Source organism: Paenirhodobacter huangdaonensis (assembly GCF_004022465.1).
Classification (GTDB): Bacteria; Pseudomonadota; Alphaproteobacteria; order Rhodobacterales; family Rhodobacteraceae; genus Rhodobacter; species Rhodobacter huangdaonensis.
The window spans coordinates 56,641-280,860 of the sequence record NZ_SAVA01000002.1; the positions used below are offsets into that span (position 1 = coordinate 56,641).

Annotated in this window: 207 protein-coding genes, 6 tRNA genes, 1 other RNA gene and 5 pseudogenes (1 of these 219 only partly in view); 139 read left to right on the top strand and 80 right to left on the bottom strand. The window is 68.0% G+C overall.

The features are described 5' to 3' along the window. Nucleotides 1-176 precede the first annotated feature (176 nt). Nucleotides 177-458, top strand: coding sequence for a hypothetical protein (locus EOW66_RS03345; RefSeq protein ID WP_128154860.1), 282 nt, complete (start codon nucleotides 177-179; stop codon nucleotides 456-458). Nucleotides 459-533: 75 nt separating this feature from the next. Here EOW66_RS03345 and rlmJ read toward each other — a convergent pair whose 3' ends face one another. Together rlmJ and EOW66_RS03355 are read right to left on the bottom strand one after the other, a co-directional pair. Continuing rightward, on the bottom strand, nucleotides 534-1,331 hold the full coding sequence (gene rlmJ / locus EOW66_RS03350) for a 23S rRNA (adenine(2030)-N(6))-methyltransferase RlmJ (RefSeq protein WP_128154862.1): 798 nt from the start codon (nucleotides 1,329-1,331) through the stop codon (nucleotides 534-536). A gap of 551 nt (nucleotides 1,332-1,882) precedes the next feature. Then, nucleotides 1,883-2,086, bottom strand: coding sequence for a DUF1127 domain-containing protein (locus EOW66_RS03355; protein WP_128149884.1), 204 nt, complete (start codon nucleotides 2,084-2,086; stop codon nucleotides 1,883-1,885). Between the two features lie 290 nt (nucleotides 2,087-2,376). Here EOW66_RS03355 and EOW66_RS03360 point away from each other — a divergent pair, with 290 nt between their 5' ends. From EOW66_RS03360 to murD, 9 genes are all read left to right on the top strand, one after another. After that, nucleotides 2,377-3,441 carry an Mrp/NBP35 family ATP-binding protein gene (locus EOW66_RS03360; RefSeq protein ID WP_128154864.1) on the top strand — a complete coding sequence of 355 codons (1,065 nt, stop codon included), beginning with the start codon at nucleotides 2,377-2,379 and terminating at the stop codon, nucleotides 3,439-3,441. Nucleotides 3,442-4,185: 744 nt separating this feature from the next. Next, nucleotides 4,186-4,674: a division/cell wall cluster transcriptional repressor MraZ gene (gene mraZ, locus EOW66_RS03365; RefSeq protein ID WP_239017506.1), complete on the top strand. Its 489-nt coding sequence runs from the start codon at nucleotides 4,186-4,188 to the stop codon at nucleotides 4,672-4,674. 3 nt (nucleotides 4,675-4,677) lie between these two features. Continuing rightward, nucleotides 4,678-5,694 (top strand): 16S rRNA (cytosine(1402)-N(4))-methyltransferase RsmH, encoded by a 1,017-nt coding sequence (gene rsmH, locus EOW66_RS03370; RefSeq protein WP_128154868.1) that lies wholly within the window; start codon nucleotides 4,678-4,680, stop codon nucleotides 5,692-5,694. Beyond that, nucleotides 5,691-6,074 carry a cell division protein FtsL gene (ftsL, locus tag EOW66_RS03375; protein WP_128154870.1) on the top strand — a complete coding sequence of 128 codons (384 nt, stop codon included), beginning with the start codon at nucleotides 5,691-5,693 and terminating at the stop codon, nucleotides 6,072-6,074. Before rsmH ends, ftsL begins: the two co-directional genes overlap by 4 nt. Continuing rightward, nucleotides 6,071-7,870, top strand: a complete 1,800-nt coding sequence (locus tag EOW66_RS03380) for a peptidoglycan D,D-transpeptidase FtsI family protein (protein WP_128154872.1) — start codon at nucleotides 6,071-6,073, stop codon at nucleotides 7,868-7,870. Before ftsL ends, EOW66_RS03380 begins: the two co-directional genes overlap by 4 nt. A gap of 125 nt (nucleotides 7,871-7,995) precedes the next feature. Further along, nucleotides 7,996-9,483 carry a UDP-N-acetylmuramoyl-L-alanyl-D-glutamate--2,6-diaminopimelate ligase gene (locus EOW66_RS03385; RefSeq protein ID WP_128154874.1) on the top strand — a complete coding sequence of 496 codons (1,488 nt, stop codon included), beginning with the start codon at nucleotides 7,996-7,998 and terminating at the stop codon, nucleotides 9,481-9,483. Between the two features lies 1 nt (nucleotide 9,484). Continuing rightward, the gene (locus EOW66_RS03390) at nucleotides 9,485-10,936 is read left to right on the top strand and encodes a UDP-N-acetylmuramoyl-tripeptide--D-alanyl-D-alanine ligase (protein WP_128154876.1); all 1,452 of its coding nucleotides are present in this window, start codon (nucleotides 9,485-9,487) and stop codon (nucleotides 10,934-10,936) included. Further along, on the top strand, nucleotides 10,936-12,018 hold the full coding sequence (gene mraY, locus EOW66_RS03395; RefSeq protein WP_113900080.1) for a phospho-N-acetylmuramoyl-pentapeptide-transferase: 1,083 nt from the start codon (nucleotides 10,936-10,938) through the stop codon (nucleotides 12,016-12,018). Before EOW66_RS03390 ends, mraY begins: the two co-directional genes overlap by 1 nt. A gap of 343 nt (nucleotides 12,019-12,361) precedes the next feature. Then, a complete protein-coding gene (gene murD, locus EOW66_RS03400) occupies nucleotides 12,362-13,762 on the top strand; it encodes a UDP-N-acetylmuramoyl-L-alanine--D-glutamate ligase (protein WP_128154878.1) in 1,401 nt (466 codons plus the stop codon). Between the two features lie 5 nt (nucleotides 13,763-13,767). Here murD and chrA read toward each other — a convergent pair whose 3' ends face one another. Both chrA and EOW66_RS03410 read right to left on the bottom strand, forming a co-directional pair. Next, entirely contained in the window at nucleotides 13,768-14,865 is a 1,098-nt protein-coding gene (gene chrA / locus EOW66_RS03405; RefSeq protein ID WP_239017482.1) for a chromate efflux transporter, read from the bottom strand. After that, the gene (locus EOW66_RS03410) at nucleotides 14,862-15,791 is read right to left on the bottom strand and encodes an L-lactate dehydrogenase (protein WP_128154882.1); all 930 of its coding nucleotides are present in this window, start codon (nucleotides 15,789-15,791) and stop codon (nucleotides 14,862-14,864) included. The genes chrA and EOW66_RS03410 overlap by 4 nt, the downstream gene beginning before the upstream one ends. A 191-nt stretch (nucleotides 15,792-15,982) precedes the next feature. On the opposite strand from EOW66_RS03410, the gene ftsW reads away from it, so the two are divergent. The 14 genes from ftsW to recN all read left to right on the top strand — a co-directional run bounded on the left by ftsW (nucleotide 15,983) and on the right by recN (nucleotide 31,867). Next, nucleotides 15,983-17,146, top strand: coding sequence for a putative lipid II flippase FtsW (ftsW, locus tag EOW66_RS03415; RefSeq protein WP_113900076.1), 1,164 nt, complete (start codon nucleotides 15,983-15,985; stop codon nucleotides 17,144-17,146). Nucleotides 17,147-17,157: 11 nt separating this feature from the next. Next, the gene (locus tag EOW66_RS03420; protein ID WP_128154883.1) at nucleotides 17,158-18,261 is read left to right on the top strand and encodes a UDP-N-acetylglucosamine--N-acetylmuramyl-(pentapeptide) pyrophosphoryl-undecaprenol N-acetylglucosamine transferase; all 1,104 of its coding nucleotides are present in this window, start codon (nucleotides 17,158-17,160) and stop codon (nucleotides 18,259-18,261) included. After that, the gene (gene murC / locus EOW66_RS03425) at nucleotides 18,258-19,682 is read left to right on the top strand and encodes a UDP-N-acetylmuramate--L-alanine ligase (protein WP_128154885.1); all 1,425 of its coding nucleotides are present in this window, start codon (nucleotides 18,258-18,260) and stop codon (nucleotides 19,680-19,682) included. The genes EOW66_RS03420 and murC overlap by 4 nt, the downstream gene beginning before the upstream one ends. A gap of 1 nt (nucleotide 19,683) precedes the next feature. Further along, nucleotides 19,684-20,868, top strand: a complete 1,185-nt coding sequence (locus tag EOW66_RS03430; protein WP_128154887.1) for an APC family permease — start codon at nucleotides 19,684-19,686, stop codon at nucleotides 20,866-20,868. Next, nucleotides 20,865-21,119, top strand: coding sequence for a DUF2484 family protein (locus EOW66_RS03435; protein WP_128154888.1), 255 nt, complete (start codon nucleotides 20,865-20,867; stop codon nucleotides 21,117-21,119). The genes EOW66_RS03430 and EOW66_RS03435 overlap by 4 nt, the downstream gene beginning before the upstream one ends. Nucleotides 21,120-21,181: 62 nt before the next feature. After that, the gene (locus EOW66_RS03440) at nucleotides 21,182-22,012 is read left to right on the top strand and encodes a transglutaminase family protein (protein WP_128154889.1); all 831 of its coding nucleotides are present in this window, start codon (nucleotides 21,182-21,184) and stop codon (nucleotides 22,010-22,012) included. 39 nt (nucleotides 22,013-22,051) lie between these two features. Further along, nucleotides 22,052-22,978 (top strand): UDP-N-acetylmuramate dehydrogenase, encoded by a 927-nt coding sequence (gene murB / locus EOW66_RS03445; protein WP_128154891.1) that lies wholly within the window; start codon nucleotides 22,052-22,054, stop codon nucleotides 22,976-22,978. A gap of 70 nt (nucleotides 22,979-23,048) precedes the next feature. After that, nucleotides 23,049-23,963 (top strand): D-alanine--D-alanine ligase, encoded by a 915-nt coding sequence (locus EOW66_RS03450; protein WP_128154892.1) that lies wholly within the window; start codon nucleotides 23,049-23,051, stop codon nucleotides 23,961-23,963. Beyond that, nucleotides 23,951-24,898, top strand: a complete 948-nt coding sequence (locus tag EOW66_RS03455) for a cell division protein FtsQ/DivIB (RefSeq protein WP_128154894.1) — start codon at nucleotides 23,951-23,953, stop codon at nucleotides 24,896-24,898. Before EOW66_RS03450 ends, EOW66_RS03455 begins: the two co-directional genes overlap by 13 nt. Beyond that, a complete protein-coding gene (gene ftsA / locus EOW66_RS03460) occupies nucleotides 24,895-26,229 on the top strand; it encodes a cell division protein FtsA (RefSeq protein ID WP_128154895.1) in 1,335 nt (444 codons plus the stop codon). The genes EOW66_RS03455 and ftsA overlap by 4 nt, the downstream gene beginning before the upstream one ends. Nucleotides 26,230-26,442: 213 nt before the next feature. Further along, entirely contained in the window at nucleotides 26,443-28,050 is a 1,608-nt protein-coding gene (gene ftsZ / locus EOW66_RS03465) for a cell division protein FtsZ (protein WP_128154897.1), read from the top strand. Nucleotides 28,051-28,266: 216 nt separating this feature from the next. Then, nucleotides 28,267-29,187, top strand: coding sequence for a UDP-3-O-acyl-N-acetylglucosamine deacetylase (lpxC, locus tag EOW66_RS03470; protein ID WP_113900065.1), 921 nt, complete (start codon nucleotides 28,267-28,269; stop codon nucleotides 29,185-29,187). A gap of 158 nt (nucleotides 29,188-29,345) precedes the next feature. After that, a complete protein-coding gene (locus tag EOW66_RS03475) occupies nucleotides 29,346-30,194 on the top strand; it encodes an outer membrane protein assembly factor BamD (protein WP_164880088.1) in 849 nt (282 codons plus the stop codon). A gap of 23 nt (nucleotides 30,195-30,217) precedes the next feature. Next, nucleotides 30,218-31,867 (top strand): DNA repair protein RecN, encoded by a 1,650-nt coding sequence (gene recN / locus EOW66_RS03480; RefSeq protein WP_128154898.1) that lies wholly within the window; start codon nucleotides 30,218-30,220, stop codon nucleotides 31,865-31,867. On the opposite strand, the gene EOW66_RS03485 is transcribed toward recN, so the two are convergent. The 5 genes from EOW66_RS03485 to EOW66_RS03505 are packed head-to-tail and all read right to left on the bottom strand — an operon-like array spanning nucleotide 31,864 to nucleotide 35,914. Continuing rightward, complete coding sequence (locus EOW66_RS03485; protein WP_128154899.1) at nucleotides 31,864-33,045, bottom strand: molybdopterin molybdotransferase MoeA; 1,182 nt, start codon at nucleotides 33,043-33,045, stop codon at nucleotides 31,864-31,866. The two genes, recN and EOW66_RS03485, sit on opposite strands and share 4 nt — an antisense overlap. Further along, nucleotides 33,042-33,521, bottom strand: a complete 480-nt coding sequence (moaC, locus tag EOW66_RS03490) for a cyclic pyranopterin monophosphate synthase MoaC (RefSeq protein WP_128154901.1) — start codon at nucleotides 33,519-33,521, stop codon at nucleotides 33,042-33,044. Before moaC ends, EOW66_RS03485 begins: the two co-directional genes overlap by 4 nt. Further along, nucleotides 33,518-34,312, bottom strand: coding sequence for an indole-3-glycerol phosphate synthase TrpC (gene trpC / locus EOW66_RS03495; protein ID WP_128154903.1), 795 nt, complete (start codon nucleotides 34,310-34,312; stop codon nucleotides 33,518-33,520). Before trpC ends, moaC begins: the two co-directional genes overlap by 4 nt. Nucleotides 34,313-34,322: 10 nt before the next feature. Next, on the bottom strand, nucleotides 34,323-35,330 hold the full coding sequence (gene trpD / locus EOW66_RS03500; RefSeq protein ID WP_128149831.1) for an anthranilate phosphoribosyltransferase: 1,008 nt from the start codon (nucleotides 35,328-35,330) through the stop codon (nucleotides 34,323-34,325). Next, on the bottom strand, nucleotides 35,327-35,914 hold the full coding sequence (locus EOW66_RS03505; RefSeq protein ID WP_128154905.1) for an anthranilate synthase component II: 588 nt from the start codon (nucleotides 35,912-35,914) through the stop codon (nucleotides 35,327-35,329). Before EOW66_RS03505 ends, trpD begins: the two co-directional genes overlap by 4 nt. A gap of 165 nt (nucleotides 35,915-36,079) precedes the next feature. Here EOW66_RS03505 and EOW66_RS03510 point away from each other — a divergent pair, with 165 nt between their 5' ends. Further along, nucleotides 36,080-37,801, top strand: a complete 1,722-nt coding sequence (locus EOW66_RS03510; RefSeq protein ID WP_128154906.1) for a divergent polysaccharide deacetylase family protein — start codon at nucleotides 36,080-36,082, stop codon at nucleotides 37,799-37,801. 43 nt (nucleotides 37,802-37,844) lie between these two features. Here the strand turns inward: EOW66_RS03510 and trpE are convergent, their stop codons facing one another. The 7 genes from trpE to fabI form a co-directional block, all read right to left on the bottom strand. After that, nucleotides 37,845-39,353, bottom strand: a complete 1,509-nt coding sequence (trpE, locus tag EOW66_RS03515; RefSeq protein WP_239017483.1) for an anthranilate synthase component I — start codon at nucleotides 39,351-39,353, stop codon at nucleotides 37,845-37,847. Between the two features lie 10 nt (nucleotides 39,354-39,363). Beyond that, a complete protein-coding gene (locus EOW66_RS03520) occupies nucleotides 39,364-41,214 on the bottom strand; it encodes a peptidylprolyl isomerase (protein WP_164881017.1) in 1,851 nt (616 codons plus the stop codon). Between the two features lie 66 nt (nucleotides 41,215-41,280). Further along, the gene (locus tag EOW66_RS03525; protein WP_128154911.1) at nucleotides 41,281-42,462 is read right to left on the bottom strand and encodes an aminotransferase; all 1,182 of its coding nucleotides are present in this window, start codon (nucleotides 42,460-42,462) and stop codon (nucleotides 41,281-41,283) included. A gap of 26 nt (nucleotides 42,463-42,488) precedes the next feature. After that, complete coding sequence (locus EOW66_RS03530; RefSeq protein WP_128154912.1) at nucleotides 42,489-42,983, bottom strand: DUF2127 domain-containing protein; 495 nt, start codon at nucleotides 42,981-42,983, stop codon at nucleotides 42,489-42,491. A 4-nt stretch (nucleotides 42,984-42,987) separates the two neighbouring features. Continuing rightward, nucleotides 42,988-43,491, bottom strand: a complete 504-nt coding sequence (gene gpt / locus EOW66_RS03535; RefSeq protein WP_113900053.1) for a xanthine phosphoribosyltransferase — start codon at nucleotides 43,489-43,491, stop codon at nucleotides 42,988-42,990. Nucleotides 43,492-43,501: 10 nt separating this feature from the next. Then, entirely contained in the window at nucleotides 43,502-44,119 is a 618-nt protein-coding gene (locus tag EOW66_RS03540; protein ID WP_128154914.1) for a LysE family translocator, read from the bottom strand. 9 nt (nucleotides 44,120-44,128) lie between these two features. Then, on the bottom strand, nucleotides 44,129-44,953 hold the full coding sequence (gene fabI, locus EOW66_RS03545) for an enoyl-ACP reductase FabI (protein ID WP_128154915.1): 825 nt from the start codon (nucleotides 44,951-44,953) through the stop codon (nucleotides 44,129-44,131). Nucleotides 44,954-45,081: 128 nt separating this feature from the next. Here fabI and pdxH point away from each other — a divergent pair, with 128 nt between their 5' ends. The 9 genes from pdxH to EOW66_RS03590 all read left to right on the top strand — a co-directional run bounded on the left by pdxH (nucleotide 45,082) and on the right by EOW66_RS03590 (nucleotide 53,406). Further along, nucleotides 45,082-45,705, top strand: a complete 624-nt coding sequence (gene pdxH / locus EOW66_RS03550; RefSeq protein ID WP_128154916.1) for a pyridoxamine 5'-phosphate oxidase — start codon at nucleotides 45,082-45,084, stop codon at nucleotides 45,703-45,705. 151 nt (nucleotides 45,706-45,856) lie between these two features. Continuing rightward, a complete protein-coding gene (locus EOW66_RS03555; RefSeq protein WP_380711072.1) occupies nucleotides 45,857-46,387 on the top strand; it encodes a cold-shock protein in 531 nt (176 codons plus the stop codon). A gap of 65 nt (nucleotides 46,388-46,452) precedes the next feature. Continuing rightward, nucleotides 46,453-46,842 carry a DUF192 domain-containing protein gene (locus EOW66_RS03560; protein ID WP_239017484.1) on the top strand — a complete coding sequence of 130 codons (390 nt, stop codon included), beginning with the start codon at nucleotides 46,453-46,455 and terminating at the stop codon, nucleotides 46,840-46,842. Nucleotides 46,843-46,884: 42 nt separating this feature from the next. Then, nucleotides 46,885-46,961, top strand: a tRNA-Pro gene (locus EOW66_RS03565). A 564-nt stretch (nucleotides 46,962-47,525) separates the two neighbouring features. Beyond that, the gene (locus tag EOW66_RS03570) at nucleotides 47,526-51,221 is read left to right on the top strand and encodes a vitamin B12-dependent ribonucleotide reductase (RefSeq protein WP_128154919.1); all 3,696 of its coding nucleotides are present in this window, start codon (nucleotides 47,526-47,528) and stop codon (nucleotides 51,219-51,221) included. Between the two features lie 94 nt (nucleotides 51,222-51,315). After that, a complete protein-coding gene (locus EOW66_RS03575) occupies nucleotides 51,316-51,561 on the top strand; it encodes a hypothetical protein (RefSeq protein ID WP_164881018.1) in 246 nt (81 codons plus the stop codon). A 264-nt stretch (nucleotides 51,562-51,825) separates the two neighbouring features. After that, nucleotides 51,826-51,902: transfer RNA gene (locus EOW66_RS03580), tRNA-Asp, on the top strand. A 28-nt stretch (nucleotides 51,903-51,930) separates the two neighbouring features. Continuing rightward, a tRNA-Asp gene (locus EOW66_RS03585) sits at nucleotides 51,931-52,007 on the top strand. A 133-nt stretch (nucleotides 52,008-52,140) separates the two neighbouring features. Next, nucleotides 52,141-53,406, top strand: coding sequence for a glutamate-5-semialdehyde dehydrogenase (locus EOW66_RS03590; protein ID WP_128154922.1), 1,266 nt, complete (start codon nucleotides 52,141-52,143; stop codon nucleotides 53,404-53,406). 56 nt (nucleotides 53,407-53,462) lie between these two features. Here the strand turns inward: EOW66_RS03590 and EOW66_RS03595 are convergent, their stop codons facing one another. After that, a complete protein-coding gene (locus EOW66_RS03595) occupies nucleotides 53,463-54,068 on the bottom strand; it encodes a histidine phosphotransferase family protein (RefSeq protein ID WP_128154924.1) in 606 nt (201 codons plus the stop codon). Nucleotides 54,069-54,093: 25 nt separating this feature from the next. On the opposite strand from EOW66_RS03595, the gene EOW66_RS03600 reads away from it, so the two are divergent. The 3 genes from EOW66_RS03600 to EOW66_RS03610 all read left to right on the top strand — a co-directional run bounded on the left by EOW66_RS03600 (nucleotide 54,094) and on the right by EOW66_RS03610 (nucleotide 56,021). Beyond that, a complete protein-coding gene (locus EOW66_RS03600; RefSeq protein ID WP_113900145.1) occupies nucleotides 54,094-54,273 on the top strand; it encodes a DUF3553 domain-containing protein in 180 nt (59 codons plus the stop codon). 147 nt (nucleotides 54,274-54,420) lie between these two features. After that, nucleotides 54,421-55,206, top strand: coding sequence for a GNAT family N-acetyltransferase (locus tag EOW66_RS03605; protein ID WP_128154925.1), 786 nt, complete (start codon nucleotides 54,421-54,423; stop codon nucleotides 55,204-55,206). Continuing rightward, nucleotides 55,203-56,021: a lysophospholipid acyltransferase family protein gene (locus EOW66_RS03610; RefSeq protein ID WP_239017485.1), complete on the top strand. Its 819-nt coding sequence runs from the start codon at nucleotides 55,203-55,205 to the stop codon at nucleotides 56,019-56,021. The genes EOW66_RS03605 and EOW66_RS03610 overlap by 4 nt, the downstream gene beginning before the upstream one ends. On the opposite strand, the gene EOW66_RS03615 is transcribed toward EOW66_RS03610, so the two are convergent. The 3 genes from EOW66_RS03615 to EOW66_RS03625 are packed head-to-tail and all read right to left on the bottom strand — an operon-like array spanning nucleotide 56,010 to nucleotide 57,655. Next, complete coding sequence (locus tag EOW66_RS03615) at nucleotides 56,010-56,240, bottom strand: ribbon-helix-helix domain-containing protein (protein WP_128154927.1); 231 nt, start codon at nucleotides 56,238-56,240, stop codon at nucleotides 56,010-56,012. The two genes, EOW66_RS03610 and EOW66_RS03615, sit on opposite strands and share 12 nt — an antisense overlap. Then, nucleotides 56,237-56,425 carry a DUF4169 family protein gene (locus tag EOW66_RS03620; RefSeq protein ID WP_128154929.1) on the bottom strand — a complete coding sequence of 63 codons (189 nt, stop codon included), beginning with the start codon at nucleotides 56,423-56,425 and terminating at the stop codon, nucleotides 56,237-56,239. Before EOW66_RS03620 ends, EOW66_RS03615 begins: the two co-directional genes overlap by 4 nt. A gap of 48 nt (nucleotides 56,426-56,473) precedes the next feature. Continuing rightward, nucleotides 56,474-57,655 carry a cytochrome P450 gene (locus EOW66_RS03625; protein ID WP_128154931.1) on the bottom strand — a complete coding sequence of 394 codons (1,182 nt, stop codon included), beginning with the start codon at nucleotides 57,653-57,655 and terminating at the stop codon, nucleotides 56,474-56,476. 157 nt (nucleotides 57,656-57,812) lie between these two features. On the opposite strand from EOW66_RS03625, the gene EOW66_RS03630 reads away from it, so the two are divergent. Then, nucleotides 57,813-58,256, top strand: coding sequence for a GNAT family N-acetyltransferase (locus tag EOW66_RS03630; RefSeq protein WP_128154933.1), 444 nt, complete (start codon nucleotides 57,813-57,815; stop codon nucleotides 58,254-58,256). Nucleotides 58,257-58,473: 217 nt separating this feature from the next. Here the strand turns inward: EOW66_RS03630 and fumC are convergent, their stop codons facing one another. The 4 genes from fumC to ssrA all read right to left on the bottom strand — a co-directional run bounded on the left by fumC (nucleotide 58,474) and on the right by ssrA (nucleotide 61,359). Then, nucleotides 58,474-59,868: a class II fumarate hydratase gene (gene fumC, locus EOW66_RS03635; RefSeq protein ID WP_128154935.1), complete on the bottom strand. Its 1,395-nt coding sequence runs from the start codon at nucleotides 59,866-59,868 to the stop codon at nucleotides 58,474-58,476. 94 nt (nucleotides 59,869-59,962) lie between these two features. Continuing rightward, on the bottom strand, nucleotides 59,963-60,427 hold the full coding sequence (locus tag EOW66_RS03640; RefSeq protein ID WP_113900038.1) for an SspB family protein: 465 nt from the start codon (nucleotides 60,425-60,427) through the stop codon (nucleotides 59,963-59,965). A 76-nt stretch (nucleotides 60,428-60,503) separates the two neighbouring features. Further along, the gene (locus EOW66_RS03645; protein WP_147243950.1) at nucleotides 60,504-60,938 is read right to left on the bottom strand and encodes a nuclear transport factor 2 family protein; all 435 of its coding nucleotides are present in this window, start codon (nucleotides 60,936-60,938) and stop codon (nucleotides 60,504-60,506) included. 67 nt (nucleotides 60,939-61,005) lie between these two features. Beyond that, nucleotides 61,006-61,359: a transfer-messenger RNA gene (ssrA, locus tag EOW66_RS03650) on the bottom strand. A 155-nt stretch (nucleotides 61,360-61,514) separates the two neighbouring features. On the opposite strand from ssrA, the gene EOW66_RS03655 reads away from it, so the two are divergent. Further along, nucleotides 61,515-62,426, top strand: a complete 912-nt coding sequence (locus EOW66_RS03655) for a type VI secretion system-associated protein TagO (protein ID WP_164881019.1) — start codon at nucleotides 61,515-61,517, stop codon at nucleotides 62,424-62,426. 56 nt (nucleotides 62,427-62,482) lie between these two features. Here EOW66_RS03655 and EOW66_RS03660 read toward each other — a convergent pair whose 3' ends face one another. Then, nucleotides 62,483-63,532 (bottom strand): ABC transporter substrate-binding protein, encoded by a 1,050-nt coding sequence (locus EOW66_RS03660; protein ID WP_128154939.1) that lies wholly within the window; start codon nucleotides 63,530-63,532, stop codon nucleotides 62,483-62,485. Nucleotides 63,533-63,764: 232 nt separating this feature from the next. Here EOW66_RS03660 and EOW66_RS03665 point away from each other — a divergent pair, with 232 nt between their 5' ends. The 5 genes from EOW66_RS03665 (at nucleotide 63,765) to EOW66_RS03685 (ending at nucleotide 70,557) form a co-directional block, all read left to right on the top strand. Then, nucleotides 63,765-65,168 carry a cryptochrome/photolyase family protein gene (locus EOW66_RS03665; protein WP_128154940.1) on the top strand — a complete coding sequence of 468 codons (1,404 nt, stop codon included), beginning with the start codon at nucleotides 63,765-63,767 and terminating at the stop codon, nucleotides 65,166-65,168. A gap of 76 nt (nucleotides 65,169-65,244) precedes the next feature. Beyond that, on the top strand, nucleotides 65,245-65,721 hold the full coding sequence (locus EOW66_RS03670) for a TrgA family protein (RefSeq protein WP_128154942.1): 477 nt from the start codon (nucleotides 65,245-65,247) through the stop codon (nucleotides 65,719-65,721). Nucleotides 65,722-65,765: 44 nt separating this feature from the next. Next, nucleotides 65,766-66,935, top strand: a complete 1,170-nt coding sequence (locus EOW66_RS03675; RefSeq protein WP_275402033.1) for an NUDIX domain-containing protein — start codon at nucleotides 65,766-65,768, stop codon at nucleotides 66,933-66,935. Nucleotides 66,936-66,994: 59 nt separating this feature from the next. Continuing rightward, a complete protein-coding gene (locus tag EOW66_RS03680) occupies nucleotides 66,995-68,026 on the top strand; it encodes a cysteine synthase A (protein ID WP_128154946.1) in 1,032 nt (343 codons plus the stop codon). After that, nucleotides 68,023-70,557, top strand: coding sequence for a DUF3772 domain-containing protein (locus EOW66_RS03685; RefSeq protein ID WP_128154948.1), 2,535 nt, complete (start codon nucleotides 68,023-68,025; stop codon nucleotides 70,555-70,557). The genes EOW66_RS03680 and EOW66_RS03685 overlap by 4 nt, the downstream gene beginning before the upstream one ends. A 25-nt stretch (nucleotides 70,558-70,582) precedes the next feature. On the opposite strand, the gene EOW66_RS03690 is transcribed toward EOW66_RS03685, so the two are convergent. Then, nucleotides 70,583-71,677, bottom strand: a complete 1,095-nt coding sequence (locus EOW66_RS03690) for an AI-2E family transporter (RefSeq protein WP_380711075.1) — start codon at nucleotides 71,675-71,677, stop codon at nucleotides 70,583-70,585. Between the two features lie 186 nt (nucleotides 71,678-71,863). Between EOW66_RS03690 and EOW66_RS03695 the strand changes: the two genes are divergently transcribed. Both EOW66_RS03695 and EOW66_RS03700 read left to right on the top strand, forming a co-directional pair. Next, nucleotides 71,864-71,953, top strand: a tRNA-Ser gene (locus EOW66_RS03695). Between the two features lie 203 nt (nucleotides 71,954-72,156). Next, nucleotides 72,157-72,636: pseudogene (locus tag EOW66_RS03700) on the top strand (transposase); the annotation flags it as partial. Between the two features lie 129 nt (nucleotides 72,637-72,765). Here the strand turns inward: EOW66_RS03700 and EOW66_RS03705 are convergent. Continuing rightward, entirely contained in the window at nucleotides 72,766-73,308 is a 543-nt protein-coding gene (locus EOW66_RS03705; RefSeq protein WP_128154950.1) for a hypothetical protein, read from the bottom strand. Between the two features lie 268 nt (nucleotides 73,309-73,576). Here EOW66_RS03705 and EOW66_RS03710 point away from each other — a divergent pair. From EOW66_RS03710 to EOW66_RS03720, 3 genes and pseudogenes are all read left to right on the top strand, one after another. Continuing rightward, a pseudogene (locus EOW66_RS03710) lies at nucleotides 73,577-73,741 on the top strand (transposase); the annotation flags it as partial. A 265-nt stretch (nucleotides 73,742-74,006) separates the two neighbouring features. After that, entirely contained in the window at nucleotides 74,007-74,411 is a 405-nt protein-coding gene (locus EOW66_RS03715) for a DUF3224 domain-containing protein (RefSeq protein WP_128154951.1), read from the top strand. Between the two features lie 109 nt (nucleotides 74,412-74,520). After that, nucleotides 74,521-75,537, top strand: a pseudogene (locus EOW66_RS03720) (IS5 family transposase). A gap of 96 nt (nucleotides 75,538-75,633) precedes the next feature. Here EOW66_RS03720 and EOW66_RS03725 read toward each other — a convergent pair. Further along, nucleotides 75,634-76,401, bottom strand: coding sequence for an AraC family transcriptional regulator (locus EOW66_RS03725; RefSeq protein ID WP_128155444.1), 768 nt, complete (start codon nucleotides 76,399-76,401; stop codon nucleotides 75,634-75,636). A gap of 337 nt (nucleotides 76,402-76,738) precedes the next feature. On the opposite strand from EOW66_RS03725, the gene leuA reads away from it, so the two are divergent. Next, complete coding sequence (gene leuA, locus EOW66_RS03730) at nucleotides 76,739-78,403, top strand: 2-isopropylmalate synthase (RefSeq protein ID WP_128154953.1); 1,665 nt, start codon at nucleotides 76,739-76,741, stop codon at nucleotides 78,401-78,403. 338 nt (nucleotides 78,404-78,741) lie between these two features. On the opposite strand, the gene EOW66_RS03735 is transcribed toward leuA, so the two are convergent. From EOW66_RS03735 to EOW66_RS03775, 8 genes are all read right to left on the bottom strand, one after another. After that, nucleotides 78,742-79,089, bottom strand: a complete 348-nt coding sequence (locus tag EOW66_RS03735; RefSeq protein WP_128154955.1) for a DUF6616 family protein — start codon at nucleotides 79,087-79,089, stop codon at nucleotides 78,742-78,744. Between the two features lie 14 nt (nucleotides 79,090-79,103). Continuing rightward, the gene (locus EOW66_RS03740; protein ID WP_128154957.1) at nucleotides 79,104-79,886 is read right to left on the bottom strand and encodes a DNA alkylation repair protein; all 783 of its coding nucleotides are present in this window, start codon (nucleotides 79,884-79,886) and stop codon (nucleotides 79,104-79,106) included. Beyond that, nucleotides 79,883-80,386 carry a MarR family winged helix-turn-helix transcriptional regulator gene (locus EOW66_RS20795; RefSeq protein WP_275402034.1) on the bottom strand — a complete coding sequence of 168 codons (504 nt, stop codon included), beginning with the start codon at nucleotides 80,384-80,386 and terminating at the stop codon, nucleotides 79,883-79,885. Before EOW66_RS20795 ends, EOW66_RS03740 begins: the two co-directional genes overlap by 4 nt. 533 nt (nucleotides 80,387-80,919) lie before the next feature. Further along, complete coding sequence (locus EOW66_RS03755; protein WP_128154961.1) at nucleotides 80,920-81,099, bottom strand: hypothetical protein; 180 nt, start codon at nucleotides 81,097-81,099, stop codon at nucleotides 80,920-80,922. After that, a complete protein-coding gene (locus EOW66_RS03760; RefSeq protein WP_128154963.1) occupies nucleotides 81,096-81,659 on the bottom strand; it encodes a hypothetical protein in 564 nt (187 codons plus the stop codon). Before EOW66_RS03760 ends, EOW66_RS03755 begins: the two co-directional genes overlap by 4 nt. A 994-nt stretch (nucleotides 81,660-82,653) precedes the next feature. Then, on the bottom strand, nucleotides 82,654-83,766 hold the full coding sequence (locus EOW66_RS03765; protein ID WP_128154964.1) for an ABC transporter permease: 1,113 nt from the start codon (nucleotides 83,764-83,766) through the stop codon (nucleotides 82,654-82,656). Next, nucleotides 83,767-86,481: a ribosome-associated ATPase/putative transporter RbbA gene (rbbA, locus tag EOW66_RS03770; protein ID WP_128154966.1), complete on the bottom strand. Its 2,715-nt coding sequence runs from the start codon at nucleotides 86,479-86,481 to the stop codon at nucleotides 83,767-83,769. It lies immediately after the preceding gene. Continuing rightward, entirely contained in the window at nucleotides 86,478-87,548 is a 1,071-nt protein-coding gene (locus tag EOW66_RS03775; RefSeq protein ID WP_239017486.1) for an HlyD family secretion protein, read from the bottom strand. The genes rbbA and EOW66_RS03775 overlap by 4 nt, the downstream gene beginning before the upstream one ends. 110 nt (nucleotides 87,549-87,658) lie before the next feature. Between EOW66_RS03775 and EOW66_RS03780 the strand changes: the two genes are divergently transcribed. Next, complete coding sequence (locus EOW66_RS03780; protein ID WP_164881020.1) at nucleotides 87,659-88,222, top strand: TetR/AcrR family transcriptional regulator; 564 nt, start codon at nucleotides 87,659-87,661, stop codon at nucleotides 88,220-88,222. Between the two features lie 247 nt (nucleotides 88,223-88,469). Here EOW66_RS03780 and EOW66_RS03785 read toward each other — a convergent pair. From EOW66_RS03785 to EOW66_RS03810, 6 genes and pseudogenes are all read right to left on the bottom strand, one after another. Further along, nucleotides 88,470-89,378, bottom strand: a pseudogene (locus tag EOW66_RS03785) (IS5 family transposase). 200 nt (nucleotides 89,379-89,578) lie between these two features. Further along, a complete protein-coding gene (locus tag EOW66_RS03790) occupies nucleotides 89,579-90,646 on the bottom strand; it encodes a glycoside hydrolase family 3 protein (RefSeq protein WP_164881021.1) in 1,068 nt (355 codons plus the stop codon). Between the two features lie 178 nt (nucleotides 90,647-90,824). After that, the gene (locus EOW66_RS03795; RefSeq protein WP_128154971.1) at nucleotides 90,825-94,655 is read right to left on the bottom strand and encodes an amino acid adenylation domain-containing protein; all 3,831 of its coding nucleotides are present in this window, start codon (nucleotides 94,653-94,655) and stop codon (nucleotides 90,825-90,827) included. Further along, nucleotides 94,648-95,211 (bottom strand): YdcF family protein, encoded by a 564-nt coding sequence (locus EOW66_RS03800; RefSeq protein WP_128154973.1) that lies wholly within the window; start codon nucleotides 95,209-95,211, stop codon nucleotides 94,648-94,650. The genes EOW66_RS03795 and EOW66_RS03800 overlap by 8 nt, the downstream gene beginning before the upstream one ends. Nucleotides 95,212-95,562: 351 nt before the next feature. Next, nucleotides 95,563-95,638 (bottom strand) — tRNA-Ile (locus tag EOW66_RS03805). A gap of 80 nt (nucleotides 95,639-95,718) precedes the next feature. Next, entirely contained in the window at nucleotides 95,719-95,967 is a 249-nt protein-coding gene (locus EOW66_RS03810) for a hypothetical protein (RefSeq protein WP_128154975.1), read from the bottom strand. A 223-nt stretch (nucleotides 95,968-96,190) separates the two neighbouring features. Here EOW66_RS03810 and purM point away from each other — a divergent pair, with 223 nt between their 5' ends. From purM to rnd, 3 genes are all read left to right on the top strand, one after another. Beyond that, entirely contained in the window at nucleotides 96,191-97,237 is a 1,047-nt protein-coding gene (gene purM, locus EOW66_RS03815; protein ID WP_128154976.1) for a phosphoribosylformylglycinamidine cyclo-ligase, read from the top strand. Continuing rightward, complete coding sequence (gene purN / locus EOW66_RS03820; RefSeq protein WP_128154978.1) at nucleotides 97,234-97,821, top strand: phosphoribosylglycinamide formyltransferase; 588 nt, start codon at nucleotides 97,234-97,236, stop codon at nucleotides 97,819-97,821. Before purM ends, purN begins: the two co-directional genes overlap by 4 nt. A gap of 252 nt (nucleotides 97,822-98,073) precedes the next feature. Beyond that, nucleotides 98,074-99,231, top strand: a complete 1,158-nt coding sequence (gene rnd, locus EOW66_RS03825) for a ribonuclease D (RefSeq protein WP_113901073.1) — start codon at nucleotides 98,074-98,076, stop codon at nucleotides 99,229-99,231. Between the two features lie 39 nt (nucleotides 99,232-99,270). Here rnd and hisC read toward each other — a convergent pair whose 3' ends face one another. Next, a complete protein-coding gene (hisC, locus tag EOW66_RS03830; protein WP_128154980.1) occupies nucleotides 99,271-100,332 on the bottom strand; it encodes a histidinol-phosphate transaminase in 1,062 nt (353 codons plus the stop codon). Between the two features lie 77 nt (nucleotides 100,333-100,409). Further along, nucleotides 100,410-100,904: a hypothetical protein gene (locus tag EOW66_RS20295; protein ID WP_164881022.1), complete on the bottom strand. Its 495-nt coding sequence runs from the start codon at nucleotides 100,902-100,904 to the stop codon at nucleotides 100,410-100,412. A 137-nt stretch (nucleotides 100,905-101,041) separates the two neighbouring features. On the opposite strand from EOW66_RS20295, the gene EOW66_RS03845 reads away from it, so the two are divergent. Further along, the gene (locus tag EOW66_RS03845) at nucleotides 101,042-101,470 is read left to right on the top strand and encodes a SufE family protein (RefSeq protein ID WP_128154985.1); all 429 of its coding nucleotides are present in this window, start codon (nucleotides 101,042-101,044) and stop codon (nucleotides 101,468-101,470) included. 63 nt (nucleotides 101,471-101,533) lie between these two features. Here the strand turns inward: EOW66_RS03845 and EOW66_RS03850 are convergent, their stop codons facing one another. Then, nucleotides 101,534-102,157: a J domain-containing protein gene (locus tag EOW66_RS03850; protein WP_113901069.1), complete on the bottom strand. Its 624-nt coding sequence runs from the start codon at nucleotides 102,155-102,157 to the stop codon at nucleotides 101,534-101,536. Between the two features lie 133 nt (nucleotides 102,158-102,290). Here EOW66_RS03850 and EOW66_RS03855 point away from each other — a divergent pair, with 133 nt between their 5' ends. Next, a complete protein-coding gene (locus EOW66_RS03855; RefSeq protein ID WP_338054811.1) occupies nucleotides 102,291-102,593 on the top strand; it encodes a BolA family protein in 303 nt (100 codons plus the stop codon). Here the strand turns inward: EOW66_RS03855 and EOW66_RS03860 are convergent. Continuing rightward, a complete protein-coding gene (locus tag EOW66_RS03860; RefSeq protein ID WP_128154989.1) occupies nucleotides 102,536-102,904 on the bottom strand; it encodes a DUF4177 domain-containing protein in 369 nt (122 codons plus the stop codon). The two genes, EOW66_RS03855 and EOW66_RS03860, sit on opposite strands and share 58 nt — an antisense overlap. Before the next feature lie 244 nt (nucleotides 102,905-103,148). On the opposite strand from EOW66_RS03860, the gene EOW66_RS03865 reads away from it, so the two are divergent. Further along, nucleotides 103,149-103,691 carry a flavin reductase family protein gene (locus tag EOW66_RS03865; RefSeq protein ID WP_128154991.1) on the top strand — a complete coding sequence of 181 codons (543 nt, stop codon included), beginning with the start codon at nucleotides 103,149-103,151 and terminating at the stop codon, nucleotides 103,689-103,691. Nucleotides 103,692-103,742: 51 nt separating this feature from the next. On the opposite strand, the gene gatB is transcribed toward EOW66_RS03865, so the two are convergent. The 9 genes from gatB to EOW66_RS03915 form a co-directional block, all read right to left on the bottom strand. Then, nucleotides 103,743-105,260, bottom strand: coding sequence for an Asp-tRNA(Asn)/Glu-tRNA(Gln) amidotransferase subunit GatB (gatB, locus tag EOW66_RS03870; protein ID WP_128154992.1), 1,518 nt, complete (start codon nucleotides 105,258-105,260; stop codon nucleotides 103,743-103,745). A 261-nt stretch (nucleotides 105,261-105,521) separates the two neighbouring features. Beyond that, on the bottom strand, nucleotides 105,522-106,601 hold the full coding sequence (locus EOW66_RS03875) for a 2'-deoxycytidine 5'-triphosphate deaminase (protein WP_128154994.1): 1,080 nt from the start codon (nucleotides 106,599-106,601) through the stop codon (nucleotides 105,522-105,524). A 57-nt stretch (nucleotides 106,602-106,658) separates the two neighbouring features. Further along, a tRNA-Pro gene (locus tag EOW66_RS03880) sits at nucleotides 106,659-106,736 on the bottom strand. A gap of 111 nt (nucleotides 106,737-106,847) precedes the next feature. Beyond that, entirely contained in the window at nucleotides 106,848-107,690 is an 843-nt protein-coding gene (locus EOW66_RS20610) for a MerR family transcriptional regulator (protein ID WP_239017487.1), read from the bottom strand. Nucleotides 107,691-107,716: 26 nt separating this feature from the next. Beyond that, entirely contained in the window at nucleotides 107,717-108,019 is a 303-nt protein-coding gene (gene ihfA, locus EOW66_RS03895) for an integration host factor subunit alpha (RefSeq protein ID WP_113901063.1), read from the bottom strand. A 135-nt stretch (nucleotides 108,020-108,154) separates the two neighbouring features. After that, a complete protein-coding gene (locus EOW66_RS03900; RefSeq protein WP_128154996.1) occupies nucleotides 108,155-109,129 on the bottom strand; it encodes a beta-ketoacyl-ACP synthase III in 975 nt (324 codons plus the stop codon). Next, complete coding sequence (gene plsX, locus EOW66_RS03905; protein ID WP_128154998.1) at nucleotides 109,126-110,289, bottom strand: phosphate acyltransferase PlsX; 1,164 nt, start codon at nucleotides 110,287-110,289, stop codon at nucleotides 109,126-109,128. The genes EOW66_RS03900 and plsX overlap by 4 nt, the downstream gene beginning before the upstream one ends. 24 nt (nucleotides 110,290-110,313) lie before the next feature. Beyond that, entirely contained in the window at nucleotides 110,314-110,520 is a 207-nt protein-coding gene (rpmF, locus tag EOW66_RS03910; protein WP_113901060.1) for a 50S ribosomal protein L32, read from the bottom strand. A 207-nt stretch (nucleotides 110,521-110,727) separates the two neighbouring features. Continuing rightward, entirely contained in the window at nucleotides 110,728-111,285 is a 558-nt protein-coding gene (locus tag EOW66_RS03915) for a YceD family protein (RefSeq protein ID WP_128155000.1), read from the bottom strand. Between the two features lie 151 nt (nucleotides 111,286-111,436). Between EOW66_RS03915 and EOW66_RS03920 the strand changes: the two genes are divergently transcribed. The 13 genes from EOW66_RS03920 to EOW66_RS03980 all read left to right on the top strand — a co-directional run bounded on the left by EOW66_RS03920 (nucleotide 111,437) and on the right by EOW66_RS03980 (nucleotide 123,284). Next, entirely contained in the window at nucleotides 111,437-111,859 is a 423-nt protein-coding gene (locus EOW66_RS03920; protein ID WP_128155446.1) for an outer membrane protein assembly factor BamE, read from the top strand. An 87-nt stretch (nucleotides 111,860-111,946) separates the two neighbouring features. Then, on the top strand, nucleotides 111,947-112,705 hold the full coding sequence (locus tag EOW66_RS03925) for a GNAT family N-acetyltransferase (protein ID WP_128155001.1): 759 nt from the start codon (nucleotides 111,947-111,949) through the stop codon (nucleotides 112,703-112,705). 348 nt (nucleotides 112,706-113,053) lie between these two features. Next, the gene (locus EOW66_RS03930; protein WP_128155003.1) at nucleotides 113,054-114,115 is read left to right on the top strand and encodes a methionine ABC transporter ATP-binding protein; all 1,062 of its coding nucleotides are present in this window, start codon (nucleotides 113,054-113,056) and stop codon (nucleotides 114,113-114,115) included. After that, the gene (locus tag EOW66_RS03935; RefSeq protein WP_128155005.1) at nucleotides 114,105-114,779 is read left to right on the top strand and encodes a methionine ABC transporter permease; all 675 of its coding nucleotides are present in this window, start codon (nucleotides 114,105-114,107) and stop codon (nucleotides 114,777-114,779) included. Before EOW66_RS03930 ends, EOW66_RS03935 begins: the two co-directional genes overlap by 11 nt. 27 nt (nucleotides 114,780-114,806) lie before the next feature. Further along, nucleotides 114,807-115,583 (top strand): MetQ/NlpA family ABC transporter substrate-binding protein, encoded by a 777-nt coding sequence (locus tag EOW66_RS03940; protein ID WP_128155006.1) that lies wholly within the window; start codon nucleotides 114,807-114,809, stop codon nucleotides 115,581-115,583. Between the two features lie 107 nt (nucleotides 115,584-115,690). Beyond that, nucleotides 115,691-117,514, top strand: coding sequence for an ABC-F family ATP-binding cassette domain-containing protein (locus EOW66_RS03945; protein WP_128155007.1), 1,824 nt, complete (start codon nucleotides 115,691-115,693; stop codon nucleotides 117,512-117,514). 128 nt (nucleotides 117,515-117,642) lie between these two features. After that, on the top strand, nucleotides 117,643-118,752 hold the full coding sequence (locus tag EOW66_RS03950) for a CaiB/BaiF CoA transferase family protein (RefSeq protein ID WP_128155009.1): 1,110 nt from the start codon (nucleotides 117,643-117,645) through the stop codon (nucleotides 118,750-118,752). Between the two features lie 192 nt (nucleotides 118,753-118,944). Beyond that, a complete protein-coding gene (rplU, locus tag EOW66_RS03955) occupies nucleotides 118,945-119,331 on the top strand; it encodes a 50S ribosomal protein L21 (RefSeq protein ID WP_113901052.1) in 387 nt (128 codons plus the stop codon). A gap of 14 nt (nucleotides 119,332-119,345) precedes the next feature. After that, entirely contained in the window at nucleotides 119,346-119,615 is a 270-nt protein-coding gene (rpmA, locus tag EOW66_RS03960) for a 50S ribosomal protein L27 (RefSeq protein WP_113901051.1), read from the top strand. Nucleotides 119,616-119,805: 190 nt separating this feature from the next. Further along, entirely contained in the window at nucleotides 119,806-120,345 is a 540-nt protein-coding gene (locus tag EOW66_RS03965; protein WP_113901050.1) for a GNAT family N-acetyltransferase, read from the top strand. Between the two features lie 182 nt (nucleotides 120,346-120,527). Then, complete coding sequence (gene obgE / locus EOW66_RS03970; protein WP_128155010.1) at nucleotides 120,528-121,553, top strand: GTPase ObgE; 1,026 nt, start codon at nucleotides 120,528-120,530, stop codon at nucleotides 121,551-121,553. Then, entirely contained in the window at nucleotides 121,541-122,656 is a 1,116-nt protein-coding gene (gene proB, locus EOW66_RS03975; protein ID WP_128155011.1) for a glutamate 5-kinase, read from the top strand. The genes obgE and proB overlap by 13 nt, the downstream gene beginning before the upstream one ends. Nucleotides 122,657-123,017: 361 nt before the next feature. Then, a complete protein-coding gene (locus EOW66_RS03980; RefSeq protein WP_128155013.1) occupies nucleotides 123,018-123,284 on the top strand; it encodes a DUF1344 domain-containing protein in 267 nt (88 codons plus the stop codon). Nucleotides 123,285-123,329: 45 nt separating this feature from the next. On the opposite strand, the gene EOW66_RS03985 is transcribed toward EOW66_RS03980, so the two are convergent. Beyond that, complete coding sequence (locus EOW66_RS03985; protein WP_128155015.1) at nucleotides 123,330-124,706, bottom strand: dipeptidase; 1,377 nt, start codon at nucleotides 124,704-124,706, stop codon at nucleotides 123,330-123,332. Nucleotides 124,707-124,925: 219 nt separating this feature from the next. Between EOW66_RS03985 and hemA the strand changes: the two genes are divergently transcribed. From hemA to ispG, 3 genes are all read left to right on the top strand, one after another. After that, complete coding sequence (gene hemA / locus EOW66_RS03990) at nucleotides 124,926-126,155, top strand: 5-aminolevulinate synthase (RefSeq protein WP_128155017.1); 1,230 nt, start codon at nucleotides 124,926-124,928, stop codon at nucleotides 126,153-126,155. Between the two features lie 111 nt (nucleotides 126,156-126,266). Continuing rightward, the gene (locus EOW66_RS03995) at nucleotides 126,267-127,508 is read left to right on the top strand and encodes a helix-turn-helix domain-containing protein (RefSeq protein WP_128155018.1); all 1,242 of its coding nucleotides are present in this window, start codon (nucleotides 126,267-126,269) and stop codon (nucleotides 127,506-127,508) included. A gap of 85 nt (nucleotides 127,509-127,593) precedes the next feature. Further along, nucleotides 127,594-128,724: a flavodoxin-dependent (E)-4-hydroxy-3-methylbut-2-enyl-diphosphate synthase gene (gene ispG / locus EOW66_RS04000; RefSeq protein ID WP_128155019.1), complete on the top strand. Its 1,131-nt coding sequence runs from the start codon at nucleotides 127,594-127,596 to the stop codon at nucleotides 128,722-128,724. Between the two features lie 202 nt (nucleotides 128,725-128,926). Here the strand turns inward: ispG and EOW66_RS04005 are convergent, their stop codons facing one another. After that, the gene (locus EOW66_RS04005) at nucleotides 128,927-129,673 is read right to left on the bottom strand and encodes a DsbA family protein (RefSeq protein WP_128155021.1); all 747 of its coding nucleotides are present in this window, start codon (nucleotides 129,671-129,673) and stop codon (nucleotides 128,927-128,929) included. 169 nt (nucleotides 129,674-129,842) lie between these two features. On the opposite strand from EOW66_RS04005, the gene EOW66_RS04010 reads away from it, so the two are divergent. Together EOW66_RS04010 and EOW66_RS04015 are read left to right on the top strand one after the other, a co-directional pair. After that, nucleotides 129,843-130,982, top strand: a complete 1,140-nt coding sequence (locus EOW66_RS04010) for a pyridoxal phosphate-dependent aminotransferase (protein WP_128155023.1) — start codon at nucleotides 129,843-129,845, stop codon at nucleotides 130,980-130,982. Nucleotides 130,983-131,036: 54 nt separating this feature from the next. Then, nucleotides 131,037-132,254 (top strand): N-acetylmuramoyl-L-alanine amidase, encoded by a 1,218-nt coding sequence (locus tag EOW66_RS04015; RefSeq protein WP_128155024.1) that lies wholly within the window; start codon nucleotides 131,037-131,039, stop codon nucleotides 132,252-132,254. Between the two features lie 145 nt (nucleotides 132,255-132,399). Here EOW66_RS04015 and EOW66_RS04020 read toward each other — a convergent pair whose 3' ends face one another. Continuing rightward, complete coding sequence (locus EOW66_RS04020) at nucleotides 132,400-132,864, bottom strand: CreA family protein (protein WP_128155026.1); 465 nt, start codon at nucleotides 132,862-132,864, stop codon at nucleotides 132,400-132,402. 56 nt (nucleotides 132,865-132,920) lie between these two features. Then, nucleotides 132,921-133,160: an excalibur calcium-binding domain-containing protein gene (locus EOW66_RS04025; RefSeq protein WP_128155027.1), complete on the bottom strand. Its 240-nt coding sequence runs from the start codon at nucleotides 133,158-133,160 to the stop codon at nucleotides 132,921-132,923. A gap of 152 nt (nucleotides 133,161-133,312) precedes the next feature. Between EOW66_RS04025 and EOW66_RS04030 the strand changes: the two genes are divergently transcribed. The 29 genes and pseudogenes from EOW66_RS04030 (at nucleotide 133,313) to EOW66_RS04170 (ending at nucleotide 160,814) form a co-directional block, all read left to right on the top strand. Further along, on the top strand, nucleotides 133,313-134,473 hold the full coding sequence (locus EOW66_RS04030) for an isovaleryl-CoA dehydrogenase (RefSeq protein ID WP_128155028.1): 1,161 nt from the start codon (nucleotides 133,313-133,315) through the stop codon (nucleotides 134,471-134,473). Further along, entirely contained in the window at nucleotides 134,473-134,946 is a 474-nt protein-coding gene (locus EOW66_RS04035; protein ID WP_128155030.1) for a lysozyme inhibitor LprI family protein, read from the top strand. Before EOW66_RS04030 ends, EOW66_RS04035 begins: the two co-directional genes overlap by 1 nt. Then, nucleotides 134,943-136,547 (top strand): carboxyl transferase domain-containing protein, encoded by a 1,605-nt coding sequence (locus EOW66_RS04040; protein WP_128155032.1) that lies wholly within the window; start codon nucleotides 134,943-134,945, stop codon nucleotides 136,545-136,547. Before EOW66_RS04035 ends, EOW66_RS04040 begins: the two co-directional genes overlap by 4 nt. 127 nt (nucleotides 136,548-136,674) lie before the next feature. Continuing rightward, the gene (locus EOW66_RS04045; RefSeq protein ID WP_128155033.1) at nucleotides 136,675-138,603 is read left to right on the top strand and encodes an ATP-binding protein; all 1,929 of its coding nucleotides are present in this window, start codon (nucleotides 136,675-136,677) and stop codon (nucleotides 138,601-138,603) included. Next, nucleotides 138,600-139,250 (top strand): glutathione S-transferase family protein, encoded by a 651-nt coding sequence (locus tag EOW66_RS04050; protein WP_128155035.1) that lies wholly within the window; start codon nucleotides 138,600-138,602, stop codon nucleotides 139,248-139,250. Before EOW66_RS04045 ends, EOW66_RS04050 begins: the two co-directional genes overlap by 4 nt. Beyond that, complete coding sequence (locus tag EOW66_RS04055; protein WP_128155036.1) at nucleotides 139,243-140,103, top strand: hydroxymethylglutaryl-CoA lyase; 861 nt, start codon at nucleotides 139,243-139,245, stop codon at nucleotides 140,101-140,103. The genes EOW66_RS04050 and EOW66_RS04055 overlap by 8 nt, the downstream gene beginning before the upstream one ends. Beyond that, nucleotides 140,100-140,882, top strand: coding sequence for a crotonase/enoyl-CoA hydratase family protein (locus EOW66_RS04060; protein WP_128155038.1), 783 nt, complete (start codon nucleotides 140,100-140,102; stop codon nucleotides 140,880-140,882). The genes EOW66_RS04055 and EOW66_RS04060 overlap by 4 nt, the downstream gene beginning before the upstream one ends. A 254-nt stretch (nucleotides 140,883-141,136) precedes the next feature. Beyond that, nucleotides 141,137-141,502 (top strand): NADH-quinone oxidoreductase subunit A, encoded by a 366-nt coding sequence (locus EOW66_RS04065; protein ID WP_128155039.1) that lies wholly within the window; start codon nucleotides 141,137-141,139, stop codon nucleotides 141,500-141,502. After that, nucleotides 141,493-142,026, top strand: a complete 534-nt coding sequence (locus EOW66_RS04070; protein WP_183077450.1) for a NuoB/complex I 20 kDa subunit family protein — start codon at nucleotides 141,493-141,495, stop codon at nucleotides 142,024-142,026. Before EOW66_RS04065 ends, EOW66_RS04070 begins: the two co-directional genes overlap by 10 nt. 13 nt (nucleotides 142,027-142,039) lie before the next feature. Then, the gene (locus EOW66_RS04075) at nucleotides 142,040-142,642 is read left to right on the top strand and encodes an NADH-quinone oxidoreductase subunit C (RefSeq protein WP_128155041.1); all 603 of its coding nucleotides are present in this window, start codon (nucleotides 142,040-142,042) and stop codon (nucleotides 142,640-142,642) included. A 54-nt stretch (nucleotides 142,643-142,696) separates the two neighbouring features. Then, complete coding sequence (locus tag EOW66_RS04080) at nucleotides 142,697-143,938, top strand: NADH-quinone oxidoreductase subunit D (protein WP_128155042.1); 1,242 nt, start codon at nucleotides 142,697-142,699, stop codon at nucleotides 143,936-143,938. Continuing rightward, nucleotides 143,938-144,735: pseudogene (gene nuoE, locus EOW66_RS04085) on the top strand (NADH-quinone oxidoreductase subunit NuoE); the annotation flags it as partial. The gene EOW66_RS04080 and the pseudogene nuoE, both read left to right, overlap by 1 nt. A gap of 73 nt (nucleotides 144,736-144,808) precedes the next feature. Next, entirely contained in the window at nucleotides 144,809-145,105 is a 297-nt protein-coding gene (locus tag EOW66_RS04090; protein WP_128155045.1) for a hypothetical protein, read from the top strand. Nucleotides 145,106-145,195: 90 nt separating this feature from the next. After that, a complete protein-coding gene (gene nuoF / locus EOW66_RS04095) occupies nucleotides 145,196-146,491 on the top strand; it encodes an NADH-quinone oxidoreductase subunit NuoF (RefSeq protein ID WP_113901025.1) in 1,296 nt (431 codons plus the stop codon). Between the two features lie 12 nt (nucleotides 146,492-146,503). Beyond that, nucleotides 146,504-146,773: a hypothetical protein gene (locus EOW66_RS04100; protein WP_128155047.1), complete on the top strand. Its 270-nt coding sequence runs from the start codon at nucleotides 146,504-146,506 to the stop codon at nucleotides 146,771-146,773. Nucleotides 146,774-146,874: 101 nt separating this feature from the next. After that, nucleotides 146,875-147,069 (top strand): hypothetical protein, encoded by a 195-nt coding sequence (locus EOW66_RS04105; protein ID WP_128155049.1) that lies wholly within the window; start codon nucleotides 146,875-146,877, stop codon nucleotides 147,067-147,069. 62 nt (nucleotides 147,070-147,131) lie between these two features. Next, nucleotides 147,132-149,156 carry an NADH-quinone oxidoreductase subunit NuoG gene (nuoG, locus tag EOW66_RS04110; RefSeq protein ID WP_128155051.1) on the top strand — a complete coding sequence of 675 codons (2,025 nt, stop codon included), beginning with the start codon at nucleotides 147,132-147,134 and terminating at the stop codon, nucleotides 149,154-149,156. Between the two features lie 5 nt (nucleotides 149,157-149,161). After that, complete coding sequence (locus EOW66_RS04115; protein WP_113901021.1) at nucleotides 149,162-149,560, top strand: hypothetical protein; 399 nt, start codon at nucleotides 149,162-149,164, stop codon at nucleotides 149,558-149,560. Nucleotides 149,561-149,585: 25 nt separating this feature from the next. Beyond that, nucleotides 149,586-150,623: an NADH-quinone oxidoreductase subunit NuoH gene (gene nuoH, locus EOW66_RS04120; protein WP_128155053.1), complete on the top strand. Its 1,038-nt coding sequence runs from the start codon at nucleotides 149,586-149,588 to the stop codon at nucleotides 150,621-150,623. 3 nt (nucleotides 150,624-150,626) lie between these two features. Then, nucleotides 150,627-151,118, top strand: a complete 492-nt coding sequence (nuoI, locus tag EOW66_RS04125) for an NADH-quinone oxidoreductase subunit NuoI (protein ID WP_121531349.1) — start codon at nucleotides 150,627-150,629, stop codon at nucleotides 151,116-151,118. Further along, nucleotides 151,115-151,525, top strand: coding sequence for a carboxymuconolactone decarboxylase family protein (locus EOW66_RS04130; protein ID WP_113901018.1), 411 nt, complete (start codon nucleotides 151,115-151,117; stop codon nucleotides 151,523-151,525). Before nuoI ends, EOW66_RS04130 begins: the two co-directional genes overlap by 4 nt. Beyond that, nucleotides 151,522-152,124 (top strand): NADH-quinone oxidoreductase subunit J, encoded by a 603-nt coding sequence (locus tag EOW66_RS04135; protein ID WP_128155055.1) that lies wholly within the window; start codon nucleotides 151,522-151,524, stop codon nucleotides 152,122-152,124. Before EOW66_RS04130 ends, EOW66_RS04135 begins: the two co-directional genes overlap by 4 nt. A gap of 63 nt (nucleotides 152,125-152,187) precedes the next feature. Beyond that, nucleotides 152,188-152,493 carry an NADH-quinone oxidoreductase subunit NuoK gene (gene nuoK, locus EOW66_RS04140; RefSeq protein WP_113901016.1) on the top strand — a complete coding sequence of 102 codons (306 nt, stop codon included), beginning with the start codon at nucleotides 152,188-152,190 and terminating at the stop codon, nucleotides 152,491-152,493. A gap of 6 nt (nucleotides 152,494-152,499) precedes the next feature. Further along, complete coding sequence (gene nuoL, locus EOW66_RS04145; RefSeq protein WP_128155057.1) at nucleotides 152,500-154,614, top strand: NADH-quinone oxidoreductase subunit L; 2,115 nt, start codon at nucleotides 152,500-152,502, stop codon at nucleotides 154,612-154,614. After that, nucleotides 154,614-156,149, top strand: coding sequence for an NADH-quinone oxidoreductase subunit M (locus EOW66_RS04150; RefSeq protein ID WP_128155059.1), 1,536 nt, complete (start codon nucleotides 154,614-154,616; stop codon nucleotides 156,147-156,149). The genes nuoL and EOW66_RS04150 overlap by 1 nt, the downstream gene beginning before the upstream one ends. Before the next feature lie 13 nt (nucleotides 156,150-156,162). Continuing rightward, nucleotides 156,163-157,602, top strand: coding sequence for an NADH-quinone oxidoreductase subunit NuoN (gene nuoN / locus EOW66_RS04155; protein ID WP_128155060.1), 1,440 nt, complete (start codon nucleotides 156,163-156,165; stop codon nucleotides 157,600-157,602). Then, nucleotides 157,592-158,353 (top strand): biotin--[acetyl-CoA-carboxylase] ligase, encoded by a 762-nt coding sequence (locus tag EOW66_RS04160; protein ID WP_275402035.1) that lies wholly within the window; start codon nucleotides 157,592-157,594, stop codon nucleotides 158,351-158,353. The genes nuoN and EOW66_RS04160 overlap by 11 nt, the downstream gene beginning before the upstream one ends. An 11-nt stretch (nucleotides 158,354-158,364) precedes the next feature. Further along, nucleotides 158,365-159,141 carry a type III pantothenate kinase gene (locus tag EOW66_RS04165; protein WP_128155063.1) on the top strand — a complete coding sequence of 259 codons (777 nt, stop codon included), beginning with the start codon at nucleotides 158,365-158,367 and terminating at the stop codon, nucleotides 159,139-159,141. A 47-nt stretch (nucleotides 159,142-159,188) separates the two neighbouring features. Next, complete coding sequence (locus tag EOW66_RS04170; RefSeq protein ID WP_128155447.1) at nucleotides 159,189-160,814, top strand: ribonuclease J; 1,626 nt, start codon at nucleotides 159,189-159,191, stop codon at nucleotides 160,812-160,814. A gap of 181 nt (nucleotides 160,815-160,995) precedes the next feature. Here EOW66_RS04170 and EOW66_RS04175 read toward each other — a convergent pair whose 3' ends face one another. Then, entirely contained in the window at nucleotides 160,996-161,475 is a 480-nt protein-coding gene (locus EOW66_RS04175; RefSeq protein ID WP_128155065.1) for a hypothetical protein, read from the bottom strand. 187 nt (nucleotides 161,476-161,662) lie between these two features. Further along, nucleotides 161,663-163,219 carry a DEAD/DEAH box helicase gene (locus EOW66_RS04180; RefSeq protein WP_128155066.1) on the bottom strand — a complete coding sequence of 519 codons (1,557 nt, stop codon included), beginning with the start codon at nucleotides 163,217-163,219 and terminating at the stop codon, nucleotides 161,663-161,665. Nucleotides 163,220-163,448: 229 nt separating this feature from the next. On the opposite strand from EOW66_RS04180, the gene argS reads away from it, so the two are divergent. Genes argS through EOW66_RS04210 form a run of 6 tightly spaced genes read left to right on the top strand, consistent with a single transcriptional unit; the run spans nucleotide 163,449 to nucleotide 168,913 of the window. Further along, a complete protein-coding gene (gene argS / locus EOW66_RS04185) occupies nucleotides 163,449-165,194 on the top strand; it encodes an arginine--tRNA ligase (RefSeq protein WP_128155068.1) in 1,746 nt (581 codons plus the stop codon). Nucleotides 165,195-165,247: 53 nt separating this feature from the next. Continuing rightward, nucleotides 165,248-166,273: an SPOR domain-containing protein gene (locus EOW66_RS04190; RefSeq protein ID WP_128155070.1), complete on the top strand. Its 1,026-nt coding sequence runs from the start codon at nucleotides 165,248-165,250 to the stop codon at nucleotides 166,271-166,273. Continuing rightward, nucleotides 166,273-167,277 carry a glycoside hydrolase family 3 N-terminal domain-containing protein gene (locus tag EOW66_RS04195; RefSeq protein WP_128155072.1) on the top strand — a complete coding sequence of 335 codons (1,005 nt, stop codon included), beginning with the start codon at nucleotides 166,273-166,275 and terminating at the stop codon, nucleotides 167,275-167,277. Before EOW66_RS04190 ends, EOW66_RS04195 begins: the two co-directional genes overlap by 1 nt. Further along, nucleotides 167,270-168,070, top strand: a complete 801-nt coding sequence (locus EOW66_RS04200) for a segregation and condensation protein A (protein ID WP_128155074.1) — start codon at nucleotides 167,270-167,272, stop codon at nucleotides 168,068-168,070. The genes EOW66_RS04195 and EOW66_RS04200 overlap by 8 nt, the downstream gene beginning before the upstream one ends. Continuing rightward, on the top strand, nucleotides 168,067-168,699 hold the full coding sequence (scpB, locus tag EOW66_RS04205) for an SMC-Scp complex subunit ScpB (RefSeq protein ID WP_128155076.1): 633 nt from the start codon (nucleotides 168,067-168,069) through the stop codon (nucleotides 168,697-168,699). Before EOW66_RS04200 ends, scpB begins: the two co-directional genes overlap by 4 nt. Nucleotides 168,700-168,703: 4 nt before the next feature. Next, on the top strand, nucleotides 168,704-168,913 hold the full coding sequence (locus tag EOW66_RS04210; protein WP_128155078.1) for a hypothetical protein: 210 nt from the start codon (nucleotides 168,704-168,706) through the stop codon (nucleotides 168,911-168,913). A gap of 109 nt (nucleotides 168,914-169,022) precedes the next feature. Here EOW66_RS04210 and pepN read toward each other — a convergent pair whose 3' ends face one another. Beyond that, complete coding sequence (pepN, locus tag EOW66_RS04215) at nucleotides 169,023-171,569, bottom strand: aminopeptidase N (RefSeq protein ID WP_128155080.1); 2,547 nt, start codon at nucleotides 171,567-171,569, stop codon at nucleotides 169,023-169,025. 218 nt (nucleotides 171,570-171,787) lie between these two features. On the opposite strand from pepN, the gene EOW66_RS04220 reads away from it, so the two are divergent. Next, entirely contained in the window at nucleotides 171,788-173,944 is a 2,157-nt protein-coding gene (locus EOW66_RS04220) for a malate synthase G (protein ID WP_128155082.1), read from the top strand. Between the two features lie 184 nt (nucleotides 173,945-174,128). Continuing rightward, complete coding sequence (locus EOW66_RS04225) at nucleotides 174,129-174,902, top strand: gamma-glutamyl-gamma-aminobutyrate hydrolase family protein (RefSeq protein ID WP_128155083.1); 774 nt, start codon at nucleotides 174,129-174,131, stop codon at nucleotides 174,900-174,902. Nucleotides 174,903-174,905: 3 nt separating this feature from the next. Here the strand turns inward: EOW66_RS04225 and EOW66_RS04230 are convergent, their stop codons facing one another. Genes EOW66_RS04230 through glmU form a run of 3 tightly spaced genes read right to left on the bottom strand, consistent with a single transcriptional unit; the run spans nucleotide 174,906 to nucleotide 178,903 of the window. Beyond that, a complete protein-coding gene (locus EOW66_RS04230; protein ID WP_239017488.1) occupies nucleotides 174,906-175,745 on the bottom strand; it encodes a DNA alkylation repair protein in 840 nt (279 codons plus the stop codon). After that, on the bottom strand, nucleotides 175,742-177,556 hold the full coding sequence (glmS, locus tag EOW66_RS04235) for a glutamine--fructose-6-phosphate transaminase (isomerizing) (RefSeq protein ID WP_128155085.1): 1,815 nt from the start codon (nucleotides 177,554-177,556) through the stop codon (nucleotides 175,742-175,744). Before glmS ends, EOW66_RS04230 begins: the two co-directional genes overlap by 4 nt. Further along, entirely contained in the window at nucleotides 177,557-178,903 is a 1,347-nt protein-coding gene (glmU, locus tag EOW66_RS04240) for a bifunctional UDP-N-acetylglucosamine diphosphorylase/glucosamine-1-phosphate N-acetyltransferase GlmU (RefSeq protein WP_128155087.1), read from the bottom strand. Nucleotides 178,904-179,009: 106 nt separating this feature from the next. On the opposite strand from glmU, the gene EOW66_RS04245 reads away from it, so the two are divergent. From EOW66_RS04245 to EOW66_RS04255, 3 genes are read left to right on the top strand one after another with little or no spacing between them, the layout of a single operon-like run. Further along, nucleotides 179,010-179,675 (top strand): HAD-IA family hydrolase, encoded by a 666-nt coding sequence (locus EOW66_RS04245; protein ID WP_128155089.1) that lies wholly within the window; start codon nucleotides 179,010-179,012, stop codon nucleotides 179,673-179,675. A 12-nt stretch (nucleotides 179,676-179,687) separates the two neighbouring features. After that, nucleotides 179,688-180,929 carry an MFS transporter gene (locus EOW66_RS04250; protein WP_128155091.1) on the top strand — a complete coding sequence of 414 codons (1,242 nt, stop codon included), beginning with the start codon at nucleotides 179,688-179,690 and terminating at the stop codon, nucleotides 180,927-180,929. 7 nt (nucleotides 180,930-180,936) lie between these two features. Continuing rightward, a complete protein-coding gene (locus EOW66_RS04255; protein ID WP_128155093.1) occupies nucleotides 180,937-182,115 on the top strand; it encodes a DegT/DnrJ/EryC1/StrS family aminotransferase in 1,179 nt (392 codons plus the stop codon). A 101-nt stretch (nucleotides 182,116-182,216) separates the two neighbouring features. Here EOW66_RS04255 and EOW66_RS04260 read toward each other — a convergent pair whose 3' ends face one another. From EOW66_RS04260 to ccmI, 3 genes are read right to left on the bottom strand one after another with little or no spacing between them, the layout of a single operon-like run. Beyond that, complete coding sequence (locus EOW66_RS04260; RefSeq protein WP_338054812.1) at nucleotides 182,217-182,516, bottom strand: DUF1289 domain-containing protein; 300 nt, start codon at nucleotides 182,514-182,516, stop codon at nucleotides 182,217-182,219. Beyond that, a complete protein-coding gene (ruvX, locus tag EOW66_RS04265; RefSeq protein ID WP_128155097.1) occupies nucleotides 182,446-182,925 on the bottom strand; it encodes a Holliday junction resolvase RuvX in 480 nt (159 codons plus the stop codon). Before ruvX ends, EOW66_RS04260 begins: the two co-directional genes overlap by 71 nt. Beyond that, a complete protein-coding gene (ccmI, locus tag EOW66_RS04270; protein ID WP_128155098.1) occupies nucleotides 182,922-184,487 on the bottom strand; it encodes a c-type cytochrome biogenesis protein CcmI in 1,566 nt (521 codons plus the stop codon). Before ccmI ends, ruvX begins: the two co-directional genes overlap by 4 nt. Nucleotides 184,488-184,700: 213 nt before the next feature. Between ccmI and EOW66_RS04275 the strand changes: the two genes are divergently transcribed. The 10 genes from EOW66_RS04275 (at nucleotide 184,701) to rarD (ending at nucleotide 197,373) form a co-directional block, all read left to right on the top strand. Next, the gene (locus EOW66_RS04275; RefSeq protein WP_121531298.1) at nucleotides 184,701-185,945 is read left to right on the top strand and encodes a sarcosine oxidase subunit beta family protein; all 1,245 of its coding nucleotides are present in this window, start codon (nucleotides 184,701-184,703) and stop codon (nucleotides 185,943-185,945) included. Continuing rightward, entirely contained in the window at nucleotides 185,945-186,238 is a 294-nt protein-coding gene (locus EOW66_RS04280; RefSeq protein ID WP_128155100.1) for a hypothetical protein, read from the top strand. Before EOW66_RS04275 ends, EOW66_RS04280 begins: the two co-directional genes overlap by 1 nt. Nucleotides 186,239-186,322: 84 nt before the next feature. Beyond that, nucleotides 186,323-186,646 (top strand): sarcosine oxidase subunit delta, encoded by a 324-nt coding sequence (locus tag EOW66_RS04285; RefSeq protein WP_128155103.1) that lies wholly within the window; start codon nucleotides 186,323-186,325, stop codon nucleotides 186,644-186,646. After that, complete coding sequence (locus EOW66_RS04290; protein ID WP_128155104.1) at nucleotides 186,646-189,600, top strand: sarcosine oxidase subunit alpha family protein; 2,955 nt, start codon at nucleotides 186,646-186,648, stop codon at nucleotides 189,598-189,600. The genes EOW66_RS04285 and EOW66_RS04290 overlap by 1 nt, the downstream gene beginning before the upstream one ends. Then, nucleotides 189,593-190,144, top strand: a complete 552-nt coding sequence (locus EOW66_RS04295; RefSeq protein WP_128155106.1) for a sarcosine oxidase subunit gamma — start codon at nucleotides 189,593-189,595, stop codon at nucleotides 190,142-190,144. Before EOW66_RS04290 ends, EOW66_RS04295 begins: the two co-directional genes overlap by 8 nt. A 263-nt stretch (nucleotides 190,145-190,407) precedes the next feature. Then, entirely contained in the window at nucleotides 190,408-191,799 is a 1,392-nt protein-coding gene (locus tag EOW66_RS04300) for an efflux RND transporter periplasmic adaptor subunit (protein WP_128155108.1), read from the top strand. Then, complete coding sequence (locus EOW66_RS04305) at nucleotides 191,796-194,924, top strand: efflux RND transporter permease subunit (RefSeq protein WP_128155110.1); 3,129 nt, start codon at nucleotides 191,796-191,798, stop codon at nucleotides 194,922-194,924. Before EOW66_RS04300 ends, EOW66_RS04305 begins: the two co-directional genes overlap by 4 nt. A gap of 224 nt (nucleotides 194,925-195,148) precedes the next feature. After that, nucleotides 195,149-195,748 (top strand): superoxide dismutase, encoded by a 600-nt coding sequence (locus tag EOW66_RS04310; protein WP_128155112.1) that lies wholly within the window; start codon nucleotides 195,149-195,151, stop codon nucleotides 195,746-195,748. 156 nt (nucleotides 195,749-195,904) lie between these two features. Next, a complete protein-coding gene (locus tag EOW66_RS04315; protein WP_128155114.1) occupies nucleotides 195,905-196,339 on the top strand; it encodes a baeRF12 domain-containing protein in 435 nt (144 codons plus the stop codon). Between the two features lie 140 nt (nucleotides 196,340-196,479). Then, nucleotides 196,480-197,373, top strand: coding sequence for an EamA family transporter RarD (gene rarD, locus EOW66_RS04320; protein ID WP_128155116.1), 894 nt, complete (start codon nucleotides 196,480-196,482; stop codon nucleotides 197,371-197,373). Between the two features lie 8 nt (nucleotides 197,374-197,381). Here rarD and EOW66_RS04325 read toward each other — a convergent pair whose 3' ends face one another. Further along, entirely contained in the window at nucleotides 197,382-197,942 is a 561-nt protein-coding gene (locus EOW66_RS04325; RefSeq protein WP_128155118.1) for an LOG family protein, read from the bottom strand. Between the two features lie 156 nt (nucleotides 197,943-198,098). On the opposite strand from EOW66_RS04325, the gene EOW66_RS04330 reads away from it, so the two are divergent. From EOW66_RS04330 to der, 5 genes are all read left to right on the top strand, one after another. Continuing rightward, entirely contained in the window at nucleotides 198,099-199,280 is a 1,182-nt protein-coding gene (locus tag EOW66_RS04330) for a LysM peptidoglycan-binding domain-containing protein (RefSeq protein ID WP_128155119.1), read from the top strand. A 193-nt stretch (nucleotides 199,281-199,473) separates the two neighbouring features. Next, nucleotides 199,474-201,258 carry an ABCB family ABC transporter ATP-binding protein/permease gene (locus tag EOW66_RS04335; RefSeq protein ID WP_239017509.1) on the top strand — a complete coding sequence of 595 codons (1,785 nt, stop codon included), beginning with the start codon at nucleotides 199,474-199,476 and terminating at the stop codon, nucleotides 201,256-201,258. Nucleotides 201,259-201,369: 111 nt separating this feature from the next. Continuing rightward, on the top strand, nucleotides 201,370-202,026 hold the full coding sequence (locus EOW66_RS04340; protein WP_128155121.1) for a tetratricopeptide repeat protein: 657 nt from the start codon (nucleotides 201,370-201,372) through the stop codon (nucleotides 202,024-202,026). Between the two features lie 88 nt (nucleotides 202,027-202,114). After that, nucleotides 202,115-203,407, top strand: coding sequence for an outer membrane protein assembly factor BamB family protein (locus tag EOW66_RS04345; RefSeq protein WP_128155449.1), 1,293 nt, complete (start codon nucleotides 202,115-202,117; stop codon nucleotides 203,405-203,407). 55 nt (nucleotides 203,408-203,462) lie between these two features. After that, a complete protein-coding gene (gene der, locus EOW66_RS04350; protein ID WP_128155123.1) occupies nucleotides 203,463-205,019 on the top strand; it encodes a ribosome biogenesis GTPase Der in 1,557 nt (518 codons plus the stop codon). A 166-nt stretch (nucleotides 205,020-205,185) separates the two neighbouring features. On the opposite strand, the gene EOW66_RS04355 is transcribed toward der, so the two are convergent. Then, on the bottom strand, nucleotides 205,186-205,887 hold the full coding sequence (locus EOW66_RS04355) for a tryptophan-rich sensory protein (protein ID WP_128155124.1): 702 nt from the start codon (nucleotides 205,885-205,887) through the stop codon (nucleotides 205,186-205,188). Nucleotides 205,888-205,969: 82 nt separating this feature from the next. Further along, nucleotides 205,970-207,259 carry a serine--tRNA ligase gene (serS, locus tag EOW66_RS04360; protein WP_128155125.1) on the bottom strand — a complete coding sequence of 430 codons (1,290 nt, stop codon included), beginning with the start codon at nucleotides 207,257-207,259 and terminating at the stop codon, nucleotides 205,970-205,972. Between the two features lie 208 nt (nucleotides 207,260-207,467). Here serS and EOW66_RS04365 point away from each other — a divergent pair, with 208 nt between their 5' ends. From EOW66_RS04365 to EOW66_RS04375, 3 genes are all read left to right on the top strand, one after another. Next, nucleotides 207,468-208,442: an efflux RND transporter periplasmic adaptor subunit gene (locus tag EOW66_RS04365; RefSeq protein WP_128155127.1), complete on the top strand. Its 975-nt coding sequence runs from the start codon at nucleotides 207,468-207,470 to the stop codon at nucleotides 208,440-208,442. After that, on the top strand, nucleotides 208,439-211,678 hold the full coding sequence (locus EOW66_RS04370) for an efflux RND transporter permease subunit (RefSeq protein WP_128155128.1): 3,240 nt from the start codon (nucleotides 208,439-208,441) through the stop codon (nucleotides 211,676-211,678). The genes EOW66_RS04365 and EOW66_RS04370 overlap by 4 nt, the downstream gene beginning before the upstream one ends. Before the next feature lie 150 nt (nucleotides 211,679-211,828). Next, nucleotides 211,829-212,056, top strand: coding sequence for a hypothetical protein (locus EOW66_RS04375; RefSeq protein WP_164881024.1), 228 nt, complete (start codon nucleotides 211,829-211,831; stop codon nucleotides 212,054-212,056). A gap of 79 nt (nucleotides 212,057-212,135) precedes the next feature. On the opposite strand, the gene EOW66_RS04380 is transcribed toward EOW66_RS04375, so the two are convergent. Continuing rightward, nucleotides 212,136-212,507, bottom strand: a complete 372-nt coding sequence (locus EOW66_RS04380) for an ArsR/SmtB family transcription factor (protein WP_128155132.1) — start codon at nucleotides 212,505-212,507, stop codon at nucleotides 212,136-212,138. A gap of 506 nt (nucleotides 212,508-213,013) precedes the next feature. Between EOW66_RS04380 and EOW66_RS04385 the strand changes: the two genes are divergently transcribed. Continuing rightward, complete coding sequence (locus EOW66_RS04385) at nucleotides 213,014-213,982, top strand: magnesium transporter CorA family protein (protein WP_113899445.1); 969 nt, start codon at nucleotides 213,014-213,016, stop codon at nucleotides 213,980-213,982. Here the strand turns inward: EOW66_RS04385 and EOW66_RS04390 are convergent. The 3 genes from EOW66_RS04390 to EOW66_RS04400 form a co-directional block, all read right to left on the bottom strand. After that, complete coding sequence (locus EOW66_RS04390) at nucleotides 213,979-214,458, bottom strand: hypothetical protein (protein WP_128155133.1); 480 nt, start codon at nucleotides 214,456-214,458, stop codon at nucleotides 213,979-213,981. The genes EOW66_RS04385 and EOW66_RS04390 overlap by 4 nt on opposite strands. A 91-nt stretch (nucleotides 214,459-214,549) precedes the next feature. Continuing rightward, nucleotides 214,550-215,125 (bottom strand): retropepsin-like aspartic protease family protein, encoded by a 576-nt coding sequence (locus EOW66_RS04395; RefSeq protein WP_128155135.1) that lies wholly within the window; start codon nucleotides 215,123-215,125, stop codon nucleotides 214,550-214,552. A gap of 51 nt (nucleotides 215,126-215,176) precedes the next feature. After that, nucleotides 215,177-215,812, bottom strand: coding sequence for a MarC family protein (locus tag EOW66_RS04400; protein WP_128155136.1), 636 nt, complete (start codon nucleotides 215,810-215,812; stop codon nucleotides 215,177-215,179). Nucleotides 215,813-215,970: 158 nt separating this feature from the next. Between EOW66_RS04400 and EOW66_RS04405 the strand changes: the two genes are divergently transcribed. Genes EOW66_RS04405 through EOW66_RS04420 form a run of 4 tightly spaced genes read left to right on the top strand, consistent with a single transcriptional unit; the run spans nucleotide 215,971 to nucleotide 218,357 of the window. Continuing rightward, nucleotides 215,971-216,189 (top strand): twin-arginine translocase TatA/TatE family subunit, encoded by a 219-nt coding sequence (locus tag EOW66_RS04405; RefSeq protein ID WP_128155138.1) that lies wholly within the window; start codon nucleotides 215,971-215,973, stop codon nucleotides 216,187-216,189. Nucleotides 216,190-216,214: 25 nt separating this feature from the next. Further along, on the top strand, nucleotides 216,215-216,682 hold the full coding sequence (gene tatB, locus EOW66_RS04410; RefSeq protein WP_128155140.1) for a Sec-independent protein translocase protein TatB: 468 nt from the start codon (nucleotides 216,215-216,217) through the stop codon (nucleotides 216,680-216,682). Then, a complete protein-coding gene (tatC, locus tag EOW66_RS04415; protein ID WP_128155141.1) occupies nucleotides 216,679-217,524 on the top strand; it encodes a twin-arginine translocase subunit TatC in 846 nt (281 codons plus the stop codon). The genes tatB and tatC overlap by 4 nt, the downstream gene beginning before the upstream one ends. Next, nucleotides 217,521-218,357: an ATP-binding protein gene (locus EOW66_RS04420; RefSeq protein WP_128155143.1), complete on the top strand. Its 837-nt coding sequence runs from the start codon at nucleotides 217,521-217,523 to the stop codon at nucleotides 218,355-218,357. The genes tatC and EOW66_RS04420 overlap by 4 nt, the downstream gene beginning before the upstream one ends. 188 nt (nucleotides 218,358-218,545) lie before the next feature. Here the strand turns inward: EOW66_RS04420 and EOW66_RS04425 are convergent, their stop codons facing one another. From EOW66_RS04425 to EOW66_RS04450, 5 genes are all read right to left on the bottom strand, one after another. Beyond that, on the bottom strand, nucleotides 218,546-220,228 hold the full coding sequence (locus EOW66_RS04425) for a putative transporter (RefSeq protein ID WP_239017489.1): 1,683 nt from the start codon (nucleotides 220,226-220,228) through the stop codon (nucleotides 218,546-218,548). A gap of 250 nt (nucleotides 220,229-220,478) precedes the next feature. After that, a complete protein-coding gene (locus EOW66_RS04430) occupies nucleotides 220,479-221,048 on the bottom strand; it encodes a peroxidase-related enzyme (protein ID WP_128155144.1) in 570 nt (189 codons plus the stop codon). 67 nt (nucleotides 221,049-221,115) lie between these two features. After that, a complete protein-coding gene (xth, locus tag EOW66_RS04435) occupies nucleotides 221,116-221,895 on the bottom strand; it encodes an exodeoxyribonuclease III (protein WP_128155145.1) in 780 nt (259 codons plus the stop codon). Between the two features lie 70 nt (nucleotides 221,896-221,965). After that, nucleotides 221,966-223,651, bottom strand: a complete 1,686-nt coding sequence (locus tag EOW66_RS20800; protein ID WP_275402036.1) for a DUF6161 domain-containing protein — start codon at nucleotides 223,649-223,651, stop codon at nucleotides 221,966-221,968. 63 nt (nucleotides 223,652-223,714) lie between these two features. Continuing rightward, a complete protein-coding gene (locus EOW66_RS04450; RefSeq protein WP_128155147.1) occupies nucleotides 223,715-224,044 on the bottom strand; it encodes a HesB/IscA family protein in 330 nt (109 codons plus the stop codon). Between the two features lie 84 nt (nucleotides 224,045-224,128). Between EOW66_RS04450 and EOW66_RS04455 the strand changes: the two genes are divergently transcribed. Continuing rightward, a protein-coding gene (locus EOW66_RS04455; protein ID WP_128155149.1) for a deoxyguanosinetriphosphate triphosphohydrolase crosses the window boundary here: on the top strand, nucleotides 224,129-224,220 show its 5' end (the start). The gene runs 1,105 nt beyond the window's last position; only the first 92 of its 1,197 coding nucleotides appear in the window; the start codon lies at nucleotides 224,129-224,131; its stop codon lies off the right edge, out of view.

Here is a 224,220-nt window from a genome sequence, read left to right on the forward strand (position 1 = left end):
AACGCGGGGGAAATCACTTCCCCCGCGTTTTCGTTGCCGCTGCCGCATCGGTGCCACAATTTCGCCCCGCTCGCGCTTGGCTTGACGCGTAGGTGTTTTTCCTGTGATCGATAGGGACCGAGAACGCGGGGCCCCAAGGATCACAGGGGTTCAACGCGTCACAGCACGAGGCAGGCATGACCATCTTCGATTTGATTTCCCGCACGGCTGCGGCCGCGACCGTCACCTTGATCGCGATCGCGCCCGTTCACGCCGAAACGGCAACCATCGACGTCCTCCCCACCCACGGCGTGGTGGTGAAGACTGCGGCGGGCCAGGGCTCCGCCCGGTTCGACTGGCTGCGCCCGACCACTCCGATCGTCGCCGAACGCGTGGCCTATGTCACGCCGCCCGGCAACGGCAGCTGGATCTGCTCGCCCTCGGGCTTCGGCTCGAAGTCGAAGTGCTACCGCCGCTGAGCGGCCGGCACCGGGCAGTCTGCACCGCCTCTCTGACGCGTCCGGCGTGACGGCCCAGCCGTCGCGACCGGGGCCTCAGAGGCCGCGGAACAGCTTGGCCAGACGATTCGCTTCGTCGCCGAGGCCCCAGGGCGGGTTCAGCACGACCATGCCCGAACCGATCATGCCATGCCCCTCGCGGGCAGGCGGAAAACGCACCTCGCTCAGCAGGGCGTCCGGATGCGCAGCCATCAGCGCGCGCACCATTGCCGCCTGCGCCGGTGCCACCGCGACCGAGGGCGCCAGCACCGGATACCACAGCGCGATCACGCCCACGTTCCACTTGCGCGCCACCTGGCCCAGCACCCGCGGGATCGTGTCGTAATCGGTTTTCACTTCCCAGCTCGGGTCGATCAGCAGCAGCCCGCGCCGCGGCGTCGGCGGTGTCAGGGCATGCACCATCTCGAGCCCGTCCTTGTGGTGCAGCACGCCGCCATAGGGCGCCATCGCGGCGCGCAGCGCCTCGAACTCGCGCGGGTGCAGCTCGCACAGCTGGATCGAGTCGATCGGACGCAGCAGGCTTGCCGCGACAAGCGGCGAGCCCGGATAGGCGCGCCCGCCATGCGCCGCGCGCACCGCGGCAAGCGCCCGGGCATAGGGATGGGCGGGCGGGAACCAGCCCAGCCGTTCCACCCGCTCGATCCCGGCTGCCGCCTCGCCGGTCTTCACCGCCTCGGCGGCGTCAAGCGCATAGAGCCCGCGGCCCGAATGGGTCTCGAGATAGCTCAGCGGCTTTTCCTTGCGGGTCATGTAGTCGAGCATCACCGCGAGCAGCGCATGCTTGTGCACGTCCGCGAGGTTTCCGGCATGATAGATGTGTTGATAGGACAGCATGGCTTCCTCCGTTCACCCCTCAATGCCGCCGGATGCGGCCGTCCGCAAGGGCGGCGGGCACAAGGCGTGGCGGGGGCTGCGGAGGAGGGAGGGGCTGAAATGGAAACGGCGGCCCCAGGGAGGAGGAGGGGGCCGCCGTCCGAACCATGACCCCAGGGAGGAGGAGGGGGCCTTGGTATGGGTGGCACCGCTCGGGAGGAGGAGTGAGCGGCACCGGAGCCGTCGGCCCAGGGAGGAGGAGGGGCCTTCGGTATGTCGAACGGCGACCCCAGGGAGGAGGAGGGGGTCGCCGCCTGTCACGACGGGCCGGGAGGAGGATGGCCCTTCGCAAGTCTCGCGCCGAGAAGAAAGCGCGGTGCCCTCAGGGAGGAGGAGGAGGGCACCGCCTTCTTTACGAGACCCCAGGGAGGAGGAGGGGGCCATCGCATCGGCTTTCCGGCAGTGCCTTGCGGCTGGGGCCGGTATAGGGTGGCGGTGCCCTCAGGGAGGAGGAGGAGGACACCGCCGATTTCCGAGGCCCAGGGAGGAGGAGGGGCCTCAGGAAGGGAAACTTATTTGCCGTAGGCAGCCTCGAGGGCCACGCGAGTGATCATCGAGCGATGGATCCCGAGGTCTTCGAGCTCGGCGCCCGAAAGCGACTTCAGCTCGCGCAGGGTCTGGCGGAACACTTTGCGCCGTGCCATCCCTTCCCGGAAGCTGGCAACCAGCTGCGCCAGTCCGAAGTCGGCGGTGCGGATGTCGGTAACCAGAGCCATCGTCTCAACCTTTGGTCTTCGTCTCGTCGCGGTGGCCTCTCTGCCATCGCTGTTGACGCAAACATGGCGCCAATGCTGCAACTGCACAATAGCTCTGAGCTGCAATGCTGCCATGCAGAAAATGCATAATATGTGCTGACCTAATTTTCGGTCATTTCACCCCGCGTCACGGGACATTTTATATTCCTGGGGTGTGTATTTTGCCCCGATTTCGGCGGCAGGCCGGTTTTGCGCCCTTGAACTCCGCGGCCAAAACGCCACAGTTCCGGCAAAAATCGGCGGAGAAGATCATGGCTCTGAGCAAGGAAACGGTGCTTGAGGCGCTGAAGCGAGTCGCGCTTCCGGGCGGCGGCGACCCTGTCACGCAGGGATTCGTGCACGCGCTGGCGGTCGAGGCGGGCGTTGTGCGCTTCGTTCTCGAGGGGGCGCCGGGCCCGGCGCTCGAGGCGCTGCGGCCGGCGCTCGAGGCGGCGGTGCGGGCGCTGCCCGGGGTCGAGAGTGTCACCGTGGTGGTGCCCGCCGGGCCGCCGCGCGGGCTTGGGTCGGGGCCGAAGATCGGCGGTCACCCGGCGCCGCAGGCGGGGCCGCTGCCGGTCGCGGGGGTGCGCCATGTGATCGCGGTGGGGTCTGGCAAGGGCGGCGTCGGCAAGTCGACGGTCTCGGCCAATCTCGCGGTGGCGCTGGCGCGGGCGGGCAAGCGGGTCGGGCTGCTCGATGCCGACATCTACGGGCCGAGCCAGCCGCGGATGATGGGGGTGTCGAGGCGCCCCTCCTCGCCCGATGGCAAGACCATCGTGCCGTTGCAGGCGCATGGCGTCACCCTGATGTCGATCGGGCTGATGCTGAAGGAGGACGAGGCGGTGATCTGGCGCGGCCCGATGCTGATGGGCGCGCTGCAGCAGATGCTCGGTCAGGTGCAATGGGACGCCTACGGTCCGCTTGACGTGCTGATCATCGACCTGCCGCCCGGCACCGGCGACATCCAGTTGAGCCTGTGTCAGAAGACCGAGCTCGACGGGGCGATCGTCGTCTCGACGCCGCAGGACATCGCCATGCTCGACGCGAAGAAGGCAATCGACATGTTCCGCCGGCTGAACACCCCGGTGCTCGGGCTGATCGAGAACATGTCGACCTATGTCTGTCCGAACTGCGGCCACGAGGCCCATCTCTTCGGTCATGGCGGGGTCGAGACCGAGGCGGCGCGACTCGGGCTGCCGTTCCTCGGCGCGCTGCCGCTCGATCTCGAGGTGCGGCTTGCGGGCGACGCGGGCACGCCGGTCGCGGCGGGCGAGGGGGCACCGGCGCAGGCCTATGCGGCGATCGCCCGGCAGCTGATCGCCTCGGGCGCGGTCTGAGCCGGCACCGATCCGGGATTTCGCGGGAAAGGGGCGTCCTTCGGGGCGCCCCTTTCGCATGGTGCCGCCGGTGTCATGCCGCGGGCAGGGGCCGGGTGGCGCCGGGATTTCACGGGAACGGCGCGATCGGGGCTTCCGTCCATGGGATTTTATGGCACCTTCCGGGCAAAATCGCCGATTCACGCCGAATCACCGCGCCGTGAACGGGCGTGATCCATCAGGAATCAGTTCTTGCCTGTGGGATATTCGCCACGCTCGCCGCGGGTGGCGGGAATTCGTGGGAGCTTTTCGGGAAAGGATGGGTGGCACTAGATTTGGTACCCGTTTTTTCCTCAAAAACGATTTGTGCTATCAGTCATCGTTAATTTGCCACAATCCCTTGAGTCTCGAATGAGTTATCCACAATATATCCACAGCTAGTTTGAATTGGCTCCCGTCTTTTCCCTTGCCATCCCACCCCTGACCATGGCATCCCTTGCTCATCGAGAAGACGGGAACGAGGCAACAAGACCTCACGGCGAAAAGAGCAGATTTCATACAGGCACCCGCTTCACGAGAAGAAGAGATCCGGCGCGCGAGCGAGCAGCATCCCCCAGGTGGCGCGCGCAGTCGGACAGCCCAGGAATGGGAACGAGGGCGGCGGATCGGACAGTGGCAGCAGTCCGATCCGCCGTTTTCCGTACCGGGACCCAGGTTCCGGCGACCACCGGCGGGGAAGGGGACAGGAGACAGGCCTTGGCGGGCATGTTCATCGGCGAATACACCTTCAAGGTGGACAGCAAGGGTCGCGTGTCGATCCCCGCGCTGTTTCGTCGTGAGCTCGAGGAGGGCGATCCCGAGGCCAAGGCCACCAGCCGCCCGCGCATGGTCATCGTCTACGGCGCCGACACCCAGAAGATGTTGCAGGTCTATTCCTACGACGGCTTCCAGAAGCTTGCCGCCGAGATCAACGCGCGTCCCTACACCGACCCGCGCCGCGCCATCTTGCAGCGCCTCGTGCTGAACAAGGCCCACCCGACCGAGATCGACCCCGATGGCCGTCTGGTTCTGCCCGCGACACTGCGCGGCCGCCTCGGCCTCGAGGGCGAGGCCTATTTCGCCGGCATGGGCGAAACCTTCGAGATCTGGAAACCCGAGACCTTCGCCGCGGTCGATGCCGCGCGGATGGAAAAGCTGCTGGCCGAGATGGGCGAGGACTTCGACCCGCTCAGCCTGCTCGGCGGGGAGGGCTGAGGGATGAGCGCCCCCGAGACCCAAGACGATGCCCCGCATGTTCCCGTCCTGTTGCGACCGCTCCTGAAGGCGGTCGCGCCTGTTTCTGGCGTCTGGCTCGATGGCACCTTCGGCGCGGGCGGCTACAGCCGTGGCCTGCTGGCGGCGGGCGCCGAACGGGTGATCGGCGTCGACCGCGATCCGGCGGTGTTCGAGATGGCCGAGGCCTGGCGCGGCGCCTTTGGCGACCGGCTGGTGCTGGTCGAGGGCACCTTCTCCGAGCTTGACCGCTATGCCGCCGAGATCGCACCCGGGGGGCTTGACGGCGTGGTGTTCGACCTCGGCGTGTCCTCGATGCAGCTCGACCAGGCCGAGCGCGGCTTTTCCTTCATGAAGGACGGCCCGCTCGACATGCGGATGTCGCAGTCCGGCCCCTCGGCCGCCGACATCGTCAACGAGGCTGACGAGGGCGTGCTGGCCGACATCCTCTATCATTACGGCGAGGAACGCGCCTCGCGCCGCATCGCCCGCGCGATCGTCGCGGCCCGCGCCACCGCGCCCTTCGCGACGACACGTGCGCTTGTGGCGGTGATCGAGCGCTGCCTGCCGCGGCCGAAACCCGGGCAGAGCCATCCGGCCACGCGCACGTTCCAGGCGCTGCGCATTGCGGTGAACGACGAATTCGGGCAGCTTGCGGCAGGCCTTGAATCCGCGGAGCGCGCGCTGAAACCCGGTGGCAAGCTGGCCGTCGTCACATTCCATTCCCTCGAGGACCGGGTGGTGAAGCGCTTCTTCCAGGCGCGCTCCGGCCGCACGCCCGCAGGTTCGCGCTATGCGCCCGAGCAGGCGGTCGAGGCGGCGGCCTTCACCCCGGTGACGAAGAAGCCCGTCGGTCCCGACGATCAGGAACTTGCCGAGAACCCGCGCTCGCGCTCGGCGCTGTTGCGCGTCGCGATCCGTACCGAGGCGCCGGCCGGCCGTGCCGACCGGGCCGCGCTCGGCCTGCCTGCCCTTCCCGCTGCCACAGGACGCCACAGATGAGGACGCTGCTCTATCTCGCCACCGCGCTTTGTGTCATGGGCCTCGCCTTCTGGGCCTATCATGTGAACTACGCCACGCAGGACCGGCAGGGCGAGCTGCGCGGGCTGAAGAACGAGATCGCCTCGCTGCAGGAGGGGCTGAGCGTGCTGCGCGCCGAATGGGCCTATCAGAACCGCCCCGACCGGCTGCGCGAACTGGTCAACATGAACTTCACCCAGCTGCAGCTGCTGCCGCTTGCGCCCGAGCAGTTCGGTGCGGTCGGTCAGGTCGCCTATCCGACCCCGGATGCCCCCGCCGCCGGCGCGCTGTCGGCGCTGTCGGGGATGAAGCCGGTCGATGTCGTCAATGCGCCCGACGCGCTGCTGGAGGAAGGACAATGATCCGTACGCCGCTCCGCCCGCTTGCCCGCATCCTCGACGCCCGCGCCCGCGGCGAGAACCCCGACGCGATCGAGCGCGAGAACATCCGCCTGCGCGGCGAGGCGCTGCGCGAGCGCGCCCGCACCACCGCCGAGGGCCGGCTCTTGATGATGGGCGTGCTGTTCCTCGCGGCCTTCGTCACCGTCGGGTTGCGGATGGGCACGCTTGCCGCCTCCACCCCCGAGGAGCCGCAGCTCGCCGACTCGGCTCCCGCGATCCTTGCGCAGCGCGCCGATATCACCGACCGCGAGGGCCGGGTGCTGGCGACGAACCTCGTCACCCACGCGCTCTATGCGCAGCCGCCGATGCTGGTCGATCCGGCCGGCACCGCCGACAAGCTGGTCAAGATCTTCCCCGACCTCAATCACGACCGTCTGGTCAAGGACTTCACCGGCACCCGCAAGTTCGTCTGGATCAAGAAGAAGATCTCGCCCGAGCAGTTGCAGGCGGTGCATGACATCGGCGATCCGGGCCTGCTGTTCGGCCCGCGCGAGATGCGGCTTTACCCGAACGGCTCGGTTGCGGCGCATGTGCTGGGGGGCGCGCGTTTCGGCGCCGAGGGCGTGAACTCGGCCGAGATCGTCGGCGTTGCGGGCGTCGAGAAGGCCTTTGACGGCTGGCTGCGCGACCCGGCGAACAAGGGCGCGCCGCTGCAGCTTTCGATCGACCTGTCGGTGCAGGCGGCGCTCGAGGAAGTGCTCGACGGCGGCATGAAGCTGATGGATGCCAAGGGCGCCTCGGCGGTGGTGATGGATGTGCATACCGGCGAGATCGTGGCGATGGCCTCGCTGCCCGATTTCGACCCGAACGACCGGCCGGCGCCGCTGACCAAGGGCGATGCCTCGGACAGCCCGCTGTTCAACCGCGCGGTGCAGGGCGTCTACGAACTCGGCTCGACCTTCAAGATCTTCGCGGTGGCGCAGGCGCTGGAGCTTGGCCTCGTCAACCCCACGACGATGATCCAGTCGCAGTCGCCGATGATCTTCGGCCGCTTCCGCATCCACGATTTCCACAATTACGGCCCGCAGCTCTCGGTCACCGACGTGATCGTCGAATCCTCGAACGTCGGCACCGCGCGGATCGTGCAGATGATCGGGCCGGAGCGGCAGAAGGACTTCCTCGGGAAGATGGGCTTCCTCGCCCCGACCCCGGTCGAGCTGAGCGAGGCGCCGACCGGCCGGCCGATCCTGCCGGCGAAATGGTCCGAGATCTCGTCGATGACGATCGGCTATGGCCATGGCCTCTCGGCCTCGCCGCTGCATCTGGCCGCCGCCTATTCGACGATCGCGAATGGCGGGCGCCGGGTCGAGCCGACGCTGGTGCACGACCCGCGCCATCAGGAGGGCGAGCGGGTGCTGAGCGAGGCGACGGCGAAGCGTGCGCTGGCGATGATGCGCGCCGTGGTGACGCGTGGCACCGCCTCCTTCGGCGATGTGCGCGGCTATCAGGTCGCCGGCAAGACCGGCTCCGCCGACAAGGTCAAGCCGACCGGCGGCTATTACAAGGACAAGGTGATGGCGACCTTCGCCGGCACCTTCCCGGTGACCGATCCGAAATACGTGCTGATCCTCAGCCTCGACGAGCCCTCGACCTTCGTCGCCGGCGAGGTCCGCCGCACCGCCGGCTGGACCGCGGTGCCGGTCGCCGCCGAGGTGATCCGCCGCGTCGCGCCGCTCCTTGGCCTGCGTCCCGAGGGCAATACGCCCGACGTGCTCGACGGCATCCAGCTGGTCGTGGCGAAGGCCGGCAGCCACTGACCTTGGGGTCGCACGGGCGCGCCGCCGCCCGCGTCTGCCCTTTTCCGCTTGGCCGGGAAAGGGCGCGTTGACGCTTCGCGGCACTCTCCGGTAAATGGGCAGGCAATTTTGAAGGGGCACAGGATATGGGCGAAGCAGTCACGAAAGCCCTGAGCGATCTCGGCCTGACCGCCCGGCACGGCGAGGATGTCGCCGTCACCGGCCTGTCCGTCGACAGCCGCCAGGTCAGGCCCGGCCATCTCTTCGCGGCGCTGCCCGGGGTGAAGGCGCATGGCGCGACCTTCCTGCCCGCGGCGCTCGAACGCGGCGCGGTGGCGGTGCTGACCGACCGCGCCGGCGAAGAGATCGCGCGGCCGCTGCTCGTGGGCTCCTCGGTCGCGCTGGTGGTGGTCGAGGACCCGCGCCAGAGCCTTGCCTATGCCGCCGCGCTGTGGTTCGGCGCGCAGCCCGCGACGGTGGTCGCGGTGACCGGCACGAACGGCAAGACCTCGGTCGCCACCTTCACCCGGCAGATCTGGCAGGCGCTCGGGTTCGAGGCGGCGAATATCGGCACCACCGGCGTCGAGGGCAGCTTCACCGCGCCCTCCGCCCATACCACGCCCGAGCCGATCACCCTGCACCGGCTGCTGGCCGAGATGGCGGCGGCGGGGGTCGATTACGCGGCGATGGAGGCGTCCTCCCACGGGCTGGCGCAGCGCCGGCTCGACGGGGTGCAGCTTTCGGCCGCGGCCTTCACCAATTTCACTCAGGATCACCTCGATTACCACGCCACCTTCGAGGAGTATTTCGCCGCGAAGGCGGGGCTCTTCACCCGGGTTCTGCCCGAGGATGGCGTCGCGGTGTTGAACACCGACGACCCGAAGGGGCTCGAACTTTTCGACTATGCGGTCGCGCGCGGCCAGCAGGTGATCCGCGTCGGCCGCGATGCCAGCTGCGAGATGCGCCTTGGCGGGCAACGTTTCGACGCCGCGGGGCAGGACGTGCGCTTCATCTGGGAAGACGCGCCGCAGCTCGTCCGCCTGCCGCTGATCGGCGGTTTCCAGGCGATGAACGCGCTCACCGCCGCGGCGCTGGTGATCGCCTGCGGCGCGGAGCCGGCCGAGGTCTTTGCTGCGCTGCCGAAGCTCACCACCGTGCGCGGGCGGATGCAGCTTGCCGCGACGCGGGCGAACGGCGCCACCGTCTTCGTCGATTACGCCCATACCCCCGACGCGGTCGAGACTGCGCTGAAGGCGCTGCGCCCGCATGTGCTGGGCCGGCTGGTGGCGATCGTCGGGGCGGGCGGCGACCGCGACCGCACGAAGCGGCCGCTGATGGGCCGCGCCGCCACCGCCTTTGCCGACCACGTCATCGTCACCGACGACAACCCCCGCACCGAGGACCCGGCCACGATCCGCGCCGCGGTGATGGAGGGCGCGGGGCCCGAGGCGCAGGAGGTCGGCGACCGCGCCGAGGCAATCTTGCGCGGGGTCGATGCGCTCGGCCCGGGGGATGCGCTTCTCATCATGGGCAAGGGGCACGAGCGGGGTCAGGTGATCGGCACCGACATCTTCCCCTTCGACGATGCCGAGCAGGCCTCGATCGCGGTCGCGGCGCTCGATGGAAAGATCTGACATGGCTGTTCTGTGGACCTCTGCCGATGCCGCCGCGGCGACCGGCGGGCGGGCGACGCGCCCCTTTGCCGTCACCGGCATCTCGATTGACACCCGCACGATCCGGCCGGGCGAGCTGTTCGTCGCGCTGAAGGACGTGCGCGACGGCCATGACTTCGTGCGCGACGCGCTCGCCCGCGGTGCCGCCGCGGCGCTTGTCAGCCGCATCCCCGAGGGCTGCAGCGACAGCGACCCGTTGCTGCTGGTCGAGGACGTGCTCACCGCGCTCGAGGCGCTTGGCCGGGCCGGGCGGGCGCGCACCCGGGCGCGGGTGATCGCCGTCACCGGCTCGGTCGGCAAGACCTCGTCGAAGGAGATGCTGCGCGCCGTGCTGAGCGCACAGGGCCGCGTCCATGCCGCCGAGGCAAGCTTCAACAACCACTGGGGCGTGCCGATCACCCTTGCCCGGATGCCGGCCGAGGCCGATTTCGCGGTGATCGAGATCGGCATGAACCACCCCGGCGAGATCGCGCCGCTCGCGCGCATGGCGCGCCCGCATGCAGCGATGATCACCACCGTCGCGCCGGCGCATCTCGAGGCCTTCGAGTCGGTCGAGGGCATCGCGCGGGAAAAGGCCGCGATCTTCGAGGGGCTCGAGCCGGGCGGCACCGCGGTTGTGCCGACCGGGCTGCCGGTGACGCCGATCCTGCTTGCGGCCGCAAAGGCCCATGCCGCGCGGGTCGTCACCTTCGGCCCCGCGGCGGGGTCGGACTATCGCCTGCTCACGGCCCGCATCGCGGGCGATGCGACGATCGTGCAGGCCGAGGCGAAGGGGCAGCCGCTGCTCTTCAAGGTGATGACCCCGGGCGCGCATTTCGCCGCGAACGCGCTTGGCGTGCTGGCGCTCGCCGAGGCCGTGGGCGCGGACCCCGCGGTCGCCGCGCTCGATCTCGGCACCTGGAGCCCGCCCGCCGGGCGCGGCACCCGCGAGCGGGTCTATCTCGACATCACCGACGAGGCGCAGAGCTTCGATCTGTTCGACGATGCCTTCAACGCCAACCCCGCCTCGATGGCGGCGGCGCTCGATGTGCTGGCGGCGACCGCGCCGCGCGACGGCATCGGCCGGGTGGCGCACGGGCGGCGGGTGGCGATTCTCGGCGACATGCTGGAGCTTGGCCCCGAGGAGCTGAAGCTGCACGCCGCCATCGCGCGGCTGCCGGCGATGGCGGCGGTCGACATCGTGCATTGCGCCGGCGTGCGGATGCGCGCGCTGTGGCAGGCGCTGCCGCAGGCGAAGCGCGGCGAATGGCTCGAGACCGCGGCGGCGCTTGCCGATCGCGCGCCGCATCTCGTCGACGCGGGCGACGTGGTGCTGGTGAAGGGATCGAAGGGATCGAAGGTCAGCCTCGTCGTCGGGGCGCTGAAGAAACTCGGCCAGCCCGGCGCGGCCGAGGCGTTCAAGGGAAAAGAATAATGCTGTATTGGCTTGCCCACCTGTCGAGCGGGGGCGATCTGTTCAACCTGTTTCGCTACATCACTTTCCGCGCGGGCGGTGCCTTCTTCACCGCGCTGATCTTCGGCTTTCTGTTCGGCCGGCCGCTGATCGACATGCTGCGCCGCAAGCAGGGCAAGGGCCAGCCGATCCGCACCGACGGGCCGGCGACGCATTTCGCCAAGGCCGGCACGCCGACGATGGGGGGACTGCTGATCCTCTCGGCGCTGCTCGTCTCGACACTGCTCTGGGCGCGGCTCGACAACGGCTATATCTGGATCACCCTCGGCGTGACCTATGGCTATGCGCTGATCGGCTTCGCTGACGATTACGCCAAGGTGACGAAGCAGAACGTCAAGGGCGTCAGCTCGCGCACCCGGATGATCCTCGGGCTGCTGCTTGCGGCCGTGGCCGGCGCCGCTGCCGCCTGGATGCACCCGCCCGAGCTGACCAACCAGCTTGCCCTGCCGGTGTTCAAGGATGCGCTGATCAACCTCGGCCTGTTCTTCGTGCCGTTCTCGATGCTGGTGATCGTCGGCGCGGCGAATGCGGTGAACCTGACCGATGGGCTCGACGGGCTCGCGATCATGCCGGTGATGATCGCCGCGGGCACGCTTGGCGCCATCGCCTATGTCGTCGGCCGTGCCGACTTCACCCAGTATCTGGGCGTGCATTTCGTGCCCGGCACCGGCGAGATCCTGGTCTTCACCGCGGCGCTGATCGGCGGCGGCCTGGGCTTTCTGTGGTACAACGCCCCGCCTGCGGCAGTGTTCATGGGCGACACCGGCTCGCTTGCGCTTGGCGGCGCGCTTGGCGCCATCGCGGTCTGCACCAAGCACGAGCTGGTGCTGGCCATCGTCGGCGGCCTCTTCGTGGTCGAGGCGATGTCGGTGATCATCCAGGTCGCCTATTTCAAGCGCACCGGCAAGCGGGTGTTCCTGATGGCGCCGATCCACCACCATTTCGAGAAGAAGGGCTGGGGCGAGGCGCAGATCGTCATCCGCTTCTGGATCATCTCGCTCATCCTCGCGCTGATCGGCCTTGCCACGCTGAAGATCCGCTGAGCGCACCACCGCCGCAAACCGCTTCCCGCCTGCTGCATGACGCGGCAGGCGGGTTCGTTTTCGCGGGGCCGTTCCGGTGTCGGAAAGGCCTTTTCGAAAACGGGAACGCGGTGGCGCAAACCAGAGGCGTTGTTGCCGGGCGAGGACAGGCCGGCCGAACGAGGCGCCGCGGCGCGGGGCAGGGGGGCGCTGCCCCCCTCTTTGCCCTGCGGGCAAATTCACCCCCCGAGGTATTTTCGCCAAGATGAATGCAGGGGAAGGGTCTTTCCCTTTCGCCTTGCTTCAAATACCTCACGGGGGTGCGGGGGTGTGAAACCCCCGCGTCCGACGCGAGGAAAAGCAGATGATTCCGGTTCAGGGATACGAGGGGCACAAGGTCGCGGTTCTGGGGCTCGGGCGGTCCGGGCTTGCCACGGCGGCGGCGCTGAAAGCGGGGGGCGCGGTGCCGGTGCTGTGGGATGACAGCCCCGAGGCGCGGGCGAAGGCCGAGGCGGCGGGCTGGAGTTGCACCGACCTTGGCCGCGAGGGCGCCTTCGAGGGGATCTCGGCGCTGATCACCTCGCCGGGCATTCCGCATCTCTATCCGAAGATGAACCCGGTGATCGCGCAGGCGATGGCCGAGGGGATCCCGGTCGACAATGACATCGGGCTGTTCTTCCGCTCCTGGGCGACGCAGGACTGGGACAGTTTCGATGTGACGCCGCGCACGGTCTGCGTCACCGGCTCGAACGGCAAGTCGACGACCACGGCGCTCATTCACCACATCCTCGAACAGGCGGGCCGGCCGACGCAGATGGCGGGCAACATCGGGCGCGGCGTGCTCGACCTCGAGCCGGCGATCGACGGCGAGGTGGTGGTGCTCGAGCTTTCGAGCTATCAGACTGACCTCGCCCGCGCGCTGACCCCCGACATCGCGGTCTTCACCAATCTCTCGCCCGACCACCTCGACCGCCACGCCGGCTATGGCGGCTATTTCGCGGCCAAGCGCCGGCTTTTTGCCGAGGGCGGGCCGGATCGCGCGGTGATCGGCGTCGATGAACCCGAAGGCGTCTATCTGGCCAATCAGATGGCGAGTTCGCGCGAGGATGACCGGGTGATCCGGGTCTCCTCGGCGCAAAAGCTCGGCGATTTCGGCTGGTCGGTCTTTGCCCGCAAGGGCTTCCTGACGGAGTGGCGCAAGGGCCGGCAGGTGGCCTCGATCGACCTGCGCGAGGTCACCGGCCTGCCCGGCGCGCACAACCACCAGAACGCCTGCGCGGCCTATGCCGCCTGTCGCGCGCTCGGCCTTGCGCCGCGGGTGATCGAGGCGGCCTTCCACAGCTTTGCGGGCCTGCCGCACCGCTCGCAGACCGTCGCGGAAAAGCGCGGCGTGCGCTATGTGAACGACAGCAAGGCGACGAATGTCGACAGCGCCGCGAAGGCGCTCGAGGCCTTCCCGAACATCCGCTGGATCGCGGGCGGGCTCGGCAAGGAAGGCGGTGTCGCCGCGCTGCGTCCGCTGCTCGGTGCGGTGAAGAAGGCCTATTTCATCGGCCATTCGGGGCGCGACTTCGCGCTGGAGCTTGCCCCGCTCGAACACGAGATCTGCGAGACGATGGAGGCGGCGGTGGCGCGCGCGGCGACCGAGGCGGAGCCGGGCGACACCGTGCTGCTGGCGCCGGCCGCGGCGAGCTTCGATCAGTACAAGAGCTTCGAGAAGCGGGGCGAGCATTTCGCCGCACTGGTCGCGGCGCTGCCGGACTGAGGCCGCTAGAGCAGCGCCGCGCCCAGTCCCGCCCCCAGCCCGACCAGGGCCACGGGCGGCAGCCGGGTGCCGAAGGCGAGCGCCAGAAGCAGCGCGGCAATCCCTGCCGCGCGGCCGTCGTGCAGCCCGGCGGGCAGGATCTGGGTGAGGAAGGCGGCGGCGAGCACGCCGACCACCGCGGCATTCACCGCCGCCACCGCGCCGCGCGCGCGCCCGTTCGCGCCGATCCGTGACCAGAGCGGCAGGGCGAGCGCGTAAAGCGCGAAGCCCGGGGCGAAGATTGCCGCCGTGGCGATCAGCGCGCCGCCGATCCCGCCCGTCGCCGCGCCGAGATAGCTCGCAAAGGTGAACAGCGGGCCGGGCATCGCCTGCGCAAGGCCATAGCCGGCGAGGAAGGTCTCGGCCTCGACGCCGGGCAGCGCCTCGCGCAGGAGCGGCAGCACCACATGGCCGCCGCCGAAGACGAGCGCGCCCGCGCCGAGATAGGGGCGGGCGAAGGGCAGGGCGGCAAGCAGCAGGCAGGCAAGCGCCAGCACCGGGCCAAGGGCGCGGCCGCGCTCGGTCATCCGCGCCGGGGCGGCGGCGGGCATCGGCCGGGTGGCGCCGAACGCAGCGGCCAGCGCGATCACGCCGATCTGCAGCGCTGCGGCGGGCAGCGCGAGCAGCGCCGCGCAGGCTGCGAGCGCCAGCAGCCGGCGCGTGGTGTCGGGGCAAAGGCTGCGCGCCATGCCCCACAGCGCCTGTGCCACCACCGCGAGGGCGACGAGCTTGAGCCCGGCGATCGCGCCCGCCGCGACACCGCCCGGCAATGCCTGCGCCGACAGCCCGGCGAGCGTCATCAGCAGCGCCGAGGGCAGGGTGAAGCCGAGGAAGGCCGCAAGTGCGCCGGCCACCCCGCCGCGGTGCAGCCCGATCGCGAGGCCGAGCTGCGACGAGGCCGGTCCTGGCAGGAATTGCGCCAGCGCCAGCCGCTCGGCGAAGTCGGCCTCGCCCAGCCAGCCGCGGCGCAGCACGAACTCGGTGCGGAAATAGCCGATATGCGCGGTCGGGCCGCCGAAACTGGTCAGGCCAAGGCGCAGGAAGGCGCCGAAGATTTCGCTCACCACAGCCCCTGCGTGCTTTCCTTCAGCACCTCGGCCGAGGCGCGCAGCGCCGCGGTCTCGGTCTCGCTCATCTCGGGCATCAGCGTCGCACTGACGCCCTTGCGGCCGACGACGCGCGGCAGGCTCAGCGCGATGTCGGGCACGCCCTCGACCTCGGGCGCCACGATCGAGACCGAGAGCACCGCGCCCTGATCGTCGCGGATCGCCTGCACGATGCGCGCAAGCCCCGCGCCGATGCCATACCAGGTGGCGCCCTTGCCCTCGATGATGCGGTAGGCGGCGCGGCGCACGCCCGCGTCGATGCGCGCGCGCACCGCCTCGGTGATCGGCGCGCCAAGCTGGGCGCCGAAGCGGGCGACGGGTTCGGTGCCGGCCCGCGCCGAGGACCAGGCCAGCACCTCGCTGTCGCCATGCTCGCCCAGCACATAGGCATGCACCGATTGCGGCGCGATGCCGAGATGGGCGCCAAGGAGGCTGCGGAAGCGCGCGGTGTCGAGGATGGTGCCCGAGCCGATCACCCGCTCGGGCGGCAGGCCCGAGGCGCGCAGCGCGACCTGGGTCATGATGTCCACGGGGTTCGAGGCGACGAGCAGCATCGCCCCGGGGGCGGCGGCACGCACGCCGCCGATCACGCTCGCGAAGACCTCGGCATTGCGGCTGAGCAGGCTGAGCCGGCTCTCGCCCGGCTTCTGCGCGACGCCGGCGGAGAGGATCACCACCTCGGCGCCCTCGAGCGCGTCATACTCGCCCGCGCTCAGCCGGCAGGGATGGGCGAAGGGCACGGCATGGCTGATGTCCTCGGCCTGGGCCTGTGCCAGCGCTGCATTGCGGTCGACGAAGACCACCTCGCTTGCCCCGCCCCGCAGGGCGAGTGCCGATCCGGCGGCCGAGCCCACCATTCCCGCGCCCACGATCCCGACTTTCATTGCCGCCTCCGTCCGTCGATGTTCGCGCTATCATGGCACAGTGCGGCGGCGCGGCAAAGGCGGCGCGGCAGTGTGCCGCCATCCTTGCGCGTTCGGGCCACGTTCCCCTAGGCAGCCGCGTGGCAATGCGCTAGACTCCTCGCCAGACCCGGAAAAACGGGCGTGTTCGAGGCAGTGACGGCGGTAGGCCCATGACAGAGATGGTGTTCGGCACCGTGCCCGTTCGGGCAGGTGAACCTGTTCTTCCGCGCTGGTGGCGCACGATCGACAAATGGGCGCTCTCGGCGATCCTGATGCTGTTCGGCGTCGGCATGCTGCTCGGTCTCGCGGCCTCGGTGCCGCTGGCGGAAAAGAACGGGCTCGAACCCTTCTACTACGTCAAGCGACAGGCGTTCTTCGGCTCGCTCGGCATTATCGCCATGCTGCTCATTTCGATGCTGAGCCCGACCCAGGTCCGCCGCATCGGGGTGATCGGCTTCTTCTTCGCCTTCCTCGCGATCCTGGCGCTGCCGGTGATCGGCACCGATTTCGGCAAGGGCGCGGTGCGCTGGATCTCCTTCGGCTTCGCCTCGGTGCAGCCCTCCGAGTTCCTCAAGCCCGGCTTCGTCATCATCGCCGCCTGGTTCATGGCCGCGGCGCATGAGGTCGCGGGCCCGCCCGGCCGGCTCTATTCCTTCCTGCTCACCGTCTTCATCGTGGTGCTGCTGGCGCTGCAGCCCGACTTCGGTCAGGCCTCGCTGGTCCTCTTCAGCTGGATGGTGATGTATTTCATCGCCGGCGCGCCGATCTTCCTGCTCACCGCCATCGCCGGGCTGACCGCGGCGGGCGGGCTTTTCGCCTATAACATGTCCGAGCACTTCGCCCGTCGTATCAACGGCTTCCTGAGCACCGAGATCGACCCGCGCACGCAGATCGGCTATGCCACGAACGCGATCCAGGAGGGCGGCTTCTTCGGCGTCGGCGTCGGCGAGGGCACGGTGAAATGGTCGCTGCCCGATGCGCACACCGACTTCATCATCGCCGTCGCGGCGGAGGAATACGGCCTGATCCTGGTGATGATCATCATCGCGCTTTATGCGATCGTCGTCGTGCGCTCGCTTCTGCGGCTGATGCGCGAGCGCGACCCCTTCACCCGGCTGGCGGGCTCGGGGCTTGCCTGCGCCTTCGGCGTGCAGGCGCTGATCAACATGGGCGTCGCGGTGCGGCTGCTGCCGGCGAAGGGGATGACCTTGCCCTTCGTCAGCTATGGCGGCTCGTCGGTGATCGCCTCGGGCATCGCGCTTGGCTTCCTGCTGGCGCTCACCCGCACCCGGCCGCAGGGCGAGATCTCCGACATCCTCGCCCGCCGCAAGTGAAGGAGGCCGCCATGGCCGCTCCGAAAGCCCCGCTTCTGCTGATCGCCGCGGGCGGCACCGGCGGACACATGTTCCCGGCGCAGGCACTGGCCGAGGCGATGGTGCGCCGCGGCTGGCGGGTCAAGCTGTCGACGGATGCACGCGGCGCGCGCTATACCGGCGGTTTCCCGCATGTCGTCCATGTCGAGGAAGTGGCCTCGGCGACCTTCGCGCGGGGCGGGGCGCTGGCGAAACTCGCCGTGCCGTTCCGCATCCTTGGCGGCATCTTCACCGCGATCCGGCACGATCTGGCCGACCGCCCGGCCGCGGTGGTGGGCTTTGGCGGCTATCCGACGATCCCCGCGCTCAGTGCCGCCTGGCTGTTGCGCGTGCCGCGCGCGATCCACGAGCAGAACGGCGTGATGGGGCGGGTGAACCGGATCTTTGCCGGCCATGTCGACGCCTTCGCCTGCGGCACCTGGCCCACCGATCTGCCGCCCGGCGTGGCGGGGGTGCACACCGGCAACCCGGTGCGCGCCGCGATCATCGAATGCGCCGCCGCCCCCTACACCCCGCCCGGCGAGGGGCCGCTTTCGGTGCTGGTGATCGGCGGATCGCAAGGCGCCCGGGTGCTTTCGGATGTCGTCCCCGCGGCGCTTGCGTCGCTGCCCGCGCCGCTGCGCGGCCGGCTGCGCATTGCCCATCAGGCCCGCCCCGAGGACATGGAGCGCGTCACCGCGGCCTATGCCGCAGCCGGCATCGCTGCCGAGGTCGAGCCCTTCTTCAAGGACGTGCCGCGCCGGCTGGCCGAGTGCCAGCTTGTGATCTCGCGCTCGGGTGCCTCGTCGGTTGCCGATATCTCGGTGATCGGGCGCCCGGCGATCCTGATCCCCTATGCCGCCGCCACCGGCGATCACCAGACGGCAAATGCCCGCGGCCTGACCGAGGCCGGCGCCGCCATCCTGGTGCCCGAGGCACAGGCCACGGCCGACAGCATCGCGGCCCAGGTCGTGCTGGTGCTGGACAATCCCGAGGGTGCGGTGCAGATGGCGCGGGCCGCGCTCGGCTACGGTATCCCCGATGCCACCGGGCGGCTGGTCGAAATCGTCGAGAAACTTGCAGGACAACCGAAATGAGCGCTGCCGCCACGAAACTTCCCGGGGAACTGGGCCCGATCCACTTCATCGGCATCGGCGGCATCGGCATGTCGGGGATCGCCGAAGTGCTGATGACGCTCGGCTACAAGGTGCAGGGCTCGGATGCGAAGGCCTCGAAGATCACCGACCGGCTGGTCGAGCTGGGCGCCACCTTCCACGAAGGCCAGCGCGCCGAGAACATCACCGACGACGTCGCGGTGGTGGTGATCTCCTCGGCAATCAAGAAGGGCAACCCCGAGCTCGAGGAGGCGCGCCGGCGCAAGCTGCCGGTGGTGCGCCGCGCCGAGATGCTGGCCGAGCTGATGCGGCTCAAGTCGAACATCGCGGTCGCCGGCACCCATGGCAAGACCACGACCACGACGATGGTGGCGACGCTGCTCGACAAGGGCGGCTTCGATCCGACCGTCATCAACGGCGGCATCATCCACGCTTACGGCTCGAACGCGCGGGCGGGCGAGGGCGAGTGGATGGTGGTCGAGGCCGATGAATCCGACGGCTCGTTCAACCGGCTGCCGGCGACCATCGCGATCGTCACCAACATCGATCCCGAGCACATGGAGCACTGGGGCACGATCGAGAACCTGCGCCAGGGCTTTTACGACTTCGTCACCAACATCCCGTTCTACGGCATGGCGGTGTGCTGCACCGACCACCCCGAGGTGCAGGCCCTCGTCGGCCGCGTCACCGACCGCCGCGTCACCACCTTCGGCTTCAACGCCCAGGCCGATGTGCGCGCGGTCAACCTCAGCTTCTCGGAAGGCCGGGCGCATTTCGACGTTCTGCTGCAAAACGAGGGGGCCGAGGCGAAGATCGAGGGCTGCTCGCTGCCGATGCCGGGCAACCACAACGTCTCGAACAGCCTTGCCGCGATTGCGGTGGCGCGCCACCTCGGCATGAAGAAGGACGAGATCCGCGCGGCGCTCGCCCAGTTCGGCGGCGTCAACCGGCGCTTCACCAAGGTCGGCGAGGTGCTGGGCGGCGTCACCATCATCGACGATTACGGCCATCACCCGGTCGAGATTGCCGCGGTGCTGAAGGCGGCACGGCAATATGTGTCGGGCACGCCGGGCGCGCGGGTGATCGCGGCGCATCAGCCGCACCGCTTCTCGCGCCTGCACAGCCTGTTCGACGATTTCTGCACCTGCTTCAATGAGGCCGATGTGGTGGCGATCGCCGATGTCTATGCCGCGGGCGAGGATCCGATCCCGGGCGCCACGCGCGACGATCTTGTGGCCGGGCTGATCCGTCACGGCCACCGTCACGCCCGCGCCCTCTTCAACGAAGAGGATCTCGCGCGGCTGGTGAAAGAGCAGGCGCGGCCCGGCGATATCGTCGTCTGCCTTGGCGCCGGCACGATCTCGGCCTGGGCGAATAACCTGCCCAATATCCTCGGCGCCTGAGATGGCGCAGGACGGGGAGCTGAAGCGTCGCCTCGGCCCCGTCCTGCTGACCGCCTATGGCGTGGGCGTCATGGTCGGCGCCGGCATCTATGTGCTGGTCGGCGCCGTGGCGGGCCATGCGGGCGGCTGGACGCCGCTTGCCTTCGTGCTTGCCGGGCTGATCGCCGCGCCCTCCGCACTCTCCTATGCCGAGCTCTCCACCCGTCTGCCCGAGGCCGCGGGCGAGGTCGCCTATGTCGAGGCGGGGCTCGCCTCGCGCGCGCTTGGCGTTCTGGTCGGGCTTGCCATCGTGCTCTCGGGGGTGATCTCGGCCGCGGCGGTGCTGCGCGGCGGGGTCGGTTATCTGACCCTGCTGCTGCCGCTGCCCCCGGCGCCGCTGATCTTTGCCCTCGGCCTCTCGCTGACGGTGATCGCGCTCTGGGGCGTGCTCGAGTCGATCGGCTTTGCCGCGATCCTGACGGTGATCGAGGTCGCGGGGCTGCTGTTGGTGATCTGGGCCGGGGCGAGCGCCCCCGCCGCGCCCGGGATCGCCGCCGCGGTGCCCTGGTCGGGGATTGCCGCGGGGGCGGCGCTCGCCTTCTTCGCCTTCATCGGCTTCGAGGACATCGTGAACATGGCCGAGGAGGTGCGTGACCCGACCCGCACCCTGCCGCGCGCGATCCTGGCGGCGCTCGTCATCACCACGCTCCTCTATGTCGCGGTCTCGGCCGCCGCGGTCCATGCCGTGGCGCCGGCCGATCTGGCACGGTCGGAAAGCCCGCTTGCCGAGGTCTGGGCCAGGGCGTCGGCGCCGCGGGCGCTGTTGCCGGCGATTGCGGTCGCTGCAGCGCTGAACGGGGTGCTGGCGCAGGTCGTGATGGCGGCGCGGGTGCTTTACGGCCTCGGCCGGCGGCTGCCGGTGCTCGGCGTCTTCCGCCATACCCACCCGCGGCTTGGCACGCCGGTGGCGGCGACACTGCTGGCCGGCGGGCTGATGCTGGTCGCGGCGCTCGCGCTGCCGGTCGCGGCGCTGGCGCAGCTCACCACCACCGTGCTGCTGTGCGTCTTCGTGCTGGTGAACCTCGCGCTGATCGGGCTGAAGCGGCGGGCACCCGCCGCGCCGTTCCGGGTGCCGATGGCGGTGCCGGTCTTCGGCGCGCTCGCCTCGGGCGCGGCGCTTGCCGCCTCCTTCGCGGGGCTGACATGAGCGCCTCGCTGATTGCCGCCTGCCTCTGGGCGCTGATTGCCACGCTGATCGGGCTTGCGCCGCGGCGCTTTCACTGGCCGGGCGGCATTGCGCTGATCGTCACCGGCATGCCGCTTCTGGTCAGGGTTTTCGTGAATGACGGGCCGGTCGTCGGCGGGCTGCTGCTCGCCGCGCAGGCCTCGGTGCTGCGCTGGCCGCTGCGCTTTCTCCTTCGCCGTCTGCTCCGCATCGGAGGCAAGGCCGGGGGCTGAGCACGGCACTGGTGCGCGCAGGCCTTGCGGCCTATCCTGCCCGGGCAAGGCAGGAGGCCCCGATGCGCTTCACCGTTCGTCATCTCACCCGCTACGGCTATTCCGCGCCGGTCCGGCTCGGCCCGCAACGGCTGCGGCTGAGCCCGCGCCCGGAGGGGGTGACGCTGCATGCGGCCGAGATCACGGTGACGCCGGCGCCGGTGACCCGGGTCGACCGCACCGACGCCTGGGGCAACCCGCTGACCCGGCTGACCTTCGGCCGCAGGACCCGCGAGCTGGTGATCGAGAGCCGCTTCACCCTCGACACCCATGCGCCTGCGCCGCTGGCCGAGGCACTGCCGGGGCTGCCCTGGGCCGCGCCTGCGGCCTCGGCCTTCCTGCCGTCCGAGCCCATCGACCCCGAGGTCGCGGCCTTCGCCGCCAGCCTTGCCGCCGCCACCTGCGGCCGGGCCGAGGACTTTCTTGCCGCGCTGAACGAGACGCTCTTCACCCGCACCGACCGCCATATCCGCCTGACCGGCAATGCCCAGACCCCGGCCGAGACGCTGGCGACGGCGAAGGGGGCCTGCCGCGACCTGACCATGCTGTTCATCGCCGCGGCGCGGGCGCAGGGGATCCCGGCGCGCTTCGTCTCGGGCTATCAGGCGCAGGCCGAGAGCATCGACGGCCGGCGCCATCTGCATGCCTGGCCCGAGGTGCTGCTGCCGGGGCAGGGCTGGCGCGGCTATGACCCGACGCATGGGCTTGAGGTGACGGATGGCCATGTGGCGCTGTGTGTCGCGCCGGGGCAGGCGGGGACGCTGCCGCTCGAGGGCGGGTTCCGCGGGCAGGAGGTGACGACCACGCTCGACTACGAGGTGGTGATCGACACCACCGGCGGAGCTCCGGACTGAGCTCTTGCCCGGCTGCCGGCGCCGGGCTAAGCGGGGGTCATGGACAGCATCGCCTATACCCCGCGCGGCACGCTCAGCCGCAACCGCCCGCTTGCCGATCTCACCTGGCTGCGCGTCGGCGGCCCGGCCGACTGGTTCTTCCAGCCCGCCGATGCCGAGGACCTCGCGGCCTTGCTGGCCGCGTTGCCGGCCGGGGTGGCGGTCTTCCCGATGGGCGTGGGCTCGAACCTGATCGTGCGCGACGGCGGCATCCGGGCGGTGGTGATCCGCCTTGGCCGCGGCTTCAACGCGATCGAGGTGCAGACCGGCGAGGGCCGGGTGCGGGCGGGCGCCGCGGCGCTGGATGCCCATGTCGCGCGGCGTGCGGCCGAGGCGGGGCTCGACCTGACCTTCCTGCGCACCATCCCGGGCTCGATCGGCGGTGCGGTGCGGATGAATGCGGGCTGCTATGGCAGCTATACCGCCGACCATCTGATCGAGGTCGAGGCGGTGCTGCGCACGGGCGAGCGCGTGGTGATCCCGGCGGCCGATCTGCACCTTGCCTATCGCTCGAGCACGCTGCCCGAGGGCGCGGTGCTGACCGCGGCCACCTTCCGCGCTGAACGGGGCGAGCCCGCGGCGCTCGAGGCGCGGATGGCCGAGCAGATCGCGAAGCGCGACGCCAGCCAGCCGACGAAGGAGCGCTCGGCCGGCTCGACCTTCCGCAACCCGGCGGGGTTCTCCTCGACCGGGCGGGCCGACGACGTGCACGACCTGAAGGCCTGGAAGGTGATCGACGAGGCCGGCATGCGCGGGGCGCGCCGCGGTGGCGCGCAGATGAGCGCGATGCACTCGAATTTCCTGATCAACACCGGCGGCGCCACGGCACAAGATCTAGAGGGGCTGGGCGAGGACGTGCGCAAAAAGGTTTTGCAGACGCAGGGAATTTCGCTAGAGTGGGAAATCATGCGCGTCGGCGAATATTGATCCGCGGCGCGCAGTCGTAGCGAAAATTATTCCACGGGGGCAAACCCCGGGAGAGGCGAAAGTGGCGGGCATGTCGAGCAGGGCATCCCACCTTGTGGCGGTCTTGATGGGTGGACCTTCCGCGGAGCGGGAGGTGTCCCTGTCGAGCGGGCGCGAATGCGCCAAGGCGCTCAGGGTGGCGGGATTCGAGGTCATCGAGATCGACGCGGGGCCGGATCTGCCGGCGCAGCTGGCCGCCGCCAGGCCCGATTGCGTGTTCAACGCGCTGCATGGCCGCTGGGGCGAGGATGGCTGCGTTCAGGGCCTGCTCGAATGGCTGCGTCTGCCCTATACCCATTCGGGCGTGCTGGCCTCGGCGCTGGCGATGGACAAGACCCGCTCGAAGGCCGCCTATCGCGCCGCCGGCCTGCCGGTGGTGGAAAGCGTTCTGGCGACGAAGGCCGAGGTCTGCGTGCGCCACGTGCTGCCCGTGCCCTATGTGGTCAAGCCCAACAACGAGGGCTCCTCGGTCGGCGTCTACATCGTCACCGAAGGCTCGAACGGGCCGCCGCAGCTTTCCGCCGCGATGCCCGAGACGGTGATGGTCGAGACCTATGCGCCGGGCCGCGAGCTGACCTGCTCGGTGATGGAGGATCACGCCCTTGCGGTGACTGAGATCATCACCACCGGCTGGTATGACTACAATGCCAAATATGCCGAAGGCGGTTCGCGCCATGTCTGCCCGGCCGGGCTGCCCGAGGACGTGTTCCGCGCCTGCCAGGACTATGCCCTGCGTGCGCACCGGGCGCTTGGCTGCCGCGGCCTGTCGCGCACCGATTTCCGCTGGGACGACAGCCGCGGCGTCGCGGGGGTCGTGCTGCTCGAGACCAATACCCAGCCCGGGATGACGCCGACCTCGCTTGCCCCCGAACAGGCGGCGGCCGAGGGGATCAGCTTCCCCGAGCTCTGCCGCTGGATGGTGGAGGGGGCCTCATGCGATCGCTGAAGGCGGAACCGCGCTACCTGCTGCAGGCCGGCCAGCGCCGGGTGTCGGTGAAGCCGCGCGCCGGCGGGATGCGGCGCGATCCGGCGCCCTCGCGCCTCGCCTTCCGGCTGCAGCGGCTGTGGCTGACCCCCTTCGTGCGCGCCTTCACCCGGATCGGTGTGCCGGTCTTCGCCGTCACCCTCGGGCTCGGGCTCTGGCTTGGCGACGAGGGGCGGCGGGCCGATGCGATGGCGCAGCTCGAGGACATCAAGCTCTCGATCCAGAACCGGCCCGAGTTCCGGGTCTCGACCCTGACCGTCGAAGGCGCGAGCCCCGAGGTCGAACAGGCGGTGCGCGCGATGCTGCCGGTTCAGCTTCCGGCTTCGCGCTTTGCCATCGACCTCGGCGCCTATCACGACACCATCGCCCGTCTTGATGCGGTGAAGGACGTGTCGCTGATCGTGCGCACCGGCGGCGCGCTCGATGTCAAGGTGACCGAGCGCGAGCCGGTGATCCTGTGGCGCACGCCCTCGGGGATCGAGATGCTCGACGAGATCGGGCACCGCACCGCCTCGCTGACCCGCCGCGACGCGCGCCCCGACCTGCCGCTGATCGCGGGGGAGGGGGCGGACGAGGCCGTGCCCGAGGCGCTGCTGATCCTGGCCGCGGCGAAACCGATCCTGCCGCGCGCGCGCGGTCTGGTGCGGATGGGCGAGCGGCGGTGGGATCTGGTCCTCGACCGGGATCAGCGCATCCTGCTGCCCGAGGAGAACCCGGTGCAGGCGGTCGAGCGGGTTCTCGCCCTCGATGCCGCCGAAGACCTGCTGAGCCGCGATTTCACCCGGCTCGACATGCGCAATGCCGAGCGCCCGACGATCCGGCTCAGCGCCCCGGCGCTGGCCCAGTACCAGGCGATCAGCGCCGGCGCGCTGAACAGTGTGAAGGTGTCCCAATGACCGATTTCTACCAGGCCCAGCGGGCGATGCGGAACATGCGCAAGGCGGCACTGCAGCGCGGGGTGATCGCTCTTCTCGACATCGGTTCCTCGAAGATCGCCTGCCTCGTGCTGCGCTTCGACAATGACGATGCGGCGCGCGACGCCGAGGGGGTCGGGTCCCTCGCCGGGCAGTCGAGCTTCCGCGTCATCGGCGCCGCCACCACCCGCTCGCGCGGCGTGCGCTTTGGCGAGATCGACGCGATGGCCGAGACCGAGCGCGCGATCCGCACCGCGGTGCAGGCGGCGCAGAAGATGGCCAACACCCGCGTCGACCATGTCATCGCCTGCTTCTCGGGCGCCGTGCCGCGCAGCTATGGCCTGGCCGGCGAGGTCGAGGTGATGGGGGCGCAGGTGGACGAGCAGGATCTCGCCCGCGTGCTGGCCTCCTGCGACATGCCCGACATCGGGGCGGGCCGCGAGGTGCTGCATGCCCATCCGGTCAATTTCGCCCTCGATCACCGGTCGGGGCTGAATGATCCGCGCGGCCATGTCGGTGCGCGGCTCGCGGTCGACATGCACCTGCTCAGCGTCGATGCGGCGGCGGTGCAGAACCTGATCTATTGCATCCGGCGCTGCGATCTCGAACTCGCGGGGATCGCCTCCTCGGCCTATGTCTCGGGGATGAGCTCGCTCGTCGAGGACGAGCAGGAGCTCGGTTCGGCCTGCATCGACATGGGCGGCGGCGCCACCGCGGTGTCGATCTTCATGAAGAAGCACATGATCTTTGCCGATGCGGTGCGGATGGGCGGCGATCACGTCACCCGCGACATCGCCGCGGGGCTGCAGGTGCCGATGGCCACGGCCGAGCGGATCAAGACCTTCCACGGCGGCGTGGTAGCGACCGGGATGGACGACCGCGAGATGATCGAGCTGGCCGGCAACTCGGGCGACTGGGAAAAGGACCGTCGCCGCGTCAGCCGTGCCGAGCTGATCGGCATCATGCGGCCGCGCGTCGAGGAGATCCTCGAGGAGGTGCGGGCGCTTCTGGATGTCGCGGGCTTCGACCACCTGCCGAGCCAGCAGATCGTGCTGACCGGCGGCGCCAGCCAGATCCCCGGCCTCGACGGGCTGGCGGCACGCATCCTCGGCCAGAACGTGCGTCTCGGCCGGCCCCTGCGGGTGCAGGGGCTGCCGCAGGCCGCGACCGGCTCGGGCTTTTCCTCGGTCGTCGGGCTCGCGCTTTTCGCCGCGCATCCGCAGGACGAATGGTGGGATTTCGAGATCCCGGCCGAGAAGCTGGGCGGCCGGTCGTTCCGGCGCGCGCTGCGCTGGTTCCGCGACAACTGGTGAAACGCAAGGGCCGGGGCTGGTCCGATTCGTTTTCCACCAGATGCAGAGGTATGCGCGAAATACCGCTGAACGGGCGCGGCTGCGCTCCAGATTTTGTGCTTCCCCTGTGTTTTTTGAGTGACGTTTCTCGGATTCGCAGATAAAACTAAGGGAATTACGGGGACGTTTCGGCCGGGGACAGGGCCGATCAGCACAAAACACAGGCGGAAACCCATGACCTTGAATCTGATGATGTCGGATCACGAAGACCTCAAGCCGCGGATCACCGTGTTCGGCGTCGGTGGTGCGGGCGGCAACGCGGTCAACAACATGATCGAGAAGCAGCTCGACGGGGTCGAGTTTGTCGTGGCCAACACCGATGCGCAGGCGCTGCAGCAGTCGCGGTCGCAGGCGCGGGTGCAGATGGGCCTGAAGGCGACCGAGGGGCTGGGCGCGGGGGCGCGTCCCTCCGTCGGCGCCGCCGCCGCCGAGGAAAGCATCGAGGCGATCGTCGACCATCTCGCCGGTGCCCACATGTGCTTCATCACCGCCGGCATGGGCGGTGGCACCGGCACCGGCGCCGCGCCGATCATCGCGCAGGCCGCCCGCGAGCTTGGCGTGCTGACCGTGGGTGTGGTGACCAAGCCGTTCCAGTTCGAGGGCGCGAAGCGGATGCGTCAGGCCGAGCAGGGCATCGAGGCGCTGCAGAAGGTCGTCGACACCCTGATCATCATCCCGAACCAGAACCTGTTCCGTCTGGCGAACGAGCGCACCACCTTCACCGAAGCCTTCGCGATGGCCGACGACGTGCTCTACCAGGGCGTGAAGGGCATCTCCGACCTGATGGTCCGCCCCGGCCTGATCAACCTCGACTTCGCCGACGTCCGCTCGGTGATGGACGAGATGGGCAAGGCGATGATGGGCACCGGCGACGCCTCGGGCGACGACCGTGCGATTCAGGCCGCCGAGAAGGCGATCGCCAACCCGCTGCTTGACGAGATCTCGCTCAAGGGCGCCAAGGGCGTGCTGATCAACATCACCGGCGGCTATGACCTGACGCTGTTCGAACTCGACGAAGCCGCGAACCGGATCCGCGAAGAGGTCGATCCGGACGCCAACATCATCGTCGGCTCGACCCTCGATCCGGACATGGAAGGGATGATGCGGGTTTCGGTCGTCGCGACCGGGATCGACGCCGCCCCGGCCGCCGTCGAGGTGCCGGTGCCGCGCCGCACCATGGCCGAGCCGCTGAAGTCGGGTCATAACGAGCCGGCCGCCGCGCCGGCCGCCGCCGCGCATCATGTGGCGCCGCAGCCGGCACCGCAGGCCGCGCCCGAGCGCAACCTCTTCGACGCGCCCGCCGCCCCGGCGCCGCAGCCCGCCACGCGCGAGGTCTCGGACGAGCTGCCGCCGCCTGCCTACCAGCCGCGCGCCGCCGCCGCACCGGCCCGCGAGCTGCATGTCGAGGAAGACGCGGGCTCCTTCGTCGCGCCGCGTCCGCGCGCGCCCGGCACGCCCTCGCCCGAGGCGCTGGCCCGGCTGCAGGCTGCGGTGAACAAGGCCCCGTCGCAGCCCGGCCAGGCCCGTCCCGCGGCGCCGCAGATGGGCGCCGGCCGTGCGCCGATGCCGCAGCCGGCCGCCGAGAAGCCGCGCTTCGGCATCAACTCGCTGATCAACCGGATGACCGGCCATGCCGCCGAGCCGCAGGCCCCGCAGCACGCGCCGCAGCCGCAGCAGGCCTATCGCCCCGCCGCCCCGCAGCGTCCGAGCTACGAGGAAGAGGCCGAACACGATCAGGACCGCATCGAGATCCCCGCGTTCCTGCGGCGTCAGGCGAACTGACGAGTTCACAAATCACGCAGGAAAGAGCCGGGGAAACCCGGCTCTTTTCTTTTTGTATTCAAGCCTTTGAGCGGCATTCGGCGAGGATTTGCCGCGCCGCCGCAGCAATGTTTCAGTTTGTTGCAAAGAGTGAATTGTGATGTCGCCCGGTCTTGCCTAACTGACACTTGCAGGCCCCGGCATGGACCGGAGCTGCACTGTGAACAGGAGACGCTCGTGCAGACGACCTTGGCAAATCCGGTGACCTTTGACGGCGTGGGCCTGCACTCGGGGGCCCCGGTGCACATGGTGCTGCGTCCGGCGCCGGCGGGCACGGGCATCGTCTTCCACCGCACCGATGTGACTGACCGCAACCCGCGCGTTCCGGCGCGGTGGGACACTGTCACCCCGTCGAAACTCTGCACGCTGATCGAGAACGCGGACGGCGTCTCGGTTTCGACCATTGAACATGTCATGGCGGCGCTTGCGGGCCTTGGCATCCGCAATGCGCTGATCGACATCGACGGCCCCGAGGTTCCGATCCTCGACGGCTCCTCGGCGCCCTTCGTGCGCGCGATCCGCCGCGCCGGGCTGCGCTCGCTGCCCGGGCCGGTGCAGGCGATCCGCATCCTGCGTCCGGTCGAGGTGCGCGAGGGCGAGGCCGTGGCGCGGCTGGAACCGGCTGCCGAATTCGAGATCGACTTCACCATCGACTTCACCGATGCCGCGATCGGCCATCAGGAAAAACGGCTGAAGATGGCGAATGGCGCCTTCGTGCGCGAGCTGATGGACAGCCGCACCTTCTGCCGTCAGGCCGATGTCGATTACATGCAGTCGCACGGGCTTGCCCTTGGCGGCACCTACGAGAATGCGGTGGTCATCGACGGCGACAAGGTGCTCAGCCCCGGCGGGCTGCGTCACGAGGACGAGGCGGTGCGCCACAAGATGCTCGACGCCATGGGCGACCTCGCGCTGGCCGACGCGCCGATCGTCGGGCGCTATGTCGGCACGCGCTCGGGCCATGCGATGACCAACCGTCTGCTGCGGGCGCTCTTTGCCGACCGCACCGCCTGGATCTGGGAAGACTGCACTCCCGCTCAGGTCCACAGCCTGCCCGGCGCAGGCGTTTGCCGGCCGGTTGCGGTGGCTGCGCGCTGAGCTTGGCGGCGATGCGCGCGCAGGGGTCCTCCGGCGCGAAAGGCGTTTTGCGCCCCGGATTTTTCTGTGCTAGGAGGAGCGAAGCAGCCGCCCCGTGGGGCGGGCTTGGCAGGGCACCGGGGCAGGAACTCCCGGGCGGAATCGGGAAGAGGCAGGGCATGGCACTGGGCAGAACCGCGGCGCTTCGGGTCGGTAGTTTCGTGCTCGTCGCGGCGCTGGCCGCCTGCGGCGGCGGCTCGAACAAAGAGCCCCCGCTCGAGAATTTCACCGCCCAGCAGATCTATGAGCGCGGCGAATACGAGCTCGAGGTCGGCAATCCGCGTCGCCCGTCCGAGGCGCTGCGCTATTTCTCCGCGGTCGAGCGGCTCTATCCCTATTCGGAATGGGCGAAGCGCGCGCTGATCATGGAAGTCTATGCCCAGCACAAGGCGAAGAAATACGAAGAGGCGCGGTCCTCGGCGCAACGATTCCTCGACACCTATCCGGGCGACGAGGATGCGGCCTATGCGAAATATCTGCTCGCGCTCTCCTATTACGACCAGATCGACGAGGTCGGCCGCGACCAGGGCCTGACCTTCCAGGCGCTGCAGTCGCTGCGCGAGGTGATCGAGCAATATCCCGACAGCGATTATGCGCGTTCGGCGATGCTGAAGTTCGACCTTGCCTTCGACCATCTCGCGGCGAAGGAAATGGAGATCGGGCGCTACTATCTGAAGCAGGGCCATTACACCGCCGCCATCAACCGCTTCCGCGTGGTGGTCGAGCAGTTCCAGACCACGACGCAGACGCCCGAGGCGCTCGAGCGGCTGGTCGAGGCCTATCTCGCCCTCGGCATCACTGACGAGGCGCAGACGGCGGGGGCGATTCTCGGCCACAACTTCCAGTCCTCGCCGTTCTACGACGACGCCTATCGCCTGCTGAAGAAGCAGGGCCTGAGCCCCGAGGCGAAGGGCGACAGCTGGCTGTCGAAGATCTATCGCCAGGTGATCAAGGGCGAGTGGCTCTGACCGCGCGCGCCTGAGGGGCCGACATGCTGCGCACGCTCGACATCCGTGACATGCTGCTGATCGACCGGCTGGAACTCGAGTTCCGGCCGGGTCTGACCGTGCTCACCGGCGAGACCGGGGCCGGCAAGTCGATCCTGCTCGACTGCCTCGGCTTCGTGCTCGGCTGGCGCGGCCGGGCCGAGCTTGTGCGCAAGGGCGCCGAGCAGGGCGAGGTGACCGCGGTGTTCGAGCTGCCGGCGGGCCACGCCGCGCGCGCCGTTCTCGAAGAAGCCGGCATCCCGGTGGGCGAAGAGCTGATCTTGCGCCGGGTGAATGCGCGCGATGGCCGCAAGACCGCCTGGATCAATGATCGGCGGGCAAGCGGCGAGGTGCTGCGCGCGGTCTCGGCGACGCTTGTGGAGCTGCACGGTCAGCAGGACGACGGCGGGCTGCTGAATGCGCGCGGCCACCGTGCGCTGCTCGATGCTTTCGCCGCTCACGAGGATCTGATCGCCGCCACCCGCAGCGCCTGGAGCGCGCGGGCCGGTGCGGCAAAGCGGCTTGCCGCGGCGCAGGCGGCGCTCGCCGCGGTGAAGGAGGAAGAAGACTTCCTGCGTCACGCCGTGGCCGAGCTTGACGCGCTCGACCCGCAGCCGGGCGAGGAGGCGACGCTCGACGCCAGCCGCCGCACCATGCAGGGCGCCGAGCGCATCCGCGCCGATGTCGCCCGCGCGCTGCAGATCCTGGGCCCCGAGGGCGCCGAGGGGGCGCTGCGCGACGCCGATCGCTGGCTGCAGGGCGCGGCCGAGAAGGCAGAGGGCCGGCTTGACGGCCCGCTTTCCTCGCTCGACCGGGCGCTGATCGAGCTTGGCGAGGCGGCCGAGGGAGTGGAAACCGCGCTCGAGGCGCTGACCTTCGATCCGCGCGCGCTCGAGTCCTGCGAGGAGCGGCTCTTCGCGATCCGCGCGCTGGCCCGCAAGCATGGCGTGCTGCCCGATGAGCTGGGCGGGTTCGCGGCCGAGCTGCGCGCCCGTCTGGCCGCGCTCGATGCCGGCGAGGCGGGGATTGCCGCGCTCGAGGCCGAGGTTGCGGCCTGCGACAGCGCCTATCGTGCGGCGGCGGCCCTGCTTTCCACGGCGCGGGCCGAGGCCTCGGTGCGGCTTGATGCGGCAATGGCGGCCGAGCTTGCGCCGCTGAAACTGGAACGCGCGGTCTTCGAGACGCAGATCGCACCGGGCGAGCCCGGCCCCGAGGGCACCGATGCGGTGGCCTTCACCGTGGCGACCAACCCGGGGGCGCCCGCGGGGCCCCTGAACCGCATCGCCTCGGGCGGCGAGCTGTCGCGCTTCCTGCTCGCGCTCAAGGTCGTGCTGGCGCGCGGTGCCGATGCGCTGACGCTGATCTTCGACGAGATCGACCGCGGTGTCGGCGGGGCGACGGCCGATGCCGTGGGCCGGCGGCTGGCGAAGCTGTCGCAAAGCGCGCAGGTGCTTGTCGTCACTCACAGCCCGCAGGTGGCCGCGCGCGGCGCGACCCATTTCCGTGTGGCGAAATCGGTCAGTGACGGCATGACCACCTCGCGCGTCAGCGCGCTGAGCGCGGCCGAGCGGGTGGACGAGATCGCCCGGATGATCTCGGGCGCCGAGGTCACCGGGGCGGCGCGCGCCGCGGCGCAAGAGCTGATCGCGGGTTAAAGCGGCAGGAACTCCACCACGTCGCCCGCCTTGCGCGGGCCGTCGTTCATCGGCCGGATCAGCAGCGCATCGGCCTCGGCCAGAAGCCGCATCCGCGCCGAATCCTGGCTTTCGACCGGCAGGATCCGCGGCAGGCTGTCGCCCGGCAGCAGGCGCGCGCGCATGTAATGGGTGCGCGGGCCGGTCGGGCCGACATCGGCGCCCAGAACCGCACGGGCGGGCACCGGGCGGGCGTCGAAGCCCTGCATCTTCGCCAGCATCGGGCGCAGGAACAGGAGCGCGCAAACCGTGGCCGAGACCGGGTTGCCGGGCAGGCCGAGCAGCGCCGCCGCGCCCATCCGCCCCGCCATCAGCGGCTTGCCCGGGCGCATCGCGATCTTCCAGAAGGCGCGCTCGAGGCCCAGATCCGCCGCGACGGCGCCGACAAGGTCATGCTCGCCCACCGAGGCCCCGCCTGCGGTGACGACAAGGTCGGCCCCTTCGGCCAGCGAGAAGGCAAAGCGCAGGCTGTCCTCGGTGTCGCGCGCAATCGGCAGCATCCGCACCTCGGCACCGGCCTCCTCGGCCAGGGCCGCCAGCACGAAGCTGTTCGAGCTGAGGATCTGGTCGGGGCCCGGCACCTCGCCCGGCATCACCAGCTCGTCGCCGGTGGCGATCAGCGCGACGACGGGGCGGCGGTGCACCGAGAGCGTGGCGACATTCATCGCCGCGATCAGGCCAAGGTCGCGCGCGGTCAGCGGCGCGCGGGGGAAATATTCCATCCCCTCGGCGAAATCCTGTCCGCGCGGGCGGATGTTGCCGGCCTGTGACAGGACCGCGGGCAGGGTGATTGTGTCGCCCTCGCGCGTGACATCCTCCTGCAGCACCACCACCCCGCCCGGGGCAGGGCAGGGGGCGCCGGTGAAGATCCGCACCGCCTGACCGGGGGCGAGCGGGCCGGCATAGCCGCGGCCGGCGGCGGCCTCTCCCGCGACGCGCAGGCGCGCCCCCGGGCGGTGATCGGCGGCCGCAAGCCAATAGCCATCCATCGCCGAGGCATCGAAGGGCGGCTGCGTCAGCGTGGCGCGCACCGGGGCGGCGAGCACGCGGCCGAGCCCCGCACGCAGCGGCACCGTCTCGGCCGGCAGCGGCGCCACCAGTGCCAGAACCTTGTCGAGCGCCTCGGCCACCGGGATCATCGCGTCACCTCGTAGCGGCCGGACTTGCCGCCGTCTTTCAGCACCACGCGGATGCCCTCGATCCGCATCGACTTCTCGACCGCCTTCAGCATGTCATAGATCGTCAGCGCGGCGGTGGTGACGGCAGTGAGCGCCTCCATCTCCACCCCGGTCTGGCCCGAGGTCTTCACCGTCGCCTCGATCCGCACGCCGGGCAGGTCCGCGTCGGGCGTTAGTTCGACCGAGACCTTGGTGATCGGCAGCGGGTGGCACAGCGGAATGAGATCCGAGGTGCGCTTTGCCCCCATGATCGCGGCAACGCGGGCGATGCCCAGAACGTCGCCCTTCTTCGCGGTGCCGGCGGTGACATGGGCGAGCGTCTCGGCGGTCATCACCACGCAGCCCTCGGCCACCGCGACGCGGTCGGTCACCGGCTTTGCCGAGACGTCGACCATATGCGCCTGACCCTGCGCGTCGAAATGGCTGAGCCCGGTCATGCGGCCTCCAGAAGCGCCTTCGTCGCGGCGGTGACATCGGCCTGCCGCATCAGGCTTTCGCCGATCAGGAAGCGGCGCGCGCCGACCTCGGCCATCGCCGCCATGTCGTCGCGGGTGAAGATGCCGCTTTCGCAGACGAGATCGCGGCCCTCGGCGAGGATCGTCGGCGCCAGCCGGCGGGTGACGTCAAGCGTCACCTCGAAGGTCTTCAGGTTGCGGTTGTTCACGCCCAGAAGCGGCGATTTCAGCACCTTCAGCGCGCGCTCCATCTCGGCCTCGTCATGCACCTCGACGAGCACGTCCATGCCCCAGCCGAAGGCTGCATCCTCGAGCTCGACGGCAAGGCCGTCCTCGACCGAAGCCATGATGATCAGGATGCAATCCGCACCCCAGGCCCGTGCCTCGGCGACCTGATAGGTGTCGTAAAGGAAATCCTTGCGCAGCGCGGGCAGGCTGCAGGCGCCGCGCGCCGCGACCAGGAACCCGGGCGCGCCCTGGAACGAGGGGGCGTCGGTCAGCACCGACAGGCAGGCCGCGCCGCCCGCCTCATAGGCGCGGGCAAGTGCCGGCGGGTCGAAATCGGGGCGGATCAGCCCTTTCGAGGGCGAGGCCTTCTTGATCTCGGCAATCAGCCCGTAGCCCGCCCCGGCCTTGGCGGCGAGCGCCTGCGCAAAGCCGCGGGTCGGCGTCTGCGCGCGGGCCTCGGCCTCGAGCGTGGCGAGCGGGTGCGCGGCCTTCGCCGCCGCCACTTCCTCGAGCTTGTAGGCCTTGATCTTGTCGAGAATGTTCATCCGCGCCTCCTCAGGACATCGCGCGCTTGAGCGCCCAGAGCTTGCCGCGCGCGGCGCCCGAGTCGATGCTTTCGGCCGCCATCTGCGCACCGTCCTTCAGGTTGGTGACCTTGCCCGCGACGATCAGCGCCGCCGCCGCATTCAGGCACACCGCATCGCGGTAGCCGCCGCGCATGCCGTCCAGAAGCGCCGCGAAGGCCTCGGCATTCTCGTGCGGCTCGCCGCCGATGATCTCCTCGAACGGGTGGACCGGCAGGCCGGCATCCTCGGGATGCACCTCGAATTCGCGGATCTCACCGGCCTCGAGCGCCGCGACCCAGCTCACGCCGGCGATCGACAGCTCGTCGGTGCCATCGCCGCCGTGGACGAGCCAGGCGACCTCCGAGCCGAGCGTGCGCAGCACCTCGGCCATCGGCCGGATCCAGTCGCGCGCATAGGTGCCGGTCAGCTGGCGCTTGACCCCCGCGGGGTTGGTCAGCGGCCCGAGCAGGTTGAAGATGGTGCGGGTGCCGAGCTCGACCCGGGTCGGGCCGATGTGGCGCATCGCCGGGTGGTGGATCGGCGCCATCAGGAAGGCGATGCCGGCCTCGGCAAGCGCGCGTTCGGACACCTCGGCGCCCTTCATCACATCAAGCCCCATCGCGCCGAGCGCATCGGCGGCGCCGGATTTCGAGCTGAGGTTGCGGTTGCCGTGCTTGGCCACCGGCACGCCGGCGCCGGCGACGACGAAGGCGGTGGCGGTCGAGATATTCAGCGTGCCCTTGCCGTCGCCGCCGGTGCCGACGATGTCGATGGCGCCGGCGGGGGCGGAAATGCGGTTCATCTTCGCGCGCATCACCGCGGCGGCAGCGGCGATCTCGTCCACGGTCTCGCCGCGGGTGCGCAGCGCCATCAGGAAACCGCCCATCTGGGCGGGCGTCGCCGTGCCCTCGAAGAAGGTGGCGAAGGCGGTCTCGGCTTCCTCGCGGGTCAGGGTGCGCTCGGCGGCGATGCCGATCAGGGGTTTCAACTCGCTCATGCCGTCACCTTCACTTTCGCCTCGTCGAGGAAGTTGCGCAGCATCTGGTGGCCGTGCTCGGAGGCGATGGATTCGGGGTGGAACTGCACCCCCTCGATCAGCCGCTCCTTGTGGCGCAGCCCCATGATCATGCCGTCCTCGAGCCAGGCGGTGACCTCGAGGCAGTCGGGCAGGCTCTCGCGCTCGACGATCAGCGAATGGTAGCGGGTGGCCTGGAAGGGCGAGGGCAGGCCGCGGAACACGCCCTGGCCGGCGTGGTGGATGCTGCCCATCTTGCCATGCACGATCTCGCCCGCGCGCACCACCTTGCCGCCGAAGGCCTGACCGATGGTCTGATGGCCGAGGCAGACGCCCAGAAGCGGCACTCCGGCCTCGGCGGCGGCGAGCGTCAGCGGCAGGCAGATGCCGGCCTGCGCGGGGTCGCAGGGCCCGGGGCTCAGCACGATCGCCTCGGCGCCCATCCCCATCGCCGCCTGCACATCCATCGCGTCGTTGCGCACGACCTTCACATCGGCGCCGAGCTCGCCGAAATAATGGACGAGGTTGTAGGTGAAGCTGTCGTAATTGTCGATGAGCAGGAGCATGGGGCGTTTCCTTCTGCCGCCCGGGATCCGCGACGAGATTCAGGGGATGAACCGGGGCTTGCGTCGGGCTATAGATGCTCAGAGCAGCGCGCCGGGGTCAAGGGCCGGAGGGCGGTTTGAGGGGCCTTCGGGGGCGCACGGGACAGATTCGAGAGGGCGGAACGCATGGTTCGTGGATTGATCGCGGGGCTGGCCACGGGCGGCGTGGTCGCGGTGCTGGGGCTCGGGGCGCTGTCGCTGGTGGCGCCGCTGCCGCGGCAGAACGCGACGACCCCGCCGGCCTCGGCCACGGGCGAGGATGCGCCGGCCGCGCGTGGCGCCGCACCGCGCACGCCGCGCCTGCCTGTCCCGGCGAACAGCCCCGCGCCGATCGTGGCCGCCCCGGGTCCGACCGCCCCGGGTCCGACTGCCCCGCGTCTGGCTGCCCCGTCTGCTCCGCCCCCCACGATCGCGCCCGCAGCGCCACTCGCCGAGGCGCCCGCCCCGTCGCTGCCGCCGCCCGCGGCTCTGGCAGGCGCGGGCGATGCGGCGCCGGTTGCGCCGGCGGGCGAGGGCGTGACCGCAGCCGAGCCGGTGGTGCCGGCGCCGCCCGCTCCGGTGGCCGAGCCGGCCGCCACGCCGCTGCCCGGCACCGAAAGTGCCGCGCGGCCGGATGCGGTCGCCACCGCGCCGGCCTCGCCCGCTGCGCCCGAGGCGCCGCTTGCGATGCGCGAACCCGGGGCCGAGGCGCCGGTGCCGGTGCCGCCGCCCGGCGAGGTGGTGGCGCCCGAGCTGCCGCAGGCCGAGGCGGACGAGGCCGCCGTGGCCCGGACCGTGCCGGCGCCGGCAGCCCCCGCTGCACCGCCCGCCGCCGCCGCCGCCGCCGCCGATGACGACGCCGCGCCCGCCACGCCGCGGGCGCCCGAACCGGGGCAGGAGATCGTGCTGCTGCCCGACGGTGCGATCGTGCCGCCCGCGGCGCAGCTGCCGCGCGTGTTCAGCCCGGGGGATGCGCCGCAGGGCTTTGCCAATGCGCCCGGCACCGCGGTGAACCGGCTGCCGACGATCGGCGACGAGACGCAGGTGGCCACCGCCCCCGCGCCCGGCTTCCTGCGCCCGCCCGGGGCCGAGGCGCCGGCAGGTGCGCTCGCCGGAGGGCCGCCGCCCGCCACCGCTGCCGTGCCCGCGCCGGCCGCACCCGCGCCCCGGGGCGAGGAGGCGCCGATCCGCCGCTATGGCGCGGCCTTCACGCCCGAGCCCGGCAAGCCGCTTTTCTCGGTGGTGCTGATCGACCCCGGCACGGCGGCGGGCGGGCTGGACAGCGGCACGATCAGGGCACTCGGTCTGCCGCTGACGATCGCGATCGACCCGACCCGTCCCGACGCGGCGACCGCCGCCGCCGCCTATCGCGCCGCCGGGCTCGAGGTGGCGATCCTCGCCTCGCCGCTGCCCGAGGGTGCGACGGCGCAGGATCTCGAGGTGGCGCTCGAGGCCTGGCGCGCGGTGCTGCCCGAGGCGGTGGCGGTGGTCGAACCGCCGAAGCCCGTGGTGCAGAACAACCGGCTCCTGGCGCAGGATCTGGTGGCGGTGCTCGGCCGCGAGGGGCTGGGGCTGGTGACGCAAAGCGGCGGCACCAATGCCGCCGAACAGCTGGCGCGCGCGGCAGATCTGCCCGAGGTGCGGGTCTGGCGCGTGCTCGACGCCGATCGCGAGCGCGGCGCGGTGGTCGAGCGCACGCTCGCCCGTGCGGCCTTCGAGGCGGCGCGCGACGGGGCGGTGACGGTGATGCTGAGCGCCTGGCCCGAGTCGATCTCGGGGCTGACGAGCTGGTCGGTGGGGGCCACCGGCACGGTGAACTTTGCGCCGGTCTCGGCCCTGGCGCTGGCGCAAATGCAAAACGGGGGCTGAGCGCCCCCGTTTCCATTCCCTGCGCTGCCCGGCGGGGCAGGGCTCAGGCGTTGCCGTGCCGCACGAACAGGCCCGCGTCCTCGGCCGCCTTGCGCAGCGCCTTCGACTTGTTGACCGATTCCTGATACTCGCCCTCGGGATCGCTGTCGAAGACGACACCGCCGCCCGCCTGGATATAGAGCGTCTGGTCCTTCACCACCGCGGTGCGCAGCGCGATGCACATGTCCATCTCGCCATTTGCCGCGAAATAGCCGACGCCGCCGCCATAGATGCCGCGCTTTTCGGGTTCGAGCTCGTCGATGATCTCCATCGCCCGCACCTTCGGCGCGCCCGAGACCGTGCCCGCGGGCAGGCCAGCGAGCAGCGCCGACAGCGCATCCTCGCCCTCGGCAAGGTCCCCCACCACGTTCGAGACGATGTGCATGACGTGGGAATAGCGCTCGATGATGAATTTCTCGGTCGGGTGCACGGTGCCGATCTTCGCCACCCGGCCGACGTCGTTGCGGCCGAGGTCGAGCAGCATCAGGTGCTCGGCCAGCTCCTTCTTGTCGGCCAGCAGCTCTTCTTCGAGCGCCTTGTCCTCGGCGGCCGTCGCACCGCGCGGCCGGGTGCCGGCGATCGGGCGGATCGTCACCTCGCCCGCACGCAGCCGCACCAGGATTTCGGGGCTGGCGCCGACGATCTGGAAGCCGCCGAAGTTCAGATAGAACATGAAGGGCGAGGGGTTGGTGCGCCGCAGCGAACGATAAAGCGCGAAGGGCGGCAGCGGGAAATCCGCGCGCCAGCGCTGTGCCGGCACCACCTGGAAGATGTCGCCGGCGCGGATGTAGTCCTTGGCCTTCTCGACCGCGGCCTTGTAGCCCGCGGCGGTGAAGTTCGACACCAGCGGGCCGACCTTCGCGGTCTCGCCCATCTCGCGGCTCTGGTTCGGCGTGCGGTCGAGGTCGCGCAGCGCGTCCATCACCCGCTCGGCCGCCTGGGCATAGGCTGCCCGCGCCGACAGGCCCGAGCTCTGGAACGCCGGCGCGCAGAGGATCACGTCGCCCTTGACCCCGTCGAGCACCGCGACGACCGAGGGGCGCAACAGCACCGCATCGGGCACGCCGAGCGGGTCGGGATTGCCGCCGGGCAGCTTCTCGACCAGCCGGATCATGTCATAGCCGAGATAGCCGAAAAGCCCGGCCGCCGCGGCGGGCAGGTCCTCGGGCATCTCGATCCGGCTTTCGGCGATCAGCGCGCGCAGGCTGTCGAACGGGTGGCCCGGCAGGTCCTCGAAACGCTCCTCGAACCGCGCCTGGCGGTTGATCCGGGCCTTCTCGCCGCGGCATTCCCAGATCACGTCGGGCTTCATGCCGATGATCGAATAGCGCCCGCGGACCTCGCCGCCGGTGACGGATTCGAACATGAAGCTGTTCTCGCGCGCATCGGCCAGCTTCAGCATCAGCGACACGGGGGTGTCGAGATCGGCCGCGAGGCGGGCGAAGACGAGCTGGTTGCGGCCCTGCTGCCAGGCGCGCTCGAACTCTTCGAAGCTGGGGGAAAGAGCTGCCACGACCGCCTCCTTACTGCATCTGCGCCTGCACCGCATTGATTGCGGTGCTGTCGATGGTGAGCCCGGCCTCGGTCTCGGAGGCGCGCGCGTAAAGGTCTGCAAGATCACCCGCCATCGACTGCTCGAGCCGGGTCGAGAGCACGTCATGCACCTGCTTGGTGTCGGCGGCCTGCGGGTCGGCCTCGGTCACCTTCAGCGGCACCACGACGAAGACGGTGTCGTCCTGCGTCACCACGGCGGCGGTGCCGGGCGTGGTGTCGAAGGCGGTGGCAAGAAGGGTCGTCGGCGCGCCCTCGATAAAGCCCGAACGTTCGAGCCCGGTCGCGTTCGAGACCAGCAGGCCCTGATCGGCAAGGCTCGCCCCGGCCGAGACGGCGGCGACGATCTCCTCGGCGCGGTCGGTCTTCAGCTTCTTCAGCTGCGCCGCCTTCCAGCTTGCCAGAACCTTGTCGCGGGTCTGCGCGAAGGGGATCAGCGCGGCGGGCGTCACGCCGTCGAGGCGCAGCGCGAAGACGCCGCCATCCTCGAGCATGCCGAGTTCGGGGAAGTCCTGCTCGGTCACCTTGGCGGCGGCGGTGCGGAAGCTTTCATAGGCGGCGATGCCATCGGTGGTGTCGGGCGCCATCGAGATGTGGCCCGCCTGCATGTCGGTTTCCTTCGCCATGTCCTCGAGCGTCGCGCCCGAGGCAAGCCGGTCCTCGAGATCCGAGGTCATGTCGGAGACCATGCGCCGGGCGCGGTCCATCACCGCCTCGGTCTCGAGGTCGGGCTTGGCCTGCTCGAAGGTGGTCTCCTCGGCGGGCAGGATGCCGTTCATCTGGTAAAGCGCGGGGCCGAGGTCGCTGTCGATCGGGCCCACGGTGCCCGGTGCGGTCAGCGCGAAGACGGCGTCGCCCGCGGTGCCGAGCTCTTCCTTCGAGACCTCGCCAAGGTCGGTATCGGCGAGCGTCAGGCCGCGCTCCTTGGCGATCTCGGCAAAGCTTGCGGTGCCGGCGTCAAGCTTCTTCTTCGCCGCCTCGGCCTCGTCCCTGGTCGGGAAGACGAGCTTGTCGACAAGGCGCTTCTCGGGCTGGACGAACTCGCTCTTGCGCTCCTCATAGGCCGCACGCAGCGTCGCATCGTCGAGCTGGACCTTGTCCTTCAGCATCTCGGGGGTGAGCCAGACATAGCTGATCTCGCGCGTCTCGGGCTTGGTGAACTCGGCCGCGTGGTCGGTGTGCCAGGCCTTCAGCTCGTCCTCGGTGGGCTCGGGCAGCGCGGCGGTCAGATCCGCCTCGGTGATCTCGGCATAGGCGATGTCGCGCTTCTCGGTGACGTATTTGGTATAGGCCGCGGCCAGCGCCTCGGGCGCCTTGACGCCGCCGGCAACCGCGCCTTGCAGGATCGAGCGGGCGACGTCCGAGCGCAGGCGGGTCTCGAACTGGGTCTCGGTATAGCCCTGCTGGCGCAGCGCCATGCGATAGACCTCGCGGTCGAACTTGCCGTCGACGCCCTGGAAGCTGCGGATCGCATGAACCTGGCGGCTGACCTCGGCATTGCCGACGGAAATGCCGAGCCGGCGCGCCTGTTCGCTCACCGCGGCCTCGGCGAAGACCTGCGCCTGCACCTGGCGATCAAGGCCGAGCGCCTTCGCCTCGGCGAAGGTCAGCGGCCGGCCAAGCTGGGCCTGCGCCGCACTCATCCCCGAGCGCAGCGCGCGGGCATAGTCGTTGATCGAGATCTCGGTCTTGCCGACCGAGCCGATCGACTGCACGCGGCCCGAGAAGTTCGAGACGCCGAAGCCGCCAAGGCCAAGGACAAGCATCGCGAGCAACACCCAGACGACGACGCCCTTGCCATGGCTGCGCAGCTTGTTCGACATGCTCATTCCTCCCGGGGATCAGGCCTTTTGCGGGTGTTTAGGGCTTTGGCGGGGGCGCCGCAAGGCTCAGGGCGTCACCGTGGCAAGGCGGCGGATCAATTCCGCGATGCCGTTTGCATCGACGTTCGCGAAGGCGATGCGCAGGCCGCGATCGCCCTGCACCGTGCCCTCGGGCATGAACATCGTGCCGGGCAGCAGCAGCACCCCCGCCTCGCGCACCAGACGCCGCGCGAAATCGGGCGAGGCGTCGCGGCCCGGGTGGTCGACCCAGGCGAAATAGGCGCCGCAACCGTGCAGGTGCCAGCCCTCGAGCGCGGCAAAGCCCTCGGTCAGCGCGGCGCGGCGCGCGAGCAGCTCGGCGCGTTCGCCGGCGACCCATTGCGCGAGGTTGCGCATGCCCCAGAGCGCGCCGATCTGGCCAAGCTGGTTCGGGCAGATCGCCACCGTGTCGAGAAACTTCTCGACCTCGGCCAGACGGGCGGGCGAGGCGACGATGGCGCCGACGCGGTGGCCGGTCAGCCGGTAGGCCTTCGAGAAAGAGTAGAGATGGATGAAGGCCTCGTCCCAGTCGGGATCGGCGAAGAGGTCATGCGGCGCGCCGGTGCGGCTGTCGAAGTCGCGATAGGTCTCGTCGACAATCAGCGCAAGGCCGCGCGCGCGGGCAAGGTCGTGGAAGGCGCGCACCAGCGCGGCCGGGTATTCCGCGCCGCCCGGGTTGTTGGGCGAGATCAGCACGATCGCCTTGGTGCGCGGGGTGATCAGCGCGGCGGCCTCCTCGGGGTCGGGCAGCAGCCCGGCGCCGGTGGGCAGCGGCACCGCGCGCACCGAGGCCATGTCGCACCACATCTTGTGGTTGAAATACCAGGGCGTCGGCAGCAGCACCTCGTCGCCCGGGCCGGCAAGCGTCGCCATCACCGCGCAGAAGGCCTGATTGCAGCCCTGGGTGATCGCCACCTGGCTTTCGGAAATCATGCCGCCGTAGGCCACGGACCATTGCGCCGCGATCTCGGCGCGCAGCTCGGCCATGCCAAGCACCGGGCCGTAGAGATGGGCGGCGGGGTTGTCGAGCGCCGCCTCGGCGATGGCGCGGCGCAGCCCCTCGGGCGGCGGATCGACCGGGGCGGCCTGGCTGACGTTGAGCAACGGCCGCTCCGGCGGGAAGCTCACCCCCTCGAGCCAGCGCCGCGCCTCCATCACCGGCGGCGCGAAAGTGGCGGCAAGGGCGGGGTTCAGCGGGCTGAGCGGCATCGGTGTCTCCTGAGTGTCGCGCGACACTAGGACCGCGGCGGCAGGAAGGAAAGCCCCCGGCGGCGGCGCCATTCCTCCCAGGTCAGGGCGATCACCACGAGGTCGAGCCCGGTCAGCGCCAGCAGCACCACCGAATGGTCGAGGCTCCACAGGTGCAGCTGATAGAGGATGAAGGCGGAGAGCAGCACGATCGCCCCCGGATAGGCCCAGAGGATGCCGCGGGCGAGCAGCACGACGACGATCAGCTTCAGCCCGCCATGGCTGAGGAAATAGAGCGCGTAGAAGCTTTGCGCCTCGACCGAGAAGCGCTGCGCGGCATGCAGCAGCGCATTGGCAAGGAAATCACCCGGGTCCTCGGAAAGCTCATGTGCCGTCAGCCGCTGCGCCAGCGTGACGAGCGTGCCCTGATGCAGCAGCAAGAGCACGAGGCCGGACAGAGTCTCGGCCGCGGCCAGAAGGCCCTTGGCGAGCAGGCTCGCCTCGAAGGCCGCGTGCAGCGCCCGGCCGAGGCGGGCGCGCATCGGCTCAGTCCACGCCCCGGTAGGGCTGCACGTATTGCAGCGCGGTATCCCAGGGGAAGAAGATCCAGGTGTCCTGGCTGACCTCGGTGACGAAGGTGTCGGTCTGCAGCCGGCCCTTAGGCTTGGCATAGATCGTGGCGAAATGCGCCTTCGGGTAAAGGGTGCGGACGAGTTCCATCGTCTTGCCCGAGTCGACGAGATCGTCGACGACCAGGATGCCCTCGCCATCGCCCATCAGCTCAGCCTGCGGCGCCTTGATGACGACCGGCGGGTGCTGGGTCTGGTGGTTGTAGCCCTTGACCGAGATCGTGTCGATGACGCGGATGTTCAGCTCGCGCGCGATGATCGCCGCGGGCACGAGGCCACCGCGGGTGATGCCGACGATGGCGCGCCAGGCGCCACTGTCCGGCCCCTTGCCATCCAGCCGCCAGGCCAGCGCGCGCGCGTCGCGGTGGAGCTGGTCCCAGCTGACCAGAAAGCCCTTCTCGTGGGGAAGACGTTCGGACATGACGAGCCTCTCAGGTGAGTGCGAGTTTCAGGCCGAGGAGGGCGAGCAGCCCGCCGAAGCCGCGCTCGATCGCGGTTTTCAGGCGCAGATAGGCGCGCCGGGTGCGCTCGAGCGAGAAGATGCGCGACACGAGCACGTTCCAGCCCGCGTCGTTGACGAAGATGATGCCGAGGATCGCGGCATAGGCCCAGAGCGGCGCCTGCGGCGGCACGAAGGTCAGGAAGATCGTGCCGAAGAAGACCGCGGGCTTCGGGTTGGCGAGCTGCGTCGCGATGCCAAGCCAGACGAGGCCGAGGTTCGAGCGCGCCGAGGCGGTCTCGGTCACCGCGGCGTCGAAGGGCTCGGGGGCGTGGCGCCACATCTTCACCGCGAGGTAAAGCAGATAGGCGGCGCCCGCGAATTTCAGCGCGGTGAGCAGGGCGGGGGCGATGCGGAACAGCACCGCCAGCCCGAACAGCGCGGCGCAGGCCCACAGGCAGGCGCCAAGCCCGATGCCCACCGACAGCCAGACGCCCCGTGCCATGCCCTCGCGCAGGCTGGTGTGCGCGGCCATCAGGACCGCCGGGCCGGGCGAGATCGCCGCGGCCAGATGCACGAAATAGATCGCGAGGAAGGCAGAGAGCGTCATCGCCGGGCCTCAGGCGTCCTTGCGGCCGGTGACCACGTCGATGTCGGGCGCATCGACCGCCTTCATGCCGACGACGTGATAGCCCGCATCGACATGCAGGATCTCGCCCGTGGTGCCCGAGCCGAGATCGGAGAGCAGGTAGAGCGCGGCCTTGCCGACCTCTTCCTGAGTCACGTTGCGGCGCAGCGGCGAGTTCAGCTCGTTCCACTTCATGATGTAGCGGAAGTCGCCGATGCCCGAGGCGGCGAGCGTCTTGATCGGGCCGGCCGAGATCGCGTTGCAGCGGATGCCGTCCTTGCCCAGATCCTCGGCGATGTATTTCACCGAGCATTCGAGCGCGGCCTTGGCGATGCCCATCACGTTGTAATGCGGCATCACCTGCTCGGCGCCGTAATAGGTCAGCGTCAGCAGCGCACCGCCTTCGGGCATCAGCGCGGCGGCGCGGCGCGCAACGGCGGTGAACGAATAGACCGAGATGTCCATCGTCATCTTGAAGTTGTCCGACGAGGTGTCGACGTAGCGGCCGCGCAGCTCGTTCTTGTCGGAGAAGCCGATGGCGTGCACGACGAAGTCGATCGTGCCCCATTTCTCCTTCAGCGCCGCGAACAGCGCATCGAGGCTCTCCTGGCTCGACACGTCGCATTCGATCATCGTGTCGGCGCCGATCGAGGCAGCCAGCGGCTCGACCCGTTTCTTCAGCGCTTCGCCCTGGTAGGAGAAGGCCAGCTCGGCACCGGCATCGGCGCAGGCCTTGGCGATGCCCCAGGCGATCGACTTGTCGTTGGCGAGGCCCATGATCAGCCCGCGCTTGCCCGACATCAGGTGGTTCGACATGTCAGGTTTCCCCCGCTTCCCTCTGGTAAGTGCGCAAGCATTAGGCGAAAGATCTGGGGGCATCAAGGCTGGACAGGGGCGGGGCAGGGGCCTTGCCCGCAGGGAAGGCCGCCACGATGGAGGATCGGATGAGCGACAGAACCGGGATCTTTGCGGGCGATGACCCGTTTGCACTGGCGAGGACGTGGCTCGCCGAGGCGGAAAAGACCGAGATCAACGATCCGAATGCGATCGCCCTTGCCTCGGTCGATGCAGAGGGCATGCCGAATGTGCGCATGGTGCTCCTGAAGGAGATCGAGGGGCGCGACATGCCCTCGGGCGGCGCCTTCGTCGTCTATACCAATTACACCTCGCGCAAGGGGCAGGAGATCCTGGGCGCCGGCAAGGCGGCCTTCGTGATGCACTGGAAGAGCCTGCGCCGGCAGATCCGGGTGCGCGGTCTGGTGACGAAGGAGGACGGGCCGCAGGCCGATGCCTATTACGCCTCGCGCGCGCTGACCTCGCGGCTCGGGGCCTGGGCCTCGCATCAGAGCGCGCCGCTTTCCTCGCGCACCGCGCTGATGGCCGAGGTGGCGAAGGTGACCGCGCAGAAGGGGCCGAACCCGCCGCGTCCGCCGTTCTGGGGCGGGCTGCGGATCACCCCGCTCGAGATCGAATTCTGGGCCGATGGCGCCTTCCGGTTGCATGACCGGTTCCGCTGGACCCGGCCCGACGCGGCCTCGGACTGGCAGATTGAGCGGTTGAACCCGTGAAAATCCGCGCATTTCACGCTTCGTGAATTGCGCAGGTCGGGTTTTCCTTACTTTTTCCGCTTGAATCCGTCGGCCTTGGTGTGAGAGTTGAGCGAAGCGGGGGGGAGACTCCGCTCCGGCTGTGTCGGGTCGAAGTGATGGACGGATGGTGATGAACGATTTGAGGGCCGAAGCCCGGACCGTGACGGGGCGCGTGAAATGGTTCGACCCGGGCAAGGGGTTCGGCTTCATCGTCGATCAGGAGGGCGGTCCCGACATCTTGCTGCATGCCAATGTGCTGCGCAATTTCGGGCAGGGCTCGGTTGCCGACAATGCCGGCATCACGGTGGTGGTGCAGGCGACGCCGCGCGGTGCGCAGGCGGTCGAGGTGATCGAGATCGTGCCGCCCGAGACCGAGGGACGCCCGGCCCCGATCGAGGATCTTGGCGAGACCGATCCCGAGGCGCTGGCCGCGCTGCCGCTTGAACCGGCGCGGGTGAAGTGGTTTGACAAGGGCAAGGGCTTCGGCTTCGCCAATGTCTGGGGCAAGCCCGAGGACGTGTTCATCCATATCGAGGTGCTGCGCCGGTCGGGCTTTGCCGATCTTGCGGCCGGGGAGGCAGTATGTCTGCGGGTGATCGACGGGCGGCGCGGCCGCATGGCGGCCCAGGTCGTTGCCTGGGACATGGCGCTCGCGCGCTGATCCTGCTGCTGCTTGCCGCGGGCCCCGGGGCTGCGGCCCCTGCCTGCCGGGAAGACAGCGCCATCGTGCAGCGTGCCGATGGCGCGCCGATTGCCACCTTCTCTGTCGAGATCGCCGATGATGCGGCCGAGCGGGAACAGGGGCTGATGCGGCGCCGCACGCTGCCGAAGGGGGCGGGGATGCTGTTCGTCTATCCCTCCGAGCGCCCGGTCGCTTTCTGGATGCATGACACGCTGATCCCGCTCGACATCATCTTTCTGGACGGCACCGGCCGGGTGATCTCGGTGCATGGCAACGCGCGGCCGCTCGATGACACCCCGATCCCGTCGCAGGGCGCCGCGCAATATGTGCTCGAGATCAACGGCGGCCTCGCCGGCCGGCTTGGCATCGGCGCGGGCTCGGTGCTCTCGCATCCCGCGGTCGCGGCCGGGCGCGCGGCGATCCCCTGTCGTTGACCCCCTTTTCACCGGCGCCGCGCGCCTGTAGGAAGAACCCGTCGGGGCGTAGCGCAGCCTGGTAGCGCGTCTGTTTTGGGTACAGAAGGCCGTGAGTTCGAATCTCGCCGCCCCGACCATGTTCCGCACGGCGGAACCGTCCCTCCTCTCCTCTAGATCTGGTGTGTCCCCGCGGGGGCGATTCTCCCTTTGCAGCAGCGCAGAGCGGGTTTTGGTGCATTTTTTGGGCATGCTGCGCCGCGGCGCCCCGCGCATCGGCTGAAACTGGCCAGCTATCCACAAGATCTTGTGAAACTGTGGATGAAATTCATCCGGATTGTCATCTTCGTGTCGGAAAGCGCAGAGGAACAAGGGGAATCCGCCGTTCCTCCGGCGCCGCTCCGGGCGGGGCGATTGTGGAGGAATCGAGCCCGTCCGCAGCCCTGCCAAACCGGCTTTCCCGTCAATAGAAAAATGCCCGAAAACGCCGGCAAAGATCTGTTGACCCTTTCGTGAGCCTACGCCAGTTTGTGGACGTCAGCTGGGAAGCCACCAGATGTAGTGGCACTGCAGGCGCGGGACGGAACCTCACCCCTGGTCGATCGGAAACGAGACGGCCGCCCCCGGGAGCATGCCTCGGGGCGGGCTCCTCTGTCCTTGCGCAACCGGCACGGCGGGTTTGATTTGAACACGGGACAGTGCAGATGAAGATCGAACGCAAGTTCACCTCGGCCAAGACCGGCGCCTATGGCGAGATCGCCTTCACCACCACCACGTCGGAAATTCGCAACCCCGACGGCAAGGTCGTGTTCCACAACGACTGCGTCGAGGTGCCCGAGGGCTGGAGCCAGGTCGCCTCCGACGTGCTTGCGCAGAAGTACTTCCGCAAGGCGGGCGTCCCCGCGGCGCTGAAGAAAGTGCGCGAGAAGGGCGTGCCCGAGTTCCTGTGGCGCTCTGTCCCCGACACCGAGGCGCTCGAGAACCTGCCGGAAGATCAGCGCATTGTGGGCGAAACTTCAGCCAAGCAGGTGTTCGACCGGCTGGCCGGCGCCTGGACCTACTGGGGCTGGAAGGGCGGCTATTTCAGCACCGAGGATGACGCGCGCGCCTATTACGACGAGATGCGTTTCATGCTGGCCGAGCAGATGGCCGCGCCGAACAGCCCGCAGTGGTTCAACACCGGCCTGCACTGGGCCTATGGCATCGACGGCCCGTCGCAGGGCCACTATTACGTCGACCACGTCACCGGCAAGCTGACGAAATCGGCCTCGGCCTATGAACACCCGCAGCCGCATGCCTGCTTCATCCAGTCGGTGCGCGACGATCTGGTGGGCGAGGGCGGGATCATGGACCTGTGGGTCCGCGAGGCGCGGCTCTTCAAGTATGGGTCCGGCACTGGCACCAACTTCTCGAGCCTGCGCGCCGAGGGCGAAAAGCTCTCGGGCGGCGGCAAGTCCTCGGGGCTGATGGGCTTTTTGAAGATCGGCGACCGGGCGGCCGGCGCGATCAAGTCGGGCGGCACCACGCGGCGCGCGGCGAAGATGGTGATCTGCGACATGGATCACCCCGACATCGAGGCCTTCATCAACTGGAAGGTGATCGAGGAGCAGAAGGTCGCCTCGCTCGTTGCCGGCTCGAAGATGCACGAGCGCGAGCTGAACAAGATCTTCGACGCGATCCGCGCCTGGGACGGCTCGGAAGAGGGCCGCGTCGATCCGGCGCTGAACGCGGGGCTGAAGGCGGCGATCCGCTCGGCCAAGAAGGCGCTGATCCCGGAAACCTACATCAACCGCGTGTTGCAATATGCGCGTCAGGGCTTCGACAGCATCGAATTCCCGACCTATGACACCGATTGGGACAGCGAGGCCTATATCTCGGTCTCGGGGCAGAACTCGAACAACTCGGTGCGTGTCACCAACGCCTTCCTGAAGGCGGTGAAGGAGGATGCACCGTGGGAGCTGCTGCGCCGCACCGACGGCAAGGTGGCGAAGACGGTGCGGGCGCGCGAGCTGTGGGATCAGGTCGGCCATGCCGCCTGGGCCTGCGCCGACCCCGGCATCCAGTTCCATGACACGGTGAACGAGTGGCACACCTGCCCCGAGGACGGTCCGATCCGCGGCTCGAACCCGTGCTCGGAATACATGTTCCTTGACGACACGGCGTGCAACCTTGCCTCGATGAACCTGCTGACCTTCTACAAGGGCGGCAAGTTCGATGCGGCCGCCTATGTGCATGCCACCCGGCTGTGGACGGTCACGCTCGAGATCTCGGTGCTGATGGCGCAGTTCCCGAGTCAGGAGATCGCGCAGCGCTCCTATGACTTCCGCACCCTCGGCCTTGGCTATGCCAATATCGGCGGGCTGCTGATGACCATGGGGCTTGGCTACGACTCGGACGAGGGCCGGGCGCTGTGCGCGGCGCTGACCGCAGTGATGACCGGCGTCGCCTATGCGACCTCGGCCGAGATGGCGGCCGAGCTGGGCGCCTTCCCGGGGCATGCGAAGAACGCCGCCCACATGCTGCGGGTGATCCGCAACCACCGCACCGCGGCGCATGGGCGCACGACGGGCTATGAGGGGCTCGAGGTGAAGCCGGTGCCGCTTGATGCCGCGAACTGCCCCGACCCGGCGCTGGTCACGCTGGCGAAATCGGCCTGGGACGAGGCGCTGGCGCTTGGCGAGGCGCATGGCTTCCGCAACGCCCAGGTCTCGGTGATCGCGCCCACCGGCACCATCGGCCTCGTGATGGATTGCGATACCACCGGCATCGAGCCCGATTTCGCGCTGGTGAAGTTCAAGAAGCTCGCCGGCGGCGGCTATTTCAAGATCATCAACCGCTCGGTGCCCGCCGCGCTTGACGCGCTTGGCTACCCCTCGGCTCAGATCGAGGAAATCATCGCCTCTGCGGTGGGCCACGGCAGCCTCGGCAATTGCCCGGGCATCAACCGCACCGCGCTCATCGGCCATGGTTTCGGCGCGGCCGAGATCGAGAAGATCGAGGCGGCACTGCCCTCGGCCTTCGACATCCGCTTCGTCTTCAACCAGTGGACGCTGGGCGAGGATTTCTGCACGAAGACGCTGGGCATCCCGGTCGAGAGGCTGAACGATCCGTCCTTCGACATGCTGCGCCACCTCGGTTTCACCAAGGCGCAGATCGACGCGGGGAACGACCACGTCTGCGGCACGATGACCCTCGAGGGCGCGCCGTTCCTGAAGCCCGCGCATTATTCGGTCTTCGACTGCGCCAATGCCTGCGGCAAGACCGGCAAGCGCTATCTCTCCGTCGACAGCCACATCCGGATGATGGCCGCGGCGCAGAGCTTCATCTCGGGCGCGATCTCGAAGACGATCAACATGCCGAACACCGCGACGATCGAGGATGCGCTGGCCGCCTACGAGCTGAGCTGGTCGCTCGGCATCAAGGCGAACGCGCTCTACCGCGACGGCTCGAAGCTGAGCCAGCCGCTCGCCGCCGCGCTGGTCGAGGATGACGAGGAGGCCGAGGAGATCCTCGCCACCGGCAGCCAGCAGGAAAAGGCCATCACCCTTGCCGAGAAGATCGTCGAGAAGGTGGTGGTGAAGGAGATCGTCCGCTCGCACCGCGAGAAGCTGCCGTCGCGCCGCAAGGGCTATACCCAGAAGGCGATCGTCGGCGGTCACAAGGTCTATCTGCGCACCGGCGAATACGATGACGGCTCGCTCGGCGAGATCTTCATCGACATGCACAAGGAAGGCGCGGGCTTCCGCGCGATGATGAACAACTTCGCCATCGCGGTCTCGGTCGGTCTGCAATACGGCGTGCCGCTCGAGGAATTCGTCGACGCCTTCACCTTCACCAAGTTCGAGCCCGCCGGCATGGTGCAGGGCAATGACTCGATCAAGAACGCGACCTCGATCCTCGACTATGTCTTCCGCGAGCTGGCGGTGAGCTATCTCGACCGCACCGATCTGGCCCATATCAAGCCGAAGGGAACCTCCTTCGATGATCTCGGTGGCGGGCACGAGGAGGGCAAGGCCTCGAACGTCGAGCCGGTGAGCGAGACGGCCGCCTCGAAGTCGCTCGAGGTGCTGCGGCAGATCTCCTCCTCGGGCTATCTGCGCAAGCGCCTGCCGCAGGAGCTGGTGGTGCTGCGCGGCGGTGCGGCGGGCGGCATGGCGCTTGCGGGCGCGGCCGATCCGATCGCGGCGCTGAACACGCTGGTGCCGGAAACCGCGATGGCGCCGGGCGCCGGGGCGACGACGGCCCTCTCCTCGGGTGTCGTGGCGATGGACGCGCGCACCAAGGCGAAGCTGCAGGGCTATGAGGGCGAGGCCTGCGGCGAATGCGGCAACTACACGCTGGTGCGCAACGGCACCTGCATGAAGTGCAACACCTGCGGCGCGACCTCGGGCTGCAGCTGAGGGCCGGGCGCGGCCTGAGCGGGGCCCGGCCGCGATGCCGGGCCGCAACGAAGACCACGGACGCCCGCAAGGGCAGGACAGAAGGAAGCCCCAGGTGGAGCTGATCGTCGGAAACAAACGTATCACGGCCAAGGCCTTGCGCCGGATCCCGGGCGGGGTCGAGGCGCAGCTTGCGGGCGAGGCGCTTAAGCGGCTGATCGACGCCACCTTCGGCGGTGCCTCGATCGAGGTGCTGGGGGGCGATCTCGACCACCATGCGCTCGACGTGGCCGATATCCGCATGGCGGGGGCCTCGACCACCGTCACGCTGCTGACCAGCGGTGCGGTGGCACTGCATTGAGATCCGGGGCGGGTGCGCTCGCCCCAGACGCCGAGAAGGCCCAGGCGAAACCACGAACACCTCGGGCGGTGCATCAACGAGCCTGATCGGCGAACCTGGCCCCCTCTGTGATGGAGGGGGCCATTTTCTTTTGAAATCAGGGGTTTCAGGCGGACGGGGCAGGGGCGCGAGAAAAACCGAAACTTTTCTCACGGAGTCGCTTGACGGGGCGCGCGGGCCTGCGTAAACACGCCCCACGCTCGGACAGCGATCGGGCGGAGGTGAGCGGTTGTAGCTCAGTTGGTTAGAGTACCGGCCTGTCACGCCGGGGGTCGCGGGTTCGAGCCCCGTCAACCGCGCCACCTCCCCGATCGCCGAGCGCTGAAATGCGCGGTTGTAGCTCAGTTGGTTAGAGTACCGGCCTGTCACGCCGGGGGTCGCGGGTTCGAGCCCCGTCAACCGCGCCATTTCCCTCCCTTCCGGAACATGACCTGTCTCCTGCGCGGCCCGAAAGCTGCGCATTGACACGTCCGGGGCGCCTGCGCGCTTGCCCGGTTCCTGCGCCGGTCCTATATCGGACCGACAGCGAAGGAGCCTGCCATGACGGACGCATTTGACGCCAAAAGCCTGATCGACACCATGGGCGCCGCCGCGCGCGCCGCGGCCGCCGAGCTTGCCTATGCGCCAGCGGCTGCCAAGGAGGCGGCGCTGACCGCGGCCGCCGATGCGGTGCTGGCGAACATGGCGGGGATTCTCGCCGCCAATGCCGAGGATATGGCCTTTGGGACCGAGAAGGGGCTGACGCCCGCGATGCTCGACCGGCTGAAGCTTGACGAGGGGCGGGTCGCCTCGATCGTCGCCGGGCTGCGCGCGGTCGCCGCGCAGCCCGATCCGGTCGGCACGGTCATTACCGAATGGGACCGGCCCACGGGGCTGCACATCCAGCGCGTGCGCACGCCGCTTGGCGTGATCGGGGTGATCTATGAATCGCGGCCGAACGTGACGGCGGATGCCGGTGCGCTGTGCCTGAAGGCCGGCAATGCGGTGATCCTGCGCGGCGGATCGGAAAGCTTCCAGTCGAGCCGGGCGATCCATGCCTGCATGGTCGAGGGGCTGCGCGCTGCCGGCCTGCCCGAGGCGGCGATCCAGCTTGTCCCCACCCGCGACCGTGCGGTGGTGACCGAGATGCTGCACGCCGTGGCCTTCATCGACGTGATCGTGCCGCGTGGCGGCAAGGGGCTTGTGGGTCTCGTGCAGCGCGAGGCGCGGGTGCCGGTCTTTGCCCATCTCGAGGGGATCTGCCACATCTACGCCGATGGCGCGGCCGATGTCGCCAAGGCACGGCGGGTGGTGCTGAACGCCAAGACCCGGCGCACCGGGATTTGCGGCGCGATGGAATGCCTGCTGATCGACCGGGCTTTCTATGAAAAGCACGGGCCGGTGCTGGTCGAGGATCTGGTCGCCGCGGGCGTCGAGGTGCGCACCGAGGGCGATCTGCTGAAGGTGCCGGGCACGGTGCCCGCCGCGCCCGACGATTTCGGCCGCGAGTTCCTCGACATGATCTGTGCGGCGAAGATCGTCGACGGTGTCGACGGCGCCATCGCCCATATCCGCCGCTATGGCTCGAACCATACCGAATCGATCCTGACCGAGGATGACGCGGTGGCGGCGCGGTTCTTCCAGCGGCTCGATTCGGCGATCCTGATGCGCAACGCCTCGACGCAGTTTGCGGATGGCGGCGAGTTCGGCATGGGCGCCGAGATCGGCATCGCCACCGGCAAGCTGCATGCGCGCGGCCCGGTGGGGGCGGAGCAGCTGACCTCGTTCAAGTATCTGGTCACCGGCGACGGCACCTGCCGCAGCTGAGCCCGGACACGGGATCCGGAAAGACCAAGGCCCCGCAGCGCTGCGGGGCCTTTTTCTCAGAAGGCGATGGCGGCGCCGGTGTCGGAGATCTCCCACCGCAACGTGCGCCCCTGCGCCGCCGCCGCACGCGGCAGCAGGGCGAACTGCACCTGCGCCGGGCTGATCGCGCTCGGCTCGCCATCAAGGTTCGCCCACAGGGCCGGGTCGGGTTTCGTGCGCTCTGCCCTGGCGCTCACCAGCCACGCGCCATCCTCGTGCCGGATGGTGATGGTGCCGCCGCGCGGCAAGGCCGGCTCGAGGCAAAGGATCGCGAGGAGGGCGAGCTTGACCGCGCGGCGCGGCTGGTCGCCCTCGACCTGCCAGTCGTAGGCCATGCGCCCGCCCTGCGACAGCGCCTTCATCAGCGTCACCAGCTCGGGCCGGCCGAGGCGGTGTTCGGCGCTGGCCTGGCCGAAGGCGATGCGGAAGAACTTCACCCGGGCATTGGCCGAGGCGATGCTTTCCGCGATCAGCTGCAACTCTGGGCTCATCGCCACGCCCGACATCGTCAGCAGCTCCACCCCGTTGCCGATCGCGCCCAATGGGCTGATAAGGTCGTGGCAGAGTCGCGATCCGACGAGGGCCGCCAGATCGGCTTCGGTCTCGGGCAGGTCAGTCTGCATGGCGCAATCCGGAGGTGAGAGCAGGATGAACGAATTTCTCGAACCGGGGATGCTGGTGCGCAATCCCCAGGCGCCGGACTGGGGCGTCGGTCAGGTGCAGTCGCGTGTCGGCGAGAAAGTCACGGTGAATTTCGAGCATGCGGGCAAACAGGTGATCGACGGACGCAGGGTCCAGTTGTTCCTCGTTATTCCAGACCAGGGTTGAGAAAGCGTTAACTTTCAGCCTGGCCTGGGGTTTCCGACCATCGCACAGCCGGCGCGGGAATCAAGACGCGATGGAACACGCCGCGCGGCATTGCATCGCGCCCGCCGCCTGTCCTAGAAACGCGGCAGGGACAAGGGGTTGGTGCTGATGGTTTTCGAACCGCTCGCGTATGAAATCCGCCTGGCGCGCGATGCGCGTGATCTGAAGGCGTCGCAACGGCTGCGCTACGAGGTCTTCGTCGAGGAGCTCGGCGGGGACGGGCCGCTCGTCGATCACGACGGCCGGCTCGAGATCGACGAATTCGATGTGGTCTATGACCATCTCGTGCTGATCGACCCCACGCGCAACCCGGACGATCTCGACCATGTCGTCGGCGCCTACCGGCTTTTGCCGTCGGACCGGGCCGAGCGTTTCGGCCGCTATTATTGCGACAACGAATACGACCTGACGGCGCTGCGCCGCTCGGGGCGCAAGCTGCTCGAACTCGGCCGCTCCTGCGTGCACCCCGATCACCGCGGCGGGGCGGCGATGCTGATGCTTTGGAACGGGCTTGCCGATTACGTGCTGGCGAACGGGATCGAGATTCTCTTCGGCGTCGCTTCCTTCCACGGCACCGATGCCGCGGCGTTGCGGATGCCGCTCGCCTGGCTGCACCACCACCACCTCGCCCCCGAGGCGTTGCGCGTGCGGGCGCTGGCCGAACATTTCCAGCCGATGGACCTGGTGCCCGAGGCCGAGCTCGACCGCCGTCAGGCGATGGCCGAGATGCCGAACCTGATCAAGGCCTACCTGCGGCTTGGCGGCTTCGTGGGCGAGGGGGCCTTCATCGACGCGCCCTTCAACACCACCGATGTGCTGTTGCTGATGGACACGCAGGCGATGTCCGACAAGCACCGCGAGTTCTACACCCGCCGCGCCGAGGCAAAGCCGTGAGCCCGACCTGGCATGGCGAGCCCGAACCCGATGTCGCGCCGCTGAGCCTTGCGGGCAAGCTGCGCGTGCTGCGCCGGGGCGGGGCGATGGCCACGGTGATCTATGGCGGGCTGACGCTGCTGCTGCTGGTGCGGCTGATCGAGCGGCCGCTGCACGGCGCTGCGCGGCCTTGGACGCCGCACATCACCCGCGCCGTGTGCCGTGCCGTCTTCCCGCTGATGGGCATCCGCTACCGCGTCCGGGGCGCGCCGATGACCGAGATCGGCGCAGTGGTGGCGAACCATGTGTCCTGGCTCGACATCTTCTCGCTCAACGCCTGCCAGAAGGTCTATTTCGTCTCGAAAGCCGAGGTCGCGCGCTGGCCCGGCATCGGCGTTCTGGCGCGTGCAACCGGCACCGTCTTCATCCGCCGCGACCCGCGCGAGGCGAAGGCGCAGCAGGCGCTGTTCGAGGCGCGCATCCGCGCCGGCCACCACCTGCTGTTCTTCCCCGAGGGCACCTCGACCGACGGCCGCCGCGTGCTGCCGTTCAAGCCGACGCTGTTTCAGGCCTTCTACGGTGACGGGCTCAACAAGGTGATGCGGGTGCAGCCGGTGACGGTGGTCTACAATGCCCCCGAGGGCGAGGACCCGCGCTTTTACGGCTGGTGGGGCGACATGACCTTCGGGCCGCATCTGCTCAAGGTGCTGGCGGCGCCGCGGCAGGGCTGGGTCGAGGTGGTGTTCCATCCGCCGCTCGAAGTGTCGGCCTTTGCCGGGCGCAAGGAGCTGGCCGCGGCCGGCGAGGCGCTGGTGCGCGGCGCGCTACCCGGCTGAGCCCGCCCGCGCGCGATAGTGGCGCAGCACGGCAAGCCGGATCGCCGTTGCCAGCCCGGATTCGGTCACCCGCGCATCGTCGATCTCGGTGACGATCTCGTTGATGCCGAGGCCGCGCCCGGCCGCGATCTCGCGCAGCCCGGTCCAGAATTCGTCCTCGAGCGACACCGAGGTGCGGTGCCCGTGCAGCGTCAGCGAATGCTTGCGCGGCCGGCTCATGGTGTCTCGTCGCCCTCGCGCCGGTGCGCGTCGAGCCGGGCGCGGGCCTGCGCGGCCTGCGTTTCCTCAAGCGTGCGCTGCGCCTTGGTGCGGCCGAATTTCGCGGCATTCTCGTCGCCCTGCGCGCGTTTCTCGGCGCGGGCCTTCTGCTTGCGGAAGCGGTTGAGATTGGTCACGTCAGCCATGGGATGACTGTGCCATATCGCGCGGGCGCGGAAAAGACGGGGCGGCGCTCACCATGACAGGTCGAGCCGTTCGAGCCCGTGGAAATGGTAAAGGTCGGCATACCGCGGGGCCACGGCCAGCCGCAGATCGGGCAAGGCCCGGAACAGCACCGGCAGCGCGCGCTGCAGCTCGAGCCGCGCAAGCGGCGCGCCGATGCAGAAATGCGCCCCGGCGCCGAAGCTGAAATTCACCTGCTGCGGCCTTGCGGGGTTGAAGCGGGCGGGCTCCTCCCACGGCCCCGGATCGCGGTTCGCACCGGCGAGCAGCAGTCCGACCCGGTCGCCGCGGCGAAAGGCCTGACCGCCGATCTCGAGGTCCTCGTAGACCCAGCGGGTGAAGAGATGCAGCGGCGGATCGAAGCGGAAGATCTCCTCGACCGTGCCCTCGATCCGCTCGGGCGTCAGCCAATCGGCGCCGGTGCCGGTTTCGAGAAGCGTCTTCACCCCGTTGCCGATGGTGTGCACGGTCGCCTCGTGCCCGGCGTTCAGCAGCAGGATGCAGGTCGCGATCAGCTCGTCGCGGCTGAGCCGATCGCCCGCCTCCTCGGCGGCGATCAGCTCGGTGATCAGGTCCTGGCCTGGGCGGCGCCGGCGCTCCTCGACATAGCGGCCGAGGAAGTCGACGAAGGCCTCGGTCGCGGCGATCGCGGCGGCCTCGCTCTCGCGGGTGCGGCGGGCCTGATACATGCCGACCATCGCGTTCGACCAGGTGAGCAGGTCATCGGCGCGCTCTTCGGGCACGCCGAGCAGGCGCGCGATGATAATCACCGGCAGCGGCCGGGCGAAATGGGCGAGCAGATCGCCGCCGCCTGCGGGGAAACGGCCGATCAGCTCTTCGGCGAGCTGCTCGATCTCGGGCCCGAGCGCCGCGATCCGCGCCGAGGTGAAGGCGCGCAGCACCAGCCGCCGCAGCCGGGTGTGGCGCGGGGGCTCCAGCTCCAGCATCGAATGCGCCTCGACCGCGTAGAACGGGGCGAGATGGGGCGGAATCTCGGGCGCGTGCTCGGGCGGCGCCTCGCGGCCAAGCCGGCGGTCGCGCAGCGCGGCACCGACCACCACGGCGCGGGCCGAGACCGGCAGGTCATAGTCTTGCCAGAACGCGAAGGCCCCCGCCGTCCGCACCCGGTCATAGAACGGGTAGGGGGTCTGCACGAAGGCGGGATCGAGCGGCGATTGCGTCAGGGTCTGCATGGGCTCTCCGGTGGTTCGCGCCAGAAAAGCGCCCGGGCGCGTCGGGCGCAAGGGGGCAAGATGGCGGGCGGATCTCGCCAAACCTGCACCCCGGCTGCCATTTTGTCCCCTTGCGCCTGCCACGTGGGCGGGGTCCCTTGGGGAAAAGGAGTGCCCCATGACCCTCGCCATCACCCCCGTCCGCCCCGCTGACCGCCCCGAGTGGGAGACGCTCTTCCGCGCCTATGCAGCCTTCTACAAGACCGACGCGCAGGCGGCCGAGCCGCAGGTGTGGGACTGGATCCGCTCGGAAACCGAACCCTACTGGGCCGACATCGCCCGTGACGAGACCGGCCGCGCCCTGGGCCTTGTGCAGTATTCGCTGATGCATCGCTCGCTCTCGGGGGGCATGGTGGTTTACCTGAGCGACCTCTTCACCCTGCCCGAGGCGCGGGGGCAGGGCGTCGGCCGGGCGCTGATCGACCATGTCCGCGCCTTTGCCCGGGCGCGCGGCTACGGCTCGGTGCGCTGGCTCACCGCCGAGACGAACACGACGGCGCGCGCGCTTTACGACAGCTACGCCCCGGCCTCGGGCTTCATCCTTTCCGCGGTCACGCCCTGAGCCGGGGAGGGGGGCGCGGCCCCCCACGGCCTGCGGCCTCCCCCCGGAGTATTTGCGCCAAGAAAAAACGCCACGGTCTTTCTTCTTGGCAAAAATACCTCGGGGGAGGCCGCAGGCCGGGGGCAGCGCCCCCTCTTGCGACGGCCGGACAAGCAAAAAGGCGGCCGGTGAGGGCCGCCTTTTGGTTTTTCGTCCGGCGCCTCTGCGCCTTGGCCGATCAGCCCTTCGGGCCGATCATGTCCTCGGGGCGCACGATGCGGTCGAAGGTCTCGCCATCGACATAGCCGAGCGCGATCGCTTCCTCGCGCAGCGTGGTGCCGTTCTTGTGCGCGGTCTTCGCGACCTTGGTCGCCGCGTCGTAACCGATGGTGGGCGCGAGCGCGGTGACCAGCATCAGGCTCTCCTTCATCAGCTTGTCGATGCGCGCGACATTCGCCAAGGTGCCGACCACCATGTTGTCGGTGAAGGCCGAGGCCGAGTCGCCCAAGAGCTGCATCGACTGCAGCACGTTGTAGCTCATCATCGGGTTGTAGACATTGAGCTCGAAATGGCCCTGCGAGCCGGCAAAGCCCACCGCCGCGTCATTGCCCATGACATGGGCGCAGACCATGGTCAGCGCCTCGGCCTGGGTCGGGTTGACCTTGCCCGGCATGATCGACGAGCCCGGCTCGTTTTCCGGCAGAATGAGCTCGCCCAGACCCGAGCGCGGGCCCGAGCCCAAGAGGCGCATGTCGTTCGCGATCTTGAAGAGCGAGGCGGCAACCGTCTTCAGCGCGCCCGAGAAGAACACCATCGCGTCATGGGCGGCGAGCGCCTCGAACTTGTTCGGCGCGGTGACGAAGGGCAGGCCGGTGATCTCGGCGATGGCGGCGGCGATGCGCTTGTCCCAGCCGACGCGGGTGTTCAGCCCGGTGCCGACGGCGGTGCCGCCTTGGGCCAGTTCGTAGATGTGCGGCAGGGCGAGCTTCACCCGCTCGATGCCGCGGTCGACCTGCGTCGCATAGCCCGAGAATTCCTGGCCGAGCGTCAGCGGCGTCGCATCCTGCGTGTGGGTGCGGCCGATCTTGATGATGTCCTTGAACTCGTCGGACTTCGCCCAGAGCGCCTTCGAGAGCTTCTCGAGCCCCGGCAGCAGCACGTCGCGCGCCTGCATCGCGATCGCGACATGCATCGCGGTCGGGAAGGTGTCGTTCGACGACTGGCCCATGTTGCAATGGTCGTTCGGGTGCACCGGCTTCTTCGAGCCCATCACGCCGCCGAGCATCTCGATCGCACGGTTCGAGATCACCTCGTTCGCGTTCATGTTCGACTGCGTGCCGGAGCCGGTCTGCCACACCACCAGCGGGAAGTTGTCGTCGAACTTGCCCTCGATCACCTCGGTGGCGGCGGCGGCGATCGCGTCGGCGATCTGCGCGTCCAGGTCGCCCTGCGCCTTGTTCACCTGCGCGGCGGCCTTCTTGATCACGCCGAGGGCACGGATGATCGGCTTCGGCTGACGTTCCCAGCCGATCGGGAAGTTCATCACCGAGCGCTGCGTCTGCGCGCCCCAGTACTTGTCGGCGGGAACTTCGAGCGGACCGAAGCTGTCGGTCTCGGTACGGGTTGCGGTCATCCTGGGCCTCCGTGAATTGCGCAAAACCTTCCCGGGCGTCATAAGACGCCGGAACCTGTTTTGCAATCAGTATGCAGAGGTATACCGCAGGCGCTTACTTGCGCCACTTGTCGAGGCTGACGACCTCGGCCTCGCCGCGCGGTTTCGCCTCGACGACCGGGGCCTGATCCTCGTCTTCTTCTTCGTCCTCCTCCTCGTCCTCGTCGAAATCCTGCGTCTCGAAGCGCAGGCCGAACTCGACCGAGGGGTCGACGAAGGTATGCACGGCATCGAAGGGGATATAGAGCGGCTCCGGGCTGTTGCCGAAGTTCAGCGTGATCGAGAAGCCGTCATCGGTGACGGCGAGATTCTCGAACCAGTGCTGGATCACCACGGTCATTTCCTCGGGGTAGCGCGACTTCAGCCACTCGGCCATCTCGACCTCGGGGTGGCGGGTGTCGAAGGTGATGAAGAAGTGATGCGCGCCGGGCAGGCCGTTTTCCGAGATATCGGTCAGCACGGTCTGGATCAGGCCGCGCATGGCTTTGTGCATGAGGTTGCCGTAGTCGATTGTGCGCATCGCGTGGACCCTTTCCTTTGCGCTCAGCATAGGGGATTTGGCGCGCAAGGGAAGAGGGGGCGCGGGCGGGCGGGCGCTAGTCCAGATGTTCGCCCGCAAGGCACAGCGCCAGCGTGTCGGGCGGCAGCATGCCGACACCCTCGAGAAAGGCGAGCACGTCGAAATGGTTGTGCGCCTCGGCGATCTTGTCGCCCTCGAAGCGCAGCGCGATCTGGGCCGTCAGTTCAAGCGGCGCATGCGTCTCGGCGGCGCGGCCGCGGATCAGCATCAGCGTCCACAGCCACTCGTCATTCTCGAAATGGCGCAGGTAGGTGACCGAAGGCTCGGAGATCATCTCCTTGAGAGCGGGGATCAGCTCGGCGAAATCGGTCGGGCGCAGCTCGAGCCCGGGCATGACGCCGGAAGCGAGGAAATCTTCGGTATAGAACGAGCCGATCTCGGCATAGGCGCCGCCGATCCAGACCCGCTGGAACCAGTCATCGAGAATCTGCAGCTTGTCCATCTGTCGCATCGCCTCGTCTCGTGATGAAGAGACAATCGCAGATGGCGATTACGCAAGCGTTAAAAATAAGGGGGAAGGTGCAGGATTCTGTTGCCAGGCTCCTGCGGGCCCCGCCTTACGCGGCTAAGCGCAAGGACTTAAGTTTCGGTACTCGAACTGCTTACGCAGCCAGAGCCACCGGAGCACGGTTGTCGTTGGCAACTGTACAATTTGCACCGATGACGGTGGTAGCTCACCGAGACAAAGCAAACACCTTTAGACGTTCGTCGATCCTATTTCGGCCCCATGTGCCCCCAACGAGGGAGTTTTGGTGGAGCCGCCGGGTACCGCCCCCGGGTCCGATCCGCTTATTCTGTGCGCGTTTATGCCCATAGACCGGGTTGCCCCGGACAGCGCCAATATAGGGGGCGCGGCGGGCCGGCACAAGGGGGCGGGACGGGGCAAGGCTTGACCCGGATCACCGGGGGCAGGACAATCCCCCATCCTTTCCGGAAGACATTGAGCGGTCACATGCGCATTCGAGAGTTTCTTTTCATCACCGGCGTCGGACTGTCCTGTACGGGCATGGCAGGGGCGCAGTCGGCCGTGGAACACCATCTGTGGCAGGACGCGCGCAGCTTTGCGCCGTTCAGCCACACCGCAAGCGCGATTGTCGGGCCGATCCGGCTCTCGGGCATGGCCGAGTTCGCCACCCCCGGAAGCCGGCTGACCATGACCTTTGGCACCGGGGCGCAGGTCGAGATGGTGTCCGAAGGCGGCTATTGGCGCAGCTGGGATGTGGCCAACGACGGCAAGCAAACTGCCGAGATGTTCCGCCTTGCCGCAGATCCCGGCGCGCTGCTGAACGGCAATACCCTGTGTGGCGCTGGCGAGGGGACGACATTCGTGGTCTTCTTCGAAAGCACCATGGCGCCCGGGGGGCGGCTGCTCAACATGGATGTTTTCCGGGGGCAGACGGCGCCGGTCGACATCAACAGCCCGGGGCTGTGCGGCACCTATTCCTTTCTGGCCGAGGATCTGCCCGTGAGCCCCGCGGCGCCGGACGGCGCGGACAAGTGGCGAAGCCACAGCTCGACCAGTCCGCTCGACGACAGCAAGAGCGTCGTGCTGTCGCTGGATGCCGACAGCGGCGCCACGCGCTTTGGCGACACGATCACCTTTTACGCACGCTGCCGGTCGAACAAGACCGAGGTCTATGTCTATTGGGGCACCTATCTTGGTGACGATTCTCACGACGTCTATCAGGACTGGAAAAACGTCGTGGTCAGGGTCGGCGCCGGCAAGGCGCGCACGGAACGCTGGGGCGTCTCAACGGATTCCAAGGCAACCTTCGCGCCGGGGTGGGGCGGGGACCTGCTGAAGGAGCTGCTCGATCAGGATCGGCTGGTGCTGCAGACCATTCCCTATAACGAGGCACCGGTGACCGCGATCTTCGATATTTCCGGTTTGCGCGCGCATCTGGGCGAGCTTGCCGCGACCTGTGGCTGGAGCTTCTGAGGCCAAATGCAAAGGGGCGCCCGAAGGCGCCCCCGAACCGTCCTTGCGGGCAGGGCTCAGTAGCCCGCCTTGATCTTCTCGAACTCGGCCAGCTGCTTCTCGCGCAGCTTCGGATCGTTCGGCACCTGGGCGAGGATCGGCGCATTGATCGGGCCGAGGCCGGCGTCGAGCTTTTCCTCGTCCGAGAGCATCGCCATGCCCTTCATGTTCGAATGGCCATAGCCGATCTCGTCGATCAGCGGCTTGGCCGCTTCGGGGCGCAGCCAGGAATTCATGAAGTCATAGGCCTTCTCTTCCGAGCCGGGCGCGTTCTTCATGTTGACGTAGCCGCAGAACCAGGTCGACGAGCCTTCCTTCGCCTCGCGCTGGAAGGCGACGGGGTAGTTGTCGGCCTTGAGGTAGGCGACGCCGTCGTTCCACGACCAGGCGACGAGCACTTCGCCCGAGGCCATGATCTGCGACATCTCCGAGGGGTCTGCCCAATAGCTCTGCACGTTCTCGTTGGCCTTGCGCAGCCAGTCTGCGGCGGCCTGGAACTGTGCGTCGGTGACCTTGGTCCAGTCGGTGACGCCGGTCGCCAGATAGGCAAGCGCCCAGACGTCGTCCGACGAGTTCGGCAGCGAGGTGCGGCCCTTGTATTTCGGGTTCACGAAGACCTGCAGCGTCGCCACATCCTCGGCCGGCACCTGCTCGGGGTTGTAGGCGATCGCGGTCACGCCCCAGTCGGTCGGCAGATACCACACGCCGCCCTCATCCTTGAAGATCGGGCTGTCGAGGAACTTCGGGTCGAGGTCCTTGAACGCCGGGATCTTCGACACGTCCCAGGGCTCGATCAGGCCGGCGTCGCGGTATTTCGACACCATCTGCGAGCAGGGGTGCACGACGTCCGCCTTGAAGCCCGAAGCGACCTTCTGATAGGCCTCGTCATCGTCGCCGTAGAAGGCATAGGTCGGGCTGTCGCCGTATTTTTCCTTGTAGGTCTCGAACAGGCCGGGCACCTCGAAGCCCGCCCAGTCGAAGACGAGCAGGTCCTTGTCGGCGGCGAGCGCGGGCGCCGCCAGGACGGAGGCCGCGACACCGGCCAGGAGCAGGGAAGATTTCTTCATCAGAGCACTGTGATCCTGTATTGAGTGGATGCTGCGGGAAGCTGCGAGGGGCTTCAAAAGCGACGCTAGACCGCGGAAAACGGCACGACAAGCAAATTGTCGTGCGGCCTGCGTGTTTCGCCCGTGAGCGCGGCGCGATGCCTGCCGAAGGGGCAGTTGCCGCCGGCAGGCTTTGGGAAAGCGAACCTTCGCAAGGACTTGGAAGGCGGGATTGGTGCAGGGGGAGCGGGCGATGGGCGAAGATGGGGCGATCATCCTGTGGCTGCGGCGGGATTTCCGGCTGGCCGATCATCCAGCCCTGAGTGCCGCCGCCGCAAGCGGCCGGCCGGTGATCCCGGTCTTCGTGCTCGACCCGGGGACCGAGGCCTGGGGGGCGGCGCCGCGCTGGCGGCTGGGGGCGGCGCTTGCGGCCTTTGACGCGGCGCTCGGGCGGATCGGCGCGCGGCTGGTGCTGCGCCGGGGCGGGGCGCTCGAAACGCTTTTGGCGCTGATCGCCGAGACCGGGGCGACGGCGGTCTGCTGGAGCCGCGATCTCGATCCGGCGGCAAAGGCGCGCGACACCGCGGTCAAGGCGGCGCTGAAGGCCGCGGGCATCGCGGCGCGGTCCTTCCCGGGGCAGGTGCTGTTCGATCCCTGGACGGTCGAGACCGGGCAGGGCGGTCCCTATCGCGTCTTCACCCCCTATTGGAAGGCGGTGCGCGGGCGCGATCCGGGGGCGCCGCTGCCCGCCGTCACCGCGCTGCGCCCGCCGCACAGCTGGCCGGCGAGCGAGGCCCTTGGCGACTGGCGCCTTGGCGCGGCGATGAACCGTGGCGCGGCGGTCGTTGCGCGCCATGCACAGGTGGGCGAGGTGGCCGCGCTGGCGCGCCTTGACTGCTTCCTGCAAAGCGGCATCGAGACCTATGCCGCGCGGCGTGACCTGCCCGCCGAGCCCGGCACCTCGGGCCTGTCCGAGAACCTCGCCTGGGGCGAGATCAGCGCCCGCACCCTCTGGCACGCGGGCCGTCCCGGGATGGAGGCGGGGGCGGTGGGGGCCGAGACCTTCCTCAGGGAACTCGTCTGGCGCGACTTCGCCTGGCACCTGATGGCCCATTTCCCCGAGCTTGGGAGCCGCAACTGGCGCCCGGAGTGGGACGCCTTCCCCTGGCAGGGCGACAGCGCCGCGGCCGAGCGCTGGCGGCGCGGAGAGACCGGCGCCCCCTTCGTCGATGCCGCGATGCGCGAGCTCTTCGTCACCGGCACGATGCACAACCGCGCCCGGATGATCACGGCCTCCTATCTGACGAAGCACCTGCTGACCGACTGGCGCGTCGGGCTGGCCTGGTTCGCCGAGACGCTGATTGACTGGGATCCGGCGTCGAATGCGATGGGCTGGCAATGGGTGGCGGGATCGGGGCCCGACGCCTCGCCCTTCTTCCGCATCTTCAACCCCGAGGGGCAGGCGGCGAAGTTCGACCCGGACGGGCGCTATCGCCGGCACTATCTGGCCGCCGGCGCGCCCGGGGCGCAGGCCTTCTTCGCGGCCGCGCCGCGGTCGTGGAACCTCGACCCCGCCGCGCCGCCGCCTGCGCCGCTCGTCGATCTTGCCGCGGGCCGCGCGCGGGCGCTGGCCGCCTATCAGGCGCTGAAGGGCTGAGGCCGCTCCTCATTTGCGCCACATTCCGCTGCTAGGCATTCTTGCTTGACGAAGTGTGAATGTGACGAGGTATCCGATGCAGAGGGTGATCCTGCGCAGCTCGCGCGGAGCGCTTCCGACGGCGGCGAAGCTGGTCGCCGGGGTCGGGCTTGCGCTCACCGGCCTCTTCACCGCCTCGGCGATTCTGCCCTACCTGCCGGCCGGGACGCGGGACCAGGGAGCCGGGCTGATGTCGATGTCCTTCGGCTGGCTGATCGGCTGGCGGGTGATCGGCCGGGCGCCGCAGGCGACGATGGCCGGGGCGGCCCGTGTCGGGCTGCGCGCCGCGCTGTGGCTGGCGCTGACGGTGCTGCTCTATCTTGGTGCGCTGCAGATGATGGCGCGGATGCTGCGCGGCCGCTATCACGGGCTGAGCGAGGCCCTGACCGACGTCATCGCCCAGGGGCTCGGGCTCGGGGCGGCGGCGGTTCAGCTTGACGTGATCGCCACGCTCTTTCTGGGGGGCGTGCTTTCCGCTATCCTCTCGGCCTGGGCCGCCCGGCGCTGGCAGTGACACGCCGCCTTGCGACCCGGGCGGGGCAGGAGCAGGCGGGAACGGTGGCGGAACTTCATTTCTTTTTCGGGACTTTGTGCCATCTTCCGCTGTTGGAGCGGGTTCTCGGGCGACCGGTCGAGGCGCGCGCCGCCCATCTTCCCGGGCACGAGGCGCGCGTCGCGCTTGATGCCCGGGGCGAGGAGCTGTCCTTCCCGATGCTGGTGCCGGGGCGCGCCGGGGTGCCGGGCCTCGTGGCCGAGATCGCGCCCGCCGAGGTGCCGCGGCTCGACTTTTACGAGGCGGGCTATCACGCCGACCCGGTCGAGGTCGCGCTTGCGGAGGGCGGCCGGGTGACGGCGCGCAGCTACCTCGAGGGCGCGGCGCACTGGCAGCCCGGCGCGCCCTGGGATCTCGACGTCTGGCGCGACCGCTGGGGTGAGACGGTGACCGAGGCCGTTGCCGAATACATGGCATTGCGGGGCGTGCTGCCGCTCGAGGCGGCGATCCGCCGCTATCCGCTGATCCTCGTGCGCGCCGCCTCGCGGCTCAGGGCGCGGGTGCCGCGCCCGGCGACGCTGCGCCGGGTGCCGCAGCCCGGCGACATCGAGATCGAGGCGCTCGAGCGGCCCTACACGAAATTCTTCGCGGTCGAGGATTACACTCTGCGCCACCGCACCTTCGGCGGCGCAATGAGTGCGCCGCTCGAACGTGCGGCCTTCGTCTCGGGCGATGCCACGGTGGTGCTGCCCTATGACCCGGTGCGCGACCGGGTGCTGCTGGTCGAGCAGTTCCGCACCGGCCCGCTGGCCCGCGGCGATGCGAACCCCTGGTGCCTCGAGCCGATCGCCGGTCGGGTCGACGCCGGCGAGACGCCCGAGACCGCGGCGCGGCGCGAGGCAGAGGAAGAGGCGGGACTCACCCTCTCGCGGCTGATCGCGGCCCCGCGTTTCTATCCGTCGGTGGGGGCGAAGAGCGAATATCTTTTCACCTATCTCGGCCTCGCGGACCTGCCCGATGGCAGCGCCCGCATCGGCGGGATCGAGGCGGAAGGCGAGGACATCCGTTCGCATCTGATCTCCTTTGACGGGCTGATGTCCCTGATCGAGACCGGCGAGGCGGAAAACGCGCCGCTTGTCGTGCTGGCGCTGTGGCTGGCGCGGCTGCGCCCGGGGCTGCGGGCCGAGGCGGCGGGGGGTGCCGGCGCGGGCGAGGCGACCTCCGACGGGGCTTGAGGCGGCCGCGGTTGCGGCCTAAGTCTGGGCTTCTGATTTCACTGCGCGAGGATATGGGCATGACCATCTGCAAGGATCTGGCCGCGGCCGTGGGCAACACGCCGCTGATCCGGCTTCGGAAAGCGTCGGAGATCACCGGCTGCGACATCCTCGCCAAGGCCGAGTTCATGAACCCGGGCCAGTCGGTCAAGGACCGCGCCGCGCTGTTCATCATCCGTGACGCGATCGCCAAGGGGCAGCTGAAGCCCGGCGGCACGATCGTCGAGGGCACGGCGGGCAACACCGGCATCGGGCTTGCGCTGGTCGGCGCCTCGATGGGCTTTCGCACGGTGATCGTGATCCCCGAGACGCAGAGCCAGGAAAAGAAGGACATGCTGCGCCTTGCCGGCGCCGAGCTGGTGCAGGTGCCGGCGGCGCCCTATTCGAACCCGAACAACTTCGTGCGCTATTCCGAGCGGCTGGCGAAGGAACTCGCCAAGACCGATCCGAACGGGGTGATCTGGGCGAACCAGTTCGACAACGTGGCGAACCGGCAGGCGCATATCGAGACCACCGGCCCCGAGATCTGGGCGCAGACCCAGGGCCGGGTGCACGGCTATGTCGCCTCGGTCGGCTCGGGTGGCACCTTCGCCGGCACCGGCATGGCGCTGCAGCCGAAAGGGGTGAAGATCGCTCTTGCCGACCCCGACGGGGCGTCGCTGCACAGCTACTACACCACCGGCGTGCTGAAGGCCGAGGGCTCGTCGATCACCGAAGGCATCGGGCAGGCGCGGATCACGAAGAACCTCGAGGGCTTCACCCCCGACATGAGCTTCAACATCCATGACGACGAGGCGCTGCCGGTGGTCTTCGACCTGCTCTCGGAAGAGGGGCTGTGCGTCGGCGGCTCGTCGGGGATCAACGTCGCGGGCGCGATCCACATGGCGCGCGAGATGGGGCCGGGGCACACCATCGTCACCATCCTGTGCGACTACGGCAACCGCTACCAGTCGAAGCTGTTCAACCCGGCCTTCCTGAAGGGCAAGGGGCTGCCGGTGCCGGCCTGGCTCGACGGTCCGGGCCGCGCCGTGCCGGAGGTGTTCGAGGGATGATCCTGCGGTTCCTGCGCCTCTGGCTTGTGGTGATGCTGTTCGCGCTGCCGCTGGCCGCGCAGGAACCCGACACCCCCGATTACAAAAGCTGGAACAAGACGGCGACCACCGCCGAGCAGACGGTGTCCGATGCCAAGCTCTCGGACACCAAGCTGTCCGAGCTGCGCGCCGAGATGGTGCAGTGGCGCACCACCTTCACCGATGCGCAGGGGGTGAACGCCGACCAGATCGCCACGGTGAAAAGCCAGATCGCCTCGCTTGGCGATCTGCCGGCCGAGGGCCAGACCGAGGACCCCGCGATCGCCAAGCGCCGCGCCGAGCTTGCCGATACGCTGGCCAAGCTGCAGGCGCCGGGCATCACCGCGGGCGAGGCCGCAACGCGCGCCGACAGCATCATCCGCACCATCGACAAGCTGGTGCGCGAGCGCCAGGCGGTCAAGCTGTTGCGGCTTTCGCCCTCGGCGCTGAACCCGGTGAACTGGACCGACGGGCTCTCGCTCTTCCGCTGGATGGGGGCGTGGATCTACGACGAGACGGTGTGGCGCTTCACCCAGCCCACGAATTACGACACGCTGCGCAACAGCGCGCCGCTGATCGCGGTGCTGGTGATCCTCTCGGGCATCCTGATGCTGCGCGGCAGCCGCTGGATGCTGGGCATGACCCGCTGGCTGCTGGGCAAGACCGCCATGCGCGGGCGCAACCTGATCTCGGGCTTCGTCTCGCTTGGCCAGGTGCTCTTGCCCTTCATCGGGGCGGTGCTGCTCGTCACCGCGCTGCAGCTCAGCTCGCTCTTCGGGCCGATCCTGATGGAGCTGTTCCGCGAGCTGCCGGTGGTGCTGCTGCTCATCGTCACCGCCTGGTGGCTGGGCAGCCGCGTCTTCCCGGGCCAGCCGGGCGCGGAAAGCGCGCTTGGCCTTGCCGAGGAAGGCCGCGCCGAGGGCCGCTTCCACGTGGTGATGATGGGGGTGGCCGTCGGGCTTGAGTATCTGGTGATCAACTGGATCACGCCGCGGGCCGAGGATTTCCTCGGCGGCGCGGGGGTGATGGCCTCGGACAAGGCGCAGGCGGTGGCGGCACGCGCCGATGCCGCGATCTCGGTGTTGCAGGCGCCGCTGCAGGTCTTTGCCGGGCTGATGCTGTTCCGCGTCGGCCAGCTCGTGCGCCGGCAGCTGAAGATCATGCGGGCGCAGGACGACGACGCGGCGTTCCGGCTGAACCTGATGCGCTGGATCGCGAATGTGCTGATCCTGATCGGCCTCGCCGGGCCGGTGCTCGGTCTGATCGGCTATGTCAGCGCCGCGAATGCGCTGATCTGGCCGGCGATCACCTCGCTTGGCCTGATCGGCATCGTCGCCGTGCTGCAGGGCTTCGTGGCCGAGCTCTGGGTGGTTCTCACCCGCTCCGAGGAGCGCCGGCGCGAGGCGCTGGTGCCGGTGCTGGCGGGCTTCGTGCTGACGCTGGCCGCGCTGCCGCTCTTCGCGCTGATCTGGGGCGCGCGGCGCGAGGACCTGATGGAGCTGTGGACGCAGTTCCGCAATGGCTTCGACCTCGGCGGGGTGAAGATCTCGCCCACCATCTTCCTGACCCTCGTGGTGATCTTCACCCTCGGCTACACGGTCACGCGGCTGGTGCAGGGGGCGCTGAAAAGCTCGATCCTGCCGAAGACCTCGCTCGACCGCGGCGGTCAGAACGCGATCGTCTCGGGCATCGGCTACATCGGCATCTTCCTGTCGGCGGTGCTTGCGATCTCGGCGGCGGGGATCGACCTCAGCTCGCTTGCGATCGTCGCCGGTGCGCTGTCGGTTGGTGTCGGCTTCGGCCTGCAGACCATCGTGCAGAACTTCGTCTCGGGCATCATCCTGCTGATCGAGCGGCCGATTTCCGAGGGCGACTGGATCCAGGTCGGCTCCCAGCAGGGCATCGTCAAGGCGATTACCGTGCGCTCGACCCGGATCGAGACCTTCGACCGTTCCGAGGTGATCGTGCCGAACGCCGATCTGATCAGCGGTCAGGTGACGAACTGGACGCGGGCGAACAAGACCGGGCGGCTGATCGTGCCGGTGGGCGTGGCCTATGGCACCGACACCCGCAAGGTGGCGCGGATCCTGCAGGAGATCGCCGAGGCGCATCCGCTGGTGATGATGAACCCCGAGCCCTTCGTGCTGTTCACCGAATTCGGCGCCGACAGCCTGAACTTCGAGATCCGCGCGATCCTGTCGGACGTGAACTTCACCGTCCGCGTGCGCTCGGAGATCAACCACCAGATCAACGCCCGCTTCGTCGAGGAGGGGATCGAGATCCCCTTCGCGCAGCGCGACATCTGGCTGCGCAACCCCGAGGCGCTGACGCGGGCCGGGCAGGGGGGCACGGCTGCTGCGCCGGTGGCCGGGGCCGGGGCGGCGGTGCCGCATGGCGTGGTGCCTTCGGAACCCGCACAGCCCGTCGCCCCGCCCACCGACCCGCTCGATGCCGGGCGCGACGCGGTGACGCTCTCGGACAACGACGGTGCCGAGGAAGGCGACAGCCGCTGAGACCGGGCAGCGCCGGGCGGCGGGATCACTCGCTGTCCGGCCGCCCCTCGCGCGACAGGATCACCGCGAGCGGGCGCAGGGTCTGCGACTGAGCGCAGACGATCATCAGCGCGACCATGATCGGCACCGCGAGGAACATCCCCGGCAGCCCCCACACCGCCCCCCAGAAGGCGAGCGAGATGATGATGCCGAAGCTCGACAGCCGCAGTGCGTGGCCCATCAGCATCGGGTCGATGATGTTGCCGATGACGAATTGCAGCGCGCCGCAGATCGCGAAGACGGTCAGCGCCGCAGCGGTGTCCTGGCTCAGGATATAGGCGGCAAGCCCGGCAATCACGGTGGCGATGATCGAACCGATCGAGGGGATGAAGTTCAGCGCGAAGGTCAGCACCGCGACCGGCAGCGCCAGCTCGTAGCCGCCGGCGGTGAACACCCCCCAGACCGCCGCGCCGGTGACCGCCGAGACCGCGGCCTTGACCAGCAGATAGTGGTTCACCCGCCGCATGATCCGCGCCACCGTGCGCTCGACATTGCGCGCGCTTTCCGGGCTGCCCATCAGGTTCTCGAGTTTCGCGGGAAACCAGATCCGTTCGGCAAAGAGAAAGCCGACGAAGAGGATCACCAGCACCGCGGCCGAGAGCAGGTTCGAGGCCTGCCCGGCCAGCGTGCTGAGATAGCCCGCGATCTCGATCTTCTGGATCGATTCGAGCACCGCCTGCTCGACATCCGCGCCCATCCAGCCGAACAGGCTCGCCAGCGCGCGCTGCGCAGGGCCGGCATAGGCGACGGCCATCGTCACCACCTCGTTCGCCTGGGCGAGCAGCACCGCGGTGGCGGTGAGCAGCCCCGAGGCGATCAGCGCGAGCGCGACGATCGAGGCCAGCCAGCTCGGCACCCGCAACGGCCCGATCCGCACCCTCCCGATCGCCGCGATCGCCTCGGAGGTGAGCGAAAACAGGATGATCGCGATGGCGAGCGAGATCAGCACGAAACGCGCCTGCACCAGCAAGAACAGCACGAGCGCAAAGGCGATGATGCCGAGCAGCATGTTCGACAGCCGCCAGGCGTCGCGCATCTTCTCGCTGCGGACGGTCTGGCCAGGCTCGACGGGCAGCTGCATGGGATTTCCTTCGCGCGGATCGGAGTGAGGGGCGCTGCCAGCCTAGGCACTGGCCGGGGCCGAGGCAAGCGCGGGCGGCCGCACCGCCCCGGTTTGCCGGCCCGGCCCGGGGGGCCTGGCGCGGCGGTTTCGGAAGGTGACGGAGCCTCTTGCATCCGCCCCGGCTTTGCGGCTAGACACGGCCCCGGACGGGTGGCCGAGTGGTCGAAGGCGCACGCCTGGAAAGTGTGTAGGCGGGGAACCGTCTCGTGGGTTCGAATCCCATCCCGTCCGCCAGCCTCGCCGATTTCCATCTATGATCCGGTATTGCCGCCGGTCACCGCACACCACCGTGCTGTATCGCGAGCCGCCGATTCTACGCTATCGCCCGATGCCTGCATGCCTGAAACTTGACCGAGCGTAGACTCCTCCTCTTCGGGGCAGGGCCCATTGATTTCAGGCGTCTGGCATGTTTCAGGCTCCGCAAGGAGATCGGGCCGATGCGCAATCTTTACTGGCTGAGCGGCGCCCAGATGGAGCGTCTGAAGCCGTTCGTCGGGAAAACAGTCCCCCGGACTGTTTTCTGATCCGCCTCACTCCCCAAGAGCCATGGCAAGCCCCGCGTCGATGATCGTCGCGCCCTCAGTGGCACAATCTTCATCAATCGCAATGGGTTGCGCTGGTATGGCGCGCCGAAGGGATACGGCCGGGCCAGAGCCCTCTACAACCGTTGGAAGCGCCGGAGCGACAATGGCGTCTTCGCCCGGATTATGGTCGGCCTCGCTGCCGAAAGCGCCGAACACAAGACGACCATGATCGACGTGACCTATCGCAAGGCATACCGCGCGGCGTCGAGCCCGCAGGGCAAAAAGCGGGGGCGCGGATGCCAGATCGGGCGAACCAAAGGTGGGACGAACACCAAACTGCACGCTGTCGCCGATGTGAAGGGGTGGCCGATCGGGTTTTACATGTCGCCCGGCCACCCGATACTCTGGTGCCCGGAGACGTTCTTTTCCGAGATCATGCCCGCCGCAATTGACTGGTTCTGGCCATGATCCGGAACGAGTCCTGAGTCTAATATTTCAAGCGCCTTCTCGCCCTGTTTTATATCATGATCTGCGCGTGGGAAAATTATGACTTCTTTCTGGGTTTACAACGAGATCAAATGACATCACGGTCAGTGCCGGCCATCCAACGGTAATCACGAAGAGCTTCAGCCAGCCCGGCATTCCACTCATTCGAGTTCCTTTGCTCAGGTAGAATATATCGTGAGATGGAAAAAGAATGGGTACCATGTAGGTGCTGAAAACTATTAGGGCTGCGAGAATAGCTGTACGCGTTTCAACAGGATGCGATGCGAGAGACAACGCAACCAACAGGCGTCGAACTATCAATATTATCATCAAAGCCGCGCAAATCAATGAAAGGAAAAACGATAACAGTAAATGTTCTCCATAACCGCCGGCGGAGCTGTTGTATAAGATGCTGTTGCTCATTTTCGTCGTGTCCGCTACAAATCCAGACCACTGCAATGCGCTAATTTCACGAACGTCGACAATGTAAAAATTATTTGCGTGCATAGTGAAAATAAAAAGCCACACTATAAGTATTATTCTATAGGGCCACTTATAGCTTTGATCGATATTTTCCATCACGTTGACTCCCGGTATGTTCGTACGCTACCCATGAGCCAGACAAAATCACTTGGCGGGCTTTCGTGTGCCATGGCTTTGAACCGCTATTGCGACAGATGTGTTGCGTCGGCGGTGCTCGCGTCAAGGGCATTGACACTCGCCTGCGGCAGAATTTGAAGCTGACGCCTGGTCACCCGTGGTTTTCTGCGGCGACGGCAACCTGGGCTCAGGCCCTATTGATTCCATGCGTCTGGCATGAGTCAGGCTCCGCAAGGAGACCTGATCGATGAGTAATAATTTCCGGCTGAGCGACGCCCAGTGAGAGCGTCTCAAACCGTTTTTTCCGAAGAGCCATGGCAAGCTTCGCGTCGATGATCGTCGCGTCCTAAGCGGCACCGTCTTCATCAATCGAAATGGGGTGTGGTGGCGCGATGCGCCGGAGGAACACGGCTAGGCCAAGGCCCTCTACCGCATCGCCGCCAGAGGCCCCGATCGCCAGACCGCGGAAATCCGGATCCGTATCCAGTGATGAACCGCTTCGCGGCCCTCGGAACGGCCGAGATCGTCTGCGTTCTCCGTGGCTGAAGGGAACGGGGAAATCATGCCTGAGGCCGGCGTTGTGCAACGACGCCATTGATAAGGAAGGCGTGAGAACATTATGGGAGCATATGCTCCCTGATCGGTGTGCACATTGAGAAATGAACTGAAGATTTGTCGTGAGAGCGGACGCTACCTTTTCAGCTGATGGATTTCAGCCAGCGAACCTCTCCCCGCAGCCCTCAATCGAAACTGCCCTGCCGGTTTCTGTTGCCGTTATGGTGAAGCATTTCTTCGGAGAGATTGACGGCACGTCTGCCACAATCTTCACTTCTGCCTTCGATCATTCCAAGAAGATGGGCACCTACGTCGCGATGGAGAGTTTCGAAGGCGACGTTCAAGGGAAGTTCGGTTCTTTCAATTTTATCCATTCAGCATCTACCATCAGTGGAAGCCGTGAAGACGAAATGTTCCGCATCGTCGATGGAAGCGGCATTCGCGATTTTCTGGGCATTCCCGGTTCCGGGGGAATTGCCGTCGATGAAGATGGCACCCATCGGATTTGGTTAGAATACCAGATCTGAGTTCAGTGAGTTTGCTGTCAACTGAACTCAATTTGGGTCGTCAGGAGGTTCTGTTGCCCCAATCCCGCCGGGGATTCATCTCTTGCAAGCAGCGTGGTCGCTGGGATGCATGAGCAGACCTGCATCCCCGACCTGCAGGACCAGGAACTGGGCCGCCTGCAATGGCGCGCTCAGACGCCGGGGCTCGCTGACGATCTGGTTCGACCCGGCCATGAACCGGGATAGCGTGCCGACAGGCAGGCGCGGCCGACAGCCGACCTGCAGCGATGCCGCCAGCCAGACCTGCCCGACGAGGAAGATCCTGTTCGGCATGGCCCTGCGGCAAGCAACCGGCTGCGTCGAAAGCCTGTTGCACCTGGTCGACGTCGATTGGACGGTCCCCGGCTTCAGCACGCTGTCTCGCCGCCAGAAGACCCCCGCCGTGAACATCCCGTATCGTGGGGCGAAGGGGCCGCTGCACCGGTTGATCGATAGCCCTGGCATCAAGGTCGAGGGCGAAGGCGAGGGGCACGCCCGCAAGCATGGCGGCCCGCAACGGCGCGTCTGGCTTCAGATTCACCTCGGCATCGACGAGCAGACGCTGGCGGTCCGGGCCGTCGAGATCACCGAAAGCCATGTCGGCGCCGCGCCGGTCTTGCCCGACCTTCTCGGCCAGATCCCCGAGGGCCAGGAGATCCGCCGCGCCATCGCCGATGGCGCCCATGACAGGCGCTAATGCCACGATGCCGGTGCCGAGCGCGACGCACATGCCGTTATCCCGCCCCGCGGGAATGCCAAACCGTGGAAGATCACCAACTGCTGGTGCGGTCGCGCGAAACGAGGCGCTGCGGGCATCAAAATACCTCGGCGGCGCCCTCTGGTGACGATCGAGCGGATATCACCGCAGGAGCCGCGCCGGGATATGAGGAGGATCAGAAAATGATCCGGGGGATCGTTTTCCCGACGATTGGATGCACTGTGTGAAACGGCTCGGCCAGCGGCTCATGGCGCGGGACGTCGACCGCCAAGTTGCCGAGCTCCAGGTCTGCATCATTCGTCCGCGTCGCTCGGACCGATGGCTCGACATGGCTCATTCCTGAATGGCTGCACCGCTCTCGGTATCCCTGTCACAGAGGCCGCGGGATAGGTCTGCGCGAGGGAAGGGGGACCTCGACCATCACACGATCTCTGCAACAGAGCCATCAGGACGGACACCTATTGCCTTTGGCATACCAGCACCGGCTCACCCCCCTTTGATCGCCGCAGGGCTTGCAAAATACTCGCTCGGTGATCTTCCAAGAGAACGGCGGAACATCGCGGAAAAGGCACTTGGGCTGTCATAACCGCAAGCGAGGGCGACATTCAAAATCGACTGCCCTTCCGCCAATAATGACAGCGCATGCAATAAACGCGCCTGCTGTCGCCAGTGGGCAAAACTCACGCCGACCTCGCGCCGGAAGAGCCGCATGAAGCTCGATCTGCTCATATGAAGTGCGCCGGCGGCTTCCTCCAGAGCGACGGCGCGGGCAGGATCGTTCTGTATCCATTGGCAGAAACGCGCGAGTTTCGCGTGTCGGGGAAACGGCAGGTTGAGCGGCTCCACGGGCAGGAAGGACAATTCCAGCAGCAGTAGCCGGGTGACGGCGCGTTCGAATTCCGCGCCCCGTGGCCTTTCGGCGAGCGCGGCAAGCCGAAGGATCAGCTCGCGCAACAATGGCGTTACCTCCACCACTGCGCAAACGCCGGGGATCCCTTTCACCTCGGCCGGGTCGATCAGCAATGCGCGAAACTGCACGGCGGCATGGCTTTTTGTCTCGTGCTCGATGCCCGCCGGCACCCAAACGGCCCGACTCGGTGGAACGACCCATGTGCCGTCCGCCGTTGTGACGGAAACAACGCCGCTGATCGCATAAATGAGTTGCGCCTGCTGGTGCGTATGGCGCGCGCTGGCGAAGCAGTGCGCGTCTCGGCTGACGACAACGATCCGATCGGTGGCGGTTTTCTCCGGCATTCCCGGTTTGATCCTTTTGCGACGATGAATGCCACTTGCGCGCAAGAGTATCATGCTTGCCGAAGATATGGTAGCGCCAGTCCGGAATAGGTCTTTGTGTCTTCCCATGTTTGCAATCGCCCGCCTCATCAGCCGTCAAATCCAGCCGCGCTTCGCGGCGCGGGCGGCTGGTGAGCTGCCCTGGGCGAGCATCTGCGCCCGGTTCGATCCACCGCGGGGGCAGTAGCTCCTTGCCGCCGCGCCGCGACTTACAGCTGGTCGCCAGGACTGACGGCATCCTGGCGGCCGTATGCAGCCGCGCCCGCTTTCTCCTTTTCGCGTGCAACGGAAATCACTCATGTTGAAAAACCCGGAAACCAAATACCGTCCCTTCATCGCGCCTGTCGATCTGCCGGATCGGCAATGGCCGTCGCGGCGCCTGACCGTAGCGCCACGCTGGCTGTCCACCGACCTGCGCGACGGCAACCAGGCGCTGGCCAATCCGATGGGCGTGGAACGCAAGCAGCGCTTCTACGACATGCTGGTCGCGATCGGTTTCAAGGAAATCGAGATCGCCTTTCCCTCGGCGTCGCAGACCGAATTCGACTTCGTTCGCCGGCTGATTGAGGGGGACAGAATTCCGGATGATGTGACGATTCAGGTTCTGACCCAATCGCGGACGGATCTGATCGCCCGGACCTTTGAATCGCTGGACGGTGCCCACCACGCCATTGTCCATCTCTATAATGCCACGGCGCCGCTGTTCCGGCGTGTGGTCTTCGGCATGGAGCGAGATGAAATCGTTGATCTGGCGGTCACGGGCGTCACCGCGATGCTCGAGGAGAGCCTGAAACGCCCCGAGACCGCCTGGACTTTCGAGTATTCGCCTGAGACCTTCTGCTTCACGGAGCCCGACTTCGCGCTCGACATCTGCGAGCGTGTGCTTGACGTGTGGCAGCCCACCCCCGAACGCCCGGCAATTCTGAACCTGCCGGCGACGGTCGAAGTCGCGATGCCGAACGTCTATGCCGATCAGATCGAATGGTTCTGCCGCCACATCTCGCGGCGGGATGCGGTCGTCATCAGCGTTCATCCCCACAATGATCGTGGCACAGGAGTCGCTGCGGCCGAGCAGGCACTGCTTGCCGGTGCGGATCGCGTAGAAGGCTGCCTGTTCGGCAATGGCGAGCGAACCGGAAACGTGGATCTCGTGACCACGGCGCTGAACTTCTACACGCAGGGGATTGATCCCGGCCTGTCCTTCCCGGCGATGCGCCAGGTCGTGGAAGCTGTCGAGCATTGCAACGGCATCCCTGTTCATCCCAGGCATCCCTATGCCGGAGAACTGGTGCATACGGCCTTTTCCGGATCGCATCAGGACGCCATCCGCAAGGGGTTCGTCGCGCAGGAACAGCGCAACGAAGGCATATGGGAGATGCCGTATCTGCCGATAGATCCGGTGGATATCGGCGAGACCTACGAGGCCGTCATCCGTGTCAACAGCCAGTCCGGCAAGGGCGGCGTCGCCTGGGTCATAGAGCAGGATCGGGGCCTGAAGCTGCCCAAGCGTATGCAGTCAGATTTCAGCGCGCAGGTGCAGAAGCTGGCCGACCATATCGGACGTGAACTCGACGCCGCTGACATCTGGCAGTGCTTTGAGAACGGCTATTTGCCACGTCCGACCGATCGGTTCGTGCTCGTGGATTACGAGGAGACCGGGCCGGCGGGGCAGCGGTTGTTCGTGGGCCGCATCGCCGTCGACGGAGGGCTCTGCTCTCTCTCCGGGCGAGGCAATGGCCTGGTCTCCAGGGTTGTGGCCGCACTCGAGGAAGCGGGCGGTCCTTTGGTGGACGTTGCTGACTACCAGGAACACGCCATCGGTCACGGCGTCAGCGCGCAAGCGGCAGCCTATGTCGAATGCCGCACAACGGATGGCCGAACGGTGTTCGGCGCGGGCATTGATCCCGATGTTGCCACGGCATCCGTCCGGGCGCTTTTGAGTGCCGCCAACAACATGGGGTAGGGTGTTGCGCCCTGACTTACGAACGCAGCCGGAGTGAAAGGCAGTCGCTATGGAGATGGTCGACAAAATGCGACAGGTCCGGCTCGCGCCGGGCGCTCACCGCATCGACCGGAACAAGGTCTCGTCCGTGCGCGCCAACGAGTTCGCGGCTGACCGCTTCGTCGTCGACACCGTTCACACCGCCACCCCCGCCAACTGCCAGCTGCAACAGCCTATGCGCTGCTGCTTGCCACGATGGAGGCGGCGAGGGAGGCGGCCAAAGGATACCGCCGGCACCACGCCCTCGCGCCAAGCGGAATGACCAAGGCGATCTGCTCGAAGATATCTTCCTGTCTTGGCTACCGCTGCGCGGCTTCGCTGAGCTGCGCGAGATGGCCGGCCAGATCGGTTGCGTCGCCACCGGCATTGACGGTTTCGAAATAGTCGTGCCAGCCCGATTGCGCGATGCCGGACACGAGCGCGTCGAGCGCCGCGTCGTCGGGGCAGCGCCACACTGCAAAGAATGTCTGTGGCGCGGCATGCAGTTTGGTCTGATCGACCTTGCCCAGAGCAAGAGCCTCCACCCCGAGGGAAGATAAGGCAGGCATAGCGGAACCGATGGCTGCAAGGAACCGTTGGCGCTCCTCGGCAGAGAGGCCCAGCCATGCCGGTTTCGGCGTGTAGAGCTCGGCGAGATAGTGGGGCATGAAACGCATCCTGATCAGTGTTGGAAAGCGGGAGGGATCGACCGAAGGGCGCGCTTGCAGATGCGCGCGGTTGCGGGTGTCGGGCTTTCGGCAGACCAGCGGGCGCAGAGCGCCTGCACCCAATCGGGGTGATCCTTGCCGGCATCGTTCAGCCAGTTGCCCACCGAATCCTGCACATAGCCGGAGGGGTCCGCACGAAGCGGTTCGAGAATCGCAAGTCCGGGCTGCGGCTCTGCCTTGAGTGCCGCGATATGCGGGCACCACACGCCGCGCGGACGGATCGCTTCCGAGGCGAAACGCCGAATGCGCTCCGACGGGGCGGCGGTCCAGTCGGCCAGAATGGCGATGGCGCCTTCGAGGTCAGCGACAAGATGCGGCCGGACAGCCATCCAGGACCATTCCCGGACACCGAAATGCCGGTCATCGGCATAGGGCCGGATGGCTGCGAGCCGGTCGCGCAGGGGCATGCTGGCCGCACCGATCATAAAGCAGGCCCAGCCGCGCGCGGTATCCGATTGGTGCCGCCCAAGCCGGTCGAGTGCGGTGTCGCCAAGCTCCCGCCGGATCAGTCGCGCGGCAAGCGACATGCGCCCGGATATGCCTGTTGCTGCGCCACGCTCCATTTCGGCCAGGGCGTCCGTGCCGATTTCCGGCAGGGCATTGCGCAAGAGTATCGCGAAATCGACCGCCAGACATTCGGTCAGTGTCGCGGCCTCAGCCGTTCCGGCGTTGAGACGGGCGAGGCGATCCGGGGCAATATCCTTGATGCCGCGCCCCCGGGGCTTCGCGCCGCTCATGCGCGCGCATCCGTGTCCTGGCCGACCGGCTGCCTGCGGGGGCCCAGATTTCGCCAGATACGTTCCAACAGGTCATTCAGCGTCTTGCGTTCGTTTGCGGTAAAGCCTTCAAACAGGGACGCGACCCATTCGGTATGCTCGTTGAACAGATCACGCGCCATCTTCTGGCCAGCTTCGGTCAATGCGACGGCGATCTTGCGCCGGTCTTCGAGGCCGCCGCGCCGGGCGATAAACCCGTCACGTTCGAGGCCGTCGAGAAGCCCGGTGATCGTCGCCCGGGTCACGCCCGCACGTTCGGCCAGTTCATGCGGCGACAGCCCGTCTGGCTTGTCGCACAGAAGAAACAGCAGAACGAACTTGCCTTCGGAAAGGCGATGCCGCGCTAGCCGGATGGCACAATCGCGATCAATCGCGCCAGTCAATGCCAACAGTTCGAAGCACGCGCGGATGTTGTCCGTCGGCGCGATAGCCCGACGTTCAGCCTCCTCCAGCAACGCCATGTGTTTTTGCTCAAGCTCTTTTTTCATAAGGTGCCGAATAATATGGCGCCTAACTATTGTCAACCATTCTGACCGGCACTGGCGCAAACTCAGGGCCCTGTTGCATCGGCCCTGGCCCGCCACCTGCCCTGGAGAAAGCATTCTGCCGAGCCCGTTGCATCCGGATTTTCCCGTTCTGGTCGAGGGGCATGCGGGGGAGGGGGCATGAACAAACCCAAGCCCGCCCGATACCGCATGACGAACTGGTCCGCCTCCAGCGATGCCCTCGGGAAGCGCGGGGCGCTGCGGATCTCTCTATCCGCTGCGGCCTCTTCGGCCATACCGTTCCGCGCGAATGCTACGGCGACGGTGCGTCTTTCGAAATGCAGTGCGACCTGCTGCTGCTGATCGCGCCCTGGGAGCTCGGCGGGCGCATCATCGGAGGAATGCCGGGCCGGGCCGACGCCATATGGTTCGACATCGCAATCGTATTCCGGGAATAGCCCGATGCTGCGATCCGCACCTTTCCGCCGCGAGATCAGCAAGGCCTCCCGTCACTTTCCCTTCCTGATGTGCAGGAAGTGGAGCCCGAGGCCGAAGACCATCCAGAACAGCGCCGCCCCATAGCTCTCTGCGATGGCGTCCGCTGGAAGCCGCACCCCGTACACCAGAGGCACGACCATTGCCATGATGCCGAGAAGCGCCCCAAGATAGAACAGGAACGTGCCCATCATTCCCGATCCCCCCAGCTGATCTCGAGCCAGACGTCGGCGAATTGACGGTCTTCGCTGCGGGTGTTGAGCCGATAGCCCGCGCCCACAACAGCCTCATGGACACCAGCCACATTGAATTCGGCTGAGGAACCTCTGACGGTGACCAAATTTCCCGGAACGCGGGTGCTCTTTGTGCCGGGGCGCGCCTCCTGCCCGATGATCGCGCTCAGGTCCGCCAGAACGGCGGGCGCCCGGAGCGCCGGATCAGGGGCGCGCGCTTTCCCGGCTGTGATCAGATCGGTGAAGCCCTCGATTTTATCGGTCATCGTCGTTCTCTCCTGAGGTCGCGGGCCGGCACCGGTCGTGTTCGTCCGCGTGGCACGGGTCTTTCCAGCCTTCTGCTGGCCCCGTTCCCGGCGCATCAGCGCATCGATCATCGCGGCATGGACACCGACCGGCCCCCGGAAGCTGGCGCTCCGGTTGCAGTTTCCCTCGCCCTTTCCGGCATGGAGGACGGCCCATGCCCACGGCTGGCGGATCGACTGCACCTTGAATGGGAGGTCCGGATATGAACGGATCATGCCGCGCTTCCGATCTCCGCCAAGCGTTCGGTGTCAACGTCATCGCGCCACTTCGCGGTGCGCCAGCCCTGCTTGTAGAGGTCATCGGGCGCGTCGACCTCACCCTTCGGCGGTATGTGGTGCGGGTTTTCGTACTGCGTTCCAACTCGGACATCGGTCTGACCTTGCGGAAATGGACGGAGAAGAGAGGGGCGGGAGAGCCCCGAGTTTCGCGGAGGCCTTCTTTGCCAGTTTGAGGCAAGGAGGCGATGAAGGGCATTGCGGCCTGGCTGCGGCGCGCGCCACGGCGTGCTCTTCTCCGGCCAGATCGGCAGTGCCCCGCGGTTTCGTCGCGGTATTGCTGGATTTCCGGATCGCGGCGCGGACGGGCTCATCCCGGCCTCTGCAGTGCATGGCTCCGGGCTCTGAGACGTGCCGGGGAAACCGCCGCCCCAGCGCCGAGACGATGCGCGCAGACCTGTGATAATGCGTTGGAAAACAAGAAGTCAACAATTGTTGACATTCGGCATTGCTGCTGTATCTTTCTTCGTGCTGCGACGGGCGTGATGGAGCGCAGATCTCCGTCAGAGGGCGCGACCACGCCCGCCGCGGCGGCCTCCCCCGAGGCAAGCATCCCCCCCCTGCCGATCCGGTCTCCATGCCGGGTCGGCCTTTTGACGGGGGGCTCGCCGCGATCACGGCCAGCCATGGTCCTGTCCTCCTTGGGGGCGGGGGCGCCGGGCTCCATGTTGTCAGCCGGTTGGCATCGCGGTGCCCCGACGGCACCGTGGCCGACGATCCGTGCGCGCGGGCATTTCTCGATGGGGGCGGGGAGCAAGGACGCCATCTGTGCGACCCGGCTCCGCTGGCCGTTCGGGGCCGCAGGCATACGGGGGCCGGGCAGTCCCTGCCGGCCGCGGCGGTGCGGGCGGCACGCGCATGTCGGCGCGGCGGGGTCTGGGCGGCACGCGCATGTCGACGCAGGCAAGCTGCGCGGGGACGAGGGGCCTGCGCCTCACTGCAGGAATCTCCGGAACCGCCCGAGTGCCAGCCAGAACAGCACTGCACCGATCGCCGCGAGCGCGGCGAACTGCGGCCAGACCACCGCAAACCCGGCGCCGCGGAACAGGATTGACTGCGACAACATGATGAAATGCGTCGTCGGCGCCAGAAGCATGATGTTCTGGATCAGCTCGGGCATGCTTTCGCGCGGCGTCAGACCGCCCGACAGCACCTGCAGCGGCAGCATGACCAGCATCATCAGCAGGCCGAACTGCGGCATCGAGCCGGCAGCGGTGGCGAGAAAGATGCCGAGCGCCGTCATCGCGAAGAGCATCAGCACCGCCCCCGCCATGAACAGCCCGACCGAACCGAGGATCGGCACCGCCAGCAGCCCCTGCACCACGAAGGCAATCGCCAGACCGGAGGCGATCAGCACCACGAACCCCATCGACCAGACCTTGGAGAGCATGATCTCGGCCGCGGTGATCGGCATCACCAGCAGATGCTCGATCGTGCCATGTTCCTTCTCGCGGATCAGCGCGGCGCCGGTGAGCACGATCGACAGCATCATGATCGCCTGCACGACGTTGTTGATCGCACCGAACCAGACCGGATCGAGGTTCTGGTTATAGCGCGCCCGCAGCGTCAGGCCGACCTGCAGGCTGCCGGCCGCGCGGTAACGCGCGACATATTCGGAAACCTCGCTGGTCACGATCTGCTGGATGTAGCTGTTGCCGGTGAAGGCCTGGCTCATCCGCGTGGCATCGACGTTGAGCTGGATCGCGGGGACCTTGCCCGCCAGAACGTCGCGTTCGAAATCGGGCGGGATGTCAAGGGCGAAGGTGTCGAGCCCGGCATCCATCCGGCGGTCCATCTCCGAGGTGGTGATCCGGTTCGGGGGCACGAAATAGGGGGGGTAGAAGGCGTCGAAGATCCGTCCCGAGAGATGCGAACGGTCCTCGTCCACGATCGAGATCGCCGCGCTCGACAACGCATCCGGCATCGCCTTCGAGGAGGAATAGATCGACAGCGAGAAGGAATAGACGATCAGCACCAGCATGACCGGATCGCGCAGCAGGCCGCGCAACTCCTTCACCCCGAGCTGCCAGACATTGCGCAGGTCCATTCACCGCTCCTGTTTGCGCAGGAAGGCGGCGGCAAGGCCGATCAACACCGGCACAGCGACGGTGAGCATCACCAGCGCCTGGGTCAGATCTCCGATCCCCAACCCCTTGGAGAAGGTGCCCCGCGCGGCGACGATGAACCAGGTCGTCGGATAGAGTTCGCCGATGATCCGGCCGGCGCCACTCAGTGCCGAGACCGGGTCGATGAGACCCGAATATTGCGCGCCGGGAATGATGGTGAAGAGCGCGGTGGCGAACAGGGCCGCCACCTGGCTCGAGATGAACACCGAAACCAACAGGCCGATCGCCGTGGTGCTCAGCACGTACAGGAAGGCCGCAAGCGTCAGCGACAGCAGGCTGCCGTGGAACGGCACGCCGAACAGGATCACCGACATCGCCATCAGCAGAGCGAAATTCAGCATCCCCAGAAAGACATAGGGAAGCTGCTTGCCCAGCAGGAATTCGAGCTGCGTCACCGGCGTGACATAGAAATTGGTGATCGAGCCGAGTTCCTTCTCGCGCGCGACGCTCAGCGTCGTCAGCATCGCCGGGATGATCAGCAGCAGAAGCGGCATCACCGCGGGGACGATGGCGACGATGCTCTTGATGTCGGGATTGTAGCGGTAGCGGGTGACCAGTTCGAAATTGCCCTGCACCGCCGCGTCGCCGTAAAGCACGCGCGCCTGACGGGTAAGCCATGCCGCGTGGATGCCCTGCACATAGCCCACCACGGTATTGGCCCGTGTCGGGTTGGCGCCGTCGATCCAGGCCCCAACCTCGACGTCGCGCCCGCGCGCAATGTTCTCGGCGAAATGTGGCGGGATCTCGATCGCCAGGCTGAGCTCGCCACTGCGCATCCGCGCATCCATTTCGTCGTAACTGGTGAGCGGTGGCTGTTCGGCGAAATAGCGCGAACCGGAGATGTCGAGGATGTAGTCGCGGCTGGTGTTGGTCTGGTCACGGTCGAGGACGGCGAAATTGAGGTTCTCGATATCCATGTTGATGCCGTAGCCGATGACGAACATCAGCAGAACCGAGCCGAGCAGCGCCATGGTCAGCCGGATCGGGTCGCGCCGCAGCTGCAACGATTCCAGCCGCGAATAGCTGAGCAGGCGGCGCAGGCTGAAGCTGCGCACGGGCGGAACCGACGTCGTTTCGGGGGCGGCGACGGGCGCGGGGGCTGCCGCGCTCTCCCCCATCGCCTCAACGAGATAGGCGATGAAGGCCTCCTCCAGCGTCGCCGCCCCTCTTGAGGCGGTGATCGCCTGTGCCGTGTCGCTCACCAGCACGCGCCCGGCGTGCATCAGCGAGATCCGGTCGCACAGCGCCGCCTCGTTCATGAAATGGGTCGAGATGAAGATCGTCACACCGTCCTGCCGCGACAGCGCGCCGAGGATCTGCCAAAAGCTGTCGCGCGCAACCGGATCGACGCCCGAGGTGGGTTCGTCGAGGATCAGGATCTCGGGTCCGTGGATCATCGCCACCGCGAGCGAGAGCCGCTGGCGGATGCCAAGCGGCAGCGCCCCGGGCAAGGTGTCGGCCTCCTCCGCAAGTCCGAAACGCGCGATCATCTCCTCCACCCGCGCCGGGATGCGCTCCGGGGCGAGCTTGAACAGCCGGGCGTGGAGGTCGAGGTTCTGCCGGCAGGTCAGTTCGCCATAGAGCGAAAAGGCCTGGCTCATGAAGCCCACGCGGCGGCGCACGGCCATGTCGGTCGGATCGACCTCTTGGCCGAACAGTCTGGCGCGCCCCTCCGTTGGTTGCAGAAGGCCGGTGAGCATCTTCATCGTGGTGGTCTTGCCGCAGCCGTTCGAGCCGAGAAAGCCGAAGATCTCGCCTTTCTCGATGCGGAAGCTGACGTCGTCGACCGCGGTGAATTCGCCGAACCGCATGGCCAGATGATCGGCCTCGATCGCGATCTCGCCGGTCGTCGCGCGCGGCGGAATGGTGACGCGGCTGTGCCCGGCCTTCGCGGCCTCGGGCAGCATCGCGATGAAGGCGTCGTCCAGAGTGTCGGCACCGGTGCGCGCCAGAAGCTCGGCCGGGGCGCCGGTCGCCAGCACCGCCCCCGCATTCATCGCCACCAGCCAGTCGAAATTCGCCGCCTCTTCCATGTAGGCGGTGGCGACGATCACGCTCATCGCCGGGCGGGTCGCGCGGATGGCGTCGATCAGGTCCCAGAACTGGCGCCGCGACAGCGGGTCGACGCCGGTCGTCGGTTCGTCGAGGATCAGCAGGTCGGGGTCGTGGATCAGCGCGCAGCACAGGCCGAGCTTCTGCTTCATCCCGCCCGAAAGTTTCGCCGCCGGCCGGTCGCGGAAGGCCGACATGCCGGTGGCGGCCAGCAGGCCGGAGATCCGCTGCTCGCGTTCGGCGGCGTCCTGGCCGAACAGGCGGCCGAAGAAATCGAGGTTCTCCTGCACCGACAGCGTCGGATAGAGGTTCCGCCCGAGGCCCTGCGGCATATAGGCGGTGCGCGGGCAGATCCGGCCGCGGTGGCCCTTGTCGGCCATGTCGCCGCCCAGAACGCTGACGCTCCCCTGCTGGATTTGCCGCGCCCCGGCAAGCAGCGACAGCAGGCTCGACTTGCCGACCCCGTCGGGGCCGATCAGCCCGACCATCCGGCCGGCGGGAATGTCGAGTGTCACGCCGTCGAGCGCCGTCACCGCGCCGTAGCGCAGTGTCAGCCCCGCGACCGAGGCGACCGGGGCGCTCATTTCACCACATTCGCGAGCGAGGCGGGCCAGTCCACCGACGGGTCAAGCCGGACATAGGCCATGCCCGGCAGGCCGGTCTTCACATAGTCGATGTATTCGCGCAGCAGCGCCGGATCGATCCGGGCGCGGACCCGGAACATCAGCTTCTCGCGTTCCTCGGCGGTCTCGACCGTCTTCGGCGTGAACTGCGCCACATCGGCGACATAGGACACGGTCGCGGGCAGAACCAAATCCGGCGCGGCATCCATCACCAGTCGCACCTCGGACCCTGCGCGCACCTTGCCCGCTTGCGAGGTCGGCAGGAAGAAGGTCATGTAGACATCGCTCAGATCGACGAGGTTGAGCACCCGCCCTCCGGCAGAGACCACCTCGCCCTCCTGCGCCACCAGATATTGCACGCGCCCGTCGCGCGGCGATTCCAGGGTGGCATCATCGAGGGAGGAGGTCACGGAATCGATCGTCGCCTGCGACGCGTCGACCGCTGCCTCGGCGTCGACCACCTGCGCCTTCGCCGAGCCGACCCCGGCCTCGGCGGCGGCCACCGAAGCCTGCGCCGAAGCGAGGCCGGCGCGCGCCTGACGTTCGCTGGCACGGTCGTCGTCCAGCGTCTGTTGCGACAGCGTGCTGTTCTTGACCAGTTGTTCCGAGCGGTTCAGTCGCAGAACCGCGGCATCAAGCACCGACTGCGCCTGGTCGACCTGGGCGACGGTCGCGCGCCGTTGCGCCTCGGCCTGAGCGACCAGGGCCACCGCCGTGTCCACGCCGATCCGGGCCCGGCGCAGCTGTGCCTCGGCCTGCCGCTTCTGCGCCAGAAGCTGGACCACATCCATCTGCACCAGCACGTCGTCGCGGTGCACGAAATCGCCCTCGCGCACCTTGATCGCGGCGATCTTGCCGCTGGAGAGCGCGGCGATGTCGACCTCGGTCGCCTCGATCCGGCCGTTGCCAGAGGCGATCCCGGCGGGCAGGGAGGGCGTTCTTAACGTTTGCCAGCCATACCAGCCCGCCCCGCAGGCGGCGACAGCCAGCGTCGCCCAGATCCATTTCCTGTCGAGCTTCATCATCATGCGCAACTCTGTTAATGCGGTGGCTGAAAAATCCACAGCTGGGACCATAAGGGCGCGGCGGCCCTTGTCAACTGATGTTGACTTGCGGGATCGTGAAAAGGAGAGGACAGATGGAGATGAAACCGGGGCACGACGAACGTCCCGCGCGGCAGCGAATCCTCGACGTGGCGATCTTGCGGTTTTCGTGCCAGCCATTCTCGGAGGTCAGCCTGCGCGACATTGCCGGGGATGCGCAGGTCGACGTGGCCTATGTGCACCGCACCTTCGGCTCCAAGGTTGGCCTGTTTCGCCAGGCGCTGGATGCGCAGTTCGACTTCGACGCGATCTTCGCCGAGCCGGTCACCCGCGAAGGGGTGATCCGCCGCCTGTGCGACCAGATCACCAAGGAAAGCCCGCGCACCAGCGACGAGGCAGGGCCGATTGACATGATCCTGCGCTCCTGCACCAGTGCCGAGACCCGCGACATCCTGCGCGAGGTCAGCACCGAGCGGTTTCTTGACCGGATGATCGCCAAGTTCGGGAGCGAGAGCGCGATGCCGGTCATGCTCGCCATCAGCCTGCTGTTCGGCACGGTGATCCAGCGCAACGCACTCGGGATCGAGCGGCTCGCTTCGACCCCCGATGACGAGCTGCGCAATGCCGTCCATGATGCGATGATGCGGCTCATCGCCTGACCATCGGGCGGCGGGCTTGCGTCACTTCTCCGGTCCCGGAACCGCTCGCGGGTGCCGCCGTCATCCGGAGCCGCTGGCGCAACTGTCACGAGCCGCCCCGTGACGGTGAGGGCAGGCCGCCTCGCGCAGATTTCCGGGGGCCGCCGGTGGTTGCGGTCCGCGTCCCGGCCGGCAATCGGATGCGCAGCAGCGCGACTTTGTTTCGCAAATCGGAGGAGAGGACGCTCTGCCCCTTTCCCCGTCGGCTTCAGGCAATGGCTTCGATCTCGGCCCTTCCCAAGGCCGAGCAGCGGTTCATGACTGAGCTGGTGAATGCCTCCGGTGCGAGAGAGCCTGCGAAGGATGCGGATCTGGATTTCGGCGGTCTGGCGGTCAGGGTCTCGTGACAGGATCCGTTCGCCAAGGAGTTTGAGGCGGTTCATCTGAGCCTCGAGGCGACTTCGGGCGTGATCGTCGGTCCATGTCTTCCGGATCGATCGCCCCGGACATCGCGTCGCCCGCAGGATCTCGTTTCGCGAGATCGCGGCGGGGCAGTCCGGCTTCCACGCTCGACCATTGCGACGGATCGGTATGATCGGTTCTGCGCCGTGTTCGAGGATCGCCGCATGGCAGCGGCGCGTGTCACAGGTTCCATCGGCAGTGACCGTCTCGATCTCTTCGCCAGCCGGGATCTGCGACAGTAACTCCGGCAGGATCGGGCTGTCGCCCCGTCTGCTCGAGGTGAATTCGACTGCGCGGATGTCGCCTGTGGCCGTGTCCATCGCCAGGTCCACCTGCCGCCATGCGCGCCTGCGCGTCACGCCATGCTTGCGCGAAAGCCACTCTCCATCACCTCGAAAGCGGATCCCGGTGCGGTCGATCAGCAAGTTCAGCGGCTGGTCGGAGCGCCGATACGGGATCAGCACCTGGATCCGAGCCTGACGCCGGCACAGCGTCGAATAGTCGGGCACGGGCCAGTCCAGCCCCGCCAACTCGATCAGGCTCGCCACCAAACCGACGGTCTGACGAAGCGGCAGGCCGAACAGCACTTTCAGCGTCAGGCAGGTCTGGATCGCACTGTCGGAGAAGGTCTCGGGGGGGCGCGCTTGCCACTTCGGTCCGCTTGCCAGGACATTTCCGGATCGAACCAGACGGACAACGATCCTCTCCGCTTCAGGGAGGCGTTATCGGCAGACCCGTTCGTCGTGCGCTAGCGGGTGTTGGCAGGCTTTGACATGCCATCGCATCTAACCATCAGGATTCCCGAGGTGAATCCCTCTCACTGATATGTGCGACAAGCCCATTCCCGTGTCTCAATGGCTCGGACGTCTCGCACCAACGCAAACGCGCTGGATGCTCCCCACGTTGGAGCGCGTGTCAGGCCCTGTCCTGCCAGGCCTGCCGGCGAATCGCACGCACACGCGCGACCGCCGCGGTGATCTGCGCTTCGGTCAGCACCCCTCGGGCGATGGCCTTGCGAACCCAGCGCACCACGCGTTCTGGCAGCAAGGGGTCATAACCAAACAGGTTCTTGATCATAATCAGATCATTTCCAGCCGCGAGCGCCTGCACGACGGCCTCCTCCCGGCTCATAAGATGCCGGATCGCGTCCATATCGACATCATCCGTCATCACCCCCCCCCGGTATCCGAGCTTCTGCCGCAGAAGATCTGTCACGATAGGGGCCGAGACAGTGGCCGGCCGGCCGTCAGGAGCCAAGCGTTCAAGACATAAATGGCCCGTCATCACTATGGCGGGGACGTCGGGCGAGACGAACAGTCGCGAGAAAGGCTCCAGTTCCGCCTCGGTCCAACGCGCAGAAATGTCGACGACCCCGCTGTGGCTGTCACTCGTCGAGCGGCCATGGCCGGGAAAATGCTTGGCCGCGCAAAGAATACCGGCGCTGGCAAAACCGCCGGCAAAGGATTCGGCATAGGCGGCGATGCGTTCGGGATCGGTGCCATAGGAGCGCTTCGGTCGGCCGATCACTGGATTTTCAGGATCGTCGACATCCAGCACGGGACCAAGATTGATGTTGAAACCGAGTGCCGCGAGCTCCCGCCCCGCCTTGGCGTAAAGCTGGCGGGCCGCAGTCGGCGACAGTGTTTCCGCGACCGTCCGGGCGGCGGGCAGCCGCCTGACGCCGTGCGCCGGGGTCAGGCGCTGAACCACGCCGCCTTCATGATCAATGGCGATCAGCGGCTGATTACCGCCGGCGCGGAACAGGCGTATCAGATCGGCTAACTCGTCGATCGTGCCAATGTTCTGATTGACAAAGAACACCCCGCCAACCTGGCCGCGCTGGACCTGCCGCGCCAGAAGCCGCGCCGAGAGGGACCGGGCATTCGCACCATAGAAACCCACGACGAGCAATTCTGCAACCGCAGCCGCAAGCTCGTCGCGCGGTCGGAACAGACCGAACCATGCCGCGGGGTAGCCGAGCATGCCGCGTCCGAAGCCCCGAACCGCACGAACGGCGCGCCAGAGCCGTCGCAAGCTTGTGCGAGGGGCGCTGATCGCGCGGTTCGTAGTCTTGCGCAATTGCTTCAGGGCAGTGGCGATGCGGGGTGCCATGATCAGACCGGATGAGCGCAAACGTGCGCCTGTGTAAGGTGATGTGGATTCACGATGCCCTTCCTCCGTCGCGATGGCGGTCGATGTGGCGGAGGATCGTCGCGGCGAGGGCCTCGACATTCCCCGGCCTGAAATAATGCCCATGCGCCCCGGGGATGATCTCGACATCATGGCCGGCAGGGTAGGCGGTGCGGAACAACTGTTCCGGCGCGGCGATATGGCCATAGGGATTGAGATAGCTGCCCGCGCCGAAGAGAAGCAGGGTAGTGCCCGGATAATGGAAGAAGCGGCCCTGCTCCATGAGGATGGTCAGGGCGACGTTGCGGCCCTGGCGCAGCAGCTCCAGCCCGGCTTCGCGCATCACCAGCCCCCCCTGGCAATTCCCGCCAAGGAACAGCGGGCCGGTCGGGGCGATGGATGTGATCTCGTCGGCATAGAACCGGCCGAGCGCCTTGAGGGTGTCGGCCGTGTATTCGACGGCAAGATGTCCTGAACGCAATCCGAACAGCGACACCGCGTCATCCAGACTTTCGCTCAGCTGCGCAAGCTCGTGGCCTGCCTGAAAGCACCAGAAGAGCTTCGGAAGCGGTCGGTCTGCGCCCAGGCTCCGCACCAGCCCGGCCTTGCCAAGGCGCCGGCCGGGCCATGTTGCGAGATGGGGCAGGATCTTCGCGGCCAGCGCATCCCCGATGTCGGGTGACGACGGGACATGCGGGGCCTCGAGGCGGGCATCCACCATCAGGGCCAGAACCTCGACGGTATCGAAGCCTGCCTCGAACCCGGCATCGAGGGTGATGCCGAAAGCGTCCTCGATCGCGAACAGGAGGTTCGCCATCGACAGAGAGTCGATTCCCGCATCGCGCAGGCTGTCGCGCGTGCCGGCGACGACATCGGTCCCGGCCTCCGTGTCGATCAGCGCCATGAGCTTCGCCTCGGTCGCGGTGGCGGTGGTGCGGGCCTTCGGCGGCTGCGTCAGGTGGGGCGGCACCGGCAGCGCGCGGCGGTCACGCTTGCCATTGGCATTGCGCGGAATCCCCGGAATGGGAAGGAAGACCGCAGGCACCATGTAGGATGGCAGAAGCTGCTTCAGCCGTGCGCGCAGATCGACCGGATCGGGCGCGGGGGCGCCGGCCATCATGACCACATGGGCGATCAGACGATCGGGAGCATGAGCCGAGGAGGCGAGCGAGACGGCCGCGTCACTCACACCGGGCAGGCTGCAAAGGGCGGCCTCGACCTCGCCGGGCTCGATGCGATAGCCGTTGACCTTCAGCTGGCTGTCCATGCGCCCCAGACAGACGAACCCGCCGTCGGCACCGGCCTTTGCCCGGTCGCCGGTCCGGTAGATGCGGGTGGGGCCCCGGCCGGGGAGATCGACCACCGGGAACTGCTGTTCGCTCAGCACAGGCTGGTGCCGATACCCCCTGGCCAGTCCGGGCCCGAAGAGGCAAAGCTCTCCCTCCTGTCCCGGTGCGGCAAGCCGCAGGGGCTCATCCATCAGACAGGCCCCCATATTGTCGATGGGCTTCCCGATGGTGACCGGCTGGCCGGGCGCGCAAATGGCGAACAGGGCTTCGACCGTGGCTTCCGTCGGCCCATAGGCGTTGATGAAGCTGCGGCCTTTCCCCCAGCGCTCGACCAGCGCGGGCGGGCAGGCCTCGCCCGCCACGATCACATGGGTCAGATGCGGATGCTCTGCCTGCGGAATGATCGCCAGCGCCGAAGGCGTCAGCGACAGATGCGTCAGCCGGGCCTGCGCGATGAAGCGGCCGACGGGTGGGCCGGGGACCGCCTGCAAGTCCGTGGGACAGACAAGACAGGCCCCGGCGGCCAGTGTCATGGCCATGTCCCCCACCGAGACATCGAAGCCGAACCCGCTGATCTGCGAGACCCGCGCGCCGGGGGTGATCTGGAAGTGTCGGGACGCCGCGGTCGCGTAATTGGCAAGCGCGCCGCGCGAGATCTCGACCGCCTTGGGCTGTCCGGTCGTCCCGGAGGTGAAGATCATGTAGGCCAGCGCATCCGCCGCGCTTTCCTTCGCCTGCCAAAGGGGGGCAGGCCTGTCGTCATGATCCGGCAGCTGGCCGCAATTGACGAAACCAAGGCCGATGTCAGGCAAGGCAGGGCTTGCGGCGTTCACGACGACCGTCCGCGCGCCGGCGGTTTCCAGCATGTAGCGCAGCCTTTCTTCCGGCAGGGCCGGGTCGAGCGGCACGAAGACGCCGCCAAGCCGGAGAATGGCGAGGAACGCGGTCACACGGTCCACCGTCCGGCCAAGGCAGACGCCCACGCTGTCGCCGGCGCTGACGCCGGCTGCGGCCAGCGCTGAAGCGAGATCATCGGTTCTGAGGACAAGATCCGCGTAGCTGAGGCGGCGGTGCCCCATTTCAACGGCGGGGGCCGTCGGCTGCCGCCTGGCGTGCCCGGCGACAAGGGCCAGCAGATCGGGCGGCAACGCTCGCCTCTCTCCGATCAGGATGCTGGGCGCGGGGGGCGGTGCGGACAGGGGCGCGGGCGGGCGCGAGAGCGCGTCGGCAAGCCGCCGGGCGAGGGCCGCACCGCTGGCTCCCGCCATGACGACAAGCGTGTCATCGTCTCGCAGATCGTCTTGCAACCGCAGCAGCAGCTCTGACATGTCCGAGACGTGTTGGCACGAAATCCCCTCGGTTCGGCAGGCATCGGCCAGCGCGGCATCTCCGTTCCCCGCCTGCACGCTCTCACCGAGCGCCGCCACCGGCAGGATGAAGCTGCGGTCCGCCGCCTTCAGGGCCTGCGCGAAGCGCAAGGCCATGCGCGTGACCCGGCTGTGCAACTGCGGCTCGAGGATCGCGATCAGCCGTCCCTGCGTCGTCTCGCGCAGGACGGCCAGCGCGGCCGCGATCTCGGTCGGGTGATGGGCGAAATCGTCAAAGATGCGCGGCTGGCCTGCCGTGGAAACACGCTGCAACCGCCGCGCGATCCCGCGGAATTCGGCCAGTGCGCCGGCTGCGGTCCGGAAGTCGATGCCAAGGGCCATCGCCATCCCCAGAGCGGCCATCGCATTGAGCAGATTATGGCGCCCCGGAACGGCCAGGGACAGCAGTCCCAGTGCGTTTCCGTGCAGGAAGACGGTGGCGCCTCCCGATCCATCGGGCGCCGCCCGCAACGCATTCCCGTCGCCAAAGCCATATGTCAGGGCCGCACAGCGCGCCTGGCCCAGGGCGTCGACGACAGCCGGATCGTCGCCGCAGACCACCGCCCGGCCCTCGGGCGGCAGCCGCGACAGGAAGGCCGCAAAGGCGCTTCTCAATCCGGTCAGCCCGCCATAGTGATCTGCGTGATCGTCATCGAGGTTGGTCACGATGGCATATGTCGGCTGCCACTGCGCCAAAGCGCCATGGGCTTCGCAGGCTTCGGTCACGAAAGGCGCACCGGGCGCGCCCAGCCGTGCGGGGACAATCTCGGGATCGGCAAAGGATGCCCCCAGCATATAGCCGAAATCGTCTGGTCCCGCAGCGTGCAGGATCTGGACAAGCATCGCCGTCACCGTCGATTTGCCATGGCTGCCCGCCACGCAGATGCTGCGACGCCCGGAGATCAGCTCGGCCAGCATCTGCGCGCGGGTCTTGACGGGAATGCCATCGCGCCGCGCCGCCCGCCGTTCCACATGGGTCTCGGGGATGGCCGGGCTTGCCACGATGCACTCCGCAGCCCGCACGAGGGCGGGATCGGTCCCCGCAAGGACTGCGATCCCCTGTGCCTGCAGCATGGCAAGACGTGCAGGGGCGCAGAGATTGTCGCTGCCGGTGACGGGGTGTCCTGCCTGCTTAAGCAAGAGCGCCAGAGGCAGCATCCCGCTTCCCCCGACCCCGATCAGGTGCAGCTGCGCGGGGTCAGACATCGCCCAGATCTCCCTTGAGGGCATATTCACTGATTTTTCCCAACTCGGCGAATATGCGCTGCCGGCCCTGCGCTGTCTGCCACCAGGTTTCCGCGGACAGATCGCCGGGATCTTCCGGGGGGCGGGCAATCAGTCGCACATCGGCCGGGACATGCCGGCGCAGGGTCATGATCGCGCGGCGCATGTGAAAGGGCTTGGCGCAGACGGCAAGACTGCGGACCTTTGCCCAGCCCAGCTCTTCCTCGATCAGAGCTGCGCCGAAAGCCGCGTTCTCGGCGGTATTGCGGGCGGATTTCTCCAGCATCAGCGCGCTTTCCGCCACGCCCGAGGCAAGCGCGTGATCGCGGTAAAAGGACCATTCCGCCGATCCATCGACAGCAGTGCCAGCGCCCGAGATCAACAGTTTCGGCGCCAGCCCCGCCTTGTAGAGGGCAATCGCCGGGTGGATGCTGCTGATCGTCGGGCTACAGAAAACGAATGCCAGATCCACAGCTTCCGGGCGGCATTTCTTGAACAGGAAGGCGCTGATGGCTGTGCGGCTGTCATATGGATCCATCCCGCGTTCCTCAATTTGTGCTAGCTTTTCAAGGGGCTGACTTTAAGCGATATCCACCTTGGGGCAATCGAAAACGCTTGCTGTAGCGTGGCGTCGATATTGGCCGCCCCTCGACCGCATCTGCGCTGCAAAGGTCCGCTTCCGCCCTTGGCGGCCATCCCGAAGGGGGCGGCCGGCTGGGGCCATCATCAGGCGGAGTGGCGGGCCGGGAACGGCCTGTCTCTGACCGGCGCGGCACTGGCAGTTTGTGGAGGGATAGGGGCGGATTCTCAGGAAAGCGCCCCACGCGCTGGTTTTTCATGGGGGACGTTTCAAGTAAGTATACAATTTTTATTGGGATTTTTTGAGAGCTGGTAGGCCCGGAGGGACTCGAACCCCCAACCAAGGCGTTATGAGCGCCCTGCTCTGACCATTGAGCTACAGGCCCAGCATGGGTTTCCGTCTATCACGGCGACTGCGAGCGTCAAGGAATGCCTGCACCGGGAGGCGCGGATTTGCGGCCGGCGATCAGCTCCGGCACGCCGGCGTGGCGCGATCGAAGACCGAACTGCAGGAGGTGGCGGCCGAATCTCGTGCCGGCCGGCTTGCACCTTCCTCTCGGGGGCCGCCCTGTGTGCCAACGGACCGGTCGGGCGGTGTCGTCTCCTCCCGCACCACGGGGGAGGGCTCGCCCACCGGCGCGGTGACGCCGCCGGCAAGAACCGCGGAGCCGGTGCCGGCGATCACGAGCAGGGTTGCAAAGGCGATGTGTTTCATCCTGTCCTCGAAATGATGCGCGCATGGCGGGGCGGCTTCGAGCTCCCCTGATGCGCTCCTGAAATCCCCGTGACCCTAGCGGCGGCGCGCCTTGCTGCGCAAGGTGGCACGAGGGCTGAGCACGGCGGCGGAGATTGTGCCGCAGGGGCAGGCGGGACGATTGCCCCTGCGCCGCGAACGCGATAAAGGCAGGGCGAAACCTGTCGCGAACCCGGAGCCTGCCATGACCGACACGAAACCCGGCCTGACCTATGCCGATGCAGGGGTGGACATCGATGCGGGCAATGCGCTCGTCGAACGGATCAAGCCGGCGGCGAAACGCACGACCCGGTCGGGCACGATGTCGGGGCTTGGCGGCTTCGGCGCGCTCTTCGATCTGAAGGCCGCGGGCTACAATGACCCGATCCTCGTTGCCGCGACCGATGGGGTCGGCACGAAACTCCGCATCGCCATCGACACCGGCAACGTCGACACGATCGGCATCGACCTGGTCGCGATGTGCGTCAACGACCTCGTCTGCCAGGGTGCCGAGCCGCTGCTGTTCCTCGACTATTTCGCCACCGGCAAGCTCGATGTCGATCAGGCCACCCGGATCATCGAGGGCATCGCCGAGGGCTGTGCGCAGTCGGGCTGCGCGCTCATTGGCGGCGAGACCGCAGAGATGCCCGGCATGTATGCGAAGGACGATTTCGACCTCGCGGGCTTTGCCGTCGGCGCGATGGAGCGCGGCGCGGATCTGCCGGCGGGGGTGAGCGAGGGCGACGTTCTGCTTGGTCTCGGCTCGAACGGCGTGCATTCGAACGGCTACAGCTTCGTGCGCAAGGTGGTCGAGCTTTCGGGCCTCGGCTGGCAGGCAGATTGCCCCTTCGCCGAGGGCAGCCTCGGCGCCGCGCTGCTCGCGCCGACCCGGCTTTACGTCAGGCAGGCCCTCAAGGCGGTGCGGGCGGGCGGCGTGCATGCGCTTGCTCATATCACCGGCGGCGGGCTGACCGAGAACCTGCCGCGCGTGCTGCCCGAGGGGCTGGGCGCGAGCATCGACCTGTCGTCGTGGCAGCTGCCGGGCGTGTTCCGCTGGCTTGCCGAGACCGCGCAGATGGCCGAGCCGGAACTGCTGAAAACCTTCAACTGCGGCATCGGCATGATCGCCGTCGTCGCTGCCGACCGCGCCGCCGAGCTGAAGGCGCTGTTCGAGGCCGAGGGCGAGACGGTCACCGTGATCGGCACCGTCACCACCGGGCAGGGCGTCGCCTACACGGGCGCGCTTCTGTGAAACGCGTCGCGATCCTGATCTCGGGGGGCGGGTCGAACATGCTCCGCCTCGTCGAGACGATGCAGGCCGAGGGCTATGCGGCGCCGGTGCTCGTCGCCTCGAACGACCCGGGGGCTGCGGGGCTCGTGAAGGCCGCGGCGAAGGGGGTGCCGACCGTCGCCGTCGATCACCGCCCCTTCGGCAAGGATCGCGCCGCCTTCGAGGCGGAACTGCTGAAACCGCTGCTGGCGGCCGCGCCCGACGTGCTCTGCCTTGCGGGCTTCATGCGGGTGCTGACGCCCGGCTTCGTCACCCGCTTTGCCGGGCGGATGCTGAACATCCACCCCTCGCTTTTGCCGAAATACCCGGGGCTGCACACCCATCAGCGCGCGCTTGATGCCGGCGACGCCGAGGCCGGCTGCACCGTGCACGAGGTCACCCCGGTGCTCGACGACGGTCCGATCCTTGGTCAGGCGCGGGTGCCGGTGCTGCCGGGCGACGATGCCGAGATGCTGGCCGCGCGGGTGCTGACGATGGAGCATCAGCTTTACCCGGCCGTGCTGCGCCGCTTCGTCGCGGGCGACCGGACGCCGGTTCTGCTCTGACGCACCCGGCCGCAAGCCCGGCGCCTCCGGCGGAGGTATTTTCGGCAAGATGAAAGCCCATCGCCCGGTCCTTTTGCGACCGGGCTTTTTCTTGGCCCAAATCCTCCCGCCGGAGGCTCCCGGCCGCATCGCGGGCCCTGCCGGGGCAGGTATTTGCACCGAAGGCCCCGCAAGCGCCTTTTCTTTCCGCTGACGACTCCCTAAAGGTCGGAAAACAACGGAGTGCGGGATGACCCCGCGGACAGGACGCCGATGCAGACCATCACCACCACCGAAGCCCTCGCCGAATTCTGCGCGAAGGCGAAAGCCCAGCCCTACGTCACCGTCGACACCGAGTTCCTGCGCGAGCGCACCTACTGGTCGAAGCTGTGCCTCGTGCAACTTGCGATCCCGCCGGCCAAGGACGGCGAGGCGGTGCTTGTCGACCCGCTGGCCGAGGGGCTCTCGCTCGAGCCGCTCTATGATCTCTTCCGCCACGAGGCGACGGTGAAGGTCTTTCATGCCGCGCGTCAGGATCTCGAGATCTTCTTCGTCGATGCGGGCCTCTTCCCGAAGCCGCTCTTCGACACCCAGGTCGCCGCGATGGTGTGCGGTTTCGGCGAGCAGGTGGGCTACGAGACGCTGGTGAAGAAGATCGCGCGCCAGGCGCTCGACAAGACCTCGCGCTTCACCGACTGGTCGCGCCGTCCGCTCACCGACGCGCAGAAGGTCTATGCCGTTGCCGACGTCACCCATCTGCGGGTGATCTACGAATTCCTGTCGAAGGAACTGGAGAAGTCGGGGCGCCATGTCTGGGTCGAGGAGGAGGAGGCGATCCTGCTCTCGCCCGACACCTATACCACGCTGCCCGAAGACGCCTGGCAGCGGGTGAAGACCCGCACCACCTCGGGCCGGTTCCTGGCCGTGGTGCGCGAGCTTGCCCGCTTCCGCGAGGGCTATGCGCAGAACAAGAACATCCCGCGCTCGCGCATCTTCAAGGACGACGCGCTGCTCGAGCTCGCCTCGACCCGGCCGACCACGCTTGACGAGCTTGGCAAGTCGCGGCTTCTGCTGCGCGAGGCGCGGCGGGGCGAGATCGCCGAGGGCATCATCACCGCGGTGAAGGCCGCGCTCGAGATGGCGCCGGAGAATTACCCGCATGTTCCCGACGAGCAGCACCAGCTGCAGGTGAACACCGCGCTCGCCGACCTGCTGCGCGTGCTGCTGAAGGCGAAATCCGAGGAGACCGGTGTTGCCGCGAAGCTGATCGCCACCTCGTCGGATCTCGACCGCATTGCCGCGGGCAAGCGCGACGTGCCGGCGCTGACCGGCTGGCGTGCCGATGTCTTCGGCCGCGATGCGCTGCGTCTGGCGAAGGGCGAGATCGGCCTCACCGCCTCGGGCGGGGCGGTGCGCGTCGTCGTGGTGTAAGACCTCGAGGGCCCGGCGCCGACCGGGCCCCCATGCCGCTCAGGCGGCGGTGATCGCGTCGACCTCGGCAAGCAGGCGGTCGCATTCGGCGGCGGTGCCGATCGAGATCCGCAGCCAGTCCCGCGTCCGCCCCTTGGCGAAATGCCGCACCAGGATGCCGCGCACGCGCAGCGCCTGCAGCATCTCGGCCGCGCCGATGCCCGAGGGCGCCGCAAAGACAAAGTTCGCCGCCGAGGGCAGCACCGCAAAGCCGCGGGCCTGAAGCCGCTCGGTCAGCCGGTCGCGATCGGCCATCACCTTGTGCCGCGTCTCGTCGAACCAGGCCGTATCCTCCCAGGCGGCGAGCGCGCCCGCGAGCGCCAGCCGGTCGAGCGGGTAGGAGTTGAAGCTGTCCTTGATCCGCGTGAGCCCCTCGATCAGCGCCGGCTGGCCCACGGCAAAGCCCACCCGCAGCCCGGCGAGGCTGCGCGACTTCGAGAAGGTCTGCACCACCAGCAGGTTGTCGTAGCGCGCGACCAGCGGCACCATGCTGTCGGCGCCGAAATCGACATAGGCCTCGTCGACCAGCACCACGACATCGGGGTTCGCCTGCAGCACCCGCTCGATCGCGGCCACGGGCAGGGCGATGCCGGTCGGCGCGTTCGGATTGGCGATCACGATGCCGGCGCAGGGGCCCGCGAGCGCGTCGACGTCGAGGCTGAAATCGGCGCGAAGCGGCACCTGCCGGAACGGGATGCCGTAGAGCGTGCAATAGGTCGGGTAGAAGCTGTAGGTCACGTCGGGGAAGAGCAGTTCGCCCTTGCCGCGGAAGAAGGCGTGGAAGGCATGGGCCAGCACCTCGTCCGAGCCGTTGCCGGCAAAGACATGATTGGCGCCAAGGCCGAAGCGCGCGCCGATCGCGGTGCGCAGCGCCGCCGCCGTCGGGTCGGGGTAAAGCCGCAGCGCGTCGCCGGTCGCGGCCCCGATCGCCTCGATCGCGCGGGGCGAGGGGCCATAGGGGTTCTCGTTGGTGTTGAGCTTGACGAAGGTGCGGTCCGTCGGCTGCTCGCCCGGCGTGTAGGGAACGAGTGCCGCGACCCCCGGGCTCCAGAACCTGCTCATGCTGTGCCTCCGCTTGTGGCCGTATCGGGCCGCAACCTAGCGCAGGCCCGGCACCGCGACCATGGCGAAATCGGCGCTCAGCGGCTGATCGAGCGCTCGTTCTGCGCGCCGATCACCACGATCTTGTGGGTATCGGCAAGGCGGGTGTTGTTGATGAAGGCCGCCGCCGTCACCGTGCGCGAGCCGGCGTTCATCACCCGCTGCGCAGCCGGCGAGCCGGGTTCGGGCGGGGCGATGACGAAGCGGTAGGTGATGACGCCATCGACCGGGCGGCCGTCGTCATCGGCCTCGAGCGCGGCGCCCCACCACCCTTGCGTCGGCGGCAGGCCGGTGACCGAGACGATCGCGCCGGTGGGGGTGCGCTTGATCTCGAGTGTGCTGACATCGGCCACGAGGGTGCGGTGATCGGCCTTGGCCTTGAGATAGCCCGTCTTCGGTTCGAGCGTCTGCACCTGTTCGGATTTGCCGAACCAGTTCCGCGGATTCACCCGGCTTTCCTTCCAGCCGCCGCAACCGGCGAGCGCGACGGAAAGGGCGAGCGGAAGGACGAGGGCGGGGCGAAGCGGTTTCATGGCGTCTCCGGACTGGTGCGCGCGGCGGGCGTGCGCTTTGCCCTTGGGTAGCCGATCGCGGGGCTTTTGAAAAGCCGCCACTGGACCCTTCCGGCGCGCAGGGGTAGGCAGGGGAAAACCCGTGCAAGGAGGGGACCATGGCCAGCGCCGCCTTCGAGGAGATCGCCGAAACCTTCGACTTCCTGGATGACTGGGAAGACCGCTACCGGCATGTGATCGAGCTGGGCAAGGCGCTGCCGGACATGGACCCGGCGCTGAAAGTGCCGGCGACCAAGGTCGAGGGCTGTGCAAGCCAGGTCTGGCTCTTGCCGCGGATCGCGGGCACCGGCCCCGCCGCGCGTTTCGACTTCGAGGGCGAGTCGGATGCGATGATCGTCGAGGGGCTGATCGCGATCCTGCACGCGCTCTATTCGGGGCTGAGCGTGGCCGAGGTGACGCGGGTCGACGCCAGGGCCGAGCTTGGCCGGCTCGGGCTGAACGAGCATCTGAGCCAGCAGCGCTCGAACGGGCTTGCGGCGATGGTCGAACGGATCCGCAAGCTCGCGGCCGAGGCTGCGGCCGGCTGAGCGGGCAGGGGGCGCCCCCGGCCGATCTGCGGACTGAAAAACGGGGGGGCTGGCCCCCCGTTCTCATTTGAAGTTGCGGCTGTCCTTGAGCTGGTCCCAGGCCCAGACCACCTCCTGCAGCATTTCCTCCTGGCTGCGGTCGCCGCCGTTCATGTCCGGGTGCAGCACCTTGATCAGCGCCTTGTAGCACTTGCGGATCTCGGCCTTGGTCATGCTCTCCTTGGCGTCGAGAATGTCGAGCGCGCGCCGCTCGGTCGGCGGCAGCCGGCGACCGATCACGGTGCGGCCGGGGTTTTGCGTGGCATTCTCGCCCAGCAACTCCTGCGGGTCCGAGATCCCGTGCCGGGCCCAGCCCATCTCCTCCTTCGACCGCCCGAAGGGTTTCGTCGGCCTTTCCCAGACCGTCGCATTCTCGAGGAAGCGCTGGAATTCCTCTTCCGACTGGCCCTGGAAGTAGTTCCAGTTCAGGTTGTACTCGCGCACGTGGTCCTTGCAGAACCAGAAATAGTCGTCGAGCACCTTCGGGCTTTTCGGCGCCCGGTACTGGCCGGGCTCAGTGCAGCCCTCGTGGTCGCATTTGCGCGTCGAGGTCTCGAATGCGCCCGACATCCCGCGCTTGCCCTTGGTCCGACGCTTCTTGTCGGCGGCTGCCGAGATGTTGAAGCCGAAGGGATCGGTCCCGCTCATGTCTGCCTCTTGTCCTTTTCGCATTCCCGCGTGGCGGCCCGCTTGACGGGGCCGGCCGACTCGGGCCACGCAGTCTAAGCAATTTGCCACGAGGCGAAAGGGGCGCAGCACGATGACGGGCGGAAAATCACCGGTGGCCGACGAGATCCGGGCGCGGCTTGCGGCACTCGAACCGAGCCATCTGGAAATCATCGACGAAAGCGCGCGTCACGCCGGCCATTCGGCCGTCGCCGTGGCCGGCGAAAGCCATTTCCGGCTGCGGCTTTGGGTGCCGTCTCTGGCGCAGGCCTCGCGGCTCGCACGGCATCGCGCGGTCCATGCAGCGCTCGGGCCCGGGCTGCTGGCCCGGGTCCATGCGCTGGCAATCGAGTTCGAGGATCAGACCTCTTCTTCCTCGGCCGGGCCGAGTCGCGGCGCCTTGCCCTCGGGCGCATAGACCGAGAGCATCCGCGCACGCCGCTCGGCGGCGCTTTGCGCGGCGAGCGTGGGGGCCTCGCCCAGGATCCCCTCGCCGCGGAACGGGCGACGGAAGACGAGCAGGTTGTGGAACACCGTCGTCTTCGAGGTCAGGCCCGCGCGCTCCTCGGCCGGAAGCGTCTCGGCGCGCCAGTATTCCCAGCCCTCCGCCGCGAGTTCGTTCATCGTGAGGGTGAGCGCGTGGGCGAAACGTTCCGCCCCGGTCTTCAGCCCGCGTTCCTTCTCGCCTCGTTGCGGGGCGGGGATCACCTTGTATTCATAAGCCTGCATGACGCACCTCTTTGCGGGGCCGTTGTTACCGAGTTGTGCGGGACGGTCAAGGAACGAAGGGGTGAGCCGCGAAAAAGCGGGACTGCGGTGCAGTCCCGCCGCGGCGAACGCCCCGACCGGGAAGGGGCAGGGGCGAAAAAGCGGGGCTGCGGGGGCTGGCCCCGCGGAAAGCGGTGGAAAACCCCACTTGCACATTTGCGGCGCCGGCGCTGTGCTGGGGGCAGTATGGCAAGGGAGACCGGTGATGGAAGAGATGCCGCTGGGCAGGGCGTTCACCCTGCTCGAGCCGGGGCCGGTGATCTGGGTGGTGACCGACGACGGGACACGGGCGAATGTGATGACGATCAGCTGGACGATGGTGCTCGACTTCGATGCGCGTTTCGCGATCTGCACCGGGCCCTGGAACAGCTCCTATGCCGCGCTCGAGGAACAGCGTGACTGCGTGATCGCGATTCCGCCGGCCGAGATGATCGACACCGTGCTGGGGGTGGGGACCTGCTCGGGCAAGGTGGTGGACAAGATCGCGCGCTTCGGCCTGCGCACCCAGCCCGCGCGCCACGTCCGCCCGCCGCTCCTTGCCGATTGCATCGCCGCCATCGAATGCCGCGTCGTCGACATCGTCGAGGCGCACAGCATCGTGGTGCTGCAGGGCGTGGCGGCCTGGACCAACCCGGCACTCTCGGGGGCGCGGATGCTGCATGCCGTGGGCGACGGCACCTTCATCGCCGATGGCGAGCGCTTCGACCGGCGCGCGCAGATGGCCTCGAAACTGCCGCCGGGGATCTGAACGGAACAGGGCGCCCGAAGGCGCCCTGACCCCTGTCGCGCGGCCCCGGGATCAGATCCCGAGCTTCTTCGCCACGATTTCCTTCACCGCGGCCGGGTTCGTCTTGCCGCCCGAGGCCTTGATCACCTGTCCGACGAACCAGCCGACCAGCTTCGGATTGGCCTTCGCCTTCTCGACCTCGGCGGGGCTTTCCGCGATGATCTTGTCCACCGCCGCCTCGATCGTGCCAAGGTCGGTGACCTGCTTCATGCCGCGTGCGGTGACGATCTCGGCCGGATCGCCGCCCTCGGTATAGACGATCTCGAACAGATCCTTGGCGATCTTGCCCGAGATGTCGCCCGACTTGATCAGGGTGATGATGCCGCCGAGCTGCGCCGGGCTCATCGGGCTCGCGTCGATGTCCGCGCCGTCCTTCTTCAGCCGGCCGAAGAGCTCGTTGATGACCCAGTTCGCGGCAAGCTTGCCATCGTCGCACACGGCCACGACCGCCTCGAAGTAATCGGCATTCTCGACCTCGGCGGTCAGCACCGAGGCGTCGTATTCGCTCAGGCCCAGCCCCTCGACGAAGCGCGCCTTCTTCTCGTCCGGCAGCTCCGGCATCGCCGCGGCGATGTCGTCGACCCAGGCCTGCTCGATCTCGAGCGGCAGCAGGTCGGGGCAGGGGAAGTAGCGGTAGTCATGCGCCTCTTCCTTCGAGCGCATCGAGCGGGTTTCGTTCTTGTCCGGGTCGTAGAGGCGGGTTTCCTGCACCACCTCGCCGCCATCCTCGAGAATCGCGATCTGGCGGCGCGCCTCAAAGTCGATCGCGGCCTGGATGAAACGCATCGAGTTCATGTTCTTCAGCTCGCAGCGCGTGCCGAGATGCGCGAAATCCTGCGTCGCCTGGTATTTCTCGTATTGCCCCGGGCGGCAGACCGAGACGTTGACGTCGCAGCGCAGGTTGCCGTTTTGCATATTGCCGTCGCAGGTGCCGAGATAGCGCAGGATCTGGCGCAGCTTCACCACATAGGCCGCCGCCTCTTCCGGGCCACGGATGTCGGGGCGCGAGACGATCTCCATCAGCGCGACGCCGGTGCGGTTCAGGTCGACGAAGGACATGGTCGGGTCCATGTCGTGGATCGACTTGCCCGCGTCCTGCTCGAGGTGGATGCGCTCGATGCGCACCTTGCGCGCGATGCCCGGGCCCATGTCGACGACGATCTCGCCCTCGCCCACGATCGGGTGATAGAGCTGGGAGATCTGATAGCCCTGCGGCAGGTCGGGGTAGAAGTAGTTCTTGCGGTCGAAGGCCGAGCGCAGGTTGATCCCCGCCTTCAGGCCAAGCCCGGTCTTCACCGCCTGGGCGATGCAGAACTCGTTGATCACCGGCAGCATGCCGGGCATCGCCGCATCGACGAAGGCGACATGGCTGTTCGGCTCCGCGCCGAAGCCGGTCGAGGCGCCGGAGAAGAGCTTGGCGTTCGAGCTCACCTGCGCATGCACCTCCATCCCGATCACCAGTTCCCAGTCGGCCTTGGCGCCGGCGATGACTTTCGGTTCGGGGGTCTTGTAGCTGAGAAGGTCGAGCATGGTCCGCTTCCGTATCAGGGTCTGTCTCGCGTTCTAGGACGTCGGCGCCGCCGGGGCAAGAACCCGGGGCGTTTCAAGACGGGCGCCGCGCGCAAAGGGGGCGCTGCCCCCTCGGGCTTCGCCCTCACCCCCGGGATATTTGGCGCGATTGGAAGAGCACGCGCCGTCCCGGCTTCCAATTGCCGCAAATATCCCGGGGGTGAATTGGCGCAGCCAAGAGGGGGCAGCGCCCCCTTCTGCCCTGCGTTCCGGGCGCGGCGCTCAGCCGGCGCGGAAATGCTTGGCGAGTTTCAGCCCCTGGCCCTGATAGTTCGAGGCGATGCCGGTGCCATAGAGCCGCTCGGGGCGCGCGGTCATCCGCTCGTAGACGAGCCGGCCCACCACCTGGCCGTGTTCGAGCACGAAGGGGGCCTCGTGGCAGCGCACCTCGAGCACGCCGCGCGAGCCCGCGCCGCCTGCCGCGCCATGGCCGAAGCCCGGGTCGAAGAAGCCGGCGTAATGCACGCGGAACTCGCCCACCATGGCGAGGTAGGGCGCCATCTCGGCGGCGAAATCGGGCGGGATCGTCACCGCCTCGCGCGAGACGAGGATATAAAAGGCGCCGGGATCGAGGATGATCCGCCCCTCGCGGGTGCGCAGCTCCTCCCAGAAATCCGAGGTCGGGTAATGCGCGATCCGGTCGAGGTCGATCACCCCGGTGTGCGGCTTGGCGCGGTAGCCGACGAGATCGCCGGTCTCTGGCAGCAGGTCGACCGAGAAGCCGAGGCCGGCGTCGATCACCGCCTCGCCGGTGACGAGCGGCTCGGCCGTGTGCAGTGCCTTCAGCTCGGGGTCGGTCAGCACCGCCTGGCCACGGCGGAAGCGGATCTGATTGAGCCGCATGCCGGGCCGCACCAGCACCGAGAAGGAGCGCGGGCAGATCTCGGCATAGAGCGGGCCGGCATAGCCCTCGGGGATGCGGTCGAATTCGGTGCCGCCGTCGGTGATCACCCGGGTCAGCAGATCGAGCCGGCCGGTCGAGCTTTTGGCGTTGGCGACGGCGGTGATGCCCTCGGGCAGTGCCAGCCCCTCCATCAGCGGCACCAGATAGACGCAGCCCTTCTCGAGCACGGCGCCGTTTTCGAGGTCCATCCGGTGCATCTCGAAATCGGCGAGCTTGGTCTCGACGCGGGTGCCGCGGCCGGCGAGGAAGGAGGCGCGGATCCGGTAGGCCACGGTGCCAAGCCGCAGATCAAGGCTCGCGGGCTGGATCTGGCCGGGCACGAGGGGCAGGGCGGCGCTGATCTCGCCACGCCCGACCATCGCGCGGATCGCGGAATCGGGCAGAACGCCGTGTGCCATCGCAGCCTCCCTCGCATAGACGAACGCCCACCCCCGAGGGGTGGGCGTTTCTCGTGATGGTCGGGCCGGAGAGATTCGAACTCTCGACCTTCCGCCCCCCAGACGGACGCGCTAACCAGGCTGCGCCACGGCCCGACACGAGGCGTGTATAGAGGTATCCGGGCGGCGGGTGCAAGCGGCAAAACGCAACTTTTTGCAACGGCCTGCCGGAAGCTCGCGAGGCCGTGCCCTGACCTGCGCGCCGGCTCAGCGCGGCAGGGCGCGCGGCGGCTGACCCATCCGGGCCTGCAGCGCCATGAGCCGGTCGCAGGCGGTCAGAAGCCGCATCCGCTCGACGGTGCCGAGACCCGCAAGGTCGAGCCCGGTCAGGCCGCGCGACAGCACCGCAAGCGCCGGCGTGGGCGGCAGGGTAGGGGCGGTCTCGGGGGGGCGGGCACTGCCGGCGACGAGCAGACTCACCACCTGGGCGAGTGCCTCGGGGTCTTCCGGCTCGACGTCGAGGGCGATCGGTGCCTCGGGCACCGGCTCGGGCTCGGGTGGCGAATCATCTGCATCCTCGATCTCGACGAGGCTCACGGTCTCGATCTCGGTGACGATCCCGGACCCCTCCGGTGCCGGTGCCTCGAAGAGCGAGGTCTGGCGCCAGGAGGCAACACGCGGGGTGAGCAGGGTGCCGGCCGGCGTATTGGGGCCGGGCGCCGCGTCTTCGGCGGCCAGGGCAGGCGCGGCCTCGGTCCCGCCGGTCTCGGTCCCGTCAGCCTCGGTCCGGTCCGCTTCGGGCAGCGCGGCTTCGGGCACGTCCTCGGCCGCGTCGAAGCTCAGCTCGACCCGGGCCGCGACCTGTTTCGCGCCCTGTTCGCGCAGCAGCTTCTGCACGCCGCGGATTGTCATCCCGTCATCGTGCAGGAGCTTCTTGATGCCGGCGAGCAGCTGCACGTCGTCGGGGCGGTAATAGCGCCGCCCGCCCGCGCCCTTGACCGGCTTCACCTGCGGAAAGCGGCTCTCCCAGAAGCGCAGCACATGCGTGGGCGTTTCCAGAAGCTCGGCGACTTCGGAGATCGTGCGGAAGGCATGGGCGGACTTGCTCATCTCGCGGTCCTGGTCGCGGCGGCGCGTCACTTCGCGTTGCCGGCCGCGACGCGATCCTTCATCAGGTGCGAGGGCCGGAACGAGAGCACGCGGCGCGGGCTGATCGGCACTTCCTCGCCGGTTTTCGGGTTGCGCCCCATGCGCGAACTTTTCTCGCGCACCGAGAAGGTGCCGAAAGACGAGATCTTCACTGTCTCGCCATTGGCCAGCGCGTCGGACATGTGGCGCAGCACGCTTTCGACGAGCTGCGCGGATTCGTTGCGGCTCAGACCGACTTCGCGGAACACCGCTTCGCTCAGGTCCATGCGCGTCAGAGTCTTTTCGGACATCGTGTCATCCCCCCGGATGTGACTGCGCCCACGATGGGCGCAAATCCATGCCGGTGTCAATAAGAACGGCTTGTCAACGGCTTGCGCGGCGCTCTGCCGCAGTGGGGATGCCCGCAAGACGGGCGGACGCGGCGCTTACCAGCGCAGCACCACCGAGCCCCAGGCAAGGCCGCCGCCGATCGCCTCGGTGACGAGCAGGTCGCCGGTCTTGATCTGGCCGCGCTGCTTGCCGACCGAGAGGGCGAGGGGAATCGATGCGGCCGAGGTGTTGCCATGGTCCTGCACGGTCAGCACGACACGCTCCATCGGCACCTGCATCCGCTCGGCGGTGGCCGAGATGATCCGCAGATTGGCCTGATGCGGCACGATCCAGTCGACGTCCTCGCCGCTCATGCCGATCTTGTCGAGCGCGGTATGGGCGGTTTCGGCAAGCTTCTGCACCGCATGTTTGAAGACGGCATTGCCCTGCATCCGCAGGTGCCCGGCGACGCCGGTGGTCGAGACCCCGCCATCGACATAGAGAAGTTCGCGGTAGCGGCCGTCGGAATGCAGATCGGTCGAGAGCACGCCGCGGTCGGAATTCGCACCGCTGCCCTCGGCCGCCTCGAGCACCAGCGCGCCGGCGCCGTCGCCGAAGAGCACGCAGGTGCCGCGGTCGGTCCAGTCCATGATCCGCGAGAAGGTCTCGGCGCCGATCACCAGCACGCGCTCGGCCTGGCCCGAGACGATCAGCCCGTTCGCATTCGCCAGCGCGTAGACGAAGCCGGCGCAGACCGCCTGCACGTCATAGGCAAAGCCATGCGTCGAGCCGAGCCCGGCCTGCACCATGGTCGCGACGGAGGGGAAGGTGAAATCGGGGGTCGAGGTGGCAACGACAATCGCGTCGATGCGGTCGGCGGGGATGCCGGCATCTTCAAGTGCCGCCTGCGCCGCCTTGGTCGCAAGCTGCGAGGTGGTCTCGCCCTCGGCGGCGAAATGGCGCCGCTCGATGCCGGTGCGGGCGCGGATCCATTCATCCGAGGTGTCGAGCGTGGTCTCGAACTCGCTGTTCTCGACGACGCGCGCCGGCAGGTAATGGCCGACGCCGCGGACGACGGATCTGATCTTCATAGTTCGTTCTCGCTGGATGCCTCTCCCGAGGGCGCATCCTGCCTTGCCACTGACGCAGAGGCAACCCGTGCCGCGAGCCTTTCGACGAAACCGGAGCGGGCGAGGCGGGCGGCCAGTTCGATCGCGGCGGCGACGCCGGTCGCGTCGGCCGAGCCGTGCGACTTCACCACGGTGCCGTTCAGCCCGAGGAAGACGCCGCCATTCGCCCGTCGCGGGTCGATCTGCGCGCTCATCCGCTTCAGCGGTCCCATCGCGAGGAAGGCGCCGAGCTTGGTCAGCGGCGTCGCGGTGAGTGCGCCGCGCAGCAGTTCGGCGGCGAATTTCGCCGTGCCCTCGGCGGTTTTCAGCGCAACGTTGCCGGTGAAGCCGTCGGTGACGATCACGTCGACGCGGTCGGAGGGCAGGTCATTGCCCTCGACGAAACCGATGAAGTCGAAGGCGCCGGCCTCTTGCGCCGCGCCGATCATCTCATGCGCCAGCCTCAGTTCGGCATGCCCCTTGTGCTCCTCGGTGCCGACATTGAGCAGCCCGACGCGCGGCCGCGCAAGGCCGAGCGCGTTGCGGGCATAGGAGGTGCCCATCAGCGCATAGGTCAGCAGGTCGGGGGCGTCCGCCTTCACGTCGGCGCCCATGTCGAGCATGACGTTCCAGCCGGTCGGGTTGCGCGAGGGCCAGAACGAGGCGATCGCGGGGCGGTTCACCCCGGGCAGCTTGCGCAGCCGCAGCATCGACACCGCCATCAGCGCGCCGGTATTGCCGCAGGAGACGGCCACCGCCGCCTCGCGCTCGCGCACCGACTCGATCGCCGACCACATCGAGGTGTCCTTGCCGCGCCGCATCACCTGCGAGGGCTTGTCATGCATGGTCACCACGCCGTCGGCATGGTGCAGCACTGCGCAGTCGGCCAGGCCGCGCGCAGCGATCAACGGGGCGAGCTCGTCCTCGCGGCCGTGCAGGATGAAGCGCAGCGCCGGGTTGGCACGATGGGCGATCTGCACACCATCGAGCACCGCGACGGGACCGCGGTCGCTGCCCATGGCATCGACAGAAATGACGAGGGCGCCGGACGCGGCCGGCGCCTTGGCCGCAGCGTCGCGGCCATCCGTCTGCGCGGCATCGATCCGGCCTTCGGCCCGCGTCTGCTCTTGTTCAGGCAGCATGGATCAGAGGCTCGGGCGACGCGCTTACGCGGCGTCGTCGTCCAGATCGACCTCGACGGCCTGAGCCACCACTTCGCGGTCGTCGTAGTGACCGCAGGCGCCACAGACGTGGTGCGGGCGTTTCAGTTCGCCACAGTTCGGGCATTCAGCCGGGTTGGCGGCCACAAGGGCGTCATGCGCACGGCGCATGTTGCGGCGGGAGCGCGTGACTCGGTTTTGCGGGACAGCCATGTCTAACCTCGATTGTTCGCGGGCACAGGGCCCTGATTTCCTTGAGTATCGTCACTGGCGCCGGAGAGCGGACCGGGTGCGAACCCAGACTTCGAATGAGGCCGGGAACATACTGCGATTCCGCTCCGTTGCAAGCCCTTTCTTGTGCTGCCGCGCCGGGTGGGCGGCAGAGCGCAAAAGCCGGGCAGGCGGCGCGCAAACGGGCGGTCAGTTGCCCTCCGTGTCGTCCTTCTTCGTCAGCAGGTCGCGCAGGTTGGCAAAGGGACGGGCGTCCTCGTCGCGCATCGGCACGGCGCCCGGCTCGGTCACCACGGTTTCGTCAAGCTCGGCGCCCGGTGCCCGCGGATAGAGCGGCAGGGCGAGTTCGAGCACCTCGAGCGCCACCGCGCCGAGGTCGATCACCGCAGGCAGCGGCTCGCTCGTGTCATCTTCGGGCATCTCGATCTCGTCGCCCTCGGGTTCGGGCATCTCGGCAAGGTAATGGCGCAGGACGCCTTCGCTCAGCCGGGTGATGACCGGGGCGAGGGTGATGACGCAGGATTGCACCACCTCGGCCTCGAATTCCGCCTGCAACGTCCAGTCCGAGCGGCCCTGCGGCGTCAGCGTGCCGTTCAGTCGCAAAGAGTTGAGCGCCTCGATCCCGGCCCAGGCGGCGATCGCCGCGCGGGTCTCGGCGTCGGGGCGCAGGTCGAAACGATTGGGTTTCCGGCCGGCAAGCTCGGCGGGGCGAAGCGGCGCGCTCCAGGGCGGGGGGGCATCGGTCATGGCGGCTCCTGGGTGATGGGCCGGACGCCCTCCGCATGGTGCTTGAGGGCGGGGCCGGGTTGTTGTAAGCGGGATAAAAGGCCACAGGCCACGAGGCAAGAGGGGGTAACAGGTGAGCACCGGAACCGTGACGCGGCGCATTGCGCTGGCGATGGCCCTTGGCGCGAGCCTCTTGGCGGCTGGCTGCACGGCGATCTACCAGAATCATGGCTATGTCCCGTCCGACGAGGATCTGTCGCAGGTCCAGGTCGGCAAGAGTTCGCGTGATGACGTGGCGGCGGCCGTGGGCCGGCCTTCCGCCTCGGGCGTGCTCGAGGGCTCGGCCTGGTATTACGTCGGTTCGCGCTGGAAATACTACGGCGCCCGGGCGCCGCAGGAGATCGACCGCCAGGTCGTCGCGGTCAGCTTCGACAAGGCCGGCACCGTCGCCAATATCGAGCGCTTCGGCCTCGAGCGCGGCGAGGTGGTGGTGCTGTCGCGGCGTGTCACCAAGTCGAACATCAAGGGCATCAGCGTCGTGCGGCAGCTTCTGGGCAGCCTCGGCCGGGTGTCGGCGACGCAACTCACGCAGTGAGCCTTGTCGCGCCGCGGCGGTTTTTCTTCCGTCGCGGTGCCGAGTCGCCTATGATCGCTCCCGTTCGGGCCAACCCGGGGAGCCACCATGTTTTCGCTCGCGAGGGGACGTTACGGCGCGCGGTTCGCCGCGACCCCGTCCGACCTTCGCGCCGCGCAGGCGCTGCGCTGGCGCAGCTTCGTCGGCGCCCGTGGCGGCATTGCTCTCGATGCGGTGCCGCTCGATGCCGATGAGTTCGATGCCGTCTGCCGGCATGTCCTGGTCGAGGAGGTGGCGACGGGGCGGCTGGTGTGCTGCTTCCGTCTGCTGCCGCTGAAGGACGGTTCCGAGATCGGCCGCAGCTATTCCGCACAATATTACGAGCTTTCGGCGCTGCGCGGATTTGCCGGCCCGATGGTCGAGATGGGGCGCTTCTGCATGGAGCCCGGCCTGCACGACCCCGACATCCTGCGCCTGGCCTGGGGCGCGATGACGCGCTTCGTCGATGCCGGGAAGGTCGAGATGCTGTTCGGCTGCTCGTCGTTCACCGGCACCGACTGGGAATATTTCGCCGATGCCTTCGCGGTGCTGGCCGAGCGCCATCTTGCGCCGCGGCGCTGGTGGCCGCGGGTGAAGGCGCCGCAGGTGGTGCGCTATGCCCGGGCGCTGATCGGCCGGCCGGGAGACCCGAAACTGGCGATGCTGCGGATGCCGCCGCTGTTGCGCAGCTATCTGACGATGGGGGGCTGGGTCAGCGATCATGCCGTGGTCGATGAGGCGCTCGGCACGCTCCATGTCTTCACCGGGCTCGAGATCGGCGCAATTCCGCCGGCGCGGGCGCGGGCGCTGCGGATGGTGGCAGGCTAGGGGGCGCTGCCCCCTCTTTTGCCTGACGGCAAAATTCACCCCCGGGATATTTGGCGCGATTGGAAACGGAAAGAGGGGCGTTCTGTGGGGGCGATTCTCTGCGTGGTTCGGGGCGCAGGGGCGCGGCGGGGAACGCTTTGGCGGCGTGGCTTCCGGGGGGTGGAAGAATATCCTGAAAACCCGACAAATTTTGGCGTGATTGTTTTCTTGAACCCGGCGCGCGGATCTGGCGTAACTGCCGGGACGGGGCGCATCGGGCGTTCCGCCGCCCCGGGCGGGGTTGTATCTGCCGGCCGCTTCCCCTTTATGGGCGGTCAAATCGAGTCCACAGCCATATCGGACAGTCTGATGCAACGGGATATCACCAGCGGCGCGGCCATCACCTTCGACGGGGTCGGCAAGAGCTATCCGAAGGCGGGTGGCGGCAGCGTCACCGCGCTCGAGGGGATCACCTTCGAGGTGCCGGCGGGCTCGATCACCGGCATCATCGGGCGGTCCGGCGCGGGCAAGTCGACGCTGCTGCGGATGGTCAACGGGCTCGAACAGCCGACCGCCGGCACGATCACCGTGGCCGGGCGCGATGTCGGCCGGGCGCGCGGTGCGGCGCTGCGCGAGATCCGGCGCGAGGTCGGGATGATCTTCCAGCACTTCAACCTGCTCTCGTCGCGCACGGTCGAGGACAATGTCGCGCTGCCGATGGAGATTGCCGGCATTCCCGCGGCGAAGATCCGGCCGCGGGTGCGCGACCTTCTCGCCCGTGTCGGGCTTGAGCCGCTGGCCGGGCGCTATCCGGCCGAGCTGTCGGGCGGGCAGAAGCAGCGCGTCGGCATCGCCCGCGCGCTGGCCACCGATCCGAAGGTGCTGCTCTCCGACGAGGCGACCTCGGCGCTGGACCCGGAGACGACGCAGACGGTGCTGCGGCTTCTGGCCGACATCAACCGCGACCTCGGGCTGACGATTCTTCTGATCACCCACGAGATGGCGGTGGTGCGCGACATCGCGAGCCATGTCGCGGTGATCGAGGGCGGGCGGATCGTCGAGCAGGGGCTCACTTATGACGTCTTCACCGCGCCGCAGCATCCGACGACGCGCAGCTTCCTTGCCGGCGTCACCGGCGTCACCCTGCCGCGCTTCATCGCCGACAGGTTGCAGACCGACCGCCCCGAGGGGCCGGCGCGCGAGGTGATCCGCATCACCTTCCTTGGCGACAACGCGACCGACCCGCTGCTGGCGCGGATGAGCGCGATGCTGGGGCTTGATGTCAACATCCTCGCCGGCGCCATCGAGGAGATCGGGCCGCGCCCCTTCGGCAACCTGCTGGTCTCGATCGACGCGGCGCGGGCGGCCGAGGCGCGGGCCTATCTCGAAAGCCATCAGCAGCGCACGGAGGTGCTGGGCTATGTCCTCTAATCTGATCAACCTGCTGATCTCGGCCACCTGGCAGACGCTCTACATGGTCTTCCTGTCGACGCTGATCGGCGCGCTGATCGGCCTGCCGATCGGCGTGTTCCTTGCCTGTTCGCGGCGCGGCGAGCTGTTGTCGGCGCCCGCGGTGAACAAGGTGCTGGGCATCGTCGTCAACGCGACCCGCTCGATCCCCTTCATCATTCTTGTCGTGGCGATCATCCCCTTCACCCGGCTGATCGCCGGCACCTCGATCGGCACCACCGCGGCAATCGTGCCGCTGACGATCGCCGCCGTGCCCTTCATCGCGCGGCTGATCGAGAACGCGATCCGGGAGGTCGACGCGGGGCTGATCGAGGCCGCCCGCGCCATGGGCGCGACGCCCCTGCAGATCATCCGCAAGGTGCTGATCCCCGAGGCGCTGCCGGGCATCACGCTCGGCCTCACCCTCGCCGTCGTCAGCCTGATCGGCTATTCGGCGATGGTGGGCGCGGTCGGCGGCGAGGGGCTGGGCGACCTTGGCATCCGCTATGGCTATCAGCGCTTCATGCCCGACGTGATGGCGGTGGTGGTGGTCATCCTCATTGTTCTCGTCCAGCTCGTGCAGACCATCGGCGAATGGATCGCACGGAGGGTGGATAAACGCGCGCCCGGCAACCGCGGCGCCTAAACTTCGAAGCTCAAAGGGAATATTCCGATGAAAAAGCTGATGACGCTGATCTCCGTGCTCGCGCTCACGGCCGGGACCGCGATGGCCGAGGACATCAAGGTCGGGGTCTCGCCGGGCGAGCATGCCGAGATCATGGAAGAGGTGGCGAAGGTCGCCAAGCCGATGGGCCTTGATATCAAGGTGATCGAGTTCTCGGATTACGTGGTGCCGAACCAGGCGCTCGCAGATGGCGACATCGAGGCGAACTCGTTCCAGCACAAGCCCTACCTCGACAACCAGATCAGGGACCGCGGCTTCAAGCTGGTGCCGGTGGGGACCACGATCACCACGCCGATGGGGCTTTACTCGAACAAGGTGAAATCGCCGGCCGACCTGAAGGACGGCGACACCGTCGGCATCCCGAACGATCCGACGAACGGCGGCCGCGCGCTTCTGGTGCTGCAGGACTTCGGCCTGATCAAGCTCGCCGACGGCACCGGTCTGACCCCGACCGTTCTCGACGTCACCGAGAATCCGAAGAACCTGAAGTTCCAGGAACTCGACGCCGCGCAGCTGCCGCGCTCGCTCGCCGATCTCGATGCGGCGATGATCAACACCAACTATGCCATCGCCGCCGGTCTGAACCCGAAGACCGACACCATCGCGATGGAAAAGGCCGACAACCCCTATGTGAACATCATCGTGGTGCGCGAAGGCGACGAGACCGCGCCTTGGGTGAAGACGCTGGTCTCGGCCTATCACTCGGATGCGGTGAAGAAATTCATCGAGGACAAGTATCACGGCACGGTGCTGACCTCCTGGTGAGCCCCGCCAGAGACCGATCGACGGGCGCCCCCTCGGGCGCCCGTTTGCATGTGTGCCCGCTGCACGCCCCCGTTGACCTTTCGCCGCCGCCCGGCTAGCGGAGAGCCATGGCACGCGCACCCCTTCTTCAGCTTTCCGGCATCTCCCTCACCTTCGGCGGCGACCCCGTCTTCGACGGGCTCGATCTCACCGTCCAGGAGGGCGACCGCATCGCCCTTGTCGGCCGCAACGGCTCGGGCAAGTCGACGCTGATGAAGGTGATGGCGGGGCTCATCGAACCCGACCATGGTTCCCGCGTGGTGCCGAGCGGCACGCGCGTGGGCTACATGGAGCAGGAACCCGACCTGTCGGGGTTTGCCACGCTTGGCGATTTCGCCGGCTCTGGCTTGTCCGAGGCCGAGCATTACCGCGTCGCGATGGTGGCCGAGGGGCTGAAGTTCCGCCCCGAGACCCCGGTCGCCACCGCCTCGGGCGGCGAGCGGCGGCGCGCGGCGCTGGCCAAGCTTCTGGCCGAGGCGCCGGAACTGATGCTGCTCGACGAACCCACCAACCACCTCGACATCGAGGCGATCGGCTGGCTCGAGAACGAGCTGAGGGCCACCCGCACCGCCTTCGTGCTGATCTCGCACGACCGCGCCTTCCTGCGCAACCTGACGCGGGCCACGCTCTGGCTCGACCGCGGTGCGCTGCGCCGGCAGGAGCGCGGCTTCGAGGCCTTCGAGGACTGGCGCGAGCAGATCTGGACCGAAGAGGACGAGGCGCGCCACAAGCTCGATCGCAAGATCAAGGCCGAGGCGAAATGGGCGGTCGAGGGGATCTCGGCGCGGCGCAAACGCAACATGGGCCGGGTGCGCGCGCTCCAGGCGCTGCGCGCCGAGCGCGCGGGGCAGATCCGCCGTCAGGGCACCGCGGCGATGGAACTTGAAAGCGCGGGCACCTCGGGCAAGCGGGTGATCGAGGCGAAGGGGCTGTGCAAGGCCTTCGGCGACAAGATCATCGTGAAGAATTTCGACCTGCGCGTGCTGCGCGGCGACCGTGTCGCCTTCGTCGGCCCGAACGGGGTGGGCAAGACCACGCTGCTGAAGATGCTGACCGGCGAGATCGCGCCCGATGCCGGCACGGTGACGCTCGGCACCAATCTCGAGATTGCGGTCTTCGACCAGGCGCGCGCCACGCTCGATTTCAACCAGACGCTCTGGGACGGGATGGTGAACGATCCAGATATGCGGGTCTCGGGCCAGTCCGACCAGGTGATGGTGCGCGGCCGGCCGAAGCATGTGGTGGCCTATCTCAAGGATTTCCTCTTCGACGAGAGCCAGGCGCGCGCGCCGATCGGCTCGCTGTCGGGCGGCGAACGGGCGCGGCTTCTGCTTGCGCGGATCATGGCGAAACCCTCGAACCTGCTGATCCTCGACGAGCCGACGAACGATCTCGACGTCGAGACGCTGGATTTGCTGCAGGACATCCTTGGCGAGTATGACGGCACCGTGCTGCTGGTCAGCCACGACCGCGACTTCATCGACCGCGTCGCGACGACGACGATCGCGATGGAGGGCGACGGCCGCGCCACGGTCTATGCCGGCGGCTGGAGCGACTATCAGGCGCAAAAGGCGCTGAGCGTCTCCGCGCCGGCGACCGCCTCGGCCGCCTCTGCCGCGAAAAGGGCAGAGCCTGCGCTGGCGCCAAAGGAGACGCCGAAGAAATCGGGCCTCAGCTTCACCGAGAAACACCGCCTCGAGGAATTGCCGGGCGTCATCGACAAGCTCGAGCGCGAGATCGGCAAGCTCTCCGAACTCCTCTCCGATCCCGCGCTCTTCACCCGCGAGCCGGTGAAGTTCAAGAAGGCCACCGAGATGCTCGGCGAGCGTCAGGCGGCGCTGAGCGCGGCCGAGGAGGAATGGCTGGCGCTCGAGGAAAAGGCGCAGGGCTGACCCCGGCCCGCAGTGACGCTGCGTCACGCCGCCACAGCCTTTACCCCTTCATCTTGCCGGAAATACCTTGCGGGGGTCCGGGGGTGCAAAACCCCCGGCCGCGCCGCCACAGGCCCGCAGGAGACCAGATGACCACATCGCCGCAAGGCCCGCTCGCCGGGCTCCGCATCGTCGAGATTTCGGGCCTCGGCCCCACGCCCTTCACCGTGCAGCTCTTCGCCGACATGGGCGCTTCGGTGATCCGCATCGCGCGCCCGGGGTCGGGGGGCGCGGCACACCACGTCCTCGGTATCGCGAACGACCCGATCGAGCGCGGCCGCGACGTGCTGGAGCTTGACCTCAAGGCGCCCGAAGACCGCGCCGTCGCGCGCCGGCTGATCGCCAGGGCCGATGCGCTGGTCGAGGGGATGCGCCCGGGCGTGATGGAACGCCTCGGCCTCGGTCCGGCCGATTTCCCCGAGAATCCGCGCCTCGTCTATGGCCGGATGACCGGCTGGGGGCAGAGCGGCCCGCTGGCCCAGACCGCGGGGCACGACATCAACTTCGTCGCGCTCTCGGGCGCGCTCGGCGCGATCGGCACGCCCGAGACGCCGGTGATCCCGCTCAATCTCGTCGGCGATTTCGGCGGCGGCTCGATGTGGCTGGCCTTCGGCATGATGGCGGCGCTGTGGCACGCCAAGGCGACGGGGCAGGGGCAGGTGGTGGATGCCGCGATCACCGACGGCATCGCCGGACTTCTGGGCATGGTGCACGGGCTTGCAGCAAGCGGGCTCTGGTCCGACCGGCGCGGCGAGAACCTGCTCGACGGCGGCGTGCCCTATTACGGCGTCTATCCGTGCAAGGCCGGCGGCCATTTCGCCATCGGCCCGATCGAGGAGAAATTCTGGCTCGCGTTTCAGCACCTGATGGGCTTTGCGCCGGGCGAACTGCCCGACCGCGCCGACCGCAGCCTCTGGCCCGAGCTGCGCGCGCGCATCGGGGCGCGCTTCCTCGAAAGGACCCGTGCCGAGTGGGAGGCGATCTTCGACGGCTCCGACGCCTGTGCGACGCCGGTGCTGACGGTGTCGGAGGCGGTGGCCCATCCGCACAATGTCGCCCGCGGTGCCTATCTGCGCCACGAGGATGTGGTGCAGCCCGCCCCCGCGCCGAAGCTGAGCCGCACGCCGGGCGCGATCGGGCCGGGCTCGACGCTGGCCCGGATCGGCCGGGACGAGGCGCTCGCCCGCTGGGGCGCCTGAGGGCGGCCGCGCAACTGCCTTGACTTGCGCCTGCCGATCTCCGATAAGCCGCCAACCCGGCGGAGGACTCCCTTCTGCGGGGGAATCATGTGCAACACTGCCCCGGGAGGGGCGCGCTGTCCGAGGCGGGCCCGCAAGGGCCCCGAAACTCCGCAAGGGGCCACAGGGCGCGGCTTGGAAAAGGAAGAACGCATGTTTGCGGTCCTCAAGACTGGCGGCAAGCAATACAAGGTTCAGGCGGGCGACGTGCTCCGCGTGGAACTGATTGCGGCCGTCGCTGGCGACAAGGTCCAGTTCAACGAGATTCTGATGCTCGGCGGTGACACGCTGACCGTCGGCGCCCCGCTCGTCGCTGACGCTGCGGTCGTCGCGGAAGTCATCGACACCATCAAGGCCGACAAGGTCATCACCTATCACAAGCGCCGCCGCAAACATTCGTCGCAGCGCACCCGTGGCCACCGTCAGAAACTGACGCTGGTGCGCGTGACCGAGGTTCTCGCCTCGGGCGCCGCTGCCTCGGGCGTGAAGGAAGCCGTCGGCACCGCTGCTGCGCGCGTCGCCGCGCACGACGCGAAGTAAGAGGAGACTGACAGATGGCTCACAAGAAAGCAGGCGGTTCGTCCCGCAACGGCCGCGACTCTGCCGGTCGTCGTCTTGGCGTCAAGCTTTACGGCGGTCAGGCGGCGGTTTCGGGCAACATCATCGTGCGTCAGCGCGGCACCACCTGGTGGCCGGGCGAAGGCGTGATGATGGGCACGGATCACACCATTTTCGCCGTCACCGAGGGCAAGGTCACCTTCAAGAAGGGCCTCAAAGGCCGTACCTTCATCTCGGTCCTCCCGGTTGCGGAGGCGGCCGAGTAAGCCGAACCGCACTCCGGACAGGAACAGGGGGATCGGCTGCAAGGCCGGTCCCCTTTTTCTTTGCCGCATCGCGGCAGGGAGATCTCGAGAAATTCATCGAATTTTCAAACGGGTAGGGTTCAAATTGTCATCATCCCGCCCCATTTTCAGGACCAAGGAAAACAGGCCCGCGTTTCGAGGAGGAGCGCCGATGTTTCAAGATACCCTCTCCGCTCAGCCCGTGATCGAGGCCGGCCGCTTCGTGCTGCGCCCGCTGCGCCGCTCGGACGCCGGGCTGATCTCGATGTATACCGCCGATCGCCGCGTCGCCGAGGGCACCCGCGCCATCCCGCATCCGCTTCCGCCGGGCGCCACCGAGAATTTCGTCGCCCGCGCCATGGCCGAGAAGCGGGCGGAGGATGTCTGGGCGATGGACGGATCGGCGAACGGTCTGGCCGAGGTGCTGGGCATCGTCTCGCTCACCCGCGTCGAGCCCGACCAGTCCGAGGTCGGCTTCTGGGTCGGGCCGGGGTTCTGGAACACCGGCTTCGCCTCCGAGGCGGTGACGGCGCTGGTCGCGGCGAACCCGCACAATTCGCGCACCCTCTTTGCCGAGGTGTTTCAGGATAACCCGGGTTCGGCCCGGGTCCTGACGAACTCGGGCTTCGAATATCTGGGCGATGCCGAAAGCTGGTCGGTCGCGCGCGGCGGCCGGGTGCCGACCTGGACCTACCTGCGCAAGATGGGCTGAGGGCAGACGGGAGGGCGCTGCCCTCCCGGACCCTCCCGAGGTATTTATGGCAAGATGAAGGGCGGGGCTCTTTCATCTTGCCATAAATACCTCGGGGGTGTGGGGGCGGCGCCCCCACGCGCGGCTTGAAGAATGCGGCGTGCCGGCGTAAACGGACGCCTTGCAAACAGGGACGACCGCCGATGAAATTCCTCGACCTCGCCAAAGTCTACATCCGCTCCGGCGCCGGTGGCGGCGGCTCCGTCAGCTTCCGGCGGGAGAAGTTCATCGAGTTCGGCGGGCCGGATGGCGGTGACGGCGGCAAGGGCGGCTCGGTCTGGGCCGAGGCGGTCGAGGGGCTGAACACGCTGATCGACTTCCGTTACCAGCAGCATTTCTTCGCACAGAACGGCCAGCACGGCATGGGCAGCCAGCGCACCGGCCGGGATGGCGACGACATCGTCCTGAAGGTGCCGGTGGGCACCGAGATCATCGACGAGGACGAGGAGACGGTCCTTGCCGATCTGACCGAGCCGGGCAGCCGGGTGCTGCTGGCAAAGGGCGGCAACGGCGGCTGGGGCAACCTGCGTTTCAAGAGCTCGACGAACCGCGCGCCGTCACGGGCGAACCCGGGGCAGGAGGGGGTCGAGCGCACGCTCTGGCTGCGGCTGAAGCTGATCGCCGATGCGGGGCTTCTGGGCCTGCCGAATGCCGGCAAGTCGACCTTCCTTGCCGCGGTGTCGAACGCGCGGCCGAAGATTGCGGATTATCCCTTCACCACGCTGGTGCCGAACCTCGGCGTTGTCGGCATCGACGGCAAGGAATTCGTCATCGCCGACATCCCCGGCCTGATCGAGGGCGCCTCCGAGGGGCGGGGGCTGGGCGACCAGTTCCTCGGCCATGTCGAACGCTGCTCGGTGCTTTTGCATCTGGTCGACGGCACCTCCTCGACCCTGACCAAGGATTATCGCACGATCATCGGCGAGCTTGAGGCCTATTCGCCGGAGCTGGCCGAGAAGCCGCGGGTGACGGTGCTGAACAAGATCGACGCGCTTGATCCGAAGACGCTGTCGAACCGCAAGCGCGCGCTCGAGAAGGCCTCGGGCGGGCCGGTGTTGCTGATGTCGGGCGTCTCGCGGCAGGGGGTGAACGAGGTTCTGCGCAAGCTCTGGGCCGAGATCTCGGGCGACCGTGCCGGCGAGGAAGAGGTGACGCCGTGGCGTCCCTGAAGCCCGATGTGCGGGCCGCCTCGCGGCTGGTGGTCAAGATCGGTTCGGCGCTGCTGGTGGGAGAGGGCGGGCTGAAGACCGACTGGCTTGTCGCTCTGGCCGAGGACGTGGCCGCGGCGCGGGCGCGCGGCACCGATGTGGTGCTGGTGTCCTCGGGCTCGATCGCGCTTGGGCGGCGGGTGCTCGGCCTGCCTGCGGGGGCGCTGGCGCTCGAGCAGAGCCAGGCCGCGGCGGCGGTGGGGCAGATCCGCCTTGCCCGCGCCTATGAGGAGGTTCTGGCCCCGCATGGCGTGACCACGGCGCAGGTTCTGGTGACGCTCGAGGATACCGACGACCGGCGTCGCTATCTGAACAGCCGCGCCACGATGGAGACCCTGCTCTCGCTTGGCGTCGTGCCGATCGTGAACGAGAACGACACCGTCGCCACCGACGAGATCCGCTTCGGCGACAACGACCGGCTGGCGGCGCAGATCGCCGTCACCGTGGGCGCCGATCAGCTGATCCTGCTCTCGGATGTCGACGGCTTCTATACCGCGAACCCGAAGGAAGACCCGAGTGCCGAGCGCTTCGAGATCGTCGAGCATATCTCGCCCGAGATCGAGGCGATGGCGGGCGATCCGATCTCCGGGCTCTCGAAGGGCGGGATGAAGACGAAGCTTCTGGCGGCGAAGACCGCGGTCGCCGGCGGTTGTGCCATGGCGATCATGGAAGGCTCGGTCGCGCGGCCGCTTTCGGCGCTGGCCGAGGGCGCGAACAGCACCTGGTTCCTGCCCGAGGGTGACCCGCAGGTGGCGCGCAAGCGCTGGATCGCGGCGATGAAGCCGCGCGGCGAGATCTTCGTCGATGCGGGCGCGGTCGAGGCGCTGATGTCGGGCAAGTCGCTCTTGCCGGCGGGCGTCACCAGGGTCGTCGGCACCTTCGGCCGGGGCGAGCCGGTGGCCGTTGCCGGGCCCGACCGGGCGATCCTGGCGAAGGGGCTGGTGCGCTACACCGCCGAGGAGGCGCACAAGATCGCCGGCCACCGTTCGCGCGAGATCGAGGAGATTCTCGGCTATCCGGGGCGGGCGGCGCTGATTCACCGCGACGACATGGTGGTGGGCTGAGCTGGCCCTGCCGGCCGCGAGGGGCGATGACGCGCCCCTCTCCCGAGCGTGATTTGCAGCGCCCGCCCCGAAGGCGGGCGTTTCGCTGTCAGGGCCTTGGCGCCGCACGAAATCCGGCCCGCGGTGCAGCCGGGAGATGCCGTGCAACGCACCGAAATCACGCGGAATTCATCGCTTTCGTCAGGGGTGCTCACGGCCGATCAAATGGCGAGGCCCCCCCTGCCGGCAGGGCCGGTCGGGGGCTAATCTGTTTCCCGAAGCCTGGGTCTGTCGGGTGGCGCCGTGCCATTGACGCGACCGGCCATGAAGGTTTCGTCCCACCGGCCCGCCACACCAGGGGGCCGGCTTCACGGAGCAGATCATGCGTTCCATCCTTCTTCCCGTCGTCACCGCTCTCGCGCTCGGCTCGGCCTCGCTTGCCATGGCCGCGGGGGCGACCACGACCGACGGCACGATCACGTCGATCGACAAGAAAGCGCATTCCGTCACGCTGTCGGATGGCAGCACCTACAGCATGCCGAAGACGGTCAAGCTGAAGGCGTTCAAGGTCGGCGAGAAGGTCGCCGTCACCTGGGAACAGAAGGGCAAGGTGAACGAGGCCACGGCGCTCGTCGCCGTCAAGGGCTGAGGCCCTGTGTCGGGGCGGAGACCGCGTGGCCTCCGCCCCTTTTGCTTATTTCGCGATGCGGTCGAGCACGCGGGCCCAGCTGCGGATGCCCTTGTGGAACGATTTCACGTCGTATTTCTCGTTCGGCGAATGGATCGCGTCGTCGTCATTGGCATAGCCGATCAGCATCGCGTCCATGCCGAGGATCGACTTGAAGTAATAGGCGATCGGGATCGAGCCGCCCATGCCGACGATCACCGCCTCGCGGTTCCACTCGTCCGACAGCGCCTGGCGCGCCGCCTCGAACTCGGGCCGGGCGGTGTTCATCACCGCGGCCGGCGCACCGTCGAGATCGCTGTCCCAGGTGACGCGCGCGTCGACGGGCAGATGCGCCTCGACATGGCGGCGCACCGCGGCGCGGACCTTCGCCGGGTCCATCTCGCCCACCAGCCGGCAGGTGATCTTGCAATGCGCCTCGGCCGGGATCACGGTTTTCGAGCCTGCGCCCTGATAGCCGCCCCAGAGCCCGTTGATCTCGAGCGTCGGACGCGCCCATTGCTGTTCGAGCGTCGAATAGCCCTTTTCGCCATGGGCGACGGTCATGCCGGCATGGGCGAGATACTCAGCCTCGTCGAAGCCGCAATTTTCCCACTGCCGTTTCAGCTCGTCGGGGACCTCGTGCACGCCCTCGTAGAAGCCTTCGACCGCAACGCGGCCGTCCTCGTCGTGGAAGCCGGCGATCAGCTTCGAGATCTCGCGCAGCGGGTTCAGCGCCGGGCCGCCGTAATGGCCCGAATGCAGGTCGATGCGCGGGCCGTGCAGGGTGAACTCTTCCTTCAGCATGCCGCGCAGCTGACCGGCGATCGAGGGCACGCCGGGCGAGACCATCGAGGTGTCGCAAATGAGCGCAAGGTCGCAGGCGAGCTCGTCCTTGTGCGCGTGCAGGAAGGGGATGAGCGAGGGCGAGCCCGATTCCTCTTCGCCCTCGAAGAAGATCGTCAGGTTGCCGGGCAGGGTGCCGTTCACGTCCTTGTAAGCGCGGCAGGCCTCGAGGAAGGTCATCAGCTGGCCCTTGTCGTCCGAGGAGCCGCGGCCGCGGATCACCGGACCGTTCGCGGTTTCCTCGATCGCGGGGTCGAAGGGCTCGCGCTTCCACAGGTTCAGCGGGTCGACGGGCTGCACGTCATAATGGCCGTAGAACAGCAGATGCGGCCCCGGGCCCTCGTGCCGCGCCACCACCATCGGATGCCCCGGGGTGGCCCGGGTCTCGGCCTTGAAACCGAGCGAATTCAATTCGTTGACCAGCCAGTCCGCGGCGCGGGCGCAATCGCCCTTCCAGGCCGGATCGGTCGAGATCGAGGGGATGCGCAGAAGCTCCATCAGGCGGTCGATCGCCTGCGGCAGCTCTGCGTCAATGCGGGTGAGAACGGCGTCAATGGTCATGCGTGCCTCCTGTATCGGCGCACCCTAGCACCGGGGGCGGCGCTGTCCAGTGCGCCCCGGCAGAGGCGGCGGCATCTGCACCTTTGGTCTGGCTTGGCCGGGCGGGGCAGGGTGCGCGACAATTTTTCACTCCCATCCGGGCCGTTTGACCTCTATCAATGCGGCCACGCGATACAGGCCGCTAAGGCAGACCCAGCGAACCAGGCAAGGGAAACGGAAATGGACTACGATCTCGCGCTCGATCAGGCGATCCAGAAGCTGCACGACGAGGGCCGCTACCGGGTCTTCATCGACATCGAGCGTGAAAAGGGCGCCTTCCCGAAGGCGATGTGGACGCGCCCCGACGGCTCGAAGAAAGAGATCACCATCTGGTGCGGCAACGATTATCTCGGCATGGGCCAGCACCCGGTGGTGCTTGCGGCGATGCACGAGGCGCTCGATGCCACCGGCGCCGGCTCGGGCGGCACGCGCAACATCTCGGGCACGACGGTCTATCACAAGCAGCTCGAGGCGGAGCTTGCGGACCTGCATCAGAAGGAAGCGGCGCTGGTCTTCTCCTCGGCCTATATCGCCAATGACGCGACGCTCTCGACCCTGCGGGTGCTGTTTCCGGGCCTGATCATCTATTCGGACGCGCTCAACCATGCCTCGATGATCGAGGGGATCAAGCGCAATGCCGGGCCGAAGCGGATCTTCCGCCACAACGACGTCGCGCATCTGCGCGAGCTGCTGGCGGCCGACGATCCGGCGGCGCCAAAGCTTATCGCCTTTGAATCGGTCTATTCGATGGACGGCGATTTCGGCAAGATCACCGAGATCTGCGACCTTGCCGCCGAGTTCAACGCGCTGACCTATCTCGACGAGGTGCACGCGGTCGGCATGTATGGCCCGCGCGGCGCCGGCATCGCCGAGAAGCTGGGCGAGATGGGCCGCATCGACATCTTCAACGGCACGCTCGGCAAGGCCTTTGGCGTCTTCGGCGGCTATGTCGCGGGCTCGGCGAAGATGATGGACGCGCTGCGCTCCTATGCGCCGGGCTTCATCTTCACCACCTCGCTGCCGCCGGTGATCGCCGCGGGCGCGGCCGCCTCGATCGCCTTCCTCAAGACCGCGGCCGGGCAGGCGCTGCGCGACAAGCAGCAGCTGCATGCCAAGATCCTGAAGATGCGGCTGAAAGCGCTCGGCATGCCGATCATCGACCATGGCAGCCACATCGTGCCGGTGGTGATCGGCGATCCCAAGCACACCAAGGCGCTGTCGGACATGCTGCTCGAGGAATTCGGCGTCTACGTGCAGCCGATCAACTTCCCGACCGTGCCGCGGGGCACCGAGCGGCTGCGCTTCACCCCCTCGCCGGTGCACGATCTGCAGCAGATCGACCACCTTGTGCGCGGGATGGACATGCTGTGGTCGCGTTGTGCGCTGAATCGCGCTGAGGCGAGTGCCTGAGGCATTTTCTGCGTGTGCACGGCTCTCCGCCTTGTGATAGGAAATGACCATGAATCGCGGACGGGGATCGCGATTCGAGAAACTCAGGAACTTGAAGGCAGGATCGGGCACATGATCGGGCGGAGGATTGCTCCTTCGACGCAGGAAGAGGACAAGCCGAAAGGCTTCGACGACTTCGAACTGCGGCTTGGCGACGTGATGCGGGGCGAGCGCGCGACGCTCGCCAAGTCGCTTCTTGACGTGCAGCGCGAGCTGCGCATCAAGGCGGCCTATATCGCGGCGATCGAAAGCGGCGATGTCGCGGCCTTCGAGACGCCCTCCTTCATCGCGGGCTATGTGCGCTCCTATGCGCGCTATCTCGGGCTCGATCCGGACTGGGCCTTTCGCCGCTTCTGCGCCGAGGCGGGCTTCCAGCCGACGCATGGCATGGCCGCCGCCGCTTCCGGCCCGAAACCGCAGCGCCGCCCGGCCGATGTGGCCGAGGCGCTGGCCAATCCGAACGCCACCTTCGTGCCGAAGACCGAGGCATTCTGGACCAAGATCGAACCGCGCGCCGTGGGCTCGGTGCTGGTTCTGGCGCTGGTTGCCGGCGGTATCGGCTATGGCGGCTGGACCGTGCTGCAGGAAGTGCAGCGCGTGCATCTCGCCCCGGTCGACCAGACCCCGGGCGTGGTGGCCGAGATCGACCCGCTGCAATCGGTGACCCCGGTGCAGACCGCCGGCAATGACGTGCCGCCCTCCGCCCCGTCGCCCGAGGCGCTCGACCGGATCTACCGGCCGCAGACGCTCGATGTGCCGGTGCTGATCGCCCGCGACGGCCCGATTGCCGCGATCGACCCGAATCAGGTCGGTGTGCTGCCGGGCACCGGCATCGCCCCGGCCCAGGCCGCTGTTGCCCAGAGCCAGCCGGGGCAGGGCGTGCAGATGGCGGCGGCAACGCCCGCGCAGCCGGGCCCCGACGGCGCCGTGGTGCGCACGCTTGGCGCCGATGTGCCCGCGGTCGAGGTGCTGGCGGTCCGTCCCTCCTGGGTGCGGATCTCGGCGGCCGACGGCTCGGTGCTGTTCGAGAAGGTGATGGACGCGGGCGAGCGCTACGCCGTGCCGAAGCTCGAGGAGCCGCCGGTGATGCGCGCGGGCGAGTCGGGGGCGATCTATTTCGCGGTGAACGGCATCGCGCATGGCCCGGTGGGCAAGCGTGGCGAGGTGACGAAGAACATCGTGCTCTCGCCCGAGGCGCTCGATCAGAGATACGCCGTGGCCGACATCACCGCGGATGGCGATCTGGCGAAGATGACCGCTGTTGCCGATGCGAGCGCCCTGGTGCCCGCTGCCGCGGAGCAGGCGGGCGAGTAAGCGCCGCGCAGATCGCGAAATCCCTTCGGCCGTTGCCCTCGGGCAGCGGCCGCTCTATGTCTGGGGCAGCAATCGGAGGCCCGACATGTCGCTCAATCCCGTCCGTCCCTGGCGCAACATCGAACGCCGCAGATCGCGGCAGATCATGGTGGGCAAGGTCCCGGTGGGCGGCGATGCGCCGATCTCGGTGCAGACGATGACCAACACCGACACCTCCGACGTGAAGGCCACGCTCGACCAGGTGCTGCGCGCGGCCGAGGTCGGCGCCGACATCGTCCGCGTCTCGACGCCCGACGAGGCCTCGACTCGGGCGCTGAAGGAGATCTGCCGCGAAAGCCCGGTGCCGATCGTCGCCGACATCCATTTCCACTATCGCCGCGCGATCGAGGCCGCCGAGGCCGGCGCCGCCTGCCTGCGCATCAACCCCGGCAACATCGGCGATGAGCGCCGGGTCAGGGAGGTGATCCGCGCCGCGAAGGACCATGGCTGTTCGATCCGGATCGGGGTGAATGCGGGCTCGCTCGAAAAGCACCTGCTCGAGAAATACGGCGAGCCGTGCCCCGACGCGATGGTCGAAAGCGCGCTCGAACATATCCGCATCCTCGAGGACAATGATTTCCGCGAGTACAAGGTCTCGGTGAAGGCCTCGGACGTGTTCCTTGCGGCCGCTGCCTATCAGGGCCTCGCCGAGGCGACCGACGCGCCCATTCACCTTGGCATCACCGAGGCGGGCGGGATGATCGCCGGCACGGTGAAATCGGCGATCGGGCTTGGCAACCTGCTGTGGATGGGGATCGGCGACACGATCCGCGTCAGCCTCTCGGCCGATCCGGTCGAGGAGGTGAAGGTCGGTTTCGAGATCCTGAAGTCGCTTGGCCTGCGCACCCGCGGCGTGCAGATCATCTCCTGCCCGAGCTGCGCGCGGCAGGGCTTCGACGTGATCAGGACCGTCGAGATCCTCGAAAAGCGGCTTGACCACATCAAGACCCCGATGAGCCTCAGCATCATCGGCTGCGTGGTGAACGGCCCCGGCGAGGCGCTGATGACCGACATCGGCTTCACCGGCGGCGGCGCGGGGGCGGGCATGGTCTACATGGCCGGCAAGCAGAGCCACAAGCTGTCGAACGAACAGATGGTCGACGAGATCGTGCGCCTTGTCGAGGAACGTGCGGCGCGGCTCGAGGCCGAGGCACAGGCGGCCGAAGCCGCACAGTGAACGCCGGCAGCCGGGCGCGGGGCGGGGGCGCATCCTGCAGTGCCTGACGGCCGGCATCCCGCGGCGGATCACTGCGCGGCCCTGCCAAGGAAAATGGGGGCGGCCCGTCGATGCGGTGCCGCCCCCGTCGCTTCCAATCGCATCAAATATCCCGGGGGGAGCCCGGGACACGGGCGGGGGGCAGCGCCCCCCTCTGCGCTCCTCAGCCGCGCTGCTCGGCGACGATCTTCGCCATCGCCTCCTCGGGGGCATAGCCGCGCAGCATCTCGTTGCCGATGATGAAGGTCGGCGTGCCCGAGATGTTCATCCGCTCGGCGAGCTGGTGGTTGGCACGCAGCACCGCCGTCACCTCCTCGGTGTTCATCTTCTTGATGATCGCGTCGGCGTCGAATTTGTTGTCCGCGGCCAGACGCTTCAGCCCCTCGAGGCTGATGTCGCCGCGCATCCCGATCAGCGCGTCATGCACGGTCTTGTAGGCCGCATCGCCCGCCACCTGCTTCGTCGCCACCGCAAAGCGCGCGCCCAGTTCCGACTGCTGGCTCAGGATCGGGAATTCCTTCACGATCAGGCGGATGTTGCCATCCTTCTTGAGCAGGTCCTCGACCTCGGGGAAGGCCTTCTTGCAGTAGGTGCACTTGTAATCCATGAATTCGACGATGGTCACGTCGCCCTGCGGATTGCCGCCGATCCAGCTGAAGCCATCCTCGAAGATGTCCTTGGCATTGGTGTCGACGAGGGTCTTGTCGTTCTCGACCGCGGCCGCCTGCTGACGTTCCTCGAGCACGTTGATCGCCTCGACCAGAACCTCGGGGTTCTGCATCAGATAGTCCTTCACCGCCTCGCCGAAGGCGGCCTTCTCCTCGGTCGACATCTTCGACAGATCAAGCGCGCCTGCCGGTGCGGCAAGCGCCGTGGAGAGGGCAAGGGCGGACAGCAGCGTGCGGGTCATCGGATCATCCTTTGTATCTCCCCGGGGAAGGCGGGGCGGGTCGCGGCCACACTGGCCAATCGGGCGCGCGGACGCAAGGGGGAGAGGGCGGGCCCCGGGGCGCCGGCCATTGACCCCGGGCCCGGGCCGTCCTATCGCCCGTCAAGGATTTTCAGGATGGAGCAGGGACATGCGCTTCTCAACCCGTGGTCAGGTCGATCCCTTCATTGTGATGGACGTGATGGAGGCCGCCCGCGCCGCCGAGGCCGCGGGCCGGCGCATCATCCACATGGAGGTGGGCCAGCCCTCGACGCCGGCGCCCGCTGCGGCGCGCAAGGCGCTTGCCGCGGCACTCGATGAGAACCCGCTCGGCTATACCGTGGCGCTCGGCCTGCCCGAGCTGCGCGCGGGCATCGCAGCGCTTTATGCGCGCTGGTACGGCGTCGATCTCGACCCCGGCCGGGTGATCGTCACCGCGGGCTCCTCGGGCGCCTTCCTGCTCGCCTTCTCGGCGCTCTTCGATGCGGGCGACCGCGTCGCGCTCGGCGAGCCGGGCTATCCGAGCTATCGCCAGATCCTGCGCGCGATGTCGGTGACGCCTGTCGGCATGCCGACGCGCCCCGAGAACCGCTATCAGCCGGTGCCGGCCGACCTCCCCGAGAACGTGCAGGGGCTGATCGTCGCCTCGCCCGGCAACCCCTCGGGCACGATGCTCGGCAAGCCGGAACTCGCGGCGCTGATGCAGGCTGCGGCGGCGCGCGACATCGCCTTCGTCTCCGACGAGATCTATCACGGCCTCGATTACGAGGGCCGCGCGGTCAGCGCGCTCGAGGTCTCGGACGAGGCCTATGTGATCAACTCCTTCTCGAAATACTTCTCGATGACGGGCTGGCGCGTCGGCTGGATGGTGGTGCCCGAGGATCACGTCCGCACCGTTGAGCGGCTGGCGCAGAACATGTTCATCTGCCCGCCGCACGCAAGCCAGGTGGCGGCGCTGGCCGCCCTTGGCGCGATCGACGAGCTCGAGGCGAACCGCGCCGTCTATGCCGCGAACCGCCGGCTGATGCTCGACGGCCTGCCGAAGGCGGGCTTCACCAAGATCGCGCCGCCCGACGGCGCCTTCTACATCTATGCCGATGTCTCGGATCTGACCGATGACAGCCGCGCCTTCGCCGCCGAGATCCTCGACAAGGCCGGCGTCGCCGTCACCCCGGGGCTCGACTTCGACCCGGCGCGCGGCCACCGCACGCTGCGCTTCTCCTACGCGCAGGGCACCGCCGAGATCGAGGAGGGGCTCGCCCGCCTCACCGCCTTCATGGCGGCGCGCTGAGCGGTTTCGCCCCGCCCCCGCCCGCGCTATAGTCGCCCGAAAAACGGAGCAGGCATGACACGCATCCTTCGGCTTTTCGCGGCGCTCTGGCTCGGGCTCGCGGGGCTTGCCACGGCGCAGGAAACCGGGCTTTCGGCACTCGCCCGGCTCGAGCCGGCGCGCAGCGCGGTCACCACCTCGGGGGGGGCGACCCAGGTCGCGCTCGGCCTCAGTCAGGCAGTGCCGTTCCGCGCCTTCCTGCTCGACGCCCCGCCGCGCCTCGTCGTCGATTTCCGCGAGGTCGATTTCTCTGCCGGCCGGGCCGAGGCGCTCTCGGATCAGGGGCTGATCGGCGCTGTCCGCTGGGGCCGGTTCCGCCCCGGCTGGTCGCGGCTCGTCGCCGATCTGACGGGCCCGGCGCGGATCGACACCGCGGTCGAGCAGACCGGCGAGGCGCCGCGCGTCGTGCTGCGGCTTTCTCCCGTTGCCGCCGAGGATTTCGCCGCCCGCGCCGGCGCGCCCTCTTCGGCGCTGTGGGACCTGCCGCAGCCCGCCGCGACCGAGCCGCCGCATCGCCGCCAGGACGGGCAGGCGCCGCTGAGGGTGGTGCTCGACCCCGGCCACGGCGGCATCGACCCGGGCGCCGAGGCCGACAACCTGAAGGAAGCGGTGCTGACCCTGACCTTCGCGCGGGTGCTGAAGGAGGCGATGACGCGGGCGGGCATGCAGGTCATCCTGACCCGCGAGGAGGACGTCTTCGTGCCGCTCGAAACCCGGATCACCGTGGCGCGGGCGGCGGGGGCGGACCTGTTCCTGTCGCTTCACGCCGATGCGCTGTCCGAGGGCGACGCCACCGGCTCGACCGTCTATCTGCTTGATGACAGGGCCTCGGACGAAGCCTCGCAGAAGCTGGCCGAACGACATGACCGCGCCGATCTGCTGGCCGGCGTCGATCTCGACGGCCATGACGATGCGGTGGCGGGCGTGCTGATGGATCTTGCCCGCACCGAAACCCAGCCGCGCGCGCTGCGCGCAAGTCAGGTGATCGCCGGGGCGATCAAGTCGGCGCATCTGCGCATGCACAAGCATCCGGTGCAGACGGCCGATTTCTCGGTGCTGAAATCGCCCGATATCCCCTCGCTGCTGATCGAGCTTGGCTTCCTGTCGTCCGAGGCCGATCGCCAGCGCCTGCTCGATCCGGCGTGGCAGGCACAGATGGCGCAGGCGATCACCCAAGGCGTCGCGACCTGGGCGCAGGCCGATGCGGCCGAGGCCCGGCTGCTTCGCCAGTGACGCGCCGGGCAGGGGGCGCTGCCCCCTCGGCCTCCGGCCTCACCCCCGGGATATTTGGCGGCGATTGGAAGACGAGCGCGGTGTTCTGCTTCCAATTGCCTGAAATATCCCGGGGGTCAGGGGGCAGCGCCCCCTGCCTGTGCCGTCATTTCGCGCCGTAGAGCGGCACCGTCGAGATCGACATCTTCGCCGAGCCCTCGACCACCTGGTTCGCATGGGTCAGATAGATCAGCGTCTGGTGATCCTCGTCATAGATGCGCGTCACCCGCAGGCTCTTGAAGATCAGCGAGCGGCTTTCGGAGAACACCTTTTCCCCCTTCGGCCCGCGCGCAATATCGCCGAGCGTGATCGGCCCGGTCTGGCGGCAGGCGATCGAGGCGTTCGACGGGTCCTCGAACCAGTTGCCCTGTTTCAGCCGGTCGAAGATCGAGCGGTCGAAATAGGAGACGTGGCAGGTCACGCCCTGCACCTTCGGGTCCTCGATCGCCTCGATGACGATGTCGTTGCCGGTCCAGTCGACGCCGACGCGGCCGACCTCCTCGGCGAGGGCGGGGGTGGCGGCGCGGCCTATCAGGGTGGCGGCAATCAGGGCGGCGGTCAGGGCACGCATGGAAACCTCCTTGGTTTTCCCGAAGATGGGGGCGCGGGGGCGGGGGCGCAACCGGTTCAGCCGCCGGGGCAGAGGTTCTCGCAGGGCACGCCGTCGTGGTCGCGGTCGAGCTTGCCGCCCCAGGAGCAATTCTCGAGCAGCCAATAGGCCTCCTCGCAGCTTTCAATGGTCTTCGAACAGGTCTTGTGCGGGCTGCAGGACCACGATTGTGCCAGCCGGGGCATGGCGCGCAACGTGCCCTTCGCCGGATCGGGCGCAAGCCCCAGGACGAGCGCCGCCGCCAGTGCCGTCATCATCGCGATCTCCTCCGTCCTGACCCGTTCCCGTTGAACGCCTGCGACGCGCGCTCGGCAAGGCCCGGGCGGTGAGACGCAGCGTCGCGGGGGCTTGACGCGAATCACCGCCTCCTCATAAATGAACGAGTGTTCAATAACCGGAGGGGAGGCCGATGTTCGCAGGTTCCATGCAGTTCGACCTGGGCGAGGACGTCAATGCGCTGCGCGAGATGGTGCACAGCTGGGCGCAGGAGCGGCTGGCGCCGATCGCCGCCGCCGTCGATCGCGACAACGTCTTTCCGGCCGAGCTCTGGGCCGAGATGGGCGCGCTTGGCCTGCTCGGCATCACCGTGCCCGAGGAATACGGCGGTTCGGGGATGGGCTATCTTGCCCATGTCATCGCCACCGAGGAGATCGCGCGCGTTTCCGCCTCGATCTCGCTGTCCTACGGCGCGCATTCGAACCTGTGCGTGAACCAGCTGAAGCTGAACGGCTCGCCCGAGCAGAAGGCGAAATACCTGCCCGATCTCGTCTCGGGCGCCAAGGTCGGCGCGCTGGCGATGTCGGAATCGGGCGCCGGCTCGGATGTCGTCGGCATGAAGCTGCGGGCCGAGAAGCGCGACGGCTACTATGTGCTCAATGGCCACAAGTACTGGATCACCAACGGTCCCGACGCCGACACCCTCGTCGTCTATGCCAAGACCGACCCCGCGGCGGGCTCGAAGGGCATCACCGCCTTCATCGTCGAGAAGGGGTTCAAGGGGTTCTCGACCTCGAAGCATTTCGACAAGCTCGGCATGCGCGGCTCGAACACGGCGCAGCTCTTCTTCGAGGAGTGCGAGGTGCCGTTCGAGAACGTTCTGGGCGCCGAGGGCCGCGGCGTGCGGGTGCTGATGTCGGGGCTCGATTACGAGCGGGTGGTGCTCTCGGGCATCGGGACGGGCATCATGGCGGCCTGCCTTGACGAGGTGGTGCCCTATGCCAAGGAGCGCCAGCAGTTCGGCCAGCCGATCGGGAATTTCCAGCTGATGCAGGCGAAGATCGCCGACATGTATGTCGCGATGAACACCGCCCGCGCCTATGTCTACGAGGTGGCGAAGGCCTGCGACAAGGGGCAGGTCACGCGTCAGGATGCCGCCGCGACGGTGCTTTACGCATCCGAACAGGCGATGGTGCAGGCGCATCAGGCGGTGCAGGCCCTCGGCGGCGCCGGCTTCCTCAATGACTCGGTGGTTTCGCGGCTCTTCCGCGATGCGAAGCTGATGGAAATCGGCGCCGGCACCTCGGAAATCCGCCGTATGCTGATCGGACGTGAAATCATGGAGAAAGCCTGATGCGTCCGATCCTTGCCGCCGTTCTTGCCCTGAGCCCCGCCCTTGCCGCCGCGCAGGATCTGCCGCCGTCGGCGACCGAGGGGCTCGAGGACACGGTGCGCGCCTGCTTTGCCGATTATAATCCCTACGCCGGCGGGCCGAGCTGCCTTGGCCAGGCGGCGCAGGGCTGCACCGCCGCGGCGGGGGACACGACGATCGCGATCGTCGCCTGCATCGGGGCCGAGACCCAGGTCTGGGACGATCTGCTCAACACCGAATACAAGGCCCGCCGCGCCGAGCTGACGGCGCCGGGGCTGAGTGACAAGCTGCTCGCCGCACAGCGCGCCTGGATCGCCTATCGCGATGCCGAATGCGGGCTCGAGGTCGCGCGCTGGGGCGATGCCTCGGCCAGCCGGATCGTCGGGGCGAATTGCGTGATGGAAATGACCGCCGCGCGCGCGGCGCAGTTGCGAGACAAGAAGGCACAGGAATGAAGCTGACCTCCTCCGTCCTGCCCTCCTCCGAGGGCTTCCGCGCCAACCGCGCGGCCCATGTCGAAATGCTCGAAACCGTGCGCGCGGCGGCCGAAGCCGCGGCCGCCGGGGGCGGGGCCGAGGCGACGGCACGCCATGTCGCGCGCGGCAAGATGGCCCCGCGCGAGCGGGTGGCGGGGCTGCTCGACCCCGGCTCGCCCTTCCTCGAGATCGGCGCGACGGCGGCGCATGGCATGTATGACGGCGCCGCGCCGGGCGCGGGCGTCATCGCCGGCATTGGCCGGGTGATGGGGCTCGAGGTGATGGTCGTGGCGAACGACGCCACGGTGAAGGGCGGCACCTATTACCCGATGACGGTGAAGAAGCACCTGCGCGCGCAGGAGATCGCCGAGGACTGCAATCTGCCCTGCGTCTATCTGGTCGACTCTGGCGGCGCGAACCTGCCCAATCAGGACGAGGTCTTCCCCGACCGCGACCATTTCGGGCGGATCTTCTACAATCAGGCGCGGATGTCGGCGAAGGGCATCGCGCAGATTGCGGTGGTGATGGGCAGCTGCACCGCGGGCGGCGCCTATGTGCCGGCGATGTCCGATGTGACGATCATCGTGAAGGAGCAGGGCACGATCTTCCTCGCCGGCCCGCCGCTGGTGAAGGCGGCGACGGGCGAGGTGGTCACCGCCGAAGACCTCGGCGGCGGTGATGTGCACACCCGGCTTTCGGGCGTGGCCGATTACCTCGCAGAGGATGACGCCCATGCGCTGGCGCTTGCCCGCCGCGCGGTCGGCAACCTCAACCGCGCGAAACCCACGACGGTGCAATGGCAATCGCCCGAGCCCCCGGCCTATGACCCCGAGGAGATCCTCGGCGCGGTGCCGGCCGATCTGCGCACCCCCTACGACATCCGCGAGGTGATCGCGCGGGTGGTCGACGGCAGCCGCTTCGACGAGTTCAAGGCGCGCTTCGGCGAGACGATCGTCACCGGCTTCGCCCATCTTGATGGCTGCCCGGTGGGCATCGTCGCGAACAACGGCGTGCTCTTCAGCGAGGCCGCCCAAAAGGCTGCGCATTTCATCGAACTCTGCTCGCAGCGCGGCATTCCGTTGATCTTCCTGCAGAACATCACCGGCTTCATGGTCGGCCGCAAATACGAGAACGAGGGCATCGCGCGCCACGGGGCGAAGATGGTGACCGCCGTCGCGACCACCTCGGTGCCGAAGATCACCATGCTGGTCGGCGGCAGCTTCGGCGCCGGCAATTACGGCATGGCGGGGCGCGCCTATTCGCCGCGCTTCCTGTGGAGCTGGCCCAATTCCCGGATCTCGGTGATGGGCGGCGAGCAGGCGGCAGGGGTGCTTGCCACCGTGCGCCGCGACGGGATCGAGCGCAAGGGCGGCAGCTGGTCGGCCGAGGAAGAGGCCGCGTTCAAGCGCCCGACGATCGAGATGTTCGAGCGCCAAAGCCACCCGCTCTATGCCTCGGCGCGGCTGTGGGACGACGGCGTGGTCGATCCGCGCAAGACCCGTCAGGTGCTCTCGCTCAGCCTGCAGGCGAGCCTCTGCGCCCCGGTCGAGCCGACGCGCTTCGGCCTGTTCCGCATGTGACTTCAATGCCTCCGGCGGAGGTATTTGGAGCAAGGTGAGATCGCATTCATCTTGCCCGAAATACCTCGGGGGGCTCCGCAGGAGCGGGGGCAGAGCCCCCTCCGACATCCAAGCTTGGGAGGAGCCGATGTTTCGCAAGATCCTGATCGCCAACCGCGGCGAGATCGCCTGTCGCGTCATCGACACCGCGCGCCGCATGGGCGTGGCGACCGTTGCCGTCTATTCGGAGGCGGACGCCGGCGCGCGCCATGTCGCGATGGCCGACGAGGCCGTGCTGATCGGCGGCCCGGCGCCGCGTGACAGCTACCTGCGCGGCGCGGCGATCATCGCCGCGGCGCGGGCCACCGGGGCCGAGGCGATCCACCCGGGCTATGGGTTTCTCTCGGAAAACCCCGATTTCGTCGATGCGGTCGAAGCGGCGGGGCTGGTCTTCATCGGTCCCTCGGGCGATGCGATCCGGGCGATGGGGCTCAAGGATGCGGCGAAGGCGCTGATGGCGGAGGCGGGGGTGCCGGTCGTGCCGGGCTATCACGGCGCGAACCAGGACCCCGAGCATCTGGCGGGTGCGGCCGAGGCGGTGGGCTATCCGGTGCTGATCAAGGCGGTCGCGGGCGGCGGCGGCAAGGGCATGCGCCGCGTCGACCGGCCCGCCGATTTCGCCGCCGCGCTGGCCTCGGCGCAGGGTGAGGCGCTCACCGCCTTCGGCAATCCCGCGGTGCTGATCGAGAAATACGTCGAGAAGCCGCGCCACATCGAGGTGCAGGTCTTCGGCGACGGCACCTCGGCGGTGCATCTTTTCGAGCGCGACTGCTCGCTGCAGCGCCGCCATCAGAAGGTGATCGAGGAGGCCCCGGCGCCCGGCATGACGCCCGCGATGCGCGCCGCGATGGGGCAGGCGGCCGTGCGCGCGGCCGAGGCGATCGGCTACAGCGGCGCCGGCACGATCGAGTTCATCGTCGATGCCTCCGAGGGGCTGCGCGAGGACCGCTTCTGGTTCATGGAGATGAACACCCGCCTTCAGGTCGAGCATCCGGTGACCGAGGCGATCACCGGCGTCGATCTGGTCGAATGGCAGCTGCGCGTCGCCGCGGGCGAGCCCTTGCCGCTGCGACAGGATGAGCTGACGATCACCGGCCACGCCTTCGAGGCCCGGCTTTACGCCGAGGACGTGCCGGCGGGCTTCCTGCCGGCGACCGGCACCCTTGCTCACCTCAGCTTCGGCGCGGCGCGGATCGAGACCGGCGTGCGCGCGGGCGACACGATCAGCCCCTGGTATGACCCGATGATCGCCAAGGTGGTGACGCATGGCCCGACGCGCGCGGTGGCGCTGGCGCAGCTTGCCCGCGCGCTGGAACAGACCGAGGTTGCGGGCACGGTGACGAATCTCGGTTTTCTCGGTGCGCTGGCCCGCCATCCGGGCTTTGCCGCGGGCGATGTCGACACCGGGCTGATCGGGCGCGAGATCGACGCGCTCACCGCCGCCACCGACCCGCCCGCGGCGGCGCGTGCGCTGGCGGTGATTGCAGCCGCGGGGCTGGCCGAGGGGACGGGGCCGGGCTTCAGCCTCTGGGCGCCGCTCGTCCGCGCCGCGCCCTTCGAGGAGCCGGCACAGCTTGCCGTGACCGGGCCCGGGCGGGTCACGGTGACGGTGGCGGGCGACGCGCAGGACTGCGTGTTGCGCGCCGACGGCTGGTGGGTCGAGGGCGCGAAGACCGGCGCGCGGTTCCATGTCGGCGCCGACGAGGTCACCGTCTTCATGGGCGCCGCCTATCGCTTTTCCCGGCCCGATCCGCTCGCGCGCCGCTCGGAAGGGCCGGCCTCGGGGCTGACGCTTGCGCCGATGCCGGGGCTGGTGAAGGCGGTCTTCGTCGCGGCCGGGCAGGCGGTGGCGGAGGGCGACCGGCTTGCCGTGCTCGAGGCGATGAAGATGGAGCACACGATGCTCGCCGCCCGCGCCGGCACCGTGGCCGAAGTGCTGGTCGAGGCGGGCGCGCAGGTCGAGGCCGGCGCGGCGCTGATCCGGCTTGCCGACGAGGGCGTGGAGGAGGCGGCATGATCCGCCTGCATCACGTTCCGGGGGCGCGCTCGTTCCGCGTGCTGTGGCTGCTCGAGGAGCTCGGCGAGGTGGCCGAGCTGAAGATCTGGTCGCTCACCGACGGCGGCCTGCGCAGCCCCGAGTTCCGCGCCCTCTCGCCCGCCGGGCGGATCCCGGCGCTCGAGATCGACGGGCGGGTGATCTTCGAGTCGGGGGCGATCGTCGAATATCTGACCGAGACCCGCGGCCGGCTTGCGCCGCGTCCGGGAACGGCAGAGCGCGCCGATTTCCTGCAATGGCTGCATTTCGCCGAAACGCAGGCGAACATCTTACAGAACCTGAACATTCACCACATCTTCCTGCGCCCCGAAAGCGCGCGTTCGGCGGTGCTGACGACGCTCGACACGAAGCGGCTCGAGGTGACGATGAAGGCGATGGAGACGCATCTTGCCGGCCGGGACTGGCTGCTTGACGGCTTCTCGGCCGCCGATGTGATGTTCGGCTTCAACCTCGAGGCGATGTTTCGCTTCGTCCGCCCCGAGGCCTTCCCGTCGCTCGCGGTCTGGGCCGAGTGCTGCAAGGCGCGCCCGGCCTATCGCCGCGCGGTGGCGAAGGGCGGGGCAAGCGCGATCTACACCCGGGATTTCTACGAGCTGAACGATGGCTGAGACGGTTGAGATCTTCGAGATGGCCCCGCGTGACGGGCTGCAGAACGAAAAGCGGCTGATCCCGACGGCGGAGAAGATCGCGCTGGTCGATTGCCTGAGCCGGGCGGGGTTCCGCCGGATCGAGGTTGCCTCTTTCGTCAGCCCGAAATGGGTGCCGCAGATGGCCGACGGGGCGCAGGTGCTGGCCGGCATCGCCCGCGCGCCGGGCGTGCGCTATGCCGCGCTTACCCCGAACCTGAAGGGCTATGAGGGGGCGCGGGCGGCGCGGGCGGACGAGGTGGCGATCTTCGCCTCGGCCTCGGAGGGGTTTTCGCGCGCGAACCTGAACTGTTCGATCGCCGAGAGCCTTGATCGTTTCCGCGCGGTGATGCAGGCGGCGCAGGCCGACGGCATGCCGGTGCGCGGCTATGTCTCGGTCGTCACCGATTGCCCCTATGACGGGCCGACCCCGCCCGAGGCGGTTGCCCGCGTCGTCGCGGCGCTGCGCGAGATGGGCTGTTACGAGATCAGTCTGGGCGACACCATCGGGCAGGGCCGGGCCGAGACCGTGGCGGCGATGCTGGATGCGGTGCTCGAGGAGATGCCGGCGGACCGTCTGGCGGGCCATTTCCACGACACTGCGGGCCGGGCGCTGGAAAATATCGAGGCGGCGCTCGCCGCCGGGCTGCGGGTCTTCGATGCCGCGGTGGGCGGGCTTGGCGGTTGCCCCTATGCGCCGGGCGCCAAGGGCAATGTCGCAACCGAGAAGGTGGCGGCCTGGCTTGCCGGGCGCGGCTATGAGACCGGGCTCGACATGGAGGTGATCGGCGCGGCGGCAGAGCTTGCGCGGGCAATGAGAGGGCAGGGGGAATGACCGAGACGATCCGGACCGGGGTGGACGCGCGCGGTGTCGCGCATCTGTGGCTGGCGCGCGCCGAAAAGCACAACGCGCTGTCGGCGCAGATGATGGACGAGATCACCGCCGCGATCGGTGCGCTTGGCGCCGATCCCGCGGTGCGGGTGGTGGTGCTTGCGGCCGAAGGCGAGAGCTTCTGCGCCGGCGGCGATCTGAAATGGATGCAGGCGCAGATGAACGCCAGCGCCGAGGAGCGCGCCGCGGGGGCGCGCCGGCTGGCGGCCATGCTCAGCGCGCTCGACCGTTGCCCGAAGCCGGTGATCGGCCGGGTGCAGGGCAACGCCTTCGGCGGCGGCATCGGCATGATGTCGGTGTGCGACGTGGCGGTCGGCGTGACCGGCGCCCGCTTTGGCCTGACCGAGACCCGGCTTGGCCTGACGCCGGCGACGATCTCGCCCTATGTCGTCGCCCGCATGGGCCCGGCGAAGGCGCGCCGCGTCTTCATGTCGGCACGGCTCTTCGGGGCGGCCGAGGCCGAGGCGCTGAACCTTCTGGCCCGCGTCGTCGCGCCGGAGGACCTCGACGCCGCGGTCGAGGCCGAGGTCGTGCCCTATCTGAGCTGTGCGCCCGGTGCCGTCGCCGATGCCAAGGCGCTGATCCGGATGCTTGCCCCGCCGATTGAGGCCGCGGTGCAGGAGGCGACCATCGCCGCCCTCGTCGCCCGTTGGGAAACCGCCGAGGCGGGCGAGGGAATCGCCGCCTTCTTCGACCGGCGCAAACCCGGCTGGAGCGCCTGACCGGGCGCCAGACCCGAGGGATTCTCTCGGAATTGCCGGGGCTTCGGGCCCGCGCGCCTCGACGTGCGGGCCCTTGCCTTATTGCCGTCGCGGCACGAACCCGGTCGCTGCCGAAGCGGTGTGCATCGGTATACCAAATGAACTTTTCGGACCGGAAAGCGGTGCCTCTCGGTTGACCCGGCGGGGAGGCGGCGATATTGCTCGCTCAGCCGGAACCTGCGCGACACTCGGTCGCGTCACAAGGGAGCCAACCAGTGCACGACATGCTGCGTGAATACCTTCCCATCCTCATCTTCCTTGCATTGGCCATCGTGCTCGGGCTTGTCCTGATCCTCGCCGCGGTCGTGCTGGCCGTGCGCAACCCGGACCCGGAAAAGGTCTCGGCCTATGAATGCGGCTTCAACGCCTTCGACGACGCGCGCATGAAGTTCGATGTGCGCTTCTACCTCGTCTCGATCCTGTTCATCATCTTCGACCTCGAAGTGGCCTTCCTGTTCCCCTGGGCGGTGGCCTTCGGCTCGCTGAGCATGGTGGGCTTCTGGTCGATGATGGTGTTCCTCGGCGTGCTGACCGTGGGCTTTGCCTATGAATGGAAGAAAGGGGCGCTGGAATGGGCGTGATGACTTCTGCCAACACCGCGGGGGCCGACAAGGAAGCCGCGACCCAGGCCCTGAACAAGGAACTGCAGGACAAGGGTTTCCTGCTGACCTCGACCGAAGACCTGATCAACTGGGCGCGCAACGGCTCGCTGCACTGGATGACCTTCGGTCTGGCCTGCTGCGCCGTCGAGATGATGCAGGTTTCGATGCCGCGCTATGACCTCGAACGCTTCGGCACCGCGCCGCGCGCCTCGCCGCGCCAGTCCGACGTGATGATCGTCGCGGGCACGCTGACGAACAAGATGGCGCCGGCGCTGCGCAAGGTCTATGACCAGATGCCGGAGCCGCGCTATGTGATCTCGATGGGGTCCTGCGCGAACGGCGGCGGCTACTACCACTACAGCTACTCGGTGGTGCGCGGTTGCGACCGGATCGTGCCGGTCGACATCTACGTGCCGGGCTGCCCGCCCTCGGCCGAGGCGCTGCTCTACGGTATCTTGCAGCTGCAGCGGAAGATCCGCCGCACCGGCACGCTGGTCCGCTGAGGGGGAGAGAAGAATGAGCGACGAAGCCCTGAAGGAACTGGCCGCCCACATCGAGCACAAGCGCTCGGCCGATGTGCTGAAGACCGAGATCGCCTTTGGCGAGCTCTGTGTCACCGTCACGCCCGGCTCGATCCTCGAGTTCGTGGAATTCCTGCGCGACGATCCGAGCTGCCGCTTCTCGACGCTGATCGAGCTGACCGCCATCGACTGGCCGGAACGCCCGGCGCGTTTCGACATGGTCTGGCTGTTCCTGTCGATGTGGCGCAACCAGCGCATCCGCGTGAAGGCGGCGCTGCGCGAGGACGAGATGTGCCCGTCGATCGTCGAGGCCTTCCCGAACGCCAACTGGTGCGAGCGCGAAGTGTTCGACATGTATGGCATCCTGTTCTCGGACCACCCGGACCTGCGCCGCATCCTCACCGACTATGGCTTCCGCGGTCACCCGCTGCGCAAGGACTTCCCGACCACGGGCTATGTCGAGGTGCGCTATGACGAGGTGCTCAAGCGCGTCGTCTACGAGCCGGTGAAGCTGGTGCAGGAATATCGGCAATTCGACTTCCTCTCTCCCTGGGAAGGCGCGCATTACATTCTGCCCGGCGACGAGAAGCAGGGCTGATCCTCGCGTCGGGCTCCCGTGGCCCGGCGGACAGGACAAGACAGAGGTTGGACCATGGACGGCGACATCCGGCAGAATTCCTACGATGACGGCTCGCACGATGTGCTGACGGGCGAACAGCGCATCCGCAACTTCAACATCAACTTCGGCCCGCAGCACCCTGCCGCGCACGGCGTGCTGCGCATGGTGCTGGAGCTTGACGGCGAGATCGTCGAGCGCGCGGACCCGCATATCGGCCTGCTGCACCGCGGCACCGAGAAGCTGATGGAAAGCCGCACCTACCTGCAGAACCTGCCCTATTTCGACCGTCTCGACTATGTCGCGCCGATGAACCAGGAACATGCCTGGTGTCTCGCGATCGAGCGGCTGACCGGCACCGAGGTGCCGCGGCGGGCGCAGCTGATCCGCGTGCTCTACTCGGAAATCGGCCGTATCCTGAACCACCTGCTGAACGTCACCACGCAGGCGATGGACGTCGGCGCGCTGACCCCGCCGCTGTGGGGCTTCGAGGAGCGCGAGAAGCTGATGATCTTCTACGAGCGGGCCTGCGGGGCGCGGCTGCACTCGAACTACTTCCGGCCCGGTGGCGTCCATCAGGATCTGCCGCCGGCGCTGCTCGACGATATCGAGACCTGGGCGCAGGCATTCCCGCAGAAGCTCGACGACATTGACGGGCTGCTGACCGAGAACCGGATCTTCAAGCAGCGCAACGTCGACATCGCGATCATCACCGAGAAGGAAATCTCGGACTGGGGCTATACCGGCGTGATGGTGCGCGGCTCGGGCTTTGCCTGGGACCTGCGCCGCAGCCAGCCCTACGAGTGCTATGACGAGTTCGACTTCAAGGTCTGCGTCGGCAAGAACGGCGACTGCTATGACCGCTACCTCGTCCGCATGGCCGAGATGCGCGAGTCGACCAAGATCATCCTTCAGGCGATTGCCAAGCTGCGCCTGCCCGAGAACCTGGGCGACGTGCTGGCGCGCGGCAAGATGACCCCGCCGAAGCGCGGCGACATGAAGCGCAACATGGAAAGCCTGATCCACCACTTCAAGCTCTACACCGAGGGCTTCCACGTCCCGGCCGGCGAGGTTTACGCCGCCGTCGAGGCGCCGAAGGGCGAATTCGGCGTCTTCCTGGTGTCGGATGGCACCAACAAACCCTACCGCGCCAAGATCCGCGCCCCGGGCTTCTCGCATCTGCAGTCGATGGATGAGATCTCCCGTGGCCACCAACTCGCCGATGTTTCGGCCATCATCGGCACGCTCGATATCGTGTTCGGGGAGGTTGACCGCTAATGCTCCGTCGTCTTCATCACGAGCAGCCCGCTGCGTTTGAGTTCACGCCCGCGAACCTCGCCTGGGCCGAGGCGCAGATCACCAAGTATCCGGTGGGCCGTCAGGCCTCGGCGATCATTCCGCTGCTGTTCCGCGCGCAGGAACAGGAGGGGTGGCTGTCGAAACCGGCGATCGAATATGTCGCGGACATGCTGGGCATGCCCTATATCCGCGCGCTCGAGGTCGCGACCTTCTACTTCATGTTCCAGCTCGCTCCGGTGGGCTCGGTCGCCCATATCCAGGTCTGCGGCACGACGTCGTGCATGATCTGCGGCGCCGAGGACCTGATCAGGGTCTGCAAGGAAAAGATCGCACCGCATGCCTTTGAACTCTCGAAGGACGGCAAGTTCAGCTGGGAAGAGGTCGAATGCCTCGGCGCCTGCGCGAACGCGCCGATGGCGGCGATCGGCAAGGACTATTACGAGGATCTCAGCGAAGAGAGCCTCGCGAAGCTGATCGACACCATGGCCGCCGGCCAGACCCCGCGCCCCGGTTCGCAGACCGGCCGGTTCTCGTCGGAACGGGCGGGCGAGCAGGTCGCGCTGCTCGACAGCAAGGGCGACCGCGAGGAATACAACGCCACCGTGGGCCTTGCGGTCTCGATCGGCGACACGATCAAGCGCATCGACGGCACCGAAGTGGCGCTGCGCGCGCCGTGGCAGATGTCGGGCCAGCGCGCGCCGATCGGCATGATGGGCACCGAACGGCCGAAGTCGGCCGTGCAGCAGGTGGCCGCAGAGAAGGCGGCGAAGGCCGCGACGGAATGAGACGCGGGGCCCGCGGCGGCACAGCCGGGGGCCCTGAAGACGGCGCAAGGGCCGGAAGGAGACGATGAGCGGGTTCGAGGCGGGCTGCAGGATCAGGGCATGGACATGGGGCGCGATCACGGGCCTCGGCACCGGCCTTCTCGTCCAGCCGGCGCACGGACCTGGCGCGGCGCTCTTTCTCGGCCTGATCGCCTTCCTGCTTGCGGGGGCGGTCTTCGTCTGGGGCTTTTGCGACGGGCTCGACCGCCGCTTCGCCCTGCCGCCGGCGGCGCTCGAACGGGCGCGGGCCGCGGCGGAGAAGAGGACGGCGGACGGGGAAGGGATCGCGCCTTCCGCTGCCGCGACGGGCAAGGACCGCTGAGGCTTCGGCCCGCGGCGACAAGGGATTTCGCGCCGGTTCGGGCGCAACGGGGGCCGGGACACCGGTGGCCGTGCAACTGAGGGAAGTGACATGCTGAAAGATCAGGACCGGATCTTTACCAACCTTTACGGGATGCACGACCGCTCCCTGAAAGGCGCGATGATGCGCGGCCACTGGGACGGCACGGCGAACATCCTGGCCAATGGCCGCGACTGGATCATCGAGCAGGTGAAGGCCTCGGGCCTGCGCGGGCGCGGTGGTGCGGGCTTCCCGACCGGGCTGAAATGGTCCTTCATGCCGAAGCAGTCGGACGGCCGCCCCTCGTTCCTCGTCATCAACGCCGACGAATCCGAACCCGCGACCTGCAAGGACCGCGAGATCATGCGCCACGATCCGCACACGCTGATCGAGGGCGCGCTGATCGCCGGCTGCGCCATGGGCGCGAGCGCCGCCTATATCTACATCCGCGGCGAATACATCCGCGAGAAGGAAGCGCTGCAGCAGGCGATCGACGAATGCTACGAGGCGGGGCTGATCGGCAAGAACGCCTGCAAGTCGGGCTTCGATTATGACGTCTACCTGCACCACGGCGCCGGCGCCTATATCTGCGGCGAGGAAACCGCGCTGCTCGAAAGCCTCGAGGGCAAGAAGGGGATGCCGCGGATGAAGCCGCCGTTCCCGGCGGGCTCGGGCCTTTACGGCTGCCCGACCACGGTGAACAACGTCGAGTCGATCGCCGTCGTGCCGACCATCCTGCGCCGCGGTGCGGACTGGTATGCCTCGTTCGGCCGCCCGAACAACACCGGCGTCAAGCTGTTCGCGATGTCGGGCCACATCAACACCCCCTGCGTCATCGAGGAATCGATGTCGATCTCGATGAAGGAACTGATCGAGAAGCATGGCGGTGGCGTGCGCGGCGGCTGGAAAAACCTGAAGGCGGTCATTCCGGGCGGCGCCTCGTGCCCGGTGCTGCCGGCGGCGCTGTGCGAAGATGCGATCATGGATTACGACGGCATGCGCGAGCTGAAGTCGAGCTTCGGCACCGCCTGCATGATCGTGATGGATCAGCAGACCGACATCATCAAGGCGATCTGGCGTCTGGCGAAGTTCTTCAAGCACGAGAGCTGCGGCCAGTGCACGCCCTGCCGCGAAGGCACCGGCTGGATGATGCGGGTGATGGACCGCCTGGTCACCGGCGAGGCCGAGATCGAGGAAATCGACATGCTCTTCAACGTGACGAAGCAGGTCGAGGGCCACACCATCTGTGCGCTCGGCGATGCCGCTGCCTGGCCGATCCAGGGCCTGATCCGGCATTACCGCGAAGAGATCGAGGACCGCATCAAGGCCCGCAAGACCGGGCGCATGGGCGCGATGGCGGCGGAGTAAACGAACTTGGGTATGGCAGTCGCAATCTTGGTGATGATCGTGCTGGGCGCTGGAGGCGCGGTTCTGACCGCGCTTTATGCGCGCGCCTACGGTCGCGCAGGGTATGACGACTGGGGCAACTATCTTGCATTGCTTCCCATGTTTTCCGCGTTTGCCCTCATGCTCGTGGCGACGCCTCTTGCATGGGTGGTGTTGCTTTATTTCCCGATTGCGGTGTTTGGCACGCCGTTGCTGCTGTTGACGCGCTGGTGCTCAATGCGAAGCAGGAAGGTGGGCATTTGATGCGCGCTATCCTGCCCTTCGTTGCTCTTGCTGCGCTTGCCGCCTGTACCCCGCCTGTCGGCCCCGGCAGTGTCGCTCCTGTCAGCACTGAACCCAAGGCGATGGCCGGCTATACGGCGCTGAAGGGGCAGGGCGGGGAGCTGATCGTGAAGCGCGCGGGCACGCCCTTCACCAACTCCGACGGGGCCGAGGCGAAACGCGCGGCCAATTCCTTCTGTGGCGCGAACGGGGCCGTCACCGGCACCGAGGACAATTTCCGGGATGGCGCCTGGATCTTCCCGGGGGGCTGCGCATGACGGCCCCGACCACCATTCAACGCGCGGGCCTCCGCGCCCGAGCCAAGTGACGGATCAGACACATGTCGAATACGCGCAAAATCATCATCGACGGCCATGAGGTCGAGGTTGATCCGAACCTGACGATCATCCAGGCTTGCGAGCAGGCCGGGATCGAGGTGCCGCGCTTCTGCTATCACGAGCGGCTGTCGATCGCGGGCAACTGCCGCATGTGCCTTGTCGAGGTCGTCGGCGGCCCGCCGAAGCCCACCGCGTCGTGCGCGATGCAGGTCAAGGACCTGCGCCCGGGCCCGAACGGCGAGCCCTCGGTGATCAAGACCAACTCGCCGATGGTGAAGAAGGCGCGCGAAGGGGTGATGGAGTTCCTGCTCATCAACCACCCGCTCGACTGCCCGATCTGCGACCAGGGCGGCGAATGCGATCTGCAAGACCAGGCAATGGCTTACGGGGTGGACTTCAGCCGCTACCGGGAGGCGAAGCGCGCCTCCGAAGACCTGAACCTCGGGCCGCTGGTGAAGACCTGCATGACCCGCTGCATCAGCTGCACCCGCTGCGTGCGCTTCACCTCCGAGGTCGCCGGCATCACCCAGATGGGCCAGACCGGGCGCGGCGAGGACAGCGAGATCACCAGCTATCTGAACCTGACGCTCGACAGCAACCTGCAGGGCAACATCATCGACCTGTGCCCGGTCGGTGCGCTGACCTCGAAGCCCTATGCCTTCACCGCCCGCCCCTGGGAGCTGACGAAGACGGAATCGATCGACGTGATGGACGCGCTCGGCTCGAACATCCGCATCGACACCAAGGGCCGCGAAGTGATGCGCATCCTGCCGCGCAACAACGACGCGGTGAACGAGGAATGGATCTCGGACAAGACCCGCTTCATCTGGGACGGTCTGCGCCGGCAGCGGCTTGACACGCCCTACATCCGCGAGAACGGCAAGCTGCGCAAGGCAGGCTGGGGCGAGGCGCTGGCCGCTGCCGCCGCGGCGATGACCGGCAAGAAGGTGCTCGGCCTGGTGGGCGATCTCGCCCCGGTCGAGGCGGCCTTCGCGCTCAAGCAGCTGGTCGAGGGCCTTGGCGGTTCGGTCGAGTGCCGCACCGATGGCGCGCGTCTGCCGGTGGGCAACCGCTCGGCCTATGTCGGCAATGCCGCGATCGCGGATATCGACAATGCCAAGCAGATCGTGCTGATCGGCACCAACCCGCGCAACGAGGCGCCGGTGCTGAACGCGCGCATCCGCAAGGCCTGGTCGCATGGCGCGACGGTCTCGCTGATCGGGCCCGAAGCCGATCTGACCTATGATTACACCGCGCTTGGCAATGACCGCGCGGCGCTTGCGAAGGCCCTGGCCGAGGCCACTCCGGCCGAGGGTGCGCTCGTCATCGTCGGGCAGGGCGCTGTCTCGGAAGCCGATGGCGAGGCGGTGATCGCCCATGCGATGGCGCTCGCCGAGAAGCTCGGCGGCAAGTACATGACGCTGCACACTGCGGCCGGTCGCGTCGGCGCGATGGACGTGGGCGCGGTGACCGAGGGCGGGCTTCTGGCCGCGGTCGAGGGCGTGGAGGTGATCTACAACCTCGGCGCCGACGAGGTGGAAATCACCCCGCGTTCGGAAGGCGGCCCGTTCGTGATCTATCAGGGCAGCCACGGCGATCGCGGCGCGAACCGCGCCGACGTGATCCTGCCGGGCGCCGCCTACACCGAGGAAAACGGCCTCTTCGTCAACACCGAGGGCCGGCCGCAGCTCGCCTTCCGCGCGGGCTTCGCGCCCGGCGAGGCGAAGGAAAACTGGGCGATCCTGCGCGCGCTCTCGGCCGAGCTTGGCCGGACGCAGCCGTGGAACGCGCTTGCCGGCCTGCGCAAGGCGCTGATCGCGGCGGTGCCGCATCTCGCCCAGGTCGACACCGTGCCGGCGAATGGCTGGACCCCGGTCGCGCTTCGCGACATGGGCGCGGCCAGCTTCCGCCCGGCGGTCAGCGACTTCTTCCTGACCAACCCGATCGCGCGGGCCTCGGTGGTGATGGCCGAATGCTCGGCCCTTGCCAAGGCGCGCGCGACCGGCCCGGCGCTTGCGGCGGAGTGACACGAATGGCGCAGCTTTTCCCCCTCGCGCGCATCGCCCCCGGCCTTCTGGCCGGGCTGGCGGCCTGTGCGCCGGCGGAAGGGGCTGCGCCCTCGAAGATCGTCTATGAGGGGGTCGAGACCCGTCTCCTCGAGGGCGATCTGGTCGATTTTCGCGTCGCGCTGCGCGGGGCGGGGGACGACAGGGCGGTGGTGAGCTATGCCACCTGTGCGGCGGCGCAATATGCGCTGATCCGCGGCTACGGCTTCGCGCGGCACATCCGCACGAAGATCGACCATGAAAACGGAACTTGGCAGGCGGATGCGGTCTATCTGATCTCCGCCGCTCTGCCCCGCGGACTGAAGACGATCGACGCTCAGGTGACGGTCGGCGACTGCGCGGATCAAGGTATACCGACGGTTTGAAAGACAAGGCGGTCTGAGGGACAAAATGGCTGAGTTTCTTGCAACACCTTTTGGCACTTTCCTGCTCATCCTCGGGCAGTGCCTTCTGGTCACGGTCTGCATCCTCGTGGCGCTGGCCTTTCTGATGTATGCCGACCGCAAGGTCTGGGCGGCGGTGCAGATCCGTCGCGGTCCGAACGTGGTGGGCCCCTTCGGCCTGCTGCAGAGCTTCGCCGACTTCCTGAAGTATATCGTGAAGGAAATCGTCGTGCCGGCGGGCGCCGACAAGGCGGTCTACTTCATCGCTCCGATGCTGAGCTTCATCCTGCCGGTGATTGCCTGGGCGGTGATCCCGTTCAACTCCGGCTGGGTGATCTCGGACATCAACGTCGCGATCCTCTACATCTTCGCGGTCTCCTCGCTCGAGGTGTACGGCGTGATCATGGGGGGCTGGGCGTCGAACTCGAAATACCCGTTCCTCGGCTCGCTGCGCTCGGCCGCGCAGATGATCTCCTACGAGGTCTCGCTCGGCCTGATCATCATCGGCGTGATCATCTCGACCGGTTCGATGAACTTCGGCGCGATCGTCGAGGCGCAGAAGACCAGCTACGGCATCTTCGGCTGGTACTGGCTGCCGCACCTGCCGATGGTGGCGCTGTTCTTCATCTCGGCGCTGGCCGAGACCAACCGTCCGCCCTTCGACCTTCCGGAAGCTGAATCGGAACTCGTCGCCGGCTATCAGGTCGAATACAGCTCGACGCCGTTCCTGCTGTTCATGATCGGCGAGCTGATGGCGGTGGTGCTGATGTGCGCGCTCGTCTCGCTGCTGTTCCTCGGCGGCTGGCTCAGCCCGATCCCCGGCCTGCCCGACGGCGTGCTGTGGCTGGTGGGCAAGATGCTGCTGTGCTTCTTCATCTTCGCGATGGTGAAGGCGATCGTGCCGCGCTACCGCTACGACCAGCTGATGCGGATCGGCTGGAAGGTGTTCCTGCCGATGTCGCTCGCCTGGGTGGTGATCGTGGCATTCCTGGCGAAATATGAGGTCCTCGGCGCCTTCTGGGCCCGCTGGACGATGGGGGGCTGATCCATGGCTTTCGATTACGCACGCGCGGCCAAATATTTCCTGCTGTTCGACTTCTTCAAGGGTTTCGGCCTGGGCATGAAGTACTTCGTGGCGCCCAAGCCCACGATCAACTACCCGCACGAGAAGGGGCCGATCAGCCCGCGCTTCCGCGGCGAGCACGCGCTGCGCCGCTATCCGAACGGGGAAGAGCGCTGCATCGCCTGCAAGCTGTGCGAGGCGATCTGCCCCGCTCAGGCGATCACCATCGATGCCGAACCGCGCGAGGACGGCTCGCGCCGCACCACGCGCTACGACATCGACATGACGAAATGCATCTACTGCGGCTTCTGTCAGGAAGCCTGCCCGGTCGATGCGATCGTCGAGGGGCCGAACTTCGAATTCGCCACCGAGACCCGCGAGGAGCTGTTCTACGACAAGGCCAAGCTTCTCGATAACGGTGCCCGCTGGGAATCCGAGATCGCCCGCAACCTCGAGCTGGATGCGCCCTACAGATGACCGAGGAATTCTCGAAACTCTTCAGCGCGATGATGGAGCAGGGGGCGGAGATGGCCCGCCTGTTCAACCCTGCTCTGGAAAGTTTCAACCCCGTCGCCTTCGAAAAGCTCATCCCCACCATGTCGAAGGACATGATGGAGATGTGGTTCGGCAAGACCTTCAACCGCGAGGGGCTGGATGCGCGCACGCGCCTGCTGGTGACGATCGCGGCGCTCACCGTGCTGGGCGCGCAGGCGGATGCACAGCTGCGTCTGGCCATCCGTCACGCGATGGAGGCGGGCGCATCGCAGCGGGAGATCGCCGAGGTGATCTTCCAGATGAGCATGTTCGGCGGCGTTCCCGCCATGACCCGGGCGCTGGAGATCGCGCGCTCGGTGTTTGACGAAAAATCGGGGGAAAACACATGACGGTGTTTGCATTCTACCTCTTCGCTGTGGTCGCGGTGGTCGCGGGCCTGATGGTGGTCCTGTCCAAGAACCCCGTGCATTCGGTGCTCTGGCTGATCCTGACCTTCCTCTCGGCCTCGGGGCTGTTCGTGCTTCTGGGCGCGGAATTCGTCGCGATGCTGCTGATCATCGTCTATGTCGGCGCGGTCGCGGTGCTCTTCCTGTTCGTGGTGATGATGCTCGACGTCGACTTCGCCGCGCTGAAGGGCGAGCTGGTGCGCTACATGCCGCTTGGTCTGCTGATGGGCGTGATCATGCTGCTGATGCTCGGCATGGGCTTCGGCGCCTGGCAGGCAGCCGACGGCGCGCAGGCGCTGCATGCGGCGCCCACCCCCGAGGGCGTGCAGAACACCGAGGCGCTCGGGCTGCTGATCTATGACAAGTACATCTACCTCTTCCAGGCGTCGGGTCTGATCCTGCTGGTTGCGATGATCGGGGCGATCCTGCTGACGCTGCGCCACCGCACCGACATCAAGCGGCAGAGCGTGATCGCGCAGATGCATCGCGATCCGGCGAAGTCGCTCGAGCTGGTGGATGTGAAACCGGGGCAGGGGCTGTGATGAGCTTTTGCGCAGAACGAAACGGGCAAGGGAAAACGGGGCACGCGCTCCGGAGGGACAGCGATGATCGGACTTGAACATTATCTGGGCGTGGCGGCGGTGCTGTTCGTCACCGGGATCTTCGGGATCTTCGTGAACCGCAAGAACGTCATCGTCATCCTGATGTCGATCGAACTGATGCTGCTTGCGGTGAACATCAACCTCGTCGCCTTCTCGTCCTTCTCGGGCGATCTGGTGGGGCAGGTCTTCACGATGTTCGTGCTGACCGTGGCCGCCGCCGAGGCGGCGATCGGCCTCGCGATCCTCGTGGTCTTCTTCCGCAACCGCGGCTCGATCGCCGTGGAAGACGTCAACGTGATGAAGGGGTAAGTGCTCATGGAAACGATCATTCTTCTGGCACCCCTTCTGGGGGCGGTCGTCGGCGGCTTCGGCTGGCGGCTGATCGGCGAGAAGGGGGCGATGGCACTGACCACCGGCCTTCTGTTCCTCGCCTGCGCGCTGAGCTGGGTCACCTTCCTCGGCTTCGACGGCATCACCCGCCACATCCACCTGTTCGACTTCATCCGCTCGGGCGCGCTCGACGTCAGCTGGGGGATCCGGCTCGACCGGCTGACCGCGATCATGCTGATCGTCGTCACCACGGTCTCGGCGCTGGTGCACCTCTACAGCTGGGGCTACATGGCGCATGACCCGGCCTGGGGCCCTGACGAGGCCTATAAGGCGCGCTTCTTCGCCTATCTGTCGCTGTTCACCTTCACCATGCTGGCGCTGGTGACGGCCGACAGCCTGGTGCAGATGTTCTTCGGCTGGGAAGGCGTGGGGCTCGCGTCCTATCTGCTGATCGGCTTCTACCACAAGCGGCCCTCGGCCGGCGCCGCGGCGATCAAGGCCTTCGTGGTCAACCGCGTCGGCGACTTCGGCTTCCTGCTCGGCATGTTCGCGATCTTCTACCTGACCGGCACGCTGAAATTCGACGAGGTCTTCGCGGCCGCGCCGACGCTCGCCCAGGAGAACCTCCACTTCCTGTGGCGCGACTGGAACGCGGCGAACCTGATCGGGGTGCTGCTGTTCATCGGGGCCATGGGCAAATCGGCGCAGCTGTTCCTGCACACCTGGCTGCCGGACGCGATGGAAGGCCCGACGCCGGTCTCGGCGCTGATCCACGCCGCGACGATGGTGACCGCGGGCGTGTTCCTGGTGTCGCGGATGTCGCCGCTTTATGAATTCGCGCCGCAGGCGAAGATGTTCATCGTCTACATCGGGGCCACCACCGCCTTCTTCGCGGCGACCGTGGGCCTCGTGCAGAACGACATCAAGCGCGTCATCGCCTATTCGACCTGTTCGCAGCTTGGCTACATGTTCGTGGCCGCCGGCGTCGGCATCTATTCGGCGGCGATGTTCCACCTGCTGACCCACGCCTTCTTCAAGGCGATGCTGTTCCTCGGCGCGGGCTCGGTGATCCACGCGATGCACCACGAGCAGGACATGCGCAACTACGGGGCGCTGCGCAAGAAGATCCCCTTCACCTACTGGATCATGGTGATCGGCACCCTCGCCATCACCGGCGTCGGCGTGCCGCTGACCTCGATCGGCTTCGCGGGCTTCCTGTCGAAGGACGCGATCATCGAAAGCGCCTTCGGCTCGGGTTCGGGCTATGCCTTCTGGATGCTGGTGATCGCCGCGGGCTTCACCTCGTTCTACTCGTGGCGGCTGATCTTCATGACCTTCTTCGGCAAGGAGAAGGGCGATCACCACACCCACGAGCACGCGCATGAAAGCCCGATGGTGATGCTGGTGCCGCTTGGCGTGCTGGCCATCGGCGCGATCTTCGCCGGCATGGTCTGGTACAACAGCTTCTTCGGCAACCATGACAAGATGCTTGCCTTCTTCGGCATGCCGCAGCACGAGGCGCAGATGGCCGAAGCCGCTGCAGAACCCGCTGTGACCGCGGAAGCCGTGACCACCGCGGCGCCGGCGGCCGAAGGCGATGCCGTCGCCGCGACCGAGGGCCATGCGATGGCCGAGGGCCACGCTCCGCAGGGCGCGATCTACATGAGCGAGGACAGCACCAAGGTGATGGAAGACGCCCATGCGGCGCCGGTCTGGGCCAAGGTCTCGCCCTTCATCGCGATGCTGATCGGTCTGACGCTGTCGTGGCTGTTCTACATCGTCAATCCGGCGCTGCCGGCGAAACTCGCCAAGGCGCAGCCGGGGCTCTACCGCTTCCTGCTGAACAAGTGGTACTTCGACGAGCTCTATAACTTCATCTTCATCCGTCCCGCCAAATGGCTCGGCGCCTTCTTCTGGAAGAAGGGCGACGGCGCCACCATCGACGGGGCGATCAACGGGGTCGCGCTCGGTATCGTGCCGGCGCTCACCCGCCTCGCCGGCCGCGTGCAGTCCGGCTATCTCTTCCACTACACCTTCGCCATGGTCATCGGCATCGTGGTGCTCATGTTCTGGGTCGTCCTGACCGGGGGGTCTCACTAATGGAAAACCTTCTTTCCATCATCACGTTCACTCCCCTGGTATCGGCGGCGATCCTGGCGCTGGTGCTGAAGGGCGGAACGCCCGCGGCGGACCGCAATGCGAAATGGGCGGCGCTGCTGATCACCTCGGCAACGTTCCTGATCTCGCTGTTCCTGCTTGGTGGCTTTGATGCCTCGAACCCCGGCTTCCAGTTCGTCGAGGACCGCGACTGGATCATGGGCCTGAAGTACAAGATGGGCGTCGACGGGATCTCGATCCTGTTCGTGCTGCTCACCACCTTCATGATGCCGCTGACCATCGCCTCGGCCTGGCATGTCGAGAAGCGGGTCAAGGAATACATGATCGCCTTCCTCGTGCTCGAGGGGCTGATGATCGGCGTGTTCACCGCGCTGGATCTGGTGCTGTTCTACCTGTTCTTCGAAGCCTCGCTGATCCCGATGTTCCTGATCATCGGCATCTGGGGCGGGCCGAACCGGATCTACGCGACCTTCAAGTTCTTCCTCTACACCTTCCTCGGCTCGGTGCTGATGCTGGTGGCGATGGTCGCGATGTACATGGATGCGGGCACCACCGACATCGTCACGCTGCTGACCCACAAGTTCCCGACCGACAGCTTCTCGGTGCTGGGCTTCCATATCGTCGGCGGCATGCAGACGCTGCTGTTCCTCGCCTTCTTCGCCTCCTTCGCGGTGAAGATGCCGATGTGGCCGGTGCACACCTGGCTGCCCGACGCCCACGTTCAGGCGCCGACGGCGGGCTCGGTGATCCTGGCGGCGGTGATGCTGAAGATGGGCGGTTACGGCTTCCTGCGCTTCTCGCTGCCGATGTTCCCGGTGGGCTCCGAGGTGATGACCCCGATCGTGTTCTGGATGTCGGCGATCGCCATCGTCTACACCTCGCTCGTCGCGCTGGCGCAATCCGACATGAAGAAGCTGATCGCCTATTCGTCGGTGGCGCACATGGGCTATGTCACCATGGGCATCTTCGCGGCGAACCAGCAGGGCGTCGACGGCGCGATCTTCCAGATGCTGAGCCACGGCTTTGTCTCGGGCGCGCTGTTCCTTGCGGTCGGGGTGATCTACGACCGGATGCACACCCGCGAGATCGACGCCTACGGCGGCCTTGCGGTGCGGATGCCGCGCTATGCGCTGGTCTTCATGTTCTTCACCATGGCGAACATCGGCCTGCCGGGCACCTCGGGCTTCATCGGTGAATTCCTCACCATGATGGGCACTTTCCAGGTCAACACCTGGGTGGCGCTGGTGGCGGCGACGGGCGTGATCCTGTCGGCCTCCTACGCGCTGTGGCTCTATCGCCGGGTCATCTTCGGCGAACTCATCAAGGAAAGCCTGAAGACGATCCAGGACATGAGCACCCGCGAGAAGGCGATCTTCGCGCCGCTCATCGCGGCGACGCTGATCCTCGGCTTCTGCCCGAACCTGATCCTCGACATCATCGGGCCCTCGGTGGCCCAGCTGATCCAGAACTATCACGCCAGCCTGCCCGCCGATCTTGCGGCGCTTGCCGGTCACTGAGGGAGAAAAAACGATGACTTCTGCGGATTTCTCCACGGTCCTGCCGGAGTTCCTGCTGGCCGTCTACGCGATGGCGGCGCTGCTCGCCGGCGTCTGGACCGGCAAGGACAAGGTTGGCCCGGCGATCCTTTGGGCGACGGTGGCGGTGCTGCTGGTGATCGGCTTCTGGATCGGGGTCGGCGGTTCGGGGGCGCGTGACGCCTTCGGCGGGCTCTTCCTCGACGATCCCTTCGCGCGCTTCTCGAAGGTCGCGATCCTGTTCTCGGCCGCGGCCATCCTCGCGATGAGCGCCGATTACCTCGTGCGCCGCGGCCTGCTGCGCTTCGAGTTCCCGATCCTCGTCGTCCTTGCCACCATCGGCATGATGATGATGGTCTCGGCGGGCGATCTGATGTCGCTCTATCTCGGGCTCGAGCTGATGTCGCTGTCGCTCTATGTCGTCGCCGCGCTGCGCCGCGACTCCGAGCGCTCGTCGGAAGCCGGTCTGAAATACTTCGTGCTGGGCTCGCTCAGCTCGGGGCTGCTGCTCTATGGCGCCTCGCTGACCTACGGCTTTGCCGGCACCACGAATTTCGCCGGGATCATCTCGGTGGTAGAGGCCGGCCACCTGCCGCTCGGCGTGCTCTTCGGCATGGTGTTCATGATCGCCGGTCTCGCCTTCAAGGTCTCGGCGGTGCCGTTCCACATGTGGACCCCCGACGTCTATGAGGGCTCGCCGACGCCGGTCACCGCCTTCTTCGCCACCGCGCCGAAAATGGCCGCGATGGCGCTGATCGCGCGCCTCGTCTACGACGCCTTCGGCCATGTGCCGAACGACTGGGGCCAGGTGATTGCGCTCCTCGCCGTCGCCTCGATGTTCCTCGGCGCGATCGCCGGGATCGGGCAGAAGAACATCAAGCGCCTGATGGCCTATTCCTCGATCACCCACATGGGCTTTGCGCTGATGGGCGTGCTGGCCGGGACCGAGGCGGGCGTGGAAGCGACGCTGATCTACATGTCGATCTACATCGCGATGAACGTCGGCGTCTTCGCCTTCATCCTGGCGATGGAGCGCGACGGCCAGCCGGTGACCGACATCTCGGCGCTCAACATGCTGTCGAAGGCCGAACCGCTGAAGGCGCTGGCGCTTCTGGTGCTGTTCTTCTCGCTGGCCGGTGTGCCGCCGATGCTTGGCTTCTTCGCCAAGTTCGCGGTGATCAAGGCGGCGCTGTTCGCGGGCTACACCTGGGTTGCGGTGCTCGGCGTCGTCGCCTCGGTGATTGCGGCCTTCTACTACCTGCGCATCGTCTACTACATGTACTTCGGCACCGAGACCGAGGCGCTCGACAGCCGGATGCCGGCGGTGCAATGGGTGCTGCTGATGGCTTCGGCCTTCGTCATGGTGGCGGGCGCGATGAACCTCTTCGGTCTCGAGGGCGCCGCGCAGGCGGCGGCAGCGGCACTTGTCCACTGATCGCACCGATTGGCCTGAGGGCGTGGCGCGCCACGTCCTCGGCCGGGTGGACAGCACCATGTCCGAAGCGGCCCGGCTGGCCCCGCACCTTGCGGGGCCTGCGTGGATTCTGGGCCTCGAGCAGAGCGGCGGCCGCGGCCGCCGCGGCCGGCCCTGGCGGATGCCCGCCGGCAATTTCGCCGCCACCTATGTCTTTCATCCGCAGGTGAGCCCGCAGCAGGCGGCGCTTTATTCCTTCGTCGCGGCGCTCGCGCTCGAAGAGGCGCTTGCCCGTGTCGCGGGGCCACATGCGCGGCTGTCGATCAAATGGCCGAACGACGTGCTCCTGAACGGCGGCAAGATCGCGGGGATCCTGCTCGAAAGCCTGGGGCAGGGCGGCCGGATCAGCCAGCTCGCGATCGGCATCGGCGTGAACCTCGCCGAGGCGCCCGATCCGACCACGCTCGAGGCGGGGGCGATGGCGCCGGTGAGCCTGCGCGCCGAGACCGGTCTGGTGATCGCGCCCGAGGAATTCCTGACCCATCTCGCCCTGGCCTTCGACCGGCTGGCGCGGCAATTCACCACCCAGGGCTTCGCGCCGATCCGTGCCGCCTGGCTGGCCCGCGCCGCCCGGCTCGGCGAGCGGCTGGTGGCGCGCACCGGATCGGAGACGCATGAGGGCATCTTCGAGACGATCGACGAGACCGGCGCGATGATCCTGCGCACGGCAGGCGGGCGGATGGCGATTTCCGCCGCCGAGATTTTCTTCTGAAGGGGGGAGAGATGCTTCTCTGCATCGACTGCGGCAACACGAACACGGTGTTCTCGATCTGGGACGGGGAGAACTTCGTCTCGACCTGGCGCATCGCCACCGACCACCGCCGCACCGCCGACGAGTATTTCGTCTGGCTCAACACGCTGAAGAAGCTGCATGACATCGACGGCAAGGTGACCGAGGCGATCATCTCCTCGACCGTGCCGCGTGTGGTGTTCAACCTGCGCGTGCTGTGCAACCGCTATTATGACTGCCGCCCGCTCGTCGTCGGCAAGCCGGGCTGCGAGCTGCCGGTGGCGCCGCGCGTCGATGCCGGCACCACGGTCGGGCCCGACCGGCTGGTGAATACGGTTGCGGGCTATGACCGGCACGGCGGCAACCTGATCGTCGTCGATTTCGGCACCGCGACCACCTTCGACGTGGTCGATGACGACGGCGCCTATATCGGCGGGGTGATCGCGCCCGGGGTGAATCTCAGCCTCGAGGCGTTGCATATGGCGGCCGCGGCGCTGCCGCATGTCGATATCACCCATCCGGAGCGGGTGATCGGCACGAACACGGTTGCCTGCATCCAGTCGGGCATCTACTGGGGCTACATCGGCCTTGTCGAAGGCATCGTGCGGCAGATCCGCGCCGAGCGCGACCGCCCGATGCGGGTGATCGCCACCGGCGGTCTCGCCTCGCTCTTCGATCAGGGCTTCGATCTCTTTGACAAGGTCGAAGATGACCTTACCATGCACGGGCTGCGGCTCATCAACGATTACAACAAGGGGCTTGGCGCGTGAGTGACCGTCTGATCTATCTTCCCATTGGTGGTGCCGGCGAAATCGGCATGAACACCTATGTCTACGGCTACGGGCCCGCAGGGAAGGAGCGGCTGATCGTCATCGACCTCGGCGTGACCTTCCCGGACATGGACAGCACCCCGGGGGTGGATGTGATCATGGCCGACAGCGCCTGGCTTGAACAGAACGCTGCCCGGATCGAGGCGATCTTCATCACCCACGCGCACGAGGACCACATCGGCGCGCTGCCGCACCTGTGGCCGCGGCTGAAGAAGACGATGTATGCGCGCAAGTTCACCGCCCGCATCGGCGCGCTGAAGATGGAAGAGGCGGGGCTGCCGAGCGACGTGCTGAAGGTCGTCGAACCGCGCCCGCAGGTGATCGAGGCCGGCCCCTTCAAGGTGCAGTTCGTGCCGCTGAGCCATTCGATCCCGGAAAGCTCGGCACTCATCATCGACACGCCCGTCGGCCGGATCGTGCACACCGGCGACTTCAAGCTCGACGGTTCGCCGGTTGTCGGCGAACCCTTCGATCCGCTGGTCTGGCACGAGATCGCGCATGAGGGGCAGGGGGTGAAGGTGCTGGTCTGCGACTCGACCAACGTCTTCTCGCCGTCGCCCGGCCGCTCGGAAGCGACGCTGGTCGAGCCGCTGCGCAAGATGATCGCGGAGCAGAAGGGGATGGTCGTCGCCACCACCTTCGCCTCGAACGTGGCGCGGCTGAAGACGCTCGCGGAGGCCGGCAAGGCCGCGGGCCGTTCGGTCTGTCTGCTTGGCCGGGCGATGAAGCGGATGGTGAGCGCGGCCGAGGAGACCGGCGTGCTGATCGGCATGCCCGGCACGATCTCGGCCGAGGATGCGGTCGAGGTTCCGCGCGAGAACCTGCTGCTGATCGTCACCGGCAGTCAGGGCGAGCGGCGCGCGGCGACGGCGCAGTTCAGCCGCGGCAAGTATCTCGGGCTCGAGATGAAAGCGGGCGACAGCTTCCTGTTCTCGTCGCGCGTGATCCCGGGCAACGAGCGCGGCGTGATCCGCATCATCAACGCCTTCTCCGAGATGGGGGTCGACGTGATCGACGATCACGACGGGCTCTACCACGTCTCGGGCCATGCCAACCGCCCCGACCTCGAGGCGGTGCACGACCTGCTGCGGCCGCAGATCCTGATCCCGATGCACGGCGAACACCGTCACCTGCGCGAGCATGCGAAGCTCGGCACGGCGAAGGGGATCGCCTCGGAAGTGGCGACGAACGGCACGATGATCGACCTGACCGGCCCGGCGCCGAAGGTGGTCGAATATATCGACACTGGCCGGATCTATCTGGATGGCTCGGTGCTGATCGGTGCGATGGATGGCGTGGTGCGCGACCGCATCCGGATGGCGCTGAACGGCCATGTGCTGATCACCGTGATCGTCGACGAGGATGACGCGCCGCTCGGCGACGCCTGGGTCGAGCTGATGGGCCTGTCGGAAGCCGGCCGCAACGGCGCCGATCTGGTCGAGCGGCTGGAGGACGAACTGGCCGAATTCCTCGAGCGCGCCTCGGCCAAGGTGGTGGCGAGCGACGACAAGATGGACGAGGCGCTGCGCCGCATCGTGCGTCAGGTGACGATGGAAGAGATCGGCAAGAAACCCGAGGTGACGGTGGTCGTCTCGCGTCTGATGGCGGAGTGAGGCGGGGGGATTCGCCCCGTCTCGGACGATGAGATCCGTCCTTCCGGCCGCTTCGAGGCGACCGGAAGGACGATTGTTCGGAGCGTATCTCCCGCTCCGGGCTTGATCATCCCTCGTGGCACCCCGCCCGAGTGGCAGCTTCGTAGCCACCATAGGAGGGGCGCGGCATGTCCGCGTGCAGTCAGCGGCATTCAGATTTAATCCAGTGATTTGTTGAGAAGGTTCGTTTTCCGCCTATGCTTTGAAGCTGAACCGCGACCCCGCCGTCATCTGTAACGAAGCGCGCGTCTATGCTTGATATGACGCTGCCCCCTGATTTCACGCTCAGGATCTGAGTCTCGGGTTTGCCAAGCTCAAGCGTCATCGAGAATACGAGCGCGGAAAACTCCTCCAGATCGCCGTCCAGTTGCTCTTGGATCGACATGATCGTGCCGTCGCAGACAAACATGGACAGTCTCGCCCCCTCGACGCTCCACACCCCTGGGAGGTCGGCGGAAAGAGGGGAAAGCTTCCATCCATTCTCGAGTGCATGCTGCTGCGCTGCTTTAAGCGAGCTTCCCAGCACAAAACCTCCGGGCCCTTGCAGGGGGACGGCATGGGCAAGGGATGCCACGAGCAGGCTGGGGGCAGCCCAAAGAAGCGCTCTCACGAGATATACCATTTTTGCGCTCCTTGACCCGATTGCACGATCATCGCGAAAAATGCAGCAGCGGCAACGCCCACCGAACCGACCTTCCTCAGCAGGCAGACATCTCTGCCCCCAAGGCACCCGGGACAAACGGGCAGCCCTTCATGAAAAACCCCGGGCAATGGCCCGGGGTTTTGCGTTTCCGATACTGCGGAAGGGATCAGCCTTCCGAGGTTTCCTCGACCTCCTCGGTCACCGTCGCCGGTTTCGAGGGGCGGAAGGGGCGCAGCAGGAAGTCGGGGACGTGATCGCCCATGCCGACGACGACGGGCCCGGTGTCGCGGTCGCGCGGGCGCGAGCGGTCCCGCTCGCGGCGGTCGTCACGACGCTCTTCCCGACGCTCGTCGCGGCGTTCCTCGCGCTTCGGCGCTTCGACCACCGGGGTCTCGACGACGGCCTCGGCCAGCACCGGCTCGACGACGGGCGCGGCGAGGCTCTCGTCACGATCGCGCGAGCGTGTGCGCGACCGGGTGCGCGAGCCGCTGCGCGAGGAGGAGGAGGAAGAGCGGCCGCCCTCCTTCTCGTCGTATTTCTTCGGTTCGCGCAGCGTGGCCTCGCTGAGGGTGAAGCCCTCGGGCACCTCGACGCGCGGAATGGTGATCTTCACCAGATGCTCGATCGCGGCGAGATACTTGTCGTCCGACGGCGTGGCGATCGAATAGGCGGTGCCGAGACGGCCGGCACGGCCGGTGCGGCCGATGCGGTGCACGTAATCCTCGGCGTGGCTCGGCAGGTCGTAGTTGAAGACGTGGCTGACCGCCGGAATGTCGAGCCCGCGCGCGGCGACGTCGGAGGCGATGAGCAGTTGCAGCTTGCCGTCGCGGAACGCATCAAGCGTCTTCGTGCGCTGGCTTTGCTCGAGGTCGCCATGGATCGGCGCGGCGTCGAAACCGTGCGATTTCAGCGATTTCGCGACGATGTCGACATCCGACTTGCGGTTGCAGAAGATGATCGCGTTGGTGCAGGCCTCGCCCTCGGCCTGGATCAGCGCGCGCAGCAGTTCGCGTTTCGCCTTGGCGGTCTGGTCCTTGCGCGGCGGCACGATCTCGACCAGCTTCTGGGTGATCGTCTCGGAGGTCGTCGCCTGACGGGCCACCTCGACGCGCACCGGGGCGTGCAGGAAGGTGTTGGTGATGCGCTCGATCTCGGGCGCCATGGTGGCCGAGAAGAACAGCGTCTGGCGGGTGAAGGGGGTGAGCTGGAAGATCCGCTCGATATCCGGGATGAAGCCCATGTCGAGCATCCGGTCGGCCTCGTCCACCACCATGATCTGCACGCCGGTGAGCAGGAGCTTGCCACGTTCGAAATGGTCGAGCAGACGGCCCGGCGTCGCGATCAGCACATCGACGCCGCGGTCGATGAGCTTGTCCTGCTCGCCGAAGGACACGCCACCGATCAGCAGCGCCTTGGTCAGCTTGGTGTGTTTCGCATAGAGGTCGAAGTTCTCGGCGACCTGTGCCGCAAGTTCGCGCGTCGGCGCCAGCACCAGCGAGCGCGGCATCCGCGCCCGGGCACGGCCGGTGGCGAGCCGGGTGAGCATCGGCAGGGTGAAGGAGGCGGTCTTGCCGGTGCCGGTCTGGGCGATGCCCAGCACGTCCTTGCCTTCGAGGGCAGGGGGGATCGCCCCCTCCTGAATCGGCGTCGGCGCCTCATAGCCTGCCTCTGCGACGGCCTTCAGCACATTGGGATCAAGGTTCAGTTCAGAAAACTTCGTCATTTGCGTCCTTGCGGCGTGATCGCTTCACGCGGTGGGGGGGGACGCAAATCTCCGGGCGTCCCGGGCGAGAGCCGCCGGGGTGCGGCTGGGAATTCCCCTACTGCAAAGCGCGGGAAACGTCAACAAACTGCACGAAAAATGCGTTTCTTGCGGGACGGGCCTGCGGGGGCGGCGGTTGACGGCGCGCGCGGGCTCTGGCAGGGGAAGAAGCAACAGAGGAAACCTGAAAATGAACCTGTTTGCCGAGATGCGCGCGGGCGTGATCGCCGCGCTGGACCAGATGACCGCCGAGGGCACGCTGCCCGAAGGGCTCGATTTCGCTGCCGTGACGGTGGAGCCGCCGCGAGATGCCGCGCATGGCGACATGGCGACGAATGCCGCGATGGTGCTGGCGAAGGCCGCAGGCAAGAAGCCGCGCGAGATCGCCGATGCGCTCGCCGCGAAACTTGCCGCCGATGCGCGCGTGACCGCAGCCGAGGTCGCCGGGCCGGGCTTTCTGAACCTGCGTCTCGCGCCGACGGTCTGGGCCGATGTCACCCGGGCGGTTCTGGCCGAGGGCACCGGTTACGGCCGCTCCGAGCTTGGGCAGGGGATCAAGGTCAACGTCGAATTCGTCTCCGCGAACCCGACCGGGCCGATGCATGTGGGCCACACCCGCGGCGCCGTTTTCGGCGATGCGCTGGCGGCGCTGCTGGGCTTTGCGGGCTATGACGTGACGCGCGAATACTACATCAACGACGGCGGCGCACAGGTGAACGTGCTCGCCCGCTCGGCCTATGAGCGCTACCGCGAGGCCAATGGCCTCGAGCCCGAGATCCGCGAGGGGCTCTATCCCGGCGATTACCTGATCCCGGTCGGCGAGGCGCTGAAGGCGAAATACGGCGACAGCCTGCTGAACAAGCCCGAAGAGGTCTGGCTTGCCGATGTGCGCGAATTCGCCACCGCCGAGATGATGGCGATGATCCGGGAGGATCTGGCGCTCCTGAACGTGAAGATGGATGTCTATTCCTCGGAAAAGGCGCTTTACGGCACCGGCAAGATCGAGGCCGCGCTGAAGCGGCTCGAGGATCTCGGGCTGATCTACGAGGGCGTGCTGGAACCGCCGAAGGGCAAGCTGCCCGAGGATTGGGAAGAGCGCGAGCAGACCCTGTTCCGCTCGACCGCCTATGGCGATGACGTCGACCGGCCGGTGAAGAAGTCGGATGGCAGCTGGACCTATTTCGCCCCCGACATCGCCTATCACTGGTCGAAGATCGAGCGTGGCTTCGATCAGCTGATCGACGTCTTTGGCGCCGATCACGGCGGATATGTGAAGCGGATGAAGGCCGCGGTCGCGGCGCTGAGCGAGAACCGCGTCTCGCTCGACATCAAGCTGATCCAGCTGGTGAAGCTCTACAAGAACGGCGAGCCCTTCAAGATGTCGAAGCGGGCGGGCACCTTCGTCACCCTGCGCGACGTGGTCGAGCAGGCGGGGGCCGACGTCACCCGCTTCCACATGCTGACCCGCAAGAACGACGCGCCGCTGGATTTCGACTTCGACAAGGTGCTCGAGCAGTCGAAGGACAACCCGGTCTTCTACGTGCAATATGCCCATGCCCGGGTCTCCTCGGTGCTGCGCAAGGCACGCGAGCTTGGCATCGACGTGTCGGATGCGGCACTGGCGGCGGCGGACCTCTCGGGCAGCACGCACGAGGCGGAGCTGGCGCTGGCGAAGAAGATTGCCGAATGGCCGCGTCTGGTCGAGATCGCGGCGCGCGCGAACGAGCCGCACCGGGTGGCCTTCTATCTCTACGAGATCGCCTCGGACCTGCATGCGCTGTGGAATCGCGGCAATGACGAGCCCGCACTGCGCTTCGTGCAGGAGGGCGATGCGGCCGCCACATCGGCGAAAATCGCCCTTGCCCGGGCCTGTGCCGTTGTCATTTCGGCCGGTCTTGGTATTCTTGGCGTGACCCCGGCGGAAGAGATGCGCTGAAGCGCGCCGCGCCGGGAGAGGCAAATGCCGGGTGAACCGGCGGCGAGGCGAGCATGGCAGGCTTTCACGACCGCGACAGCGGTGGCTATGGCTATGACGGCGGCGGGCACGAGCCCGGCGCGCCGCATGGCGTTGCCGATCCGGTGTCCCGCTGGGTGCAATATGCCGGTGCCGCCACCTCGGTCGCGCTGATCCTCGGCGTCGTGGTCTGGGGCTACAAGCTTGCCGTGCGCGACGTCTCGGGGGTGCCGGTGATCCGGGCGCTCGAGGGGCCGGGCCGCATCGCGCCCGAGGACCCGGGCGGCGATCTGGCCCGCCATGTCGGTCTTTCGGTGAACGAGGTTGCCGGCACGGGCCTTGCCGCGCCCGCGCCCGAGCGCGTGGTGCTTGCCCCCGATCCGGAGCGTCTGTCCGATGATGACGGCCCGATGTCGGCGCTGCGCCCGCTGCCCGATGTGACGCGCCCGGCGCGCGCTGCCGCACCGGAAGAGCCGGTGCCGGCGGTGCCGCCGGTGGCCGAGCTGCCCGAGGGCAGCGCCGTCGCGCTCGATGCCGAGGCCGTGCCCGATCCCGCCGCCGAGGCCGCGGAAGCGGATGTGGTCGTGGCCGGCGCCGCCCCGCCCGCCGCAATCCCGCCCGCGGCAAAGCCCGCCGCCGCCGCAAGCGCGGTGATCCCCGCGACCGTTCCCGGCGTGGCCCGCTCGCCGCGGCCGATGAAGCGTCCGGCGAAGGACCTCGTCGCCAATGCCATCGTCGCCGATGCCTCGGGCAACCGCCCGACGGCGAAGCCGAAGGCGGTGACCGAGGTCGACCCGGCGAAGCTCGCCGAGGGCACGCGCGTGGTGCAGATCGGCGCCTTCGACAGCCCCGAGACCGCGCGCAAGGAATGGGACCGGATCGCCGCCCGTTTCGACCCGCTGCTCGATGGCAAGCAGCGCATCGTGCAGAAGGCGACCTCGGGCGGGCGCGACTTCTGGCGGCTGCGCGTCGCGGGCTTCGGCAATGTCGATGAGGCGCGCCGCTTCTGCGCGGCCCTCGTCGCCGAAGGCGCGAACTGCATCCCGACGCTGGCGCGCTGATGGTGAGCGGCGCGACGATCCTTGGCTGCGCCGGCGCGCAGCTTGACCGTGACGAAGCCGCCTTCTTCCGCGCGGCGGACCCCTGGGGCTTCATCCTCTTCGGCCGCAATGTCGAGACGCCCGAACAGATCCGCCGCCTGACCGGCGATCTGCGCGCCGCCGTCGGCCGCGAGGCACCGATCCTGATCGACCAGGAGGGCGGCCGCGTGCAGCGGCTGCGCGCACCGCACTGGCGCGAATGGCTGCCGCCGCTCGATCAGGCGCGTGCCGCCGGTGCCGCGGCGCCGCGCAGCTTCTGGCTGCGGGCACGGATCATGGCGGATGAGCTGCGCGCGCTTGGCATCGACGCGAATTGCGCGCCGACCTGCGACATTGCCGGCCCGCGCACGCATCCGTTCCTGCGCAACCGCTGCTTCGGCTCTGACCCCGCGACAGTGATCGCCAATGCCCGCGCGACCGCCGAGGGCTTTCTGGCGGGCGGCGTGCTGCCGGTGATGAAGCACATGCCGGGCCATGGCCGGGCCGAGGCCGACAGCCATCTGCACCTGCCGGTGGTCGACGCGCCCGCGGCCGAGCTGGCCGAGACCGATTTCGCCCCGTTCCGCGCGCTTGCCGACCTGCCGATGGGGATGACCGCCCATATCCGCTTCACCGCCTTCGACGACGCCCCGGCGACGCAATCGCCGCGGATGATCGGCCTCATTCGCGACGAGATCGGCTTCGATGGCCTCCTGATGACCGACGACATCGGCATGGAGGCGCTCGCGGGCGGCATGGGCGCGCGTGCCGCGGCCTCGATCGCGGCGGGCTGTGATCTTGTCCTGCACTGCAAGGGCGACCGGGCCGGGATGGAACCCGCGGTTGCCGCCGCCGGCCGGCTCTCGCCCGCCGCCGCCGCCCGTGCCGCGGCGGCGCTTTCCCGGCGCCTGCCGCCCGAGCCCGTTGACATCCGCGCCCTTGAAGCCGAGCTTGAGGCTTTGCTGGGCGGCACCGCACATGGCTGAGGACCCGATCCACCTGTTCGAGGCGACAAGCGTTTCCGAGCGGCTGGCCGCGGAGGCGCTGATCGTCGATGTCGACGGCTTCGAAGGGCCGCTCGATCTGCTGCTGATGCTTTCGCGCACGCAAAAGGTCGACCTGCGCAGGATCTCGGTGCTGCAGCTCGCCGAGCAATACCTGCGCTTCGTCGAGGAGGCGAAGGCGCTGCGGATCGAGCTTGCGGCCGATTATCTGGTGATGGCGGCCTGGCTTGCCTTCCTGAAATCGCGGCTGCTGCTGCCGCCCGACCCGATGGCCGACGGCCCTTCGGCCGAGGATCTTGCCGCGCACCTCGCCTTTCAGCTCGAACGGCTTTCGGCGATGCGCGAGGCGGCGGCAAAGCTGATGGCGCGCGACCAGCTCGGCCGCGACTTCTTCGCCCGCGGCGAGGAGGAAAGCGTCGAGCGGGTGCGGCGCGTCAGCTATACCGCCTCGCTGCTCGAGCTGATGCAGGCCTATGCCCGGATCCGCACCCGCGACGAGTTCCGCCCCTATGCCTTCGACCGCAAGGACCTGATGACGATGGAGCAGGCGCTCGAGCGGCTGCGCCCGATCCTCGGCGAGGTGGTGGACTGGACCGACCTCATGCACTATCTGCCCGAGGGCTGGCAGCTCGATCCGAAGCGGCGCCGCACCGCCGCCGCCGCCACCTTCGCGGCCTCGCTCGAGCTCGCGAAACAGGGCCGGATCGAGATCCGGCAAAGAGAGACCTTCGCGCCGATCTCGATCCGCGCAAGAACCACGCCGAGGCAGGGATGACCGGGACACCGCAGGAGAAAACGCTGTTCGAGGCGCCGCCAGTCGCCGAGCAGGAGCGGATGGTCGAGGCGATCCTCTTCGCCGCGCCCGAGCCCGTCACCCTGCGCGAGATGGAGGCACGGATGCCGCATGGCTGCGACGCGGCCGAGGCGCTTGCCTATCTGCGCCGGCGCTACGAGGGGCGGGGGGTGCACGTCGTCAGGGTGGGCGACGCCTGGGCCTTCCGCACCGCGCCCGATCTCGGCTTCCTGATGCAGAAGGAGACGGTCGAGCAGAAGAAGCTCAGCCGCGCCGCGATCGAGACCCTCGCCATCGTCGCCTATCACCAGCCCGTCACCCGCGCCGAGATCGAGGAGATCCGCGGCGTCGCGGTGTCGCGTGGCACCATCGACCAGTTGCTGGAACTCGAGTGGATCCGCTTCGGCCGGCGCCGCCTGACCCCCGGCCGGCCGGTGACCTTCGTGGTGACCGAGACCTTCCTCGACCATTTCGGCCTCGAAAGCGCACGCGATCTGCCCGGGCTGAAGGAGCTGCGCGCGGCCGGGCTGCTTGACAGCCGGCCGATGCCGGGCACCGATGAGGAAGAAGAGGAAATCACCGGCCAGACCGAACTCTTCGAGGAGGAGTGACGCGATGAACATGAACCAGCTGATCAACATGCTGATCCGGATGGTGATGCAGAAGCTGATGAACTTCGGCATCCGCAAGGGCACCCAGCTTGCCGCCGGCAAGGGCAAGCCCGCGGCCGAGATGACCCCGGCCGAGCGCAAGGCGGCGCGCGAGATGCGTGCCGCAGTCAAGCGCGCCCGTCAGGCCGCCCGCATCACCCGCCGCATCCGCTGAGCCCGGGCCCCCGAAAGCCCCGGCCTCGGGCTTCCAATTGCCGCAAATATCCCGGGGGTGAATTTTGCCGAAAGGCAAAAGAGGGGGCAGGGCCCCCTCTCTTTCCGTGTCAGCCGAGCAGCCGCGCCGTCATCTCGCTCAGATCCCGGCTCAGCCCCTCGACCGCGGCGATCCGTTCGAGCTCGGCGCGGATCTTCGCCTGCCGCCCGGCGTCATAGCGCGCGCGGGTCTCGAAGGCGGTCGACATCCGCGCCGCGGTCTGCGGGTTCACCGGATCAAGCCGGATCAGCCAATTGGCATAGAAGCGATAGCCCGCGCCATCGGCGCGGTGGAAGCCCGCGTGGTTGGCCGAAAGCCCGCCCATCAGCGCGCGGAAGCGGTTCGGGTTCTTCCAGGTGAAGAGCGGGTCTTCCGCCAGCCGCGCGGCACGGTCGGCCGCCTCGGCGGGCGGGCAGAGCGCGAGCTGGGTGGTGAACCACTTGTCCAGCACCAGCGCATTCTCCTGCCAGCGGGCACGGAACCGGGCAAGCGCCGCCTCGCCCTTGCCCTGTGCCACCAGAAGCCCAAGCGCGCCAAGGCTCTCGGTCATGTTGGTCGCGCTGTCGAAAAGCGCCGCCGCCCGCGCGCCGCCATCGAGCCGGCCCAAGAGCGCCAGACAGGCCAGCCGCAGCGACCGCCGCCCGGCATCGGCCGCCTCGGGCCGATAGGTGCCGGGCAGGGCGCAGGCGTCGAAGGTCGCGGCAAGCGTGGCCTCGTGACGCGCGGCCAGCGCCTGCATCAGCGCCGCGCGCGCGGCATGGATCGCGTCCGGATCGGCGACCTTGCCAGACGCGGCGATCGCCTGCGCGATCTCGTCCTCGGAGGGCAGGCGCAGCACGAGGGCGCGGAAGGCCGGATCGGCGCTTTCGTCGGCGATCAGCCCGCCCACGGCGTCGAGATATTCGGCATCGGGCGCCGCCCCCGTGGTCATCGCGATCAGCGTCTCGCGCGCCAGGTTGCGGCCGGCCTCCCAGCGGTTGAACGGGTCGGTGTCGTGTGCCAGCAGGAAGGCCTGCTCGGCGGGCGAGCTCTGCCGCTCCAGCACCACGGGCGCCGAGAAGCCGCGCAGGATCGAGGGCACGGGTCTTGCGCCGAGCCCCTCGAAGGCAAAGCTCTGCCGCGCCTCGGTCATCTCGAGCACGCGGGTCGGCACCACCTCGTCGCCGTTCGGGCCGATCAGCCCGACCGCGATCGGGATCAGCCGCGGCGGCTTTTCCGCCTGCCCCGGGGTGGGTTTGGTTTCCTGCGAGAACTCAAGCGTGTAGGTGCCGTTCTCGAAGGTCTCCTCCACCGTCAGATGCGGCGTGCCGGCATCGGTGTACCAGCGCTTGAACTGGCCCAGATCGCGGCCCGAGGCATCCTCGAAGACGGTGATCCAGTCCTCGATGGTGCAGGCCTGCCCGTCGTGGCGCGCAAAATAGAGATCCATCGCCGCGCGGAACCCGTCAGGGCCCAGCAGCGTCTGCAGCATCCGCACCACCTCGGCGCCCTTTTCATAGACGGTCGAGGTGTAGAAGTTGTTGATCTCGCGGTAATGGTCGGGGCGCGGCGGATGGGCGAGGGGGCCGGCATCCTCGCGGAACTGGCGCGCGCGCAGCGCGATCACGTCCTCGATCCGCTTCACCGCGCCAAGCCGCATGTCCGCGGTGAAGGACTGGTCGCGGAAGACCGTCAGCCCTTCCTTCAGGCACAGCTGGAACCAGTCGCGGCAGGTGATGCGGTCGCCGGTCCAGTTGTGGAAATACTCGTGCCCGATCACCCCCTCGATGCGCTCGTAATCGAGATCGGTCGCGGTCTCGGGCGAGGCGAGGACGAGCTTCGAGTTGAAGATGTTCAGCCCCTTGTTCTCCATCGCCCCCATGTTGAAATCATCGACCGCAACAAGGTTGAAGACGTCGAGGTCGTATTCGCGCCCGAACGCCTCCTCGTCCCATTTCATCGAGCGCTGGATCGCGCCGAGCGCATAGTCGGTGCGGTCCTCGTCGCCCGGGCGGACCCAGACGTTCAGATCGGTCTTGCGCCCCGACATCGTGGTGAAGCTGCCCGGCGTCGCCACCAGCTCGCCCGCGACGAGGGCGAAGAGATAGGCAGGCTTCGGCCAGGGGTCGTCCCATTCGGCCCAGCCCGCGCCCGCGCCGACCGGGTTGCCGTTCGACAAAAGCACCGGCGCATCCCCCTCGATGCGCACGTGGAAACGCGCCATCACGTCGGGGCGGTCGGGGTAGAAGGTGATCTTGCGGAAGCCCTCGGCCTCGCATTGGGTGCAATACATGCCCTTCGACATGTAGAGCCCTTCGAGCGCGGTGTTCGCCTCGGGCGCGATCTCGACCTCGGTCTCGAGGGTGAAGGGGCCTTCGGGCAGCGCGGCGGGGTGGATGGTGAGGCCGGTCTCGGTCAGCCGGTAATCCGCGGGCTTGAGCGCAGCGCCGTCGATGGCGAGCGAGATCAGCTTCAGCTCCTCGCCGTCGAGCTGCAGGGCCGCCCCCGCCGCACGCGGAGCCAGCGCCAGCCGCGCCGTGACCCGCGTCGCGCGCGGTGCAAGGCGGAAGGTCAGCGAGACCGTGCTCAGGGTGAAGGGATAGGGGCGATAATCGGAAAGATAGGTGGTGCCGTCCATGGAATTCTGCCTCCGCAATTGGCGCCAAAGCTAGGCCCCGCGGCCGGCAGGGGCAAGGGGGCGGGGCGGTTCGCGCGCTGCCCGGTCCTGCGGCAGGATCTTGCCGGGCTTGCGCAGAGTGATCGGTCAGACCCTGCGGAATGGCGGAAATCACGGCATTTTCGCTGGACAGGGGGGCAGGCTCGGGCAAAAGGTGACGCGCAAAGAAGGAGGCCAGAATGACGGCACGGGTGGAACGCGAAGGGTTGCAGGTGGCGGCGGAGCTGGCCGCTTTCGTCGAGGAACGGGCGCTGCCGGGCACCGGGGTGGAGCCGGCGCGGTTCTGGGCGGGCTTCTCGGCGCTGCTGCATGAGCTCGGGCTGAAGAACCGTGCGCTTCTGGACAAGCGCGAGGCGATCCAGTCGAAGATCGACGACTGGCACCTGCATCACCGCGGCAAGGGCCATGACGCCGTGGCCTATCGCGCCTTCCTCGAGGAAATCGGCTATATCGTGCCCGAGGGCGAGGATTTCGCAATCGAGACCGCGGCGACCGACCCCGAGTTCGCCACCATCTGCGGCCCGCAGCTGGTCGTGCCGATCACCAATGCGCGCTATGCGCTGAACGCGGCGAATGCGCGCTGGGGCTCGCTTTACGACGCGCTTTACGGCACCGATGCACTCGGCGCGGCGCCCGTGGCGAAGGGCTATGACCCGGCACGCGGCGCACGGGTGATCGCCTGGGCGAAGGATTTCCTCGACCAGAGCTTCCCGCTGGTCGCCGGCAGCTGGGCCGCGGTCACCCGGCTCTGGATCGAGGATGGCGGGCTCTTCGCCGAGACCTCGGAAGAGACCGGGCTGAAGGACCCGGCGCAATTCGTGGGCTTTGCCGGCGAGGCGGGGGCGCCGGTCTCGGTGGTGCTGCGCCACAACGACCTGCATGTCATCGTCGACATCGACCCGAGCCATCCGATCGGCAAGACCGATCCCGCCGGCATCAGTGACGTGCGGCTGGAGGCGGCGATCTCCTCGATCATGGATTGCGAGGATTCGGTCGCCTGCGTCGATGCCGAGGACAAGGTGCTCGCCTATGCGAACTGGCTTGGCCTGATGCAGGGCACGCTTGCCGAAGAGGTGACGAAGGGGGCTGCCACCTTCACCCGGGCGCTGACCCCCGATCTGGCCTTCGTCGACCCCGACGGCATCGACTTCACGCTGAAGGGCCGCGCGCTGATGCTGGTGCGCAATGTCGGCCATCTGATGACCACGCCGGCGATCCTGACCCGCGACGGTGCCGAGGCCTTCGAGGGGCTGATGGACGCGATGGTGACGGTGCTCTGCGCGCTGCACGACCTGAAGAAGGAGACGGGCGTGCGCAATTCGGTCACCGGCTCGGTCTATGTGGTGAAGCCAAAGATGCACGGGCCCGAGGAAGTGGCCTTCGCCGACGAGATCTTCGACCGGGTCGAGGAGGTGCTGGGCCTGCCGCGCCACACCGTCAAGCTCGGCATCATGGACGAGGAGCGGCGCACCTCGGTCAACCTGAAGGAATGCATCCGCGCCGCGAAGCATCGGGTGGCCTTCATCAACACCGGCTTCCTCGACCGCACCGGCGACGAGATCCACACCTCGATGGAGGCGGGGCCGATGCTGAGGAAGGGCGAGATGAAGTCGCAGCCCTGGATCCAGGCCTATGAGGACCGCAATGTCGACATCGGCCTGCGCTGCGGGCTTGCCGGCAAGGCGCAGATCGGCAAGGGGATGTGGGCGGCGCCCGACAAGATGGCCGACATGCTGGCGCAGAAGATCGGCCATCCGAGTGCGGGCGCGAATTGCGCCTGGGTGCCGAGCCCGACCGCGGCGACCCTGCACGCGACGCATTACCACCGCATCGACGTGAAGGCGCGTCAGCGCGAGATCGCGGCGATGAACCGGCCCGGCCGGCTCGACGACCTGCTGACGATCCCGCTTGCCGCCGGGCGGAATTACTCCGAGGCCGAGATCACCGACGAGATCGAGAACAACGCGCAGGGCATCCTTGGCTATGTCGTGCGCTGGGTCGATCAGGGGGTGGGCTGCTCGAAGGTGCCCGACATCCATGACGTCGGCCTGATGGAGGACCGCGCCACCTGCCGGATCTCGAGCCAGGCGCTGGCGAACTGGCTGCACCATGGCGTGGTCAGCGAGGGCCGGGTGATGGAGGCGCTGCGCAAGATGGCGGCGGTGGTCGACCGGCAGAACGCCGGCGATCCGGCCTATCGGCCGATGGCGCCGGGCTATGACGGGCTCGCCTTCCAGGCGGCCTGTGATCTTGTCTTCCTCGGCTCGGTGCAGCCCTCGGGCTATACCGAGCCGGTGCTGCACGCGCGCCGCGCCCAGGTGAAGGCGGGCGGCTGAGGCGTTGCGAAGGAGAGGGGGCGCTGCCCCCTCGCCCCCGAGGTATTTCGGGCAAGGAGAAAGCAGGGGGGCGGTTTTTGCCCGGCAACGGGGCAGATTTCCCGGATGCACAGCCCCTGCGCGGTGATGCGTCTTTTCCGGCACTCGGAGACCGACTAGCTTTTCCGGCGAAAGGAGTTTCACCATGACGAGACCTGTTGTCGGCATCATCGGCAATCGCGGCCTGCTGAACGGGCGCTATCCCGTGCACGAAGGCGGGCAGATGAACTCCTGTGCGGTGAGCCATGTGGCACAGTGCATCCCGCTGCTGATCCCGGCCGACCCGGCCTATCTGTCGGTCGAGGAGCTGCTCGAGGTTTGCGACGGTTTCCTGCTCACCGGCGGGAGACCGAATGTGCACCCGAACGAATATGGCGAGGCGGAGACCGAGAAGCACGGCACCTTCGACCGCGCCCGCGATGCGATTACCCTGCCGCTGGTGCGCGCCTGTGTCGCGCGGGGTCAGCCCTTCCTCGGCATCTGTCGCGGCTTTCAGGAGGTGAACGTGGCGATGGGCGGCACGCTCTACCCGGAAATCCGCGAGCTGCCGGGGCGGATGAACCACCGGATGCCGCCCGAAGGCACGCTCGAGGAGGCCTTTGCGCTGCGCCACAAGGTGGAGCTGACGCCGGGCGGGCGCTTCGCGCGGCTGTTCGGCGCGAGCGAGGTGATGACCAACACGCTGCACGGGCAGGGCATTGCCGCGCCGGGGCCGCGGGTGGTGATCGAGGGGCGCGCCGAGGACGGCACGCCCGAGGCGATCTGGGTGCGCGATGCGCCGGGCTTCACCCTTGCGGTGCAATGGCACCCGGAATGGAACGCCGAGGCCGATCCGGTCTCGCGCCCGCTCTTCACCGCCTTCGGCGATGCGGTGCGGGAATGGGCGGCGGGCAAGGGGCAGGCGGCGCAGGTCGCCTGAGCCCTAGAGGTATCTCGCCGCTTCCTTGCGTGCGAAGGGCTTGAGCCGGTCGCCATGCGCCTCGAGCCAGACGCGCACGCGGGGCGCGTCGTGTTTCGCGAGTTCCCGCAGCCACCAGCCGATCGCCTTCTGGATGAACCAGTCGCGGTCGGGTGCCAGCCGGTCGGCCCAGCCGAGCACACGCTCGCGGATCGCGACCTCCTCGGCGGTGGGGTGGTTCGACTTGGTGAAGGGCAGGGTGATGACCAGCGCCGCGCGCCGGGTCCACATGTTGGGGCTGTCGATCCAGCTCTCGACCCGGTCGAGCCGGGCGGGATCGGCGGTAAGCCGGCGCGCGCCCGCGGCGCAGGCGGTGTCGGCCACGGCCCAGGCGTCGAACCCTTCGGCCCAGCCGGCGATCATCTCCCAGGCGGCTTCGTCGGGGCGGATCCGGGCCTGGGTCAGCAGTTTCGCCGCGGCGATCATCGCCTCGTGGATGTTGCTGTCCCACAGCCCGCGGGCGAGGGCGAGGCGTTCGTCCAGCGTCGCCTGCGCCCGCCACAGCCGCGCGCAATCCTCGATCAGCGGCACCGGCACACCGAGATAGCGGCGCTCGGCCTTGTGATAGGCGGCGGCATCTTCTGCGCGCCCGGCATCGCCGCAGGCCTCGAGTGCCGCGATCGCATCCGCAACGCCGGGCGGCGGGCCGAGGTCTTCGGCCGCCTCCGGCTCGGCATATTGCACATAGGCGGCATCCGAGGCGGCATAGGCCGCGGCCTCGGCGGCCAGCTGCGCCTCCTCGGCGGACATCTCGCGCTCGGGGCCCTGACGGATCAGTTTCGGCTTGCGGCTGCGCCCCATCACTCCACCGTCACGGATTTCGCCAGGTTGCGCGGCTGGTCCACGTCCGTGCCCTTGGCGATGGCGGTGTGATAGGCCAGAAGCTGCGCCGGCAGCGCGTAGAGGATCGGCGCGAAGGGCTCGGCCACCGCGGGCATCTTCAGCGTGGCCCAAGTGCCCTCGGCCGCCTCGGCGATGCCCTTCGCATCCGAGATCAGCAGCACCATGCCGTGGCGCGCCATCACCTCCTGCATGTTCGACACGGTCTTGTCGAAGAGCCGGTCATGCGGCGCCATCACGATCACCGGCACCATCCGGTCGATGAGCGCAATGGGGCCGTGCTTGAGCTCGCCAGAGGCATAGCCCTCGGCATGGATGTAGCTGATTTCCTTGAGCTTCAGTGCGCCCTCGAGGGCCAGCGGGAACATCGGGCCGCGGCCGAGGAAGAGGATATCCTGCGCCTCGGCCAGCCGCTCGGCGAGCTTCACGATCGGCTCCGAGGTGGCGAGTGCGGCGTTCATCAGCCCCGGAAGCGACCTGAGCGCCTCCAGATGCGCGGCGAGCGCCTCGGGCCCGATCCGGCCGCGGTCGACGCCCGCCTTCAGCGCCATCACCGCCAGCACCAGAAGCTGGCAGGTGAAGGCCTTGGTCGAGGCGACGCCCACCTCGACACCGGCGAGGATCGGCAGCGCCACGTCGCATTCGCGCGCGATCGAGGAGGTGGCGACGTTCACCACGGCGATGGTCTTGCGCACCTTCTCGGCGCAATAGCGCAGCGCGGCGAGGGTGTCGGCGGTCTCGCCCGACTGGCTGACGAAGATGGCGAAGCTGTTTTCCGGCAGCGGCGGCTCGCGATAGCGGAACTCGGAGGCGACGTCGATCTCGCAGGGCAGGCCGGCGAGGCTCTCGAACCAGTATTTCGCCACGGTGCAGGCGTAGAAAGCGGTGCCGCAGGCGACGAGCGTCAGCCGGTCGAGCCCGGTGAAATCAAGCGATTCCGGCAGGTTGACCCCATTCTCGCGCAGGTAATGGTGCAGCGCGTCGCCCAGAACCACCGGCTGTTCGGCGATTTCCTTCGCCATGAAATGCTTGTAGCCGCCTTTCTCGACGCGGGTGGCGCCAAGGTCGATGCGGGTCTCGTCGCGGTTCGCGCGGCGGCCCTCGGCGTCGAAGATCTCGGCGCCCTTGCGGGTGATGAAGGCATAATCGCCCTCGGCCAGATAGGTGATGCGGTCGGTGAGCGGGGCGAGCGCGATCGCATCCGAGCCCACGAACATCTCGCCGTCGCCATGGCCGATGGCGAGCGGCGAGCCCTTGCGCGCGGCGATCAGCAGGTCGTCCTCGCCGGCGAAGATCCACAGCAGCGCGAAGGCCCCCTCGAGCTTCTTCAGCGTCGCCACGGCGGCCTCGCGCGGGGAAAGGCCGCGGTCGATGAACATGCGGGTGATCAGCGCGACGGTCTCGGTGTCGGTCTGGGTCTCGGCGATCAGCCCGGCGGCGGCGGCCTCCTCGCGGAGTTCGCGGAAGTTCTCGATGATGCCGTTGTGGACCACGGCAACCGGGCCCGAGAGATGCGGATGGGCATTGCCCACCGTTGCCGCGCCATGCGTCGCCCAGCGGGTATGGCCGATGCCCGCCTTGCCCGCGAGCGGCTCGTGCACCAGCAGGTCGGACAGGTTCACCAGCTTGCCCACGGCGCGGCGCCGGTCGAGCCGGCCGCCGTTCACCGTCGCGATGCCCGCCGAGTCATAGCCGCGATATTCCAGCCGCTTGAGGCTTTCCACGAGCAGCGGCGCCACTTCGTGACTGCCAAGAACACCAATGATCCCACACATTTACGCGCCTTTCTTCAGGCTGGCTTTTTGCGCCCGGAGGCGCTCGAACAATTTCGTCGCAAGGCCCGGTTTCGACACCTGCTTGGCGCGGCCAAGCGCCAGCGCGCCCGGAGGCACGTCATTGGTGATGACCGAGCCCGAGGCGGTCAGCGCGCCGTCGCCCACCGTCACCGGCGCGACCAGCATCGTGTCCGAGCCGATGAAGGCATTGGCGCCGATCGTGGTGCGGTGCTTGAACACGCCGTCGTAATTGCAGGTCACGGTGCCGGCGCCGATGTTGGTGCCCTCGCCGATGTCGGCATCGCCCAGATAGGTCAGGTGGCCGACCTTCACCCCTTCGCCGAGGATCGAGTTCTTCACCTCGACGAAGTTGCCGACATGCACGTCCTCTGCGAGTTCCGCGCCGGGGCGCAGCCGGGCGAAGGGGCCGATGGTGGCGCCGCGCGAGATGTGGCAGCCCTCGAGATGGCAGAAGGCCTCGATCGTCGCGCCGCTCTCGATGGTGACGCCGGTGCCGAAGACGATGTTCGGGCCCAGCACCACGTCGCGGCCGATATAGGTATCAAGCGCGAACCAGACCGTCGCCGGGTCGGTCATGGTGACGCCGTTCTCCTGCGCCTCGGCGCGCATCCGCGCCTGGAACAGCGCCTCGGCGCGGGCAAGCTCGGCGCGGGTGTTGATGCCCAGCGTCTCGGCCTCGGGGCAGGTCACGATCTCGGCCGACAGGCCCTCGGCACGGGCCGCGGCGACGACATCGGTCAGGTAATATTCGCCCGCCGCATTGTCATTGCCGAGCCCGGCGACAAGGCGGGCCAGCACCGCGGCGTCACAGGCGAGGACGCCCGAGTTGCACAGGGTGATCGCCCGCTCGGCCTCGCTCGCGTCCTTGAACTCGACGATCCGCTCGAGCGTGGCGCCCTGCGCCACCAGCCGGCCATAGCGGCCCGGATCGGCCGCCTCGAAGCCCAGCACGGTGACATCGGCGGGGCTTGCCGCCAGCGCCTCGAGCGTCTCGGGGCGGATGAACGGGGTGTCGCCGTAAAGCACGATCACCCGGCCCTCGAAGCCCGCAAGCGCGGGCAGGGCCTGCGCCACGGCATGGCCGGTGCCCAGCTGCTGGTCCTGCAGCACGACCTCGGCCTCGGGGTCGAGCCTGGCCACCGCTTTCGTCACCGCCTCGGCGCCATGGCCCGCGACGACGATCACCCGCTCGGGTTCGAGTGCGCGGCCCGCGGCCAGCGCATGGGCGACAAGCGGCGCCGCGCCCAGCCGGTGCAGCACCTTCGGCAGGTCGGAATTCATGCGGGTGCCCTGTCCCGCGGCGAGAACGATCAGCGCAATGGCCATGAGAGTGCCTTTTCTTCTGCTCGTCCCCGTTTTACCCATAGCTTGCCCCGCCGCAAGTCCGCGCTCTTCACGCTCTCTTTCGCGGTGTTACGAGAAGGAGGCAGGAATGCGCACGGTGGTTTTCGATCTCGACGGCACGCTCGCCGACACCTCGGCCGATCTGATCGCGGCGGCGAATGCCTGCTTTCGCGCCCGCGGGCTGGGCGATCTGCTTGATCCGGGCGCCGATGCGCTGACCGCCTTTCATGGCGGGCGCGCGATGCTGCGGCTTGGCTATGGCCGGGCCGGCCACCCCGAGGCAGAGGCCCTGACCGAGGCCGATTATGCGCCGCTTCTGGCCCATTACGGCGCGCATATCTGCGAAAGCACCCGCCTTTATCCGGGCGCGGCCGAGGCGGTCGAGGCGCTGCGCGGCGCGGGGTTCGCCACCGCGATCTGCACCAACAAGCCCGAGGGGCTGGCCCGCCGCCTGGTCGCCGATCTGGGCATCGCCGGGCTTTTCGATGCGCTGATCGGCGCCGACACGCTGCCGGTGCGCAAGCCCGATCCCGCGCCCTATGCCGCCGCGGTCGCCGGCGCCGGGGGCACTGTCGCGCGCTCGCTCCTTGTCGGCGACACCGCGACCGACCGCGAGACCGCGCGCGCCGCGGGGGTGCCCTGCGTGCTGGTCACCTTCGGGCCCGAAGGGGCCGGGATCGCCCGGCTTGCCCCCGAGGCCCTGCTCGACTATTACGGCGATCTTCCGGCGCTCAGCGCCCATCTGATAGTCTGAACGAGTTCTCCGATGACCGCGATTTCCGCCTCTGCGCCGGCTCCGGCCGCCGCCCGCCGTGCCATCCTCTTCGCCCTGCTCGTCGTTTTCATCGACATGGTCGGTCTCGGCCTGATCCTGCCGGTGATGCCGCGGCTGATCGAGGAGGTGGGCCATGTCGGGCTGGGCGATGCCGCGACGGTCGGCGGTGCGCTCTTCGCCGTCTACTCGCTCGCCCAGTTCCTGCTGGCACCGATGCTCGGCGCGCTGTCGGACCGGATCGGGCGCCGGCCGCTGCTGCTCCTGGCGGTGGGCGGGCTCGGCTTTGACTATGTGCTGCATGCGCTCGCACCGAGCCTTGGCTGGCTGTTTGTCGGGCGGATCATCGCCGGCGGCTGCGGCGCGTCCTTCGTGATTGCCAATGCCTGCCTCGCCGATGTCTCGACGCCCGAGAACCGTGCCCGCGTCTTCGGCCTGATGGGGGCGGCCTTCGGGCTCGGCTTCGTGCTCGGGCCGGGGCTCGGGGGCATGCTCGGCACGCTCGGCACGCGGGTGCCATTCTGGGCCGCGGCGGCGCTCGCATTCGCGAATTTCATCTTCGGGCTGATCGCGCTGCCCGAGACCCTCGCCCCCGAGAAGCGCCGCGCCTTCCTCTGGCGCGAGGCGAATCCGCTGGGCGTGCTGACCGTCTTTGCGCGCTACCGCGGCGTCTTGCCGATGGCGGCGGTGGTCTTTCTCTATTTCTTCGGCTCGGCGGTCTATCCGGCGATCTGGTCGTTCTGGGGGATCGCGAAATTCGGCTGGTCCGAGCTCACCGTGGGGATCAGCCTCGCGGGCTTTGGCGGGGTGATGGCGCTTGCTCAGGCGACGCTCGTCGGCCCCTCGGTCGCGCGCTGGGGCGAGGCGCGGGTGGCGCTCTTCGGTCTCCTGATCGCGGCGGTCGTCTGCCTTGGCTACGGGCTCTCGACCGGGCTTGCGATGGTGCTGGTGCTGGTGCTGCTGCACGCGCCCGAAGGCTTCGTGCATCCGATGATGAGTGCGCTGATGTCGCGCGCCGTGCCCGAGGATGCACAGGGCGCGCTGCAGGGCGGGATCTCGGCGCTGATGAGCCTCGCGATGCTGCTCGGCACGCTGTTCTTCACCTGGATCTTCGGTTATTTCCTGTCGGGCGCCGCGCCCTGGCGCAGCCCGGATGCGGCCTTCTTCGTCGCGGCGGCGGTGCTTCTGGTGCCGCTCGGGCTGTTCGCGGGGCTGATGCGACGCCACAGGATCTGAGGCGGACATGGACGAGATCTTCACCGGCAACTTCACCCAGCAGGAGCCGATCCCCGAGGCAGCGATCGAGGCGGCGGTCGCGGTGCTGCGCACGGGGCGGCTGCATCGCTACAACACCGTGCCCGGCGAGGCGGGCGAGGCGGCGCTTCTCGAAGAGGAATTCGCCGCCGCGACGGGCTCGAAATACTGCCTCGCCGTCGCCTCGGGCGGCTATGCGCTTGGTTGCGCGCTGCGCGCGGCGGGGGTGAGACCCGGCGACAGGGTGCTGACGAACGGCTTTACGCTCGCCCCGGTGCCGGGCGCGATCGCCGCGCTTGGCGCGGTGCCGGTCTTCGTCGAAGTGACCGAGGATCTGGTGATCGACCTCGACGATCTGGCGGCAAAGGCGGATACGGCGCGGGTCTTGATGCTCAGCCACATGCGCGGCCATATCTGCGACATGGATCGGCTGATGGAGATCGCCCGCGCCCATGAGCTGACCGTGATCGAGGATTGCGCCCATACGATGGGGGCCGCCTGGGCCGGCGTGCCCTCGGGCCGGCACGGCGCCATCGGCTGCTATTCGACGCAGACCTACAAGCACATGAATTCGGGCGAGGGCGGGCTGATTGTCTCGGACGATCCCGACCTGATGGCGCGGATGATCCTGCTCTCGGGCAGCTACGTGCTTTACCCGCGCCACCGCGCCGCGCCGCCCGCCGCCCATTTCGAGGCGCTGAAATACGACACGCCGAACGTCTCGGGGCGGATGGACAACCTGCGCGCGGCGGTGCTGCGGCCGCAGATCGCGACGCTGCCGGAGCGGGTGGCGCGCTGGAACGCGCTCTACCGGGTGATGGCGGCGGGGCTTGCGGGCGTGCCGGGGCTGCGCCTTGTGCCCCGGCCGCAGGCCGAGGCCTACGTCGGCTCGTCCTTCCAGTTCCTGCTGCCCGAGCATGGCCCCGAGCGCATCGCCGCCTTCGTTGCGCGGCTTGCGGCACGCGGGGTCGAGCTGAAATGGTTCGGCCCGGCCGAGCCCGCGGGGTTCACCTCGCGCTATGACAGCTGGAAATACGCGCCGGTGCAACGCCTGCCGCGCACCGACCGGGTGGTGGCGGCGCTGCTTGACCTGCGCCTGCCGCTGACCTTCGCAGAGGCCGACGTGGCACAGATCGCGCGCATCATCGCCAGCGAAGTGCCGCGCTGAGACCGGGGCAAGGGGGCGCTGCCCCCTCGCGGCCACGGCCGCTCACCCCCGAGGTATTTCGGCCAAGATGAAAGCAGGGACTTTTCCCGCTTCCAATTGCCTCAAATATCCCGGGGGGAGTCCGCAGGACGGGGGGCAGCGCCCCCCTGATCCGCGAGGTCCCAGGCGCGCGCGCGGGCGGCAAGATCGGCCATCACCGCGCGCCGTTCCGCGGGCGTCATCCGCGCCCAGCGGCCGATCTCCTCAAGGCTGCGAAAGCAGCCGGTGCAGACTTTCGTCTCGGGATGCAGAGCGCAGAGCTTGCGGCAGGGGCTTTCGATCGCCCCGCGCTCAGCCATCGGCGCGGCCGAGATAGCCGAGCCGGTCGAGCGCGCCCTGCAGGATGAACCCCGCGGCGACATGGTCGATGCGCTCGGCCCGCGCGCGCCGCGACAGATCCGCCTCGAGCATCGCGCGTTCGGCGGCAACGGTCGACAGGCGCTCGTCCCAGAAGGTGATCGGCAGCGGCGTCAGTTTCTCGAGATTGCGCGCGAAGGCGCGGGTCGACTGGCAGCGCGGGCCCTCCGATCCGTCCATGTTGCGCGGCAGGCCCAGCACGATGCCGGTCAGCGCGCGCCCGGCGATGATCGCGAGCAGCTTCTCGGCGTCGAGGGTGAACTTCTCGCGCCGGATCGTCAGCAGCGGCGTCGCCACCGAGCGCAGCCCGTCCGAGACCGCGACGCCGATCGTCTTCGTGCCGAGGTCGAGCCCGACGACGGCGCCGGCGCGGGGCAGGGCGGTGGCGAAGGCCTCGATGGTGTCGCAGATCACGGCGCCACCTTCGCGGCTTCGGCCGCCTGCTGCACCATGGCGAGCGCCGCGGCGTCGCCCGCGAGCGCCTCCTGCGCCTTGCCGTAGATCTCCTTCGCGCGCCCGGTGTCGCCGAGCATGGCAAGCGAGCTCACCGCGCGCGCCCATTCCTGCGCCGAGCCGCCCTCGGTCGTCAGCCGCCCGACCAGCCCGTCGACCATGCCGCGGATCATCTGCTGGCGTTCCTCGGGGCTCATCGTGGCGGCGTTCTGCACGTCCTCGGTGCTCGGCCCCGGCATCGCGCCGGCCATCGGGGCACCGGCCGGGGCGCCGCCGCCCATCGGCCCCATCGCCGCGCCGACCGGCGCCTGGGTCGCCGCGTCGATCTTCGCGAGCGCCTCCTTGTCGGAGACGAATTTCGCGCGTGCCTCGGTCGCGATCGCATCGGCGCGCCCGGTGTCGCCCAGCATCCTGAGCGAGGAGACGAGCTTTGCCCAATCCTCGACCGGGCCGCCTTCGGAGGCGAGGCGGTCGTTCAGCTGCTCGACCATGCCGCGGATCATCTGCATCCGCTCCTCGGGCGTCATCTGCGCCGCATTCGCCATGTCGGCGGCCGAGGGGCCGCGCGCGCCCGGCGGGGTATAGTTCTGCTCGCCCGCAAGCCAGGCGAGCTCCTCGATATTGGCCCGGATCGGCGCGTTCCAGGGCGCGTCGGCGGGGGTGTTGCGCAGCAGCCCGTCCCAGAGCAGGAAGGCGCGGTCGGGCCTGCCGTTCTGCCCCATCATCAGCCCGATGTAATAAAGCGCGAGGCCGTTCTTCGGCTCCTTGTCGAGGGCGGTGGCAAAGGCCGCCTCGGCGTCGCGGGTGACAAGGCCGCCGGCGGCGACCACCATGTCCTCGCCAAGCTGGGCGTAATCCTCGCCGGTTGCCGCCGCGCCCTTCGCCGCGATCAGCCGTTTCTGCGCCTCGTAGCCGGCGCGGAAATTGCCCATCGCCATCTCGTTGCGGGCGAGCAGGGTGAGGCCCTCGAGATCGGCGGGTCGCGCGGCCACGGCCTGACGGAGCTTCTCCATCAGCTCGGCGAATTTCGGATCGACCGCCGGGGCCGGGCCGCGGCTGGCGGCGGCCTGTTTCTCGGCCTCCTCCTGCGAGGGGCGGCTTTCATAGGAGGTGTCGGCCTCGGCCAGGCGCTGGCGGATCGGCATGTCGCCATAGCCGCGCGCGCCGAGCACCGCATAGCCCGCGAAGGCCGCGGCCAGAAGCACCACGACAAGGCCTGCGGCCGCAAGGGTGGCGCCACGCGGCGCCTCGCCCGCGCGCCGGCCGAGGTCTTTGCCGGCACGTTCCTGCCGGTCGGCCTCGAGCATCCGGCGCGAGATCTCGAGCCGGGTGCGCTCGGCCTCCTCGGGCGAGATCACACCGCGGGCGCGGTCCTTCTCGAGATCGGAGAGCTGGTCGCGATAGACCTGCACGTCATAGCTCGCGGTCGAGGTTTCCTCCTCCGGGTGCCGGCGCAGCAGCGCCAGCCCGAACAGCAGGGCGATCAACGCCACGAGGGCGGCGGTGAGTATCCAGAACAGCATGGCGTCTCCTATCCTCGCCCCCGTTTAGGCGATGTGTCCGGGGCACGAAAGAGACAAGCGCGTGAGGGGGCGCCGTGTCGCATGAGGCGATGTCGCTTTTTTCCCTGCGATGCCGCTTGAGGGGGGCTTTCGCGACAGGGCCGGGTCCATCAAGGTGGGGAAGAGCGGCGCTGACTCGCCGCTTTCGGACAGTCGACGGGCGAAGGAAACGCGATGAGACGGTATTCGATGTTCGCGGTGGCGCGCGAGGCGCTGCGCTACCACGCGGGCTGGGAGCGCGCCTGGCGCTCGCCCGAGCCGAAGAAGCGCTATGACGTGGTGGTCGTGGGCGCGGGCGGGCATGGCCTTGCCACCGCCTATTACCTCGGCAAGGTGCATGGCATCACCAATGTCGCGGTGATCGAGAAGGGCTGGCTCGGCGGCGGCAACACCGGGCGCAACACCACGATCATCCGCTCGAACTACCTTCAGGACGCCTCGGCGGCGATCTTCGAGAAGGCGCTGCAGCTCTATGAAGGCCTGTCGCAGGATCTGAACTACAACGTCATGTTCAGCCCGCGCGGCCTTCTGATGCTGGCGCAGTCCGAGCACGAGATGCGCGGCTACAAGCGCACCGTCTATGCCAACGCCCTGCAGGGCGTGCAGACCGAATGGATCTCGCGCGAGCGGGTGAAGGAGCTGGTGCCGATCATCAACCTCGACGGGCCGCGCTATCCGGTTCTGGGCGCGCTCTATCAGGAACGCGGCGGCACCGCGCGCCACGACGCCGTCGCCTGGGGCTATGCCCGCGGCTGCTCGGCGATGGGGATGGACATCATCCAGCAATGCGAGGTCACCGGCATCCGCACGGTGAACGGCAAGGTGCAGGGCATCGACACCACGAAGGGCGCGATCGACTGCGGCAAGCTCGCGATGGTCGTCGCCGGCCATTCGGGCGTGCTGGCCGAGATGGCGGGCTTCCGGCTGCCGCTCGAATCCGTCGCGCTGCAGGCCTGGGTCAGCGAGCCGATCAAGCCGGTGATCGACGTCGTCGTCATGGCGAACCTCGTCCATTGCTACATCAGCCAGTCCGACAAGGGCGAGCTGGTGCTGGGCGGCGGCATCGACCATTGCAACAACTACACGCAGCGCGGCTCGTGGTACACGCTCGAGGAGACCACCCGCGCCCTCGTCGAGACCTATCCGGTGGTGTCGCGGCTGAAGATGCTGCGGCAATGGGGCGGCATCGTCGACATCACCGGCGACCACTCGCCGATCATCTCGAAGACCCCGGTCGAGGGCATCTTCGTCGATTGCGGCTGGGGCACCGGCGGCTTCAAGGCGATCCCGGGCTCGGGCTGGGCGATGGCGGAACTGGTGGCGAAGGGCCATTCGCCCTTGGCCGAGGGCTTCGGCCTGAACCGCTTCCGCGAGGGCCGCTTCATCGACGAATCGGTTGCGGCCGGGGTGGCGCACTGATGTCCGCGCAGGTTTCCGGACCGGCGCTGACGCTGGTGTTTCTCGACGATGCGATGGTGCTGACGCGGCGCACCTTCGCCGACTGGCGCGCGGTGCAGGAGCATTTCCCGCGCTACAAGACCAGTCTCGAGCCCGACGTTCCGGCGCATCTGGTCGAGTATCTGAGCTTCGATTACCCCGACATGCCCGAGGCAACCGGGCATGACTGGTCCGAGGTCGTGGCCGCCTTCGTCGCCTCCGGCGCCGAGGAGATGCCGCTTGCCCGCAACGGCGCATGGGTGTGCCGATGCTGACCCGCCCCCTTTCATCTTGCCCGAAATACCTCGGGGGTCCGGGGGCGGAGCCCCTGGCACTCTCCATCAGGAAGGCCTGCTGACATGCTGACATTCACCTGCCCCTACTGCGGCGTTGCCGCCGAGGAGAGCGAACTCACCGGCGGTGGCGAGGCGCATCTGAAGCGCTTCGGCCCCGGCTCCTCGGACGCCGAGTTCGAGGATTACCTGTTCAACCGCAAGAACCCGAAGGGGGTGCATTTCGAGCGCTGGCGCCATGCCTATGGCTGCGGCAAGTGGTTCCTCGCCGCGCGCGACACCAACACGCTCGAGGTCTTCGGCACCTATCCGGCGCAGACGACCGAACCGCCGGCCGATCTGATCGCCGCCATCAAGAACAAGCGCCCGGGCTGGGAGGGCTGGAAATAATGAGCACCCGTCTTGCAAAAGGGGGGCGGCTTCTCGACCGCTCGAAGCCCCTCAACTTCACCTTCAACGGCACGCCGCTGCGCGGGTTTCAGGGCGACACGCTCGCCTCGGCGCTGCTCGGCTCGGGCAAGACCCTGCTCGGCCGGTCGTTCAAGTATCACCGCCCGCGCGGCCTTGTCGCCTCGGGCGTCGAGGAGCCGAACGTTCTGGTGAACCTCGGCCGCAATGCGCGGCTCGAACCCGACCAGCGCGCCACCACCACCGAGCTCTTCGAGGGCGCCGAGGCGTCGAGCCAGAACCACTGGCCCTCGCTCGACTTCGACATCGGCGAGATCAACGACAAGATCGGCAAGCTCTTTCCGGCGGGCTTCTACTACAAGACCTTCATGGCGCCGAAATGGGCGTGGAAGCACCTGTTCGAGCCGGTGATCCGGCAGGCCGCGGGCCTTGGCGCCGCGCCGAAGGAGGCCGACCCGGACCGCTACGAACAGACCTATGCCTTCTGCGACGTGCTGGTCGCGGGCGGTGGTGTCGCGGGGCTTGCCGCGGCGCTCGCCGAGGCGCAGGCCGGCAAGCGCGTGATGGTGATGGAGCAGACCGCCTTCTGGGGCGGGCGTGCGCCGGTCGACGGCGGCACCATCGACGGGCTGGCCCCCGAGGCATGGGTCAAGAACGCCATTGAAACGCTTGAAAAGATGGAGAATGTCCAGCTTTTCACCCGCACCATGGTGTCCGGGCTCTACAACCACGGCTATGTCCTCGGCTATCAGCGTGTCGCCGATCACACCCCGGCCGACGGCCGCCCGCGGCACCGGCTGTGGCGCATCCGCGCCGGGCTGGTCGTCACCGCGACCGGCGCGCTCGAGCGCCCGCTCGCCTTCGCCGGCAACGACGTGCCGGGCGTGATGCTGGCCTCGGCGGTGCGTGACTACGTGGTGAACTGGGCGGTGAGCCCGGGCGACCGCGTGGTGATCGTGACCAACAACGACGACGCCTACCGCACCGCGCTCGCCGTCCTTGACGCCGGGCTCAGCGTGCCGGTGGTGATCGACGCGCGCGACAGCGTCACCGGCGCGCTGCCGATGGCAGTGAAGGCGCGCGGCGTGCGCGTGCTCGAGGGCCGCGGCGTCGCCAGGGTGCTCGGCCGCAAGGCCGTCACCGGCGTCGAGATCTGCGCCCAGGCGGGCGAGGGCGGGGTGATCGAGACCGTCGCCTGCGACTGTGTCGCGATGTCGGGCGGCTGGTCGCCGGTGGTGCACCTGTTCTCGCATGTCGGCGGCAAGCTGATCTGGGACGAGGCGGGGGCGATGTTCCGCCCCGATGCCAGCCGTCCGCCGATCAAGGCCGATGGCACGGCGCTGGCGCGGGTGGTCGGCGCGGCGAATGGCGCGCTCAGCCTCGACGCGATCTGCGCCGAGGCGGGGCTGACCGGGACGGTCGAGCCCGAGGCGCCGCTCGCGCCGGTCTGGGTGATGCCCGCGGGCGCCAGGGAAGCGCTCAAGTTCAAGGCCTTCCTCGACTATCAGAACGATGTGAAGGTCTCGGACGTGCAGCTTGCCGCGCGCGAGGGCTATACCTCGGTCGAGCATACCAAGCGCTATACCACGCTCGGCATGGCCTCGGATCAGGGGAAGCTGTCGAACATCAACGGCCTTGCGATCCTCTCGGATGCGCTTGGTCAGGCGATCCCGCAGACCGGCACCACCACCTTCCGCCCGCCCTATACCCCGATCAGCTTCGGCGCGGTCGCGGCCGAGGCGCGCGGCGAGATCTTCCAGCCGCTGCGCCGCACCCCGATGCACGGCTGGCACGAGGCGCAGGGCGCGCATTGGGAACCCGTGGGCCTGTGGCGCCGGCCCTATTGCTACCCGCGCGCGGGCGAAACCCACCGCGATGCGGTGAACCGCGAGATCAGCAACACCCGCAGCAATGTCGGGCTGCTCGACGCCTCGACGCTGGGCAAGATCGTGGTCAAGGGGCCCGACGCCGGGCGTTTCCTCGACATGCTCTACACCGGCATGATGTCGACCCTGCCGGTCGGCAAGTGCCGCTACGGCATCATGTGCAACGAGAACGGCTTCCTGATGGACGACGGTGTCGTGGTGCGGCTGAGCGAGGACAGCTGGCTGTGCCACACCACCTCGGGCGGGGCCGAGCATATCCACGCCTGGATGGAAGACTGGCTGCAATGCGAGTGGTGGGACTGGAAGGTCTGGACCGCCAACCTGACCGAGCAATATGCGCAGGTCGCGGTGGTCGGTCCGAAGGCGCGCGCGGTGCTCGAAAAGCTCGGCGGCATGGATGTCTCGAAAGAGACGCTGCCCTTCATGAGCCTCGCCGAAGGCACGTTGGGCGGTTTCCCCGCTCGGGTGTTCCGGATCTCCTTCTCGGGCGAGCTCTCCTATGAAATCGCGGTCCCCGCGAACATGGGCCTCGCCTTCTGGCAGGCGCTGGTCGCCGCGGGCGCCGAGTTCGGCGCGATGCCCTACGGCACCGAGGCGCTGCATGTGATGCGCGCCGAGAAGGGCTTCATTATGATCGGCGACGAGACCGACGGCACGGTGATCCCGCAGGATCTCGGCCTCGGCTGGGCGATCTCGAAGAAGAAGGACGACTATCTGGGCAAGCGCGCGCAGGCGCGCGTCGAGATGGTGCGGCCGGATCGGTGGCGCCTCGTCGGGCTCGAGACGGTCGACGGCACGGTGCTGCCCGATGGCGTCTATGCCGTGGCGGACGGCCACAATGCGAACGGCCAGCGCAACACGCAAGGCCGCGTGACCTCGACCTACTGGTCGCCGACGCTGAACAAGGGCATCGCCATGGGGCTGGTCGTGAACGGGCCCGAACGGATGGGCGAGGTGCTCGACTTCCCCGGCGATGGTGGGGTGGTGCACAAGGCGAAGATCGTCGATCCGTGCTTCTACGACAAGGAAGGGGAGAAGGCCAATGTCTGAGGCAATGTCCGCGCTGAAGGGCGAGACCCACACGGGCTTCGCCACCGTGGCCGAGGCCGGGCTCACCGGCATGGTGACGATCCGGGCCGACCTTGCCGACCCGGCGCTTGCCGCGGCGCTCGCCCCGCTCGGCCTGACCGTGCCGGCGCTGCGCCAGGTGATGGCGGCCGGCGGCCGCTCGCTCGGCTGGATGAGCCCCGACGAGCTGCTGCTGGTCTGCGGCTATGACGAGGCGCCGGGGCTGGCGGCCACGCTCGCCACCGTGCTGGCCGAAAGCCACGCGCTGGTGGTGAACGTGTCGGACATGCGCGCACGCTTCACCGTCTCGGGGGCGAAGGCCGACGAGGTGGTGATGAAGCTCTGCCCGCTCGACCTTGCCACCCTGCCGGCGATGGAGATGCGCCGCACCCGCGCCGCCCAGGTGGCGGTGGCGCTGTGGCGCTCGGGCGCGGACGAGATCAGCCTCGTCTGTTTCCGCTCGGTCGCGACCTATGTGATGGGGCTGCTCGAGGTCTCCTCGCGTCGCGGCGGCGAGATCTTCTGACGACCGGGGGGGAGCGTCCCGGCGCTCCCTCCCGTCTGGCCTCTCTTCCGCTTCCAATTGCCGCAAATATCCCGGGGGGAGCGCGTCAGCGCGGGGGGCAGCGCCCCCCTGCACGCCGCGGCTCGTCCCCGCTTCGGCGCGTCGGCCCTGACGGCGCCGTTCCCCGCTGTCCGAAAATTCCCGTCCGCAGACATATTCGTATAGACGAATAAATTCCCCTGCGTCATCGTCCCCGCACACAACAGCGGGGACGGGACGGACGGATGGCGGGACAGCGCGGCATTTTCGCAAGGATGGTGATGGTGGCGGTTCCCGCGGCCCTCGGGGTGGCGGCGATCTTCTATGCCGGACGGCTGAAGACCCTGCCCGACCCCGTGGCGACGACCCGGCCACCGACGCTGGTCCGGGTCATCACGCTTGCCCCCACCGGTCTCGTACCGCGGATCAGCGGCTATGGCACGGTGGCGCCGGTGCGCGAATGGCGCGCCGTGGCGCGCGCCGAGGGTGAGATCACCGCCGTCGCGCAGCCGCTGGCGGCGGGCGACATCGTGGCGGCCGACACGCTCCTCTTCCGCATCGACGACACCGATCTGAAGCTCGACCTTGCCAATATCGAGGCGCAGGTCTCGGCCTCGCGGGTGAAGGACCAGACCGTCGAGACGAGCCTCGTGCTCGCGCGCAGGGATCTCGGGCTCGCGCAGCAGGATCTGACGCGGCAGGAGCGGCTGAATACCCAGGGCGTGGTGACCGCGGCCGCGCTCGAGACCTCGCGCCGGCAGGAGCTGGTGGCCGAGACCAGGGTCACCGATCTCGAGAATCAGCTGAAGCTGAACGCGGCCGAGCGCGACGTTCTGGCGACGCAGCGCGGCTCGCTCGAACGCGCGATCGCCTTCGCCGAGATCCGCGCGCCCTATGCCCTGCGGGTGACCGCGCTCGACGCCGATCTCGGCCAATATGTCAGCCGCGGTCAGGTGCTGCTCGCCGCCGAGGGCACCGAGGCGGTCGACATCTCGGCACAATTCCCGATCGGCCGGATCGGGCCCTTGCTGCGGCTTGCGGGCGAGGGGGCAACGGTCACCGGGCTTGGCGCGCGGGTGAAGCTGCCCGCGAGCGATCACGCGGTGGTCTGGAAGGCGACGGTCGAGCGGGTGGGCGACGCGATCGACGCCACCACCCAAAGCGCGCCGGTGGTGGTGCGCGTCACCGACCCGCAGGGGCAGAGCGTGGCGGGCGAGCGTCCGCCCTTGCGGCGCAACATGGTGGTCGAGGTCGAGCTTTTCGCGCCGAAACGCGCGGCCCTCGTGGTGCCGGCCGAGGCGGTGGCGGGCGGCACCGCGCTTGTGGTGTCGGACGCAGGCACGCTCGAGCCGCGCAAGGTCGAGACCGGCTTCGTCTCGGGCGACCTTGCGGTGGTGACGAAGGGGCTTGCGGCGGGCGACAGGCTGGTCGTCACCGATCCCGCGATCGCCGTGCCCGGCATGGCGGTGAAGCCGGTCGAGGACGAGACCCGCAAGGCCGAGATCGCCGCCGAGGCGCTCGGTCAGGCGCCCGGTGCGGCAAAGCCCGGCAGCGGCATGGGCGGCGGGTCCGGCGCCGGCATGGGCGGCGGCTCGGGCGGCGGCGGGGCCGGAAAGACCCCGGAGGCCGGCCAATGATCCGCCTCTTTGCCGGCCACCGCACCGCCGCCAACATCCTGATGCTGGCGATTGCCGGGCTCGGTCTGCTGGCGCTGCCGATGCTGCAGCGCGACACCTTCCCGGCGACGCCGCCCTCCGAGGTCTCGGTCCGCATCGCCTATCCGGGCGCGGCCCCCGCCGAGGTCGAAACCGGCATCTGCACCGTCGCCGATCCGCTGCTGATGAAGGTCGAGAACCTCGCCAAGCTGACCTGCCTGGCGCGCGAGAATGCCGCACAGATCACCGCCGAGATCCTCGAGGGCGCGGACATGACGCGCTTTTCGAACGACATCAAGGATGTGGTCGACGGCATCACCAGCTTCCCCGACAAGGCCGAAGACCCGGTGACGCAGATCGTCGAACGCACGGCCTCGGTCGCCTCGGTCGCGGTCACCGGGCCCGAGGACCCGGCCGTGCTCTACGCCTATGCGCAGGCGCTCGCCGACCGGCTGCGCGCCGATCCGGCGATCTCGCTGGTCGATGTCACGGGCTTTTCCGACCGCGAGGTGGCGGTCGAATTCGACCGCGCCGCGCTCGAACGCTTCGGGCTCGACATGGCGGGCGTGGCGACGGCACTCGCGCGCGACAGCTTCGACATGCCGGCCGGCACGCTCGAGGGCGCGGCGGGCGAGACCGCGATCCGCTTCCTTGGCGAAAAGCGCACGCCGGCCGAGCTTGCCCAGATCCCGCTGCGCAGCAGCGCCTCGGGCGGCACCGTGCGGCTGGGCGATGTCGCGACGATCCGGCCGGGCTTTGCCGATCCGTCGCAGGCGACCTGGTTCAACGGCCATCGCGCCGCCATCGTCGCGGTGTCGAAGACCGCCTCGCAGGACGCACTGAAGGTCAAGGCGGCGCTCGACCGGCAGATCGCGCGCGCCGCGGCCGAGGCGCCGGCGGGCATCACCCTTGCGATCTCGCAGGATTCGACCTCGAACATCATCGAGCGGCTGCGCATCATCGGGGTGAACGGGGTGCAGGGGCTGGTGCTCGTGCTGGTGGCGATGTGGCTCTTCTTCGGGCTCAGGATGTCGTTTTGGGTGGCGATGGGGCTGCCGGTCAGCTTCCTCGGCGCGATCTTCGCGATGCAGCTGCTCGGCTATACCGTCAACATGATGACGATGGTGGCGCTGCTGGTCGCGACCGGGCTCCTGATGGACGATGCCATCGTGATCTCGGAAAACATCGTGCGCCGGCGGCAGGCGGGCGAGGCGCCGCTCGAGGCCGCGGTGAACGGGGTGAAACAGGTCGGGCCGGGGGTCATCGCCTCGTTCCTGACCACCGCGATGGTGATCGGCCCGCTCAGCTTCCTCTCCGGCAATATCGGCGCGCTGCTGAAATACATCCCGATCGTGCTGCTGATCACGCTGAGCGTCAGCCTGATCGAGGCCTTCCTGATCCTGCCCGCCCACATGCGCCATTCGCTGGCGGGCGAGTGGCGCCCGGGCGCCGTCAGCCGCGCGGTGAACGCCGCCTTCGACCGGCTGCGCGACGGGGTGGTGGTGCCGCTCGCGGGGCTGGCGCTGCGTTTCCGCTATCTGACCCTTGGCCTCGCGATGCTGCTCGTGGCGCTCTCCGTCGCCCCCTTCACTGGCGGTTTCATCAAGTATCAGAGCTTCCCCACCCTCGAGAGCGACACCGTCGAGGCGCGGCTGCTGCTCGCTGAAGGCGCGCCACTTGCGCGCACCGAGGCGCGGGTGGCGAAGGTGGTGAAGGCGCTCGAGAAGCTGAACGCCGAGCTGAGCCCGGATCAGCCGGGCGGCCAGCCGCTGGTGCAAAGCTATACCGTCACCTACGGGGTGAATGCCGACAGCCCGTCGAGCGGGCCGAACATGGCGACGGTGAGCGCGGCGCTGCTGCCCGCGGGCACCCGCACCACGCCGGTCGGCGCGGTGCTTGATGGCTGGAAGAAGGGCGTCGGCCAGATGCCCGACATGGCGGCCTTCCGCATCACCGATAAGGAGCGCGGCGCCGGCGGCAAGCCCATCGACCTGCGCCTCGAGGGCGAGGATCTGGCCGAGCTTGCCACCACCGCGCGCGAGCTGCGCCGCTTCTTCCGCGGCTTCGACGGGGTGCGCGACGTCACCTTCGACCTGCAGCCGGGCAAGCCCGAACTGGTGGTGCGGATGAAACCGGCCGCGGCGGTGCTTCTCGGCGTCACCCCGCTCGCGCTTGCGACCGAGCTGCGCGCGGCCTTCCGCGGCGACAGCGCCGTCACCTTCGCCGATGGCCGCGGCCCGATCGACATCGTGGCCCGCCTTGCGGCCTCCGAGCGGCGCGACATCGGCGATGTGCTGGCGCTGCGCGTGCCGGGGGCGACCGGCGCGCTGGTGCCGCTTGCGGCGGTGGCCGAGGTGACCCAGACCCGCGGCTACAACACCATCACCCATGTGAACGGAATGCGCGCGGTCTCGGTGCAGGGCACGATCGACCCCACCATCGCCAATGCACGCGAGCTGATGGCGGCGATGCGGGCCGACTACCTGCCCGGGCTCGCCGAGAAGCGGCCGGGGGTGAAGGTCGCGGTGCTGGGCGAGGAGGAGGACACCGCGACCACCGGCGCCTCGCTTTTGCGCTTCGTGCTGGCGGGCGCGCTTGGCGTCTATCTGCTCCTCGCCTTCACCCTGTCGAGCTTCATCCGCCCGGTGGCGGTGATCGCCGCGGTGCCGCTGGGCCTGGTCGGGGTGATGTGGGGGCACATGGCGCTCGGGCTGCAGATCTCGCTGCCAAGCCTCGTCGGCCTCGCCACGCTCGCAGGCGTCGCGGTGAACGACACGATCCTGCTCGATGCCTTCATCGGCGCGCGCCGCGCCGCCGGCATGGCGATGCTCGAGGCCGGGCGCGAGGCGGTGCGCGACCGCTTCCGCGCGATCTTCCTGACCTCGCTCACCACCGTCGTCGGGCTCGGCCCGCTGCTCTTCGAGCAAAGCACCCAGGCCCAGTTCCTGCGCCCGATCGTGGCGAGCCTTGCCTTCGGTCTGACCTCGGCGACGCTGCTGTCGCTGTTCGTGACCCCGGCGATTCTCGCCATTCTCGAGGATCTCGGCCTCTCGGTCGCCGACCGGGCCGGGCCCGGGGAGGCCCCGCGATCCGCCGCGGCGGGCTGAGCGCCATGAGGGCAGGGGGCGCGACACCGTCCGGTGCCCGCCCCCTGCCGTCTTCCAATCGCGGCAAATATCCCGGGGGGGAATTTCCCGCAGGGAAAGGGGGGGCAGCGCCCCCCTTCCTGGCCATCGCCTGCGCCGCACCCGATCTGTGCGGATGCGCCCTTGACCTTGCGGCTTCGCGCCCTTCAATTAGGGCCAATCGAACGCAACCGAGGACGAGACACATGGCTTTCGAACTTCCTGCCCTTCCCTATGCCCACGACGCTCTGGCCGATCTGGGCATGTCGAAGGAAACCCTCGAATATCACCACGACCTGCACCACAAGGCCTATGTCGACAACGGCAACAAGGCGATCGCGGGCACCGAGTGGGAAGGCAAGTCGGTCGAAGAGATCGTCAAGGGCACCTACCAGGCCGGCGCCGTGGCGCAGAACGGCATCTTCAACAACGCCTCGCAGCACTGGAACCACACTCAGTTCTGGGAAATGATGGGCCCGGGCGGCAAGGCGATGCCGGGCGAGCTGGAAAAGGCGCTGGTCGAATCCTTCGGCTCGGTCGCCAAGTTCAAGGAAGACTTCGCCGCCGCCGGCGCCGCGCAGTTCGGCTCGGGCTGGGCATGGCTCGTCAAGGACAAGGACGGCGCGCTCAAGGTCACCAAGACCGAGAACGGCGTGAACCCGCTGTGCTTCGGCCAGACCGCGCTGCTTGGCTGTGACGTGTGGGAACATTCCTACTACATCGACTTCCGCAACAAGCGCCCGGCCTACCTGACAAACTTCCTCGAGAAGCTGGTGAACTGGGAAAACGTCGCCTCGCGCCTGTAATCACGGCGATCATCGCGACAGACAGGCCCGCCGGAGCGATCCGGCGGGCCTTTGCATGCCCCGGGGGACGGCTGCGGCGCTTTGTCCGGGGCACTGGACATTGGCGGTGAGCAGGCCCATCTTTGCCGGGCAGGGGGATAAGGACAGGAGGATATCATGCTGCTTTCCAAGGGAATGCGGGTTCTGGTCTCGGACGAGACGCGGGCCCTTCTTCTGGAGAATGCCGGTGACACGAAAACGCCGGAGCTGCGGCTTGTGGCGGAATGCCGGGCGGCCCCGGAGGTGGAGTTCGCCGACAAGCCCGGCCGCGAGGGCGACCGGGCGACCGGGCATGGAACCGCCTTCGAGCAGGGCGATCCCGAACGGGTCGGGCAGGAACGCTTCGCACGCGATCTCGTGGCGTTTCTCGGCACCCATGCCGGCGCGGCGCGACTCGTCCTGGTGGCGCCGCCGCGGATGCTGGCTGCGCTGCGCGCCGTGTTGCCCGAGGCGCTTGCCGCCGGCGTCGTGGCGGAACTCGACAAGACCCTGACCGGCCAGCCGCTGCCCGAGGTGGCGCAGGTGCTGGCCGCGGCGCTCGATCCGGTCTGACAGAGCGCGCACGACCGGCGCCGGACCGGATCCCGGGGTCCCATCCGGGATCACGGGCCGGTGAAGCGGCGCCGGACCGGCCGGTCTTCCCTTTCCTTGCCGTTTCGTGCAGTGCTGGCGCGTAACGGCAGGGGATGGACATGCGCGAGACGGTCAAGGGGTTCTGGGCACTGATCTCGGTCTGTCTGATCTGGGGCCTGTCGGGCATCTATTACAAGCTGCTGGCCTCGGTGCCGCCGCTTGAGGTGCTCGCGCATCGCACGGTGTGGTCGGTGGTGTTCTTCGCCGTGGTTCTGGCCTTTCAGGGCCAGCTCGGGGCGCTGGTCACCGCGCTGCGCAATCCGCGCCAGGCCGCGGCGCTGGCGCTGGCGGCGGTGCTGATCTCGATTAACTGGTTCGGGTTCATCTGGGCGGTGCAGAATGGCCGCGCGATGGAGGCGAGCCTTGGCTATTACATCTTCCCGCTGGTCGCGGTGGCGCTTGGCATGATCTTCCTGCGCGAGCGGATGGGCCGGCTGCAGACGCTTGCGGTGCTGATTGTCACCTGTGTGGTGCTGTGGCTGACCTGGTCGCTGGGCAAGGCGCCCTGGATCGCGCTGACCCTCGCCGCCACCTTCGGGCTCTACGGGCTGATCAAGAAGGGCATCGACCTGCCGCCGGCGGTTTCGGTCTGTGCCGAGGTGGTGCTGCTGGCCCCCTTCGCGCTGGCGCTGCTGATCGCCGAGCATTTCGGCTGGGGCTTTGCGCCGCATTCGGGCAGCTTCGGCGGCGACTGGACGATGAGCGCGCTGCTCGTGTTCTCGGGCGTGATGACCGGCGGGCCGCTGATGCTGTTCTCCTATGCCGCGCGGCGGGTGCGGCTGGCGACGGTGGGGGTGATGCTCTACCTCAATCCGACGCTGCAATTCCTGGTGGCCGTCGTCGCCTTCGGCGAGCCGCTGACCCACGCCTATCTCGTCGCCTTCCCGCTGATCTGGGGGGCGCTCGCGCTTTACTCCTTCGCCAGCCTGCGCGGTGCGGCGCAGGCCGGCTGAGCCCGGCCTCAGCCGAAGGCGGTGACGAGCGCCGCCTCGAGCGCGGCGACATCGGGCACCGTCACCACGAAGTCGCGCAGGCTCGGCGCGGCAAAGCCTTCGGCGACGATGTTCTCGATCAGCGCGACGAGCGGCTGCCAGTAGCCCTCGGTGTCGAGCAGGAAGATCGGTTTCGTGTGCAGCCCGATCTGGCGCCAGGTCAGCACCTCGAAGAACTCGTCAAGCGAGCCGGCGCCGCCCGGCAGCACGACGATCGCGTCCGAATTCATGTACATCACCTTCTTGCGCTCGTGCATCGTCTCGGTGACGACGAAGGCGGTCAGGTCGCGCTTGCCCACCTCGAGCGGGAAGAGATGGGCGGGAATCACCCCGAAGGTGGCGCCGCCGGCGGCCTGCGCGGTGCGCGCGACCTCGCCCATCAGCCCGACATCGCCCGCGCCATAGACGAGGCGCCAGTTGCGCGCGGCGAGCAGCGCGCCGGTGGCGCGCGCCGCCTCGGCATAGGCGGGACGGGCGCCGGGGCGGGCGCCGCAGAAGACGCAGACGGAATGGACGGGAGGCTGGGACATGGCGGATCCTTCGGATGGGCCCGTGCGGGCAGCGGAGGCCATCCGGCCGGCGGTTCGGGCGCGCGGGGAGTTGCTTTGTGCCGTGATACCGGCTCAAGTGGGCGGGCTCAAGCCGTGGCGCAGACCGCGGGCGAAAGAGGGAAAAGGACGACGGCGATGACGGAAGGTGCGGAGGGCAACGGCAAGCGCGCGGGGGCGGGCGGGGTTGCCGCGGGGGCGGCGGTCGCGGCCGCGATCGTGGCGGTTCTGGTGGGATGGTGGGCGGTGAACGGGCCGGTGCCCGGGGCCGCCCCCGAAAGCGCGGAACCGGCGGCGCCGAAGGTGGCCGAGCCCGCCACACCCGCCCAGGGCGAGGCCGCGCCCGCCGCGACCACGGCGATGTCGGGCGAGACGACGGGGGCTGCCCCGGCACCTGCGACGGCCGCGCCCGCCGTGCCTGCCGAAGGCGCGCGCTTCGACGTGCTGCGGGTGACGCCCGAGGGCGGGCTGACGCTCGCCGGCAAGGCCGCGCCCGGGGCGACGGTCGAGGTGCTGCTCGACGGTGCGCCGCTTGACACCGTGCATGCCGATGCGAATGGCGATTTCGTGCTTCTGGCCACCACGGTCGCGCCCTCGGCCTCGGCGCGGGTGCTGAGCGTGAAGGTCACCGGCGCTGATGGCGTCACCCGCGATCTGGCCGAGACCCTGACCGTGGCGCCGAGCCCGGTCGCGCTGGCTCAGGCGGCGACGGCGGCGGGGGCGGCGCCCGCGGTGGTGGCCGAGCAGGTCGCCGCGGCCGAGACGCTGGCGGCAAAACCGCTCGTCACCGACGGCGCCGGGGCCGAGGTTCTGGCCGGCGCTTCCGACGTGCTGGTGATCGACACGCTCGCCTTCGGTGCCGACGGCGCGATCGAGATCAGCGGTCGCGGGGCGCCGGCGGGCGTGGTGCTGCGCGCCTATGTCGACAGCGCCGAGGCGGGGCTTGTGCAGGCAGGCAACGAGGGCGCCTGGCGGATGCAGCTGCCGAAGACGGCGCCCGGCCGGCACGAGCTGCGCATCGACGCGATCGACGCTGCCGGCAAGGTGGTGGCGCGGGCCGCGACCGGGTTCGACGCCGCGGCGCCCGAGACCCTTGCCGCAGCGGCCGGGGCGGCCTCGGCGAAAGCGGTAGGGGCGGGGGGCGCCGGTGCTGCCGCCCCGCGCGTCGTCACCATCGCGCCCGGCAATACGCTCTGGGCGATCGCGCGCGACACCTATGGCGATCCCTATCTCTATGTGAAGCTGTTCGAGGCGAACCGCGACCAGATCCGCGATCCCGACCTGATCTATCCGGGCCAGGTCTTCACCCTGCCGGAGTGAGGCAAAAGGGGCTGGACACCGGCGCGGCGCGGCTTAGGTAGGGGCCGGACACCAGCGGGCAGGGATGCCCCGCCCGTCCTTTCCGATGACCAGAACCGACAGAAGGCGCCGCCGCCGCGCCAGCGAGGATTCCATGCCGCCCTCCCAGATCACCCAATCCGGCAAGCTCAGCGCCGAGGACCGGGCGCGCAACATGCGCACACTGCGCTCGGTGCTGCCCTATCTGTGGCCGGCAGATCACCCCTGGGTGAAGCAGCGCGTGCTGATCGCGATGGTGCTTCTCGTCGTGGCCAAGGTGATCTCGGTCGCGACGCCGCTCGTCTACAAGGCCTCGGTCGACAGTCTGGCCGGCACGGCACGTGACGAGGGGCTGCTGCTGCCCCTGGGCGCGGTGGCGCTGACGGTGATCTACGGGCTGGCGCGGCTTGGCTCGGTGGGCTTTGGCGAGCTGCGCGATGCGGTCTTCGTGCGGGTGGCGCAGCGCGCGCTGCGCGCGCTCGCGCTCGAGACCTTCCGCCACATCCACGCGCTTTCGATGCGCTACCACATCACCCGCAAGACCGGCGGGCTGAGCCGGATCATCGAGCGCGGCGTGAAGGGCGTCGAGTTCCTGCTGCGCTTCATGCTGTTCTCGGTCGGGCCGCTGATCCTCGAGCTGACCCTTGTCACCATCCTCTTCGCGGTGCTTTTCGACTGGCGCTATGCCGCGGTGGTGGTGGTCACGATCTGGGCCTATGTCACCTTCACCTTCAAGGTGACCGAATGGCGCGTGGCGATCCGGCGCAAGATGAACGATGCCGACACCGCGGCGAACCAGAAGGCGATCGACAGCCTGCTGAACTTCGAGACGGTGAAGTATTTCGGCGCCGAGACCCGCGAGGCCGAGCGTTACGACGCCTCGATGGCGGGCTATGAGAAGGCCGCGGTGAAGACCGGGCAGAGCCTTGCCTTCCTGAACTTCGGCCAGACGCTGATCATCACCGCGGGGCTTGTCGCGGTGATGGTGATGGCGGCGCTCGAGGTGAAGTCGGGCAAGCTCACGGTGGGCGATTTCGTCATGGTGCAGGCCTACATGATCCAGATCACCATGCCGCTCGGCTTCCTCGGCACGGTCTATCGCGAGATCCGTCAGGCACTTGTCGACATGGGCGAGATGTTCGACCTGCTGCACCAGCCCGCCGAGATCGAGGACAAGCCCGGCGCGCCGGCGCTGAAGGTCACCGGCGGCGAGGTCTGTTTCGACGCGGTGAAATTCGCCTATCACCCGGACCGGCCGATCCTGAAGGGGATCTCGCTGACCGTGGCGGCGGGGCAGCGCGTGGCGCTGGTCGGCCCCTCGGGCTCGGGCAAGTCGACGATCGGGCGGCTTCTCTTCCGCTTCTACGACGTCACCGGCGGCGCGATCCGGATCGACGGGCAGGATCTTCGCGACGTCACCCAGCAAAGCCTGCACGACGCGATCGGCGTGGTGCCGCAGGATACCGTGCTGTTCAACGACACGATCCGCTACAACATCGCCTATGGCCGCGCCGGCGCCACCGAGGCCGAGATCGTCGCTGCCGCCCGTGCCGCGAAGATCCATGACTTCGTGATGAGCCTGCCCGAGGGCTACGAGACGGCGGTGGGCGAGCGCGGGCTGAAGCTCTCGGGTGGTGAGAAACAGCGCGTCGGCATCGCCCGGACGCTGCTGAAGAACCCGCCGATCCTGCTGCTCGACGAGGCGACCTCGGCGCTCGACACCCAGACCGAGCGCGACATCCAGGACAGCCTGAACGCGATGGGCGAGGGCCGCACCGTCATCACCATCGCGCACCGGCTCTCGACCATTGCCGATGCCGACCGGATCGTGGTGCTCGAGAAGGGCAAGATCGTCGAGGAAGGCACGCACGAGGCGCTTCTTGCCCATGGCGGGCGCTATGCCGCGATGTGGGCGCGTCAGTCGTCCGAGGACGGCGAAACGGAGGCGAGCGCGGCCTGATCGGGCGCGCCGCATCACATCCCGGCGCGCCCCTGCCGGCCGGCCCGGGCCGGCCTTGGCAAGTGGGCGCGCTTGCGTATAAGAAGGCGCGACAGATCAAGGAGTCCGCCCGTGGATCAGACCGACAGCTTTATCGAGGAAGTCACCGAGGAAGTGCGTCGCGACCGGCTGTTTGCGGCTTTCCGCAAGTATGGCTGGATCGGTGCGGTGGCGATCGTGGCGATCGTCGGCGGCTCGGCCTTCACCGAGTGGCGCAGCATCCGGGCGCGTGACGCGGCGCAGGCTTTCGGGGATTCGCTTCTGGGCGCGGTGCAGGCCGATGACCCGGGCGCGGCGCTTTCCGAGATTCAGGCCGATGGTCCGCGCGTCGGCGTGGCAAAGCTGATGTCGGCGGCGCAGGCGGTGCAGGACGGGCGCGCCGATGCGGCGCTGGCCGATCTGAACGCGGTTGCGGCCGATGCCACCTTGCCCGCCAGCCTGCGCGATCTGGCGCGGCTGAAGGCGGTGCTGATCGCCGGCGACACGATGACGGCCGAGGCGCGCCGGACCGAGCTCGAGGCGCTGGCCCAGCCCGGGGCGCCCTATCGGCTGATGGCGCTCGAACAGCTTGCGGTGCTCGCGCTCGAGACCGGCGATACGGCTGCGGCGATCGCCAAGGCGCGCGAAGTGCTCTCCGATTCCGCGGTCACGCCGGGCTTGCAACAGCGCGCGACTGAGTTGATTGTGGCCCTGGGCGGTGACCCGGCGGCCGAGACGGCGGCGCAATAGGCGGGTCCGTTTGCGCAGGACCGGCACGGGTAACGAAGGCAGGGGGACGAAAGCGGTGAAGCTGATCCGGGGAATCGCTGTGCTGGGCATGGCCGCGACGGTGCTTGCGGGCTGCGAGAAGGAAGTCATCCTGCCGGGCGAACGGCTCGATCCTCGCGCCGTGGTCGGCGAGGGCTCGGTTCCGGGCAGCGCGATCGCCACGCCCGAGGCGCCGCGCGCGCTCTCGCTGCCGCGGGCGCAGGCGAATGCCGACTGGCCGCAGCGGGCGGGCGGGGCAGGGCATCTGCTGACCAACCCGGCGATCGGTGCCGGCACCACGCAGGTCTGGTCCGCGCCGATCGGCACGGGCGAAAGCCGCCGCTACCGGCTGGTGGCCGAGCCGGTGGTGGCCGCGGGCCGCGTCTTCACCCTCGACAGCCGCGGCCATGTGACCGCGACGGCGACGAACGGGGCCCGGCAATGGCAGACCGACGTCACCCCGCCGGGCGACCGTGCCGACGATGCCAGCGGCGCCGGGCTCGCCTATGACGGCGGCAAAATCTTCGTCACCTCGGGCTATGCCGAGCTTGCCGCGCTTGATGCGGCGACCGGCAAGGTGCTGTGGCGGCAGGGCTTCGACGCCGGCATCGGCGGCGCGCCGACGGTCTCGGCCGGCATGGTCTATGTCGTGGTGCGCGACGGTTCGGCCTGGGCGGTGCGCGCGGCCGACGGCAAGGTGATGTGGCAGCTCGGCAGCACGCCCGCCGGCGCGGGCATGGGCGGCGTCGCGGCGCCGGTCGTCAACGACCGGATGGTGGTCTTCCCGTTCTCGACGGGGGAACTCATCGCGGCACTGAAGACGCGCGGCATGACGCTGTGGTCGGCGCAGGTGGCGGGTGCGCGGCTTGGCCGCGGCTATGCCTCGGTCTCCGACCTGACCGGCGAGCCGGTGATCTCGGGCAACACGCTTTATGCCGGCTCCTCGGCGGGCAAGCTTGCGGCTTTCGATCTGAACACCGGCGAGCGGCTCTGGACCGCGACCGAGGGTCCGAATTCGCCGGTGCAGGTGGCGGGCGGCTCGCTCTTCATCGTCAATGACCAGGCGCAGATCGAGCGGCTCGATGCCGCGACCGGCGACGTCATCTGGTCGAAGGATCTGCCCTATTTCGTCAAGGACAAGGTCAAGAAGCAGAACGAGATCTGGGTGCATTACGGCCCGGTGCTGGCGGGCGGCAAGCTGTTCGTCGCCTCCTCGGACGGGCTGCTGCGGGTCTTCGACCCGGCAAGCGGTGCCCTGATCGGCCAGACCGAGATCCCCGGCGGCGCCTCGACCGACCCGGTGGTCGCCGGCGGCACGCTCTATGTCGTCAGCCGTGACGGGGTTCTGCACGCCTACCGTTGAGCCCGGGGCAAAACCCGTGTAAAGCGGCGACTTCGGTCGCACCAAGGAGCGGAACATGAGCTTTACCCTGGCCATCGTGGGCCGCCCCAACGTGGGCAAGTCGACGCTGTTCAACCGTCTGGTGGGCCGGCGTCTCGCGCTCGTCGACGACCAGCCCGGCGTCACCCGCGACCTGCGCGAAGGCGATGCACGCCTTGGCGACCTGCGCTTCATCGTCATCGACTCGGCCGGGCTCGAGCTTGCCGAGGACGACAGCCTGCAGGGCCGGATGCGGCGGCTGACCGAGCGCGCGGTCGAGGAGGCGGACGTCTGCCTGTTCCTGATCGACGCGCGCGCCGGCGTGACCCCGGCCGACGAGATCTTCGCCGATATCCTGCGCCGCAAGAACGCCCATGTCATCGTCGCCGCGAACAAGGCCGAGGGCTCGGCGGGCGATGCCGGCGCGATCGAGGCCTGGAGCCTCGGCCTTGGCGAGCCGATCCGGATCTCGGCCGAGCATGGCGAGGGGCTCGACGATCTCTATACCGCGCTGCGCCCGCTCGCCGACGAATTCACCGAAAAGCACGCCGCCGACGCCCCCGAGGTCGATGTCGATCTCGAGGAGGGCTCGGAGGAAGAGGGCACCTTCCGCATGCCGACGGCGGCAAAGCCGCTGCAGCTTGCGGTGATCGGCCGCCCGAATGCCGGCAAGTCGACGCTGATCAACAAGATCCTCGGCGAGGACCGGCTGCTGACCGGGCCCGAGGCGGGCATCACCCGCGATGCGATCTCGGTCACCACCGAGTTCATGGGCACGCCGATGCGGATCTGGGACACCGCCGGCATGCGCAAGAAGGGCAAGATCAACGACAAGCTCGAGAAGCTGTCGGTCGCCGATGGGCTGCGTGCGGTGCGCTTCGCCGAGGTGGTCGTGGTGCTGATCGACGTCAACATCCCGTTCGAGACCCAGGACCTGCGCATCGCCGATCTGGCCGAGACCGAGGGCCGCGCTGTCATCGTCGCCGCGAACAAGTGGGATCTCGAGGAGGACAAGCCCGAGAAGCTCAAGGAGCTGCGCGAGAATTTCGAGAAGTCCCTGCCGCAGCTGCGCGGTGCGCCGCTCGTCACCGTCTCGGCGAAGACCGGCAAGGGGCTCGACCGGCTGCACAATGCGATCATCCGCGCCTATGAGATCTGGAACCGCCGCGTCTCGACCGCGAAGCTGAACATGTGGCTGCAGGCGATGACCGAGGCGCACCCGCCGCCGGCACCGGGCGGGCGCCGGATCAAGCTGCGCTACATGACCCAGGCAAAGACCCGGCCGCCGGGCTTCGTCATCATGGCGACCCATACCGACAAGATCCCGGAAAGCTATGGCCGCTACCTGGTGAATGGGCTGCGCGCCGATTTCGACATGCCGGGCACGCCGATCCGCATCTTCTTCCGCGATCAGGGCTCGAAGAACCCCTACAAGGATCGCAAGAAGTCGATCCCGTCGCGGCTGACGAAACACGTCGAGGCGCGCAAGGCGGCCGAGCGCAAGGGCAAGGGTGCCTCGGGCGGCGTCGCACCCTCGGGCACGATGCGGCCCGACAAGCCCAAACCCAAGGGCCAGCGCCCGCCGAAGAAATGAGAAACCCCCGTCGTCGCAAGACGGCGGGGTTTTCCGTTCTGGCGGCCCGGCCGGGGCGCAGGGGGAGGTCGTGTGAGTATTTTTGCCAAGAAAAAACCAGGGGGGCGGAGCGGGGGGCTTTGGCTTTTTCTTGGTATCAATACTCCCGCCGGAGGCGTCGGCGCTCTCACCCCGCGCGGCGCATCCAGCCTGTCGCGCCAAGGGCAAGGATGGCAACGGCCGCGCCGGCGACCAGCGCGGGGTTTGCGGTGTTCGCCGCGATGATGCCGATCAGCGCCCAGATCAGCCCCGCCGGATAGGCCGCGCCCGGGGTGAGGCGCGCGGTGACGGCAAGTCCCACGGCCACCGCCGCCGCAAGCACGACCCAGCTTGCGACGCCCAGCGGCAGCAGCCCGTAGCCCACCAGCACCGTGCCGGTGGCAACCATGGTCGCGGCGGTGAGCCAGCCCGCGTAAAGCCCGATCGGCGCCGCGCGCAGGGCGAATTCCCCGCCCTTCGGCACGCGGGCAAGGGCGACGAGGGCGAGCCCCGCCATCAGCCAGATCTGCACCGTGGCAAACACCGGGGCCTGCATCGCCACCGCAAGCCAGCTGGCGCCAAGTGCCATCGACAGCATCAGCGGCCAGCGCGGCGCGTCCCAGGCCCGGTCCTCGGCCCGGCGCAAAAGGCCAAAGCCTGCCTGCGCGATCAGCGCGAGGAAGATCAGGCCCCAGATCGAGAACGCCCAGGGCGCGGGCTGGAACGGCGGGTTCATCACCGGCACCGGGAAGGCGGCCGGATCATAGCCGCGGAAATTGCGCGCGCTGTAGGAGGCGGCGGCAAAGGCCAGCGCGGCGGTGAAGGTCAGGATCGCTTTCAGGCGCTGCATCATATCCCCCGGGAGTTTCAGCCAAAACGCAAAGGGCGCGGCAAGGTTCCCCCGCCGCGCCCCTTGAGGTCGGTTTTTTGGCTCAGACCAGAACGCCGTCGACGAGGCGGGTCTTGCCGCCGAGATAGCGGTGCAGCACGGCGGGCAGGGTGACGGAACCATCCGCCTCCTGACCGTTCTCGAGGACCGCGATCAGGCAGCGCCCGACGGCGAGGCCCGAGCCGTTCAGCGTGGCGACGAATTCGGGCTTGCCGCCGGCGGCGGGCTTGTAGCGCCCGTTCATCCGCCGCGCCTGGAACGCACCGCAGGTCGAGACCGAGGAGATCTCGCGATAGGTGTTCTGCCCGGGCAGCCAGACCTCGAGGTCATAGGTTTTCTGCGCGCCAAAGCCCATGTCGCCGGTGCACAGCACGATGCGGCGATAGGGCAGGCCGAGCGCCTCGAGCACGGATTCGGCACGTTTCACCATGCCCTCGTGTTCCGCGATCGCATCCTCGGGGCGGCAGATCGTCACCATCTCGACCTTCTCGAACTGGTGCTGGCGCAGCATGCCGGCGGTGTCCTTGCCGGCCGAGCCCGCTTCCGAGCGGAAGCAGTTCGTATGCGCGCACATCCGGGCGGGCAGTGCCGCCTCGTCCCAGACCTCGCCCGCGATGAAATTGGTCAGCGTCACCTCGGCGGTGGGGATCATCCACCAGCCGTTGGTGGTCTCATAGCTGTCCTCGGCGAATTTCGGCAGCTGTCCGGTGCCGAGCATGGTCTCGGGGCGGACGAGCACCGGGGTGATCGCCTCGGTGAGCCCGTGGGTGTCGACATGCAGGTCGAGCATGAACTGCGCGAGCGCCCGGTGCACCCGGGCGACGCCCGATTTCAGCACCACGAAACGCGCCCCCGAGAGTTTCGCCGCGGTCTCGAAATCCATCGCCTTGCCGACGGCCGGAAGCTGGTAATGTTCCTTCGGCGCGAAGTCATAGGCGCGCGGCGTGCCCCAGCGGCGGACCTCGACGTTGTCGTTTTCGTCGGCGCCCTGCGGCACCTCGTCGAGCGGGCTGTTCGGCACCCACAGCAGCTTGTCGCGCAGGTCGGCGTCAAGCCGGCCGGCCTCGGCCTGCATCGCGGCGACTTGCGCTTTCTTCTCGGCCACCAGCGCGCGCAGGCGTTCGAACTCGGCCTCGTCGCCCTTGGCCTTGGCCGCGCCCACGAGCTTCGAGGCGGCGTTCTGCTCGGCCTGCGCGGTCTCGGCGGCGTGGATCGCGGCCCGGCGGGCCTCGTCGAGCGCAAGGATCTCCGAGGCGAGCGGCGAGAGCCCCCGGCGCGCAAGGGCTGCGTCGAACTGGGCGGGGTTTTCGCGGATGGCGCGGATGTCGTGCATGGGCTCACCTCTGATGGTTGCGCCAAAGCGTTTAGCGCGGAAAGATGCGGCATGAAAGCCCCGCCGGCCGCGGCATTGATCCCGGTCATGGCGCGGGGTCTTGCGGGATGATTGGATAATCGTGTAAGTGGTCACACATTCAAGATACAGAATGTAAATGCCCGGACGCGAGCCGGGGATCTGGGCGCCGTAGGGAAGGGATGCCGACATGAAAACTTACGTCTTGCCGCTGGCGCTTCTGGCACTGGCCGTGCCGCAAGGGCTGCGTGCCGAGCAGAGCTTCAACGTGACCCCGACCGAGGTCGTCGACTGGAAGGCGGTCTATGGCCAGATCGAGGCGAAGGATTCGATCGCGGCGCGGGCGCGGCTTGGCGGCACGCTGACCGAGCTGAGCGTGACCGAGGGCGAGCTCGTGCAGGCGGGCCAGCCGATCGGCAAGGTCGTCGACGAGAAGATCGCCTTCCAGCTGAGCGCGATCGACGCGCAGATCGCGGCGTTGCAGGCGCAGCTCGCGAATGCCCAGACCGAGCTGAAACGCGGTCAGGAGCTGAGCGCGCGCGGCATCACCACGACCCAGGCGCTCGATGCGCTGCGCACCCAGGTCGACGTCTACATGAGCCAGATCGAGGCGCAGCAGGCCAGCCGCAAGGTGACCGAGCAGCAGGCGACCGAGGGCGAGGTGCTGGCGCCGATCTCGGGCCGGGTGCTGTCGGTGCCGGTGGCGATGGGCGCCGTGGTGATGGCGGGCGAGACCGTCGCCACCGTCGGCGGCGGCGGCTTCTTCCTGCGGATCTCGGTGCCCGAGCGCTTCACCGCGACGCTGAAGGAAGGTGACGCGATCCACATCGACGGCGCGACCGGCGCGATCGAGGGCAAGCTCGTCAAGGTCTATCCGCTGATCGAGGGCGGCCGGGTCGATGCCGATGTCGAGGTGCCGAACCTTGATTCGGAATTCGTGCAGGCGCGGGTGCTGGTGCGCCTGCCGCTTGCCCGGCGCGAGGCGATTCTGGTGCCCGCAACCGCGGTCTCGACCCGTTCGGGTCTGGACTTCGTGCGGGTGCGCGCGGGCGAGGGCACCGTCGAACGCGCCGTCGTTCCCGGCGATCATCGCATCGAGAACGGCACCGACATGGTCGAGATCATCACCGGTCTCACCGGCGGCGAAGAGGTGGTGACGGAATGAGCCAGGACCAGATCCCCGACGAGGCGCATCCGCTCGGCATTCCCGAGCATCGCCTCGGCATCGCCGGCCGGCTGACGCGGGCTTTCATCGGCTCGGCGCTGACGCCGCTGATCATCCTTGCGGCGCTCGCCGTCGGTCTGGTCGCGCTGGTCTCGCTGCCGCGCGAGGAAGAGCCGCAGATCTCGGTGCCGATGGTCGACATCCACCTGCAGGCCCCGGGCCTGAAGGCCGAGGATGCGATGAAGCTCGTGACCGAGCCGATGGAGACCATCATCAAGGGCATCAACGAGGTCGAGCACGTCTATTCGCAGACCTCGGACGATTCTGCGCTGGTGATGGCGCGCTTCGTCGTCGGCACCTCCTCGGACGCGGCAATCCTGCGCGTGCACGAGAAGGTCAAGGCGAACATGGACCGCATCCCCACCGGCATCGACGAGCCGATCATCGTCGGCCGTGGCATCGACGACGTGGCGATCGTGGCGCTGACCCTCTCGGGCAAGCCCGGCGAGGAGATCGGCGCGAACGACCTGACCCGCATCGCGCGCGAGCTGCAGACCGAGGTGACGAAGATCGACAATGTCGGTCTGACCTACATCGTCGGCGAGGCGACCGAGGCGATCCGGATCGAGCCCGATCCCGAGAAGCTTGCGATGTATGGCGTCACACTGCAGCAGCTGTCGAACAAGGTCGAGCAGGCAAACCGCGCCTTCAACACCGGCAAGCTGCGCGATCAGGGCGAACAGATCGACCTCGTCGCCGGCAAGACGCTGACCGCGCCGGCCGAGATCGCGGGGCTTCTGCTGACCACCCGCGATAGCCGCCCGGTCTATGTGGCCGACGTGGCGAAGGTCGCTTATGTCGGCGACACCTCGGACCACATCGTGGCCAATGTCACCCGCGAGAACGGCACGCTCGACCGCCGCCCGGCGGTGACGGTGGCGATCGCCAAGCGCGCCGGGGCGAATGCCGTGGTGGTGGGCGAGAAGATCCTCGAACGTGTGCACGAGCTTGAAGGTTCGCTGATCCCGTCGACCGTCGAGGTGCAGGTCACCCGCGACTATGGCGAGACTGCGAACGAGAAGGCGAACGAGCTCTTGTTCCACCTCGGCCTCGCCACGGTGTCGATCATCGCGCTTGTCTTCTTCGCGATCGGCTGGCGGGAAAGCATCGTGGTGGCGATCGTCATTCCGGTGACCATCCTGCTGACGCTGTTCGCGGCGAACATCATGGGCTTCACGCTGAACCGCGTCAGCCTCTTCGCGCTGATCTTCTCGATCGGCATCCTCGTCGACGACGCGATCGTGGTGATCGAGAACATTGCGCGGCACTGGGCGATGAAGACCCCGGGCACCCGCATCGCGAAGGCGATCGAGGCGGTGGCCGAGGTCGGCAACCCGACCATCGTCGCCACGCTGACCGTGGTCGCGGCGCTGCTGCCGATGCTGTTCGTCAGCGGGCTGATGGGCCCCTACATGTCGCCCATTCCCTCGGTCGCCTCGGCGGCGATGATCTTTTCCTTCTTCATCGCGGTGATCGTCACCCCCTGGCTGATGGTGAAGATCGCGGGGCGCGCCGACATGTCCTCGCATGCCGAGGGGCCGGGCCATCACGCCGGCGGCAAGCTCGGCGCGCTCTACGAGCGGGTGGCGCGGCCGGTGCTGCGCACCAAGCGCACCGCCTGGGCCTTCCTGATCGCCGCGATCGTGCTCAGCTTCGGCTCGCTCGGGCTGCTTTACACCAAGCATGTCACGGTGAAACTCCTGCCCTTCGACAACAAATCGGAGCTGAGCGTGGTGATCGACCTGCCCGAGGGCTCCTCGGTCGAGGCGACGGATGCGGTGGCGCAGCAGGTGGCCGAGGTGGTGACGCAGCTGCCCGAGGTGATCTCGGTGCAGACCCACGCCGGCGCCGCGGCGCCGTTCAACTTCAACGGGCTGGTGCGGCACTACTACCTGCGCGAATACCCCTATCAGGGCGACGTGCAGATCAACCTGACGAACAAGGCCGACCGCGACCGCAGCTCGCATGAGATCGCGCTTGATGTGCGCGAGCGGATCGCCAAGCTCGACCTGCCGAAGGGCACCAGCCTGAAGACGGTCGAACCGCCGCCCGGGCCCCCGGTGATGGCGACGCTTCTGGCCGAGGTCTATGGCCCTGATCCCGAGACCCGGCGCGCCGCCGCCGCGAAGATCCGCATGGCCTTCGAAAGCGTGCCCTTCATCGTCGATGTCGACGACAGCTTCGGCACCCAGGCCCGCCGGCTGCGTGCCACGGTGAACTCGGACGATCTCGAGTTCTACTCGGTGCAGGAAAGCGACGTCTTCGACACGCTCGGCCTGCTGAACGGCTCGACCACGGTCGGCTATTCGCACCGCGGCGACGAGCGCTCGCCGCTGCCGATCGTGATGGCGCGGGCGAAGGGCGACCGGGTGATGAACGAGGCGACGCTGTCGACGCCGATCCCGGCGAACGTGTTGCCGGGCGCGCGCGGTGTGGTCGAGCTGGGCGACGTGGTGAAGGTGCAGGAGGAGAAATCCTCCTTCCCGATCTTCCGCCACAACGGCCGCGAGGCGGAGATGGTGACGGCGGATCTTGCCGGCACCTTCGAGGCACCGCTTTACGGCATGATCGCGGTCGACGCGGCGCTCGACAAGATCGACTGGGCGCCGGGCGAGAAGCCGGTGGTGTCGCTGCATGGCCAGCCCGACGACGAGAGCCATGTGACGCTCTTGTGGGACGGCGAGTGGGAAGTGACCTGGGTCACCTTCCGCGACATGGGCGCGGCCTTCGGCGTGGCGCTCCTCGGGATCTACATCCTCGTGGTGGCGCAGTTCGGCTCGTTCCGGCTGCCGCTGGTCATCCTGACGCCGATCCCGCTGACCTTCCTTGGCATCATGCTCGGCCACCTGATCTTCCACGCGCCGTTCTCGGCCACCTCGATGATCGGTTTCATTGCGCTCGCGGGCATCATCGTGCGCAACTCGATCCTGCTGGTGGACTTCATCCGCCACGGCAATCACGAGGGCAAGTCGGACATCGACGTGCTGGTCGAGGCGGGGGCGATCCGGTTCAAGCCGATCCTGCTCACCGCGATCGCGGCGATGATCGGCGCGGTGGTGATCCTCGCCGACCCGATCTTCCAGGGGCTGGCGATCTCACTGCTGTTCGGTCTGCTCAGCTCGACGCTGCTCACCGTGCTGGTGATCCCGGCGATCTACCGGATCTTCAAGACCTGATCCGGGGCGGAGCGAGACCGACAATCGGACACCCGGCGGCGACGCCGGGTGTTCGCGTTCCGGGGCAGGGGTGCGACATTCGGGCACGGCAGATGTGATCGCTCCCCCACGCGGCGCGGCGCTAGTCTGGAGCTGTCACAGGGGTGACGCATGGAGGATGAGATGCACAGCGTCTTGAAAGCGTCGGTCGTGGTTCTGGCCGTCGCAGCCGGTTTCGTGCCAGTGCGGGTGTTTGCCGAGCCCAGTTGCACCGACTGGATGGATCAGGGCGATGGTACTTCCTGGAAGGAATGCGTCGACGATGACGGCGTGCAGCACTGCTACAAGGTGAACAACACGCCCGGCAGCACGGGCTATGAGGTCAGTTGCTCCGACTGAACCACGGCACCAGCGCACGGGCGGGCCGCTCCGGGAAACCGGGGCGGCTTTTTCTGCCGGGGGATCGGGGCAGGCGGGCTCAGATGCCCTTGCAGAACATCTCGTAGACGGTTTCGACGACGCGGATCGCCTTCGGATCACTCAGCGAGTAATAGATCGCCTTGCCCTCGCGGCGGCTGGTCACCAGCCCCTCGAGGCGCAGCCGCGCCAGTTGCTGGCTGACCGCGGCCTGCCGCGATTCCAGCAGGTTCTCGAGCTCGGTCACCGTCTTCTCGCCCGAGGAGAGATGGCACATGATCATCAGCCGACCTTCGTGCGCGAGCGCCTTGAGCAGGTTCGATGCCTCCTGCGCGCGGCTCATCAGCTCTTCTGCGTCGAGCCGTGCACAACGCTCGGCGGGGTCTGCCGCCGTCGCTTCGGTCTGGATGATGTCTTGCCCGTCCGCCGCCATGATGCGCTGCGTTCTCCTTCGCTGCCACGGCCGCTCCGGCTTGGCGAAGGGACCGTCTGGGCAACGGGATTAGCACGGCTGCGCAGGAGAATCGAGTGGTCGGCGCGTTTTGTCGCGGTGCCAAGGCGCACAGCCGGGCTGCGCCAGGGCAGAACTGCCTGCGCAGTGAGCGGATTGCTGCCGGAATAGGGCGGATCAGGCCGATTTCGGCGCGCGCGGGGCCGGGCGCAGGCGGCGCAGCAGCTCGGTCACGCCGGCCGTGACGATGACCAGAAGGGCGATGCTGTCGAAGCTCAGGTAGCTCATTCCATCCTCCGTTTCCGGCCGTGCCGGGGCGCCGGGCCGTTTCCGCGCGGCGCCTCGGTCTCCGGCTATCGGCGGAATGCGGCAAAATCCGGGCAGGCAGGCGACTTTCGCGCGGCTTCGCCGGGAAGCCCCGCGCAGGGGGTTGATTTTCCTGCGCCCGGCCCGATACCCAAGGGGCGAAGCACGCGAAGAGGTCCGACATGCTGCATGCCTTCACTGCCGGAAAACGCGGGCTTGCGCGGATGGGCCAGGAGACGCCGATGGCGCCCGGCTCGCAGATCGCGCATGCGCTCTGGATCGACCTCTATCGCCCGCTCGACAGCCAGATCGCCGCGGTCGAGGGGCTGGGGATCGAGGTGCCGACGCTTGCCGACATGGAGGAGATCGAGATCTCGAACCGCCTCTATCGCGAGAACGGCTCGGATTTCATGACCGTCGTGCTGCCCGGCCAGACCCCGGACGGGCGCCACATCTCGGGCCCGGTCACCTTCATCCTGACCGCCGAGCGGCTGGTGACGGTGCGCCACCACGCGCCGCGCTCGTTCGAGACCTATCCCGAACGCGCCGACCGCTCGACCGCCGGCTGCACCTCGCCCGAGCGGATCTTCCTTGGCCTGATCGAGGAAATCGTGGCGCGCCAGGCCGACCTGCTCGAGGGCATCGGGCGCGGGCTCGATTCGGTCTCGGTGCATGTGCTGGGCGACGCGAGCCCGGACGAGCTGCAGCATGCGCTGGGCGAGGTCGGGCGGCAGGGCGAATTGCTGGGCCGGATCCGGCTCGCGCTGCTGACGCTCGAGCGCGCGCTGTCGTTCTACGACCAGACGCTGGCCACCCATCCGCAGGGCAAGGACCTGCACACGATCATCAAGGGCCAGATCCGCGACATCGGCTCGCTCGCGGTGCATGGCGATTTCCTGTCCTCGCGCGTGTCGCTGTCGGTCGATGCGACGCTCGGCATGATCAACCTCGCGCAGAACACCACGGTGCGGATCGTCTCGGTGGTCGCCGCGCTGTTCATGCCGCCGACGCTGATCGCCTCGATGTACGGGATGAACTTTGCCGCCATGCCCGAGCTCGACAAGCCCTGGGGCTATCCTTTCGCGATCGGGCTGATGATCGCCTCGGCGCTTGGCACCTGGGCGTTCTTCAAGTGGAAGGACTGGCTTTAACGCGGGCAGATCCTGGTCTGCGGGTCGAGCCGGACATACTCGCGCGCCGAGATCTTCGTCATCTTCTGCGACTTGCTCCAGGTGCTGTTCCATTTCTGCAGCACGCCGTTGCGATAGTAGCGCCCCATCAGCCCGGTCACCATCGGCGCCGGGATGTTGGTGCCGATGAAATGCGGCGCGTGGAAGGCGATCACCAGTTTCGGCCCGAGGCAGGCATTGGGCAGCGTCGTCAGCATCGTGCAGGCCGAGGCGCAATAGCCGCGGATCTCGACCCGCCGGCCTGATTTCGCCAGCTGCTCGCGCCGGGCGATATAGCCGGTGACATTGCCGCCGTCGTCGTTGCGGATCACGATCGGCGCCTTGTCCGAAACCCGCACCTCGCCCGGGCCATTGCCGCCGGCCTCGGTCTCGGTGACGCAGCCGGCAAGCACGAGGCCGGCAAGGAGGAGGGGGAGAAGGCGGGTCTTGCGGCGCATCTGGGGGGTCTCCTGTTCGCAGCTCGGCCAGACGATAGGCGCGGCACCGGCGCAGGCAAGCCCCGGCGCGGGCCTGCGGCGGGTTTCCGCCTCAGCGCGTCAGCACCAGCCGGTCGCGGTCGAACTCGACCCTGGCGAAGCGGGTGAGATAGCTCATCCCCATCAGCGAGCCGTCCATCTCGCTGCGGTTCACCACGGCACGGAGGTTGCGGTCGTGGATCGGGCCGAGATCCATCGTCCCGATCCGCACCGGCGCGGTGGCGACGGTGCCGTTCGCGGTATTGGCGCTGCCGATGAAGGCCAGCCCCGCGGTGTCGATGCCCGCCCGTTCCGCGTCGCGCCGGGTCAGCACGATGTCGGTCGCCCCGGTGTCGACGACGAAGCGCACCGGCACGCCATTCACCTCGGCAGTGAGGTAGTAATGCCCGTCCGGGCCGAGCGGCGCCTCGATCCGCCCGTCGGTGAGCACCGCCTGTTGCGGCACGAAGCTCTTGCGGATGTCGCCCCACATGCCGAAGACCGCGACGAGGCCGAGCACGATCAGCGCCCAGACCATGATCTGCTGCAGGCTGCGTGCGGGATGGCGGCGGAAGGCGGTGAAGAAATAGCCGGCCAGTGCCATCAGCAGCAGCACGAGATAGACGAGGTTCGGCGAGATGTCGGTCATGGGGCCTCCTGCCCCGGGGATGTAGGGGGCAGGGGCACCGCTGTCACCCCCTCAGCGGCCGAAGAAGGGGCCAAGCAACCCCGAGCCGCGCAGCCCGTCGAGCATGAACTGCACCGCCAGCGCGGCCAGCAGCATGCCCAGAAGCCGCGTCACCACCATCGTTCCGGTGCGGCCCAGAAGCCGCTCGAGCGGCGTGGCGATCAGGAACATCGCGAAGACGCAGGCGAGCACGGCAAGCATCACCAGATGCACGACGAGCAGATGCACCCCGTCCGCCCCGGGCGCGCCGGCAAGCAGGATCATCGTCGCCATCGCGCCGGGCCCGGCGATCAGCGGTGTCGCCAGCGGGAAGACCGAGGGATCGTCGGTGTGGGGGTCGGCCGATTGCCCCTCGCGCCGCTCGGTGCGCCGCTCGAAGAGCATGTCGAGGGCGGTGAGGAACAAGAGCATGCCGCCGGCGATGCGGAAGGCGGGCATCGAGATCCCGACGCCGGCGAGCAGCTTGTCGCCGAAGAGCCCGAAGAGGGTGAGCAGGATCGTCGCGATGACCAGCGCCCGCAGCCCGACCTTCAGCCGTGCCTGCCCCGTCATCCCGCGGGTGAGCGCGATGAACAGCGGCGCAAGGCCGATCGGGTCGACGACCACGAAGAGGGTGACGAAAGCGGTGATGGTTTCGGCGGAGTTCATGGCCGGACAGTAGCGCGCGGATTTCGGGCGATCCATGGGCACGCACGCAAAAACTTGCGTGATTTGGTGAAATCGGTCTTTGATTGCCCCCACGCAGCCCGTAAATGTTGCGAAAGACAATCACAGGTGCGGCCCTCCCGCACCGGCTGGAGACTGAAATGCTCAACAACATCGGCCTTCCCGGCCTGCTTCTGATCGCCGTCGTCGTGCTCGTGCTTTTCGGCCGGGGCAAGGTCTCGTCGCTGATGGGCGAGGTCGGCAAGGGCATCACCGCCTTCAAGAAGGGCGTGAACGACGGCACCAAGGAGATCGAGGACGCCAAGGTGGACGAGGCGCGCGACGTGACGCCCACGCCCACGGATAAGGACAAGGCCTGAGCCGGCCGGCCGGGGCGGACGCGCCATGTTCGACATCGGTTGGAGTGAACTGCTGCTGATCGGCGTGGTGGCGCTGATCGTGGTGGGTCCCAAGGACCTGCCCGTGATGTTCCACACGCTCGGGCGGCTGACCGCCAAGGCGCGCCAGATGGCGCGCGAGTTCAGCCGCGCGATGGAGGATGCCGCGAAGGAGACCGGCATCAACGACGTCGCGTCGGACCTGAAGGGCATCGCCTCGAAGAAATCGCTCGGTCTCGAGGCGCTCGAACGTGCCACCGAGAAATTCGAGAAATGGGATCCGAAGCTGCCGGGCACGGCGAAAGCCGCGGCTCCCGCCGCGCTGCAGCCCGATCCGGAGCTGGCGGCCGAGCTTGACGCGGCCGAGGCGGAATACGAGCCGGGCGACGCGCCCGAGCCGGGCATGACGACGGCCGACACCGCCGCCGCGGCCCCGGCTGCGCCGGCCGGTGACGCAGAGAAGGGGAAGGCATGAGCACCGCGCCTCAGGACGAGATCGACGACTCCGCCGCGCCCCTGATCGAACATCTGGCCGAGCTGCGCACGCGCATCCTCTATGCGCTTGCGGCCTTTCTGGCGGCGATGGTGGTCTGCTATGCGTTCTGGCAGCCGGTCTTCAACTTCCTGACCCAGCCGATCTGCCACGCCCTGACCGCACGCGGCCAGCAATGCGGGCTCTACCTGATCAAGCTGCAGGAAGGCTTCTTCGTCGCGATCAACATCTCCTTCCTCGGCGGCTTCGCGCTGAGCTTCCCGGTGATCGGCTATCAGCTGTGGCGCTTCGTGGCGCCGGGGCTCTACAAGTCCGAGAAGCGGGCCTTCCTGCCCTTCCTCGTCGCCTCGCCGGTGATGTTCATCGCCGGTGCGGCCTTCGCCTATTACGTCATCCTGCCGATGGCCTTTTCGTTCTTCCTCGGCTTCCAGCAGGGGCCGATGTCGCCCGATGGCGGCGCGGCGAACCAGATGGCGGCGATCGGCTTTCAGGGCTCGGTCGAGGAATATCTCTCGCTGACGATGAAATTCGTGATCGCCTTCGGCATCTGCTTCCAGCTGCCGGTGCTGCTGACGCTGATGGGCAAGGCCGGTCTGGTCTCGGCTGCGGGGCTCTCGAGCGTGCGCAAATACGCGGTGGTGGTGATCCTGATCGTCGCCGCGATCGTCACCCCCCCCGACGTGGTGAGCCAGGCGATCCTGTTTGCGGTGGTCTACGGGCTTTACGAGATCTCGATCCAGCTGGTCGCCCGGATCGAGCGCAGGCGCGAGGCGCAGATGCGCGCCGACGGCACCTGGGAAGAAGACGAGGAAGAAGGCGAATGACCGATCCGATCCTGCGCATTGCCGAGGCGCTTGAACGCCTCGCACCGGCCCCCGCGCCGGCCCCCGATTTCGGCGCCGCCGATGCCTTCGTGTGGCAGACCGCGCCCGACCGGCTGGTGCCGGTGGCCGAGGTCAGCAGGGTCGAGCTGTCGCTTCTGCGCGGCATCGACCGGGCCCGCGACACGCTTTTGGCGAACACGCTGCAATTCGCCCGCGGCGCGGCGGCGAACAATGCGCTGCTGTGGGGCGCGCGCGGCATGGGCAAAAGCTCGCTCGTCAAGGCGGTCCATGCCGAGGCGCTGCGTCAGGGCCTGCCCCTGAAGCTCGTCGAGCTCGCGCGCGAGGATCTGCCCTCGGTCAACCGGCTGATGGCGCATCTGCGCGCCTCGGGGCAGCGCTTCGTGCTCTTTTGCGACGATCTCAGCTTCAGCCACGACGATCAGCATTACAAGTCGCTGAAGGCGGTGCTTGATGGCGGCATCGAGGGGCGGCCGGCGAATGTGATCCTCTACGCCACCTCGAACCGGCGCCACCTGATGCCGCGCGACATGATCGAGAATGAACGCTCGAGCGCGATCAACCCCTCGGAAGCGGTCGAGGAGAAGGTCTCGCTCTCTGACCGCTTCGGGCTGTGGCTCGGCTTCCACACCTGCGATCAGGACGCATTCTTCGCGATGATCGAGGGCTATTGCGCGGCTTACGGCGTCGAGGTCGCGCCCGAGGCGCTGCGCGCCGAGGCGACGGAATGGTATCGCACCCGCGGCTCGCGCTCGGGGCGCGTGGCGTGGCAGTTCTTCACCGATCTTGCCGGCCGGCGCGGTCTCATGCTCTGACAGCCGGCGCCGCGGCCCCGGCCGGGCAGGGGGGCGCTGCCCCCCGTCCTTCGGACTCCCCCCGGGATATTTGAGGCAATTGGAAGCGGGGGACGGGTCGTCTTCCAATCGCTTCCAATGTCCCGGGGGTGAATTTTTCCGTCAGGCAAAAGAGGATGAGACGCAGTGCGTCGAATGCGGCCCCTCCCTTACATCAGCAGCAGCACCAGCACCTGCGGTGCGAGGATGCGCAGGCACATCACCAGCGGATAGACCGCGGCATAGCCGATCGACTGCGCCGCCGCCGTCGGCGCCATGGCATTCGCGAAGGCGAGCGCCGGCGGATCGGTCATCGAGCCGGCCAGAACACCCGCGAGGCTGAGGTAGTTCACCTTCCAGATCATCCGCGCTGCGAAGCCCACGATCAGCAGCGGCACCAGCGTGATGATCGCGCCATAGAGCATCCAGATCAGCCCGTCGCCGTGAATGAGCGTGGCGAGGAAACTGTCGCCGGCCTTCAGCCCCACCGCGGCGAGGAAGAGCACGATGCCGAGCTCGCGCAGCGCGTGGTTCGCGACCGGCGGCATGAAGAACACGAAGGGGCCGAGGAAGCCGATGCGCGAGAGCACGATCGCCACCACGAGCGGCCCGCCCGCAAGGCCGAGTTTCAGCGGCGCCGGCAGCCCGGGCACCAGGATCGGCACCGAGCCCACCAGCACGCCGAGCACGATGCCGATGAACACCGCCGAAAACTGCACGCTCTCGAGGCTCCTTTGCTGGTTGCCGAAGAACGGGCGGGCGGCGGCGATCTCCGCCTTGCCGCCGACGACGGTCAGGATGTCGCCAAATTGCAGCGTCAGCGCGCCGTCTGCCGGCACTTCGGTGCCCGCACGCATCACCCGCGAGATGGTGACGTTCTGCGCCTCGAGCCCGAAGTCGCGGATGTGCCGGCCAAGCGCCTTCTTCTCGGTCACCGCAATCCGCTCCCAGGCGAGGCGCGTGCCCTTCGTCGTGGTCAGCGCGCTTTCGGCGCGCTCGCCGAGGATCAGCTCCATCGCGTGCAGCTTCGGCGCCGGGCCTACGAGGTGCAGCACGTCGCCGAGGTTCAGCACCGTGTCGCGGGTCGGATGCAGCAGCTCGTCGCCCTTGCGCAGCCGCGACACCACCACGCCCGCGTCGTAAAGATCGGGCACCTCGCCAAGCCGCAGCCCGTCGAGATTGGGGTTGCGCACCCGCAGGTTGAGCGAGGGCAGCTCGGCCGCGCCGCGCGCGCGGGTGGCGTCGAAGGCGGCCTCCTCGGCCTCGACGCGGATCTTCAGCACCGCCCGCAGCAGAAGCATCGAGGCGAGGATGCCGAGGATGCCGAAAGGGTAGGCCACGGCATAGCCGAGCCCCGGCTGCGACAGTGTCGCCGGATCGGCGCCGATGTCCTTCAGCACCTGCGTTGCGGCGCCAAGGCCGGGGGTATTCGTCACCGCCCCCGACATCAGCCCGACCAGTGCCGGCACCGGCACCGCGGTCAGCGCATGCAGCCCGAGCGTCACCACAACGCCAAGCACGACGATCGCCGCGGCGATCAGGTTCAGCTGCAGCCCCGATTTCTGCAGTGTCGAGAAGAAGCCGGGCCCGACCTGGATGCCGATGGTGAAGACGAAAAGGATCAGACCGAATTCGCGGATGAACTCGATCATCGCGCCATCGAAAGCGAGCCCCGCGAGCGAGGCGAGATGGCCGACGAAGATCCCGGCAAACAGCACCCCGCCGATGCCGAGCCCGATGCCGCGCCAGCTCAGCCCGCCGAGTAACAGGCCGAGCGCGCCGGCAAGCGACAGCGCCGCGGTGCCGAGGGCGACGCCCGACAGGCCGTGCAGGAAGCCAAGGATCATCTCCATCGCGGGTCTCCGTCGCCGATGCCGCGGGTGCGAAATGGCCCGCCCGCCCACGCTGCACCCGCGGCCGGTGCCGGTCAATGCGCCGGCACATGCGATCACCAAACCCTTGCCCACATGCCGGATTTTGCGGCGCAGGCGCCACGCTTCCCGGGGCTTTCTTCCTGGCCGAAAGACCTCGGGGGTGAATTTTGCCGCATGGCAAAAGAGGGGGCAGCGCCCCCTTGCGCCGCCCGCCCCGAAACGCCCGGCCTCAGCGCCCCATCGCGAAGAATTCCTCGTTCGCGCGGATCGAGGCCATGTTCACCAGCCGGTTCGACAGCCCGAAGAAGGCGGTGATCGCGCCGATGTCCCAGATGTCGGCATCGCTGAAGCCATGGGCGTGCAGCGCGGCATAATCGGCCTCGTCGACCTCCTGCGCCCGCGCACTCACCTTCAGTGCGAAGTCGAGCATCGCGCGCTGGCGGGGTGTGATGTCGGCCTTGCGGTAATTGCTGGCGAGCTGGTCGGCGAGGATGCGGTTCTTCGTCCGGATCCGCACGATCGCGCCATGCGCCACCACGCAATACTGGCATTCGTTCGCCGCACTCGTCGCCACCACGATCATCTCGCGCTCGCCGACGCTCAGCCCGCTGTCGCGCTCCATCAGCGCGTCATGATAGGCGAAGAAGGCGCGGAACTCGTCGGGCCGGTGCGCGAGCGCCAGAAAGATGTTCGGCACGAAGCCCGCCTTTTCGGCCACGGCCTCGATCCGCGCGCGGATGTCTTGCGGCAGCGATGCCAGTGACGGCACCGGAAACCGGCTGATTGGTCTGTCTGTCATTGTGGTCCTCCCTGCGGGCACTGTGCCGCGGGGAGGGGCGCAACGGGAAATGACGTAGCGTCAGCGCTCAGGCGTCAAGCTCGATCAGTAGCGGCACGTGGTCCGAGGGCTTGTCGCGGCCGCGGATCTCCTTGTCGATCGAGACCCCGCGCAGCAGGTCGGCGGCTTGCGGGCTGAGCAGTATGTGGTCGATGCGGATGCCGTTGTTGCGGCTCCATGCGCCCGCCTGGTAATCCCAGAAGGTGTAATGCCCCGGCCCCTCGACCTCGGCGCGGAAGGCGTCGGTGTAGCCGAGGTTCACGATCCGGCGGAAGGCGGCGCGGCTGTCGGGCAGCGCGAGCGCATCCTCGCGCCAGGCCTCGGGCTTCGCCGCGTCCTCGTCCTGCGGGATGACGTTGTAATCGCCCGCAAGGATCACCGGCTCTTCGCTTGTCAAAAGCTCGGCGGCGCGGGCGTGCATCCGCTCCATCCAGGCCAGCTTGTAGTCGAATTTTGGCCCCGGCGCCGGGTTGCCGTTCGGCAGGTAGAGCGCGGCGATCCGCACCGCGCGCTTGCCGACCACCGTCGCCTCGATCCAGCGCGCCTGTTCGTCGGTCTCGTCGCCGGGCAGGCCACGTGTCACATCCTCGAGCGGCAGCTTCGACAGCAGCGCCACGCCGTTGAAGCCCTTCTGCCCGTGCGTTTCGATGAAATAGCCCAGCCCCTCGAAGATCTCGTGCGGGAAGGCCTCGTCGGTCGACTTGATCTCCTGCAGCGCGACGAGGTCGGGCTCGGCCTCGCGCAGCCAGGTGACGAGCGCCTCGGCGCGCGCCTTGATGCCGTTGATGTTGAACGTCGCGATCTTCATGGGCGCCTCCGTTTGCGACGGTTGTAGGGGAGGGGCGAGGTGAGGGGAAGGGAGCTTCTGCGTGAGGCGCCTATCGGCTTAGCAGTTTAGAAAGCGCGGCGGTGATTGAGGGATCAATTCCCCCCTCGTCCTTGACCATTCCGTCAGAAGACGGCCGAAAAAGCGCCGAGTAGATGATAGAACGCTCCTGTTGTGCCTCTTGCGAAGTGTCGCCATTTTCGAGCAGTCCAAGGTAGGCCTCGACAAAGGCTTTGCGTTCGCGCGCGTCCTCGGCCAGATGGCGCTCGGAGAGATAGATTTTCATCCGCAGCCTTGCGAACCACAGAAGAACCGTCAGCGCGGTGAGGGCCGCACCGGAGACCAAGAGCCCTCGGAGCGAGAAACTTGAACACCCCTGACCGGTCGCTGGGTTGCACCACGGCGGGGTCAACAGGGTGGTCATGCTGTCCGGCCAATGAACGATGGCGTAGATCAATCCGCCCGCGCCAACGCCGATCATCCCGAGACTGAGAATAAACCAAAACAAGGACCACCAGGCTGCCGCGCGATGATGCGTATGTTTCTCATCCCACATTGCGACGGGTGCTTTGAGCGCCTGGTCTTGCCGGAAGGCCAGCACCACGGCGTCCATTTTCTCCTTATGCGTTTCGAGAAGGTTCTCTAGTTCGGCCCGGAAGTTCGCGAGGCTCTGCGCGGTGCTATCAGTTTCGCCATTGAGCTTGATTTGCAGAGCGTCCGTGAGCTCGGCAATTCGGGTTGTGCTACGCTCCAACTCGCGTGTCAGTTTCTCGATCGTTTGCTTCTGAATATCGCTGAGAATCTCTAGATCGGCTGCGCGAGCTTCCGCGGCTCTTGCAATCGCGTTGGCCACCTCATTTCTGCCCCGGCGAAGCGCGGAAACTTTCGGGTCGCTCGGATAGCGCTTCTCGATCTCGGCGATCAGCCCCGCCACATGCTCTGCACCCTGTTGCCAGTCTTCCTCGGGGATGAGGGCGATGTCGGTCAAAAGCCTGTCGTGGCTTTCCCAATCGCCGGTGAGCGGGCGGCCTTCGAGGGCGGCCTCATACCAGCGGATCCAGAAGTCATGGCCGGGGTGGGCGGCAAGCCAGTCGCGCGCCTTGTCCCAAGCGCGCTGCAGGGCCTCGGGGGCGTCTGGCCACAGCGCAGACTGTTCGGGGTTGGCGCTGGTTTCCAACTTTGCGGTGTCGCTCTGAATTTGGGTCCAAGCGGCGGCGCGGGCGGCGGAGTGGGCGGCGGTGGCGGTGGCGGCGGCGGCGGTGGCGGCGGAGTGGGCGGCGGTGGCGGTGGCGGCGGTGGCGGTGGCGGCGGAGTGGGCGGCGGTGGCGGTGGCGGTGGCGGCGGTGGCGGCGGCGGCGGAGTGGGCGGCGGTGGCGGTGGCGGCGGCGGCGGTGGCGGCGGAGTGGGCGGCGGCGGCGGAGTGGGCGGCGGAGTGGGCGGCGGTGGCGGTGGCGGTGGCGGCGGTGGCGGCGGCGGCGGAGTGGGCGGCTTTTTTGACTTCGGGGGCCGGATTCCCCGCGTAGGCCCCCGAAGTCAAATTTACCCGCAAAATCGGCAGGACCGTCAAATCATGTTTTTGTGCCCAGCCCTCGTTTAGTGCCTGAACAAAAAGCGACAGCACCCGCATCGCGGCCCGATGGGCGATCACCACCGCATCATGCTGTCGTGTCGCCTCGGAGCGCGCGTCAAGCCACGCCTTCAGCGTTTCCTCGTCCCTGATCTCGCTCGCCTGCACCATTCACCCGCACCCTGCCGCTTGCGTCAACTTTGCAGCAGGCGGGTCAGCCGCGCAAGGCGCGCCTCACATCGAGAAGGAAATCCCGCAGCCGCAACTCGAGGTCGCGTTCGGGTTCACCACCACGAACCTCGCGCCGATCAGCTCGTCGGTGAAGTCGATCGTGGCGTTTTCCAGAAACGGCAGGCTGACCTGGTCGATCAGCACGCGCTGACCCGCGCCCTCGAGCACGAGGTCGTCGGTGGTCGCGGCCTCCTCGAGCGTGATGTCGTATTGGAACCCCGAGCAGCCGCCGCCCTCGACGGCGATGCGCAGCGCGCGCGGCGCGTCGGTCGCGCCGTTGATCTCGGCGAGGCGCGCGAAGGCGCGCGGGGTGACTTTCGGCGGCACGAGCATGGCTGAACCCTCCGGGGGCCTGTATTTCCGTAACTTTCCGGATATAGGGTGGGAAGGACGAACCGGCAAGACGAGGCGAGAACCGTGCTGCAACCCTATGCCTGCCATCCCGAGGCCAGCCGCGGGCGGCTGTTTCCGGAGAGCATCTCGACCTTTCGCTCGCCGTTTCAGCGCGA

Bases quoted from the DNA above. Each gene is read 5' to 3' on its own strand.
- nuoL (WP_128155057.1), top strand. From the start codon at position 152,500: ATGGAAACGATCATTCTTCTGGCACCCCTTCTGGGGGCGGTCGTCGGC.
- plsX (WP_128154998.1), bottom strand. From the start codon at position 110,289: ATGCTGCCTGAACAAGAGCAGACGCGGGCCGAAGGCCGGATCGATGCC.
- EOW66_RS04300 (WP_128155108.1), top strand. From the start codon at position 190,408: ATGGCGGGACAGCGCGGCATTTTCGCAAGGATGGTGATGGTGGCGGTT.
- EOW66_RS03900 (WP_128154996.1), bottom strand. From the start codon at position 109,129: ATGAAGATCAGATCCGTCGTCCGCGGCGTCGGCCATTACCTGCCGGCG.
- EOW66_RS03615 (WP_128154927.1), bottom strand. From the start codon at position 56,240: ATGAGCCGGCCGCGCAAGCATTCGCTGACGCTGCACGGGCACCGCACC.
- pepN (WP_128155080.1), bottom strand. From the start codon at position 171,569: ATGGACGGCACCACCTATCTTTCCGATTATCGCCCCTATCCCTTCACC.
- EOW66_RS03360 (WP_128154864.1), top strand. From the start codon at position 2,377: ATGGCTCTGAGCAAGGAAACGGTGCTTGAGGCGCTGAAGCGAGTCGCG.
- nuoH (WP_128155053.1), top strand. From the start codon at position 149,586: ATGGCTGAGTTTCTTGCAACACCTTTTGGCACTTTCCTGCTCATCCTC.
- EOW66_RS04345 (WP_128155449.1), top strand. From the start codon at position 202,115: ATGGCCGCGACGGTGCTTGCGGGCTGCGAGAAGGAAGTCATCCTGCCG.
- nuoI (WP_121531349.1), top strand. From the start codon at position 150,627: ATGGCTTTCGATTACGCACGCGCGGCCAAATATTTCCTGCTGTTCGAC.
- EOW66_RS04020 (WP_128155026.1), bottom strand. From the start codon at position 132,864: ATGCGTGCCCTGACCGCCGCCCTGATTGCCGCCACCCTGATAGGCCGC.
- EOW66_RS04015 (WP_128155024.1), top strand. From the start codon at position 131,037: ATGACACGCATCCTTCGGCTTTTCGCGGCGCTCTGGCTCGGGCTCGCG.
- EOW66_RS03665 (WP_128154940.1), top strand. From the start codon at position 63,765: ATGGGCGAAGATGGGGCGATCATCCTGTGGCTGCGGCGGGATTTCCGG.
- EOW66_RS04385 (WP_113899445.1), top strand. From the start codon at position 213,014: ATGCTGCATGCCTTCACTGCCGGAAAACGCGGGCTTGCGCGGATGGGC.
- EOW66_RS04310 (WP_128155112.1), top strand. From the start codon at position 195,149: ATGGCTTTCGAACTTCCTGCCCTTCCCTATGCCCACGACGCTCTGGCC.
- EOW66_RS03555 (WP_380711072.1), top strand. From the start codon at position 45,857: ATGAACGATTTGAGGGCCGAAGCCCGGACCGTGACGGGGCGCGTGAAA.
- EOW66_RS04070 (WP_183077450.1), top strand. From the start codon at position 141,493: ATGGGCGTGATGACTTCTGCCAACACCGCGGGGGCCGACAAGGAAGCC.
- EOW66_RS04115 (WP_113901021.1), top strand. From the start codon at position 149,162: ATGGCGCAGCTTTTCCCCCTCGCGCGCATCGCCCCCGGCCTTCTGGCC.
- EOW66_RS04285 (WP_128155103.1), top strand. From the start codon at position 186,323: ATGCTGACATTCACCTGCCCCTACTGCGGCGTTGCCGCCGAGGAGAGC.
- EOW66_RS04035 (WP_128155030.1), top strand. From the start codon at position 134,473: ATGCGTCCGATCCTTGCCGCCGTTCTTGCCCTGAGCCCCGCCCTTGCC.
- EOW66_RS03940 (WP_128155006.1), top strand. From the start codon at position 114,807: ATGAAAAAGCTGATGACGCTGATCTCCGTGCTCGCGCTCACGGCCGGG.
- fumC (WP_128154935.1), bottom strand. From the start codon at position 59,868: ATGACCGCAACCCGTACCGAGACCGACAGCTTCGGTCCGCTCGAAGTT.
- EOW66_RS04200 (WP_128155074.1), top strand. From the start codon at position 167,270: ATGGCTGAGGACCCGATCCACCTGTTCGAGGCGACAAGCGTTTCCGAG.
- EOW66_RS03640 (WP_113900038.1), bottom strand. From the start codon at position 60,427: ATGCGCACAATCGACTACGGCAACCTCATGCACAAAGCCATGCGCGGC.
- EOW66_RS04365 (WP_128155127.1), top strand. From the start codon at position 207,468: ATGAAAACTTACGTCTTGCCGCTGGCGCTTCTGGCACTGGCCGTGCCG.
- EOW66_RS03935 (WP_128155005.1), top strand. From the start codon at position 114,105: ATGTCCTCTAATCTGATCAACCTGCTGATCTCGGCCACCTGGCAGACG.
- tatC (WP_128155141.1), top strand. From the start codon at position 216,679: ATGAGCACCGCGCCTCAGGACGAGATCGACGACTCCGCCGCGCCCCTG.
- ftsL (WP_128154870.1), top strand. From the start codon at position 5,691: ATGAGGACGCTGCTCTATCTCGCCACCGCGCTTTGTGTCATGGGCCTC.
- EOW66_RS03780 (WP_164881020.1), top strand. From the start codon at position 87,659: ATGGAGATGAAACCGGGGCACGACGAACGTCCCGCGCGGCAGCGAATC.
- EOW66_RS03625 (WP_128154931.1), bottom strand. From the start codon at position 57,655: ATGCAGACCCTGACGCAATCGCCGCTCGATCCCGCCTTCGTGCAGACC.
- EOW66_RS03985 (WP_128155015.1), bottom strand. From the start codon at position 124,706: ATGACCATTGACGCCGTTCTCACCCGCATTGACGCAGAGCTGCCGCAG.
- EOW66_RS03690 (WP_380711075.1), bottom strand. From the start codon at position 71,677: ATGCAGCTGCCCGTCGAGCCTGGCCAGACCGTCCGCAGCGAGAAGATG.
- EOW66_RS03740 (WP_128154957.1), bottom strand. From the start codon at position 79,886: ATGAGCGGCGCGAAGCCCCGGGGGCGCGGCATCAAGGATATTGCCCCG.
- EOW66_RS03760 (WP_128154963.1), bottom strand. From the start codon at position 81,659: ATGATCCGTTCATATCCGGACCTCCCATTCAAGGTGCAGTCGATCCGC.
- EOW66_RS03595 (WP_128154924.1), bottom strand. From the start codon at position 54,068: ATGCAGACTGACCTGCCCGAGACCGAAGCCGATCTGGCGGCCCTCGTC.
- leuA (WP_128154953.1), top strand. From the start codon at position 76,739: ATGTTGAAAAACCCGGAAACCAAATACCGTCCCTTCATCGCGCCTGTC.
- EOW66_RS03525 (WP_128154911.1), bottom strand. From the start codon at position 42,462: ATGCCGCTCAGCCCGCTGAACCCCGCCCTTGCCGCCACTTTCGCGCCG.
- EOW66_RS04390 (WP_128155133.1), bottom strand. From the start codon at position 214,458: ATGCGCCGCAAGACCCGCCTTCTCCCCCTCCTCCTTGCCGGCCTCGTG.
- EOW66_RS04375 (WP_164881024.1), top strand. From the start codon at position 211,829: ATGGAGGATGAGATGCACAGCGTCTTGAAAGCGTCGGTCGTGGTTCTG.
- EOW66_RS04220 (WP_128155082.1), top strand. From the start codon at position 171,788: ATGACGGCACGGGTGGAACGCGAAGGGTTGCAGGTGGCGGCGGAGCTG.
- rbbA (WP_128154966.1), bottom strand. From the start codon at position 86,481: ATGAGCGCCCCGGTCGCCTCGGTCGCGGGGCTGACACTGCGCTACGGC.
- fabI (WP_128154915.1), bottom strand. From the start codon at position 44,953: ATGTCGAACCACCTGATGTCGGGCAAGCGCGGGCTGATCATGGGCCTC.
- EOW66_RS03410 (WP_128154882.1), bottom strand. From the start codon at position 15,791: ATGAAAGTCGGGATCGTGGGCGCGGGAATGGTGGGCTCGGCCGCCGGA.
- EOW66_RS03530 (WP_128154912.1), bottom strand. From the start codon at position 42,983: ATGCGCGCCCGCCTCGGCCGGGCGCTGCACGCGGCCTTCGAGGCGAGC.
- EOW66_RS03345 (WP_128154860.1), top strand. From the start codon at position 177: ATGACCATCTTCGATTTGATTTCCCGCACGGCTGCGGCCGCGACCGTC.
- nuoN (WP_128155060.1), top strand. From the start codon at position 156,163: ATGACTTCTGCGGATTTCTCCACGGTCCTGCCGGAGTTCCTGCTGGCC.
- EOW66_RS04090 (WP_128155045.1), top strand. From the start codon at position 144,809: ATGAGCGGGTTCGAGGCGGGCTGCAGGATCAGGGCATGGACATGGGGC.
- murB (WP_128154891.1), top strand. From the start codon at position 22,052: ATGGACAGCATCGCCTATACCCCGCGCGGCACGCTCAGCCGCAACCGC.
- EOW66_RS03765 (WP_128154964.1), bottom strand. From the start codon at position 83,766: ATGGACCTGCGCAATGTCTGGCAGCTCGGGGTGAAGGAGTTGCGCGGC.
- ispG (WP_128155019.1), top strand. From the start codon at position 127,594: ATGTCGCTCAATCCCGTCCGTCCCTGGCGCAACATCGAACGCCGCAGA.
- EOW66_RS03670 (WP_128154942.1), top strand. From the start codon at position 65,245: ATGCAGAGGGTGATCCTGCGCAGCTCGCGCGGAGCGCTTCCGACGGCG.
- EOW66_RS03380 (WP_128154872.1), top strand. From the start codon at position 6,071: ATGATCCGTACGCCGCTCCGCCCGCTTGCCCGCATCCTCGACGCCCGC.
- EOW66_RS03600 (WP_113900145.1), top strand. From the start codon at position 54,094: ATGAACGAATTTCTCGAACCGGGGATGCTGGTGCGCAATCCCCAGGCG.
- rarD (WP_128155116.1), top strand. From the start codon at position 196,480: ATGCGCGAGACGGTCAAGGGGTTCTGGGCACTGATCTCGGTCTGTCTG.
- EOW66_RS04295 (WP_128155106.1), top strand. From the start codon at position 189,593: ATGTCTGAGGCAATGTCCGCGCTGAAGGGCGAGACCCACACGGGCTTC.
- EOW66_RS04055 (WP_128155036.1), top strand. From the start codon at position 139,243: ATGGCTGAGACGGTTGAGATCTTCGAGATGGCCCCGCGTGACGGGCTG.
- nuoG (WP_128155051.1), top strand. From the start codon at position 147,132: ATGTCGAATACGCGCAAAATCATCATCGACGGCCATGAGGTCGAGGTT.
- EOW66_RS03605 (WP_128154925.1), top strand. From the start codon at position 54,421: ATGGTTTTCGAACCGCTCGCGTATGAAATCCGCCTGGCGCGCGATGCG.
- EOW66_RS04165 (WP_128155063.1), top strand. From the start codon at position 158,365: ATGCTTCTCTGCATCGACTGCGGCAACACGAACACGGTGTTCTCGATC.
- EOW66_RS04180 (WP_128155066.1), bottom strand. From the start codon at position 163,219: ATGACGAAGTTTTCTGAACTGAACCTTGATCCCAATGTGCTGAAGGCC.
- EOW66_RS03590 (WP_128154922.1), top strand. From the start codon at position 52,141: ATGACGGACGCATTTGACGCCAAAAGCCTGATCGACACCATGGGCGCC.
- der (WP_128155123.1), top strand. From the start codon at position 203,463: ATGAGCTTTACCCTGGCCATCGTGGGCCGCCCCAACGTGGGCAAGTCG.
- hisC (WP_128154980.1), bottom strand. From the start codon at position 100,332: ATGAGCAGGTTCTGGAGCCCGGGGGTCGCGGCACTCGTTCCCTACACG.
- EOW66_RS03450 (WP_128154892.1), top strand. From the start codon at position 23,049: ATGTCGAGCAGGGCATCCCACCTTGTGGCGGTCTTGATGGGTGGACCT.
- EOW66_RS04430 (WP_128155144.1), bottom strand. From the start codon at position 221,048: ATGACAGACAGACCAATCAGCCGGTTTCCGGTGCCGTCACTGGCATCG.
- nuoF (WP_113901025.1), top strand. From the start codon at position 145,196: ATGCTGAAAGATCAGGACCGGATCTTTACCAACCTTTACGGGATGCAC.
- EOW66_RS04210 (WP_128155078.1), top strand. From the start codon at position 168,704: ATGAACATGAACCAGCTGATCAACATGCTGATCCGGATGGTGATGCAG.
- EOW66_RS03930 (WP_128155003.1), top strand. From the start codon at position 113,054: ATGCAACGGGATATCACCAGCGGCGCGGCCATCACCTTCGACGGGGTC.
- EOW66_RS04130 (WP_113901018.1), top strand. From the start codon at position 151,115: ATGACCGAGGAATTCTCGAAACTCTTCAGCGCGATGATGGAGCAGGGG.
- EOW66_RS04005 (WP_128155021.1), bottom strand. From the start codon at position 129,673: ATGACCCGCACGCTGCTGTCCGCCCTTGCCCTCTCCACGGCGCTTGCC.
- EOW66_RS03420 (WP_128154883.1), top strand. From the start codon at position 17,158: ATGGCCGCTCCGAAAGCCCCGCTTCTGCTGATCGCCGCGGGCGGCACC.
- EOW66_RS04450 (WP_128155147.1), bottom strand. From the start codon at position 224,044: ATGCTCGTGCCGCCGAAAGTCACCCCGCGCGCCTTCGCGCGCCTCGCC.
- rpmF (WP_113901060.1), bottom strand. From the start codon at position 110,520: ATGGCTGTCCCGCAAAACCGAGTCACGCGCTCCCGCCGCAACATGCGC.
- EOW66_RS03950 (WP_128155009.1), top strand. From the start codon at position 117,643: ATGACCACATCGCCGCAAGGCCCGCTCGCCGGGCTCCGCATCGTCGAG.
- ccmI (WP_128155098.1), bottom strand. From the start codon at position 184,487: ATGCTGTTCTGGATACTCACCGCCGCCCTCGTGGCGTTGATCGCCCTG.
- recN (WP_128154898.1), top strand. From the start codon at position 30,218: ATGCTGCGCACGCTCGACATCCGTGACATGCTGCTGATCGACCGGCTG.
- EOW66_RS04330 (WP_128155119.1), top strand. From the start codon at position 198,099: ATGACGGAAGGTGCGGAGGGCAACGGCAAGCGCGCGGGGGCGGGCGGG.
- EOW66_RS04260 (WP_338054812.1), bottom strand. From the start codon at position 182,516: ATGTCGCCGCGGGGTTCATCCTGCAGGGCGCGCTCGACCGGCTCGGCT.
- EOW66_RS03680 (WP_128154946.1), top strand. From the start codon at position 66,995: ATGACCATCTGCAAGGATCTGGCCGCGGCCGTGGGCAACACGCCGCTG.
- EOW66_RS20800 (WP_275402036.1), bottom strand. From the start codon at position 223,651: ATGGTGCAGGCGAGCGAGATCAGGGACGAGGAAACGCTGAAGGCGTGG.
- rplU (WP_113901052.1), top strand. From the start codon at position 118,945: ATGTTTGCGGTCCTCAAGACTGGCGGCAAGCAATACAAGGTTCAGGCG.
- EOW66_RS04050 (WP_128155035.1), top strand. From the start codon at position 138,600: ATGATCCGCCTGCATCACGTTCCGGGGGCGCGCTCGTTCCGCGTGCTG.
- EOW66_RS04305 (WP_128155110.1), top strand. From the start codon at position 191,796: ATGATCCGCCTCTTTGCCGGCCACCGCACCGCCGCCAACATCCTGATG.
- EOW66_RS03385 (WP_128154874.1), top strand. From the start codon at position 7,996: ATGGGCGAAGCAGTCACGAAAGCCCTGAGCGATCTCGGCCTGACCGCC.
- pdxH (WP_128154916.1), top strand. From the start codon at position 45,082: ATGAGCGACAGAACCGGGATCTTTGCGGGCGATGACCCGTTTGCACTG.
- EOW66_RS04380 (WP_128155132.1), bottom strand. From the start codon at position 212,507: ATGGCGGCGGACGGGCAAGACATCATCCAGACCGAAGCGACGGCGGCA.
- EOW66_RS04405 (WP_128155138.1), top strand. From the start codon at position 215,971: ATGCTCAACAACATCGGCCTTCCCGGCCTGCTTCTGATCGCCGTCGTC.
- EOW66_RS03570 (WP_128154919.1), top strand. From the start codon at position 47,526: ATGAAGATCGAACGCAAGTTCACCTCGGCCAAGACCGGCGCCTATGGC.
- EOW66_RS04370 (WP_128155128.1), top strand. From the start codon at position 208,439: ATGAGCCAGGACCAGATCCCCGACGAGGCGCATCCGCTCGGCATTCCC.
- obgE (WP_128155010.1), top strand. From the start codon at position 120,528: ATGAAATTCCTCGACCTCGCCAAAGTCTACATCCGCTCCGGCGCCGGT.
- EOW66_RS03775 (WP_239017486.1), bottom strand. From the start codon at position 87,548: ATGATGATGAAGCTCGACAGGAAATGGATCTGGGCGACGCTGGCTGTC.
- glmU (WP_128155087.1), bottom strand. From the start codon at position 178,903: ATGGCCATTGCGCTGATCGTTCTCGCCGCGGGACAGGGCACCCGCATG.
- EOW66_RS03435 (WP_128154888.1), top strand. From the start codon at position 20,865: ATGAGCGCCTCGCTGATTGCCGCCTGCCTCTGGGCGCTGATTGCCACG.
- rnd (WP_113901073.1), top strand. From the start codon at position 98,074: ATGCAGACCATCACCACCACCGAAGCCCTCGCCGAATTCTGCGCGAAG.
- EOW66_RS04045 (WP_128155033.1), top strand. From the start codon at position 136,675: ATGTTTCGCAAGATCCTGATCGCCAACCGCGGCGAGATCGCCTGTCGC.
- gatB (WP_128154992.1), bottom strand. From the start codon at position 105,260: ATGCTCGACCTTCTCAGCTACAAGACCCCCGAACCGAAAGTCATCGCC.
- EOW66_RS04225 (WP_128155083.1), top strand. From the start codon at position 174,129: ATGACGAGACCTGTTGTCGGCATCATCGGCAATCGCGGCCTGCTGAAC.
- EOW66_RS04275 (WP_121531298.1), top strand. From the start codon at position 184,701: ATGAGACGGTATTCGATGTTCGCGGTGGCGCGCGAGGCGCTGCGCTAC.
- EOW66_RS04250 (WP_128155091.1), top strand. From the start codon at position 179,688: ATGACCGCGATTTCCGCCTCTGCGCCGGCTCCGGCCGCCGCCCGCCGT.
- EOW66_RS04325 (WP_128155118.1), bottom strand. From the start codon at position 197,942: ATGTCCCAGCCTCCCGTCCATTCCGTCTGCGTCTTCTGCGGCGCCCGC.
- EOW66_RS03925 (WP_128155001.1), top strand. From the start codon at position 111,947: ATGTTTTCGCTCGCGAGGGGACGTTACGGCGCGCGGTTCGCCGCGACC.
- EOW66_RS03510 (WP_128154906.1), top strand. From the start codon at position 36,080: ATGGTTCGTGGATTGATCGCGGGGCTGGCCACGGGCGGCGTGGTCGCG.
- EOW66_RS03455 (WP_128154894.1), top strand. From the start codon at position 23,951: ATGCGATCGCTGAAGGCGGAACCGCGCTACCTGCTGCAGGCCGGCCAG.
- EOW66_RS04395 (WP_128155135.1), bottom strand. From the start codon at position 215,125: ATGACCGACATCTCGCCGAACCTCGTCTATCTCGTGCTGCTGCTGATG.
- EOW66_RS03430 (WP_128154887.1), top strand. From the start codon at position 19,684: ATGGCGCAGGACGGGGAGCTGAAGCGTCGCCTCGGCCCCGTCCTGCTG.
- EOW66_RS20295 (WP_164881022.1), bottom strand. From the start codon at position 100,904: ATGAAACCGCTTCGCCCCGCCCTCGTCCTTCCGCTCGCCCTTTCCGTC.
- rpmA (WP_113901051.1), top strand. From the start codon at position 119,346: ATGGCTCACAAGAAAGCAGGCGGTTCGTCCCGCAACGGCCGCGACTCT.
- rsmH (WP_128154868.1), top strand. From the start codon at position 4,678: ATGAGCGCCCCCGAGACCCAAGACGATGCCCCGCATGTTCCCGTCCTG.
- EOW66_RS04105 (WP_128155049.1), top strand. From the start codon at position 146,875: ATGGCCGGCTATACGGCGCTGAAGGGGCAGGGCGGGGAGCTGATCGTG.
- EOW66_RS04290 (WP_128155104.1), top strand. From the start codon at position 186,646: ATGAGCACCCGTCTTGCAAAAGGGGGGCGGCTTCTCGACCGCTCGAAG.
- ihfA (WP_113901063.1), bottom strand. From the start codon at position 108,019: ATGTCCGAAAAGACTCTGACGCGCATGGACCTGAGCGAAGCGGTGTTC.
- murD (WP_128154878.1), top strand. From the start codon at position 12,362: ATGATTCCGGTTCAGGGATACGAGGGGCACAAGGTCGCGGTTCTGGGG.
- EOW66_RS03505 (WP_128154905.1), bottom strand. From the start codon at position 35,914: ATGCTCCTGCTCATCGACAATTACGACAGCTTCACCTACAACCTCGTC.
- EOW66_RS04040 (WP_128155032.1), top strand. From the start codon at position 134,943: ATGAAGCTGACCTCCTCCGTCCTGCCCTCCTCCGAGGGCTTCCGCGCC.
- EOW66_RS03810 (WP_128154975.1), bottom strand. From the start codon at position 95,967: ATGAAACACATCGCCTTTGCAACCCTGCTCGTGATCGCCGGCACCGGC.
- nuoK (WP_113901016.1), top strand. From the start codon at position 152,188: ATGATCGGACTTGAACATTATCTGGGCGTGGCGGCGGTGCTGTTCGTC.
- EOW66_RS03685 (WP_128154948.1), top strand. From the start codon at position 68,023: ATGATCCTGCGGTTCCTGCGCCTCTGGCTTGTGGTGATGCTGTTCGCG.
- EOW66_RS03790 (WP_164881021.1), bottom strand. From the start codon at position 90,646: ATGCTCGGCTACCCCGCGGCATGGTTCGGTCTGTTCCGACCGCGCGAC.
- EOW66_RS04025 (WP_128155027.1), bottom strand. From the start codon at position 133,160: ATGATGACGGCACTGGCGGCGGCGCTCGTCCTGGGGCTTGCGCCCGAT.
- EOW66_RS03920 (WP_128155446.1), top strand. From the start codon at position 111,437: ATGGCCCTTGGCGCGAGCCTCTTGGCGGCTGGCTGCACGGCGATCTAC.
- EOW66_RS04150 (WP_128155059.1), top strand. From the start codon at position 154,614: ATGGAAAACCTTCTTTCCATCATCACGTTCACTCCCCTGGTATCGGCG.
- scpB (WP_128155076.1), top strand. From the start codon at position 168,067: ATGACCGGGACACCGCAGGAGAAAACGCTGTTCGAGGCGCCGCCAGTC.
- EOW66_RS03865 (WP_128154991.1), top strand. From the start codon at position 103,149: ATGGAAGAGATGCCGCTGGGCAGGGCGTTCACCCTGCTCGAGCCGGGG.
- EOW66_RS04030 (WP_128155028.1), top strand. From the start codon at position 133,313: ATGTTCGCAGGTTCCATGCAGTTCGACCTGGGCGAGGACGTCAATGCG.
- EOW66_RS03630 (WP_128154933.1), top strand. From the start codon at position 57,813: ATGACCCTCGCCATCACCCCCGTCCGCCCCGCTGACCGCCCCGAGTGG.
- ftsW (WP_113900076.1), top strand. From the start codon at position 15,983: ATGACAGAGATGGTGTTCGGCACCGTGCCCGTTCGGGCAGGTGAACCT.
- EOW66_RS04420 (WP_128155143.1), top strand. From the start codon at position 217,521: ATGACCGATCCGATCCTGCGCATTGCCGAGGCGCTTGAACGCCTCGCA.
- EOW66_RS03945 (WP_128155007.1), top strand. From the start codon at position 115,691: ATGGCACGCGCACCCCTTCTTCAGCTTTCCGGCATCTCCCTCACCTTC.
- EOW66_RS04175 (WP_128155065.1), bottom strand. From the start codon at position 161,475: ATGGTATATCTCGTGAGAGCGCTTCTTTGGGCTGCCCCCAGCCTGCTC.
- moaC (WP_128154901.1), bottom strand. From the start codon at position 33,521: ATGACCGGGCTCAGCCATTTCGACGCGCAGGGTCAGGCGCATATGGTC.
- EOW66_RS03755 (WP_128154961.1), bottom strand. From the start codon at position 81,099: ATGATGGGCACGTTCCTGTTCTATCTTGGGGCGCTTCTCGGCATCATG.
- EOW66_RS04170 (WP_128155447.1), top strand. From the start codon at position 159,189: ATGAACACCTATGTCTACGGCTACGGGCCCGCAGGGAAGGAGCGGCTG.
- EOW66_RS03980 (WP_128155013.1), top strand. From the start codon at position 123,018: ATGCGTTCCATCCTTCTTCCCGTCGTCACCGCTCTCGCGCTCGGCTCG.
- EOW66_RS03965 (WP_113901050.1), top strand. From the start codon at position 119,806: ATGTTTCAAGATACCCTCTCCGCTCAGCCCGTGATCGAGGCCGGCCGC.
- EOW66_RS04100 (WP_128155047.1), top strand. From the start codon at position 146,504: ATGGCAGTCGCAATCTTGGTGATGATCGTGCTGGGCGCTGGAGGCGCG.
- EOW66_RS03915 (WP_128155000.1), bottom strand. From the start codon at position 111,285: ATGACCGATGCCCCCCCGCCCTGGAGCGCGCCGCTTCGCCCCGCCGAG.
- EOW66_RS04355 (WP_128155124.1), bottom strand. From the start codon at position 205,887: ATGCAGCGCCTGAAAGCGATCCTGACCTTCACCGCCGCGCTGGCCTTT.
- EOW66_RS03995 (WP_128155018.1), top strand. From the start codon at position 126,267: ATGATCGGGCGGAGGATTGCTCCTTCGACGCAGGAAGAGGACAAGCCG.
- EOW66_RS04400 (WP_128155136.1), bottom strand. From the start codon at position 215,812: ATGAACTCCGCCGAAACCATCACCGCTTTCGTCACCCTCTTCGTGGTC.
- EOW66_RS03660 (WP_128154939.1), bottom strand. From the start codon at position 63,532: ATGAAGAAATCTTCCCTGCTCCTGGCCGGTGTCGCGGCCTCCGTCCTG.
- purM (WP_128154976.1), top strand. From the start codon at position 96,191: ATGACCGACACGAAACCCGGCCTGACCTATGCCGATGCAGGGGTGGAC.
- mraY (WP_113900080.1), top strand. From the start codon at position 10,936: ATGCTGTATTGGCTTGCCCACCTGTCGAGCGGGGGCGATCTGTTCAAC.
- trpD (WP_128149831.1), bottom strand. From the start codon at position 35,330: ATGAGCGAGTTGAAACCCCTGATCGGCATCGCCGCCGAGCGCACCCTG.
- EOW66_RS20610 (WP_239017487.1), bottom strand. From the start codon at position 107,690: ATGAGCAAGTCCGCCCATGCCTTCCGCACGATCTCCGAAGTCGCCGAG.
- EOW66_RS04335 (WP_239017509.1), top strand. From the start codon at position 199,474: ATGCGCACACTGCGCTCGGTGCTGCCCTATCTGTGGCCGGCAGATCAC.
- EOW66_RS03800 (WP_128154973.1), bottom strand. From the start codon at position 95,211: ATGGATCCATATGACAGCCGCACAGCCATCAGCGCCTTCCTGTTCAAG.
- EOW66_RS03725 (WP_128155444.1), bottom strand. From the start codon at position 76,401: ATGCCGGAGAAAACCGCCACCGATCGGATCGTTGTCGTCAGCCGAGAC.
- EOW66_RS03795 (WP_128154971.1), bottom strand. From the start codon at position 94,655: ATGTCTGACCCCGCGCAGCTGCACCTGATCGGGGTCGGGGGAAGCGGG.
- EOW66_RS03520 (WP_164881017.1), bottom strand. From the start codon at position 41,214: ATGTCGAACAAGCTGCGCAGCCATGGCAAGGGCGTCGTCGTCTGGGTG.
- EOW66_RS04060 (WP_128155038.1), top strand. From the start codon at position 140,100: ATGACCGAGACGATCCGGACCGGGGTGGACGCGCGCGGTGTCGCGCAT.
- EOW66_RS03540 (WP_128154914.1), bottom strand. From the start codon at position 44,119: ATGACGCTCTCTGCCTTCCTCGCGATCTATTTCGTGCATCTGGCCGCG.
- EOW66_RS03705 (WP_128154950.1), bottom strand. From the start codon at position 73,308: ATGGAAAATATCGATCAAAGCTATAAGTGGCCCTATAGAATAATACTT.
- EOW66_RS03485 (WP_128154899.1), bottom strand. From the start codon at position 33,045: ATGATCCCGGTGGCCGAGGCGCTCGACAAGGTTCTGGCACTGGTGGCG.
- rlmJ (WP_128154862.1), bottom strand. From the start codon at position 1,331: ATGCTGTCCTATCAACACATCTATCATGCCGGAAACCTCGCGGACGTG.
- mraZ (WP_239017506.1), top strand. From the start codon at position 4,186: ATGTTCATCGGCGAATACACCTTCAAGGTGGACAGCAAGGGTCGCGTG.
- EOW66_RS04425 (WP_239017489.1), bottom strand. From the start codon at position 220,228: ATGGAGATGATCCTTGGCTTCCTGCACGGCCTGTCGGGCGTCGCCCTC.
- EOW66_RS04280 (WP_128155100.1), top strand. From the start codon at position 185,945: ATGTCCGCGCAGGTTTCCGGACCGGCGCTGACGCTGGTGTTTCTCGAC.
- EOW66_RS04255 (WP_128155093.1), top strand. From the start codon at position 180,937: ATGGACGAGATCTTCACCGGCAACTTCACCCAGCAGGAGCCGATCCCC.
- EOW66_RS03620 (WP_128154929.1), bottom strand. From the start codon at position 56,425: ATGGCTGACGTGACCAATCTCAACCGCTTCCGCAAGCAGAAGGCCCGC.
- hemA (WP_128155017.1), top strand. From the start codon at position 124,926: ATGGACTACGATCTCGCGCTCGATCAGGCGATCCAGAAGCTGCACGAC.
- xth (WP_128155145.1), bottom strand. From the start codon at position 221,895: ATGAAGATCGCGACGTTCAACATCAACGGCATCAAGGCGCGCGCCGAG.
- EOW66_RS03355 (WP_128149884.1), bottom strand. From the start codon at position 2,086: ATGGCTCTGGTTACCGACATCCGCACCGCCGACTTCGGACTGGCGCAG.
- trpC (WP_128154903.1), bottom strand. From the start codon at position 34,312: ATGAACATTCTCGACAAGATCAAGGCCTACAAGCTCGAGGAAGTGGCG.
- EOW66_RS03390 (WP_128154876.1), top strand. From the start codon at position 9,485: ATGGCTGTTCTGTGGACCTCTGCCGATGCCGCCGCGGCGACCGGCGGG.
- EOW66_RS20795 (WP_275402034.1), bottom strand. From the start codon at position 80,386: ATGGCGTTGCTGGAGGAGGCTGAACGTCGGGCTATCGCGCCGACGGAC.
- EOW66_RS04315 (WP_128155114.1), top strand. From the start codon at position 195,905: ATGCTGCTTTCCAAGGGAATGCGGGTTCTGGTCTCGGACGAGACGCGG.
- serS (WP_128155125.1), bottom strand. From the start codon at position 207,259: ATGCACGACATCCGCGCCATCCGCGAAAACCCCGCCCAGTTCGACGCA.
- EOW66_RS03850 (WP_113901069.1), bottom strand. From the start codon at position 102,157: ATGAGCGGGACCGATCCCTTCGGCTTCAACATCTCGGCAGCCGCCGAC.
- EOW66_RS04135 (WP_128155055.1), top strand. From the start codon at position 151,522: ATGACGGTGTTTGCATTCTACCTCTTCGCTGTGGTCGCGGTGGTCGCG.
- ftsZ (WP_128154897.1), top strand. From the start codon at position 26,443: ATGACCTTGAATCTGATGATGTCGGATCACGAAGACCTCAAGCCGCGG.
- EOW66_RS04195 (WP_128155072.1), top strand. From the start codon at position 166,273: ATGGTGAGCGGCGCGACGATCCTTGGCTGCGCCGGCGCGCAGCTTGAC.
- EOW66_RS03875 (WP_128154994.1), bottom strand. From the start codon at position 106,601: ATGGCACACGGCGTTCTGCCCGATTCCGCGATCCGCGCGATGGTCGGG.
- EOW66_RS03845 (WP_128154985.1), top strand. From the start codon at position 101,042: ATGGCCAGCGCCGCCTTCGAGGAGATCGCCGAAACCTTCGACTTCCTG.
- gpt (WP_113900053.1), bottom strand. From the start codon at position 43,491: ATGTCCGAACGTCTTCCCCACGAGAAGGGCTTTCTGGTCAGCTGGGAC.
- EOW66_RS04245 (WP_128155089.1), top strand. From the start codon at position 179,010: ATGCGCACGGTGGTTTTCGATCTCGACGGCACGCTCGCCGACACCTCG.
- EOW66_RS04010 (WP_128155023.1), top strand. From the start codon at position 129,843: ATGCGCTTCTCAACCCGTGGTCAGGTCGATCCCTTCATTGTGATGGAC.
- glmS (WP_128155085.1), bottom strand. From the start codon at position 177,556: ATGTGTGGGATCATTGGTGTTCTTGGCAGTCACGAAGTGGCGCCGCTG.
- EOW66_RS04075 (WP_128155041.1), top strand. From the start codon at position 142,040: ATGAGCGACGAAGCCCTGAAGGAACTGGCCGCCCACATCGAGCACAAG.
- ftsA (WP_128154895.1), top strand. From the start codon at position 24,895: ATGACCGATTTCTACCAGGCCCAGCGGGCGATGCGGAACATGCGCAAG.
- argS (WP_128155068.1), top strand. From the start codon at position 163,449: ATGAACCTGTTTGCCGAGATGCGCGCGGGCGTGATCGCCGCGCTGGAC.
- EOW66_RS03440 (WP_128154889.1), top strand. From the start codon at position 21,182: ATGCGCTTCACCGTTCGTCATCTCACCCGCTACGGCTATTCCGCGCCG.
- EOW66_RS03860 (WP_128154989.1), bottom strand. From the start codon at position 102,904: ATGCAGGCTTATGAATACAAGGTGATCCCCGCCCCGCAACGAGGCGAG.
- EOW66_RS04080 (WP_128155042.1), top strand. From the start codon at position 142,697: ATGGACGGCGACATCCGGCAGAATTCCTACGATGACGGCTCGCACGAT.
- EOW66_RS03735 (WP_128154955.1), bottom strand. From the start codon at position 79,089: ATGCCCCACTATCTCGCCGAGCTCTACACGCCGAAACCGGCATGGCTG.
- tatB (WP_128155140.1), top strand. From the start codon at position 216,215: ATGTTCGACATCGGTTGGAGTGAACTGCTGCTGATCGGCGTGGTGGCG.
- EOW66_RS03475 (WP_164880088.1), top strand. From the start codon at position 29,346: ATGGCACTGGGCAGAACCGCGGCGCTTCGGGTCGGTAGTTTCGTGCTC.
- EOW66_RS04190 (WP_128155070.1), top strand. From the start codon at position 165,248: ATGGCAGGCTTTCACGACCGCGACAGCGGTGGCTATGGCTATGACGGC.
- murC (WP_128154885.1), top strand. From the start codon at position 18,258: ATGAGCGCTGCCGCCACGAAACTTCCCGGGGAACTGGGCCCGATCCAC.
- EOW66_RS03645 (WP_147243950.1), bottom strand. From the start codon at position 60,938: ATGCGACAGATGGACAAGCTGCAGATTCTCGATGACTGGTTCCAGCGG.